The sequence below is a fragment of the Pseudomonas sp. R1-1 genome (assembly GCF_051132135.1).
GTDB lineage: Bacteria > Pseudomonadota > Gammaproteobacteria > Pseudomonadales > Pseudomonadaceae > Aquipseudomonas.
This window is the reverse complement of the sequence record NZ_CP071663.1, coordinates 3785007-4011733: the sequence shown is the minus strand read 5'-3', so window position 1 is coordinate 4011733 and position 226727 is coordinate 3785007. Positions and strand designations below refer to the sequence as shown.

Genomic DNA, 226727 nt, shown 5'->3' with positions numbered 1-226727 from the left:
ATTATCTCGCCGCTGCCTACGAAGGCGACGAACTGCAGTTGGCGACGTGGATTGTCGATTGGGACCAGCGCCTGAAAATGACCCGGCATTTCCAGCTGAAACGCCCGAGCGACAACGCCACCCTATTGCGGGCGCAGACCACGTTTGTCTGCATCGAATTGTCTACGGGCAAGCCCAAGCGCATGCCGGCGGAATTCATCGAAGGCTATGGCGCGGCGATTCAGATCCCGGCAACACCGCAAATCTAAACTGTAGGAGTGAGCCTGCTCGCGATAGCGGTGTGTCTGTAACATAGGTGTAACTGACCCACCGCTATCGCGAGCAGGCTCACTCCTACAAGGGATTTGTGTTATTCTGCGGTTTCGCGCGTAATCCAGTAAACTGCCGCACGTTTTTTCTTTCAAGTAGTGTTTTCCCATGCAAATTGCTCTGGCGCCCATGGAGGGGTTGGTCGACGACATCCTGCGTGACGTGCTGACCCGCGTTGGCGGCATCGCCTGGTGCGTGACCGAATTCATTCGAGTCAACGATCAGTTACTCACACCGGCCTATTTCCACAAGTTCGGCCCTGAGCTGCTCAATGGTGCACGCACCGCAGCCGGTGTGCCGTTGCGCGTGCAATTGCTCGGTTCCGATCCGGTGTGCCTGGCGGAAAACGCAGCGCTGGCCTGCGAACTTGGCTCCGAAGTGATCGACCTCAACTTTGGTTGCCCGGCCAAGACTGTGAACAAGTCCCGGGGCGGCGCGGTGTTGCTGAAAGAACCGGAACTGCTCAACCAGATCGTCGAGCACGTCCGCCGTGCCGTGCCTGCGCACATTCCGGTTACTGCGAAAATGCGCCTCGGCTTCGACAGCCCCGACGGCTCGCTGGTCTGCGCCACAGCGCTGGCCGAGGGCGGCGCCGAGCACATCGTGGTTCACGCCCGGACAAAAATGGACGGCTACAAACCGCCAGCGCACTGGGAGTGGATTCCGCGGGTACAAGACGTGGTCAAGGTGCCGGTGTTCGCCAATGGCGATATCTGGAGCGTCGATGACTGGCGCCGTTGCCGCGAGATCAGCGGCGTCGAAGACATCATGCTCGGTCGCGGACTGGTGTCGCGCCCGGATCTGGCCCGGCAGATTGCTGCGGCCCGCGCCGGCGAAGAGGTGGTCGAGATGAGCTGGGCGGAGCTGATGCCCTTGATTCAGGATTTCTGGCTGCAAGCCAAAGCGCAGATGACCGCGCGCCAATCGCCGGGTCGCTTGAAGCAATGGCTGGCGATGCTGACGCGCAACTACCCGCAAGCCACCGAGCTGTTCACTGTTTTGCGCCGCGAAACCGAGCCTGATCAAGTCTCGCGTCTGCTCGGTTTGCCGCTCGTCGAAGCGGCGTGAAAAATTTCAAAAATATCTCTTGAAAAGCTTTTGGCGGTCCCTATCTAAGGGTTACGCGATGCCGAATTCGGGTCGCGGAGACACAAAACCTTGCTGATTGTTTTCAGGAGATTTGAATCATGAGTACTGCATTTTCTCTCGCGCCACTGTTCCGTTCCTCGGTAGGTTTCGACCGTTTCAACGACCTGTTCGAAACCGCCCTGCGCAACGAGCCAGGCAGCAGCTACCCACCTTACAACGTCGAAAAACACGGTGATGACCAGTACCGTATCGTCGTTGCCGCCGCCGGTTTCCGGGAAGAAGACCTGGAACTGCAGGTTGAGAAAGGTGTGCTGACCATCAGTGGTGGCAAGCGTGACGCCAACGAAGGTGTGACCTTCCTGCATCAGGGCATCGCCCAGCGTGCGTTCAAGCTGTCGTTCCGTCTGGCCGATCACATCGAGATCAAAGCCGCGGACCTGAGCAACGGCCTGCTGAGCATCGACCTGCTGCGCGTGGTCCCTGAAGAGGCGAAAGCCAAGCGCATTCCAATCAATGGTGCGCAGCAGCCGGCGCTGCAATAACGCCGAGTAACGAAAAGGGCGCCCATGGCGCCCTTTTTTGTGCGCGTCATTCCAGCAGCACCTTCAGATCGCTCAGTGCCACCGGCCGACTGTGCAGATACCCCTGATACAAATGACAGCCCAGCCCCTGCAAAAACGCCAGCTGCTCCGCCGTCTCTACGCCTTCGGCAATCACCTCCAGCTCCAGGCTGCGTGCCATCGCGACAATCGCGCGGATGATCTCGGCGTCGTTCGGGTCGGTCGTCGCGTCGCGGATGAACGACTGGTCGATTTTCAACGTGTCCACCGGCAGGCGTTTCAGATAAGTCAGCGACGAATAACCGGTGCCGAAATCGTCCATGGCAAAACTGACGCCGAGCTTTTTCAGGCGGCGCATCTTGCCGATGGTGTCTTCCAGATTCTGGATGACGATGCCTTCGGTGATCTCCAGTTTCAGCAAAGAGCAGGGCAAGCCGTGGCTGCTCATGCTGTGTTCGATGCGCTCGACGAAATCGTTCTGACGGAACTGCCGTGGGCTGATGTTCACGCACAGGCTGAAAGCGAGCGGGTTGACCAGGCGCAGCGCGATCAGTTGCTTGAAGGCATTGCAGGCTTCGTCGAGGATCCAGGTGCCGACTTCGAGAATCAGCCCGCTGTCCTCCAGAACCTTGATGAACTCGGCAGGCGATTGCGCACCCAACTGCGGATGGTTCCAGCGCACCAGGGCTTCGGCGCCGATGATGCGGTTGTCGCGCGCATCGACCTGCGGCTGAAAGTGCACATTGAATTCGCCGCGTGACAGCGCCAGACGCAGATCGGTTTCCATGCGCAACCGTTCGCTCGCGGCTTTCTGCATGGTGTTGTGGTACATCTGGGTGGTGTTGCGCCCCGAATCCTTGGCCCGATACAGGGCAATGTCGGCGCGCTTGAGCAGGTCGGTCGGCGTCGAGCCGTGATCGGGAATCAGCGCCACGCCAATGCTCGGCGTCACTTGCAGGCGCTGGCCGTCGAGAAACATCGGCTCGGACAGCAATTCGCGAATGGTGTCCGCCAGCGCGCGCACCTGCTCGCTGACGTCACTGCGCGAGCCTTCGAGTCCGCTGAGCAGCACGACGAATTCGTCGCCACCCAGGCGCGCCACGGTGTCTTCCATGCGCACGCTGGCTTCGAGCCGCGCGGTGATGATCTTCAGCACGGTGTCGCCGACTGGGTGGCCCAGCGAATCGTTGATGTGCTTGAAGTGGTCAAGATCGAGAAACAGCAGCGCGCCGCGCAGGTTGTGACGCTTGAGCAGGGCGATCTGCTGGCTCAGGCGATCCATCAGTAAAGCGCGATTAGGCAGGTTGGTCAGCGGGTCGTGATAGGCCAGATGGCGGATCTGCGCTTCGGCGTTTTTCAGCAGGCTGACGTCCCGCGCGGTCAGCAGCAGGCACGCGGTTTCGTTGAGAGTGATGGGCTCGACCGAGACCTCGACAGTCAGTATCTCCCCGCGCTTGTTGCGCCCAAGCATTTCCTGATGGTGCACGCGGCCTTTGATCTGCAATTCAGCCAATAGCGCCGAACGCTGCTTTTCCTCGGCCCATATGCCGACCTGATACACGGTTTTACCCACCACTTCGTCGGCGCGATAACCGGTCAGGCGGCAAAAACCGTCGTTGACCTCCAGATAACGCCCAGTGTCGCGTTCGGTGATGGTGATGGCGTCCGGGCTGGAATGAAACGCCTTGGCAAATTTCTCTTCGCTGGCCTTCAGCGCCGCTTCGGAGCGCTGTTGCTGAGTGATATCGCGCAACGTCGTGACGATGCACGGCTGATTGCCAACGCTGATCTGCCGACTGGAAATCACACAGGTCAGCGACTGGCCGTCCTTGTGCTGGACGATGATCGCGACGTTGCTCAAGCCCTGCTCGCGGATCACCCGTTCAATACGTTGCAGGCTTTTCGCCGAGGCGTCCCACAGGCCGATTTCTTCCGCGGTGTGACCGATCACGTCGGCGGCGCTCCAGCCGAACGTCTGGGTGAAACTGGAGTTGATCTCGATGAACTGGCCGGTTTCCTGGCGGGTGACGCAGATCGGGTCGGGGCTGACCTGGAACAGCGTGGCGAATTTCTCTTCCGAGGCCACCAGTCGCTGTTCGCGTTCGACCTGGTCGGTAATGTCCAGCAGAGTGCCGGCCATGCGCAGCGGCGCGCCGTTGTCATCGCGATACAGGCGCGCGCGACTTTCCAGATAGCGCGAGCTGCCGTCCGGCAATTGCACACGATAGGTCAGTTGATAGTTGCCCGCCGGGCCTTCGCGCAGACTGCGGTAGGCATCGCGCATGCTGTCGCGTTCTTCGCCCGGCACGCCCTCGAAAAACGCCTCGAATGATTCATGAAACGGTATCGGGTCGAGCCCGTGCAATTGTGCGGCGCGCGCCGAGCCGTAGAGCATGCCGCTGGGGATGTGCCAGTCCCAGGTACCGAGCTGCGCCGAATCCAGCGCCAGGTCGAGGCGTTCCTGGCTGTCTTTCAAGGCCAGTTCGGCGGCTTTGCGTTCGGTGGTGTCGAGGAAGGTGCTGAGCAGGTACGGCTGACCTTCGAGTTCGACTTTCTGCGCACTGAGAATGCCGTCATGCACCTGACCGTTGCTGGCGCGAAACTGTACTTCCATGCTGATCAGTTCGCCTTTGGCTTTGGTCTTTTTCACCAGTTCGGCGCGCTGCTCGGGATGCACCCACAGGCCAAGTTCGAGGGTGGTCCGACCAATGGCGTTCTGCACCGGCCAGCCAAAAAGGCTTTCAAAATACTGGTTCGCTTCGCTGATCAAGCCGTCTTCCTGACGGGTCAGCAGCACCATGTTGGGGCACAGGTGAAACAGTGTGGCGAAACGTTTCTCCGAGCTGCTCAGCGCCTGTTCACGTTGACGCTGGTGGGTGATTTCGCGAATCACCCCGATCATTCGGGGACGGCCGTTTTTGTCCGGCAGCAGGCTGCCATTGATCTCCAGCCAGTGCAGGCTGCCGTCGGGCCAGCGGATGCGGTGGTGCATCGCCTGCTCCAGTGGCGCGCCGGCGATCACCGCATGGAAGGCGCGAACGGTTTTGGCCCGGTCTTCCGGTGGCAGCAAATCCAGATATTCCAGGTCTTTGGGCAGCGGCTGCCGGGGATCGAAGCCGAACAACGCCTGGGTGCCGCGCGACCAACTGATCTGCCCGCGCTCGATGTCCCAATACCAGGCGCCGAGCCGGGCGCCATTGAGCGCCGCCAGCAATTGCGGCGCGCTTTCCCAGCTCTGCTCGGAGTGGCGCGGGTCAATCGCCTGGATTCGCGGCATCGGCGGCGTTCGGTCAACAGATTTCGGCATTGTGGACAGGCCTTGAGCGGATGGTGACGTTAGGCACAGCAATCGCGGCTCTACAGGAGTAGCACAAGTCGGCCTCAAGTCCCTGGCAGATCGATTTGTGCATCCAGCAAGGCCATGAAGGCTCTTGCCGCGTTCGAGAGCGTCCGTTCGGTGTGCAGGATATAGCCTAGCTGGCGACTGAGCTGTATGCCCGGCAATGCGATGCTCGCCACTTGCTCATCGAGCATGGTGCGTGGCAACACGCTCCAGGCCAGGCCGATCGAGACCATCATTTTGATGGTTTCCAGATAATTGGTGCTCATGGCGATGTTCGGCGTCAGGCCCTGGGCCTCGAATAAACGCTGGACGATGTGGTGGGTAAAGGTGTTGCCGCCAGGGAATACCGCCGGATGGCCGGCGATGTCGATCAGGCTGACGGCGCCGTTATTGATCAGCGAATGCTCTGGGGCGACCACGAAATCCAGCGGGTCGTCCCACACCGGTGTGGCCTTGACCAGCGCGTGAGGCTCCGGCGCCAAGGTGATCACTGCCAGTTCAGCGCGGCCGTGAAGAATTTCTTCGTAGGCCACTTCCGAATCGAGGAACTGAATATCCAGCGCGACCTGTGGGTAGCGGCGGGTGAACTCCCTTAATAAGGGTGGTAATCGATGCAGACCGATGTGATGACTGGTGGCCAGCGTCAGGCGACCGCTGACTTCGCCGGTCAGGTTGGTCAGGGCGCGGCGGGTGTCATCCAGCACGTTGAGAATCTGGTAAGCCCGCGGCAGCAGGGCACGGCCAGCCTCGGTCAGGCCGACTTCACGGCCCAGACGGTCGAACAGGCGCACCTTCAATTGTTGCTCCAGGCCGGCGATGCGCTTGCTGATCGCCGGTTGGGTCAGGTGCAGACGTTCGCCGGCGCCGGAGAAGCTGCCGGTCTCGGCGATGGCAATAAAAGCATTCAGGTTGGCCAGATCCATTCAGTATTCCAGTTGGTTATCCAAAGCATAAAAAATATGAATTTGAGTTATTTAATCTAACCCCATAGGATCGGCCTCACAAGCCAAAGGGTTATTGATAAGCCCAGGGCATAGAAACAAGCTGATGAGGAACCGTCTGATGGCCGGCAAAACGCTGTACGACAAGCTCTGGGATTCGCATTTGGTCAAGCAGCGCGACGATGGCTCTGCGCTGATCTACATCGACCGTCACATCATTCACGAAGTGACCTCGCCGCAAGCCTTCGAAGGCCTGCGTCTGGCCGGGCGCAAGCCGTGGCGCATCGATGCCAACATCGCGACCCCGGACCACAACGTACCGACGACGCCAGAGCGCAAGGGCGGCATCGCAGCCATTGCCGACCAGGTCTCGCGCTTGCAGGTGCAGACCCTCGACGACAACTGTGATGAATACGGCATCGTCGAGTTCAAGATGAATGACGTGCGCCAAGGCATCGTCCACGTCATCAGCCCGGAGCAGGGCGCGACCTTGCCGGGCATGACCGTGGTCTGCGGCGACTCGCACACCTCGACCCACGGTGCCTTCGGCGCGTTGGCTCACGGCATCGGCACTTCCGAGGTCGAGCACGTGCTCGCCACTCAGTGCCTGGTTGCCAAGAAAATGAAAAACATGCTGGTGCGCGTCGAAGGGCAATTGCCGTTCGGCGTGACCGCCAAGGACATCGTCCTCGCGGTGATCGGCAAGATCGGCACCGCCGGCGGTAACGGCCATGCCATCGAATTCGCCGGCAGCGCGATCCGCGATCTGTCCGTCGAAGGCCGCATGACCATTTGCAACATGTCCATCGAAGCCGGCGCCCGCGTGGGGTTGGTCGCGGCGGATCAGAAGACCATCGATTACGTGAAGGGCCGTCCGTTTGCTCCGAAAGGCGCCCAGTGGGACATGGCCGTCGAGGCCTGGAAAGACCTGGTATCTGACGCCGATGCGCAGTTCGACACCGTGGTTGAACTCGACGCCGCGCAGATCAAGCCGCAAGTCAGCTGGGGCACTTCGCCGGAAATGGTTTTGGCCGTTGATCAGAACGTCCCGGACCCGGCCAAGGAGATGGATCTGGTCAAGCGCGACTCGATCGTCCGCGCCCTGAAATACATGGGCCTGACCGCCAATCAGGCGATTACCGACATCCAGCTCGACCGCGTATTCATCGGTTCCTGCACCAACTCGCGGATCGAAGACTTGCGCGCCGCGGCGGTGATCGCCAAGGGCCGCAAGGTTGCATCGACCATCAAGCAGGCGATCGTCGTGCCGGGCTCGGGTCTGGTCAAGGCGCAGGCGGAAGCCGAAGGTCTGGACAAGATCTTCCTCGAAGCCGGTTTCGAATGGCGTGAGCCGGGCTGCTCGATGTGCCTGGCGATGAACCCGGACCGTTTGGAATCGGGCGAGCATTGCGCTTCGACGTCCAACCGCAACTTCGAAGGCCGTCAGGGCGCCGGTGGCCGTACCCACCTGGTCAGCCCGGCCATGGCCGCTGCCGCAGCGGTGAACGGTCGTTTCATCGACGTTCGTGAATTGATCTAAAAGGAGCGCAGCATGAAAGCTTTTACCCAGCACACTGGTCTTGTCGCGCCTCTGGATCGTGCCAACGTCGACACCGATCAGATCATTCCCAAGCAGTTCCTGAAGTCGATCAAACGCACCGGTTTTGGTCCGAACCTGTTCGACGAGTGGCGTTATCTCGACGTTGGCCAGCCGTATCAGGACAACTCCAAGCGCCCCTTGAACAAGGATTTCGTGCTCAACGCCGAGCGTTATCAAGGCGCCAGCGTGTTGCTCGCCCGCGAGAACTTCGGTTGCGGCTCCAGCCGTGAGCACGCGCCGTGGGCGCTGGAAGAATACGGTTTCCGCAGCATCATCGCGCCGAGCTACGCCGACATCTTCTTCAACAACAGCTTCAAGAACGGCTTGCTGCCGATCATTCTCAGCGATGCTGAAGTCGATGAATTGTTTAAGCAGGTTGAGGCCGAGCCGGGTTATCAATTGCAGGTCGACCTGCAAGCGCAAACCGTGACCCGCCCTGATGGCAAGGTGTACCGCTTTGAGATCGATGCGTTTCGCAAGCATTGCCTGTTGAACGGTCTGGACGATATCGGCCTGACTCTGCAGGACGGCGATGCGATTGCCACGTTCGAAGCGAAGCACCGGGTGAGTCAGCCGTGGTTGTTTCGCGACGTGTGATTTTGCGTATGGCGGATGACGCCATCGCGAGCAGGCTCACTCCTACATATGAAATGCATTCCCCTGTAGGAGTGAGCCTGCTCGCGATGAGGCCCTCAAAAGCAATGAAAGACTGAACAGGAAAGTCCCATGACCAGCACCGCCCAACACACCCAGGTCGTCCAGAAGCAATTCGGCGAACAGGCTGCCGCTTACCTGAGCAGCGCCGTTCACGCGCAGGGCAGCGAATTCGCCCTGCTGCAAGCTGAACTGGCCGGGCAGGGCGGGGCGCGGGTGCTCGATCTGGGTTGCGGTGCCGGCCATGTGAGTTTTCATGTCGCACCGCTGGTGAGCGAAGTGGTGGCCTATGACCTGTCGCAGCAGATGCTCGACGTGGTCACCGCCGCGGCGGCCGAGCGCGGCATGGGCAATATTTCCACGGTCAACGGCGCCGCCGAGCGTCTGCCGTTCGCCGATGGCGAGTTCGATTTTGTGTTCAGCCGTTATTCGGCGCATCACTGGAGCGATCTCGGTGTGGCCCTGCGTGAAGTGCGTCGGGTGCTGAAGCCGGGCGGTGTCGCAGCTTTCGTGGACGTGTTGTCACCGGGCAGCCCGCTGTTCGACACTTATCTACAAAGCGTCGAAGTGCTGCGTGACACCAGCCATGTGCGCGACTATTCCGCCGCCGAATGGCTGCGCCAGGTCAGTGAGGCCGGGTTGCATGTGCGCAGTACCACGCGTCAGCGCCTGCGCCTGGAGTACGCCAGTTGGGTAGAGCGCATGCGCACCCCCGAGGTGATGCGTGCGGCGATTGCTCAGTTGCAGCAATCGATGGGCAACGAAGTGCGCGAATATTTCGAAATTGAGGCCGATGGCTCCTTCAGTACCGATGTGATCGTATTGATGGCCGAGCGATAAGCATTTTTCCGGGCGCGCCGGTAAAGGCGCACCGATTGAAGACATGAGGAAAGCATGAGCAAGCAGATTCTGATTCTCCCAGGTGACGGTATTGGTCCGGAAATCATGGCCGAAGCGGTCAAGGTGCTGGAACTGGCCAACGACAAGTACAGCCTGGGCTTCGAGCTGAGCCATGACGTGATCGGTGGTGCGGCCATCGACAAGCACGGCGTGCCATTGGCCGACGAAACCCTCGACCGCGCCCGCGCTGCCGATGCCGTGCTGCTCGGCGCCGTCGGTGGCCCGAAATGGGACACCATCGAGCGCGATATCCGTCCTGAGCGCGGTCTGCTGAAAATCCGTGCGCAACTGGGTCTGTTCGGCAACCTGCGTCCGGCGATTCTGTACCCACAACTGGCCGATGCTTCGAGCCTGAAGCCGGAGATCGTTGCCGGTCTGGACATCCTGATCGTTCGCGAACTGACCGGCGGCATCTACTTCGGTGCGCCGCGCGGTACCCGCACGCTGGACAATGGCGAGCGTCAGTCCTACGACACCCTGCCGTACAGCGAAAGCGAAATCCGCCGCATCGCCCGCGTCGGTTTCGACATGGCCATGGTCCGTGGCAAGAAGCTGTGCTCGGTGGACAAGGCCAACGTGCTGGCGTCCAGCCAACTGTGGCGCGAAGTGGTCGAGCAAGTGGCCAAAGACTATCCAGAAGTCGAGCTGAGCCACATGTACGTCGACAACGCCGCCATGCAACTGGTGCGCGCACCGAAGCAGTTCGACGTGATCGTCACCGACAATATGTTCGGCGACATTCTCTCCGACGAAGCGTCGATGCTCACCGGCTCCATCGGCATGCTGCCTTCGGCCTCGCTGGACTCCAACAACAAGGGCATGTACGAGCCTTGCCACGGTTCCGCACCGGACATCGCCGGCCAAGGCATCGCCAACCCGCTGGCGACCATCCTCTCGGTATCGATGATGCTGCGTTACAGCTTCAATCTGCACGATGCCGCCGATGCCATCGAGAAGGCCGTCAGCGTCGTGCTCGATCAAGGCTTGCGCACCGGAGATATCCATTCGGCCGGTTGTACCAAAGTCGGTACGCAGCAAATGGGCGACGCAGTAGTCGCCGCGCTGCGGAATCTGTAATCTCTCGGGCCCGCTGCGAAATTCAATACAAAGCAGCGGCCCACTTTTCAAGAAGGTGTAGTTGCGATGAAACGTGTAGGTCTGATCGGTTGGCGCGGGATGGTCGGTTCCGTGCTCATGCAGCGGATGCTGGAAGAGCAGGATTTCGATCTAATCGAGCCGGTGTTTTTCACCACTTCCAACGTCGGTGGCCAAGGCCCGTCCGTGGGCAAGGACATTGCTCCGCTCAAGGACGCTTACAGCATTGACGAGCTGAAGACCCTCGACGTGATTCTGACCTGCCAGGGCGGCGACTACACCAGCGAAGTATTCCCCAAGCTGCGCGAAGCCGGCTGGCAGGGTTACTGGATCGACGCAGCCTCGAGCCTGCGCATGAACGATGACGCGGTGATCATTCTCGACCCGGTCAACCGCAAGGTCATCGATCAGCAGCTCGATGCCGGCACCAGGAACTACATCGGTGGCAACTGCACCGTCAGCCTGATGCTGATGGGCCTGGGTGGTCTGTTTGAGGCCGGTCTGGTGGAGTGGATGAGCGCCATGACTTATCAGGCAGCCTCCGGGGCTGGCGCGCAGAACATGCGTGAGCTGATCAAGCAGATGGGCGCGACCCACGCCGCTGTCGCCGATCAACTGGCCGACCCGGCCAGCGCGATCCTCGACATCGACCGCCGCGTGGCCGATGCCATGCGCAGCGAAGCGTATCCGATCGAGAACTTCGGCGTTCCGCTGGCCGGCAGCCTGATCCCGTGGATCGACAAGGAACTGCCGAACGGTCAGAGCCGCGAAGAGTGGAAGGCCCAGGCCGAGACCAACAAGATTCTCGGTCGCTTCAAAAGCCCGATCCCGGTCGACGGTATCTGCGTGCGCATCGGCGCCATGCGCTGCCACAGCCAGGCGCTGACCATCAAGCTCAACAAGGACGTGCCGATCGCTGATATCGAAGGGCTGATCAGCCAGCACAACCCTTGGGTCAAGCTGGTTCCGAACAACCGTGAGATCAGCATGCAGGAGCTGAGTCCGACCAAGGTCACCGGCACCCTGAATGTTCCGGTTGGCCGTCTGCGCAAGCTGAACATGGGTTCGCAGTTTGTCGGCGCGTTTACCGTGGGCGATCAGTTGCTGTGGGGTGCGGCGGAACCGTTGCGTCGCATGTTGCGGATTTTGCTTGAGCGTTGATTGGTTGATGTGATGAAGAAGCCCGCGCCTTTTTTGAGGTGCGGGTTTTTTTGTCGGGTGGTTGGAGGGGTGCATATCCGTTGCTGCGGTAACGGCTTCTTATGGTTTCGCCCTTACGGCGAGTCCCTTTTTCAGACGCCAAAAAGGAACCAAAAGGCTTTGCTCCTACGTACGGCCCTCGCAGGCTCGGGTCCCTTCGCTCCGGGATCGCTCCGGGCGCAGCGGCTACGGTTTGCTTCGCTGCACCTCCTTCCGCTGTGTCTGGCTGCGCCAGACGGTCGCTGCGCTCCCACGCCCCGATCAATCCCTCCGCTCAGCCTTCCGATGTCGCTGGTGACGCAAGATCAAGGGCACGCGAGCTAACGCTCATTGTTGAGTGGTTAGAAGCGCCGCATGGCTTTGGATTTTTGGTGTGGCTGCCCCTCACCCCAGCCCTCTCCCCGAGGAGAGGGAGCCGATTTTGGTTGGATTCGAAATTCGCATTCGACTCGGTATTTCAGATTTCCGTATCTAGCCCAACCACCACGGTCAGTCCCCTCTCCCTCCGGGAGAGGGCTAGGGTGAGGGGCTTTTGATTTTTGGAGTGGGCCAAGCATTTGCCTGAGCGATCGCTGGCAGAAATTGCCTGCACGCCAGCCACCCGGTAAAGTGCCGCTCCCCCCGTTTCACCAGAGGCTCGCAGCATGACCCAGACCTTAGATATTGCCGTGATCGGCGCCACCGGTACTGTCGGCGAAACCCTCGTGCAAATTCTTGAAGAGCGCGACTTTCCCGTCGGCAATCTGCATCTGCTGGCCAGCAGTGAATCGGCTGGCAGCTCGGTGCTGTTTCGCAATAAAAACGTACGCGTGCGTGAAGTCGACGAGTTTGATTTCAGCAAGGTCAAACTGGTGTTTTTCGCCGCTGGCGCAGCGGTCTCGCTGAGCTACGCCGCTCGCGCGCATGCCGCGGGTTGTTCGTTGATCGACCTGTCGGGTGCCTTGCCGGCCGATCAGGCGCCGCAAGTGGTGCCGGAGGCCAATGTCGAACTGCTCGCCACGCTGAACGCACCGTTCCAGGTCAGCAGCCCAAGCCCTTCGGCGACGTCGCTTGCCGTGGTGCTGGCGCCATTGCTTGATCTGCTCGATCTGCAATACGTCAACGTCACCGCCAATCTGGCGGTTTCCGCGCAAGGTCGCGAAGCCGTGGGCGAGCTGGCACGGCAGACCGCCGAGCTGTTGAACATGCGTCCGCTTGAGCCGACCTTCTTTGATCGGCAAATGGCCTTCAACCTGCTGGCCCAGGTCGGTACGCCTGATGCGCAGGGCCACACGCTGCTGGAAAAGCGTCTGGTGCGTGAGTTGCGTCAGGTGCTCGCGCAGCCTTCGCTGAAGATTTCCGCAACTTGCGTTCAAGCCCCGGTGTTTTTTGGCGATAGCTTTAGCGTGACCTTGCAATCAGCACGGGCCGTTGACCTGGAAAAGGTCAATGCTGCGCTGGAAGCGGCGCCGGGCATCGAGCTGGTCGAAGCTGGCGATTACCCGACCGCCGTCGGCGACGCGGTGGGGCAGGATGTGGTGTATGTCGGTCGTGTGCGCCTCGGTGTCGACAATCCGGCGGAACTAAATCTGTGGCTGACGTCAGATAACGTACGCAAAGGTGCAGCCCTCAATGCTGTGCAGGTGGCTGAATTGTTGATAAAAGACCTGCTGTAAAAGATACTTGGCAACAATTTGTCGACTGATTCTAGGTCAGCGCTATGCTTGATCCGAAACGTCGATGACGTGTCAGCCCTCCGGGACTTTCCGGGGCATCAAAGAAATGATCGCGCGCGACATCTGTCGTCGTCGCGCGCAATGCCTTACGGCAGCGCTATTCAAAAGCTTCTCGCTGGCCGAGGAACGTTCAAACAAAGGATGAGGCTATGGTTCAAGTTCGCAAACTGGTGTTAGCAATAGCGGCCGCCTCGGCGCTGTCCTCCGGTATGGCGCATGCCCTCGGGCTCGGGGAGCTGACCCTGAAGTCGACCCTGAACCAGCCGCTGGTGGCTGAAATCGAGCTGCTCGATGTCAAGGATCTCACCGCGGCCGAAGTGGTGCCGAGCCTGGCATCACCTGAAGATTTCGCCAAGGCCGGCGTTGACCGCCAGGCTTTCCTCAATGATCTGACGTTCACCCCGGTGCTCAACGCCAGCGGCAAAAGCGTCTTGCGGGTGACTTCAAGCAAGCCGCTGTCGGAACCGATGGTGAAATTCCTCGTGCAGGTGATGTGGCCGAACGGCCGCTTGCTGCGCGATTACAGCGTACTGCTGGATCCATCGAAGTTCTCGCCGCAGACCGCTGACGCCGCCGCCCAACCGGCGCCGTCGCAGACCATTGCCGCACCGACCACGGGCGCCACGCACCGCGGGCAATACACCACCACGCCGCGCGATACCCTGTGGGAAATTGCCGCGAAGGCGCGCAACGGCGGTTCGGTGCAGCAAACCATGTTGGCCATTCAAGCCCTGAACCCGGATGCGTTTATCGGCGGCAACATCAACCGCCTGAAAACCGGTCAGGTACTGCGCCTGCCAGATCCTGTACAAAGCACGGCGTTGCCGCAGTCGGCAGCCATTGCTGAAGTCGCGGCGCAGAACGAAGCCTGGCGTCAGGGCCGGCGTTATGTGGCCAAGCCGGGTAGCGGTCAGCAGCAGCTTGATGCAACCAATCGCGGTCGCGGCAATACCGGTGCTGCGCCGAATGCGCAGGACAACCTGAGCCTGGTCTCCGCCGAAAGCGCCAAGGCTGGCCGCAAGGGGCCGGCCGGCGACGCTCAGGCGCTGAGCAACAAACTGGCAATCACCCAGGAAAACCTCGACACGACCCGTCGTGACAATGAGGAACTGAAAAGCCGCATGGCCGATCTGCAAAGCCAGTTGGACAAACTGCAAAAGCTGATCGAGTTGAAGAACAATCAACTGGCGAAGATGCAGGCCGACGGCGCTGTTGCTGCTCCCGGCGCTAATGGCGCAGTGCCGCCGGTACCGGCAATCACCGCTGAATTGGCGGCGACACCGCCAGCCACTCCAGCTGACGCCGCCTCGGCATCGCCAACTCCGGAATCGGCCATCGCGCCGCCGGCGGAGACGCCTGTTGAGCCAGTGGTCGAGCCGGTTGTCGAAACCACGCCGACCGCTGATGACGACAAGACCTTCAATGAGTTGCTGACCAATCCGATTCTGCTCGGGCTGATCGGTGGTGGTGCCGTGGTGCTGCTGCTTCTGCTGTTGCTGCTGGCCCGTCGCCGCAAAGCTCAGCAGGAAGCCGAGAAGCATGTACGCATGGCCCGTGCACTGGCCGAAGAGCAAGAGTTCTCCGCCGAACAGGATTTGCCGGAAAGCAGCTTCGAAGGTCTTGAAACGCCGGCGGCGAGCGTCAAGCTCAATACCCCGGCACCAGCGCCTGCACCGACTCCGGCACCGATCGTGGCGCCAGTGGTCATGGCCGAGCCGATTGCCGCGCCGCTGGTTGCGCCGGCCGCGGATCGCTCCGATGACGTCCTCGACAAGGCCCAGTCGCATATCAATGCCGGTCGCCTGAATCAGGCTGCCGCGCTGCTGGAGGAGGGCGTCAGCCTCGAGCCGGAGCGCAGTGACCTGCGCCTGAAGCTGATGGAAGTCTACGGTCAGCAGGGCGATCGTGACGCGTTCGTCGCGCAGGAGCGGCAACTGGTGGCCAACGGCGACAACTTCGCCAAAGTCGAAGCGCTGAAAAGCCGCTTCCCGGCGATGGCCTTGGTGGCTGCGGGCGGTCTGGCCGCTGCGGCGGTCGCCGCTGAACTCGATGCGCAATACGTCAAAGACTTGCTGCTCGACGAGCCTGAGGCGCCTGCGCCGGCTGAAGATGACCTGGACAGCGCCTTCGACCTTAGCCTGGACGATCTCGACAACATCACCCCGGTTGAACCGGCGCCAGTGGTCGAGCCTGAAGCACCGGTCGAGCTGGACGCGTTTCCGGCCGACGATGACCTGAGTTTCGAGTCGGTGCTGCAACAGCAGACCGAAGCGAAAGAGAACCTCGACGACCTGTCGGACTTCGATCTTGATGTGGATCTCGGTGCCGATCCGTCGCCAGCGACTTTGGCTGAAGACGAGTTCCTGCTTGATCTGGACGAGGGCGTGAAGGATCTCCCGCCAGTCGAGGCGCCGGTGGTGGCCGATGTGCCGCAGGACGATCTGGAGCTACCGGCCGATTTCGATCTGTCGCTGGCTGACGAAATGGACAGCAACCCGGCCACCGAGTCGAACGCGTTCACGAACGAACTGGATGATGTCAACGCCGAGCTCGATCGTCTGTCGCAAAGCATCGCCGAGCCGACCTTCACCGAAGCCGACGCGGCGCTGGGTGACGATCTGGGCGAAGACGATTTCGACTTCCTCGCCGGTACTGACGAAGCGGCGACCAAGCTCGATCTCGCTCAAGCCTACATTGACATGGGCGACTCCGACGGGGCGCGCGACATCCTCAATGAAGTGTTGACCGAGGGTAATGAAACCCAGCGGAGCGAGGCCAAGGACATGCTTTCCAACCTCGCGTAAGCTCTTCGTTGAAGCAAAAGCGGCAGCCATTGAGGCTGCCGTTTTTGTTTGTGCTCGATTCGATGGCGTCTGAGCAATCGCTTTCGCGAGCAGGCTCACTCCTACATTTGAAGTGCATTCCCCTGTAGGAGTGAGCCTGCTCGCGATGGGGTCGTTGATGGCGATAGAGAGTTCTGGCATCCCTGAACCACCGCCTTATAATGCCCGCCTTTGCAAACACAGCAGGCTGTCCCACCTTGGCAAACATAGATAACCCGCTCGCCGAAATGGCCCCCGACGGCTTTTACCGCGTCGCGCTGGGCGTCGAGTACAAAGGCTCGCGCTACAGCGGCTGGCAGCGGCAGCAGACGGGTGTCGCGACGGTGCAGGAAGAACTCGAAAAGGCCTTGTCGAAAGTTGCCAACTCGCCGATTTCCCTGCAATGCGCCGGGCGTACCGACGCTGGCGTGCATGCCTGCGGGCAAGTGGTGCATTTCGACACTCAGGTCGATCGCTCGCTCAAGGCCTGGGTCATGGGTGCCAACATCAATCTGCCCCATGACATCAGCGTCAGTTGGGCGCGGGTGATGCCGGCGCATTTTCATGCACGCTTCAAGGCGATCGCCCGGCGTTATCGGTATGTGATCTACAACGACCAGATCCGCCCGGCGCATCTCAACGAAGAAATCACCTGGAATCACCGTCCGTTGGACGTCGAGCGCATGGCCGAAGCCGCGCAGTACCTGATCGGCACCCACGATTTCAGTGCGTTTCGCGCCGGCCAGTGTCAGGCCAAGTCACCGATCAAGAAGATGCATCACCTGCGTGTGACCCGGCACGGCAAAATGATCGTGCTGGATATCCGCGCCAATGCCTTTTTGCACCACATGGTGCGCAATATTGCCGGTGTCCTGATGACCATCGGTGCTGGCGAGCGCCCGGTCGAGTGGATGAAGGAAGTGCTGGAAAGCCGCGAGCGGCGCTCCGGCGGGGTGACCGCGCATCCTTACGGCTTGTACTTGGTACAGGTCGAGTATCACGATGAATTCCCGCTGCCGGAACGTTTCATCGGGCCACATTTCCTTACGGGTTTCTCCGAACTTGACGGCTGACGCCCTCGAACGCTTTTGTTACCATCCGGGACTTTCCCGGTTTTAGCCTCGGAGTTTTTCCACATGTCAGCCGTTCGCAGCAAGATTTGCGGGATTACCCGCATCGAAGATGCGCTCGCCGCGGTTGAAGCCGGCGCCGACGCGATCGGCCTGGTGTTCTACGCCAAGAGTCCGCGGGCGGTCAGCGTGCAGCAGGCCCGGGCGATCATCCAGGCGCTGCCTCCCTTCGTTACCACGGTTGGCCTGTTCGTCAATGCCAGCCGCTGCGAGTTGGGGGAAATCCTCGATGCGGTGCCGCTGGACTTGTTGCAGTTCCATGGTGACGAAGTCGCGGAAGACTGTGAAGGCTGGCATCGGCCGTACATCAAGGCGTTGCGGGTCAAGGCCGGTGACGACATCGCGGCGGCTTGTGACGCTTATCCGGGCGCCAGCGGCGTACTGCTCGACACTTACGTTGAAGGCGTGCCCGGCGGAACCGGGGAGGCATTCGACTGGTCACTGATTCCGCAGCATCTGAGCAAGCCGTTGATTCTCGCGGGTGGGTTGACTCCCGAGAACATTGCCGACGCGGTCGCACGGGTAAGACCTTACGCGGTGGACGTCAGCGGCGGGGTGGAGCTGAGCAAGGGCATCAAGGATCACCAGAAGATTCGAGCCTTCATCGAGGCGGTACGCAAAGCACCATAAGGATGTGACGGCTGGCAGTCTGCCGCCGTCCATCAATGCACCTGCACACAGCGGGCGCGGCTGAGGGTTGTCGATTTGCACGCAGGTCATGTTTCGCGCTGACCGTGGCTGGCGGCAATCATCGCCACACACGTGAATTTAGCTCAAGGGCATACGCGGGGCTGCGAACCAGAGCGTTCGGGCCGCCGGTACTGGAGAAAGAAAGCATGAGCAACTGGTTAGTAGACAAACTGATCCCTTCGATCATGCGCTCGGAGGTCAAGAAGAGCTCGGTGCCTGAAGGTCTGTGGCACAAGTGCCCTTCGTGCGAGGCTGTGCTGTACCGTCCGGAGCTGGAAAAGACCCTGGATGTCTGCCCAAAGTGCAACCACCACATGCGCATCGGCGCACGCGCGCGCATCGATATTTTCCTCGATGCCGAAGGTCGCAACGAACTGGGCGCCGATCTGGAGCCGGTTGACCGTCTGAAATTCCGCGACGGCAAGAAGTACAAGGACCGCCTGACCGCGGCGCAGAAGCAGACCGGCGAGAAAGACGCGCTGATCTCGGTCAGCGGCACGCTGCTGGGCATGCCGGTGGTGGTTTCGGCTTTCGAATTCAATTTCATGGGCGGTTCGATGGGCGCCATCGTCGGTGAGCGCTTTGTCCGCGCTGCCAACTACGCGCTGGAAAACCGTTGCCCGATGATCTGCTTCGCTGCTTCCGGCGGTGCGCGCATGCAGGAAGCGCTGATCTCGCTGATGCAGATGGCCAAGACTTCGGCCGTACTGGCGCGGCTGCGCGAAGAAGGCATTCCGTTCATCTCGGTGCTGACCGATCCGGTCTACGGCGGTGTTTCCGCCAGTCTGGCGATGCTCGGCGACGTCATTGTCGGTGAGCCGAAAGCCCTGATCGGCTTCGCCGGCCCGCGCGTTATCGAACAGACCGTGCGGGAAAAACTGCCGGAAGGCTTCCAGCGCAGCGAGTTCCTGCTGGAGCACGGCGCGATTGACATGATCATCCATCGTCAGGAACTGCGTCCGCGTCTGGGCAACCTGCTGGCGCAAATGACTGGCAAGCCGACGCCGAAATTCGTCGCTGCGCCGGTCGAGCCGGTCGTCGTGCCGCCGGTCCCTGCCGGCCTATGACCGAGCGCACCCTTGGCGAATGGCTCGCCTACCTTGAGCAGTTGCATCCATCGGCCATCGACATGGGGCTGGAGCGTTCGCAACAGGTAGCGTCCCGCATGGGGCTGGGCCAGCCGGCGCCTCGGGTGATCACGGTCACCGGCACCAACGGCAAGGGTTCGACCTGCGCATTCGTGGCGTCATTGCTGCGTGCGCAGGGCCTGAACGTTGGTGTCTACAATTCTCCGCACTTGCTGCGTTACAACGAGCGGGTGCAGCTCAATGGCGTCGAAGCCACCGATGCACAGTTGTGCCAGGCCTTTGCCGCCGTCGAGGCCGGACGCGGTGACACTTCCCTGACTTACTTCGAAATGGGCACGCTGGCGGCGTTCTGGCTGTTTCAACAAGCCGGGCTGGACGCGGTGGTGCTGGAAGTTGGCCTGGGGGGGCGGCTGGACACGGTCAACGTGGTCGATGCCGACATCGCACTGGTGACCAGTATTGGCGTCGATCACGCTGACTATCTCGGTGACACCCGCGAATCCGTGGCCTTCGAAAAGGCCGGCATCTTCCGCCAGGGCAAGCCTGCCCTGTGTGGCGATCTCAATCCTCCGCAACCGCTGCTCGACAAGGCGCGAGAACTGGCGTGCCCGTTCTTTTTGCGTGGGCGCGATTTCGACCTCGGTATCACTGATCAGCACTGGCAGTGGCGCGGGACCGATGCGCAGGGGCAAGTGGTTGAGCTGCACGACTTGCCGCTGCTCGACCTGCCGATGGAAAACGCCGCGCTGGCGTTGCAGGCGTACCTGTTGCTTGGGTTGCCTTGGGATGCGCGGCAGATCGTGGCCGCGTTGCAGACAACGCGCGTGGTCGGGCGCCTTGATCGGCGTACCTTCGAGTGGAACGGCAAGCGTCTGAACCTGTTGCTCGATGTCGGCCACAATCCGCATGCCGCCGAGTACCTGGCGTGTCGTTTGGCTTCGTGCCCGCCGCTCGGCAAGCGTCTGGCGGTGTTCGGTCTGCTGGCCGACAAGGATCTGGATGGTGTTGTCGGCGAATTGAATGCTAGTGTCCAGCACTGGGCGGTGGCGCCGCTGGATTCGCCGCGTGCGCGTCCGGTTGCCGAGTTGCACGCAGCGTTGCAGGGGCTTGGCGCCTCGGTCACGTCTTACGCCAGTGTTGCGGCAGCTTTGGAAGGGCAGTGCGCGCTCGCGACCGCTGACGACGAGATTCTGTTGTTCGGATCATTTTATTGTGTCGCCGAGGCCCTTGAATGGTTGTCCCGGCGCTCCACGGAGGAAGCGGCAAATGGCTTTGCTGGATAAAGCGTACAAGCAGCGCATGGTTGGCGCGCTGGTGCTGGTGGCGCTGGCGGTGATTTTCCTGCCTATGCTGTTTTCACGTCAGGACGAACAGCGCCAGGTGACGGTCGATGCGCCCGCCGCGCCGCAAGCGCCGGTTGTGCCGCAAGTGCAAATGGAGCCGGTGGCCGTGCCTGAGCCGCAAGCCTTGCCGCAAGAGCCCGTTCCAACCGACGAAGAAGTCGCCGCAGACACGGCGCCGGCAGCTCCAGCGGCGCCCGCCGCACCAGCGCCAGCACCCACTGCGCCTATCGCCATCGCCAAGCCGGCAGCGCCGCCTGCGGTGTCCAAGCCGATTCCGGCACCGGCGCAGCCGATCACTTCATCGTCGACCAAGCCTGATCCGGCGCAAAGTCGCGTCGATGCCAACGGTCTGTCGGTGAGCTGGTCGGTGCAGCTGGCCAGTCTGTCGAGCCGCGCCAGCGCCGAGAGCCTGCAGAAAAATCTGCGCAGCCAGGGCTATAACGCCTACATTCGTTCTGCCGACGGCAAGAATCGGGTGTTCGTCGGTCCGTTGATCGAGCGCGCCGAAGCCGATCGTCTGCGCGATCTGCTCAGCCGCCAGCAGAACCTCAAGGGCTTTGTTGTGCGTTTCCAGCCCGAGCGCGGTTAAAAACTATCGCCTCGATTGAAAAGCACAGGAAATCGCAGCTTACCGAGAGGCATGCGCTCTGCTAAAATGCGCCGCCTTATCCGTCTGTAGGCTGCACTGTGCCATTTACCTGGGTTGACTGGGCGATCGTTGCAATCATCGCCATCTCCGCTTTGATCAGTCTGAGCCGCGGCTTCGTCAAGGAAGCATTATCGCTGGTGACCTGGATCATCGCAGGAGCCGTCGCCTGGATGTTCGGTGGCTCATTGTCCGAGTACCTCGCCGGATACATCGAAACCCCATCGGCTCGCGTGATCGCGGGCTGTGCCATCATGTTTGTCGCCACACTGATCGTGGGCGCAATGATCAATTATCTTATCGGCGAGTTGGTTCGCGTCACCGGGTTGTCCGGGACCGATCGATTCCTCGGCATGGCCTTCGGCGCAGCGCGTGGCGTTTTGCTGGTGGTCGTGGCGGTCGGGCTGTTGAGCCTGGGGCCGGTACAGCAGGACGGGTGGTGGAAAGAATCACAGCTCGTACCCAAGTTTCTATTGGTCGCCGACTGGTCCAAAAACCTGATTCTCGGGTGGAGCAGTCAGTGGCTTGCCAGCGGAATCAGCGTACCCGCTGATATTCCGTTCAAGGAGCAGCTCTTGCCGACGGCGAAAACGCCTCAGTGAGTGTTGTTCAGTCCAGATCCATTAAGTAGGGGTTGCGTCGCATGTGTGGCATCGTCGGTATCGTCGGTAAGTCGAACGTCAATCAGGCGCTGTATGACGCGCTAACCGTGCTCCAGCACCGCGGCCAGGACGCTGCCGGTATCGTGACCAGCCATGATGGCCGGTTGTTCCTGCGCAAGGACAATGGCCTGGTGCGTGACGTGTTTCAGCAGCGTCACATGCAGCGTCTGGTCGGCCACATGGGTATCGGCCACGTCCGTTACCCGACGGCGGGCAGTTCGACTTCGGCCGAAGCCCAGCCGTTCTACGTCAACTCGCCTTACGGCATCACTTTGGCGCACAACGGCAACCTGACCAACGTCGAGCAGTTGGCCAAAGAGATCTACGAATCCGATCTGCGTCACGTCAACACCAGTTCCGACTCGGAAGTGCTGCTCAACGTGTTCGCCCACGAGCTGGCCCAGCGCGGCAAGCTGCAACCGACCGAAGAAGACGTGTTTGCCGCCGTGACTGACGTGCATAACCGTTGCGTCGGGGGTTATGCGGTCGTGGCGATGGTTACCGGTTACGGCATCGTCGGTTTCCGCGATCCGCACGGCATCCGTCCGATTGTGTTCGGCCAGCGTCATACCGACGAAGGCGTCGAGTACATGATCGCCTCGGAAAGTGTTTCGCTGGACGTGCTCGGTTTCACCCTGATTCGCGACCTCGCCCCAGGCGAAGCGGTGTACATCACCGAAGACGGCAAGCTGCACACCCGTCAGTGCGCGACCAACCCGTCGCTGACCCCGTGCATCTTCGAACACGTCTATCTGGCGCGTCCGGATTCGATCATTGACGGCGTGTCGGTCTACAAGGCGCGTCTGCGCATGGGGGAGAAGCTCGCCGAGAAGATCCAGCGCGAGCGTCCGGAGCACGATATCGACGTGGTCATCCCGATTCCGGACACCAGCCGTACCGCGGCACTGGAACTGGCCAACCACCTGGGCGTGAAATTCCGCGAAGGTTTCGTCAAGAACCGCTACATCGGCCGGACCTTCATCATGCCCGGTCAGGCGGCACGCAAGAAGTCGGTGCGCCAGAAGCTCAACGCCATCGAGCTGGAATTCCGCGGCAAGAACGTGATGCTGGTCGACGACTCGATCGTGCGTGGCACCACCTGCAAGCAGATCATCCAGATGGCCCGCGAAGCCGGCGCGAAAAACGTCTACTTCTGCTCGGCGGCGCCGGCGGTCCGCTTCCCGAACGTCTATGGTATCGACATGCCGAGCGCGCACGAACTGATCGCGCACAACCGTTCGACTCAGGACGTGGCGGATCTGATCGGCGCTGACTGGCTGATCTATCAGGATCTGCCGGACTTGATCGAAGCGGTCGGTGGCGGCAAGATCAAGATCGAGCAGTTCGATTGTGCGGTGTTTGACGGCAAGTACGTTACTGGCGACGTCGACGAGGCCTACCTGAACAAGATCGAACAGGCACGCAACGATGCCTCGAAGGTCAAGACCCAGGCGGTCAGTGCGATCATCGATCTGTACAACAACTGAGTTTCTACCGGCCCTGAGGGGCCGGTTTTGTATCTGATATTCAATTTTCGAGAACAGGGCAAGGAGTGACAGCATGAGTCAGGAATGGGATGCCGGTCGGCTGGACAGCGACCTCGAAGGCGTAGCGTTCGATACTCTGGCCGTACGCGCCGGTCAACACCGTACGCCGGAAGGCGAGCACGGCGATCCGATGTTCTTCACCTCCAGCTACGTGTTCCGCACCGCTGCCGATGCGGCCGCACGGTTTGCCGGGGAGGTGCCGGGCAACGTCTACTCGCGCTACACCAACCCGACCGTGCGCGCATTCGAAGAGCGCATCGCTGCGCTGGAAGGTGCCGAGCAGGCCGTTGCGACTGCCACCGGCATGGCCGCGATCATGGCAGTGGTCATGAGCCTGTGCAGTGCCGGTGACCACGTGCTGGTTTCGCGCAGCGTCTTCGGTTCGACCATCAGCCTGTTCGAGAAGTACTTCAAGCGCTTCGGTGTGCAAGTCGATTACGTGCCCCTCGCCGACCTGTCAGCGTGGGACGCGGCGATAAAGCCGAACACCAAATTGCTTTTTGTCGAGTCGCCATCCAATCCGCTGGCCGAACTGGTCGATATCGCCGCGCTGGCGGAAATCGCTCATGCCAAAGGCGCGATGCTGGTGGTCGACAACTGCTTCTGCACCCCGGCGTTGCAGCAGCCGCTGAAGATGGGCGCAGACATCGTTGTGCATTCGGCGACCAAATTCATCGACGGCCAGGGTCGTTGCATGGGCGGTGTGGTCGCTGGGCGCAGCGAGCAGATGAAAGAAGTGGTCGGCTTTCTGCGTACTGCCGGGCCGACGCTGAGCCCGTTCAATGCGTGGATTTTCCTCAAGGGCCTGGAAACCCTCAACCTTCGCATGAAGGCGCATTGCGCCAATGCGCAGGAGCTGGCCGAGTGGCTGGAGCAGCAGGAAGGCATCGAGAAGGTTCATTACGCGGGTCTCAAGAGCCATCCGCAGCACGAACTGGCGCAGCGTCAGCAGAAAGCCTTCGGCGCAGTGGTGAGTTTTGAGGTCAAGGGGGGCAAGGAGGGCGCCTGGCGCTTTATCGACGCCACTCGACTGATTTCGATCACCGCCAACCTGGGCGACAGCAAGACCACGATTACCCATCCGAGCACCACCTCCCACGGCCGTCTGGCGCCGCAGGAGCGCGAAGCGGCGGGTATTCGTGACAGCCTGATCCGCATTGCGGTCGGTCTGGAAGATGTGGCTGACCTGCAGGCCGATCTGGCGCGCGGTCTGGCTGCGTTGTGATCGAGTTGTCTACGCCGACCGCAGGCACCCATGGCCGCGTTGCGCTGGTCACGGGAGCCGCGCGGGGCATCGGTCTGGGAATCTCGGCCTGGCTGATCAGTGAAGGCTGGCAAGTGGTGCTGACCGATCTCGATCGCGCGCGGGGTTCGAAAGTAGCGAAGGTGCTGGGTGAAAATGCCTGGTTCATCGCCATGGACGTCGCCGACGAAAGTCAGGTCGCGCTGGGCGTCGCTGAGGTGCTGGGGCAGTTTGGCCGGCTCGATGCGCTGGTCTGCAACGCCGCTGTGGCTGATCCGCACAATATCACCCTGGAAAGCCTTGATCTGGCGTACTGGAATCGCGTGCTGGCGGTGAACCTCAGTGGGCCGATGTTGCTGGCCAAGCACTGTGCGCCGTACCTGCGCGCGCACAACGGTTCGATCGTCAATCTGGCCTCGACCCGCGCCCGCCAGTCCGAACCGGATACCGAGGCGTACGCGGCAAGCAAGGGCGGGCTGCTGGCCCTGACTCACGCACTGGCGATCAGCCTCGGGCCAGAGATTCGCGTCAACGCCGTCAGCCCCGGCTGGATCGATGCGCGCGACCCGTCTGCACGGCGCGCCGAACCCTTGGCAGATGCCGATCATGCCCAGCATCCGGCGGGCAGGGTAGGCACGGTCGAAGACGTCGCGGCGATGGTGGCGTGGCTGCTGTCGAGGAATGCCGGGTTCGTCACCGGGCAGGAATTCGTCGTCGATGGCGGCATGACCAAGAAAATGGTCTACACGTAGCGAGAGGCAGCTTCTAGCTTCAAGCTGCAAGTTGCAGCATGGTGGTGTACCTGCTGTGGGTGTTCATGCTTTTTCTTGCAGCTGATAGCTTGCAGCTAAAAGCTGTTTTTGAAAAAAACTCCAATCCTGCTATTGACTTAGGTTCGCTACCTGCGTAAATTTCGCGGCCTCGGAGATGCAAACGGGTGATTAGCTCAGCTGGGAGAGCGTCTGCCTTACAAGCAGAATGTCGGCGGTTCGATCCCGTCATCACCCACCACTCCCGAGAAACTTGCGCAAGCAAGAACGTAGGCTGAAAGTGCCTGCACCGACGCGCAGCGGTAGTTCAGTCGGTTAGAATACCGGCCTGTCACGCCGGGGGTCGCGGGTTCGAGTCCCGTCCGCTGCGCCATATTTTACGAGTCAGAGCAGTCTGGTTCGCGATTGCAGAGCACCGAAGCCTGCAGTCAAAACGAGTTACTTGAGCGCAAGCTCAAAGCGATACGCAGCGGTAGTTCAGTCGGTTAGAATACCGGCCTGTCACGCCGGGGGTCGCGGGTTCGAGTCCCGTCCGCTGCGCCATATCTGTTCCAAGGACCACTGAACGCCTTGAAGCACCGAAGTCAGCCAACGGTTGATTCGGAATCGATAGCAAAGACCCTGGTCGAAAGACCGGGGTTTTTTGTGTCCAAAATTTGGCTTTCCCCCTTTTCCTCTCGCCTGAATCCAGCGCAAATCCCTTGTAGGAGTGAGCCTGCTCGCGATGGCAGCATTCCAGTCGGCAACTTTGTGATTGAAGAATCGCAACCGCGAGCAGGCTCGCTCCCACAGGCTCTTCGATTTGCTGCGGTACCACGTCGCATTGATTTTTTGATTATTTAGTCAGCTTTTTTGTGTCTGGTTGTTTGCTGCGGCCTCGGAAACCTTTAAAGTTAACCTTTCGGTCAGCTTTGCACTGTCAACACAGCTCTTTGCTTCGCCAGAAAGGGCTTCTGCAAGACTCGAGATCCCCAGTAGATAACCACAAGGGCGGATATATAACCGCCCAGAGGATGATCCATGTCCAACCGTGAAATATCCCGGCGCTCGTTCCTCCAGGGCGGGCTGGTGGCGGGTGTGAGCGTCACGCTCACGCCGCTCAGCAGTCAGGCGCTGGCTGCCTTGATGGAAAACAGCGTTACGGTGCCGTCCGAGCAGTGGCTCGGCCACAATGGCAAGGCGCGTCAGCGAAACGATGCCATGTCCAAGGTCTGCGGCAGCAAAGTGTTTGCCCGCGACATCCGCTCCAAAGACATGCCGGGCTGGCCGCACCAGCAAGGCCACGCCATGTTGCTGAAAACCATCAAGGCTGACCGAATCTACAACGGCTTCGACCTGTCCTGGCTCGGCACCGAGTTGCAGCCGGACCGCATCGTCACCGCCGCTGACCTGGACAAGGACGGCATCGTCTTCCCCGAAGAGCACGCCCCTGATCCGCTGCTGCCGGAAGGCAAGGTACCGATGTTCATCGGCCACCCGGTGGCGATCCTGATCTGGAACGATTTCGAGCGTTTCCGTCAGGCCAAGAACCAACTCAAATTCAATGACAAAGCAATTCGTTACGGCGACAAAGTGCCGTTCTACGAAGGCGATCCCTACGGCAGCTTCCGTTATGTACGTGTCGGCGGCCCGACCTCGGCGGATGAAGACGAGTTTGCCAGCCTCAAGGACTCGATCCTGTTCCCGATGCTGAAAAACCGTCGCCCGGTGTGGAATTCCCAGCCGAACCTGCACGGCAACCTGACCGAGCGCGGCCTGTTCTACGCCGAGCGCATGAAGAAAGAGATCGATACGCCGCCGGACAACTGGCTGGTGTTCGACGAGCGCTACAAGACCCCATCGATCGAGCCGGCCGCGCTGGAACCGGACAACGGCAACGGCTGGCACGATCCGCAGACCAAGACCCTGCACTTCGTCGTGGCCACCCAGTGCCCGCTGGAAGTGGCGACCGAGACCGCGAAAATGATCGCGCCGTCGCGCTTTGGCCTCGCCAATCTGAACATGCACCCGGGTTACACCGTCGGTTACGGTTCCAAGGACCACAACATCTTCGTCTACTACGCAGCCCTCGCTGCGCTGTATGGCGCTGGAGTGCCGGTGCGTCTGGCCAACGACCGCTACGAGCAATTCCAGAGCGGTATCAAGCGTCACCCGTTCGACATCCGCTATCAGTTGGCCGTGGACAAGAACGACTACACCTTCAAGATCTTCCGCGCTGAAATGAGCGTCGACGGTGGCGGTCGGGTCAACTACAGCCCATCGGTGGCGGCGGTCGGTGCGACAGCGGCGCAGTCGATCTACTACATGCCGCAGAACGATCTGCAGGTCACCGCGTACCACTCGCGTGCGGTAGAAGCGGGCTCGATGCGCGGTTACGGCACGCTGCAGAGCATGGCGTCGACCGAAATGATGGTCGATGAAATCGCTGATCGCCTCGGTGTCGACGCGATCGATCTGCGCCGCAAGAACGCCCTGCGTTCAGGCATGAAAAACACCCAGGGCGCGATTCCTGCCGGGGCACTGCGCCTGCACGAAATTCTCGACAAGGCCGCGGTGCACGAAGTCTGGAAAAACCGCGACGCGATCAAGAAGCAGCGCGAAGCGGCTGACCCGGACAACTGGTATGGCGTCGGTTTCGCCATCTGCCAGAAAGACTTCGGTACCGGTTCCGAGGCACCGATGGCTAGCATCGAGTTCAGTGCTGACGGGCGCATCAGCCTGCGCCACATCGGCATCGAAATCGGCACCGGCATGTCCACCTCGCAAGCACTGGTGGTCGCCGATTTCCTCGGCAGCCCGGCCCATGAAGTGAAAACCGGCGAAACCGAATGGAAGGAAATGCAGCTGATCACCAGCGGCAACCCTTACATCATGAGTCAGGACGAGCAGGACAACCTGCTGCGCAACCCGCGTTGGGTCGGCAAATTGGCTTCGGCATCGTCGGCGACCAACTCGGCTTACTACTTCAGCCACGCCACCCGGGAAGCGGCGCGCGTGCTGTTCAATCACGGATTGTGGCCGGCGGCGCTGGAGATCTGGCGTCAGGGACCGTACGGCGGCCAGGCCAACCCTTACGTGGTGCGTCGCGAAGATGCGCACTGGGTCGACGGCAAACTGACCGCCAACGGCATGCAGCCGCTGAGCTTCGAAGAACTGGCCAAGCGTGCTCACGAACGCGGTCTGGTCACTGCCGCTACCGTGCACGGTTTCAACCGCTGGAGCTGGGCCGAGGCTGAATACAGTATCGACGGCGTACGTGAACGCTTGCCGCTCGACGGTCTGGCGGTGAAGTACGGTGACGGCGCGCCGCAAGCGAAAAAAGCGCAGATGAACAGCGCCGGTTTCCATTTGCTCGATCGCCAGAACATCAACTACCCGGTGGTGCAGCTGAACAACGCTGCGGTGACTTACTACAGCCCGGTCGCCACGCTGGTCGAGCTGAAGGTCAACAAGGGCTCTGCCGAAGTTGAAGTGCTTAACCACCATTCGTGGGTCGAGTGCGGTCGCGTGCTGGTCGAAGAACTGGTCAAGGGCCAGCTCGAAGGCGGTATCGCCATGGGCATCGGGCACGCTCTGATGGAAGAAATGCCGCTGTACGAAGGCGGGCCGGGGGAGGGTGACTGGAACTTCAACCGTTATCGCTTGCCGATGGCCCGTCACGTTGCGGTGTGGAAGCAGACTGGGGAGATTCTGCCGCCGCTGTCGCCGAGCGATCCGTCCAAAGGCATCGCCGAAGTGGTGATGATCCCGATTGTCGGTGCCATCGGTAACGCCGTGGCGCACGCCATCGGTAAACGTGTTCGCGACCTGCCCATCACTGCTGCGCGCATCAAGGAGGCCCTCCATGGCTAACCGTCCGCTTCAACTGACCCTCAACGGTCAATCCGTCGGCCCGGTGGACATCCCTGATGACCTGCCGATGATCGACTACCTGCACGAATACAAAAACCTCACCGGTTCGCGTCTCGGCTGTGGCCAGGGCATCTGCCACGCCTGCGTGGTGATCGTCGACAACCCGGACGGCACCAGCGAAGAAGTGCGCACCTGCATCACTGGTGCGCATTACTTCGAGGGCAAAAAGGTCCGCACCGTCGAGTCCCATGCCAAGCGTGACGAGCACGGGCAGGTCATTGAGCTGAATCCGATCCAGCAACGTTTCGTCGATGAGTTCGCCTTCCAGTGCAGCTACTGCGCGCCAGGCTTCGTCAACGCCGCGACGGTGCTGGTGGAGAAGCTGCAGCGACAGCCAGTCGTCAAAAGCCAGCTGGAACAAGTCATCGAGGACAGCCTTGGCCATCACGTCTGCCGTTGCACCGGGTATGTGCGTTATTACAACGCCACCCGCAACGTGCTGACCGATCTCGGCCTGGTCAAGGAGGGCTGACATGAAACGTTTACTGACCCGCCTGACGCTGGCGGTTGGCCTTGCCGCGCCAGTGTTGTTCGCCCATGCCGATGAGCAAGTCAAGCGCGGCGAATACCTCGCCCGCGCTGCCGACTGCATGGCTTGCCACACCGCAGCGGGTGGTGCGCCATTTGCCGGCGGGCTGCCGATCGTCTCGCCGTTTGGCACGATCTACGGCACCAACATCACCCCGAGCAAGAAATACGGCATCGGTTTGTACAACGATGACGAGTTCTTCGCTGCGCTGACCGAAGGCAAGCGGCGCGACGGGGCGAACCTGTATCCGGCGATGCCGTATACCTCGTATCACCTGATGCCGCGTGCAGACTCCGACGCGATTCATGCCTACCTGAAAACCATCGAGCCGATCGAGCGCGCCGCGCCCGTCACCAGCCTGAGTTTTCCGTTTAACGTGCGCCCGGGCCTGATGGGCTGGAACATGCTCTATGGCAGCGCTCTGAAGCTGGAACCAGCCGAAGGCAAAAGCGAAGCGTGGAAGCGCGGCCAGTACATGGTCGAAGTGCTCGGCCATTGCGGCGAATGCCATACCCCGCGCGGCCTGCCGGGCGCAATGCAGCTGGACAAGCGCTTGACTGGCGGCATTCTCAACGGCTACCTGGCGCCGAGCCTGCTCGCCACCGATCTGGCTGCGCGCGGCTGGAATCAGCAGGATCTGGCGACGTTTCTTAAACATGGCATGAGTGCGCAGGGCACGATGTTCAACGAGATGTTCCCGGTGTTTCACAACAGCACCCAGGGTCTCAAGGATGCGGATCTGGCGGCCATGGCGACTTTCCTGCTGGGCGAGCAACCGCCGGCAGCCAAGGCGCTGGTTGAAGTGCCAGTCGAGCAGCTCGGCGCCAGCGCCCAGCGTGGCCGTCAGGAATACCTGAACGTCTGCGCCGGTTGTCACGCGGCGGGTGGCGAAGGCAAGCCGCACATCGCGGTGGCCATGCGCGGCAACACCACGTTGCGTCTGGAAGATCCGCGTAACCTGCTGCGGGTGATCGAGGACGGCATCGGCGAACAGAAGTTTTCCGGGTTCGAGCACATGCAACCAATGCCGGGTTTCGCCGACAAGCTCAGTCCTGAACAACTGACCGATCTGCTCAACTACCTGCGTCAAGGCTGGGGCGGGCAATCGGCGGAGCTGGTGGTGAGCGAGGTGCACAAGTTGCAAGCCGACGCACCGTCGATCGAGCACAAGGCGCACTGACATGCAGCATCTCGATCTGCAAGTGGTGCGCCGGGCGTTGGAGTGGTCACTGGCCGGGCAGCGCATCTGGCTGTGCACGGTGCTGGCCACCTATGGTTCGGCACCGCGCGCGCCGGGTTCGCTGTTGGCGGTGAACGACGGCGGGCAGTGGATCGGATCGCTGTCCGGTGGTTGCGTCGAGGAGGATTTTCTCCAGCGCGTCGCCGAGGGTGCGTTTCACGATGCCGTCAACGTTGTGCGTTACGGCGAGGGTGACGATCCGCGCTCGCGGGTCAGTCTGCCCTGTGGCGGCATTCTTGATGTGCTGGTGGAAAAACTCGATGCCGGCTGCGAGGTGCAGGCGCATCTGCGCGAACTGGAATCGGCGCTGCTTGGTCAGCGTCGTCTGATTCGTGAGGTCGATCTGGCCAATGGTGCGCGTGGTCTGTTCGCTGATCGCGAGCAGGGCGCGCGGATCGAGCGTGAGATTGATCGGGTGCGCATTCGTATCGGTGCGGCGCAGCGCTTGTTGCTCGCTGGCTACTCCAGCGTCGCGCAGGCGTGCGCCGAGTTCGCCGTCGGCCTGGGCTTCGAGGTGATTCTCTGCGATCCACGTGATGAAGTGCTTGAGGGGGTCGTACTCGATGGCGTGGAAATTCGCCGGCAGTTGCCGTCGGTGTTCATTGCTGACGGCGGCTGTCATCGTGACACCGCGGTGGTGGCGCTGACTCACGATCCACGCATCGACGATCTGGCGATGATGGAAGCGGTGCGCACCGAAGCCTTCTACATCGGTGTGATGGGTTCACTGCAGACTTCGCAAAAGCGCTTCGAGCGTTTGCGTCGGATTGGCGGTCTGGGGGAGGGCGAGCTGGCGCGGATACATGCGCCGATCGGTCTCAATCTCGGCAGCAAGACGCCGGCAGAAATCGCCTTGGCGGTACTGGCGGATATCGTGCGGATTCGTAGCGGGATTCCTCGGGACCAGCTATGAGTCTACGTTTGATGAAAAAGGGGCCGCTGTTCAGCGGCCCCTTTTTTTACATCCCGAATTTATCGCGCAGTCCGTAGTACCACGCGCCGAGTGCGGCGAACGGCGTGCGCAGCAGCTGCCCGCCCGGGAACGGGTAGTGCGGCAGATCGGCGAACGCATCGAAACGCTCGGCCTGACCGCGCAAGGCTTCGGCCAGCACCTTGCCCGCCAGGTGCGTGTACGTGACGCCATGGCCGCTGCAACCTTGCGAGTAATAGATGTTGTCGCCGAGACGACCCACCTGTGGCAAACGCGACAGCGTCAGCAGGAAGTTTCCGGTCCAGGCGTAGTCAATCTTCACGTCCTTGAGCTGCGGAAAAGCCTTGAGCATTTTCGGGCGGATGATCGCCTCGATGTTGGCCGGATCCCGCGCGCCATACACCACGCCACCGCCGAAAATCAGACGCTTGTCGCTCGTCAGGCGGTAGTAGTCGAGCAGGTAGTTGCAGTCTTCAACGCAGTAATCCTGCGGCAGCAGTGCCTTGGCCAACTCATCGCCCAACGGCTCGGTGGTGATCACCTGAGTGCCGCACGGCATCGATTTGGCTGCCAGCTCCGGCACCAGATTGCCGAGGTAGGCATTACCCGCCACGATGATGAATTTGGCCCTGACCTTGCCCTGCGGCGTATGCACAACCGGATAGGCACCGCGTTCGATACGCACCGCCGGCGACTGTTCATAAATAATGCCGCCGAGGGATTCAACCGCCGCCGCTTCGCCGAGCGCCAGGTTCAGCGGATGGATATGCCCGCCGCTCATATCGAGCATGCCGCCGACGTATTGCTCACAGCCGACGACTTCGCGAATACGGCGCTGATCGAGCAGCTCAAGTTGCGTATGGCCGAAGCGCTCCCAGAGGCGCTTCTGCGATTCAAGATGGCCCATCTGCTTGGGCGTGAGCGCGGCGAACACGCCACCGTCCTTCAAATCGCATTGAATATTATATTTGGCCACACGCTCGCGAATGATCCGGCCGCCCTCGAAGGCCATTTGCCCAAGCAATTGCGCTTGCTTCGGGCCGACGCTGCGTTCGATCACGTCAATGTCCCGGCTGTAACTGTTGACGATCTGCCCGCCATTGCGCCCCGAGGCACCGAAGCCGACTCTGGCCGCTTCCAGCACGGTCACGCGAAAACCGTTCTCCAGCAGAAACAGCGCCGAGGACAGCCCGGTGTACCCGGCGCCAATCACACAGACATCCGTCTCCACATCATCCTGCAGCGCCGGACGTGACGGCGCCGCGTTGGCCGACGCAGCGTAATAAGATTCTGGGTAAGGGGTGTTCGCCATCCTGCCGCCTCTGTTTAATATATTTTACGAGTGCGCTGATCCTACCCGAGTTGAAAAACCTCCGCCAGCCACCGGAAAAACCGCGTTGCCGGGGGCAAATTAAATATTTTGCATATTCATAGGGTTAGGTGAAAAAAAGGTGTTGACACCCCTCCGGAATTCCGTAGAATGCCGCCTCACAGCAGGCACGTAGCTCAGTTGGTTAGAGCACCACCTTGACATGGTGGGGGTCGTTGGTTCGAGTCCAATCGCGCCTACCAAACAAAATCCGCTCTGCTGGGCGGTCTGGAAGGGCTCACCGAAAGGTGGGCCCTTTTTTGTTGTCTGCGATTTGCCAAATCCGCTTGGTGACCAACCAAAATGAAAGGATTTCCAAGCGTGTGCGGTCAGGCGCTCTGCGCTTCGCTGCGTCCGCTTTCTTCCACCGCCAGATTTGTGAAGAAAATACAGCCTATGAGCCTTGCGAACAGTGTCAGTGTGTCGGCAAGGTCCGGGTTATCGAACAGCACGGCCCTTGAATCCAACGCGCACAATGCTCCCCACAATCTTCCATCCGGCAGAAAAACAGGCGCCCCTGCATAGCTCTCGATCGCAAATTGCTTCACGACTGGACGTGAGCACAGCCGACCGTCGTCACTGATTTTCGGCAGGAAAAGAACCTCGGGGTCGCGCCGAAACTCGCTGCAAAGCGTGGTCTCCAGATCCAGGGTGTCGCCGACGTTTATGCCAAGTTCGATCGGATCGTACGCCGAGCAGACTATCCATTCGGTTTCGGTGAATTTTGCGATCCCGGCGAAGCGTGTACCGGTCAGGCGCGTTACGAGCTGCAAGATATTCGTTGTTGCTTCGATTTCGGCAATCGCCGAGCGTTCTTCTGCACTCAGGGATGCTTTGAGAACAGTCTCACTCATTTCCATACGTTCAAATCTCCGGATTGCTTCTGCGTTGCCGGGCGTGTCCCTGACAACGTATCTACCAAGGTTCTTGCCAGCGTCGTTAGCGTAGCCTTCCTCGCGGACCTTTGTCACAGGACTATTTCCTGTGCCGACCGTTCGCTTTCAGGTACGTTAGTCCAGCATCCACTAAAATGATGTGGATATTGAAGGGGTTACAGTGCTATTGGACCAACCGGTTATCAGAAAACTGTTGTAGCAGCAGGTGGGTTTCAGTAATATCCGCCCCGCGTTCACCACCACGGTTTATGCATTTTTAAATCCCAAGCTTCCATCAGCTGCTTGGGATTTTTTTTGCCTGCGATTTGGCTTTTTCTTCTGCTGACGATTAGATTCGACGTGTTACGCGCGTCACGATTGTGCCGAGCGGAGCGCCTTGGCGCGCTGGACTTCACGCCTGGATCAGTCATGTCGAGGCGTTGTTATTGGTATCGATGGTGATCGCAGCGACCGGAATGGCGCGTGGCGTGACATTTGTTTAGCGGTGCGAATTCCCTGTGCTCTGTCGGAAACGTCCGACAGCCAGTCTTTGAGATGGCAGGTAGTATCTGGCGGGCAACGGGAGGAATGGCGTGTTGAAGTGAAGGCGGGACTTGCGTGTCAGGCGCCGTGCCCAGCGATGTGGGAAGCGGATGGCAAAACGGCGCGTAAAGCTCTAGCCAGTCATTCCACGAGGTAAACGGACTGGCTACTGACTGCGATGCGACTCAAGGCGTTTGTGGCTTGTCCGGAGCGGTCAGGCCAGCCTGGATGCGCTGGTAAATCTCTTCACGGTGCACGGCCACGTTTTTGGGTGCGTTGATGCCAATGCGAACCTGTTGGCCGCTAACGCCCAGAATGGTGATAGTGATGTCGTCGCCAATGTTTATGCTTTCACCGACTTTGCGGGTGAGTATCAGCATGGTCTTCTCCTTGATTGCTTTGTAGGGCACCTGATTCAGACAGTGCAGAGGTCGGTGGTACGTATAGATTAGTGCGAAGTCTCACGGTTTGGGTGCATCTTTCTGACGCGCAGAAGCGGCATTAATTCCCAGGGCGTAACTATACAGAGGCTGCAAGCATCAATCTCGTTGTTTTGTGCCCATTTTGCGGGGCTCGCGAAGATTTATGAGTGATAAGATCGCGGCTTTGAGATTTTCGAGGGAAGCGTTGTGCGCAAATTTGTTTGGGTAGTCGCAGCATTGGCACTGGCAGGCTGTGGAGAAGGTAAGCAAGGTGATGTGCCGACGCCGAAAACTGCCGTCGCAGCGCCGGCAGTGGCCGCTACTCCGCAGTGGGATCTCGAGGTGCGTGGAGAAACGCCGCAGGCGGTCAGTGATCTGAGCGGCTGGTTGATCGAGCATGCTTTCGTGCCGACGGTCATCAAGGACAGCAGTGGCAAAACGCGGATTCTGATTGGCCCGTTCAATTCCAAAGCCGAGGCCGAAGCACGGAAGGTGCAGGTGGACGCGGCGCTGGTAAAGGCGAAAAAACAGAACATCGAATCGGTGCTGATTGAGCACCCGATCGCGCCATGACCCATCCACTTGGCGGATCAGCCTAAAGGCTGTCACGGGCGACTCGTTCCTTCTGCAGTCGCTGATGATTACCAGAAGGAGCTCCCATGGCCTCCGCCAACCCGTACAAGCTGTTTGATACAACCCTGCATCGCAAGACCCGGTTGAGCCCGCACCTGATGCGCATCACATTGGCGGGTCCGTCAGTGGCTGAGATGGCTACCTGGGCGCCGGATCAGCGGGTGAAACTGTTTTTCCCGGCGGCCAATGGTACGCACGCGAAGCTCGCGCAGGAGGACGGCTGGTACGCCCGGTTTCGCGCGATGCTGGCGGATCGGCGCCCGGCGATGCGCACCTACACAATCCGCAATTTGCGCGCCGAGTTGGGCGAAGTCGATATCGATTTTGTTCTGCACGGCGAGACCGGTCCGGCGTCGCGCTGGGCACTGCATTCGCAGCCAGGCGATGCGATGCAGATCCTTGCACCTGACCGGCAATTCTCGGCGAAGGAGGCGGGCGGTTTCGAGTGGAAGCCACCGCAAACCCTCAAGCAGATCCTGCTGGTTGCCGATGCGACAGCGCTGCCAGCCGCAATGGGCATAATCGATCAGTTGGCGATGTCTTCGGCGCCGCCGCAAGTCCAGGCGTTTTTCGAAGTGGATAGCATGCAGGACATGCTTGCCTTGCCCGATTGGCCGGGGTTGTCCGTGCAGTGGCTGGTTCGCGATCAGGCGAGCGAGTCGGTTGCTGGAACCCTCATGGTGCAAGCCGTGCGGGCGGCTGTTCTGCCAATCCATGCGGCCTCGGTCGCCCAATCACCTGAACTGGCTGATGTCGATATCGAAAAAGACATTCTCTGGGAGATCGCCGATACCGCCCCGGATGGATTTTACGGCTGGATCGCCGGAGAGTCTGCGGCGGTGATGAGCTTGCGCAGATACTTGATCAAGGACTGCGGTCTGCCGCGTGAGTCGCTCAATCTGATGGGTTACTGGCGGCACAACAAGGCCGCCAGCTAACCAATGAAAAAAGCCTCGAACATCATGTTCGAGGCTTTCTTTTTTGCCTGCCGATTCAGCCGCAGGCTTTCATGTTCACCGGGCCGACGAATTCGTTGCCGCGTCCCATCACACACGCGACGCTCTGATTGCGCTGGCGCTCCCAGTCCTGCACCGGGTAGGTCTTGTCCCACGCCTCATACAGTTTTCGATCCTGTTTCGACAGGCGCAAGCCGTACTGCTTGCTCATGTAGAAGTAAGTTCGGGCGATCATGCCGCGGATCGAAGGGCGGGGCATGACTTTCTTTGCCTTGAAATCGACTTGGGTTAGGCACGAGCCATATTGGCCGGATTGGACCGGCAGCCAGCCGAAGCTGAAGTTGCTGCGGTCGCCATTCACCTCGCCAATGCTCGGCACCAGGTTGTGCAAATCGGCCTCGGCTTTCTGGTAGACCGGGTCGTAGCGTGTGCAATTCTTGCGTCCACCGGTCTGCCAGCATTGGCGCTGATGGCCGATTTGCCAGGCCGGCACAATGTGCTCCCACTCGATGCGTGAGGCGCGCTTGGCGCTCTTGCGCGGGACGTAGCCGCAGGCTTTCAGATCAACCCGGTTACCGGTGTATTTGCACCCGCAATAAAACTCCGTGGACTGGGGCGCATAGAGTTTCCAGGCCGCCTTCTTGGCTTCGGAAAAAGTTCGGGGGGCGCCGGCCTGAGCACCCATGGCGACAAGCAGCAACAGAAACGCAAAACAGCGGACACTCATTGAATCAATCTTCCTTCGGCACAACCCAAAAAATCTGTACGCCACCGTCGTCGCGATAAGCGAGGGTGACATTGTCGTTCTCGTCGATTTCCTCGAGCAGTCGCTCCCAGTCGTCCATCGGCTCGTCTGGCAGGCGGAAAATCAGTGCGGCTTTGGCTTTTTGGGCGGTGGGGGAATTGATGATTTTCTGAACGCGCATGCCCATGCGTTCGTAAGCGTCAGGAGCATCAGGGGAGGTGGCCACGAGGTTATCCTTATTAAGCTGTACGTGCATACAGTATTTAACTGTAAGCGTTTTCGCAACTGCTTAAAATTCAAGAAAATCCTCTGACAGTGGTTTTCCGATTTTGGTGTGGGAGGTATCGAATTTTTTGTAGGAAAGTGCGCGATGGCGGTAAGCAGCGCATCACCCGCTTTTTTAGACGGATGATGCGCGAATTGCCCGATCACGAATGGACCGGGCGGAGAGCACTCAATATTCCCAGAACATCCGTTGCAGCTCTTTGCTGTCGTTGGTCTTGGTCAGCGCGACCATCGCCAGGATCCGGGCTTTCTGCGGGTTCAGGTCGTGAGCAACGACCCAGTCGTACTTGTCGTCAGGTTGTTCGGCGTTGCGCAGAACGAAGCCGCCAGCGTTGACGTGGGACGAGCGAATGATCTGTACGCCATCCTTGCGCAGTGCCTGCAGGGCTGGAACCACACGGGAGGACACTGAGCCGTTGCCGGTGCCGGCGTGAATGATCGCCTTGGCGCCGGACAGCGCAAGAGCCTTGTAGGCCGTATCGCTGACATTGCCGTAGGAATAGGCGATTTCTACGTCAGGCAGGCTCTTGATGTTCTTGATGTCGAATTCCGAATCCATGGTGTGACGCTTGGCCGGCAAGCGGAACCAGTAGGACTTGCCTTCAACGACCATGCCCAACGGGCCCCAGGCACTTTTGAACGCCTCGGTCTTAATGTTGATCATTTTGCTGACGTCGCGACCCGACTGGATTTCATCGTTCATGGTCACCAGTACGCCTTTGCCGTGCGCTTCTTTGCTGCTGGCCACGGCCACGGCGTTATACAGGTTGAGCATGCCATCGGCGGACATGGCGGTGCCCGGACGCATCGAGCCGACCACGATGATTGGCTTGTCGGTTTTCTCCACCAGGTTCAGGAAGTACGCTGTTTCTTCCAGGGTGTCGGTGCCATGGGTGATGACGATGCCGTCGACATCCTTGCTGTCGGCCAGTTCGGCGACGCGGCGGCCCAGTTGCAGCAGGTTTTCGTTGGTGATGCTTTCCGAGGCGATCTGCATGACTTGTTCGCCACGCACGTTGGCCAGCTTGCTCAGTTCGGGAATACCGGCAATCAGTTGCTCGACACCGACCTTCGCGGCCTGATAGGTAGCGCTGTTGGCGGCGCTGGCGCCGGCACCGGCAATCGTGCCGCCGGTAGCGAGTACCACGACGTTGGCGAGCTTGGTCTGGGTTTCGGCTTCTTTTGCCTGAAGGGCGGTGGGCAGGAGCAGGAGGAGGGCCAATGCGCCCGGAACCAAAGTGTTGAAAGCAGATTTCATTATTTTTCTCTCTAGTAGTGAGACGGTGCTGATGCAGGTTCATCTAGATGCGCCCCAAGCCGATCTGGATGCCCGGGGTGCGATGAAGGGAGCAGGATCTGTACCAGCCGTACTGTGCCCCGCCAAAATGCTTAACCTGATGATTTACATCAAGATTTCAGGTGTAAGTAAAAGTTGGGCGCGAAGGTTTATCCGGTTTCCCGAACAAAGAGAGCTTTCGCGTTCGGCTCTCCGAAAAAGACTACGACCGCTGTCGAGCCCGTCGGCTGGCCGATTTTCGATTTTCTGCTAAAGAAATTCGGCCAAGCGCCGATGGGGGTTCAAGGAATCTGAAATCTGGGGATACACATGTCACTGACGGTCGGCTTTGCAAATCCGGGTGCTGTCACCATCGGCGGTAAAACCGCAGCAACGATCAACACGTTGAACGACGCGGGCAAGGACGCTTCTACCGAGGCCCTGGGCGTTGAAAAAGGCAAGAGTAATCAGGTCAGGACCGGTGGCGCCGCGCCCGAGGAGAGCAAAACCGAAGGCAGCAGCAACCTCAACACCACCGTGAAAATGCTCCTCAAGCGCATGCAGGAATTGCAAAAGCAGCTTCAAGAGCAACAGCAGCAGTTGGCCGCCGCCCAGGCCAAGAGCTACCCGACCCCCGAAGCCAAGTCCCAGGCGGTAATGTCGATTCAAGGGCAGATCGCGCAGACCAGCGCCGCAATGACGGAAGTCGCCGCTGCGCTGGTCAAGGAAATGTCTCAGGGTTCAACCAGCGGCAATGTGGTGAACACCACGGTTTGACGCAGAAGGGGCGAATCGGCGGATTCGCCCTACAATAAATGACGATTTCTGATTGTTGACAAATGGCGGCGGGATTCGCATAGTTCGGTCTACGCAAACGTTTGCGTCGCTTACCTCCGGTGCTATCGCCCCGTCTGCAAGCGATGTAGCTTACGCCAGCGCAAGCGTTGCTCACAATAATCATAAGATCGGAGTGAACCCATGAAGCTGCCATTCGCTGGACGTCTTCTTGCTGTCGCTATGCTGGCTGCCACAGCCGCCGCGCTACCTGTCTCCTCGGCGTTCGCCGAATCCGCTGAAAAACCCAAAGTCGCCCTGGTCATGAAATCCCTGGCCAACGAGTTCTTCCTGACCATGGAAGACGGCGCCAAGGCCTACCAGAAAGAACACTCCGCCGATTTCGACCTGATCTCCAACGGCATCAAGGACGAAACCGATACCGCAGGCCAGACGAAGATTGTCGAGCAGATGATCCTCGCCAAGGTCGATGCTCTGGTTATCGCACCCTCGGACTCCAAAGCCATGGTGCCGGTGATCAAGAAGGCCGTCGACGCCGGTATTACTGTGATCAACATCGACAATCAGCTTGATCCGGCAATCGTCAAAAGCAAAAACATCAGCGTCCCCTTCGTAGGACCCGACAACCGTAAAGGTGCGCGCCTGGTCGGTGAATACCTGGCAAAGCAGCTCAAGGCCGGTGACGAAGTCGGCATCATTGAAGGTGTGTCCACGACCACCAATGCCCAGCAACGTACGGCTGGCTTCAAGGATGCGATGGAGGCTGCGCAGATCAAGATCGTTTCCCTGCAATCCGGTGACTGGGAAATCGACAAGGGCAACAAGGTCGCCGCTTCGATTCTCAGTGAATACCCGAACGTCAAAGCGTTGCTGACCGGCAACGACAGCATGGCAGTCGGCGCCGTTTCCGCCGTCCGTGCTGCCGGCAAGGCGGGTCAGGTGAAGGTCGTCGGTTACGACAACATCAATGCGATCAAGCCGATGCTCAAGGACGGTCGCGTGCTGGCCACGGCTGACCAGTTCGCCGCCAAACAGGCGGTGTTCGGCATCGAGACTGCACTGAAGATCATCAAGGGCGAGAAAGTCGACAGCGGTGCCAACGGCGTGATCGAAACACCGGTCGAGCTGGTCACTCAGTAAGCTTCTGGCGACACAATGGCGCTCGTCCGTCCGGGCGAGCGCACGGAGAGTTATCTATGTCAGTTTCCGCCCCGAACGCTGTCCTCTCGGTCAGCGGTATCGGTAAGACCTATGCGCAACCGGTGCTTGCCGGCATCGATCTGACGCTGATGCGCGGTGAAGTGCTGGCGCTGACCGGCGAGAATGGCGCCGGCAAAAGCACCCTGTCGAAGATCATCGGCGGTCTCGTTACGCCGACCACCGGCCAGATGCAATTCCACGGCAAGGACTATCGCCCGGGCAGTCGCACCCAGGCCGAAGAGCTTGGTGTGCGCATGGTCATGCAAGAACTCAATCTGTTACCGACCCTGTCGGTGGCGGAAAACCTGTTTCTCGACAATTTGCCGAGCAACGGCGGCTGGATCAGCCGCAAGCAACTGCGCAAAGCGGCTATTGAGGCCATGGCGCAGGTCGGTCTTGATGCGATCGATCCGGACACGCTGGTCGGTGAGCTGGGTATCGGCCATCAGCAAATGGTCGAAATCGCCCGCAACCTGATTGGCGATTGCCATGTGCTGATTCTTGACGAGCCGACCGCGATGCTCACGGCCCGCGAAGTCGAAATGCTCTTTGAACAGATCACCCGATTGCAGGCGCGCGGCGTCTCGATCATCTACATTTCCCACCGTCTCGAAGAACTCGCCCGCGTCGCGCAGCGCATTGCCGTGTTGCGTGACGGCAATCTGGTCTGCGTCGAGCCGATGGCCAATTACAACAGCGAGCAACTGGTCACGCTCATGGTAGGTCGCGAACTGGGCGAACACATCGACATGGGCCCGCGCAAGATCGGCGCCCCGGCCCTGACGATCAAGGGCCTGACCCGCGCCGACAAAGTCCGCGATGTCTCGTTCGAAGTGCGTGCCGGGGAAATCTTCGGGATTTCCGGATTGATCGGGGCAGGGCGTACCGAACTGCTACGGCTGATCTTTGGTGCGGACGCGGCCGACAGCGGCAGCATCGCCCTCGGCACGCCAGCGAAAGCAGTCAGTGTGCGTTCGCCGGTCGATGCTGTACGTCATGGCATTGCGTTGATCACCGAGGACCGTAAAGGCGAGGGGCTGCTGCTCAGTCAGTCGATCAGCGCCAACATTGCGCTGGGCAACATGCCGGAAATCTCCAGTGGCGGTTTCGTCAACAATGGCGATGAAATCTCTTTGGCGCAGCGCCAGATCGATGCCATGCGCATCCGCAGTTCGAGCCCGACACAACTGGTGTCCGAGCTGTCCGGGGGCAATCAGCAAAAGGTTGTCATCGGCCGCTGGCTGGAGCGTGACTGTTCGGTGTTGCTGTTCGACGAGCCGACCCGGGGCATCGACGTCGGCGCCAAGTTCGACATTTATGCCTTGCTCGGCGAACTGACGCGGCAGGGCAAAGCGCTGGTAGTGGTGTCCAGTGACCTGCGCGAACTGATGCTGATCTGCGACCGCATCGGCGTGCTCTCGGCGGGGCGTCTGATCGATACGTTCGAGCGCGACAGCTGGACCCAGGATGATTTGCTTGCTGCCGCATTCGCCGGCTACCAAAAACGTGATGCGTTGCTCAATGAAGCGGCGCCTAGGGATCTCCCATGAAAACTGCATCTCCTGCCGGCAAACGTAGTGGCAACTTTTTTGGTCTAGGCACCTATCTGGGCCTGGCCGGTGCCTTGCTGGCGATGATTGCGCTGTTCTCGGTCTTGAGCAGCCACTTTCTGTCCTATAACACCTTCAGTACGCTGGCCAACCAGATTCCGGATCTGATGGTGCTGGCGGTCGGCATGACGTTCGTGTTGATCATCGGCGGCATCGACCTCTCCGTCGGTTCGGTGCTGGCACTGGCGGCTTCGACCGTCAGCGTGGCGATTCTCGGCTGGGGCTGGGGCGTGTTGCCGTCGGCGTTGCTTGGTATGGCGGTAGCTGCACTTGCCGGCACCGTTACCGGTTCCATCACGGTGGCCTGGCGGATTCCTTCCTTTATCGTGTCGCTCGGTGTGCTGGAGATGGCCCGTGGTCTGGCGTATCAGATGACCGGCTCGCGTACTGCCTACATCGGTGATTCATTTGCCTGGCTGTCGAACCCGATCGCCTTCGGTATTTCGCCGTCGTTCATCATTGCCTTGCTGGTGATTTTCATCGCGCAGGCCGTGCTGACGCGCACCGTATTCGGTCGCTACCTGATCGGCATCGGTACCAACGAAGAGGCGGTACGGCTCGCGGGGATCAATCCGAAACCCTACAAGATTCTGGTATTCAGCCTGATGGGCCTGCTGGCGGGTATCGCCGCGCTGTTTCAGATTTCCCGTCTGGAAGCGGCTGACCCCAATGCCGGCTCCGGTCTGGAGCTGCAGGTGATCGCCGCAGTGGTGATCGGCGGCACCAGCCTGATGGGCGGGCGCGGTTCGGTCATCAGTACGTTTTTCGGCGTGTTGATCATCTCGGTATTGGCGGCGGGGCTGGCACAGATCGGCGCGACCGAGCCAACCAAACGCATCATCACCGGTGCCGTCATCGTGATCGCGGTGGTGCTCGACACTTACCGCAGTCAGCGCGCCAGTCGGCGGGGCTAATATATGGCAACGATCAAGGATGTGGCAGCGCTCGCAGGCATTTCCTACACGACCGTGTCGCATGTGGTGAACAACACCCGGCCGGTCAGCAAGGAAGTGCGCTTGAAAGTCGAAGCGGCAATCCAGAGCCTCGACTATGTGCCTAGCGCGGTGGCGCGGTCGCTCAAAGCCAAGACCACGGCAACCATTGGCCTGTTGGTGCCGAACAGTCTCAACCCTTACTTCGCCGAGCTGGCGCGCGGGATCGAGGACTATTGCGAGCGTAACGGCTATTGCGTGATTCTCTGCAACTCCGATGACAATCCTGACAAGCAGCGCAGCTATTTGCGTGTGTTGCTGGAAAAGCGCATCGACGGTCTGATCTTCGCGTCTGCCGGTGGCGACAGCGCCTTGGCGCAGGGGCTGGCCGGGGTGAAAACGCCCATGGTCATTGTCGACCGCGGTCTTGAAGGCGTTGATGCCGATCTGGTGCGCATCGATCACGAATACGGTGCGTACCTCGCAACCCGTCATCTGCTGGAATTGGGTCATCGCGACATCGCTACTATCGGCGGCCCGGCGAGCACCAGTGTTGCGCAGATGCGTCAGGCCGGCTATTGCCGAGCGTTGGCAGAGGCGGATATCGCGGTGCGGCAGGAACGCATGCTGGAAAGTGACTTTACCAGTACGGGCGGCTACAACGCCGCGGCGAAGCTGCTGGAAAACAATCCGCCGAGCGCGATTTTTGCCGGTAACGACATGATCGGCATCGGTGTGTTGCGCGCGGCAGCAGAACGCAACGTGCGGGTGCCTGGCGAGCTGTCGGTGATCGGCTTCGATGACATTCAGATGAGCCGTTACGTGTACCCGGCGCTGACCACGGTGGGGCAGTCGATCCTGCAACTCGGTGAGATGGCTGCCGAGGTGCTGCTGCGCAGGATCGCCACGCCGAATCTGGGCACCGATCAACGCATTGTCACCCCGAGTATTGTCCTGCGCGAATCCACCGCACCGCTGTCCGGCGTGTTCACCGAATACCGCTGAAACCGAATTGATGAGTAATGATGTATGCGCGCAAATGTAGTGGTAATTGGCAGCCTGAACATGGATCTGGTGACCCGCGCGCCTCGGCTGCCGGTCGGCGGTGAAACCCTGATCGGCCATTCGTTTGCCACGGTGTCCGGTGGCAAGGGCGCCAATCAGGCGGTGGCTGCTGCACGGCTCGGCGCGCAGGTGGCGATGGTCGGCTGTGTCGGCAACGACGATTACGGCGTGCAATTGCGCGATGCGCTGCTGGCCGAGCAAATCGACTGTCAGGCCGTGAGCAGTGTTGACGGTTCCAGCGGCGTGGCGCTGATTGTGGTCGATGACAACAGCCAGAACGCCATCGTCATCGTCGCCGGTGCCAACGGTGCCATGACGCCAACCGTTATCGACCGTTTTGACGCGGTGCTGCAATCGGCAGACGTGATCATTTGCCAACTGGAAATTCCTGACGCCACGGTAGGTCATGCGCTCAAGCGTGCGCGCGCCCTCGGCAAGATTGTCATCCTCAATCCGGCGCCAGCCAGTCGTCCGCTGCCGGCAGACTGGTTCGCGGCAATCGACTACCTGATTCCGAACGAAAGCGAGGCGGCCGCCTTGAGCGGCATGCCGGTGGACTCGCTGCAGGCCGCAGAAAGTGCGGCCACCCGGTTGATCGCCATGGGCGCCGGCAAGGTCATTATCACACTCGGGGCGCAGGGTTCGCTGTTTGCCAATGGTCAGGGCTTCGAGCATTTCCCTGCGCCGAAAGTGCAGGCTGTCGATACCACGGCGGCGGGGGACACATTTGTCGGTGGTTTCGCCGCGGCACTGGCGAATGGCCAATCCGAAGCTTCAGCCATTCGCTACGGACAGATCGCCGCCGCGCTGTCAGTCACCCGCGCGGGCGCGCAACCGTCCATTCCTACTATGTCCGACGTACAGGCTTTTGAACCGGTATGAAAAAAACTCCTATGCTCAACATCGCATTGTCGCGACTGATCGCATCGCTCGGCCATGGCGACATGGTGGTGATTGGCGATGCCGGGCTGCCCGTGCCGCCGGGTGTCGAGCTGATCGACCTGGCGCTGACCCACGGCGTGCCGGATTTCATCAGCACCCTCAACGTGGTGCTCAGCGAGATGCAGGTGGAAAGCCACGCAATCGCCAAGGAAATCTTCGATAAACAACCGAGCGCCTTGAGTGCGCTCGAAACGTTGAACGAGGAGGGGGCTCTGGGCCGGCGCGATCTGCTCGGCCACGAGCAATTCAAGGTACTCAGCCGACAAGCACGAGCTATTGTTCGTACGGGCGAATGCCAGCCGTACTGCAACATCGTGCTGGTCGCGGGAGTTACGTTCTGATTTTTCGATTTCATCTGCACAAGGAATGCGCCATGCAACGCTATGCTCAGAAACTGCACCAATTGCTCCGGAGTCTGCTGCTTTTGTCCGTCATCACTGCCACCGGCGCCCAGGCGGCGGAGAAAATCGATCTGATCATCGACACCGATCCCGGCGCTGACGACGTGGTCGCCTTGCTGTTCGCGCTGGCCTCGCCGGACGAGCTGCATATCCGCGCGCTGACCACCGTGGCCGGCAACGTGCGTCTGGACAAAACCTCGCGCAATGCCCGACTGGCTCGCGAATGGGCAGGGCGCGAAGATGTACCGGTGTACGCCGGTGCGCCGAAGCCGCTGATGCGCACGCCGATCTATGCCGAAAACATCCATGGCAAGGAAGGCCTGTCGGGCGTCACTGTGCACGAGCCGAAAAAGGGCCTGGCTGAAGGCAATGCGGTCAACTACCTGATCGACACCCTGAAAAAGGCCAAGCCGCACAGCATCACCATCGCCATGCTCGGTCCGCAGACCAACCTCGCGCTGGCGCTGATCCAGGAGCCTGAGATCGTTCAGGGCATCAAGGAAGTGGTGATCATGGGCGGCGCGCATTTCAATGGCGGCAACATCACCCCGGTGGCGGAATTCAACCTGTTCGCTGACCCGCAAGCAGCGGAAGTGGTGCTCAAAAGCGGGGTGAAGCTGACTTACCTGCCGCTGGACGTGACCCACAAGATCCTCACCAGTGACGCCCGCCTGAAGCAGATCGCCGCGCTCAATAACAATGCGAGCAAGATTGTCGGCAACATCCTCAACGAATACATCAAAGGCGATATGGAGCACTACGGCATTCCGGGTGGCCCGGTGCATGACGCCACCGTCGTCGCGTATCTGCTCAAGCCTGCGCTGTTCACCGGCCGCGCGGTCAACGTCGTGGTCGACAGTCGTGAAGGTCCGACGTTTGGTCAGACCATTGTCGATTGGTACGACGGCCTGAAGGCGCCGAAGAATGCATTCTGGGTCGAGAATGGCGATGCCCAGGGTTTCTTCGATCTGCTGACCGAGCGTCTCAAGCGCTTGAAATAAACGACCCGCCCGCAGATGCCAGTCTGCGGGTTTTTTTATCCTTTCTCAGTCAGTTCCTGCGCGGTGACCTCGACAGGGTAGCGCTCGAACACCTGCTTGATGAATTGCTGGGCTGCTTCGGTGCCCAGCGCCTTGACCAGCAGATCAATGCCAATCAACGCAAGCTCCTCGGCGGTGCCCGGGCTGTAAGAGCTGTGTCCGTCTGCCCATTTGGCTTTGATGTCGGCGTCGATGTTGATGGTGTTCATGGGGCGCTCGAAGAGTGGATAGTCCGAACGTCGAGTTAACCATTTTGTCGTGCGCTTGGCACTGCGACTTAGGCATGAGCGGGGCGCTATGCGACACTTGGTCTTTTCCAGCGATCCAGAGGCTGTGCTGTGCAAATCGATTTGAATACTCCCGACGGGCTGACGGTAGAGGCTGTGCGCCAGTTGTTGGCCTCGGCCAGTGATGACGTGCACACCCAATTGCGGGTGACCAAGGGCGGTATCGCCTACCTGTCGACGGTCACGGGTGGTCAGGATGTCGACGGTCTGCTGTTTCGCCTCGAGACGTGGGCGAAGGGTTCGGGCTATGTAGGCAATGTGGCGGCCAGTGATGAGGTCTGGGTCATGCAGATCTACAACGCGCTAAAGGACAACTGGCCGAATCCGCCTTTCGACTACATAGACGTCTACTGAGCGCCATTCATATTCAGTCACGATTGCGGGCTGAGAACGTTGGTGCGCTCAGGCACACTCGGCGTTTTTCCGATTGTGCGGCCAGGTGATGGCTTTGCTCGCGAAACCAAACGCCGGATTGGCGGTCGCACGGTCTCAGCTTAACCATTTTGAAATCAAGGAGGCTTCATGCCTTTGAAGTTCGCGACACTGGGTGCACTTATGGCTGCTGCGCTGTTGGCCGGTTGCAGCACGAGCTCCAGCGAGTCGGCAAAGGAAAGCGTGGCGACCGACACTGGTCACAGTCGCTGTGAGGCAGCGGCGGCGCAGTTCACCGTCGGCAAGAAGGCTTCGCCGGAACTCCTGGAGCAGGCGCGCGCCAAGGCCGGTGCGCAAAATGCGCGTTTCCTCAAGCCGACCGACATGATCACCCTGGAATACCGTTCCGATCGGCTGAATCTCAACACCGACAACAATCTGGTAGTTACCCGCGTCAACTGCGGCTGATCGCAAACCACTTTGTTGCTGCCACAAAAAACCCCGTCACATGGACGGGGTTTTTTTAGTGCGCCGGGAAATTACTCTGGGCGAACTTGTGCAGCTTGCATACCCTTTTGGCCTTTCTCAGCCACGAAAGAGACGGTCTGGCCTTCTTTCAGGCTTTTGAAACCGTCGGATTCGATAGCTTTGAAGTGTACGAACAGGTCGTCACCGCCACCTTGAGGAGTGATGAAGCCGAAGCCTTTTTCATCGTTGAACCATTTAACGGTGCCGGTTTGGCGATTAGACATGGTGTATCTCCAAGAAACATATATTTTCAGTAGTACTGTGCTGCTCAGGCCAACTGGGCACACCCGGGTATCATAGTCGAAATGTTCGCTTTGGGAGCCCCCCGCACGTGCTGTTTGCCAATCAGTCGTGTTTTCTTTACCACCTGTTTCTGCTGAAAGCCCCGGTTTGAAAGGCTTGCAGCGAAAGGTAAAGACGATAAAAAAACCTGTAAAACCTGCATAATTCGTCTGAAAAGCTTCATTTCCAGCACTTTTTTCCAGCTTTCAGCCGATCAGAAAGCGCGGTTTTCTCATTTTTTCGCTGGTGGATTTGCCTTGCATTTGGCGATCTGGCCGAGGGCTTTCTGTTGCAGTTCAGGGGTGGCCTTGTTGTCCATCAATGACTGAATATCACTGGCCGGATAAGACTTGATGGCATCAGCGCCACAGGCGCAATGGGATTTGGCTGCAGCAGCGCCAATTTGCGGCGTCGCCGCCTGGGTGCACTGCGCCATGTATTTTTCACGCTCGCCCTTCGGCCAGTCGGCGTGAGCGCTCAGCGGCAGCAGCAGAGCAAGAGGGGCGACGACGGCGAATAAGGTGTTCAGACGCATGCGAGGATGCTCCTTGTGGGTCAATGTCTTGTTATCTGAGGGCTGAAGGGCCGATCTAGTTCAGCACTCTGGCACAAAAACGGACGGTTTGCCTTCTGCCAAATCAGCACGTAAGCGACCGCTCATCTGTGCTAGGATGCCGGTCTCATGCGTTTTCAGGCGCCGACGACCTTCAGTCCCGGCCGCGGTCAGCGTGCGAATATTCTGATTTGAATCCCAGTCACTCTGGTTCGGTTTTCCGGTTGGCCGCAAGGCTCCTGCCGCTGTAAGGCAGGCGTTCGTCATTGAATGGCCTGGACCGGATCTTGTACTGGCTCATCCCAACCCACGTGACCTTTGGTAGGGGTCACCACTAGGAGAGGAGGCGCCATGCCAACTATTACTCTTCCCGACGGCAGTCAACGTTCATTCGATCACCCGGTTTCCGTAGCCGAGGTCGCCGCATCCATTGGTGCCGGTCTGGCCAAGGCGACCCTGGCCGGCAAGGTCAATGGGCAACTGGTCGACGCCAGCGACCTCATCAGCAGCGACGCGACCCTGCAAATCATCACGCCAAAGGATGAAGAGGGGCTGGAGATCATTCGCCACTCTTGCGCGCACCTGGTTGGCCATGCGGTCAAGCAGCTGTACCCGACTGCAAAAATGGTCATCGGGCCGGTCATCGACGAAGGCTTCTATTACGACATCGCCTTCGAGCGTCCTTTTACTCCGGACGACATGGCCGCCATCGAACAGCGCATGCAGCAGCTGATCGAGAAAGATTACGACGTGATCAAGAAAGTCACTCCGCGCGCCGAAGTGATCGAAGTGTTCAAGGCCCGCGGCGAAGACTACAAGCTGCGCCTGGTCGAGGACATGCCGAACGAGCAGGCCATGGGCCTGTACTATCACGAAGAATACGTCGACATGTGCCGCGGTCCGCACGTGCCGAACACGCGTTTCCTGAAATCCTTCAAGCTGACCAAGCTGTCCGGTGCCTATTGGCGCGGCGACGCCAAGAACGAGCAATTGCAGCGCGTTTACGGCACTGCCTGGGCCGACAAGAAGCAACTGGCGGCTTACATTCAGCGCATCGAAGAAGCCGAAAAGCGTGATCACCGCAAGATCGGCAAGCGTCTGGGCCTGTTCCACACCCAGGAAGAAGCGCCAGGCATGGTCTTCTGGCACCCGAACGGCTGGACCCTGTATCAGGTGCTCGAGCAATACATGCGCAAGGTACAGCGCGACAACGGCTACCTCGAGATCAAAACGCCGCAAGTCGTTGACCGCAGCCTGTGGGAGAAATCCGGACACTGGGCCAACTACGCCGACAACATGTTCACCACCGAGTCGGAAAGCCGCGACTACGCAATCAAGCCGATGAACTGCCCGTGCCACGTGCAGGTTTTCAATCAGGGTCTGAAGAGCTACCGCGAACTGCCGATGCGTCTGGCCGAATTCGGTGCCTGCCACCGCAACGAGCCATCGGGTGCGCTGCACGGCATCATGCGTGTGCGTGCGTTCACTCAGGATGACGCCCACATTTTCTGCACCGAAGAGCAGATGCAGGCTGAGTCCGCCGCGTTCATCAAGCTGACCATGGACGTTTATCGCGACTTCGGCTTCACCGACGTCGAGATGAAGCTGTCCACTCGTCCGGAAAAACGCGTCGGTTCCGACGAGCTGTGGGATCGCGCTGAAGCCGCACTGGCTGCAGCCCTCGATTCTGCGGGCCTGCCGTACGATCTGCAGCCGGGCGAGGGTGCGTTCTATGGTCCGAAGATCGAGTTCTCGCTAAAAGATTGCCTCGGTCGCGTCTGGCAATGTGGTACCTTGCAGCTCGATTTTAACCTGCCTGTCCGTTTGGGCGCTGAATACGTCTCCGAAGACAACAGCCGCAAACACCCGGTGATGCTGCACCGCGCGATCCTCGGTTCCTTCGAGCGTTTCGTCGGGATTCTGATCGAGCACTACGAAGGTGCGTTCCCTGCCTGGCTGGCGCCAACGCAGGCGGTGATCATGAATATCACTGATAAACAGGCAGATTTTGTTGCAGAGGTTGAAAAAACTCTCAACGAAAGCGGATTTCGTGCCAAGTCCGACTTGAGAAATGAAAAGATCGGCTTTAAAATCCGCGAGCATACTTTGCTCAAGGTTCCCTATCTTTTGGTTATCGGAGATAAGGAAGTCGAGATGCAGACTGTCGCTGTGCGTACTCGTGAAGGTGCTGACCTGGGCTCGATGCCCGTCGCCCGGTTCGCTGAGTTTCTCGCGCAAGCGGTTTCCCGGCGTGGTCGCCCAGATTCGGAGTAATTATTATTAAGCGTGAAATGAGACAAGATAAACGAGCTGCACCGAAAGCCCCGATCAACGAGAATATCTCGGCACGCGAGGTTCGGTTAATTGGCGCTGATGGCGAGCAGATTGGCATCGTCTCGATTGATGAAGCGCTTCGTATCGCTGAAGAAGCAAAGCTTGATCTGGTGGAAATCTCCGCAGACGCAGTCCCGCCGGTTTGCCGGGTGATGGACTACGGCAAATCGATCTTCGAAAAGAAGAAGCAGATTGCCGCGGCGAAGAAGAACCAGAAGCAGATTCAGGTTAAAGAAATCAAGTTTCGTCCAGGGACGGAGGAAGGGGATTACCAGGTAAAACTGCGCAACCTGGTACGTTTCCTGAGTGACGGGGACAGGGCCAAGGTATCCTTGCGATTCCGCGGCCGTGAGATGGCCCACCAGGAGCTGGGGATGGAACTCCTCAAGCGGGTTGAACAAGACCTGCTCGAGTACGGTTCGGTCGAACAGCATCCTAAGATGGAAGGACGCCAGCTGATCATGGTCATCGCCCCGAAAAAGAAGAAGTAATCAACAGGGCACGGCAGGCCTTCTGATTATGTTTATCAACTGAATGCGGAGTATCCGAACATGCCAAAAATGAAAACCAAAAGTGGTGCTGCCAAGCGGTTTCTGAAAACTGCTAACGGCATCAAGCACAAGCACGCTTTCAAGAGCCACATCCTGACTAAAATGTCGACCAAGCGTAAGCGTCAACTGCGCGGTAGCAGCTTGCTGCATCCGTCTGACGTGGCAAAAGTCGAGCGCATGCTGCGCCTTCGTTAATTTAGTCAAGAATAGAGGAAGTAACTCATGGCTCGTGTAAAGCGTGGCGTCATTGCCCGTAAGCGTCACAAAAAAATTCTGAAACTTGCTAAAGGCTACTACGGCGCACGCTCCCGCGTATTCCGTGTTGCCAAGCAAGCGGTAATCAAGGCAGGCCAGTACGCCTACCGTGACCGTCGTCAGAAAAAACGTCAGTTCCGCGCTCTGTGGATCGCTCGTATCAACGCTGGTGCTCGTGTTAACGGTCTGTCCTACAGCCGTTTCATCGCTGGCCTGAAAAAAGCGTCCATCGAGATCGACCGTAAGGTTCTGGCTGATCTGGCAGTGAACGAAAAAGCGGCGTTTGCTGCGATTGTCGAGAAAGCTAAAGCCACCTTGGCTTAAGTACCCCCGACAGTCACCCGGCCTCACCTTTGTGGGGTCAGGTGTTAAACGTCATAAATAGGGGAAGAGCCTTCAAGCTCTTCCCCTATTTTGTATCTGGAGTCTGTACATGGAAAACCTGGATGCGCTGGTCGCTCAAGCACTAGAGGCTGTGCAAAGCGCTGAAGATATCAATGCCCTGGAGCAAATCCGGGTTCAATACCTTGGCAAAAAGGGCGAATTGACTCAGGTGATGAAGACCCTGGGGAATCTGCCGGCAGAAGAGCGTCCGCAAGTCGGCGCCCTGATCAACGTTGCCAAGGAGCGTGTTACAGGCGTTCTCAATGCGCGCATGGCTCTGTTTGAAGAAGCCGAACTGGCTGCCAAACTGTCCGCCGAATCCATCGACGTGACATTGCCGGGGCGTGGCCAGACCTCCGGTGGTCTGCATCCGGTGACTCGCACGCTGGAGCGTGTCGAGCAGTTCTTCACCCGTATCGGCTACGGCATCGCCGAAGGCCCCGAGGTCGAAGACGACTATCACAACTTCGAAGCGCTCAACATCCCAGGCCACCACCCGGCCCGGTCGATGCATGACACCTTCTATTTCAATGCCAACATGCTGCTGCGCACCCATACCTCGCCGGTACAGGTCCGCACCATGGAATCGAAGCAGCCGCCAATCCGCATCGTCTGCCCAGGCCGTGTGTATCGCAGCGACTCTGATATCACCCACTCGCCGATGTTCCACCAGGTCGAAGGCCTGCTGGTCGATCGCGACATCAATTTTGCCGATCTCAAAGGCACCATCGAAGAATTCCTGCGGGTGTTCTTCGAGAAAGAGCTGGCCGTACGTTTCCGTCCTTCGTACTTCCCGTTCACCGAGCCATCCGCTGAAGTCGACATGGAATGCGTGATGTGCAGCGGTAAAGGCTGCCGCGTCTGCAAGCAGACCGGCTGGCTGGAAGTGATGGGCTGCGGCATGGTTCACCCGAACGTGCTGCGCATGTCCGGCATCGATCCGGAAGAGTTCTCCGGCTTTGCTTTCGGCATGGGCGTCGAGCGTCTGGCCATGCTCCGTTACGGCGTGAACGACTTGCGTCTGTTCTTCGACAACGACTTGCGGTTCCTCGCGCAATTTCGCTAGTCGTAACGAATTCTTAGGAGGGCAGGATGAAATTCAGTGAACAATGGCTGCGTGGCTGGGTTAGCCCGCAGGTAGATCGCGACGAGCTGGTTGCCCGTCTGTCGATGGCCGGTCTGGAGGTCGATAGCGTGACCCCGGCCGCCGGTGTATTCAGCGGTGTGGTGGTCGGTGAGGTGCTGAGCACCGAGCAGCACCCTGACGCCGACAAATTGCGCGTGTGCCAGGTCAGCAATGGCGCGGAAACCTTCCAGGTCGTGTGCGGTGCGCCGAACGTGCGTCCGGGCCTGAAGATCCCGTTCGCCATGATCGGCGCCGAGCTGCCGGGTGATTTCAAGATCAAGAAAGCCAAGCTGCGTGGCGTCGAGTCCAACGGCATGCTTTGCTCGCAAGCCGAGTTGCAGATTGGCGAAGGCAACGACGGTCTGATGGAGCTGCCGGCTGATGCGCCGGTGGGCGAAGATTTCCGGGTTTACCTGGACCTGGAAGACGTGAGCATCGAGGTCGACCTGACCCCGAACCGTGGCGACTGCCTGTCGCTGGCCGGTCTGGCCCGTGAGGTCGGTGCGCTGTACGCCGCTCCGGTAACGCGTCCGGTAGTAGCCGCCGTTCCTGCCACACATGACGAAGTCCGCTCGGTCGAAGTACTGGCCCCCGCCGCATGCCCGCGTTATCTGGGTCGTGTGATCCGTAACGTCGACCTGTCCAAGCCGACACCACTGTGGATGGTTGAGCGCCTGCGTCGCGCCGACGTGCGCAGCATCGACGCTGCCGTCGACATCACCAACTACGTGATGCTTGAGCTGGGTCAGCCGCTGCACGCATTCGATCTCGCCGAAATCAATGGCGGTATCCGCGTGCGCATGGCGGTAGAGGGTGAGAAGCTGGTGCTGCTCGACGGTCAGGAAGTCAGCCTGCGTAGCGATACGCTGGTGATCGCTGACCATAGCCGTGCGCTGGCTATTGCCGGTGTGATGGGCGGTGAGCACAGCGGTGTTTCCTCTACTACACGCGACGTTTTTCTGGAAAGTGCTTTCTTCGACCAGATCGCTGTTGCAGGCAAAGCTCGTTCCTACGGCCTGCACACCGACGCCTCGCACCGCTACGAGCGTGGCGTTGACTGGCAACTGGCCCGTGAAGCCATGGAGCGCGCCACTGGCCTGCTGCTGGACATTACCGGTGGCGAAGCCGGCCCGATCATCGAGACCGTCAGCGAGCAGCACCTGCCTTCGATCGCTCCGATCACCCTGCGTTCCCAGCGCATCGCGCAAATGCTCGGCATGGAAATGGATTCGGCTCAGGTCGAAAGCCTGCTCAGCGGGCTGGGTCTGAAGATTACCGCCGATGGGGCAGGGCAGTGGCGCGTTGAAGTGCCAAGCCATCGCTTCGATATCAGCCTGGAAGTCGATCTGATCGAAGAGCTGGCCCGTCTTTACGGCTACAACCGTCTGCCGGTTCGTTACCCGCAAGCACGTCTGGCACCGCAAGCTAAGGCAGAAGCGCGTAGCGATCTGCCGGAGCTGCGTCGTCTGCTGGTTGCTCGAGGCTATCAGGAAGCGATCACGTACAGCTTCATCGATCCGCGTCAGTTCGAACTGTTCAATCCGGGTGTCGAGCCTCTGTTGCTGGCCAATCCGATTTCCAATGACATGGCTGCCATGCGTTCGTCGCTGTGGCCGGGTCTGGTCAAGGCGCTGCAACACAACCTCAATCGGCAACAGGACCGCGTGCGCCTGTTCGAAAGCGGTCTGCGTTTCGTTGGTCAACTCGACGGTCTGAAGCAAGAGCCGATGTTGTCGGGTGTGGTCTGCGGCAGCCGCCTGCCGGAAGGCTGGGCACAGGGTCGTGATACCGTGGACTTCTTCGACGTCAAGGCTGACGTGGAAGCGGTGCTGGGCTTCGCCGGTGCACTGGATTCGTTCACCTTTGCTCCGGGCAAACATCCGGCGCTGCACCCAGGCCAAACCGCGCGCATCGAACGCGAAGGCCGTGAAGTCGGTTTCATCGGTGCGATTCACCCTGAATTGTCGAAAGCGCTGGGCCTGGATCGTCCGGTCTTCGTTTTCGAACTGGTTCTGGCTGAAGTGGCACTCGGTAAAATGCCGAAATTCCACGAGTTGTCGCGCTTTCCTGAAGTGCGCCGTGACCTTGCACTGATCGCGCATAAAGACGTCGCCGCCTCGGCTGTACTGGACGTAATCCGTGAAAATGCAGGCGAATGGCTCACAGATCTCAGGCTGTTTGACGTGTATCAGGGTAAAGGCATTGATCCTGATAGAAAAAGCCTTGCCGTTGGCTTGACCTGGCAGCATCCATCGCGCACTCTTAATGACGATGAGGTGAATTCGACGACGCAAAATATCCTCACCTCGCTCGAACAAAGGTTGAACGCCACGTTAAGGAAGTGACGTATGGGGGCTTTGACGAAAGCTGAGATGGCGGAACGTCTGTATGAAGAGCTGGGCCTGAACAAGCGGGAAGCCAAGGAATTGGTAGAACTGTTTTTCGAGGAAATCAGGCACGCTCTTGAAGACAACGAGCAGGTCAAATTGTCCGGTTTCGGCAATTTCGATCTTCGGGACAAACGCCAGCGGCCTGGCCGCAACCCGAAAACGGGGGAAGAAATCCCGATCACGGCTCGCCGTGTGGTCACCTTTCGTCCAGGGCAGAAGTTGAAGGCCCGAGTTGAGGCTTATGCTGGAACCAAGTCATAACGACGAACTACCCGTCATCCCGGGCAAACGCTACTTCACCATTGGTGAAGTCAGCGAGCTGTGTGCCGTAAAGCCACACGTGCTGCGCTACTGGGAGCAGGAGTTTCCTCAGCTCAACCCCGTCAAACGCCGCGGAAACCGCCGGTATTATCAGCGCCAGGACGTGCTGATGATCCGGCAGATCCGCGCGCTCCTTTACGATCAGGGTTTCACCATCGGCGGCGCACGCCTGCGCCTGTCCGGCGATGAAGCCAAAGACGACACCACCCAGTACAAGCAGATGATCCGGCAGATGATTGCCGAGCTCGAAGACGTGCTGGTAGTACTCAAGAAATAAAAAGCGGCGTTTGAATACTTCCAGTTTTCAAACGCTTGCGCTATATTCTTGAGCGTTCTTCGAGGTGAAGAACGGATGCAACATCAGTCGGGGCGTAGCGCAGTCCGGTAGCGCACTAGCATGGGGTGCTAGGGGTCGAGTGTTCGAATCACTCCGTCCCGACCATTATTCCTGATGAGAATCAGACACTTAAGCCGATCAGATGGATCGGCTTTTTTGTGCCTGCGCAAAAAACCCGCGCAAAACTTGCGCAAAACTACCCGGTGATTTCGCTAATATCAGATCAGGAATTGCCTCTGACCAGACGATCTCGGCATGGTCCTTCTGGTAGTTCTTCGTCATGGTCTCGCTGGCATGGCCGGCGATCTTCTGACCGTCCTTTCCGGCTTTCTGGTACAGGTGCAGCGACAGTGCTCGCACTTCATGGAAGCCCGGCATTTCCTCTTCCTTCCATCCCTTGTAACAACCCGCCGCTTCCCGGGTCTCTTTGAAGGCTCGCGTCAAATATCGCTCTTCGCCTGAGTCCAGTGGTCTTTCGTTTGCGCCTGCTTCTGCTTTTTGCGATCGGGCCGGCGGTGGATCAGGTACGGCGAGACGATGTCATCCCGGCACCGGCTGATCACGGCCTGGAGATCTTCGGTCACTTTGAACCGGATCCACGCCGCGTCGCTGGCCTTGGCTGTCTTCTGCTGCACCACATACAAAAAACCTTCCCGAATACCGTCGAAACGCATATTCAGGATGGAGCAAGCGCTTGGCTTTACCCCGCTTTGTGACCATTGAAAAGGTCGTGAATAGCCTGAGCGTTTGGCTTTACAAGGGAGTTCCTGGGCATGTTTTCCGCAACTCGAATTGCATAATCTCGAGCTGCATCAAGGCCTGAGTTTCCTTGTGTTTGAGCCAATTGGTGTACCAGGCCAGAAATAACGCAGTTTAGGTTTTGAATGTCGGATCCATGGGCATTGACCGCATCCACCAATTGTTGATTCAGTACAACTTGATCAGTACTCACATTGACCTCCAGGTCATAAGCGCGCCGAGATTGGCGCAATCCCAGTCCTTGGGCTTGCAGGCAAAGGACTAGCTTATTCGTCGGCAATCAGCATTGCTTAACATGCTTCCACTTGGTTGCCGCTTTCTTTGCGATCCTGATTTGTTCTTGGCGCGCTTCACGGTCTTTTGCGCGCCTTGGCGATTGAAATCTGGATGGGATCCTTCTCGTGATGCAATGCCCAAGGCGGCTGGTTTCTTGAAGCAGTGTTTCAACGAATGCTTTTTGTAGTAACCACCACACTTCGAATCCGAGCGGAGGAAGCATGTAGATAAATAGATAAACAATCTTGGCCGGGGTAACTTCGCCTTGTGCGAGAATCAGCATAATGCCCAACGACAGAAAAGCGGACAGCATGAAAGCCCCGAATAGCGCGCTTTCTTTCTGAAGCTGACGCTGTACAGCGAAGGGGTTGACTCGAATAGCTTTCGCTTTTTTTAACTCTTTGCACCGAGAGCGCCTAAGGACTTTGCCGGCAGCGTGCTGTATCGGAACGAAGGCTTTTTTGAACCCCCAAAAGGCCAAAGCGACCAAAACAGGAAGGTACAAATCCTTAAAACTCGGCAAATCAGAAGCGAGATCCATCCGCAGGAATTCCTAGCAAATCAATTTGAGGGCGAAACGCTACTACCTAATTTGCGAAAGGTGTTACTGGGGATTCGTACAGGGTGAGATGTTGTTTTGCCTGATGGCTATGCGCTATCATTCAGGCTTTGGTCCATCCAAGGACGAAGTGTGAAAAAGATTCTCTTGTGCGCCTCGCTGATCCTTCAAGCTTGCAGCTCCCACAATGCCCCGCCAGCTCCTCCATCTCAACCAGTCGAATTTGCGAAGGTTGATTACGATCCTGTAACAATGGCAAGAGTGCGCATTTACACAGGATCTCCTTCATTAGAAGCGAGTTATAGCACTGGGTATTCTTGCGAAGAATTGAGTAAAGAATTGCCAGTGAAACCTCTAAATAGGCCTGGCCCTAACGCGCGTTTGCAACGTGTTCAGCACTACTCCAAGCTCAGTATTGGCATGCCCAGCTCTTGGCGACTTTCGGACGGAACGGCTCCGAATGAAAAATATTCGGAGATGGTAGTGCTCGCAGGAAAGCCGTTTGTAGTAGACATAAAGAACATTGGAGGCGTGCTTTGCATGCCTCCGGCACTCACATTTATTCCTGAACAAGGCGTCGACTACGAGGCGTATTTCCTCGCGATAGTGGAAGGCGGAAAATTTAAGGGTTGCCGGACGGTAGCTCATAAAGTCAGCCCACTCCCACCGAGTCAGATTCCGCCAATGCGGTTGGGCGCATGCATCCAGCCGGATAATTCTGTGAAGAGTTCCATTACACGCTGGGATTCGAAGTAACGGGTGTGAATAATATCGTGCATCCTTTCCCACAGGAGTGATCTGCATGAAACTGATCGTAGGAGCGCTGGCGGTAGCGCTGTTGGCGGGGTGTGCGACTGCGCCAACACCTTCCGGTGAAGCCAAGCAAGCACCGGCCAGTCAGCTGTCTGCGTACCAGACAAAGCCGTCAGGCGCTTACGGGACTCTGCAAGTGATTCGGGACTCTGGGCAGACCGGAAGCCTTTGTTCAATGGCCGTTTTTATCGATGGCAAACAAGCTGCCAAGCTCGACCCAGGTCAGAAGGCATCTTTCTATCTGCCGCCTGATTCGGTTTCAGTTGGCGCCGCTTACACCGGCTCTGGCATCTGCTCCATGGGTGCAGCCCGAGTGGAGCGCGAAGCGATCGTGAAAGACGGCGCGGTTAAGAAGTACCGAGTTTTCACCGGTGGTGATGGGCAGATCGACATAATGCCCACGACTCTCTGAACAGACCGCCTCCGGGCGGTTTTTTATTGCCTGGAGAATGGCATGTGCTCAGCAATTACCTACACGCCAATGACGAAAGTCATGTTGTCCGGCTCGCTTGCGAAGAAGTTTTTTCGAAGCAAGCCATTCCTTCTCGACGGCGGATCGGCCGTGGAGGTGTTCCGTGCGCTCAATGCGACGATTGATGGTTTCGCCGAAGAAATTAAACGACTGGAGCGCCTTGAGCTGAAGTTTGCGATCTACCGGAATCGGACAAACATCGGGATGGACGCATTCGATCTCGGCGGCACGCGGGAGATTCGCATTGTTCCTGTGATTGGTGGAAGCAAGCGCACCGGCGGTCTGCAGACCATCATAGGTACGGTCATGATCGCCGCAGCCTATGTGCTGTCGTTCACTCCGTTTGCAGCCGCATCGCCGTTTTTGTATGCGGCCGGCGCGTCGATGGCGATCGGCGGTGTGATCCAAATGCTCAGTCCGCAGGCATCAGGCCTGAAGCAAAGCGCCTCCCCCGAAAACTCCCCGTCCTACGCCTTCGGCAGCGCCAAGAACACCACGGCCAGCGGCAACCCGGTACCGATCTGCATCGGCGAGCGCCGGTGGGGCGGGATGATCATCTCAGCCTCGATTCTGGCTGAAGACAAGGCTTAACTTTGAGGCACTGATGATATATTTGCGCGTTTAGCAGGAGAGAGAATATGCAAAGGATCATCGCAGCCTTAGTAGTTCCGCTGGCAGTTGTTGGGTGCACAGCGTCTCCTCAGGAATTGAGGGCTGATGGGCCATTGAAGACTTTCACCTCATCAAAGTCGGAGCAGCAGGTGGCAGAATGCATCCTCTACGCTTGGCAGAATGAGTCATTGGCTGGCGTTCATTACAACGTGAATATTCAGCCAAAGCCCGGCGGTGGGAAGTCAGTCGTTAGCGCAAACTATCGTGAAATGGTTGACGTTACGCAGCGCGACGGCCGAACTAGGGTCGAGTTTTTCTCCGACAGTAGTATGAGCTGGATATCGGGTCGCCGCGCCGCAAGCGCCAAGACATGTCTCTAGAGTTTCTCCTGCCCGCAGTGTCGGAAAATCCACTGCATTGATTACTGACGTCCGCGGCACTACTTCAGCCTGAATCGGAATCTTGCGCACGGCTGATGAAATTTCTCGCCCGCCATTATTTTGCAGGCCCCCGTGATTTGATAAAAACCTGAATGGAAATCGAATAATGGAAAAGGCGTTCAAGCAGCCAATGTTTATCGTGGGTCTGCCGCTGGCGATTTGCGGCTTCGTTTTCGGTCTCACGGGTCTTCTCGCCAGCGGAACCTTCGCCTATGTGGCGCCGGGTCTGTTGATACCTGGTCTGGTTTTCATGCTGACAGGCTGGCTGCAGCGTAATAAGTGATCTGCTGGTTGTTTTGGGGCTCGTCGTTGTACCGTCTTTCTAGTCCCGCTCGTCGAGCGAATCGCACTCGCTGGCATGGGGTCGTCTCTCAGTAATAAGCGCAGACCCTGCGCCACTGACGGGAGAGAATGATGATTGACGACAATAACGGTCCTGAAGCTCCTTATCCAGGACCAGGCGAGCAAACGCCGGACGCTGGCGAGGGCCATGATTCTGGCCTGGAACAGGCGGTCTCTGAGCCAAAGCAGGGTGCCGACGAGCGACCAGAGGACTGGAACCCGCCACCCGGCAATCCTGGTTCTGACCAGGATGCTCAGACAGGCCGGGATAACGGCGGCGCGAAAAAGGCGCCATGAATTCTGTCCTTCACAAGACCCGGCCACCGTGCCGGGTTTTTGTTGCCGGCAACCTATGGATAAGTTCTGAAACAGACAACGAGCTCGTCAGCATGCGTCTTTGGTTGTCTGCGCAACCACCGTGGCGCCCGCGCTGGATATTTCGATCCAGCCGCGGGCAGTCAGCACGTTCACTCTACGATACAGATCCAGCGATGGTTGTATCGGTAAGGCGCGCGGGTGAAATGGATGTCTGAAACCCTATTCATGCCTCGCTCTTGAAGCGCTTCGGTCAGTTTTGCGAGTGTCTCTGCCTGGATAGTCATTACTGTCACCTCGTCAGATTTACTGCGTTCATAATTCTTGACCGAGGGATCAGGTGGCTAATTCATTTTTTCTAGCTTGGTGATTGAGATCGCGCAAATATTTTTACGCCCCCCGCACGCAGACGCAAAACCGCATCGGGAATGACGCTAGCTTTGAGCCATTAGCACATCCGCCCTAATTGCCCCTGTCCCGGCTCGACTCTAAAGTCCTATCGCCTGACAGCTTGCTGTCAAATTTTCCGGCATAAAAATCAAAAAGGTCGATCTGCAATGAACTCATCAAGGACTGTTCCGGTTATCGCTTTATTCGCAACATTCGCGCTCTCTGGATGCCAGACCGTCAAACCGGGGGAAAGTGATCTGAAGGATCGAGCGCAGACCACCATTGGCAAACCTGTTATCAAGGTTTCAAACATCCGCAACGACTTCAATACAACCTACTACACCGCTCAAACCGATGGCGGCGAATACAAGTGCGAACTTCCGAGCGGCCCGATGGTTGCGCTGGGTTCCATGGGCATGGGACTGGGCGCTCAGTGCACCAAGCAATGACGAACCGGTTTTTTCGGGACTGAAATACAAAGGCCAATGTCGATGACATTGGCCTTTGTTATTTTTGGATTCTTGAGCACAAGCCGATGGTCTACGGGTTGTCCGATGGATATTACTGGGTGGGCTTTTTCTCCAGGTCTTTGGAGTCGCTGGATGTGGCGGCATCCTTCTGCGTCTCATGAGGCTCCGCGCCCGCGTTGGCACCTGATGACTCTTCGCCTTTCTTGTTAGCCTTCTCATCATGGTCGCGGGAGCTTTCTGCATGATTGACACCCGGCAGGGCGGTGGCTGGGGTGGCGGCACCCGCTGTTGTTTCGGCTGACGATGCATGAAGCGGGACGATCAGAAACAGAGTGGCGAGCGATATGGCGGCGATGTTTCTGTTCATGGCATGAGCCTTCTGCGCGACGGAATGTACTGTTTTGGATAAGCCAGCCCGCCAAAGGTGCGAGGGACTGGACAAGCGGCAGAGCTCGGGATGTATTCGGCTTAAAGGTTAGCCTTCGCAGGAAGGCAAATTGCTGGCCCCCGGACTTGATCTGTCCCGGCAAAATCGCCTTTTTTCAGAAGGTTAGGTCGGCTATATGCGGACGATTGTGATAACCGTTGCGACGCTTTCCCTGGCTTTGATCGTCTCGGGCGTGCAGGCAAAAGAGCTGAGCAAGAGCCATCGATTTGCCTGCACATGGGGCTCGGACATTGCTGCTGGCGCGCAGCGGTCAAAACTATCCGGAGTCTCGTTGTACGGCGCGCGCAAACAATTGCAGGTTCGGCGGTTCCAGCAGCCCTGGATGCGCATGACCGCGATGGGCATTACCGAGCAAACCTATAACAGCAGTTCGAAGCTGAAACCCGCGGCGGTCAAGCAGACCTATTACGAACAGTGCGTACGCCACGAACTGGCACGGCGCTGATGCCAGGTGTGCGTAGATTGACCGGACACCTCAGGAGTCGCGAGAGCCCTTGGCCACTGCCGGCCCGGCAACCCGCGGCGATGGTTTGGTCTGCATCAACGCATCCAGTGCCTTGCGATAGCCCTGGCCGCCGAGCGCCATGCTGTTGTTGTGCGTCGCTCCAGGCACAAGCAGCAGGCGTTTGGGCTGCTCAGCGGCATTGAACAATTGCTCGCTGAAGCGCGGCGGTACGAAGGCATCCGCCTGGCCATGCACCACCAGCAGTGGCATGTGAATGTCGGCAATCTTGTCGATGGAATCGAATTTCTGTGACAACAGCCAGCGCACCGGTAGCGAGGTATTGGCGACGGCGGCAGCCACGTCGGCCAGCGACGTGAAGGTCGACTCAATGACCAGGCCGCGCACGGGTAAGGGCGAGTGACTGCGAGCAGCCTGCTGGCCGAGTTCCGCGGCCAGATCAATCGCTACCGCGCCGCCCAGAGAGTGACCATAGATCAGGCGTTTGTTCGGATCCGGTTGCAGCAACTGGAAGCGCTCCCACGCAACGCGAGCGTCTTCATAAACACTGCTTTCCGAGGGTAGATCACCCTTGCTCTGACCAAAGCCGCGGTAATCGATGGCCAGCACCGAATAGCCCGCCGCGCGCAGTTGCTCGATGCGGAACAACTGCCCGGTGAGGTTCCAGCGAACCCCGTGCAGATATAGAATCGCCGGCGCATCGGCTTTCTCCGCCGGCCACCACCAGGCATGGATGTTTTGTCCGGCCTTGAAGCTTTTCGGTTGCAGGTCGAGCTCCTGCACGCTGCCGGGCAAACCGCGATACCAGCCAGCATTGCCCGGTTCGATGCGAAACAGCAGGGTGCGCTCGGTGTGTTCGAGCACAGCACAACTGGTCGGCACGCCGATGAGCAGCGCGGCCATGCAGGCGAACGCCAGGCGGCGACGGCGCAGACGCGTCATGAAGGACCGGAACATTAAACGTTTCACCTGAGCGCAGACAAAGAACGCCTTTTACCAGATGCACAGGTCTGCGCGTGATTTTTTCGACCGCTGTCCGGCTGCATTGATTACAAGATGCTGCGAGGCTTAACTCACCTGCAGCACGATCTTACCGATATGGTCACCTGCCTCCATGTGGGCGTGGGCCTTCGCCGCGTCGGTCAGTGGGTAGACCTTATCGATCAATGGCAGGCAGCGCCCGGCAGCCAGCGCTGGCCAGACATGCTCACGCAGTTGATCGGCAATGGCGGCTTTTTCGGCAGCGGTGCGGGCGCGCAAGAGGGAGCCGGTGATCACCGCGCGTTTGGCCATCATTGCCAGCAGGTCAAAATCATTGGCCCGCGCGCCGCCGAGGAAACCGAGCATGACCAGTCGGCCGTCCATCGCCAGGGCGCTGACGTTAGCGTTGAGGTACGAGCCGCCCATGATGTCGAGGATTACATTGACGCCCTGGCCTGCGGTTTTTTCGGCGATGACTTCCGCGAAATCCTCATCGCGATAGTTGATCGCTTCGCCGCCGAGATCGCGAATTGCTGCGCATTTGTCCGGGCTGCCGGCGGTGGCAAATGCTTCAATACCGAATTCGCGGCACAGCATCAGCGCGGTAGTGCCGATGCCGCTGGTGCCGCCGTGAATCAGCACACGCTGCCCGCGGCTCGCGCCGCCAAGACCGAACAGGTTGGCCCAGACAGTGAAGAAAGTTTCCGGAATGGCGGCAGCATGCACCCAATCGAGCCCGGCGGGGATCGGCAGAGTCTGGCCGGCTGGAACCGCACAGTATTCGGCATAGCCGCCACCATTGGTCAGCGCGCAGACGCGGTCACCGATGGCGAACTGCTTGACACCTTCACCAAGGGCGACGACTTCGCCGGCGACTTCCAGTCCTGGAATCGGGTTCATGCCGGGCTTCATCGGGTATTTACCGGCACGCTGCAACGCGTCCGGGCGATTGATGCCGGCGGCATGCACGCGAATCAGCACTTCGCCGGCGGCAGCGACCGGCAGCGGCACGCGCTTTGGCTGCAAGACTTCGGGCCCACCAGGTTCGGTGATTTCGATACGGGTCATTTCATTGGGCAGAGACATGTGGACTCCTGTTGGATACGTTCTGTAATGGGAGCTTGCCGGGTGGGCAATGATTCCCCTCAATTTGTGCAACGGCGTGGTTCAGCCGCGGCGGGCAGCCACTTCACGGCATATTCCAGCAGCAGCGCTATAACGATCGCGCCTGCGGCGAACATGAACAACAACGTGTGCTGACCGCCACTGGCATTGAACAGCGCCGAATAAGCAAACCCGGCCAAGGCTTGAAATGTGGCGAAAGACACCGTGGCGCGGCTCCAGGCGATCTGCTGACCATGATGCTCCGGCACCAGCTCATGCACCCGTGCCAGCGCCAGCGGCACGATCCCCGGCGGGAAAGAACCAAGAATCACCGCCAGCAACGCCAGTGCCAGAAACGAATGAGAGACCGCCAGCAGGCCGAGGGCAACGGCTTGCACCACCAGCACCATACGAATGCCAGCGCGCGCGCCCAGGTGATCGGCAAGAAAACCATAACTCACCGGCCCGACAATCGCGCCCAGACCGTACATCACCCAGATCAGCGCACCGGTGTGCGCGCCGGCACCGAGGCCACGTGCGACGTAATCCACCAGAAACACCATCGCCGGCACCAGCCCTGCGGCCATGAACGCGTACTGGGCGAACAACAGATACACCGCGCGCGGTGTTGGCTCTGCGCCCGTCGCTTCATGTGTCATTGGCAGATGGGCAAAGTCGTCCGGCCAGCCGAACCAGCTCAGTGCGCTCAGCACCAGCGCCAAAGCGCCAAGGCCGAGCCACGTTGCCTGCAAGCCCAAGCTCAACAGCGGCGGTACCAACGTCCCAGAACCAGCGATGCCGAGGCCGATGCCGAGGAAGATCGCGCCGCTGGCCAATCCTTTGCGCGCTGCCGGCACATGCGGCAGAACGGTTGCAGCCACCAGCACCATGATTGCGCCACCGGCAATGCCCGACAGCAGCCGCCAGCCGAAGAACCAGCTCACCGACAACGGAAATGCACAGGCAAAAAACGCCGTCGTCACCACCAGCATCATTAGCCGCAGGGCATTTTTATTGCCGAGTTGGCGCGCCGTCGGCCGACCGAGCAGCGCGCCGATCAGGTAGCCGACCAGATTGGCCGCGCCGAGGTAGACCACATCATTGGCGCTGAACCAGCGCGCTTCAATCAGCGAAGGGATCAATGGGGTGTAAGCGAAGCGCGCCAGGCCAATGCTGACCAGGCTGGCACAGAGCCCGGCGAAGATCGGCATCCAGATGCCGGAGGAGGTTGAAGTACGCATGACAGCGATCTCAAGAAAGGTTTATGCAATTGAGCATATCCGCTATTGTCGCTGCATCAGTGCAGCGATTAAGCGGCGCACTGATGCATTTTTGCATTGCAGGGGAAATCATGAATTGGGATGACGCACGAGTGTTTCTGGCGGTTTGCCGTGAGTCGAGGCTGCGCGGCGCGGCGCGGGTGCTGGGTGTGGATCAGGCGACCGTGGGGCGGCGTATCACGGCGCTGGAAAAGACCCTGAGTGCAACGCTGTTCCTGCGCACTTCCGACGGTTACGCATTGACTGCGGTCGGCGAAGCGGCGCTCAAGAGTGTGGAGAAAATGGAGCAGTCGGCGCTGGATCTGCAGCGGCAGATCGAGGGCCTGGACGATCGCCTGACCGGCACCGTGCGAGTCAGCACCACCGATTCGCTGGCCATCGATTTCCTGATTCCGGCCATGGCGCGCTTGCATGCCCAACATCCGGACGTGCGTGTGCAACTGGATGCGTCCACACAGATTCTCAGCCTGGCCAAGCGCGAAGCCGATATCGCCGTGCGCAATACCCGACCGGACAACCCCGACCTGATCGCCCGACGCATCGCCCGCTGGCCGGTGGGCCTGTTCGCTTCGCAGGCTTACATTGACGCCAATGGCTCACCGCAGCCAGACACGGCGTTCGAAGGTCATGATCTGGTGGTCTATCAACCGTATCTGCAAAGCAAGAAAGACCTGACGCTGGTCTCCGAACCGTTGAGTCGCGGGCGAATTGTCGCCAGCCTGAGCTCCAGTCTGCTGGTGCGCCGCTCGATTGCGGCGGGTCTGGGTGTAGGAGAAATCCCGGTATACATGGGCGAACGCGATGGCCTGATCAGGTTGTGGCCACAACGCACGCGACCGCTGCCGTACGACGTGTGGCTGGTGACTCATGCGGATTTGCGCCACACGGCGCGGGTGAGGGCGGTAATCGAGCAGATCGTCGAAGCGTTTGCGCCGGAAAATCAATGACCTCAAGGCTGCTTTGAGGAGGCTACGTGGGCTGACGAAAACGCCTACAAACCAGGCCGAATCGGCCGGCTTGTGAGCATCGGCTAACAGCTCTATCGTTTCCACAGTCCGGTGAGAGTCACAGGGCTCGCACTGAAACGATCGACCACGGAAGGTCTCGGTAACCGCCAAAGGTGACGAAGTGAAAGCCAGGGAATTGAGGCAATATTCAGACAGTGATCCATTCAACGACAGCCGGAACACGCACACCATGAGCAGCATAAGCCGCGAAGAATTCGATGCCAGGATCGAGACCATAGAAGCAAGGATGGATGCGCGGATGGAAGGCGTATCGATGCGTATTGATGCATTCCTGGCGGCTCAGGCCGAGCGGGACAAGGCAGACTCCCGGATTCGGTCAGAGATGGACAGGGCGCAGTCGGAGCGAGACAGAGCCCAGTCAGAACGAGATAAACGCTTCGAATTAATGTCTTCAGCAATCCAGAACATTGCACAGGAATCGAAAGAAGCCATCAGGCAAGCGAGCACGACGAAAGCCAATGTCTGGGCAGCGGCCGCCGTGCAGTTGGTGGGGCTGGTCGCCATCGTCGTCGGTGCCTGTTATGCCAATCAGGCCAACACCTATGCAGCGGTCCAGACGACGTTGGCGGCGATTCAGGCGGGCAAGGAGTTCACCGTGCCCATACCGCCGATGCTGCCGTGGAGCAAATCACCCGAATAAGAAACGACCTTCATCGGAAGGCCGTTCTCATGAGGTGCAGAAGCCTTGCGTCATGGCATCTGCGGCAATTCCTGCGGACGCAAGTCAAACACCAGCACCTCGGCATCGACACCGTTGCTCAGGGTCAGCAACTGTTCTTCGCGAACCCGCACTCCATCACCTTCCTGCAATGGCTGGCCATTGAGTTCAACACTGCCGCGTGCCACATGCACATAAGCGTAGCGGTCGGCCGGCAGTTTCAGTGTGGCGCTTTCTTCGCCGTCGAACAGCCCGGCGTATACTCGGGCGTCCTGGCGCACTTTCAGCGAGCCCTCCTTGCCGTCTGGCGAGATGATCAATTGCAGGCGACCGCGTTTTTTCTGTGCGGTGAAATGCTCCTGCTGATAGCGCGGTTTGGCGCCGCTGACTTCCGGCACGATCCAGATCTGCAGGAAATGCACAGGCCTGGTGGCCGAATGGTTGAACTCGCTGTGCGCCACGCCGCTGCCGGCGCTCATCAGTTGCACGTCGCCCGGGCGGATGACCGAGCCGGTACCCAGCGTGTCCTTGTGTTCCAGTGCACCTTCCAGCACGTAGGAAAAAATTTCCATGTCGCGGTGCGGGTGCTGGCCGAAACCTTTGCCGGCAGCAACGCGGTCATCATTGATCACCAGCAGGTCGGAGAAACCCTGTTCACGAGGGTTGCGATAGCTGGCGAAAGAAAAGGTGTGAAACGACTTCAACCAGCCATGATTGGCGAGGCCACGATCGGAGGCTTTGCGAAGAGTCAGCATGATTAAAATCTCCTGGCGGGACGTGAATTCGTCCGAGTGAGGAGAAGGTTACTGTTAACCGTGCAATCCAATAAGTAGATGAAAATTGAAAGACTGTCTCGGTGAGGTTGACAGTTATGCGAGGCCGCTCACACAATTTTTCGCGCCTGAAATGCCTCGCTTGGTCATAATGTCCGGCCTGTCTCATGTTCTCGATTGAAGTGACGTGCTCCCATGAAAACCGTGGCAATGGTGCTGTTTCCCGACTTTCTCCTGCTCGACATGGCCGGGCCGCTCGAGGTTTTTGCGGTTGCCAACCGCTACCTCAAGCCCGACGCGCACTATCAATTGGTCACCTTGGGAACCGAGCCCGGCGCGCTGCGGGCGTCCAACGGGGTGATGGTCCAGGCTGATCGGACAATCGACGAAGACACCGAGCGCTATGACCTGTTGCTTGTACCCGGCGGCCCCGGCGCCTACAACCAGCAGTTTCCCGCCTTGTTCGCCTGGCTCAAAGGCGCCGTGCAGCGGGCCGAGTATTACGGTTCGATTTGCACCGGTGCGTTTGTATTGGGGCATGCCGGTCTGCTTGACGGCTATCAGGTGACCACTCACTGGAATTACACCGAGCGGCTGATCCGGGCGTTTCCCAAGGCGGACGTCGCCACCGATCAGATCTATATCGAAGATCGCAACCTGATCACCTCTGGCGGTGTGACCGCAGGCATTGATATGGCATTGGCCGTGGTGGCCCGTGATCATGGCAAGAAGCTTGCGCAGGATGTCGCCAAAGTCCTGCTGGTGGTGATGAAGCGCCAGGGCGGCCAGGCGCAATTCAGCCCGTTGATGGCGGCCGTGGCTCCGCAGGAAACCCCGATTACCCGCGCGCAGAGCTACGTGCTCGAGCACCTCGACGAAGCATTCACGGTCGAGCGCATGGCGGCTATTGCCAATATGAGTGCGCGGCATTTCGCCCGGGTGTTCGCCCGGGAAATCAACATGACGCCGATGGAGTTTCTGCAAAGCGCCCGCGTCGACTGCGCACGAAATCTGTTGGAAACCAGCGAGTTGCCGCTCAAGACTGTCGCCTATAAAAGCGGCTTCGGCAGCGTCCGGCACATGCGTTCGCTGTTCGCCGAAAAGCTCGGTCTGACCCCGGCGCAGTACCGCGAGCAGTTCAGCTAGAGCGTTTCTGTCCGTCTGGCGCCTCGGTATGTCCGTATTGTGCCCCGTGTCGCCGTTGTCGCGTCATCGAACGCTGCCAAGATGGTTGGCATGAACAGCCTCGATGATTTCACCCCGGCGTCAGTGCTGCGTTTCGGCCCTTACACCTTTCATGTGCGACAACGACTGGTCCTCAACGGGGATCAGCCTGTGCGCGTGGGCAGTCGTGCGCTGGATATTTTGCAGGTGTTGGTCGAGCGCGCCGGTCGGGTGGTCACCAAGGCGCAATTGATCGCCCAGGTGTGGCCGACGTCGGTGGTCGAGGAAATCAACTTGCGAGTGCACATCGCGGCACTGCGCCGCGCACTGGGCGACGGTGGCAACGGTCAGCGTTACATCGTTAACGTGCCGCAATGCGGCTACAGTTTCATTGCCCCGGTGCATCGCGACAGTGCAGCGCCGCAGACACCTGCCAATGCGCCACCACCGCACAACTTGCCCGCGCGCCTGACCCCGGTGATCGGCCGCGATGCGCTGGTGGGCAGTCTGATGCGACACCTGCCAGCGTGTCGCCTGCTGACCATCACCGGCCCGGCCGGCGTGGGTAAGTCCACCGTGGCCCTGCGGGTAGCGGAACTCTTGGTGCAGTATTTTCGCCATGGCGTCTGGCACGTCGATCTCGCGCAGATCAGCGACGACACTTCATTGCTGGAGCATTGTCTGGACCGGCTCGGCAGCGATCTGGCCGCGCTGTGCGAACGTCATGCCTTGCTGGTGCTCGACAACGCCGAGCATCAGCACGCGGCCTGCAAGGCACTGGTCGACACCCTGTCAGGCGCGGCGCCACGCGTGGCCATTCTGGTTACCAGCCGCGAGCCCTTGCAGGTCGGCGGTGAAGTCCTCAAGCAACTGCCATCCTTGAGCCTGCCAAAGCCTGTGGCGGTCGATGATGTCGCCGAGGCCATGGGCTGCGCGGCGGTGCAGTTGTTCGTCAGTCGCGCACGGGCGCGCCAGCATGATTTCCAGCTGCGCACTCAGGATGTGCAGCCGCTGCGCGAAATTTGCCGACAACTCGACGGCTTGCCGCTGGCCATCGAACTGGCGGCAGCGCAGATCGATGCGCTGGGTCTGGTCGGGTTGCACACGCACGTGGCCAACGGGCTGCAAGTGCTCAGCCTGGGTCGGCGCACCGCCGTGCCTCGCCACCAGTCGATGCAGGCTGCGCTGGACTGCAGCTATCAGCGCTTGAGTGAACCGGAGCAGCGCGTATTGCAGCGCTTATCGGTATTCATAATGCCTTTCACGCTTGAGGCGGCGCTGGCGGTGGTCAGTTGCACGCAACTGGCCTCGTCGCGCCTCGCCGCGATCATCACATCCTTGGTGTGCAAATCGCTGCTGAGGGAGGAGAGTAGCGGCAGCGCTTGCCGCTACCGCATGCTCAACACCACTCGACGTTATGCGCGCGAGCAGCTTGAACGCAGCGGGGAAGGGGGCGAGCTTGAGCGTCGGTATGCGCGCCACATTAATCAGTTACGCCGCGTCTCAGGCGTGCATGCCCTCACTTAAGGCCTCGATAAGCCCGCGCGCTTTGCGCAAGTCCGGGGTCGCATGGCCTTCATTGAACCGCTCAAAGACAGGACGCAGCAGATTCAGTGCTTGATGACCGCGCGACTGGCTTTGCCAGAGTTGCGCCAGTGATGTGGCGCTGCGCAGTTCCCATGCAAGTGCGCCTTGGGTGCGGGCGGTGGTCAGGGCTTGTTGCAAGAGGTGTTCGGCTTGCTTGATATTGGCGTTGTCTGACAGGACGCCATCGCTGGCAGGCCAGCTCCCACAGGGATCATTGGCGTATCCAGAATCTTCCAACGCCTGCGCCCGCAAAATCTCTGCCGTGCTCCATCCTGCCTCGCCGGTCAGTGCCCGTTGCAGCAACGCATCGTCGACGAAACGCGGATCCAGCGTGACCATGATTTCACCGATCAACCCGCCGCTTTCCGTCGGCGCCAGGTCGCAGGCCTCTGCATCGATGACCTGCGCGTAGTGCCGACCCCAATGGTTGAACAGCAGCACCGAATGCTTCTGCGATTGCTCCAGCAGCAGGCGCAACAGCATCCGGGCGTTTTGTTGATCGCCGTTGTAATGGGCGATCGGGCAGGTGGCCAACGCCAGGGTGTAACAGATCGAGGTGCCGTGGTCGATCTGCACGGCGATGTCCAGCGCCTGTCGCGCCGCGCGCCACGCCTGCTCGGGCAGACCCTGCATCCACAAGACGCGAGCCAGCACGGTCAACGAGGCCACGCTCTGATCGTATTGCACGCCAAAGCCGTGGGTGAAGCGATTGACGTTGCCGCTGTGCGCCATGCGCTGCAGGACCTGCTCGGCATGGATGCGCGCCTGCGGCTGGTCGCCGGCATAATGCAGCGCCAGCACGCGCAAACGGTGGATGCTCAGTGACAGCAACGGGTCGCCATGCAGGCCGAGGCGGTCGAACTGCTCGCTCTGCGCCAGCGCGAGGCGGTAATGCCCGCAACTGAGATTGACCGCCATGTGCCCGGATACCGCACGCAATTGGCTGGCAACATCGTTGTTCGCCTGCGCCAGTTGTTGTGCCTGGGCAAAGGCGTCGATGGTTTCAGCGGTGCCGCCCCAAGTGTGGTAACAGGCACTGCCCAGCGCCAGTTTCAAAGTGATCTTCAGACGCGGGCAAGGCTCGTCGCGTTCATCGAACAGGCTCAGCGCCCGACGCACATGACCGCCGTATTCCTTGAGCAGCGAGAGTTCTTGCCACAACGGCGCCGAGGCCGCCGCCAGACGAATCCCCAAACCCCCGGAGCCGACCCCGTGCAGGCTCCACTCCAGCGCCGCGCGCAAATCTTCGAGCCCACGGGCATAGCGTTCGATCCACAGTGCCGTCGGGGTGTGCTCCCACTCGCTTTTCGCTTGCTGCATCAGCGCCAGGCAGCGTTCGGCATGGCGGTCACGAGTGTCATCGAATTCGGCGGCCTGCTCGAGTTTCTCCAGTGCATAACGGCGGGTCGTGTCGAGCAGGCGATAGAACACCTGTTCATCGCCGACCTCGACGCTGAGCAAGGATTTGGCGACCAATTGAGTGATCGAGACGAACACCACACTGGGATCGATCTGTTCACCGACGATCACGGCTGCGGCCGACTCCAGCGTGAAGCCGCCACGAAACACCGCCAGACGGCGCAGGCAGGTCTGCTCGCACCGCTCCAGCAGGTTGAAGCTCCAGTCCAGCGTGGCGCGTAGCGTCAGGTGCCGTTCATGACTGCTTTGCCGGCCTTTGTTCAATGGTGGCAGGCGACCCTGCAACTGCCCGAGCAGGCCGTCGAGGCCAAGCTCGGTAACCTGCGCGGCCGCCAGCTCCAGCGCCAGTGGCATCCCGTCCAGTCGGTGGCAGATCTCGATCACTTGCGGCAGTTGGCTGTCGCTCAGTTCAAAACTTTCCTGGGCGCCGGTGGCTCGTTCGATGAACAGTTGCAGTGCCGAGAATTCGAGTACCTGTTCGCGACTGAGCATCGTACTCATCGACGGGTAAGCGAGGGCGTCCAGGCGCTGGACGCATTCACCTTCGGCCCGCAGGCTTTCGCGGCTGGTGGCGAGAATGTGCACTTTGGGGGCGCCGCGCAGAATGCTTTCGCTGAGGGTCGCGACGGCGTCGATCAGGTGTTCACAGTTGTCGAGCAGCAACAGCATCTGCCGTGGTTGCAGCGCGTTGACCAGCGCGGTCAGCGAATCACCTTCGGGCAGCACCAGATCAAGCAGGGTAGCCAGGTGCGCGCCGATCAGCGCGGGGTCATTGAGTGGCGCCAGATCCACCAGGCGAATACCGTCGCGGTAAAAGCCGATCAACTGCTCGGCGACCCGCAGCGCGACGGTGGTCTTGCCGATCCCGCCAGGGCCGACCAGAGTGATGCAGCGGCGGCGCGGCAGCTCGCTCATCAGGCTGTCGACGAGTGGCTGGCGACCGATCATGCGCGTGCGCCGCAAGGGCAGATTGTGGCGACCGCCGGCATCGTCCAAAGGACGCTCCTCCATGGAATGCAGCAGGAGCGGCGCGACAAAACTGTAGCCTCGTTGCGCCACCGTGACGATGTAGCGCTGGCCGGCCTGACCGTCACCGAGCGCCTTGCGCAATGCCGCCATGTGCACGCGCAAATTGATTTCTTCGACCACACTGTCCGGCCAGACCCCGGCCATCAGTTCCTGCTTGCTCACCACTTCGCCGGCCTGCGCCAGCAGAATCAGCAGAATGTCCATCGCCCGTCGGCCCAGACGCAACGGTTGCTCGCCTTCGAATACGCGGCGTTGTCCGGGATGAATCCGATAGGGGCCAAAACCGATGGCCTGATTCGGGGAAAGACTCAACAGCTCACTCCTGCGGCGCTGCGGCGGACGGTACCGAACAGTCGCGCACGCAGGCGCGAGCTCTGTGGTTCGGGTGTCTGGGCATGATCCTCAGGTTTACGCATCGGTGCAACGGCCGTCTCGATCAGAACATGCCGGGCTGCGAACGCGGCGACCGCGGCTCGCGCATGATCTGGCAGCGCCAGGCGAACGGGTTGATCCCTTCGCTACGGGTGAACATGTGACAGAAATGCGCCTGATCGCAGAAGCCGCATTCCAGGCTTATGTGCGTCAGGCTAAGGTCGGTGTGCTGGATCAGCAACTTGGCGCGGGCAATGCGCTGGGTGCGTATCCAGTCCTGCGGCGAAAGCCCGGTGCTGCACTTGAAGGCGCGGGAAAAATGGCTGCGCGACAGTGAGCAGGCGCGGGCCAGTTCGGCCACTTCCAGGCTGTCACCGAGGCGTTCGAGGATCAGTTGTTTGACCAGCCGCTCGCGTTGCGGACTGAGCCCGCCGATAGCGGGTGTATCCGGTTGGCGGGCAGGGGCGAGGGCGACGGTGGGTTGCAATTGAGCCATGGCCAAGGTCCGTGTCGATGGGGAATGCACGAAAGGCGCATCCCGTCAGGTCAAAAAACAACGCTGTGCGAGTGACGGCATTGTTCAGCGCGGGCTTCGAGCTGACGAGTTAATCGTTGTTAATTGCCGCGCATCGACCGGAACTCAGCACATTCTTGCAAGTCTGCGCCGGGCGTTTTGCGCCACGATCCGGGGCAAGCGTGGCGAACCGACAGGGCCGCCGCAGTCGGTCAGGTTCAGGAGAATTCGATGAAAAGCATGTTCAAAGCCGCGACAACCATGACGCTCGCACTGGCGATGTCCTGCGCGATGGCGCAAGCGCCACAAGTGGGCACCCAGGCGCCGGGTTATTTCCGTCTGGCGGTGGGCGACTACGAAGTCACGGCGTTGTTCGACGGCTACAACGACTTGTCGCCCAAGCTGTTGCAAGGCATGAGTCAGAGCCAGATTCGTGCGCTGCTCGCGCGCCGTTCGATTGAAACGCCGGGCGTGCAGACCGCGTTCAACGCCTTTCTGGTCAATACCGGCAAACAATTGATTCTGGTCGACAGCGGTGCCGGCCAGTGCATCGGCGCCACCGCCGGCCAGTTGCTGAGCAATATGCAGGCGGCCGGCTACAAGCCGGAGCAGGTCGATACGGTCCTGCTGACGCACCTGCATCTGGATCATGTCTGCGGTCTGGTCGATGGACAGAAGAAGGCACTGTTCAACAACGCCACGGTGTACGCGGCCAAGGCCGAAGCCGATTACTGGCTCGACCCGGCCGCACTGGCCAAGGCCCCGGCTGGCGCCAAAGAATTCTTCGACATCGCTCAGCAATCCACTGCCGCTTACGTCGCTGCCGGGCGTTTCAAGACCTTCAGCGCAGGCGAGTCGCCGCTGCCGGGCGTGGTCGAAGCGACCCTCGAAGCCGGGCATACGCCGGGCAGCACCACCTATCGTTTTACCTCGCAGAAGCAGAGCATCGTGTTCATGGGCGATCTGGTGCATAACCTCGCAGTGCAATTCCTGCACCCGGAAGTGTCGATCGGCTTCGACGTCAACGGCCAGCAGGCGATCAATAGCCGGCAGGCCGTGTTCAGCGCGGCGGCGGTGAGCAAGACATGGGTCACCGCCGCGCACCTGCCGTTCCCGGGGATCGGCCACATCGCCGCCGAAGGCAAACATTTCCAGTGGGTGCCGGTGGAGTACGGCCCGTACAAACGCGCGGCCAAAGTGCCGTTGATCGAGTAAAGTGCCTGGCGCCGATTCGCGTGAGCGACTGACATTGATAAGGACGACCTGCCCATGAACCGAAATGATCTGCGTCGCGTCGACATGAACCTGCTGGTGATTTTCGAAGCGCTGATGTTCGAGAAGAACCTGACCCGCGTCGCCGAAAAACTGTTCATGGGCCAGCCTGCAGTCAGTGCGGCGCTGGGGCGCTTGCGCGACCTGTTTGACGATCCATTGCTGCTGCGCAACGGTCGCGGGATGGAGCCGACCGCGCGGGCTTTGGCGATTCTCAAGGAACTGCAACCGGCGATGGATGTGATTTCCGGGGCGGTCAGCCGGGCCAAGGAGTTCGAGCCGGCGAGCAGTTGCGACGTGTTTCGCATCGGCCTGTCGGACGACGCCGAGTTCGGCCTGTTTCCGCCGCTGTTGCGCCAGCTGCAGCAGGAAGCGCCGGGGATTGTCGTGGTCGTGCGCCGCGCCAACTACCTGCTGATGCCAGCGCTGCTGGCCTCGGGGGAAATCTCGGTGGGTGTCAGCTACACCACGGATCTGCCGGCCAATGCCAAGCGCAAGAAGCTGCGGGATATTCCCTGCAAGGTGCTGCGCGGCGATGACCGTCCGGGGCCGCTGACGCTCGACGAATATTGCGCGCGTCCGCATGCGATGGTGTCATTCTCGGGTGACCTGAGCGGCAATATCGATCTGGATCTGGCGAAGATTGGCCGCTGTCGCCGGGTGGTTCTCGGTGTGCCGCAGTTTAGTGGCCTGCGCGCTTTGCTCGCGGGCACCGAGATGATTGCCACCGTGCCGGATTATGCTGCCTGCGCCTTGGTTGAGGGTTGTGCGTTGCGTGCTGAAGATCCGCCGTTTCCGATCGATGCGGCGCAGTTGTCGATGGCCTGGAGCGGGGTGCATGACAATGACCCGGCGGAGAAGTGGCTCAGGTCACGGATCAGTCAGTTCATGGCGGCGCCGCTTAGCTGAGTTTTCGCGTTTCTGGATGAATGGGGGCATGGGGGCATATCCGTTGCTGCGGGTGCTGCGGCTGGCGGTTTCGCCTGACGGCGACTCACTTTTTTTCAAACGCCAAAAAAAGTAAGCAAAAAACGCTTGCTCCTACGTACGGCCCTCGCAAGCTCGGGTCCCTTCGCTGCGGGATCGATCCGGGCGCAGCGGCTACGGTTTGCTTCGCTGCACCTACTTCCGCTGTGTCTGGCTGCGCCAGACGGTCGCTGCGCTCCCACGCCCGGATCAATCCCTCCACTCAGCCTTCCGATGTCGCCGGTGGATCAAGATCAAAAGCAGGCGAGCTGACACTCGGCCTATTGAGTGGTGAAAAGCGTCGTATGGCTTGGGATTTGCGGTGGATTCGCCCCTCATCGGAACGCCGCCCGTGTAGAGACCGGTACATCCTTTACAAATTAGACCGGGGACATCGTTTACACCTTTACAGGCTTGAAACGCGTTTGGCGCCGCTTTCAAGCCTGCCTAAACAATGGCTGCAAAGGTACAGTTCCCAAGCGTCATCAGCCACTTCCTTCAGCGCAATGTCCTCTCCAATCAGAGCCTCTCCTAGAAAAATCAGCTGTCCTTTCCATTTGATTTCCCCATTTGACCGAACCTTGCGTACTTCAACATCGGAACCGTATTCAAGCGCAGGCAAGTAACCTGGATAAGCGCGTATCGACGGGCTATAGACAGATGCCGGCGGTTTCATGCCCAGCGCGGTGTGCGGTCGGTGGTAATTGAAGTCTTGGATGAAATCCTCAAAAGCCAGCTGCTGGCGCACCAAGTTTTCCGCCGGTGGCACTGCTGCCTTTAGCGTTCGATGCATCCGTTCATGTCGACCATTTTGGTCGGGGCGGCCAGGCGTAATCGTTTCGACATGGATTCCAAGTCTGATGAACCAAACCGATAATTTCGAAAGTCGCGCCAGACCTGTCGACGCGAAAGGAGCGCCGTTGTCAGTGCGGATCACATCCGGCAGCCCATATTCTCGAAAAGCCCACTCAAAGCCTTCCCGCGTTGGCGCTCCGTGCGTACTGGGCAAAGCGCGACAGACGAATAAAAAGCGGCTCATCTGATCGGTAATGGTCAGCGGATAGCACCAATTACCGTCCTGCATTTTGAACTGCCCTTTGTAATCAGCACACCAAGTCTGGTTGGGCGCGTCGACCGGACGCAAGTGTGTTGGAGCACGGGGGCGCGGGGGATACGGCCGTCGCGCCACCACCAAACCAGCTTTCTTCAACCACTCCCCGGCGGTACTCGCCGCCGGCCATTGGATATGCGGGTCGGAATCGCGCAGGCGATCAATGATCTGTTTGGGTCCCCGATCGGGATGTTCGTTTTTCTTGGTTAGCAGCGTGGCAATGATTTCATCGGGAGTTTGATGAGGGCAGTTCAATGGCTTGCGCGATTGCTCTTTCAAACCATCCACGCCCAACGCTGCATACCGTTCCAGCCACTTGTCGATGGTTGGACGGCTGACGCCGTAGCGCCGGCTTAATTGGCTCTTGGTGTAACTACCGCTAAGCCAGTCACTGACTAACTTCACTCGTTGATCCATTGGGGACTCTTGATTCCAGGGCATGGTCAGCACCTCCTGACCATGATTAATACCTGTAAACCATGTCCCCGGTCTCAAACGTAAAGGATGTACCCGGTCTTTACCCCGCCCAGCCCTCTCCCCCTGGAGAGGGAGCTGATCACTGCGTTGGCTTTGGAATCGTGTACGACTCGGTCACGTCGGCACATCTCTCACATCCACCCCGGTCAGTCCCCTCTCCCTCTGGGAGAGGGCTAGGGTGAGGGGCTTTTGATTTTCAAACTGAGCCGTTGGATCAAGGGCAACATCAAAAGCAGGCGAGCTGGCACTCGGCCTTAGGGTGAGCGCGGTTCTTGTACGAGCTTGCCTGCAAGCGATGGCGGCCTGACAAACTACCCGTTCCGCACGGGTATCACAGATTTCCCTGTAGGCCTTCACCTGCTTTTTTTCATCGCTGTCTGCACACCATCCGTGCTCTTGAAACCAACTAAGCACACCCATCCAATTTCTTCCGCCCTTGCCTTGGCATGATTCCCGTCAATGACATTCAAAGGGTAGGGTCATGAATATTTCGAGGGATGAACGGGCGCAAGCCATTGGTTTGCTGTTTCTGCGGGTCAGTGGCGGGTTGTTTCTGTTGTGGGTGCACGGCTTGCCCAAGCTGCTCGACTTCACGGCGCAGTTGCAACTGATCGAAGACCCGTTCCACCTCGGTGCCCACCTCACGCTGAGCCTGGCGATTTTCGCTGAAGTTCTCTGTCCGCTGCTGATCGTCGCCGGTGTTCTGGCGCGGTTGGCCTGCTTGCCTATTCTCTTTGTGCTGGTCGTTGCGCTGCTGGTCGTGCATCCGCAATGGAGTGTGGCTGAAGGGCAGTTCGGCTGGTTGCTGTTGATCCTCTTTACCACTGTGTTCATCGCCGGGCCGGGTCGGCTGGCGATCAATGTTCGTTTGCCCGGAGTACTGCGTTATGTCTGAAGCCCTGAATCAACTCACACCGGGGGCCGATGAGACCGTCACGTTGATCATCAAGCACCGGGTCAAGGCCGGTTTCGAGTCGGCGTATGAAGCCTGGCTGCGCAATATTGTCCGTGTGGCGGGGCAGCGGGAAGGGCATCTGGGCGTCGACGTGGTGCGCGGCAAGCGTGGGCGTCTCGATTTCTATACCTGTGTGCTGCGCTTTAGCAGCACCGAAGCGATGCAAGGCTGGCTGGAATCGTCCGAGCGTCAGGAGCTGGTCGCCGAAGCCGCGCCGATGCTGGCTGACGGCGATCAGACCGAAGTCGCGCCGGTCAATGAATTCTGGTTCTCGCCACTGGCTGACGCCGCTTCGCCACCGCCGCGCTGGAAACAAGCCGTGGTGTCGCTGCTGGTGATTCTGCCGCACACCCTGTTGGTCCCGCTGATCTGGGGGCCGTTGCTGGCGCTGCATCCAATCCTTTCCAACTACGTGGTCGCCACCTTCTTTATCACCCTGACCATCGTCCTGTCGGTGGTGTACGTAGTGATGCCGCCTGTCACTCGTTTGTTCACGCCGTGGCTGGAAGCCAGCCAGGCCCATGAGCACCTCGATTCCCAAGAAACCTCGCCGCGTTGAGCGGGGTTTGCTTCTTTTCACTTTTGCTTGAGGAACTGCGATGAACGCCGATCTGATTCTGTTCAATGGCCAATTTCATACGGTTGACCGCGAAAAACCGCTCGCCAGCGCCGTGGCGATCAAGGAGGGCCGCTTCGTCGCCGTCGGTAACGACGCCGAAGCCATGGCCCTCAAGGGCAGCGCCACGCAAGTGGTCGACATGAAGGGCCGCTGCGTCATTCCCGGCCTCAACGACTCGCACCTGCACCTGATCCGTGGCGGTTTGAACTACAACCTCGAACTGCGTTGGGAAGGCGTGCCGTCGCTCGCCGACGCGCTGCGCATGCTCAAGGACCAGGCGGACCGCACGCCGACCCCGCAATGGGTGCGTGTGGTCGGTGGCTGGAACGAATTCCAGTTCGCCGAAAAACGCATGCCGACCCTGGAAGAAATCAACCAGGCCGCGCCGGACACCCCGGTGTTCATCCTGCACCTTTACGACCGTGCCTTGCTCAACCGCGCGGCGTTGCGCGTTGCCGGTTACACCCGCGACACACCGAACCCGCCGGGTGGCGAGATCGTGCGCGACAGCAACGGCAACCCGACCGGCATGCTGGTTGCGCGGCCGAACGCGATGATTCTCTACTCGACACTGGCCAAGGGGCCGAAGCTGCCGCTGGAATATCAGGTCAACTCGACCCGCCAGTTCATGCGCGAACTCAATCGCCTCGGCCTGACCAGCGCGATCGACGCCGGCGGTGGTTTCCAGAACTACCCGGACGACTATCAGGTGATCGAGCAACTGGCCAAAGAAGACCAGTTGACCGTGCGCATCGCCTACAACCTGTTCACCCAGAAGCCGAAAGAAGAACTGACCGATTTCCAGAACTGGACCGGCAGCGTCAAGTTACACCAGGGCGATGATTTCCTGCGCCACAACGGCGCCGGCGAAATGCTGGTGTTCTCGGCGGCCGACTTCGAGGACTTCCTCGAACCGCGTCCGGACCTGCCGCAGACCATGGAACAGGAACTGGAGCCGGTGGTGCGCCATCTGGTCGAACAGCGCTGGCCGTTCCGTCTGCACGCCACGTACAACGAATCGATCAGCCGCATGCTCGACGTGTTCGAGAAGGTCAATCGCGACATTCCATTCAACGGTCTGCCGTGGTTCTTCGACCACGCCGAAACCATCACCCCGCAGAACATCGAGCGAGTCAAAGCGCTGGGCGGCGGCATTGCGATTCAGGATCGCATGGCGTTCCAGGGCGAATACTTTGTTGATCGCTACGGCAAACAAGCCGCCGAAGCCACGCCGCCGATCAAGCGCATGCTCGCCGAAGGCGTGCCGGTGGGCGCCGGCACCGACGCCACGCGGGTGTCGAGCTACAACCCGTGGACCTCGCTGTACTGGATGGTCAGCGGTCGCACCGTCGGCGGTCTGGCTCTGTACGAAGAAGGTCTGCCACGCAGCACCGCGCTGGAGCTGTTCACCCACGGCAGCGCCTGGTTCTCCTCGGAGCAGGGCAAGAAGGGCCAGATTCGCGTCGGCCAACTGGCGGACCTGGCAGCACTGAGCGCGGACTTTTTCAGCGTTGAAGAAGAAGCGATCAAGTGGATCGAGTCGGTGATGACCGTGGTCGGCGGCAAGATCGTCTACGCCGCCGGCGATTTCGAAGACCTCGGCCCGCGCTCGATTCCGGTGCTGCCGGACTGGTCGCCGGTGGTCAAGGTGCCGGGTCACTGGCGCCCCAACTCGCCGTTGCAGGCGCAGGTTCACCAGTGCAGCGGGCCGTGCGCGGTGCACACCCACAGCCATGAAAAGGCGCGGATGTCGAACGCGCCGGTCAGCGACTTCGCCGGTTTCTGGGGCGCGTTCGGCTGTTCCTGCTTCGCCTTCTGATTTCGAAAAAAGCGCCGGTCATCCCGGCCGGCGCTTCACGCAACAACCATCCATCCAGGAGTTTTGCCATGAGCGTTCCTTACAAGCGTCTGAACAAAGATGATGCCGTCGTGCTGCTGGTCGATCACCAGACCGGTCTGATCTCGCTGGTACAGGATTTCACCCCGAACGAGTTCAAGAACAACGTGCTGGCACTGGGCGACATCGCCAAGTTCTTCAAACTGCCAACCATCCTCACCACCAGCTTCGATGCCGGTCCCAACGGCCCGATCGTGCCTGAGCTGCGCGAGCAGTTCCCGGACGCACCGTTCATCCAGCGTCCAGGCCAGATCAATGCCTGGGACAACGAAGACTTCGTCAAGGCGATCAAGGCCACTGGCCGCAAGCAACTGATCATCGCTGGCGTAGTGACCGACGTCTGCGTGGCGTTCCCGACGCTGTCGGCTATCGCTGAGGGTTTCGAGGTGTTCGTGGTGACCGACTCGTCCGGCACTTTCAACACCACTGTGCAACAAGCGGCGTGGGCGCGGATGTCGGCCGCTGGTGCACACCTGCTGAACTGGTTCTCGGTGGCGTGCGAGTTGCAGGGTGACTGGCGCAACGATATGGAAGGTTTGGCGCACCTGCTGTCGGAGCGTCTGCCTAACTATCGCAACCTGATCAACAGCTATACCAAGTTTACTGCTCAGTAATTGGTTGAAGGTCAAAAGCCCCTCACCCTAACCCTCTCCCGGAGGGAGAGGGGACTGACCGTGGTGTTCGAGCGGGGTACGCCCGCCTGAGATACCGAGTCGATCTGCGGTTTTGAAAGGCTTGAAGATCAACGCGGCATAATCACGTCGATCTCCGGTCTTGAAAGGCTTGAAGATCTGCTCCCTTTCCCCCTCGCCCCCTTGGGGGAGAGGGCTGGGGTGAGGGGGGAAGCTTTTGATCTTGATCTTGATCTTCAGCGCTTCTGCAACCAGCCCAAAAACCCTCCTTTCTTCACCGCCACCGGTTTGGCCATCAACGCGAGGCGACTGTTCTGCTGACGCACCGCCTGCAACTTGTTCAACGCCCGACCCACCTCACTGCGTTTGACCATGCACTCACGGGTCAACTGCTTGTCGAGTCGATAAACGATGCTCGACGTCAGCGCCGTGAACGTCGCCTGCGACGGCGTGTCGGCGAGGATGCTCTGTTCCCCCATCACCTCACTCGGACCCATACGCCCGGCTTCGATTTTGTTGTCGCCGTCCGGCACGGTCGCGCTGACCACACCGGTGGCAATGACGAACAGGCTGTCCGGCACTTCATCGAGATCCAGCACCACCTGACCCGCCGTGTATTGCTGGGCGACCATCGACTCAGCGAGGCGATCACGTTCCTCACTGCTCAGCGAACGGAAGATCTTCACCTCATCGAGCAACGCGCGGGCGCGGCTCGAGGGTTCGATCACGCCATCGGGATGACGCGAAATGCCCGCGGCTTCGAGATGGCGGTGGGCGAGGTCGAACAGTTGATTGCGCACTTCGCTTTTCTTGCCCAACTCGGCGATGAAACCGCTGGCGACGTACTCCGACATGGTTTCGCCGGCCTCCTTCAGCACGGCTTTTGGTGCCGGGCTGAGCAACAGCGAACTGCTGCCTTGCAGCGTGCGATCCAGCGCATCGAGCACCCGGCGTGGGCGGATATGGTTAGGCACTTTGATGCTGATCGACACGCCATGCATGTTATTCGGGCGGCTGAGGTTGACGATCTTCGCCTTGGCCGCCACCGAGTTCGGCACCACCGCCATGGTCCCGGCACTGGTCAGCAGATGGGTGGCGCGCCAGTCGATGTCGAACACCTTGCCTTCGACGCCGTCGATCATCACGAAATCGTCCACCTGATACGGCTTGGTGGTGTTCAGCACGATCCCGGAAAATACATCGGCCAGGGTGCTTTGCAGCGCCAGACCGACAACGATGGCGACCACGCCCGACGTCGCCAGCAGACCTTTCACCGGCAGCTCCAGCACATAACCGGCGGCGGCGACGATGGCAACGAGAAACACCAGCGCGCCGATCACGTCCTGCAACAGACGGCCGCTGTGGCCGATGCGACGCATCAGGGCCAGGCCGATGACTTCGGTCAGCACCCGCGCGGCGTACAGCCACCAGAGAATGCCCAGCGCCGTCGCGCCCAGTTGCGCCACCGGGTCATCGGCAAATTGCGGCGCCTGCAACGGGCTGACACCGGCGTTGATCACCAGCGCGCTAAAGGCCAGGAACAGCACCAGCCGCACACCGACTTTCGGCGCGCGATGCTTGTAGGGCGCGAAGTGCCACAGCGCGGCGTCGAGCAACAACAGCACGGCGCTCCAGGAGAGCAGGTGAGCGAGAAGGAAAGTCATGGGCGTTACTCACACAAAAAGCCCGGCGCTTTTGGGGCGCCGGGCCTGGGCTCAGTTGAGGTGGGTTTTCAGCTCGGCGGCGGCTTGCCGTACCGCCGCTTGCACTTCGGGGATCTGGCTCAGCGGATTGAGCAGGCCGAAGTCATGAATCATCCCGTCGTAGCGCACCGAGGTCACCGCGACGCCGGCCGCATCCAGGTGCCGCGCATAGCCTTCGCCTTCATCACGCAGGACGTCGAATTCGGCGGTCTGCACCAGCGCTGCCGGCAAGCCCTTGAGCTGTTCGGCGCTGGCGTTGAGCGGCGAGGCGTGGATCTGCGCACGCTCGGCCGGGTTGGTGGTGTAGTTGTCCCAGAACCACTGCATCATGTCTTTGGTGAGGAAATGCCCCTCGGCAAATTGCTGGTACGAACCGTCGTTAAACTGCGCATTGGTCACCGGCCACATCAGCAACTGGAAGCGCAGCGCCGGGGCTTTTTGTTCCTTGGCCATCAACGCCACCACCGCCGCCATGTTGCCGCCGACACTGTTGCCAGCCACGGCCAGACGCTTGCCGTCGACGCCGATTTCCTTGCCGTGCTCAGCGACCCATTTCGTCGCGGCGTAAGCCTGGTTGATCGCGGTCGGGTACTGCGCTTCCGGCGACGGCGTGTAATCGACGTACACCGCAACCGCGCCGGAACCCACCACCAGATCACGAATCAAGCGCTGGTGCGTCGGGAAGTCGCCGAGCACCCAGCCGCCACCGTGGAAGAACATGAACACCGGCAACTCGCCTTTGACCTTGGCCGGACGCACCACTTTCAGGTTGATCGTCTGGCCATCGACCTTGATTGCCTTGTCGCTGACTTCAATTCCCGACAGATCCACTTTCACCGACGCCTGGGCCCCGGTCAGCACCGCACGGGCGTCCTTCGGGCTCAGCTGTTCCAGCGGTTTGCCGCCGCCAGCGGCGAGGGCATCGAGGAAGGCCTGGGTGTTGTGTTCGACGCCGGTATTTTCAGCGGCGAACGCATTGCCGATGGACAGGGCGAGGAGGGATGCCGCGAGGGTTTTCTTGACGATGCTCATGGGTGGAAATCCTTTTGAATGATTTTGATTTTTTTGCCTGAGTTGCGGGCTGCTGTGGCGCTGGGTTTCTGGCCTCAGCAACACCGTGAGCACAGATTAATGGGCTGCTGAAAAGTGAAAAAGCGGCTATAAAGCGTTTAACTGTCCACCAGAGAGTGACAATGAACCCGTTCGAAGACATGCGTATTTTTTGCCAGGTCATGGACTCCGGCAGCTTCACCTCAGCGGCCGATCAATTGGGCCTGTCCAAGCAGTTCGTCAGCCGTCGCTTGATGCAACTGGAAGAGCGGCTGGGCGTGCGCTTATTGAACCGCTCGACCCGGCGCCTCGATGTCACGCCGCTGGGGCAGAGTTATTACGAAGCAGCGTTGCGCTTGCTGGGCGAGGTCGAGCAAGTCGAGCAAGGCATCGCCGGGGAGACGGCGGAGCCACGCGGGACGATCCGCCTGAGCGCGCCGCTGTCGTTTGCCGTGGCGCATCTGGGTTGCCTGCTGCCGATGTTTCTGCAGCGCTATCGCGAAGTGACGGTGGAAGTGGACCTGAGCGATCGCCCGGTGGACTTGCTGGGTGAGGGTTACGACCTGGCACTGCGCATTGGCACGCTGGAAGATTCGACGTTGATCGCCCGGCGCATCGCGTCCATCGAACGGGTGTATTGCGCCAGTCCCGCGTACCTTGCAGAACGCGGCACGCCGCTCAAGCCTGAAGACCTGCACGGCCATGATTGCTTGCCGTATGGTCACGGGCGCTCGGTGCAATGGCGGTTCAACGAAGGGCAGGGCAAACCGGTATTGATTAACGTCGCCGGGCGCATGCGCGTGAATAATGGTGAATTGCTGCGCGATGCAGCAGTGCAGGGGATGGGCATTACTTATCTGCCGACATTCATCGTCGGCGCGGCATTGAAGGATGGGCGACTGGTGCCGGTGCTGGACGATCTGCGCCCCGAGCCACTGACGTTGTCGGCGGTGTATCCGCAGCATCGCCAGGCTTCAAGGCCGGTGCAGGCGCTGGTGGAGTTTTTACGTGAGCGGTTGAACCAGAGCCATGTGAATCTTTGATCTGGAAAGAAAGCTTTTCTGCCCCTTGACGTTCCGTCGGGCTTAATAGCAGAAGATGGTGTCTTGTGATTAACTTTGATTCAGTTTGTTGCGAGAATAGGCAAGCTCAATCACAGGTCACTATTCTGTTGGCTTATGACTCTCGCTGCCCTCAATCATCAGGAGACACTCACATGGCCGCGACAATGAAAACCCGATCCGTTACTGCCCACGTTCCGGTGCAGTTGGCCGAGAAGGTCGACCTGATGGCCGAGCGTCTTGAACGCTCGCGCAACTGGATCGTGAAACAAGCCCTGAGCGCCTGGATTGATCAAGAAGAAGAACGCAGCCGTTTGACGCGCGAAGCGTTGGCTGATGTGGACGCCGGGCGCGTCATCGATCATCAATCGGTGCAGGCTTGGGCGGACAGCTTGAGTTCTGATGCTCCGCTCAAGGCACCACTTTAATATGGAGTTGAAGTGGACGAGCAAAGGACTTTCCGATTTGACCAGGCTTTACGAGTTCTTGGCAGCAGTCAATCAACCTGCCGCTGCACGTACTGTGCAACAGCTGACTGCTGCTCCTGCAATGCTATTGGCCAATCCGCGCTTGGGCGAGCGTCTGGAAGAGTTTGAACCGCGAGATGTGCGAAGGATTCTGGTAGGGCACTACGACATGCGCTACGAGATTATCGGTCCGACTATCTACCTGCTGCGCCTTTGGCACACCCGCGAAGAACGATAGCCCGTCGTCAAATCCGCATTTACAACATTGCAACAACCGCCACTCCGGGTCTGTTCTAGACTCATGCCGCTCAATCACGAGCCCTATCCGGAGTGCGCCATGGAAGTGCCCAATCCCAAAACCGCCATCGAGAGCAATCGACAGGCCTGGAATGATTCCGCTGATCATCATCAGAATTCGCCGGACTGGCAGGCATTGCTTAACGAGGTCGCGCAGGCGGATTTTTCCTGTCTCGACGACACCCTGAGCGGCTTGCTGGACGTCAACGGCAGGGACGTGATTCAACTGGGCTGCAACAACGGTCGCGAAAGCCTGTCGCTGTTTGCCCTGGGTGCGCGCAGTGTGGTCGGCGTCGATCAGTCGGCAGCGTTTCTCGAACAGGCCCGCGTACTCAATGCTCGCTCACCACACCCTGCCGAGTTTGTCGAAAGCGATATCCATCATTTGCCTGGGTCATTGCATAACCGGTTTGATGTCGCCCTGATCACTATTGGCGTGCTGAACTGGATGCCCGATATTGGCGAGTTTTTCCGTCATGTCGCGCAGGTGCTCAAACCGGGTGGCAAGCTGGTGATCTACGAGACCCATCCGTTTCTGGAAATGGTCGATCCGGCCAGTGAAGATCCTTATCGCCTCGCCAGCTCGTACTTTCGCGCCGAGCCGTTTGTGCAGGAAGAGCCGATTGTCTACGTCGGCACGATTGAACAGCCGGCGGCGAAGTCGTACTGGTTCGTGCATACACTCGGGGCGATTTTCAGCGGGGTGATCGGGGCAGGGTTGAATGTTGCGCACTTCAGGGAATATGCGCATTCGAATCGGGAAGAGGTGTATGACTGCTATATGAACCAGACGGCGCAGATGCCGATGTGTTTTACCTTGGTGGCGAGCAAGGTCTGAGTATCTTTATTGCGACGCCTGGCTTCTTCGCGAGCAGGCTCGCTCCCACAAAGGACAGTCGCAGTGCGCAAAACCAATGTGCGAGCCTGCTCGCGAAGAGATCTATGGTCGCTACAGAACTCAGGAAGCCGAGTGATCGATCACATGCCCCGGTTGTGCGCAGAGGTCCATGCCGAGGGCATGAATCACTTTCAGAACCGTATCGAAGCGGGGTTTTGCACCCGGCGCGAACGCCTTGTACAGACTCTCGCGGCCCATGCCTGAACTTTTGGCTATCTGCGTCATTCCACGGGCCTTGAGCACATGGCCGATCGCGCGAAGGAACTCTTCGTTATCTCCGTCAGCGAGTACCTGAGACAGGTATTCGCTGATGGCTTCGTCGCTGTCCAGCAGTGATGCCATGTCGAAATTGGTTAAAGCCTGACTCATGGTCATACCTCTTTATCATCACTGCGCCGTTGCATGTTTGCTTGACTGTATCGAGTTCGATACGGATAAGCAGTCAGTCAGGTCTTTACTGCAGGTTGGAGAATTCGTCGGTGAATGTAGGCAAGGAAGCTATGGCTTGTGGGAGCAGCGGGTATGGCTACCGGCCTCATCACCAGCGGGCCTGATGGCCGAGCCATCGTTGTGGATGTATTCGGTTGCACTGTGGGAGCCAGCCTGGTGGCGATGGCTTTCTTTCAGGTGCTGAGTTTTTTGGTTTTGGGTACATATCCGTTGCTTCGGGTGCTGCGGCTGGCGGTTTCGCCTGACGGCGACTCACTTTTTTTCAAACGCCCGGAGTGCCGGCCCAGAAAAAAAATAAGCAAAAAACGCTTGCTCCTACGTTCGGCCCTCGCAGGCTCGGGTCCCTTCGCTGCGGGATCGATCCGGGCGCAGCGGCTACGGTTTGCTTCGCTGCACCTACTTCCGCTGTGTCTGGCTGCGCCAGACGGTCGCTGCGCTCCCACGCCCGGATCAATCCCTCCGCTCAGCCTTCCGACGTCGCCGGTGGATCAAGATCAAAAGCAGGCGAGCTGACACTCGGCCTATTGAGTGGTGAGAAGCGGGTGGTTGGCTTTGGATTTGCGGTGTGGCTGCCCCTCACCCCAGCCCTCTCCCCCTGGAGAGGGAGCCGATTTGTGGGCCGTTCAAAACCTGAGTTCGACTCGGTGTTGCGCGTTGGCGCATCTCTTTCATCCACCCCGGTCAGTCCCCTCTCCCTCTGGGAGAGGGCTAGGCGGGCGGCGTTCCGATGAGGGGCTTTTGATTTTCAGGCTGAGTTCAAGCATTGCCTGACCTGCGCCATCGCCAGCAGGCTGGCTGCCACAAGTTGATGTCGTTCCAACTGAACAAATGCAAACAACATGTGGGAGCTTGCCTGCAAGCGATGGCGGCCCAAGGGCCACCGCCGCTTGCGAGGTGAATTACGCCTGCGCCGCCGCGCTCACTACCGGTCTTTCCGGCTTGCGCAGCGCTTCCAGTCTTGACTCGCTGTAGCGCGTTTGGCGGGTGAAGCGCCAGTGCCCGAACAGGTCGTAGACGTGGGTGATCCGCCCTTGTTCCTGATAACCCAGGCGCATGTGCATTTTCAGGGCTTGAATATTGGCGCTGTCGCAGATATCCACGACTTTCTTGAAGCCGCGGGCCGCCATGACTTGCCAGAGTGCGACTTGTGCATCGACGGTCAGGCTACTGCCGAAATAATGCCGGGTAATTTCGGCACCGAACTGGAAGTATTCACCGGGCTGGACCGGGAACGTGCAGCGATAGAAGTGCCGGTCGTAATAGTCGCGTGCGCTGGCCCAGACGAAACCGACGGTGTGATCGTCCTGGTCCAGGTACATGTGTCCCGTATGCCCTTCAGCGGCCAGCTCGGCCATGGTCTGCACGCGGTCGCCAAAGTACTTGCTGAAGGCCTTGGCGTTTTCCTCGGTGATGTCGACCCTGCGCAAACCTTCACAGGGGCGCAGTTTGTTCGGGGCAATCGGCGTGACCAGATCGCGCTCCATCCAGAGCAATTTACGATGAGCGAATATGTAACGTTTCCCCAGCGCGCCAAGGGTGCGGCGCAGGCCTTTTTGTTTGATGCGCAGAAGCAGTTCTTCGATGACGTTCATGATGCTCTCCGAGGCGCTAGCCCAGGTGTGGGGGATGATGTTGCCGGTTGAGTTGCAGATGTATCTGTTGCCGCCGGGTTGCCCGCACGCTGTGCGCGTCTTTTTTGCAAGGCCGGTTTGACGCAGTACCAAAGACGTAGCGCAAGGCCCAGCAGCAAGCCACTGGGGCGCCATGAGTAGAAGCTCCAGCGCCAGTGTTCCAGTTGTCCGGTCATGCGCTCGTGCAGTTGATGGCTGGAGTTCTCCAGGCTGACCCGCGACGCATCGATCCAGTGCCATTGTTCGTCCAGGCCCCAGCGAATCCATTCCTCCAGCAGCACGCGGCCGCTGCCCAGATCGGCATGCTGCGGCAGGAACGCAAGGTTGTAGTCGTAGAGTCGGCCCTGCTCGAGCAGGCCCAGTCGATAGCTGATGCAGCGACCGTCCAGCTCCAGCGTCACGACCCGCACCTGGCCCTGAGCGGCGAGGGCGGTGAACGCGCTGTTTATCCACTGACGACTGTGTTCGGTGGCGAAGATCCCGACACCTTCGTCACCTTTCCAGCTGACCGACTCGACTGCCTGCAATGCCTGTAAAACCGTGGGCATCGACAGCGCATCGGGGGTGATTCGCCGCACTTGAGCGCCGCACGCGGCAATCCGCTTGCGCGCCCGCCGCAGTTTGTAGCGCGGGTCGCCGGAGACTTCCTGATGGTCGGCTTCGCTGATCAGGTGCACCGGCACCCGGCAGCTCAGGCGTCGTTCAGCCGTGGAGCTGCGCACCATCCATTCGGTGAGCGCACTTTCTTCGCCGGCCGGTTCCGACAGTTCATTGAGCTGCAGCAGCGCATGGGGCAGGCGCTGACGGATCAGCCCCAGCGCCTCGCGCATGTCCTCGGCGCCGAGCAACGACAGCATCGCCAGCCGATCGGCCAGCGGATAACCCAGGTGATGCAAGACGCGAAATGGCACGCCAGCGAAGCGTTCGCGGCTGGCCACCAGCGGCAGGCACATGCGTAACTCGTCAGCTTCCCAGCCGAGCAGAATGTGCAGGCGCTGATCCTCGCCCAGCGCCTGTTCCGCCGCACACAACCAGCCAAGGTTATTGAACGGCGTATGGTCGGCTACGTGCAGGCGCAGTGCTTCGTAGGCGTTCGCCGGGAAGTCCGCTGCGCACAGGGACGTGCGCCATTCGAATCGCATCGCCATGGGTTCAGGCCGCCGTTGCTTCGACAGGTGGACGGGAAGGTTTGCGCAGCGCCGCCAGGCGTGAGCCGCTGTAGCGGGTTTCGCGATAGAAGCGCCAGCGGCCGAACAGCGTGTAGATATTCATGATCCGCTGTTGTTCGGTATAGCCCATGCGCAGGTGCAGCTTGAGCGCCGGGATGTTGCTCGAGTCACAGACATCGACCACTTTGCTGCAGCCTTGCACGGCCATGGCCTGCCACAGGCGCACTTGCACATCGACGGACAATGCGGTGCCCCAGTAGGCGCGGGCCATTTCCCCACCAAATTCGAAAAACTCGCCGGGCTTCACCGGGAACCGGCAACCGTAGTAATGCCGATCAAAATAATCGCGCGGCGTACCCCAGATAAACGCCACGGCATCGCCGTGCTCGTCGACATGCATATGCCCGGTGTGACCTTCATCGGCCAGCTCGGCCATGACCCCGACCCGGTCGCCGAAGTAACGGGTGAAGGCGCTGGCGTTGTCTGCGGTGATGTTCATTACGCGCAGCGGCGGGTAAGGCTTGAGGCTGTACGGCGGCACCGGACTGACCAGATCGCGCTCCATCCACAGCAATTGCTGATGGGCGAAAATGTACATTCTGCGGATCTTCGTCAAGGTCGCTCGCAGACCTTTGCGCCGGATATGTCCGCTGAGTTTTTTCAAGGTATCCATGGTTTCATCTCCTGCTGAAGGTGCCACGCGCAGCAATGACGCTCGCAGGGCGGAAGGGCGGTTCATGACGCGCTCCAGTTCAGGGCAAACAGGGTTTGCCCCGGTAACTCGAAACGCACGCGGCCGTTTTCGCAGGCAAACGCTGCGTCGCGGCTGCGATTGTCGGTGCCGAAAAAGCGCAGGACGCCGTGGTTCAGCGGGCACTGGGCGCCGCTCAGGTCAACACGTTGCAGGCGTGTGCCTTTGTTCACCCCGAGCACAGTGCGCTGCGCGTCGCCGGCCATCGCCAGCACGTCCACTTCGAAAGCGTCGTTATCCAGTTGCAGCACTCGCGACAGCCAATGCCGAGCGATGAATTGCTGGGCAAGGCCTACCGGTTTGAGCTCGAAGCGACCGTCGCCCGACACGCGCGCCATGCCCTTGGCGTAGGGCGGTTCATCGGCGGCCTGAAACCAGTTGAGCATGCTCAGCAGGCCATCCTGAGAAGCGTTGATGACGACCGAGGCCCACCACAGCGCGGCGTAGTGAGTTTCCTGATCGTACGGGCTCAGGCTCGAGCCGCTGGACAGGTTGGTCTGATCGAGCAGCAAGGCCTTGCGCGGCTGACCGTTTGCGTCGAGGCCGACCAGATCGGCGGCGCGGCGCACGCTGTCGCGGTAGACCCTTGTTGCCAGCAGGTCGCGAATCATCCATTCGTGCCAGGCCAATGCGTCGACCTGATCGGCGGATTCGCTGAGCAGTCGGCGGGCCCAGTCGATGCCGCGTTTGCTCGCCGCGTTGCGCGTAAACGGCCCGTTGACCAGGCGTGAAGTGGCGGGCATGGCGATACGCACGCCGGCCTTGGCATTGGCCGGGTCGCTGCGCACCTGGCGAGCCATGCTGACAAAGATCGCCCGGTAATCTTCGTAGCTCGAATAGTTGAGGTTCGGCTCGTCGGCGAAGCCGATGTAATGCGTGCCTTGACCACCCAGTGCGCGTGTAGCGGCGAGCCACGCGTCAAGACCGTTGCTGCTTTGCATGTCGGCGCGCAGATTGGCCTGACGCCCGGTGCCGGCGAGCAGGGTAATGTCCTGGCGGATGCCGAAACGAGACTGATAGAGCTGACGAACCGGATCTTCGGAACCGGCCTTTTTCGAAACAACGTCAACGTAGCTGTAATAACTCGCTGCGGTCGGTTTCAACGCATCCAGTGCGGCGTAACTGGTGGCGGGCGGCATGAGATTGGGCAGGGCAATGCCCAGATCCGGCGTGCGCCCAAGAATTTTATCGTGCAGGGTCAGTCGTACCTGGCCCGGATCTTCACGCAATGGCTGGAGCTGCTGAGGATTTTGCGCAAACAGGTTGGCCGTGCCATCGAGCCAGAACGCCGCTTTGCCGCTGCCCTGCAGACGCAAGCGCCAGACCTGAGCGTGGTCGCTGACCGGCAAGGCCACTTGATCGAATTGCCAATAGGCGGGATGGCGTTGGAGGGCCAGCGATAGCTGCTGTCCATCGTCCATACGCTGTGCCTGCAACGCGTTGACGCCGCCATGGTACTTGCCGTTCAGCACCGCACGTTCGCCCGGTGCGACCTGGAAAAACAGCTCAGCGCCACTGCGCGTTTCGACACTGAAATGCACCTTGGCCGGACTGAACAGCGCCACGGTCTGGTCGTCATGCTCGACGCGGTAACTGCGGAAGCTGTAGCCGGGAATCTCCAGGCGATAGCTGGCCGCTCCCGGTACCAGCGGCCAGCGCTGCGAACCGCTGACCTCACTGGCCTTGATGAAGCGGTCACCTTGCAATCGGCCGTGGCCGTCGAGCAGGTAGATATGTTCTTCATTGGCCTCGGCCTGCCACGCCGGAACCCAACTGACGGTGACGGTATCCGGGCGATCAGCTTGCAGATACAGGCTGCCGTCGCGGATGTCGCCCCACTGCATCGGCGCAGCGAAGCCGTTCAGCGACATGCCGAGTCCGAGCAGCAGGGCCAGGCGCTTCATGCGGCTTTCCGGCGTTGCAACATCAGCCACATCGGGCTGATGTCAGCGGGCAGGATGAACAGGGTGTGCCAGAACGCCACGCCGCTGAGTTTGCAATACAGCACCAGCATCGCCAGGGTCACTGCCAGATAGGCAATCGAGGACGCCGCCGCTGCGCCGACGATGCCGTAGCTCGGAATCAGCAACAGATTCAATGCCAGATTGAGTAACGCACCCACCCCCATCATCAGCGATACGGTGGCGGGGCGGTTCTTGCCGATCAGGTCCAGGCGCAGAATGCTGGCGTAGCACAGGCCCAACAGCCCCGGGAGCAATGCCAGCAACGCCGGGTAGGCCGGTTGGTAAGCGACACCGAACAAGGTGACGATCAGCCACTCGCCGATCAGCGCCATGCTGATGCAGGCGCCGAGCATCACCGTGGCGGTCAGGCGCAGCGCCAGCGGCGTGACCTTGTCCATGCCTTTGTCCTGTTGCAGCAGACGCTTCATCAGCGGTGTGGTGAAGGCTTCCGGAACGATCAGCAGCAGTTCGGCGGCGGCGCTGGCCATGGCGTAATGGCCGAGCGCGGTGCTGCCCAGAAGGGCCCCGATAAACAAGTAATCGGAGCGCAGAATGACCTGTTGGAACAGCAGATCCGGATGGCTGCGCGCACTGAATCGCAGCAGCTCGTTCTGGCTCGCACGATCCCATTGCAACCGAGTTGGCTGTGCGCGTTTGAGCCACATCCAGCCCACCAGCACCACCAGACTGATACCGGCCAGCCAACTGATCAGCGCAGCTTCGAGTGCGGCTTCTTTCCACATCCAGAACAGCGCAACAAACAGCAGCAACGGCGCCAGCGATTCGGTCAGACGCAGGACGTTGAACGCGACCACACCACCCGAGGCGTTGTGCAAGGTCAGCAGGCCGCTTTTGAGTACCGTCAGCGGCACCGCCAGCAACAACAGCCACGCGAGCAACCCAAGTTGCATCGTGACATCGAGTTCGCTGCCGAATTCTCGCGCCAGTGCGACTACCAGCAACGTCAACAGCCCGGCCAGCAGACAGCCGAACACCAACACCTGAGCGAGCAACAAGCCCATCGGCCGCTGATTGGCCGCTTGATAACCGACCGCCGAATTCAGGCCGCCGCTGGTGGCCGCACTGATCAGATCCGGCAGGGTGCTGAGCAGGGCAAACAAGCCGCGTTCACTCGGCCCGAGAATCCGCGCCAGCAACACATTGCGCAGCAGGCGCAAGGCGATCATCGCCAGTTTGGTGCCCATGCTCAGGGCGAGGTGCTTGAGGTAGCTGCTGCGACTCATGGCCGTGCCCCGCGAAAGATCCGTAACGACAGCAGTTCCGGATTGCGCGCGGTGCGCTGGCTGACGCCGAAGCGTGGCAGGTTCAGCGGATCACCGGCGCCGCGATAGAGTCCCGTGGTGGTGCCCAGAGCAAACGGATAGTCGTGATTGGCAACCTGCTCACGCACGCGCTCGTCGTTGTCGCCGTTGGGGTAGCAATACACCGGCAATGGCCGATTGCAGCCGTTTTGCAAGGCGCCACGGCTGCGGCTGATTTCTTCGTGCAGACGCACGTCGTCCAGCCCGGTGAGGATCGAGTGACTGGCGCCGTGCGGGCCGAAACGCACCAGACCGGAGGCTTCCATGGCGCGCACCTGATGCCAGTCCAGCGCTTGCGGCAAGGAATCCGGCGGACACTCGTTGGTCAGACGTTCAAGCTCCTGTGGATCGAGGCTCTTGAGCCCTTGCAGGTAATGCAGCAGCGCCACGCTGCGCCGGTCGACGTCGATATCGTCGAGCAGCACCGGCAACGGATGACCGGTGATGCGCAGGTGCTCGATCAGGTGCATACGGGCCTTTTCGCCATGACTGCCCCACAGCGTTTCGCCCACGCTTTCCCACCAGAAGCGTTGCCGGCTGCCAATGAAATCGGTGGAGAGAAAAATGCTCGCCGGCACCTGGTGTTTTTGCAGCAGCGGATAGGCATTGACCGCGTTGTCACGCCAGCCATCATCGAAGGTCAGCGCCACGCGCGGACGCTCGGTGCGCAGGGCGTTGGGCTGCAGCAACTCCATCAGCGGCACGCAATCGAAATGCTTGCGCAGCCATATCAGCAAGTGTTCGAACGCCAGCGGGCCGACGCACAGTTCATTGCGGTGCGGCAGGTTGGCGGCACGGTCGTTGGCCAGTACCCGATGAAGCATCAGGATGACCCCGGCCCCGTGCAACTGGTTGCGCCCCACGGACGAGTTGAGATAAAGCCAGCCGCTGGTGCGTTTGAGCAATTGTTTGATCGCCATGGCATGCGTCCTCTCAACGATTCTGGTCAGGGTTCCACTGCGCGTACCGTTGCCCGCGCAGGAACTGCCACAGGCCGACGCTCATGCCGGCCAGCGTCACCAGCAGGAATGCCGCGAGGCGGAACGGTTTCGGCAAACGGTGTTGCGAATCCAGCAGGCCGGCGATGGCAATCGAGTAACCGATCAGTTGCGCGACCAGACTCAGGCGATAGAAACCGTGTTCGTTCCACAGCCAGAAATTGCTCAGCAGCAGCGGCAGCAATAGCACCGGCGCCAGTCGGCGGATCAGTTTGTGGCTGATCAAGGCGATGGAATACAGGCCGTGCTTGAACGGGTTGAGCAGTTCGCGGCGTTGCGCCAGGCTCTGCAGGCCACCGACCGTGACCCGCTGGCGACGACGCCATTGCTTGTCCGCTTCGTCGACGCCCTGATCGATTACCTGGGCCTCGGGCACGTACACGATGCGTTTGCGCGCCACCGGTGCGCAGGTGCTGATGAAGAAATCATCGTTGACCTCGGCCGGCACGGGCTGGAACAACTCGCGGCGCAACGCAAGCAGCGCGCCGTCGGCGGACACCATGCAGCCGGTACGATTTTCGACCCGGCGCAACCAGCCTTCGTAGTGCCGATAGAGGCTGTCGCCGATGCTCAGGCCGCCACCGGTGACCGGGATCACCATGTGCCCGGCGCAGGCCCCGACTTGAGGATCGTTCAATGGCGCGAGCAAGTGGCCGAGGGTGTCGCGCGACCATTGGTTGTCGGCGTCGGTGAACACCAGAATCTCACCATTGCTCACGGCAACCCCGGCATTCAGCGTGGCGGCTTTGCCCTGGCGCGGCAGGTCGAGCACGGTAATGCGCGGATCGATCACTTTGTGCGCGCAGGCCACGGTGTCATCGGTCGAACCGTCGCTGGCGAGAATGATCTGCAGCGTGGCCGGCTGATAATCCTGGGCCAGCAGCGTGCGCAACTTGTGCTCGATATGCCGCGCCTCATTGTGCGCGGCAATGACGATGCTGATGTTCAGCGGCGGCGCCGGGGCATGCCGCCAGGCCGGGAACAGCGGCGCCAGCAAGGTCAGCAGCAGCGGATAACCGATGTAGGCGTATACCGGCAGCAACAGGCACAGGCAAAAAATGAGTTCAGCCACGGGCGGGCCTCCTGGCGTTCCAATGACACAGACCGAGAATCAATGCCGCGCTGGCCAGGTGCAGGCGCACCCAGTGCAGGCCCCAGAGTTGCAACGTCAGGCCGAGGTTTTGCTGGCGAATGCTTTGCCGCACGCTGAGCAGCAGACTCGGTAGCAGGCCCAGCATCATCAGCAGCAACGCCTGATTCGCGTAGCCCGTGAGCAACGCGAGGATCGCCAGCGCATCGAGCAACCACACCAGCCCTGACAGCAACGGAAAACGCAGCAGGCGCAGGCTCATGCCATGGGCGCGGAGCAATTGCAGATGACTGCCCTGACGCCACAGTTCCTTGCCGACCCATTCGCGCCAGGTCATTTCATAGCCCCAGTGCAGGGCGACGCTGCTACTGACCGACAGCAGGCGCGCACCGTGTCTGTGCAGACGCAGGGTGTATTCCTTGTCCTCACCGGTGCGCAGGGTTTCGTTGAAACCGCCGGCATTGTCGAACCACTGCTTGCGCATCAGCAGGTTGGCACTGGGCAGCCAGTGCACGGTGCGAGTGGCGCGGCCCGATGCAGACAAAGAGCGGCGCTGCCAGGCGGCGGCGAACCATGGCGCGGCGGCAGGGGTGTGCAGGTCCAGTCCGAAGACGTCGCCCTTGTCGTTCGCGGCCAGGGCGAACATCTGCTTGAGCCAGTCTTCGGGCATTTCGATATCAGCGTCGATGAACGCCAGCCAGTCGCCGCTGGCAACCGCTGCGCCGCGGTTGCGCAAGGCACCGATCAGCAGGCCGGGCAGCACCAGAACCCGTGCGCCGAACGCGCGGGCGATCTGTGGTCCGTCGTCGGTGGAGCCGTTGTCGACCACGATCAGTTCACAGTCGATGTCGGCGGCGTGCGCCGCCTTGCGCGCGGCCAGCAAGGTGCGGCCGATGTGCCGGGCCTCGTTGAACATCGGCATGACAATGCTGATCCGGCTCATGTTCTGGCCTCCGGCAGCGCTGCCTGCTCGGCTTTCACGCGCAGTACCCAGGTCAGCGCCAGCATGATCCACAGGTATTTCAGGTTCGGCGCGCTGAGGAACATCAGGAACAACGTCAACGACAGAAAACTCATGCCCAGGTGGGTCACCAGATCCGCGTGCTGCCACTCGCGCCGCTCAAGCCACGCGCCCCGTGCGCGGATCAGGTTGAAGAAGCCCTGCACGAGCATGCCGACAAACAGCAGGCCGGCGGGAATACCCAGCTCGCTGAAAATCTCCAGATAGGTGTTGTGCGCCCGCCGATACAGGTCGCCGATCTTGCGATTGGCCGAAAACGCCTTGGCATAACCGGTGGTTGCGTAGTGCAACGGAAAGGTGCCGGGGCCGGAGCCGAGCAGCGGATGCTCGCGGATGATCTGGCTGCCGACGACAATGTACGAGGCGCGACGGCCGAGGGACTCGTCCTGGGCCTTGGCGCCGGCGCTGAGAATACTCAGCGACTGGATGCGCGCCAGATAACCGGCCGGCATCGCGTAGATCGCCAAGGGCAGAATGATCGCGGCGCCGAGCATGGCGAAGCCGAAGTGCCGTGGGCGAATGCGTGTCAGTTGCTGGCGGTAATGCCAGACACCGATTGCCAGACTCAAGGCCAGTACCACCAGGCCTGAGCGCGACTCGGTTTTGGTCATGCCGCCCAACAGCAAGAGGCAGCAGCCGGCCCAGAACAACCGGTGCAGCAGTTGCGGGCTGCGGATCACCAGCAGCAGGCCCAGCGGCACGGCGAAGGCGATCAGCAAGGCAAAGGCGTTCGGGTCTTCGAGCAGGCCGGCGGCGCGGCCCTTGTCCTGGAATCTGCTGGAAAACATCGCCATGGCGCAGGTCGCGCTGACGCTGAGGGTGACCAGTCGGGCGAACAGGTCCAGATTCAATTCACGGCCGATCAACAAGGTGATCACAAACAGCAGCAGGCCCACGCTCAGTTCACGCAGATGACTTTGTGACATGCCCAGGTTGTCGGTGGCGAACAGGCTCAGCATATACAGCGCCATAAAGCCGATCAGGTAACGCCACAGATTGCTGCGCAAGCGTTGCGATGGAATCTGATGCAGCGCCAGTTGCAGCATCACGATCACCGCCAGCGAAGCACCGAGCAACTTGCTGCCGGAAACTGAACTGTCCTTGAAGAAACCTTCGAACGGTACCAGCGCGGCAATGCCCAGCAGACCCCAGGTCGGTTTGCGGTACAGGACGGTAAAACCGACCAGACCAATGACGGCCCCCGGTGCCAGATAGGGCCAGGGACTGGCCAGCAAACCCAGGCTGACCAGTGCGAACAGACTGACGATCGAGAGCGGGAAAATCATGTGCGTGCCTCCCGTGCCGTGTGGATGTACAGCTGCGACCAGCGTTCGGCCAGGGCCTTGAGGTCGTAGCGCTCCTGTTGTGTACGTCTGGCGTTGTCGCGCAGCTGCGCGGCCATTTTCGGTTCGGCCAGCAAGGTGTCGAGCTGGCGGGTGAGGGCGGCGGTATCGGTTGGTGGCGCGAGTAGCCCGTTCACGCCGTGCTGCAAGACATCGGGGATACCGCCGACCGCGAACGCCACCACCGGCACGCCGGCCTGCATCGCTTCAAGCAGAATCATCGGCGTGCCCTCGGTGCGCGAACTGATCACCAGCGCATCGAGTTGTTGCCACCAGCCTTGCATCGCCGTCTGATAGCCCGGCAGGCGAATCCGCCGCGGCAAACCGGCAGCGTTGATGCGCGCCTGCAAGCTCTCCCGTTCCGGACCATCACCGAGCATCACGGCGTCCAGTTGCGGGTGCTGGTGACACAAGGGAATCAGCGCATCGAGAAACAGATCCGGGCCTTTTTCACTGCTCAACCGACCGACGTACCCGGCCAGCCAGCGTTGCCGATCTGCCACCGGCGGCATGGCTGGCGCCGCTGGCAAACCGTTGGGAATCACCTGTAGTTTCTCCGCCCGCACGCGTGCCTCGAGGTGCAGCGCGGCGATGCTTTGCGCCACGCAAACCACCCGTTTCACCGCGGCGGTGCGGCACAGTTGCAGGCTCAGCCAGGTGTAGAACTTCTGCTTGCGACTGCGCGGCGTGAACCCGTGCTGAGTGATCACCAGCGGCAGGCGCAACAGCGTTGCGCCAACCCAGCCGAACAACAGCCCTTTGAAGTTGTGCGTGTTGAGCAACGGCTTGTCGCCCCGGCGCTGCCGCAGGTGACGCAACAATTCGCCCAGCCCGGCGCAGTAGCAAGCGTCCACCCCAGCCTCACGAAAGCGCGCGACCAGCTCTGGCGGCGCGTCGAGAAACAGCACCTGATGCTGTCCCGGCGTGGCCAGGCAATGATCCAGCAACATTCGCTCGGCCCCGTAGAAGCCGCCGCTGCTGAGCAAATGAATGATCGGCAGGGCGACGAGTGGGGTGGACAGCGCGTTCAATTGCGCACCCAGTGAACCAGACTTGGCATGGTCCAGTTCTTGTGCGGATTGCCCGCTTGTGGCGTTTCTTCGTTGAGCACCAACAGCACCGGCAGGCCCAGTTCGTGACTGATTTGCGCCGGATGCTTGAAGCGATGGTCGAAGAACTCACGTACGTAGACGAACGCGATTGCCAGCAACAGACCGGTGAACAGCCCGAACGGGATGATCAGCATCGGCTTGGGAAAGGCCGCCTCGGTCGGTTCATACGGCGGGCTGAGGACACGAGCGTTGGACAAGTCGTTATCCAGCGCGCGGGTCGTGCTGCTTTCGGCAAAGCGTTGCGCATAGGTAGAAAACGCTGCGTGCAACGCGCCGATCTCGGTGTCCATCTGGCGCAGCTTGCTTTGGGTCTGCTGCAATTGATGGATGCGATTCTTGAACTCGGCAATGCGCGCGGTTTTCTGCTCGATGACCTGGCTCACCACCGACAAGTCGATCGTGCGTTCCTGAATGCGGTTGTTGACCACTTTGAGGAACTGCTGACGCGTACGGGCAATCTGCTCGCGGGCCAGCAACATCGGCTCGCTGCCCGGCTGGAACACCGCCAGATCGTTCATGTAGCGGCTGACCTGAGTGGTCAGCGCCTCGCCCATCTGCCTGATCTCGCGGTCCTCGAACGCGATGTTGTCCACCGTCGTGGTGAAGGTGAACGGGAAGGTGTAGTCGTTGAGTTTGTTGGTGTTGGCGGCCGCCAGACTGGTTTTCAGGTAATCGAGCCAGCGCTGGCTTTGCAGCAAGCGATCGCGATACAGGTTGAGCGCCTGCTCTTCGGTGTTGATCGCGTTGAGGCGGAAGGTGATTTCCTCCTTCGGATCGGACGAACCGACGCTTTCCAGCAGCCCCAGTCTTGCGCCTTCGAGGCCATCGAGCCGCACCTGATATTGATGCTTCTTGGTCTCGTAGAACGAGTGCGGCAGCTCGATCGATTGCAACGCCTGACGATCGACCAGATAGTTTTGCAGCAACGCGGCCACGAACGTGGTGCCTTGGGCAGGATCCGGGAAGCTGTAGACGATCGAGATGACATTGGAACCCGGCAGGGTTTCGATCTTCAGATTGTCGATGGCTTCCTGGGTCAAGCCGTCCAGCGCCGTGTCGCGCACCGGATCGGTTTCCATGCCCAGTGCATCACGCAGCGGATTGATCACGTACTCGCGCAGTGGCGTGCTGACGTAACGCTTGAACGGCTCGCCGGCCAGCTTGCTGAGCATCCCCGGCGGCGGGTTGTACTGGCCCTTGTCGCGCAGTTCGCTGATGGTCTGACGGATCAGCGCCGGCGAACGGAGGATATTGCTCTCGGTTTCCATGTCCGCCAGCGATGGCGGAATGAACGTGGCGTTGTCCTGGGTCAGCGAGGTGGTCGCATCGCCCTGAGAGAGTTTTTTCGACTGCACGATCACCTGCGCGGTGATATCGAAGCTCTGTTTGAGCAGCAATGGCAGGAGCAGGGCGATCACTGCAAAGGTCAGGAAGATGCGCTTCACCAGTTGCTTGTTGGCGAAGAAAATCCTGAAGAACTCGTGCAGGTAATTTTCTTTTGGATTCATGTCGGTCACCTGAGAGTCAGTTGTCACTGCCTTTGTTGTCGACGCGGTAGCCGAAGCTGAAACCGACGCCTTGGAACAGCACCACATCGGCCAGTTGGCGGGCGAGTTCGCCGGCGCTGGCCAGTTTGGTTTTTGGCACGTAGAGCATGTCGTCCGGCTGCAGATAGGCGATTTGTGGGGCGTCGCCAGACAAGGCCTTTTCGACGTCGTAATTCATCGCCTGCACTTGATTGCCGTTGCGCCGCATGATCACGACCGAATCGAGCCGCGCCTTGACGTTGGTGCCTCGCGCCAGCGTCAGCGCCTCGAGTACCGACACCGGTCGCCGGATGGGGTAGGAGCCTGGCTGCGCGACTTCGCCGAGCACGTAGATCTCGTTGCCGGCGGTGGACTTGAGCAGCACGTCGACGGTCATCCGCCCCGGCAGTTGCGCGTACCTCTGGTTGAGGAAGGTTTCCAGCTGATTGACCGTCATGCCTTGCAGCGGCACGGCGCCGATTTCCGGGAAACTCGCATAGCCGTCAGTGCCGACGGTGATCTCGCGACTCATGCCGGTGGCCGGGTGGTTCAACGCGCTTTTGAGGTTCTGCTCGTTGCTCAGCGGGCTGAGAATCTGCACCGCGAGCTGATTGCGGTTGGGCTGGAACAATTGCTTGCGCTCATACGCGCGCTGGATTTCCTGCCGCGCTTCTTCGCTGGTCAGCCCGGCGATTTTCACCGAAGTGTTGGCGCCCGGCAGTTCGATGGTGCCGTCGGGCAGCACCAGTTGCGTGCCGTTAAGCTGGCTGGCGGCGGTGAAGTTCAGGCCGATCTGGTCACCCGACTGCACCCGGTAAGCATCCGAGCCACTGGTGCTGATGTGGAAAATCACATCGAGCACGTCTTTCGGGCGCAGGGTCTGCTCGACACGCGGCATGTCGGTGGCCTGGGCATTGGCCGGGGTGGCGGTGAGGATATTCACCGGCATGTTGCGGGTCTCGGAAGTGCTGGAGCAGCCCGCAAGCGGCAGCATCAGCAGGACAAGCATTTTGGCGTTCATGGCGTCATCCTTCGCGTTCGCTTACAGGTTTTTGTAAAGCCATTTGGGCATGTAGTACTTGCGCCGGTTGAACACGCTACCGACCACTTTCGCCCCGGCCTGGGTCAGGCGTTGCACGGCGGCCTGGGCGACTTCCCAGCGGGTGTCTTCGGCGCGGACGACAAACACCACGCCATCCACTTGCGTACTGATGACCAGCGTGTCGGCTGCGGAATACACCGCGTCGCCATCGATCACCACAAAGCGGTACTGACTGCCCAACTGGTCGAGCAACGGGCTCAGGCGTTCGGCGGTCAGGTGCTCCAGCGTGCGGATCGGCCGGCCGTTGGGCAGCACATGGAAGGGCAGGCTGGAGGTGTGCACCACGCAGTCCTGCAACAGCGGCGGGTTGCCCGAGCTGAACAGCAAGTCGCGCAGGCCGCGTTCCTTGCTCAGGTTCAACTGCTGGGTGAGGTTGCTCGCCGACTGGCTGGCATCGACCAGCAGCACCTGGCCGCTGCTCATTTGCGCCAGTTGGCTGGCCAGCGCCATCGCACTGGTGGTGGTGCCCGCGCCGGGGTTGGCGGCGGTCAGCAACAGGATCCGCAGATCGAGATCCAGCACGGTCGACGTCAGGTTCGATTCGCTGGGATTGGCGATGCTCAGGCTTGTATTGGTTGAACCGTCCATTAGCTTGCTCCGTGGCCGCTGAATACTTTGAAGGGGGTTTTCAACAGAATCTTCAGATCAAGCAGAAGGCTCTGCTCGGCGATGTAGCTGAGGTCCAACTCAACGCGCTGGTCGAAGTCGATATTGCTGCGTCCGGAGATCTGCCACAGGCCGGTCATGCCGGGGTAGATGCTCAGACGCGCGAGGTGATTGTCCTTGTAGCGATAGGCGTTGAACGAGGTCGGGCGAGGGCCGACCAGGCGCATGTCACCGGTCACCACGTTGATCAGGTTGGGCAGCTCATCAAGGCTGGTACGCCGCAAGAATGCGCCGATGCCGGTGACGCGCGGGTCCTTGTCGATCTTGAAGTCGATGGCGTCGGCCCCGTGTTTGTTCAGGTGGCGCAGCGACTCCTTGAGTTCTTCGGCGTTGCTGACCATGGTGCGGAACTTGTACATGCCGAACTTGCGACCGCGATAACCGGTGCGCTTTTGCACGAACATTACCGGGCCCGGGCTGGTGAACTTGATCGCCAGCGCCAGGCCGAGCAGCACTGGCGAAATCAGCAGCAGAATCAGCAGCGCGCCGAAGCACGCGACCACCCGATTGGTCCGCGACAATTGCCACGGCCGACCGCCGTCGCGGCCGCTGAGCCAGCCACGGCCCTGGCGGTGAATCGCCGCGTCGAGACGCATGCGATGTTCCGGGTCGACGCGTTTGTCAGGGCGCATCTGCGCAATCGCCACACTTTTTTCATGTCCAGTCATGAGGTCCTCCGCATTCATTCAGTCGCAAGCGGCGCACGAGCCGTGGGGTAGTAGCTGCGAAACCAGGCGATGAATCGCCCCAGCCCTTCGTCCAGCTCGATCCGGGGCTGGAACCCGGTGGCCTGGGCCAGATCGCTGGCCTCGGCGCAGGTGTTGAGCACGTCGCCCGGTTGCAGGGGCAGCAGCTCGACAATGGCTTGTTGGCCGAGGTGTTTTTCCATCAGGGCCAGGTAGGTTTTCAGCGCGACCGGCTGCTGCCCGCCGATGTTGAACAGCCGCCACGGCGCCATGCTGCTGGCCGGGTCGGGCTGTTCGCGATTCCATTGCGGATTGGCCTGCGGTGACTGATCGATCAGGCGCGCGATGCTCTCGATGATGTCGTCGATGTAGGTGAAGTCGCGCTGGTGCTCGCCATAGTTGAACAACTTCAGCGGTGTGCCTTCGCTGATCGCCCGGGCGAACTGGATCGGCGACATGTCCGGCCGACCCCAGGGGCCGTACACAGTGAAAAAGCGCAAGCCAGTGCAGGGAATGCCGAACAGATGGCTGTAGCTGTGCGCCATCAGCTCGTTGGCTTTCTTGGTTGCGGCATAGAGCGACAGAGGATGATTGACGCCGTCCTTGACCGAGTAGGGCGTGTGCTGGTTGGCGCCGTACACCGAACTCGACGAGGCGTAGATCAGATGCTCGACCGGGTGATGCCGGCAGCTCTCCAGAATGTTCAGAAAACCGTTGAGGTTGCTGTCCAGATAGGCCCGTGGGTTGTCCAGCGAATAACGCACGCCAGCCTGCGCCGCCAGATGAATCACCACTTGTGGCTGCTCGCGGGCAAACAATGCATCAATGGCCGAGGCGTGCGCCAGATCGACCGTGGCCAGTTGGAAATCGCCAACTTCTTCGCGCACCCACTGCATGCGATCCTGTTTGAGCTGCGGATCGTAGTAGTGGTTGAAGTTGTCCAGGCCAACCACTGTGTGCCCGTCGCGCAGCAGGCGCAGCACGCAATGGGCTCCGATGAAACCGGCCGCGCCGGTGACCAGCACCTTCATGGCCGCAGCCCTTCAGGGGCGATGTGGCGCAGACCGATGCCGCTGTAATGCAGACCGGCAGCCGCCACCTGTTCCGGGTTGTACAGGTTGCGCCCGTCGATGATCACCTTCGAACGCAGCTTCTCGGCGAGCAGTTCGAAGTCGACCACACGGAAGTTTTTCCACTCGGTGCAGATCACCAGCGCGTCGGCATCTTCCAGGGTGTCGTCACGGGTGGCACATAGATGCAGGTCATTGCGATAGCCATAGAGGCGGCGGCATTCGGACATCGCTTCCGGATCGTAAGCCTGCACACTGGCGCCCTCGGCCCACAGCGCATCCATCAGGTAACGGCTCGGCGCCTCGCGCATGTCATCGGTGTTGGGCTTGAACGCCAGGCCCCAGACCGCAATCGACTTGCCGGCCAGGCCCTGAGGAAATTGCGCTTTGAGTTTGCTGAACAGAATGTGCCGCTGGCTGTCATTGACGTCGGTGACGCTGCGCAGCAGTTTCAGCGGCATGCCGTTGTGTTCGGCGGTGTGCAGCAGGGCGCGCAGGTCTTTGGGAAAACACGAACCGCCAAAGCCGCAACCGGGATAGATGAAGTGGTAGCCGATGCGTGGATCGGAGCCGATGCCTTTGCGCACCGCTTCAATGTCGGCGCCCAGCAGTTCGGTGAGGTTGGCCAGCTCGTTCATGAAACTGATGCGCGTGGCGAGCATCGCATTGGCCGCGTACTTGGTCAGCTCGGCGCTGCGGTTGTCCATGAACATCAGTTTTTCGTGGTTGCGGCAGAACGGCGCGTACAGCTCGCTCATCTGTTCGCGGGCCGCGTCATCGCGGGTGCCGACGATGATCCGGTCGGGGCGCATGCAGTCGGCGAGGGCGCTGCCTTCCTTGAGAAATTCAGGGTTGGACACCACGTGCACCGTCAGCTCGCTCTTGCCGCGGCGCAGCAACTCGCTGTTGGCCGCGGCCAAAACTTGATCGGCCGTGCCGACCGGCACCGTCGACTTGATGATCAGGGTGCGATCGGCCTCCATGAAACCGGCGATCTGCCGAGCGACGTTGAGCACGTGGCTGAGATCGGCCGAACCGTCTTCGTCAGCCGGGGTGCCGACGGCAATGAAAATCAGCTCGGCGTGTGCCACCGCATCGCTGGCCTGGGTGCTGAACAGCAGGCGCCCAGCCTTGATGTTTTCTTCCAGGGTGGCCGATAACCCAGGCTCGCTGATCGGCGGTACTGCTTGTTGCAGTTGTCTGACCTTGTTGGGGTCAATATCAATGCATAAAACCCGATGACCCACATCTGCAAGAGCGGCGGCTTGTATAAGTCCAACATAGCCCGTGCCAAATACGCTCACGTCCATCTGCGCACCCTCGATAAAACCAAAAGTTAACTACGGAAAGAGACTGTTAGAGGGGTATAGCGCAGCGTTTGAAAAACGTGTCAGCAAAATGACATGTTGCAGTGGTATAACACTTAAGTACTTTTTGGCGATTGGCCATCAAGTCATTGCTGCGATTGAAATTGTTGCGTTAGTGCAGATTTGTTCAGATTTCAAATAAGCGATAAACGGTCGTAAGCCTCTGTTTTAAAGGCCTGTAGCGCATCGCCTGTGTCAGATTTGAGTCACCGTTTTTTTGACACTAAATCCGCCTATCAGTCATTTCTTGCGCTTTTATATCCGGGTGCTAGTGTCAGCTTCTGGCTGACAAACCTTTGACTCCTAGCCGTTTTGTACGACCGGTATCGCCATGTTCCGATTTACCAAAGAACTGCTGTTAATTGCCTGGTTGCTGCTTTTTACCGGTTATTACTTTGATCGGTTAAATGCTATCGGGTGGAGTTTGAATGTACTTTTTTTTGGCGCGATGTTTTTGGCGCTGACGGTTGCGTTGTATTTAACGGCCTATATACGACAGGCACTCATCCGTCATGCATTGGCATTGACGATGTTTATTTCGGCGGTTTTTTTTGATGTGTATACCCGCGTCACCGCTGACTACCTGAGGTACAGCGATTTCGTCTCGCTGATCTATTCCGGTGGCTTCATTCAGGAAGCGGCGTATCAATATCGCGAGGCGATCCTGCGAAGCGTGCTCGGCGGGTTATTGCTGCTGTTCGGCATCGGGCTCAAGCCACGGCATGCGTTGGTCATACCGAACGCCTGGCGAGTGGCAGCGCCGTTCGCGGGCGTGCTGATGCTCAGTGCATTGCTGTTTCTGCGTGCGGGTGAGGGCGCCCGCGGCTTGCCAATCATGTATACGCCGCTGGCCTATCTGAACCTGTTTGCCTACGAGGCGCTGCACAACAGCGTCGGCCCGCGCGAGCCGGTCACCCTGACGCGCAGCGCGCCCGCCGTTGCCCACGACATCGTGCTGATCATCGACGAAAGCATTTCCGGCAATTACCTGGACATCAATGCGCCGTTCGGCGTGCACAGCAATCTGAAGCAGGCACCGGCCGGGGTCGACATCTTCAATTACGGTTACGCCGCCTCCATTGCCAATTGCAGCGCCGACACCAATGTCACCCTGCGCTACGGCGGCACCCGCAACGATTACATGCGCATCAACAGCACACTGCCGTCGATCTGGCAGTACGCGAAAAATGCCGGGCTGCGCACGGTGTATATCGACGGTCAACGCACCGGCGGCAACCTGCAGAATCTGATGACCGCGAGCGAAAAAAACGACATCGATCTGTTCGTGCAATTCGACCAGACCAGCGTGCGCGACCGCGACATGGCAGCCGCGGCGAAGCTCATCGAACTGCTCAACGATGACACGCCAGAGCTGGTGGTAATCAACAAGGTCGGCGCGCATTTTCCTGTGCATGACAAATACCCCGACGCCTTCATGGCTTACCGGCCAACGCTACCGCGCGGGCAGTTCACCGAAGTCGCCGACACCGGTGAGCGCGCCGGTTTCAACGGTCAGCCGGATGACTGGGTGCTGTACCGCAACGCCTACAAGAACACGGTGTTGTGGAATGTCGGCGAATTTTTTGCGCGGGTGTTTGCCCAGGCGAAGCTCGATAATGCGCTGCTGATCTACACGTCGGATCATGGCCAGGATCTGCATGAACGGGGCAACCCGGGCTTGAACACTCATTGCGGCGGGGATCCGGTGGAGGAGGAGGGCCTGGTGCCGCTGGTGGTGATTTCCGGCAGCGAGCTGAAGACCCTGGACTGGTCGGCGCAACTGGCGGCGAACAAGGATCGCTCCAGCCACTACAACATTTTTCCGACGCTGTTGCAGTTGATGGGGTATGACCTGGCGGGGATCGAGGCGGTGTATGGCAAACCGCTGAGTGTGCCGACCGCTGATGATTTCACCTTCAACTATCGGTTCAATGCGCGGTTGGGGGCTAGACCTGAGTGGAAGCATATTGATCTGGGGAGCGTTGTCACGCCGGCGCAGGCGCCTGCGAGTGTGGCGGTTGGGCAGTGAGTTTTGGGTTGGCTTAATTGTTCGTGGTTATGAGGGGTTGATTGGGTACATATCCGTTGCTGCGGTAACGGCGGCTTAGGGTTTCGCCCTTACGGCGACTCACTTTTTTTACAAACGCCTAAAAAAAGTAAGCAAAAAAACGCTTGCTCCTACGTTCGGCCCTCGCAGGCTCGGGTTCCTTCGCTCCGGGATCGATCCGGGCGCAGCGGCTACGGTTTGCTTCGCTGCACCTCCTTCCGCTGTGTCTGGCTACGCCAGACGGTCGCTGCGCTCCCCCGCCTGGATCGATCCCTCCGCTCAGCCTTCCGACGTCGCCGGTGGATCAAGATCAAGAGCACTCGAGCTTGCGCTCATTGTTGAGTGGTTAGAAGCAGGTGGCTGGCTTTGGATTTGTGGTGTGGCTGCCCCTCACCCCAGCCCTCTCCCCCTGGAGAGGGAGCCGATTTGTGAGCGTTTCAAATTTTGCGTACGACTCGGTATTGCAGGTCGGCGTATCTCTCACATCCACCACGATCAGTCCCCTCTCCCTCCGGGAGAGGGCTAGGGTGAGGGGCTTTTGATTTTCAGGACTGAGTCAAGCATTTGCCTGTACCGCCACCATCGCCAGCAGGCTGGCTCCCACCGGTCGACCGCATTCCAACTGAAAGAATGCAATCAAAATGTGGGAGCTTGCCTGCAAGCGATGAGGCCATTGCGAGCGACGCCAATAACAAGCGGGGCCCCCCCTTCGAGCTCTATCAATGCGCACAAAACCGGTCCATGCCGCTATCCTTGGCCCAGGCTCATTGATCAGGTTCAGCCATGCTTGAGGTTCGCAACGTCTACAAAAGTTACCCCACGCCGCAAGGTTCGCTGCCGGTATTGCAGGGCGTCGACCTGACGCTGGCGGCTGGCAGCAGTCTGGCGTTGATGGGCGAATCGGGCAGTGGCAAGAGCACGTTGCTGCATCTCGTCGCCGGCCTCGACAAGGTTGATCGCGGCAGTATTCACAGCGGCGGACATCGGCTGGAGTCGATGAGCGAGGCGCAACTGGCGAACTGGCGGCGCACGGAGATCGGGCTGGTGTTCCAGCAGTTCAATCTGATCGGCAGTTTGCGCGTCGAGGACAATCTGGCGTTTCAGGCGCGGCTGGCCGGGCGCCATGAGCCGCGCTGGCAGGCGCATCTGGTGCAGCGTCTGGGCCTGGGTGATTTGCTCAAGCGTTATCCCGAACAACTTTCCGGTGGTCAACAGCAGCGGGTCGCGCTGGGCCGGGCGCTGGCGTCGCAGCCGAAATTACTGCTGGCCGACGAACCCACCGGCAGCCTCGATGAAGCCACCAGCGATGAGGTGCTGCGGCTGTTGCTGGAACTGCTCGATGACACGCCGACAACCTTGTTGATGGTCACTCACAGCCCACGGGTCGCGGCGCGTCTGGCGCAGCAAGTGGTGCTGTCCAGCGGGCGCCTGACGTGATGGTTTTCCGGCAGACGTTGCGCGCGCTGCTCAGTCATTGGCGGCGTCATCCGGTGCAGTTTTTCAGTGTGCTGACCGGGTTGTGGCTGGCGACCAGCCTGCTGACCGGCGTCGAGGCGCTGAACAGTCAGGCGCGCGACAGCTATGCGCGGGCCAGTCAACTGATCGGCGGCGAACCGCAGGCCAGCCTGAGTACGCCCGGCGGGGCGACGTTTCCTCAACAATGGTTCGTGGATTTGCGCCGCCAGGGCTGGCCGGTGTCGCCGCTGTTGCAGGGGCGCGTGTTGCTCAAGGGGCACGAAGACCAGCGTCTGCAATTGATGGGCATCGAACCGGTGTCATTGCCGTCTGACTCAGCGGTGGCCGGGCAGGCCATGCCGATTGAACGGGTTGTCGAATTCTTCACGCCACCGGGCAGCACGTGGATTTCCGCCGATACCTTGCAAGCGCTGCAACTGCGTGAAGGCGCCACGCCGCAGACCGTCAACGGGCAGCGTTTGCCGCCGTTGATGGTCCAGAAAGACATGGCCCCCGGCGTGTTGCTGGTCGACATCGGTGTGGCGCAAACCGTGCTCGAACAACCGGGGCAGCTGTCACGCATGCTACTGCCCAAGGATTTTCACGCCGAGTTGCCGGCCTCGTTCAAGGGCCAGTTGCAACTCAAAAGCAGCGGCGAAGAAAACAACCTTGCGCGGCTGACCGAGAGTTTTCACCTCAATCTCGATGCCTTGGGCTTTCTGTCGTTCGTGGTCGGTTTGTTCATCGTTCACGCGTCGATTGGCCTGGCGCTGGAACAGCGCCGTGGCCTGCTGCGGACGTTGCGCGCTTGCGGCGTCAGTGCGCGGATGCTGATCACGTGTCTGATCGTCGAACTCGGGGTGTTGGCGCTGCTCGGCGGCATATTCGGCGTGATCAGCGGCTACTGGCTGGCCAGCGTGTTGCTGCCGGATGTCGCCGCCAGCCTGCGCGGTCTGTACGGCGCGGAGGTGGCGGGGCAGTTGCGTCTGAGTCCGTGGTGGTGGTTCAGCGGCATGGGTTTGAGTCTGCTCGGCGCTTTGCTCGCTGGCGCCAGCAGCCTGTTGCGGGCGGCACGTCTGCCATTGCTGGCGGTCGCCGATCCACAGGCCTGGCACGAACAATATTCCCGCTGGTTGCGTCGCCAGGGTTGGTTGGCGGCGGGCTTGCTGGCGATTGCGCTGGCGGCGCTGGTCTGGGGCAACAGTCTGAGCAGTGGCTTCGTCTTGATGGCCGGGCTGTTGCTCGGCGCGGCGCTGGCCTTGCCGGTGCTGCTGAGCGCAGTGTTGACGCCATTGCTGGGGCGCAGACGTTCGGTGCTGGGGCAGTGGTTTCTCGCCGATTGTCGTCAGCAACTGCCGGCGTTGAGTCTGGCGCTGATGGCGCTGCTGTTGGCGCTCGCCGCCAACATTGGCGCGGGCAGCATGACTGCCGGGTTTCGCCAGACCTTCAATGACTGGCTCGAACAACGCCTGAGCGCCGAGCTGTACATCAATCCGAGCAATCCGGCCCAGTCACGGGAAATGTACAGTTGGCTCAAGCAGCAGCCGAATGTTCGCGCGGTGCTGCCCAACTGGGAGGTCACGGTGACGCTGCAAGGCTGGCCGGCGGAGCTGTTCGGCATCGTCGATCATCCGCATTATCGCCAGCACTGGCCGCTGCTCGACAGCAGTGGCAGCGACCCTTGGGCGCATCTGGCGACAGACGACGCGGTGATGCTCAGCGAGCAACTGGCGCGTCGGCTAAAGGTGCGCGCGGGCGACCGACTGACGATTGCCGCGCCGAATGGCACATGGTCGCCGCGCATCGTCGGCATCTACGCCGATTACGGCAATCCCAAGGGCCACTTGCTGGTCAACAGCAATCACCTGCTGCGCGGCTGGCCGCAACTGACGCCGAACCGTTTCAATTTGCGCATCGATCCGCAGCAGATCCCGTCGTTTCTGAATGCCTTGCAGGCGCGGTTTCACCTGGACGACAGCCGCATCATCGATCAGGCGCGGCTCAAGGGCTGGTCGGTGCAGGTCTTCGAACGCACCTTCGCTGCGACGGCGGCGTTGAACAGCCTGACCCTGGCGGTCGCGGGCGTCGCGTTGTTCATCAGCCTGCTGACGCAGAGCCAGAGCCGTCTCGGCCAGCTCGCGCCGTTGTGGGCGCTGGGCGTAACGCGGCGGCAACTGATGCTGCTCAATCTCGGCCAGACCTGGCTGCTGGCGGTGTTGACGCTGATTTTGGCGTTGCCGCTGGGCATCGCACTGGCGTGGTGCCTCGATGCGGTAATCAACGTGCAGGCGTTCGGCTGGCGCCTGCCGTTGCGGGTGTTCCCGTGGCAACTGCTGCAACTGATGGGGTTGGCGCTGCTGGCGACCTTGCTCGCCTCGGCGTGGCCGCTGTATTCGCTGTACCGCACGCAACCGGCGGACCTGCTGAGGACGTTTGCCCATGAGGATTAAGCTCGTCGCGCTGCTGGCCGCGCTGTTGCTCACCGCTTGTGATCAGTCCGTGTCGGAACAGAAGGGCTTTGCCGGCATGGGCGCGCAGGCGCAGGCGTTCACCCCGGTGGTGCCGGGTCGGCTGTTCAGTTTTCCGGCGGATCACGGCGCCCACGATGGCTTTCGCATCGAATGGTGGTACGTCACGGCGAATCTCAAGGATCAGCAGGGCAACGATCTTGGCGTGCAATGGACCTTGTTTCGCAGCGCCTTGAAACCTGAGGCAGAGCAGGCAGGGTGGGGCAACCAGACGGTGTGGCTGGGGCATGCGGCGGTGACGTCGAGTACGGCCCATCACGCCGCCGAGCGCTACGCGCGCGGTGGCGTCGGGCAGGCTGGTGTGCGCCTGGCGCCGTTCGAGGCATGGATCGATGACTGGATGTTTGCCGGCAAGGCGGCGGACCCGTTGAGCAACATGCAGCTGCGCGCTCGCGATAAGAATTTCGCTTATGACTTGCGGCTGACGTCCAGCCGGCCGCTGGTGTTGCAGGGCGACAAAGGTTTCAGTCAGAAGTCCGAGCAGGGTCAGGCGTCGTATTACTACAGCCAGCCGTTTTTTCAGGCCAGCGGGACGCTGCAGATCGATGGTCAGACTTATACGGTCAGCGGGCCGGCGTGGCTGGACCGGGAATGGAGCAGTCAGCCGCTCACCGCCAATCAGACCGGTTGGGACTGGTTTTCCCTGCATCTGGACAGTGGTGAGCATGTGATGCTTTATCGCATGCGGCAGAAGGAGGGGGCGGCTTATTTGACCGGTACGTGGATCGCTGCGGATGGGCAGATTCAGACGTTGCGTCGTGAGCAGATCAGTCTTGTGCCGCAGGATACGGCTGAGGTTGCCGGGCGGTCGATGCCGGTGAAGTGGTGGCTGCGCATTCCGGACAAGCACCTCGATATCAGCGTCGATGCGCTTAATCGTGACGCGTGGATGGATTTGCGTATCCCTTATTGGGAGGGACCGGTGGGGATTGGCGGGAGTCATGCTGGTCGGGGGTATCTGGAGATGACCGGGTATTGAGCGGGTGCGATTTTCTTGCGGGCAGCCCGATACCCCTGTAGGAGTGAGCCTGCTCGCGATGGCTTTCTTTCAGGCGCTGAGTTTTTTGGTTTTGGGTACATATCCGTTGCTTCGGGTGCTGCGGCTGGCGGTTTCGCCCTTACGGCGAGTCCCTTTTTCAGACGCCAAAAAGGAACCAAAAGGCTTGCTCCTACGTTCGGCCCTCGCAGGCTCGGGTTCCTTCGCTCCGGGATCGATCCGGGCGCAGCGGCTACGGTTTGCTTCGCTGCACCTACGTCCGCTGTGTCTGGCTGCGCCAGACGGTCGCTGCGCTCCCACCCCCGGATCGATCCCTCCACTCAGCCTTCCGACGTCGCCGGTGGATCAAGATCAAGAGCAGGCGAGCTGACACTCGGCCTATTGAGTGGTGAGAAGCGTCGCATGGCTTGGAATTTGTGGTGGGTTTTCCCCTCATCGGAACGCCGCCCGCCCAGCCCTCTCCCGAGGGAGAGGGAGCCGATCTTGGTTGGCTTCGAAATTGGCGTACAACTCGGTATTTCAGGCCGGCGCACCTCGCTCAAACACCACGGTCAGTCCCCTCTCCCTCCGGGAGAGGGCTAGGGTGAGGGGCTTTTGATTTTCGGGCTGTTTCATGTCTCATCCAGCAATTCCGATCCCGCGCCCAGACAAACCGCTCGGAACTCTCCCCGCCACCCGCCGCTCTACCCAGAAACCCGCAAATTTCCGGACTCTCCCATGAGCGACGACTTGCAACCCCCAGACCTGGACACTTGGCAACGCCTGTTCGACGACCGCGCCTATTGGCAGGATTCTCCCGATGCTCACTACCTCGACCTGCAGCGCATCGCCGATGATTTGCTCGGTCAGGGGGCTATCGACCTGGAGCAGTGGCAGCTCCTGCGCGCCAAGGCCGATGATCTGCACAAGGACTCTCCCGCGGTGAATGTTGCCCGCGAACTTGACGACCCCGAAGCTTGAGGACTCGCCCCATGAACACTACCGTCAGCCAGAACGACAATCCCGATGAGCCGCGCCCGGCCGGTGAAACCGAGCGTGACAATGATGCCCTGCGGCCGACCGATCCCAAGCAGCGGCCGAGCAGCAAAGGTACACCGAGCGGCGAATCCACTGCCCAGGAGACCGCGAAGCCGCACACGCGTGGGCCACAAACGCAAGTCAAGCCCTGAACAGCGTCTATGCTCTCTGGCACGCCCGCCGCTGAAGTCGATCTGGCGGCGGGCGTCGCCATTTCATCACAGGGAAAGTCATGCATATGAAGCTCGACGCACTGGCCAAGGCCATCACTCTCGCAACGCTCCTTTCTGCCACCAGTTTCGGCGCCTGGGCTGCCGATATTCCGTTATCTGCCGTCGTTGAGGCCGATACCGTTACCACCAAGGTGCTCGCAGTTGACGCTGCCAGTCACCAGGTTGTGCTTGAAGGGCCCGAGGGCGCGAAGGTCCACGTACAGCTCACCGACAAGGCGAAGAACCTTGCCAATCTCAAGGTCGGCGATCTGGTGAAGATCGAGGTGCAGCGCTCGGTCGCCGCTTATCTCGACACCGATGTGGATAAAGGTCTGCCCGGCACCACCGAGCGCACCGGCGAATTGCGCAAGGCGCCGGGCAGCGATAACCCCGGTGGCGAGGCTTACCGGCAGGTACAGGTGCAGTTGAAAATCAGCAAAATTGATTTGAAATCCAACCAGGTCACCCTCCAGAACCCGTCTGGACAATCGAAGACGCTTGATGTGAAGAAGCCGGAAATCCAAGCGAAGCTCAAGGATTTGAAAGTAGGGCAGAGCGTTATTGTCACCTACACCGATATCCTGAAAGTGACCAGTCAACACGATAGTTGAGTATTAACTCTACAAGAGGATTGTTCTTGTACAAATTTATGTATGAGAACAATCATATGAAATCCGGCTGTAGGAAGTTTCCCGGTAAATATCGAGGCGACACACTTTTTAACTTACCAGTACAAAAATTTCATGTTTAAGCCTGACGACATATCCGCCATCTTCAATTAAAATCCTCTCGGTTCGCCCAGTGTCAGGGCTCTTTACCGGTGCATGGATTGCCAGGCCATTACACTGGGCGGACACCTCTTTGGGGAGCTGTATACAATTTTACGCAACAAAAAAGGGCGACTGATAAGTCGCCCTTTTTTTGTTGCTTCGAATTACACCGAGGCTCGCATATCCGGTTTGCCTTGCTGCCCCTGGAAGCGCTTCAGCGTGGCCTGATACATTTTCGTTCGCCGATGGTTTTCCCCGTAGATCCCTGCCGCAGCGACGGTGCCGGCCTGGATGTGGTCCAGATAGCTGAAGATCTTGCGCGGCGAGAGGAATTTGATGCCATAGCCCAAACCACTCATTCGATCTTGCACGGCATAACCCGGAACTTGCTCGTCCATGCAGAAGTGTAGTCCCAACGATTTCATTAGACGCGCATTCCACAGTGTGCAGAAGCTTTTCAAATGCGTTTCTTTATAAGGCCGCGGCTGTTTCGAGCGCATGCCCAGATGCAGTTTTACCCGACGAACATGGTGCTTGCAGAATCGCGAAGTTAAACGCCACTTATCGCGCAGCCACCCGCGATTGAGTTGTTCGACACAACCCACCGCCGCCATATCCGGCGACTTGGTGCACTCGCGCATCATCATCGCAAATACTTCCTTGTCGTAGACGAAAGTGTCGGTATGCAGCAGAAACAAATAGTCGGTTTCAACTTTCTCCAAAGCCAGATCCAGCGCCTTGCCATGCGCAATATGCCCCGCTTCCTTGCCCGGCGATGGGCGCTCGATCAAGTTGATCCAGTCCAGCGAGCGCAAATAATCGAGGCTGGCATCCGCTGAATCGTTATCGACTACCCACACCGGAATGCGCTGCGCCTGGACGTGCTCGCGCAGCAGCTCAAGGCACATCCGGGTGATGTCCGGGGTTTTGTAATTCACCAGAACGAGGCTGAAATTTGCTGGCGGCTGGCAGGGAAAATCAAAGGCTTGCATGTCGGAGGGATTCATTCACGGCTCATGACGACAGGGTTCATGAGGCGCGATGCTAGCGAGGCAAGCTTAGGTGAAGCTTAATTTGCGGGTGGGGCGGTGCCCGTCAGTTTGTGAGATGCCCCAGAGCTTGCGTCCACCGCAACACCTGTGGGAGCCAGCCTGCTGGCGATGGCGTCAGCCCAGGCAAATCACTGGTGACTGATGCGCCGCTATCGCCAGCAGGCTGGCTCCCACAGTGGATGTGTGTGTTGCCGCAGAGTCTGAGCTCACCGCAAAAACCTGTGGGAGCGAGCCTGCTCGCGAAGGTATCAGTGGTGACTGACACACCGCCATCGCCAGCAGGCTCGCTCCCACAGCGGATTTGTGGTCTGCCGCAGAGTCTGTGTCCACCGCGAGACCTGTAGGAGTGAGCCTGCTGGCGATGGCGTCAGCCCAGGCAAATCACTAGTGACTGACAAACCGCCATCGCCAGCAGGCTGGCTCCCACAGTGGATTTGTGGTCTGCCGCAGAGTCTGAGTTCACCGCAAAAACCTGTGGGAGCGAGCCTGCTCGCGAAGGCGTCAGTTCAGACAAGTCAGTGGCGACTGACCCACCGCTATCGCGAGCAGGCTCGCTCCAGTGAATTTGTGGATTGCCTCAAAAATCAGCGCAATGTGATCCGCAACACCGCGGCGCACTCCTCGATCGAGCGCTGTTGCGTCGCGGCATACAAGCCCAGTTCGTCAATGGTCGGGCGCCCGAGCGCCTGCTCGAAAGCCTGGCGATTGGAGTGCTCGCCGTAGTGCGTCTGCGCCGCGTCGCCGAGGTTTGACTGAAAAATCCCCGCTGCACTCACCGGCAGGAAATCTTCGTACACCAGCGGCTCGGCTTTCACATGGCCCTCACGCAACAAATCTTCCAGCGACGACTCACTGAGACCACTCGCCGCCATGCCTTTTTCCGTAGCGAAATAGCGAAAGTACGCCAGCCCTTGTTCGCGCATGCCCTCGGCGCTGTCAGGGAAGTCGCCAAAGTGTTGAGTCATCAGCGCGTTGTAGCGTGCGGCGTTGCCTTCATTGGGAAACTCGCCCAGTTCATCCCGCGCTGCATTCAGCAAACGGTCGTACAGCGCTCGGCCCGTGGGCGTCAGTGCGGCGCCGCGTTGTTCGATTTCGCCGAAGCGCGCGCTGTGGCTGCCGCGGGTCTGCTGCTGGTCGGTGAAGGCGATCGGCTCGTCCAAGGCCTTGAAACTGGTCTGGCGCAGCAGGATCGGACATTGCCGGCGCGGTGGGCCCTCGATCACCGCTTTGGGGGTGATGCCATGGGCCGGCATCTGTTCCTGCACGCGGTCGATGTCCAGCGTACGCGGGGTCAGGTGGTTGATGTGCGGACCTTTGAAGGCGACGACATCGGCGATCAAACGGTGCTGCGCGCTCAGCGTCTGGTATTGCGCGGCGCTGACGGTGGCGCTGTGGTGCCAGCGAAAGGTTTCCAGTGCCTGTAAGACGAATGCTTCGGCCTCGCTTTCGTTCAGCCCGCCCGCGGTTTCAGCGTGGGCGATCAGGCGCAATGCTTGCGGGGTAAAAATAGATCGCCGAGCCAGCACCGATTCGGCAAAGGTGCGCACGTCGGGATCTCCGATCAGCTCCAGGCGCAACAGCGAGGTGAACACGCGAAACGGGCTGACCTGCAAAGCATCTTCATGCACCGCGCGAAACGCCGTGGAATGCACCGGCACGCCCGCCGGGGTCAGGTCGTAATAGCCCACCGGCTGCATGCCCATCACCGCAAACAGGCGGGCGAGGGTCGCCAGTTCGGTGGCGGTGCCGACGCGGATGGCGCCGTGGCGCTCCATGTCCAGGCGTTCGATTTCACCGCTGCTGTGCAGTTGCCGGGCGACCTCCGGTTGGCGAGCCAGCACGTCACGGTTGGTCTGTTCCACCAACTCCATCAATGCACCGTACAGCGGCACTTCTTCGCGGTACATGTCGGACATCGCTTTGGAGAAGCGCTGGCGGATCAGGTCGGGGCTGACAAAAGGCTGCACGGTCATGAAAAAAATTCCTGCCACGGTCACGGAATGGATAGCGGAAAAGATCGCAGCCTTCGCCCACGCGGGCAAACGAAGAATCCTACGAACTTCATTCTGCCAACGACTGATCCACCAGTTCGATCCAGTGCAACACGCGGGTACGACCGGCGCTGGCCAGATGGCTCTGGCAGCCGACATTTGAGGTGACGATCAATTGCGGTCGGCCGCTCTCCAGCGCGTTGAGGCGATTGTCGCGCAGTTGTCGGGCCAGCACGGGTTGCGTCAGCGAATAGGTGCCCGCCGAGCCGCAACACAAATGGCCGTCCGGTACGGCGGTGAGATTGAAACCGAGACGGGTCAATACCGACTCCACCGCACCGCCGAGTTTCAGCGCGTGCTGCAGGGTGCACGGACAATGCACGGCGATTCGTTGTTCGCTGGCAGCGCACACCTGTTCCAGTGGTTCCTGCGCGAGGATCTGCACCAGATCCAGCGTCCGCTCGCTGATGTACCGTGCCTTGACCGCATAAGCCGGATCGTTTTCCAGCAAATGCCCGTAATCCTTGATGAACGCGCCGCAGCCGCTGGCGGTTTGCACGATCGCTTCGGCGCCGCTCTGCAGATGCGGCCACCACGCATCGATATTGTGTCGGGCGCGATCGAGGCCTTTGGCTTGGGCGTCGAGGTGATAATCCAGCGCGCCGCAACAACCGGCCTCCGCAACCGGGGTGACACTGATGCCGAGTCGATCCAGCACTCGCGCCGTCGCATCGTTGGTATTCGGCGACAGCCCCGGTTGCACGCAGCCTTCCAGCAACAATACGCGGCGCGCATGCCGAGGAGCCGGGCGCGAAACGTTGCCTGACACCGCTTGCGGCAGTTTGCTTTCCAGCAAACGCGGCAACAGCGGGCGAAACGTCGCGCCTACCCGCAGCAGGCTTTTGAACACGCGCGGATTTGGCGCCAAGGCCCGTAAGCCCTCACGCAACAGTCGCTGCGCCGGCGGGCGCGGCACGGCCTGATCGACCACCGCGCGGCCAATGTCGAGCAGGTTGTGATAGTCGACGCCGGACGGGCAGGTGGTTTCGCAATTGCGGCAGGACAGGCAACGATCAAGATGCAGTTGTGTCTGCGCAGTCGCCGGCGCGCCTTCGAGCACTTGCTTGATCAGATAGATGCGCCCACGCGGGCCGTCGAGTTCATCGCCGAGCAGTTGATAGGTCGGGCAGGTCGCGTTGCAAAAACCGCAATGCACGCAGGTGCGCAGAATCTTTTCCGCCTCGGCGGCTCGGGGCAGCTGTCGCGCTTGTTCGCTGAGGGTGGTTTGCATGGCTAGAACTCCGCGTACATTCGCCCGGGATTGAACAGCCCTTGCGGATCGAGTTGCGCCTTGAGCTGGCGGTGATAGCGCAGCAGCGTCGGCGCCAACGGCTGGAACGGTGTGTCACGGGCACCGTGGCTGAAACAGGTGGCATGGCCGCCCAGCGACTGGGCGAGCGCATGAATGTCAGCGCTGGCGGACTTCAACCAGCGTTGCGCGCCGGCCCAGTCGATCAATTGCTCGCCAGGCAGCTCCAGCGGGCTGAGATTGTTGGGTAGCGACAGGCGCCACAGCGGCAGGCCTTCATCGAAAAAGGCCAGGCGATGCTCGTTCAGATCGCTCCAGAAAATCGAGTCCAACGGTTCACCACCGAGGCGTTGATGCGCCGCGGTCACCGAACCTTCGCCGCCCTCAAGGCGCAAATAAAGACTTGTGCCATCGTGACACGCCGCACTGATCGGCAGCGGTTGCTGACCCCACTCGGCAAGTTTGCTCAAGGCGCGGGTGCAGTCGATATCCAGGCGAATGCTCAGGCACTGGCGCGGTTTGGGCAGGACCTTCAGCGAGACTTCGGTGAGCACGCCAAGGCAACCAAAACTGCCGGCCATCAGCCGTGACAGGTCGTACCCGGCGACGTTTTTCATCACTTCGCCGCCAAAACGCAAGTGCTGACCGAGACCGGTGATGACTCGCGTGCCGAGCACGAAGTCGCGCACCGAGCCTGACCACGGCCGCCGCGGGCCCGATAAACCTGTCGCGATCATGCCGCCGACAGTGGCGCTGTCGGTGAATGCCGGTGGTTCGCACGGCAGCATTTGCCCGGCGCTGTCCAGTGCTGAAAGCAGCTCTGATAACGGCGTCCCCGCGCGCGCGGTGATCACCAGTTCAGTCGGTTCGTAGCGCACGATGCCGCAGTGGGCACGGGTGTCGAGCACTTCACCCGCCACTTCGCGACCGAGAAACGCCTTGCTGTTGCCGCCCTGGATTTTCAACGGTGTGCGATTGGCGCGCGCGGCGTTGACCTGATCGAGCAGGGCGCTGGCGCCGTCGAAATCGGCCATCAGAAACGCTCCAGCTCGGGGAATGGCAGTTGCCCGGCGTGAATATGCATCGCGCCAAATTCGGCGCAGCGGTGCAGGGTCGGAATGTTCTTGCCGGGATTGAGCAGACCTTGCGGGTCGAATGCCGCTTTCACTGCGTGGAACAGGCTCAGCTCGTCACTGTTGAATTGCGCGCACATCTGATTGATTTTCTCCCGGCCAACCCCGTGTTCGCCGGTAATGCTGCCGCCGACCTGCACGCACAGTTCGAGGATCTTGCCGCCCAAGGCTTCGGCGCGCTGCAGTTCGCCTGCTTGGTTGGCGTCGAACAGGATCAGCGGGTGCATGTTGCCGTCGCCAGCATGGAATACGTTGGCGACGCGCAAGCCGTACTCTTCGCCAAGCCTTGCGATGCCTTGCAGAACACCGGGCAATTCCCGGCGCGGAATGGTGCCGTCCATGCAGTAATAGTCCGGCGACAAACGGCCAATCGCCGGGAAGGCATTCTTGCGCCCGGCCCAGAAACGCACGCGTTCGGCTTCGTCCTGCGCCTGGCGCACTTCAGTCGCACCCGCCGCGAGCATGACCTCGCGCACCCGCTGGCAATCGTCATGCACATCGGCTTCGACGCCATCGAGTTCGCACAGCAGAATGGCCTCGGCATCGACCGGGTAGCCGGCGTGGATGAAGTCTTCGGCGGCGCGGATGGCCAAGTTGTCCATCATTTCCAGGCCGCCGGGAATGATTCCCGCCGCGATGATTTCGGCTACCGCGCGGCCAGCCTTTTCCACTGAATCGAAACTCGCCAGCAGGACTTTCGCCACTTGCGGTCTGGGCAGCAACTTGACCGTGACTTCGGTGATGATCCCCAGCAGGCCTTCGGAACCGGTGAACAGCGCGAGCAAATCGAAACCTGCCGAATCCAGCGCATCGGAGCCGAGGGGCAGGCGTTCGCCTTCGATGGTCAGCACTTCGATTTTCAGCAGGTTGTGCACGGTCAGGCCGTACTTGAGGCAATGCACGCCGCCAGCGTTTTCGGCGACGTTACCGCCAATCGAACAGGCGATCTGCGAGGAGGGATCCGGCGCGTAGTACAGGCCAAACGGCGCGGCGGCCTGAGAGATCGCCAGATTGCGCACCCCGGGCTGGACCCGCGCGGTGCGGGCGGCGGGGTCGATATGCAGAATATTGTTGAACCGCGCCATCACCAATAGCACGCCCTGTTCCAGCGGCAAGGCGCCGCCGGACAAGCCGGTGCCGGCACCGCGCGCAACCACCGGAACGTTCTGTGCGTGGCAAAGTTTGAGCAGGCTCTGCACCTGCTCGAGACGCCGGGGCAGGGCGACCAGCATCGGCGTGGTGCGATAAGCGGAGAGGCCGTCGCATTCGTAAGGTTTCAGTTCCTCCTCGCGCCACAGCAGGTCGAGGTCAGGCACGGCTTGTTGCAGCGCCTTGAGCAGTTCGGCCTTGTCCACCGGCGGCAGCGGGCCGTCGAGGCGCTCGTCGTAAAGGATGTTCATCTCAGCTCCAGGCCCCGCCGCTGATCGTTCCTACGCTCCCGCGTGGGAATGCCTCTGGGGACGCTCTGCGTCCAGTGACGCGGAGCGTCACGGGCGGCATTCCCACGCAGAGCGTGGGAACGATCAGGACCAGGACGATCAGGGAAAGTTGTCATCGCTGGCTTCCAAGAAATTCCTGATACAGGCGTGCGCTATGCGTCGGCTGCTCGACCATCGGCATGTGCCCGACGTGGTCCCAGACGTCCACGCGCAAATTGGCGATGCCCTTGCTCCAGACCGGCACGCTGCTGACGTCGATCAAGCGATCCTTGCGTCCCCACAGCAGCAGCGCCGGGCAGCGGATTTGCGCCAGTTTCGGTTCCATTGGTGGACTGGCGTGGAAGTCACGGAAGATTTCTTCCAGTTCGTCGCGTTGCTGCACGTAACGCTGAGCGATGGCGTCGAGCACAACCTTCGGCACCCAGGGCGGCGAGGCCATGGTCATTGCGTATAGATAGCGAAACTCTTCGCGGGAATTGACCAGAAACGGGTTGTGCCCGCGTGCCAGATGTCGCTCCATGTCGCTGGCCTGCGGCGCGGTGACGCCCGCCGGATCGATCAGCGCCAGCGAGGCGATTCGCTCGGGATAAGTTGCCGCCAGCCACGCCGCCAGGTAGCCGCCCATCGAGTTGCCGATCACATGCACCTTTTCCACGCCGCAGACGTCGAGCAACTGGATCATGCGTTTGGCCTGCAGCGGAATATCAAAACCGCCACCGGCCTTGAAGCCGGTTTCACCATGGCCGGGCAAGTCCGGAATGATCACTCGATACTGCCGCACAAAGTGCCGGGAGAAACGCAGCCACAGATTCTTGTCGGCACTGAAACCGTGCAGCATCAGGATCGCACTGGCCGCTTCGTACGGCCCGCCCTGCCAGGTCGACACCGTCATCTCGGCGATCGGCACTTCGATCTTGTGCAATTTATACAACCTGGCCTCGATGGCCATGCTCAGGTCATACAGCCAGTGCCCGATCGCCGGATAACTCAACCAGCTCCAGGCCACGAAAACCGCGAGGGCGACAAACAGCAAAAGCATCGACGTCTTCCTTTTACGTGTTCAGGACAGAATGTGGTCGGCGGGTTTCAGCGCCCGGGTCAAACGGTAGTAGCTGAAACTGAAGCCGGGAAACATGGCGATCACATGACCGCTCTTGCTTTGATACCAACTGTGGCAACCACCGGACTTCCACACCGTGCGCTGCATTTCCCGGTGGATCATTGCAGTGTAGGTACGTTCTGCGTCGCGGCGCACTTCGATGCTGCGCAACCCTTGATCGCGCACGGTGCGGATGCAGTCAATGATGTAGTTCATCTGTGATTCGATGATGAACAGCGCCGAGGTATGGCCGATGCCGGTGTTCGGGCCGGTGACGATAAACAGGTTGGGAAAGTCCGGCAGGCTGGTGCCGAGATAGGCGCGCGGATATTCGGCCCAGACATCGCCTAGCTGCACGGCGTTTTTTCCGCTGACCGGGTAGGAAATCACCCCGTCGGTGGCGTCGTAACCGGTTGACCAGACAATCAGATCCGCGTCGACATGCTGGCCGTCTGTGGTGTTGATCCCGGTTTCGTCGATGGAAGCGATGCCTTGTTCGCGGCTGTGCAAGGTGACGTTCGCGCGCCTCAGCGTCGGGTAGTAAGTACTGGAGACCAGCACGCGTTTGCAGCCGATGGTGAAGTCCGGAATGAGTTTTTCCCGTAACTGCGGGTCCGGCACCTGTCGTTTGAGAAAGCGCAGGGCGTGCTGCTGCACCATGTGGATCGCCGGTTTCGAATACTTGAAGGCGATCACGCGGGTTTCGAACTGCCAGTAGATCAGCCAGCGCAGCAGTTTGTAGGCGGGTTTACGACCGAGCAGCCAGCGTTGAATCGGTCCAAATAGGCGATCGGCGCGGGGCAGTACCCAATGCGCTGTGCGCTGGAAAACGTGCAAATGTGCCACTTGCGGCGCTATCGCGGGAATCACCTGGACCGCGCTGGCGCCGCTGCCGACGATGGCCACGCGTTTACCGCGATAGTCGTAGCTGTGGTCCCAGTTGTTTGTATGAAAAGTCTTGCCCTTGAAGCGATCCCGGCCCGGGAAATGTGGGATCACCGGCTGGCTTAACGGTCCGCTGGCGTTGATCAGGAATTGCGCGTAGTAGACGCCTTGGCAGCTGGTGTGGACGGCCCAGCGTTTTGCCGACTCGTCCCATTCGACGCGCTCGACATTGGTCTGCAGCTCCACGCGGTCACGCAAATGGAACGCGTCAATGACATGCTCGGTGTAGCGCTGCAGTTCGGCCTGCCCGGCGAACATCTGTGACCAGCGGTAGGGCGCGAACGACAGCGAATACAGCGGCGACGGCACGTCCACCGCTGCGCCGGGGTAGGTGTTCTGGCACCAGGTGCCGCCAAAGAAGTCCCTGCGCTCCAGCAGGCGAAAATCGTCGATCCCGGCCTTGAGCAGGTTGACCGCCGCACACTGGCCGCCAAAACCGCTGCCGATGATCAACACTTGGTAGGTGCGCATGGGCCTCCTTCTTATAGTTGTTTTTCCATTTTGCTCCTTTCATGTATAGCCAAAAATTCGCCCGGTGCGCGGCCTTGATGTCGCGCTATTCAGCCCGCTGACCGGTGATGGCGGATTAACGTCGCCCTGATAGACTCCCATCACATCCGCACAGCGGAGTGCGTGATCGAGGTCCTTATGGGAAATGCGGGAGGAAAGGGACTTTCAGTCGCCAGGAGGCTCTATACATCGCGAATCCTCGGGCTGTTGCTTGGGCTGCTGTGTGTGTCCGTGGCGATGTATGCGCTCGATCCGCCGCTGTGGGTCTGGGCACTGATGTTCTTCAACGGCTTGGTCTGGCCACATCTGGCGTTTCAATGGGCGCGCCGCTCGCGTGTTCCCTATCATGCAGAACACCGAAATCTGTTGATTGATGCTTTTTCCGGCGGCTTCTGGGTTGCCGCGATGCATTTCAATCCATTGCCCACGGCAGTGACCATTTCGATGATGGCGATGAACAACGTCGCGATCGGTGGCGCACGCTTTCTGTTGGCAGGCTCTGCTGCGCAATTGCTTGGGGTCGGCGTCGGGCTGGTAGTTTTCGCCCCGGCATTCGTCCCGCAAACTTCGCCTGCGCAGATGTACGCGTGTTTCCCGTTATTGCTGCTGTATCCGTTGGCGCTGGGCTGGATCTGCTTTCGTCAGGCCTACAATCTCGGCCGGCATAAACGCGAACTGCTCGCCCTGAGCCGCACCGACAGCCTGACCGGGCTGCTCAACCACGGCGCCTGGAAAGATCAGCTGGAAATCGCCTTTCAGCGCTGCCGACGCCAGCAGCAGGGCGCGGCGATTGCGTTGATCGACATCGATCATTTCAAGACGATCAACGACACCTACGGCCATGTCGCCGGCGATATCGTGTTGCGCCAGTTGAGCAAATTGCTCAAGCACAACCTGCGCGCGACGGACGTGGCCGGACGCTATGGCGGCGACGAGTTCTGCGTGATCCTGCCCGAGTTGCCGCTGTTCAACGCCGCCCAGGCCATGGAAGCGTTGCGCGAGCGTTTCGCAATTCTGGGCTATGAGCAGAATCCGGCGCTGAAGGTCAGTTTGAGCATTGGCCTGGCGGCTTACGATCCGACCCATGCCGACGCCACCCGCTGGCTCAATGAGGCCGATCAGGCGCTGTACGAAGCCAAGGCGAGCGGGCGTAATCGGGTGATCTGCAATTGCGACGAGCAGCCTCGCCAGGCGGTGCTCGACTCCGTCTGATCGCCTGTCCCATATCCCTTGTAGGAGTGAGCCTGCTCGCGATGGCGTCGTGTCAGCTGGCATCAATGTCGGCTGACACGACGCCATCGCGAGCAGGCTCACTCCTACAGGGGGTTTTGTGGCGTTGGTTAGGTCAGTGTCGCATCCGGTGTAGAGCCTCGCGCCGATGTCGGGTACGGTTAAAGGCCCCGTACGCGAAACAAGGACCGCTTCATGACGTTCTCATTTCCTCGCTCCCTGCTGGCCGCCAGCCTCGGCCTGTCTCTGACCCTCGCTGCCACCGGCGCCTTCGCCGAACCGCACAAGCAAGTGCTCGCCGATGCCGAGCAGTACCAGCCCGAAGCGCTGAAGCTGCTCGAGCGGCTGGTCAATATCGACTCGGGTTCCGGTTACGAACCCGGTCTCAAGCAAGTCAGCGACATTGCCATCGATGAGTTGAAAAAGCTCGGCGCGACGATCGAGCTGGTGCCGAACACGCCGGATAAATCCAGCCATGTACTGGCGACGCTGAAAGGCACCGGCAAGGCGAAAATCCTGCTGATGGCGCACATGGACACCGTTTTCAAGGAAGGCTCGGCGGCCGAGCGGCCGTTTCACATCAAGGACGGCCGCGCCTACGGGCCGGGAGTGATGGACGACAAGGGCGGTATCGTCGCCGGGATTTATGCGTTGAAAGTGCTGAAGAACCTCGATTTCAAAGACTACGCGCAAATCACCTTCCTGCTCGACGCCAGCGAAGAAACCGGTTCGGACGTCGCCACCGACCTGATCAAGAAAACCGCCAGACAGCACGACGTGACCCTCAACCTCGAGCCGGGCCGCCCGGCCGATGGCCTGGTGGTGTGGCGCAAGGGCAGCGCGACGGCGCTGGTCGAAGTCAAGGGCAAAGCCGCGCACGCTGGCGTCGCGCCGGAACTGGGGCGCAACGCCGCCATGGAAGCAGCGCACCAGATTCTGCAACTGGGCAAGCTCGGCGATGAGGCGAAGAAGACCACTATCAACTTCACCGTGCTCAATGCTGGTGACCGCACCAACGTGATACCCGCTCAAGCCACCGCCAAGGCTGACGTCCGCGCGGCGGTGCCCGAAGAATTCGACCGGATCGAAAAGGACCTGGCGCGGGTTTCCCAGGACAAGTTGATTGCTGATACCGAGGTGAAGACTTCGTTGGAGCGCGGCTTGCCGCCGATGCCGCAAACGGCGGAGTCGGATCGCCTGATGGCCATGGCCCAAGGCATTTACGGCGAGATCGGCCGCAAACTGACCGAAGAGGGCAGTGGCGGCGCGGCGGATGCGAGTCTGTCTGCCGGGGTTGGCACGCCGACGCTGGATGGCTTTGGCATTGTTGGCGGCAATATCCATACGCCCGAGGAATACGCCGAAGTGGCGAGCGTGGCGCCGCGGATTTATTTGTTGTCGCGGATGATTATGGAGTTGGCGAAGCCGCAGTGAAGGGGGATCGTTCCCACGCTCTGCGTGGGAAGGATCATTAATGCGGTGTCACACGTCGGCACAGATTCAGAGCAACCCCCAATCAGTTCCCTCTCCCCCTGGGAGAGGGCTAGGGTGAGGGGCTTTTGTTTTGGGCATCACTCCTTGACGCTCATGTACTCCTTGGCCCAGAGGATGTATTCCTCCGGCTGGGTATAGGTGTGGGTCAATTCCGTTGCGCTGAGATCAGCGGCCTGAGTGAAGATCTGCCGTTGCTCGCGCAGGCTGTCGTAAGTCGCTTTGATCGCCGCAAAGTAAGCGCCATGCCCGTCGATGGTCACGCGCACGCCGAGTTCGGCCAGGCGTTTGTCGTCGCGCAGCGCCGGGTTGCCGTAGGTCACCAGCATCAGCGGTACGGTGAGGTGCTCGGCAATCTGCTCGAGCTGATCGAAGTCTTGTACACCGACCATGCAGATGCCATCGGCGCCAGCCGCTTGGTATTGGCGGGTGCGGCTGATGATTTCCTGGTTCGGCAGAATGCCGGCATTGGTGCGGGCGATAATGGCCATTTCCGTGTCGACCCGGGCTTCCAGCGCCGCGCGGATCTTGCCGACGCCTTCGGCGACGGTGATCAGGTCGGTGGATTTACGGCCGAATTGCGCCGGCAGCAAGGTGTCTTCGATGGTCAGTGCAGCGACGCCGGCACGTTCCAGTTCGACGATGGTGCGCATCACATTCAGGGCGTTGCCGTAGCCGTGGTCGGCATCTGCGATCACTGGCAATTGGGCAACGCGGCCGATGCGGGTGGCTTGTTCGGCGAACTCGCTGAGGGTGATCAGGGCAAAGTCCGGGGCGCCGAGGACCTGCAACGAGGCCACGGAACCGCCGAGAATCCCCACTTCAAAACCGAGATCGGCAGCAATGCGCGCGGACATCGGATCAAACACCGAGGCCGTGTGGTAGCAGGTGTCGGAGGCCAGCAACTGACGGAAGTTACGGCGCAAATCTTGATGAGAAAGCCTGGTCATTCGAGTTCCACCAATACCAAGGAATGGAACGGCTTGAACAAATGTGTCAACGCCGAAGAATGAAAAGGCTATCACGCGAATGGGTCAATGATCATGACGAATTTGCACCAGCAGCACGGTTGACGTGCTGTTTGCTGAAAGGATTTACCCTAGTGGTGGCGACGGTCAGGCTGCCACCGCCTGTTGCTGTTGATTCGGCAGCGTGACCGCTCGTACCGAATTGCCCGGTTGCAACTGCAGTCGTTTGGCGGTGAGGCGGTCGATCACCAGGCTGCTGCCGACCCGGCGCGCACGGGCTACGGTGATGCGGCAGTTTTCCAGCCGACGGTTGTGAATCAGCCACAACGGTGCCTGTTCGTCCGGGCTACCGAGGCTCAAGGTCAGCTCCGCACTGTCGCGCACGGTGCGGATATTGCGCAGCGGTGCTTCGATCACCGGGCCACCGTCGAAGATGTCGATGTAGCCCTTGTGGGCGAAACCCTCAGCCTGGAGGATCTTCAGCGCCGGCTCGGTGTTCGGGTGCGCCTGACCGATGGCGGCCTGGGCTGCTTCAGTGAGCATGCAGGTGTACAGCGGCTGGCGGGGCATCAGTTCAGCGATGAAGGCTTTGTTGCCAAGCCCGGACAAGTGGTCGGCATGGCTGAAGTCCATCTGGAAGAAATGGCGACCGAGACTGTCCCAGAACGGCGAACAGCCTTGTTCATCGGCGCTGCCACGCAGTTCGGCAATCATCTTTTCACCGAACAGGTGCGGAAATTCCGCAGCGAACAGCAAGCGCCCGAGCGAGAGCAGGCGACCGTTGCTGCCGAGGCGCTGGTCATGGCTCAGAAACAGCGAGCACAGCTCGGATTGTCCAGTCAGTTCGTTGTTGAGGAACAGTGTCGGGATCTGCCGCTGGATACCGAGGTCCGGCGCCGAACTCACCGTTATACCGACCCGATAGTTGTACCAGGGCTCGCGCAGGCCGACGGCCCCGGCCATCGCACTGACGCCGACCACGCGCATCTCGTCGTCTTCGAGGACAAACAGATAGTCGGCATCGGCGCGTTCCACCTGTTCGGCAAACGCCCGTTGCGCCCAGCGCACGCGATGAGTCAGGCGCTCTTCATTGGCCGGCAGGGTGGTGAACCCCGGGCCAGCCTGTTGCACCAGGGCCATCAGAGCGGGCAGATCGCTGACTTTTACCGGGCGGACAATCATCCTGTCACTCCTTCTGCGCGCCTGTTCGGGCGTTGTCGTTGGTTGTGGATCCGGGCGGGATTCACAGGGCAATCAGCCGGATCGGGCTGCCATCGCGCACGTTCAGCGCCGCGCACATCGCGGCGGTGAGAGCCAGCGGTTGATCGGGGTGGTAATCCAGCTCGGCGACGATGGCGCGGAAACCGTGCAGCGCGTCGTTGCTCAGCAGAAAACGGCCACGCGCATCGATATGCGCCTGTTGCCGCACGCGGGCAATCTGGCTGTGGGTGATCGATCGAATGTTGGCCGTGCGCGCGTAAAGGGTCGGGCCGGCATCGAACAGATCGATGTAGCTATTGGTCTCGAAGCCTTCGCGTTCAAGAATATCGAACGCCTCCTGACCATCCGGATGGACGCGACCGATGCAGTCCTGCGCCGCGGGCGGCAGCATGGGCACGTAGATCGGGTATTGCGGCATCAGTTCGGCGAGAAAGCGACGGCTCTGCAGCCCGCAAAGGCGTTCGGCCTCGGCGTAGGGCAGGTCGAAAAAGTGCTTGCCCAGTGCGTCCCAGAATGGCGAGTGCCCGTCCTCGTCGCTGTAACCGACGATTTCGGTGATCACCGCTTCGGCAAAGCGAGGCGCGTGGGCAGCGATGAACAGCAGTCGTGCCCGTGACAGCAACTCGGAAAAAGGCGTGCGCACCAGCGCCGCGTCGATGTGGAAGCCGCGCAGCAGGGTGTGATCGTTGAGGTCGTGGCACAGCGACAGCGCCGGCACGCCGTGTTCGATGTTCAGCTCCCGCGATGCGCTGGTGAAATGACGGTTGCGCAGGCTGTAGAACGGCTCGTCGTAGCCGGCGGTGGCGAGGATTTCCGAGCAGCCGCGCAAGCGCTGGCTGTCGAGGTCTTCAAGCACGAAGCAATAACTCTCCGGGCCATGCGCTGCCGCAGCGCTGGCAAACGAGGCGATGGACGCGTCGATTTTCTCACGCAGGCGTTCGCTGTCGTCCGGCAGCGAGGTCACGCCCAGCAGGCTGTCGCGGGCCAATTGTTGGAGCTGGGGCAGGTCAGTCTGCTCGACCGGGCGTAAGACCAGCATGGATGTACTCCTGTATCAAAAGGTTCGGCGATGGCGCCGAACCTGACTATCACTGTCGGTTTCCACGCAATAAATCGGCAGTCGCCTGATTCGTTGTCAGACGCTGCTCTTTTTCTTGTCAGCCGTTGCTCGGGTCCGGCAGCGCGGTGCTGGCCCCGAATTTGTTTAGGAAGAACAGGTACACCAGACCCAGGGCAATCCAGATCAGGCCGAGTTTCTGCGCATCGACGCCCATGTTGTACATGATGGCCGCGACGATGATGAAACCGACCACCGGGCAGAGCAGATGACGCACGATCTGACCGGATTTCCGCCGACGCCAGTAGTAGTTGATCACGGTCAGGTGCAGCAGCATGAAACCGCTCAGTGCGCCGAAGTTGACCAGCGAGGTCAGGGTGTCGACCGAATTGATGAACAGGTAGCAGATCACCAGCGACAGCACGGCCACCAGGTAAATGCTCAGGTACGGCGTGTTGTGTTTCGGGTGCACCTTGGCCAGCACTTTCGGCAGCTTGCCGTCGCGGGCCATGCCGAACAGCAGACGCGATACGGCGGCTTGCGAGGTGATCGCCACCGCCACGCCCCAGGCCAGCGCCGTGGCGACTGCGGTCAGGGTCGCGAGCCAGCTGCCGGCGGCGATTTCGGCAATTTCATAGAACGCGGTGTCGGCGGATTTGAAACCCATGCCCGCCGCCAGATCGGTGGCAATCCAGGTTTGTACGACGAAAATCACCCCCATCACCAGCAGGGTCAGCAGCGCCGCTTTGCCGACGCTCTTGCCCGGATCGCCCTTGATTTCTTCGGCAAGGGTAGAGATTGCGTCAAAGCCGAGGAATGACAGCACGGCAATCGACACCGCTTGCATCAGCAGGGCGAAATTGAAGGTTTCCGGATGATACAGCGGCGCCAGCGTCAGCTCGCCGTTGCCGCCACCGTTGTGCAGGGCATTCCAGGCGTATAACAGGAAAATCCCCAGCACCACCAGTTGCGCGAGCAGGAAGACGATGTTCATTCGCGCGGTGAAGGTGATGCCGCGCAGGTTGACGAACGTCGCGCTGACCAGGAACGCCAGAATGAAGCCGACCTTCGGAATGTCCGGATACAAATGGTTTAACGCCATGGCCGCGTAGACGTAGAGCAGCGGCGGAATCAGCAGGTAGTCGAGCAGCATCAGCCAGCCGGCGATGAAACCGACGTGTTGATTCAGCCCGCGTTGCGCATAGGAATACACCGAGCCGGCGATCGGAAAGGCCTTGGCCATGCTGCCGTAGCTCAGCGCGGTGAACAGCATCGCCACCATGCCGATGATGTAGGCCAGTGGCACCATCCCCGGCGCTTCGGCGTTGACGTAGCCATACACACCGAAGGGGGCGATGGGGATCATGAAGATCATCCCGTACACCACCAGGTCGGTCAGCGTCAGGCTACGTTTCAACTCTTGTTTGTAGCCGAATTGTTCAATTTCCATGAAGCCTACCTCCTTGTCAGCCAATCGGTCGGTGTAGTTGTTTTCGGTCCGTCGTTTACAGCGTCAGCGATGTTTCGTTACTGCCATATCTATTACAGCAAGGGCGCGAGGTAACCGGCCCAGCGCGACACGGCTGCGGGGCTGCGCAGCAGGTCGTTGCGCACCTCGATCAGCACCGAGTCCAGACCACGGGCGTCGCCATGCACCGGCACGGTCATGTCGCCCAGCGGGTCGATGCGGTATGGCTGATTGCCGGCCACTTTCAGCGGATGCGCTTCGAGACCGTCGAGCAGGCGTTGGGCATAGGTCTTGGCCTGGCCGAACAGCACGCCGGCTTCCAGCGTTCGGGGCTGGCCGTAATACACCGGGGTGAAACTGTGAATCCCGACCACCCGCACAGGTTGCCCGTGGGCAATGCGTTCGTCGATCAACGTTTGCAAACGCGCGTGGAACGGCTTGAACAGCATCTGCCGACGGTACTCACGAGTGACTTCATCAAGTTCGCGATTGCCCGGCACCTGATAGATCTCGCTTTGCGCCGGAATGCTGTCCGCGGCATGCCGGGGCCGGTTCAGGTCGATCAGCAGCCGCGAATAGTTGGCGCTCAGCAAGGTCGCGCCAAGTTGTTCGGAAAGCTGTTCGGCCAGTTGCAGGGCGCCGATGTCCCAGGCGATATGTTCCTGCGCCGCGGCCTCGTCCAGGCCCAGATTGTTCAGGGCAGCGGGAATGTAGCGGCTGGCGTGTTCGCACACCAGAATCAACGGGTGTGGCGAATCCTCGCGGATCAGGTTGTAAGCCGGGCGGGTGTACAACCCGTGCTCGGTGGATTCAGTACAGGCGTGCATAGTGCTCACACAAGTCAGCGGGCGAGAGCTGTTCCGTCAGCGCCAGTTCCTCGGTTTTCAGGGCGTAATAGGTGTCGAGCAATGGCTTGGGCAGCCACTCGGTGAACGCGGGGCTGTTGCGCAGGCATTCCAGCGCCTGCGCCAGCGAGGCGGGCAGGGCGACAATGCCCCGGGCCTTGCGTTGCTCGTCGTTGAGTGAATCGGGGATTTCATCGGTGATTGCGTTCAGCGCCAGACGCTGTTCGATGCCCAGCCGTCCGGCAATCAGCAACGCGGCCATGGCCAGATGCGGCGAAGCGGTGGCGTCCATCGCGCGGAATTCCACATTGAACTGCTGGGCGACGGACTTGCCGCCAAGGCTGACGGTCGGGCAGATGCGCAGCGCTGCTTCGCGGTTTTGCTGACCCAGACACGCATAGGACGCGCTCCAGTGATGCGGCTGCAAGCGCTGGTAAGACACCGGCGTCGGCGCGGTAAACGCACACAGCGCCGGCAAATAATGCAGGATCCCCGCCGCCCAGTGTTGGCCAATGCTCGACAGGCCGTTACTGGTGCCGACGTCGTACAGCATCGGCTGGCCTGCCAGATCGAGCAGGCTGACATGCAGGTGCACGCCGTTGCACACCGCGTCAGCGTTGGTTTTCGGCGCGAAGCTCAGGTCCAGACCCATTTGCCGGGCGATCTCGCGGCTGATCTCGCGCACGTTCACTGCTCGATCGGCTGCCGCCACGCCGAGGGCCGGGCGACAGGTGATTTCGTATTGGTGCTTGCCGTATTCAGGCAGAAACATCTCCGGCTCGACGCCACCGGCGCGCAACGCGCTGAGCAGCCAGCCGCCAAACTCGGCGCCCTGACGCTGGGCCTGGAGCGAGAAAGCCAGATGCTCGGCAACCCCGGCGTGCAGGTTGAATTCGTGTTCGAACGCTGCGTTGACCTGCAGGCCCAGATCATCGCGATAACGCTCGATTTCGTCGCGCAGCAACGTGCGCGGGCAAGCGCCCCACGGGCGGCCATCAGTTTCGCGGATATCGCCGTGGAGGAAATCCAGTGCCGGGGCATTGGCGTCCGGGCCATTGCTGACGGTGACGCGGCTGCTCAAATCGGCAATCAGCCGCAAGTCACCATACGCACCCCATGGATTGGTCGAGGCGATGATGTCCTGTGGCGTCAACGCGCTGTTGGCCGGCACCCAGCCGCATCCGGTGGCTTGGTAATGCTCCAGTTCATCGGTAGGAAACGAGCGGCCACGGGTGATGCCGATCAGGTCCGTGGTGACCAGCGTGGTCAGCGGCAGCGGTGTCAGGCGCGCGCTCATGCGGGCATCTCCTGCAAGCGGCCGAGCACGGTGTCGCTGTCGGTGATCCAGCAGTAACCCTTGATCGCGTTGAGGCAGGCGTGATGGCGTTCGGCGCTGTAGGTGGCGCAGGCATCTTCCACCAGCGTGACCAGATAACCGCGGTCAGCAGCGTCGCGCACGGCCATGTCGACGCATTGGTCGGTGACGATGCCGGCGATGATCAAATGGCGGGTTTCGAGGTTGCGCAGGACGTAGTCGATGTTGGTCGAGTTGAACACGCCGGAAGAGGTCTTCGGCAGGACGATTTCGTTTTCCGCCGGGGTCAGTTCAGCAATGATCTGCGCCTGCGCGCTGCCTTTGGGCAGGTGCATGTCCGAGAGTTTGTGATCGAGCGAGCGGTCGCGGCCGTCAGCGGTCAGGCTTTCGATGATCGTGTGCAGGACGTTCTGCCGGGCCTGCCGAAACCCCGCGAGCAAGCGTTGCTGGTTGGGCACCACCTGGGTGCGTGCGCGGCTGAGGAAATATTCGGCGTCAGGTCCCGTCAAGTGGGCGTCGAACTGCGGTTCGAGCCAGGCACGCTGCATGTCCACCAGCAACAGTGCGGTGTGGTCGCTGACAAACGGCAAGTCCCTCGGCGAGCGGTGGGGAAGGCTGAACATCCTTATTTATCCTCCAGCAAATGGGTGTTGAAGTCGTTGCGCAGGGCATCGATGCCTTCCAGGCGATCGGCCAGATTTTCGGTGCGCAACGTCAGGCAGGCGATCAGCGCCTCGACCTGCGCCAGCGCCGGGACCATGGTGTCGAACGGCGAGGCCGATTCGACCGGGGCGCTGATGATCAGGTCAGCCAGCTCGCGCAGCGGCGAAGCATAGATGTCGGTGAACAGCACCACCCGGGCATTGTTGTTTTTCGCCGCACTGGCGACGCGCAACGCCTGGGTCTGGTAGCGGCGATAGTCGAACAGCAGCACCACGTCCTGGCGTTGCAGATCGAACAGCCGATCGGGCAGTTGCGCGTTGTCCTCCAGCGCAAAGCAACCGGGGCGCAACAGCCGCAAGTGGTTGAGCAGATAGGTAGCCATCAGGCTGCTGAAGCGTCCGCCGAAGCAGTACACCTGATGCCGCACATCGAGCAGCCAGTCGGTAAGGATGCGCACGTCTTCAGGTTGCGTCAGCGATTGGGTTTCTACCAGCAGGCGATGGCTGTCGCCCAGGTAGTGGCTCCAGGCGTCGTCCTTGTGTTGCTGGGCGCGTGGTTGTAACAGCGTGCGCGGCGAGCGCAGGCGATGGTCCATGTCACTGAGCAGAGCGTCCTGAAATTCGGCATAACCGCCGAAACCGAGTTTTTTTACCAGACGCACGATGGTCGGATCGCTGACCCCTGCGTGTTCTGCCAGCCGCGCCATCGGCCCCAGGCCATTACGCGGGTACTGATCGAGCAAGGCGCGAACGACTTTACGCTCCGACGGCGTAAGATCCAGGCCGGGCTCGGTGATCAGGTCTCTTAGAGGGGGCATCCGGGCTCCTGCTGGATGATGGGGTGTTGAATCTGCTTCATAATCCGTTAAAACAGTATTTATGTAAGTGACGCTACATGTCTAGCGAATTTTTCGGCGTGTTGAAACGGCACCAAAACAGGGCGAGACGCCCGTGTAACAAGGGCTTCACGAATGTCGACTGGTCCTGTAGTCCATTGCCCATACCAGCGTCAGAACTTGCCGTATGGGTAGTCATTCAAGCGACCACAGAGGCTCTTGCGTTCACCCGGCAGCCCGCGGTTTACGGCACAATTGCTGCCAATTCAGAACCACGCCCTTGATTGCAGCAGTTGACCGACCGGAGCGCTTCCCGTGCAGACCACGCGTTTGACATTGATGTGCCATGCACGAACCGTCGCACAGAAACTGGCGCGTTTTCCTACGAACGAGCCTGTTGAAAATGCCGGGCTGGCGCCGACTGCACTGATCGCGCGTTTCAATACTGCGCCGCGTCTGCTCTGCGCGCCGGAGCTGCGCACGCGCCAGACGGCGGCGTGGTTTGGCGCCGATGCGCAAATCGACGAAGCGTTGCGCGACTGTGATTGGGGGCGCTGGAGTGGCGTGTCGATCAAGGACGTGCAACGCAGCGAAGAGGTAGCCCTGAACAGCTGGCTGCGCGACACCCATGCGGCGCCGCATGGCGGGGAATCGGTAGCACAACTCTGTGAGCGGGTGGCGGGGTGGCTGGGCAGTGTGCAAGCTATTCCGGGTCATGTGTTGGCGGTGACTCATCCATTTGTCATTCGCGCAGCCCTGACCGAAGTCATGCGTGGGTCGGCGTTTCATGACATCGATGTCGAACCGTTGTCGACCGTCGAATTGCGCTTCAACGGCCGCTGGCGTCTGCTTCTACCCGACCTGGATGTGAGAGGAGCCTGCTGATGAAACAATTGCTGGTGATCGGCATTGGTGCCGGAAATCCCGACTACATCACGATGCAGGCGGTCAAAGCGCTGAATCGGGTGGACGTGTTCTTTCTGCTGGACAAAGGTCCGCGCAAAGACAAGCTGATCGATTTGCGCCGGGAACTCTGCGCGCAATATATCAACGGTCGCGATTATCGGTTCGTCGAAGCCCACAGCCCGGAACGCGAGCGCGGTGCTGGCGATTACACGGCCAGTATCGATGACCTGAACAGGGCCAAACAGCGAACGTTCGAACGGCTGATCAATGACGAATTGTCTGACGGCCAGTGCGGCGGTTTTCTGGTTTGGGGCGACCCGGCGTTATACGACAGCACGGTGCGCATTCTTCAGGCGATATTGGCGTCGGGTGCGTGCGCCTTCGAATTTAAGGTGATCCCTGGCATCACCAGCGTTCAGGCACTCGCTGCGCAGCACAAGGTGCCGCTGAACACGATCGGCCGCTCCATCGAAATCACCACCGGACGGCGTCTGGCCGCGGGGCAGGTGAGTGACACGGACAGTCTGGTGGTGATGCTCGATGCCGAGGACGCGTATCAGCGGGTGGCCGATGCGCAGACCGAGATCTATTGGGGAGCCTACCTGGGCACGCCGGACGAGATCCTGATCAGCGGCCGGCTGGCGGACGTGGCCGATGAGATCGAAAGGGTGCGCAAGGCGGCGCGGGCGGAGCATGGGTGGATCATGGATACGTATTTGTTGCGCAAGCCATAGGTGGGTGGTGTCTGGGCTGGCCTCATCGCGAGCAGGCTCACTCCTACACTTGATCGGGTTCGCAATTCCATTGAGCGAGCCTGCTCGCGAAGGGGCCATATCATCCAAAACAACTTTCGGACAGGCAAAAAACACCCGGTGCAACGCAAGTCGCCCCGGGTTTTTTGTTGCCGGCAAACAGCGGATGTCGTGGATCCGCCGCCTGCCGTGAACTCGTGGTCAGCCGCGTTCCAGCGCCAACGCCACACCCTGGCCGCCGCCGATGCACAAGGTCGCCAGACCTTTTTTCGCATCTCGCTTGAGCATTTCGTGGAGCAGGGTCACCAATACCCGGCAACCCGACGCACCGATCGGGTGACCCAGCGCGATGGCGCCGCCGTTGACGTTGACCTTGTCCAGATCCCATTGCAGATCCTTGGCCACTGCCAGCGATTGTGCGGCAAAGGCTTCGTTGGCCTCGATCAGGTCGAGCTGCTCGATGCTCCAGCCCGCCTTGTCCAGGCAGCGGCGGGTCGCCGATACCGGGCCGATGCCCATGATCGCCGGGTCAACGCCAGCATTGGCGTAAGCGGCGATTTTTGCCAGCACCGGCAGGCCGAGGGCCTTGGCTTTTTCGGCACTCATCAGAATCACTGCCGCCGCGCCGTCGTTCAGCGACGAAGCGTTGCCCGCGGTGACGCTGCCGTCCTTCTTGAACGCCGGGCGCAGTTTCGCCAGGGATTCAGCGCTGGTATCGCCGCGCGGCTGTTCGTCGACGTTGAACGCGAGCGGGTCGCCTTTGCGCTGCGGAATCAGGATCGGGGTGATCTCGTCGACAAAACGACCGGCCTCAATGGCTGCGGCAGCTTTTTGCTGCGACGCGGCCGCGAAGGCGTCCTGCTGTTCACGAGTGATCTGGTATTTGTCGACCAGGTTCTCGGCGGTGATGCCCATGTGGTAGTCGTTGAACGCATCCCACAGGCCGTCGCTGATCATGGTGTCGACGATTTGCGCGTGGCCCATGCGCAGACCGGTGCGTGCGCCCGGCATCACATAGTTGGACAGGCTCATGTTTTCCTGACCGCCGGCAATGATCACGTCAGCGTCGCCGCAACGGATTGCCTGCGCGCCGAGGTGCAGAGCTTTCAGGCCCGAACCGCAGACCTTGTTCAGGGTCATTGCCGGCACGGCGTGGGGCAGGCCGGCCTTGATCGCGGCTTGACGCGCTGGGTTTTGACCCGCACCGGCAGTGAGCACCTGGCCCATGATCACTTCATCGACCTGGGCACCGTCCAGGCCGGTCTGCTCAAGCAACTGGCGGATCACCGCAGCGCCCAGATCGACCGCGGACACGCTGGCCAGCGAGCCTTGAAAACTGCCGATCGCGGTACGCGTGGCGGCAACAATGACGACTTCCTGCATTTTCGAATTCCTCACTCGGCAGCGAACTGCATTTCCGGTACGTGATCCGGGACGATCAGTTTACCAGCGGTTTTGGCGACTATTTCCTCGACGCTGACGCCAGGTGCGCGTTCCTTGAGGACAAAAGCGCCATTTTCGATTTCCAGGTAGGCGAGGTCGGTCAGCACGCGCTTGATGCAACCGGCGCCAGTCAGCGGCAGGCTGCACTTGGCCAGCAGCTTCGATTCACCGTCCTTCGACGCGTGGGTCATGATCACGATGATGTTGTCGGCGCCGGCCACCAGGTCCATCGCGCCGCCCATGCCCTTGACCAGTTTGCCGGGGATCATCCAAGAAGCGATGTTGCCTTCGACATCGACTTCGAACGCGCCGAGCACGGTCAGGTCGACATGGCCGCCGCGGATCATCGCAAAGGATTCGGCAGAGTTGAAGATCGACGCGCCGATTCGCGCAGTCACCGTTTGTTTACCGGCATTGATCATGTCGGCATCGATGGTTTCTTCGGTAGGAAAAGGTCCCATGCCGAGCAGGCCGTTTTCCGACTGCAGCATGACTTCCATGCCTTCAGGAATGTAGTTGGCGACCAGAGTCGGAATGCCGATACCGAGGTTTACGTAGTAGCCGTCCTGCATTTCGCGGGCGACGCGCTGAGCCATTTGTTCGCGGGAAAGTGCCATGGTTTTATTCTCCGTCAGCCTGAATTATTTGCGGATGGTGCGCTGTTCGATACGTTTTTCGAACGTGCCGCAAATGACCCGGTCGACGTAGATGCCCGGGGTGTGGATCTGGGTGGGGTCGAGTTCGCCGGGTTCGACGATCTCTTCGACTTCGACCACGGTGATCTTGCCGGCAGTCGCCGCCAGCGGGTTGAAATTCTGCGCGGTGTGACGGTAGACGACGTTACCGAAGTGGTCGGCTTTCCAGCCTTTGACGATGGCGAAGTCGCCGGTGATGGATTCTTCCATCAGGTATTTGCGCCCCTTGAACTCACGCACTTCCTTGCCTTCAGCGACCGGTGTGCCGACGCCGGTGGCGGTGAAGAACGCCGGAATGCCAGCACCGCCGGCGCGCATCTTCTCGGCGAGGGTGCCTTGCGGGGTCAGGATGACTTCGATTTCGCCTTTAAGCAGTTGCTCTTCGAACAGCTTGTTTTCGCCAACGTAGGAGGCGATGACTTTGCTGATCTGGCGGTCGGAGAGCAGCACGCCGAGGCCGAAGCCGTCGACGCCGCAGTTGTTGGAAACCACGGTGAGGTCGCGGGTGCCTTTGCGCTTGATCTCGGCGATCAGGTTTTCCGGAATACCGCACAGGCCAAAACCGCCAGCGATCACGGTCATGCCGTCCTCAAGCCCGGCCAGGGCTTCCTCGTAGGAACTCACGCGCTTGTCGAAACCTGCCATATGCACCTCTTTTATTATTTGCGGGCGGCTGGCTAGCCGAATGACTGGAGTGTCGCGCCGCGGGATATATTTGTTAAGTTGATTTTTAAGGTTGATTGATAGATAAAACTCAATAGTGCCCGGCATGATCGTTCCCACGCTCCGCGTGGTATCGCCTCACGGGCCGCATCCCCACGCAGTGCGTAGGAACGATCACCGTGTCAGGCTTGCAGCTTGGCGCTTGTTGCTTAGAGCTGGAGCGCAGCGACCATGACCATCAAACAGATCCGCGCTTTTCTCGCCGTGGCCAAGAGCCTGAGTTTCGCTGTGGCCTGCGAGCGCTTGCACCTGTCGCAGTCGGCCTTGAGCCTGACCATCAAAGCGCTGGAGGAGGGCCTGGGTGGCCGTTTGTTCAGCCGCAACACACGCAACGTGGCACTGACTGCAGAAGGCGAGTCGCTGCTGCCACTGGCCCGGCGTCTGATCGCCGATTGGGACAACGCCGAAGACGAAATGCGCCAGCGCTTCAGCCTGCAACGCGGGCGGGTGACGCTGGCGGCGATGCCGTCGTTTGCCGGCAACCTGTTGCCGCCGATCCTGAAAACCTTTCGCGCGCGTTATCCGAACGTCAACGTCACGGTGAACGACGTGATCAACGAGCAAGTGCTGGAAATGGTCCGTGACCGCCAGGTTGAACTGGGCGTGGCGTTCGAGCCGATGCAGAGCACTTCGCTGACGTTCACCCCGTTGTACATGGATCGCTTCGTTGCCGTGGTGCCGAAGGATTCGCCTTTGGCGCAGCGCACCGAGATCGACTGGCAAACGTTGTTGCAGGAACCGTTCATCACCTTGCAGCGGCCATCGACGGTGCGGGTGATGCTCGAGGAACACTTGCAGGCGCGGGGCAAGAAGTTGCCGGTGGAATTCGAGAGTCATCAGTTGGCGACGGTCGGGCGGATGGTGGCGAGCGGGCTGGGCGTCAGCGCAGTGCCGGCGTTGTGCGCCGAACAGATGCAGGAACTCGGCGCGCAGTGCCTGACGCTGAATGATTCGGTGGAGCGCGCCATTGGCGTGCTGACTGAACCGGACAATGAACTGTCGGCGGCGGCGCAGGCGTTGTTCGATATTTTCAAGGCTGAAGATTTGCGGTAACAGTCGATGGTGACCCCACCCCAGCCCTCTCCCGGAGGGAGAGGGAGCCGATCGGGTTGTCTTGCGTCCCGCATCGACCTGCAAAACCGAGTCGATTACCGATTCACAGCAAGACGTTCATCTCGCTACAGACCTTGAACATCCCCCATTCGGTCCCCTCTCCCTCGGGAGAGGGCTAGGGTGAGGGGGCCGATGTCAAGCCGAACACTTATTCCACACGCTCATCATTCCAGCGCCAGCGCCAACAAAGGCAACAACCGCTCACACGAAGCCTCGATCTTCACATCCAGCAACTCATCCGCCCGGGTCTTGCCCAGGTTGATCGCAATCAGCGGCCGGCCACGATCAGCCATCACCCGGCACAAACGAAACGCCGAATAAGCCATCAACGAAGACCCGACCACCAGCATGCCGCCGGCAGTTTCTGCGGCTTTCATCGCCCGTGCCGCGGTGTGCTGTGCGACGTTTTCACCGAAAAACACCACGTCCGGCTTCATCCGCTCTCCCGCGCAACGCGGGCAGTGGGGTACCTGGAAGCGTGCTTCGAAGGCGGGGTCGAGCAGGGTGTCGCCATCAGGCGCCTGCACCGCATCGACGCCGGCCAGATAGGGATTTTGCTGCTCCATCAACTGCTGAATCGCATCGCGCTCACTGCGCTGGCCGCAGTCCAGGCACAGCACCCGATGCAGGCTGCCGTGCAGTTCGATCACATCACGACTGCCGGCCTGATCGTGCAGGGTGTCGACGTTCTGCGTGATCAAGTCGCTGATCAACCCCTGGCGCTGCAAACCGGCCAAGGCCTCGTGCGCTGCATTCGGTCGCGCCTGGCGCACTCGCGGCCAGCCCAGCATCGCCCGCGCCCAATAACGCCGGCGTGATTCCGGGGCGGCAAGAAACTCCTGATACATCATCGGCTGCCGGCCACGGCGTACACCGTCGCTGTCGCGGTAGTCGGGAATGCCCGACGGCGTGCTGATGCCGGCGCCGGTCAGTACCAGAAAATCGCCGTCGGCCATCAGTTGTTGCAGGGTGTCGAGGTGTTCGCGGGTCGGGCTGTCGAGCATGGTCAGCGCTCCGAAAAGACGTTGCCAGCAGGTTAGCACGACCCGCGCGGGTTACTTGCGCACCTCCAGAATCAGGTTGAACGGTGTTTGGCTGGCCCGGCGGAACTGCTTGAACCCGGCTTCAGTGAAGACCTTGCGCAGGCGCATTTCGCCTGCTTGCGCACCGAGGCCCAGGCCGACTTCCTGCGATAACGAGTTGGGCGTGCAGATAAAGGTCGACGCCGCATAAAACAGTCGTCCCACCGGATTGATATTGTCGTCCAGGGTGTCGTTGGCGAACGGCTCGACCAGCAACACCGTGCCGTCATCCTTCAGCGCTGCATAGGCGTGACGTGCGGCACCGACCGGGTCGCCCATATCGTGCAGGCAGTCGAAATAGCAGATCAGGTCGTAGTCATCGCCGGGATAGCCTTTGGCCGAACCCTGAAAGAACTTCGCCCGACTACTGACGCCGCCTTCCTCGGCGCGCTGGGTGGCGACGCTGATGGATGGCGCGTGATAGTCGTAGCCGACGAAACGCGAGTTGGGAAACGCTTGCGCCATGATTACCGTCGAGGCGCCGTGACCGCAGCCGATGTCGGCGACTTTCGCGCCTTCTTCCAGCTTGGCCACCACGCCGTCCAGCGCGGGCAACCATTCGGCGATCAGATGGCCCTTGTAGCCCGGGCGAAAGAAACGTTCGGTGCCGCTGAACATGCACGGATGGTGGTCGCCCCAGGGCAGGGCGCCATTGCCGCGCATGGCTTTGACCAATTTGTCCTTGTCGTGGAAAAACGACGCCACGACGCCGAGGCCGCCAGCCACGTAAACCGGCGAGTCCTCGACGGCCAGGGCCAGCGCCTGTTCTTCCGGCAGACGGAACTGCCCGTCCTGATGCTCCATGTAGCCGGACGCCGCGTGGGCGCTGAGCCATTCGCGGACCAGCCGTGGATTGCAGGTGGTTTTTGCCGCAAGGGCATCGGCACTGATCGGCTGACTGTCGGCCATCGCCCGGTACAGCCCGAGTTCTTCGCCGACGATGACATTGGCCAGCATCGCCGCGCCGCCCATGTCGTTTACCAGTTTGCCCATGAATTGGTTGAGCTTCGCCTCGTCCATCATGTGTGCTCCTGAAAACAGGATCACAGTCCGGCGGCGTCGAAGGTCGAGGCGTGCGCCACCGGGCGGTGGTCGCGGAAACGGGCAGGGCACGACAGAAGTCCTGCGTCCCCCTCGACTGGGTAATGAAACAGTCTAGCCGCGCTCAGCGAGTGGCGCCGACTTTGTGAGCGCGGAAAAACCTGAGCGAGCCTGCTCGCGAAAGCGCTGAATCAGACAGTGAAGATGTTGAATGATAAACCGCATTCGCGAGCAGGCTCGCTCCCACAATGGATGCGCAATCGAGCTGTATCTTTGTGTATTCCGGCCACCGAGCGATACACACGCTTGCAAACCTGCGCTCAGTTGCACACAGCCGTGATACAGCCAGCGCGTCAACTGGGGAAAATCCACAACAGAGGCCGTGCACATGCCGCTTTCATCCCTGCCACCCAGCGTCGGCCTCGGCCTGCGCCGTGGTCTGCTCAACGATCTGCGAAACGCCCGCCCTGGCAGTTTCGACTTTCTTGAAGTCGCGCCGGAAAACTGGATCGGCGTTGGCGGGGCGCACGGCGCGGCGCTGGGAGAATTGGCCGAGCGCTATCCGTTGTCCTGCCACGGCTTGTCGCTGTCGCTCGGTGCCCCGGCGCCGCTGGATGTCGGTTTCCTGCAGGAATTGCGGGTGTTTCTCGACCATTACAACGTGCCGCTGTACAGCGAACACCTGAGCTACTGCAGCGATGACGGTCACCTTTACGACCTGCTGCCGCTGCCCTTTACCGAAGAAGCGGTGTATCACGTCGCCGCGCGCATTCGTCAGGCGCAGGACATTCTCGGCCGGCGTCTGGCGGTAGAAAATGTTTCCTATTACGCCGCCCCGCGCCAGGAAATGGACGAAGTGACGTTCACCAACGCTGTGCTGCGCGAGGCCGATTGCGATCTGCTGCTGGACGTGAATAACGTTTACGTCAATTCGGTCAATCACGGCTTTGATCCGCAGATGTTTATTGCGGGTATCGAACCGGGGAGGGTGGTGGGCATTCACGTCGCGGGGCATTTCGACCAGTCCGACACACTGAAGATCGACACCCACGGAGCTTCGGTAAAACCTGTGGTATGGACATTGCTGGCGCAGGCCTATGCGCGATTCGGTGCGCAGCCGACTTTGCTGGAGCGGGATTTCAATTTTCCAGCCTTTGCCGAACTGGTGGCCGAATTGCAGACCATTCGCCACCTGCAAGCAGGAGGGCGCCCTCATGGATAACCTGCAACAGCAACAACAGGCGCTGACCCGCTACCTGCGTGACCCCGAACACCAGACACCACCCGCCGACATGAACGCGGCGCGCGTCGAGGTTTATCGTGATCTGGTGTTCAACAACGTCTCGCAATTGTTGAGCGGAACCTTTCCGGTATTGATCCGGATCATCGGCGAACCACGCTGGCGCTTGCTGGTGCGTGGCTTTTTGCGTGACTGGCGCGCGCAGACGCCGAAGTTCGCTGAGATCGCCGGGGAATTTATCGATTATCTGGCGGCGCAACCGCAGGTTTTGCAACAAGGGCAGTGGCCGGCGTTTCTGCTGGAACTGGCGCATTACGAATGGGTGGAGATGGTTCTGCAGCAATCCGATGCGCCCGCGTTGCCGTTTACGGATCCGGCACTGCTGTTGCGGCGCCCGCTGCGGGTTTCAGCATTGGCCTGGCCGTTGGCGTATGTCTGGCCGGTGCATGAACTCGACCCGCATAACCAGCCCGATACGCCACCGACACAACCGACCCTGTTGCTGGTGCGCCGCACCGAAGATTTCAGCGTGAAGTTTTCCCAGCTGAGCCCGTTGGCCTTGCGCTTGTTGCAGCGAATTGGCGAGTATCCCGTCCTCAATGGTAGCGAGCACTTACACGCCTTGGCTGTGGAGGCGGGAGTGGTCGCGGATATTACGTTTCTGAACAACGGATCGCAGTTATTGCGGCAGTTGCGCGAAGATGGCGTGCTTGGCAGTGAGGTTTGAATCAGTCGGCAAACAGCCAGGACGGCGGATGCGGATGCCGCCGATAAAACTCGCGTAATTGCAGCATGTCCTGGGTAAACCAGCCGTTCAGCCATTGGCGGTACTGCATTCGCGCAGGCATTTGCAGGGCAGGCCGGTGCAGGCTGTCCGCCACGACCTGAGCGGCTTGAATGCCGCTGAGCAATGCTTTGAGTACACCGTGGGAAGATGCCGGGTCGAGTTGGCTGGCCGCATCGCCAACCAGAAAATAGCCGGCACCGGAGCAGGCCCGAGTGATGCGCCAGCTCACATCGGCGCCGCGAGCAATGCCTAGGGTTGGCATTGCTCGCAATGCTTTCGGAACCCTCGATGACGACGGGTTTCTGGAATGCTTTTCGAACGACAGATGTGTCCAGTGCAGCGTTTGATCGCTGACCTGAGCAATCCATGTCCAGCCATCAGGCTCGGCCTGGAGGCATGCAGTTTCGGTATGTGCGTCGCCGCGCCCTTGCGAGTAACCGTAATGCGCCACCAGTGGTGGCGAACACCGAAGCATCGGCAGGCCGAGTTGGCGTTGCAGCCATCCGCGGGCGCCGCTGGCGTCGATCACGTATTGTGCGCGAAGACTGCCAAGGTCCGTGTCTACGCCGATGACTCGATTGGACTGAGTCAGTACCCGTCGCGCCCGGCACGGCTGCCTGATTTCCACGCCAATGGCGATGGCCTGAGCCAACAGCGTCGCATCCAGATGCGCCCGTTCAATGTGAAAACCGCGCCATTTATCGCCGTCATCGCCACCAAAAGCCTCAAAGCGCGGCGCGCCGTTCCAATGCAGCCAGTGACCCTCGAAGCGTACTGCTGTGGGACCACATAGCTGTTCGGCGACACCCAGTTGTTCGAACAGCGGTTCAATGCCCGGATGCAGACTTTCACCCGGGCGAAAGCGTGGGAATGGCTGACCTTCGATCAAGGCCACATGCAAACCAAGCCGGGCACAGCTGATTGCGGCCGCACAACCCGCAGGTCCGGCGCCGACGATCACCACGTCATATCGATTCATCGGCGATCTGCCAGGGCTGATCCTCGCGTTTGATCAGGATAGCGTCGGCGCTCAACAACAGGATCACCAACTCCTCTACGTCGACATGGCGGAGCCTGAAATCACTTTGGGCAATTTGCACGGCACCTCGCCTGTAAAGCAAAAAACGCTGAACCGAACCCTCGAGAACCCGGCCGGATTGCTCCTGCGCGATGTCCAGTTCGGCATTCGGTCGTTGCACGTCATTCAGCGACAACAGCGGCCAGGCGTTACGCAGTTGCTTGTCACTGGCGGCGCCAAGCACGCTGTACACGCGATACATCGCCAGCACCCGTTGCTGATATGCCGATTGCGCGGTGCGCCCGGTCAGGCACAGGGAAAACCGGCCATCGAGCGCCACTTGCGTGTAATCAGCATGAGCGTAGGCGTGGTACTCGACGATCAGACGTTGGTCCTGCGTGAGCAATTGCGGGCCGCGTTGATTATCCCAGGCCACCGAACTGCCCACGCCGATTTCCTCGTCGGTCAGTGGGATGATGCTATGCAAGGACGAACGGGGTTCGAAAATTCGCGCTGAATCCGGGGCCACTCCGGGCCAGAATGAGCCCAGCGCTGCGCAGATTTTTGCATCCTCGGGAAACGGGCTGGCCATCTGGTAACCGGCGAGAATGTTGATCCACTGTTTCTCCGGAGTCTGTTCACGGACCCAGCCGACCTCCCAGCCCGGGCCGAACACGCCGGCAGCGCCATCAGGCAGTGAAGTCGTGCGCGGTGGGCCGGATAACGCTGCGTTCTGTTCAGCGCCGGCTTGATCGACCAGGGCGACGATGGCGCTGATCCCGCGATCTTCGGGCGAAAACAACTGGTCGCGCAGTTGCAGATTGGCACAGTAGCGAACATTGCTCAGCGCCTCCAGTCGGGCATGCCAGATGTCGCTGTTGGCAAACGTTGGCTCAGCCTCTGCCCAGTGCATCAAGTGGCGTTGGCTGCACAGCGGGTAGAAATCCGGAGGGCCGATCACCGAGTAGGCCGCCACCGATGGCAGATGGTTTACCAGCACCGGGCAACGTGCCCGCACCCAACCGTCGGCAGTACCGTCCTGGTAATGGAGGGCGCGATAGCCACCCTGACGCACCCGTTCCTCGACATCAGCGTAATTATTGAGGTCATCGATGCTGCCATCCGCCGCGACCCGATGTCGTCCGTGCACCATGCCGCCCGTGTTGGCCGGCATCACGAAAGATAAAGCTTGCCCCTGAAACTCGACCGGCTCGACCAGCCTTGCGCGGGCATCAGGCAGCAACAGGCCGGGGCCGCTATCGGCATCTGCGGCCCAGTGCGCCAGATGCTCGCTGACCACGAAAGGCGGCTGGCTGATCTGCGGCTCCTGCCAGCCGGTGCCGCTGTGGCGCAAATGGATATGGCGCAGCTTTTCGTTGATCTGGTGGTTGTCCAGTGCCACCGTGAGATGCTGGCCTTGCAGACATTGCGAGCCATTGAACAGCTTGTGCAACGGCACCCAGAAATCCAGCTGCGGGTCGATGTCCGCTTGCAGGTCCATCGGGCCGAAGCGTTCGGCATCGCCCTTGAGCTGCACCGCAATGTATGCGCTGTAGCGCACCGGCATCACGCGAATGCCGTGCGGATCAGCATCGTCGAAGGGTAGAAAACTGCGCAGCCTGGCGTCGTAGCGCGCGGGCCCGGTACCCACGCGGGCGATACCGGTACGCGAGAAGCACAGGTCGGCGTGCCGACCGTGCACGGTGTCAACGGCGCAACGATATTCGCTGGCGAACACGGCCAGCGCCAACGGTGCGCCTCGGGCCTTTTCACGCAGACTGCCAAGTGTCGGCGGGTTGATGCTGAAGACATAATCGAGCACTGTCTCGATTTCGGCAGGGGTAGGAAACAACTGCAACGGTTGCCCGGTTGCGTCGCTGATGACCTGCGGCGAAGCCAGGGCGTGAAACAGCAGGCTGCGCGCCGGTGCGCCGGCTTCGATGGCGCGGTCACCTGCCACGGCGAAGTCGGCGAACCCCGGCAATGAGCGGTCAATGGTCAGAGGTTTGGCCAGCTCGGCCGCCAAAGGATCGGCGAGCAGATCAAGCCCATGGGCCAGCATCAGCGAATGCCAGCCGCCAGGGGCCAGTCGCGTGCATAACTGAGTAACCGATTCGAGCAGAGTCATTTGCGCCTCGACAGGACAAGCTGAACCTTATGGAACCGCAGTCTGGCACCGGTCGCCACTGGCAGATCTGACAGTGGCGACCGGTGGGACATTCGATTCGTGGTTATTGCGACAGCCAGAAAACGATAGGCGCAGCGGCGACAAAGCAACAGTCGGTCGCGTCTGCAAAAGGTGTAGGCATTTGCGCTTGGTCATGCAGGCAAGCAGATACCGCGGCCGGCAGTGTTTAAACAAACACGGTTCAACGTTTTACGCAGATAACGGCAACTTCAGTTGCGCACACAACCCCCCGCCCTCACGGTTACTCAAGGCCAGCGTGCCACCCAGCGCCATCGCCAGTTGCTGAGCAATGGCCAGGCCCAAACCCGTACCGCCGGTATCCCGATTACGCGAGTTCTCGACCCGGTAAAACGGCTGCAGCACTTGCGTCAGTTCGGTTTCGGCGATGCCCGGGCCGCGATCGAGCACGCTGATCCTCAGACTGGCGTTATCTGCCGCGACCTGGACTTCAGCAGCCCCGGCGAACTTCAACGCATTGTCGGTGAGGTTCACCAGCACCCGGCGCAGGGCGTGCGGGCGGGTGTCGATGACCGCTGCGCTGTGGCCGGTCAGTTGCACCTGTTTGCCCATGTCCTGATAGTCGAACACCAGGCTTTCGAGGAAGGAATCCATGTTGGTGCGCCGGCTCTCTTCGGTCGCGCCATGCACGCTGCGCGCATAGGCCACGCCTTCGCGCACCAGATGTTCCATCTCGCTGAGGTCGTTGCACAGTTTGTCTTTTTCGGCGCAGTCGTCCATGAACTCGGCGCGCAGTTTCATCCGGGTGATGGGTGTTTGCAGGTCGTGGGAAATTGCCGCCAGCAGTTGCATGCGCTCTTTCAGGTAGGCGGCGATGCGCGCCTGCATGGTGTTGAAGGCACGCGCCGCGTAGACCACTTCGTTCGGGCCTGATTCATCGAGTTTGATCGGATGAGCGTTGGGGTCGAGGGTTTCCACGGCGTTGGCCAGGCGGGTCAGCGGCCGGATCGCGATGCGCACCGCCAGCCATGTGCAGGCGATCATCAGCGCCAACTGGCCGAGCAGTACCCCCGGCAACCACGGCGACAGCGGGGCCATGGCCGGGCGCACGTCGATGGTCAGCGGGCTGCCGTCGCTCAGACGCAGATGGCCCTGAAAGTGTTGGCGCGGCCCGGGAATGTCGGTGAAGGTCAGCGGATAGCGCGCACCGATGGCCTCGGTGATCGAGGTCACCGCCACCGGCACATCACGGGCATCGATCGGTGTGCCCGAATCACCTTCGCTCAACAGGTAGCCGTAGTTCTTGCGCGCCAGGCGTGTGAGCCACGCCGGACGTTCTTCGGCAGGCAGCCGATCAAGGATCGCAACCGAGGTGGAAACGTCGGTTTGCAGATTGCCCAGCATGGTGTTTTTCGAGCTTTCGTAGCGCTCGTAATACTGCGCGCCAAACGACAGCGCCTGGGCGAGGATCAGGCCGATCAGGAAAATCAGCGACAGGCGCGACGCGAGGGTGCGTGGCCAGTGCACGTTGAGGGTCACGCCGGTGCCCCGAGAATCTCCACCGGCAGCGAAAACACATAACCCTCGCTACGCACGGTCTTGATGTACGCCGGTTCGCGCGCGTCATCGAGCAGACGCTGGCGCAAACGGCTGACCAGCAAATCAATGGAACGGTCGAACAGGTCGGCATCGCGTCCCTGGGTCAGGTTGAGCAGTTGATCACGGCTAAGCACCCGTTGCGGATGATCGAGGAACACCCGCAGCAAGCGATATTCGGCGCCGCTGAGGGCGACCATGGTGCCGTCGGTGTCCAGCAGATGCCGGGCCGAGGTGTCCAGTTGCCAACGGCCAAAGGCGAGCAGCCGACCGGCTTCAGTCACCACCAGATTCGGCGGCAGCATGCGCGTGCGGCGCAGCACCGCGTTGATTCGCGCCAGCAGTTCGCGCGCGGCGAAGGGTTTGGTCAGGTAGTCGTCGGCGCCCATTTCCAGGCCGATGATGCGGTCGGTTTCATCGTTGCGCGCGGTCAGCATCAACACCGGCGTGGCCTTGTGTTTGCCCACGCGCAATTCCCGACACAGCTGCAGGCCATCGTCGCCGGGCATCATGATATCGAGGACGATCAGGTCGACAGTGTTGGCTTCGAGGAAGCTGCGCATCTGTCGGCCATCGGCGACGACTGTCGTGCGCAGACCGTTTTTCTTCAGGTAGTTGCCCACCAGCTCACGGATCTCGCGGTCGTCGTCGACGATGAGAATGTGATCGACATGTTCCATGGGTACAAGCCTCTCAGAAGGGGAATGCGATGCAGTCTATAGCGCCTGCACCGGCGCGCCTGCCAGCCTTTGTATTGCAGTGTATCTGCCGTGTCGACAGATACACGTAAACGCAAAAACGGGTTTTTTCCGCGGTTTTGTATCGCTGTGTATCGCCCGGTGACAGGGATACACAGCGATTGAAACGCGCCTGTTCCTGACACAGACGCGATACCTCGGGGGCTTTAAATAGGTTCCATCGAGGCAAACGCAGAACGCCTCGGCCCAAACCCATTAAAGCCCTGAGGACTATCACCATGAACAACAAATCCGTCGTCGCCGCCTGCCTGTTTGCCGCTTTGAACATCTGCACTCTGTCGGCCCGTGCCGAAGCCGCTGCCGCCCCGCAAACCTACACCTACGGCACCCACCTGGATATCCACCAAGTGATCTCGCTGGAACAGGACAACTCGGTGGCCTGCGGCATCGTCGAAGCGCGTATGACCTACCTCGATTCGGCCGGCACCACCCGCGTGCTCGATTACAGCAAATTCGCTGACGGCTGCAACAACGACAACTGATCCATCACTCTTTCTGGAAGGTAAACATCATGAACAACGTATCGCGCTTTCTGACTGCCATCGCTTTTTCCCTGGCCGGCGTAGCCGCCCATGCCAACGCTGCGGTTGAACAGCCTGGCTGCCACAGCAGCACCTGTTTCCAGCTGACCCCGGTGGCCAGGCAAGGCACCGACGGCTTGCTCGCCGCGGACGGCGCCAGTCGCACACCGCTGGGCCAGATGTTTGCTGCGGACGGTTCCAGCCGCACACCGCTGGGCCAGATGTTCGCCGCGGACGGTTCGAGCCGCACACCGCTGGGCCAGATGTTCGCCGCGGACGGTTCCAGTCGCACACCGCTGGGCCAGATGTTCGCCGAGAACGGCGCCAGCCGCACGCCACAGGGTCAATGGCTGCAAAGCCAGAGCGCCTGATTGCTCATCACCGTCATATGGAAAAGGTAACTCACCATGTACCTCATCGCGTTTCTCGGCGGTCTGCTGACCGTGCTCAGCCCCTGCATCCTGCCGGTGGTGCCGTTTCTGTTTGCCGGTGCGCAGCGTAGCCGCACTTCGATCCTGCTCACCCTCGGCGGCATGGCCCTGACGTTCGCGCTGATCTCCAGCCTGGCGGTGGTCAGCAGCGAGTGGGTGATTCAGGCCAGCAACACCGGACGCCACGTCGCGTTGATCGTGATGAGCGTGTTCGCCTTGTCGCTGATCTCGGCGCGCATCGGCGACTGGCTGACGCGTCCCTTCGTAATGCTCGGCAACCGTCTCGACCCGCAGGCACAAGACAAGGCCGGGCCGTTGGGCTCGATCATGCTCGGTGTCGCCACCGGGCTGCTGTGGGCGCCCTGCGCCGGGCCAATCCTCGGCGTGATTCTCACTGGCGCCATGCTGCAAGGTGCGAATGCGCAGACCAGCCTGCTGTTGCTCGCTTATGGCGCCGGCAGTGCCTTGTCGCTGGGCCTGCTGATCTTCGCCGGACGGGGTCTGGTCAACCGCTTGAAACCATCGATCCCGTTTACCGGTTGGTTGCGTCGCGGTGCCGGTGTCGCGGTGCTGGGTGCGGCTGCGGTCATTGCCACGGGTTTCGATAAAACCCTGCTGGCGAACATCTCCTCCGAGGGCGTGGCCAGCGTGGAAAAAAGCGTGCTGGAGAACGTGCCGAAAGTCGTCGACTACCTCGTCACCAAGGTCCGCGCGGACTCGCCGATGGAGGAGGGCAAAGGCGTGATGCCGCCGCTGACGGGCGCGGTGCAATGGCTGAACTCGCCCGAGCTGACCAGCGAATCCTTGCGCGGCAAAGTGGTGCTGGTGGACTTCTGGACCTACGACTGCATCAACTGCCAGCACACCCTGCCTTACGTGAAGGACTGGGCGAAGAAATACGAAAAGGACGGCCTGGTGGTGATCGGAGTTCATACGCCGGAGTACGGCTACGAGCGGATCATCGACAACGTCAAGGACCAGGTGAAAGAGCTCGGCATCACCTACCCGGTGGCGATCGACAACAACTACACGATCTGGCGCAACTTCGATAACCAGTACTGGCCGGCGCATTATCTGATCGACGCCAAGGGGCAGGTGCGTTACACCCACTTCGGTGAAGGTCGCTACGAGGCGCAGGAGCAGATGATCAGGCAACTGCTGGAGGAGGCCAAAGCGCCGGCAGCCTGATCAGCGAAACCAATGGCTCAGAGGTCGCGGACCATGAGCCATTGTTCGTTTCCCCAGGCTTGAAAGTTTTCAAGTACTTGCCAGCCGCGTTTGGCGTAGTAGTCCCGCCTGGTTTGCGTATGCAGGTACAGACGTGGCCAGCCGCGATCCTTCGCTTCCTGACAGATCGATTCAATCAAGCGTTCCGCCAATCCCTGGCCGCGAGCGTCGGGGCTGACGAAAACACAGGCCAGCCAAGGTCCGAGATCAGGCCGCTGGGCGAGGTCGGCACGAGCGAGGGCGGCGCCGCCGATCAACTGCTCATTGTCGAGCGCCAAGAGGCAAGGCCAGTCACCATTGCTTTGCCCAGCAGCGAATTCGCGTTGCCAATCAGCGAGTGGCTGGTGAGCGTATTCGTAGGAGAACTGGCTGTGAATCCATTCGGCATAGCGGTCGCTGTGGTGCAGGTGATCGGCTAGCCAGGCGAGGTGCTGAGGCATCGGTCGAGTCCTTTCCTGAATTGAGCGTGCATGAAAGACCAATCTTTCCTTGCAGGCAATCGTCGAGGTGTTTCAAGCGCTTGACAGATTGCCACCATTCATCGGCAAACGCCCGATTTTCGGGGCTCGGCAGACGATTGGCAGGGACGCCGATCAGCCGTAGCGCGATAGTGAAACTGGCAGGGCGTTGCCAAGGATCCGCCCCCTGTTTGATGCCTCAGTCACTGTGTAGCGGAGCACCAAAGCATGAGTACCCCGATTGATCTGACTGCCCTCAAAGAACGCCAGAAAGTGGCGTGGGCCAGTGGCGATTACGCCTTGATCGGCACCACGTTGCAGATCGTCGGTGAGAACCTCGCCGAGGCCTGCGATCTGCGTTGCGATGAGCAGGTGCTGGACGTCGCTGCTGGCAATGGCAATGCCACGCTGGCGGCGGCGCGGCGTGGGTGTCTGGTGACTTCAACCGACTATGTTCCGGCATTGTTGGAACGCGGGCAGGATCGGGCGCGGGCCGAGCATCTGGATGTGACGTTTCAAGTGGCTGATGCCGAGGCGTTGCCGTTCGCTGACGAGAGTTACGACGCGGTGTTGTCGACGTTCGGGGTGATGTTTGCGCCGGATCAGGCTCAGGCAGCGGCGGAGTTGGGCAGGGTTTGTCGGCGTGGCGGGCGGATTGGTCTGGCCAACTGGACGCCGGGCGGTTTCGTGGGGCAGATGTTCAAGGTGCTTGGCCGGCATCTGCCACCGCCGGCCGGGGCGCAACCGCCGTCGAACTGGGGCACGGAGGCGTGGTTGCATACGCATTTTGTTGATCAGGATTTTGTGGTTGAGGTGACGCGCCGGCATTTCAATTTTCGCTATCGTTCGGCGGCGCATTTCATTGATATTTTTCGCCATTGGTATGGGCCGGTGCACAAGGCTTTTGCGGTGTTGCCGCCGGAGGGCGGGGAGGCGCTGGAGGTGGATCTTACGGAGTTGCTTGAGCGGTTGAATCGTGCGGGGGAGGGATCGTTGGTGGTGCCGAGTGAGTATCTTGAGGTGGTGATTGGCAAGCGTTGATTTTTTTCTGGTTTGATTGGGGGCATATCCGTTGCTTCGGGTGCTGCGGCTGGCGGTTTCGCCCTTACGGCGAGGCACTTTTTCCAGACGCCGAAAAAGTACCCAAAAAGGCTTGCTCCTGCGTTCGGCCCTCGCAGGCTCGGGTTCCTTCGCTCCGGGACTGATCCGGGCGCAGCGGCTACGGTTTGCTTCGCTGCACCTCCTTCCGCTGTGTCTGGCTGCGCCAGACGGTCGCTGCGCTCCCACGCCCGGATCAATCCCTCCGCTCAGCCTTCCGATGTCGCCGGTGACGCAAGATCAAGATCAAGAGCACTCGAGCTAACGCTCATTGTTGAGTGGTGAGAAGCGGCGCATGGCTTGGGATTTTCGGTGGATTCGCCCCTCACCCCAGCCCTCTCCCCCTGGAGAGGGAGCCGATCTATGGGCTGTTCAAATCCTGAGCTCGACTCGATATCGCATGTCGCCGTATCTCTCACATCCACCACGGTCAGTTCCCTCTCCCTCCGGGAGAGGGCTAGGGTGAGGGGCCTTTGATCTTCAACGTCGCAAAACAGGCGATCTGACACTCGGCCTGATGGTTGTACTCGTCCCCTGTGGGAGCTTGCCTGCAAGCGATGGCGACCTTACAGCCGACCATTCTCTAACGCGTTCGCCTATTTCACCTGCCCCCGATCAACCCATTCCAGCGCCGTGCGCCAGATGCAGATCCCCAGGAAATAAGCCGACATCAGCAGCCAGACACCCATAACCATCGGGTTGATCTGTGGATGGTTAAGCACCAGCGAAAGGCTGCACAGCAGCCATATCGCAGTGACGGCGATGTTGATCGGCATGAACCGGCGGACGCGGAACGGATGCAGGAATTTCATCCGGGTGACGGTCAGCAGTGCCAGGCCGATCACTGTAAGAAAGGTGATCCACGGTCCCGGGCCGATGATGTACAGGCACAGCGCAACCACGTTCCAGGCGGCCGGGAAGCCGACGAAGTAGTTGTCTTTGCTTTTCATGTTGACGTTGCAGAAGCAGAACAGCGACGACACCAGAATCAGCGATACCGTCAGCAGCAAGGTGTAGTCAGGCAAGGGGATGTAGCGATAGATGAACAGCGCCGGGATGAACACGTACGTCAGGTAATCGATCACCAGGTCGAGGATCGAGCCGTCGAAGCTCGGTAGCACCGATTGCACGTTGACCTTGCGCGCCAGTGCGCCGTCGAGGCCGTCGACGATCAGCGCCACGCCCAGCCACATCAGGCAGTGGGTCGGCTGGTTTTCCAGCAGGGCGAGGGTCGCCAGGAATGCGGTGACCACGCCAGTCGCGGTAAAACCATGGGCGCCCCATGCTTTGAGCCTGGCGATGTGTATGGTCGATATCACGGGAGCGTTCTCCAGAAAATGCAGCTGGCCGGGGGTCGCCCGCGGGTAGCAGGGCGCCGGCAAACCGGGGCGGGTTGCAGCTATCGACCGGTTTGGCCGGGATAAGGTTCACGCACCATCAATCTTAGCCGGGCGGTGAAAAAATTCCTCGACTGGCGTGGCCAGACGTCGTGTGTCAGCCAAACGGTGCTGGCGCTATGGCTGGCGGGGTCTATCGTTGCCTGACGCAGTCACGGCCAACGCCTGAGGATGACGTCATGAACACCAGTGATTTGCTTGAACAGTTGTTGCGGGGCCAGGCCTCGGCGCGACCCTCCACGGGCGCGTCTGCCGGGGATGGTCTGGGTGGGCTCGGTGGTTTGCTGGGCGGGCTGTTGGGCGGCGGTCAGGCCGGTGGCGCTGGCGCGGCGGCATCCGGCGGGCTCGGCGGGTTGGGCGGTTTGCTCGGAGGCTTGCTCGGCGGTGGCGGTGGCGGTGGCGGTGGCGGGTTGGGCGGTGCTTTGGGCGGGGCGCTGGGGGGCGGCAGTCGCAGTCGTTCTGGCGGCACTAATTACGCCGCACTGGCATCGCTGGGGATGATGGCGTATCAGGCTTATCAGGCCTGGCAACGCAGCCAGGCCAGTACGGCGCCGCAACAGATTCCGCAAACGGCCGATCTGCTCGCCGACCCGCAAATCGAAGAGCATAGCCACGCGGTGTTGCGTGCGTTGATCGCGGCGGCCAAGGCTGACGGTGAAATTGATGCTCGGGAAAAGCAGATGATTGACCAGCAGATCAGCAATTGCACAGATGATCGACAATTGCAGCAATGGTTCGCTGATGAAATCTCCAAGCCGCTGGATTTGAACGAAGTTGCGCAGGCAGCAAAGGGCGATAAAGCCGTGGCCGCTGAAATGTATTTGCTCAGCGTAATCCTCGTAGACGACCAGCAGGACGCCGAGCGCCGCTACCTCGACGAGCTCGCCGCCGCCCTGAATATCAATCCCGATTTGCAGGTGCACCTCGAAGCGCAGGCCAAAGCTCGGGCATGAGCAATAAGGCAAAACCTGCGGACAATCAAAGCCCTTGGCGTTCCATCCGTCAGGGGCTTTTTCAGCTCGATTGAATTTTTCTCACGGCGCATCGCTCTTCTGCATAACAGAGCCAGTCTGCAATCGGTGCGCCCATGAACAGGAATCTCGACGACTACAACCGCATGCGCGATTTTTCCGCGACTTCGGAACCGGCCGCGGTAAAACGCTCTGGCCGTAAAACCGCGAAGGATCACGCCTTGCAGTTCTGCATCCAGAAGCACGACGCTTCGCACCTGCATTACGATTTTCGCCTCGAACTCGACGGCGCGCTCAAGAGCTGGGCGGTGCCGAAGGGGCCGTCGCTCGACCCCAAGGTCAAGCGTCTGGCGGTGCACGTCGAAGACCACCCGCTGGACTACGCGACCTTCGAGGGCAGCATTCCCGAGGGGCATTATGGCGCCGGCGATGTGATTGTCTGGGATCGCGGCGTGTGGATTCCCCTCGACGATCCGCAGAAGGCTTACGCCAAAGGCCGGCTCAAGTTCGAATTGCAGGGCGAGAAGCTTGGCGGTGTGTGGAATCTGGTGCGCACGCACATGCCGGGCAAAAAGGAGCAGTGGTTTTTGATCAAGCATCAGGACAACGCCGCCCGCCCGCAGGACGACTACGACGTACTGGTCGCGGAACCGGACAGTGTGTTGAGTGAACGCACGATCGTCGCCAGCCCGAAAAAATCCGCCGAACAGGCCAAGCCGCTGAAAAAAGCCCCGGCAAAGCCGCGCAAACAGGCGACCGGCAAACTCACCGGCGCACACAAGGCCAAGTTGCCAGCGCAACTCAAACCCGAGCTGGCGACGCTTGTCGACAGTGCACCGGAAGGGCAGTGGAGTTACGAAATCAAGTTCGATGGTTACCGGATCATGGCGCGCATCGACGGCGATCAGGTGCAACTGTTTACGCGTAACGGCCACGACTGGACGCACAAACTGCCGCAACAGGCCGAAGCTTTGGCGGCGCTAGGCCTGGAGTCGGCCTGGCTGGACGGCGAGATGATCGTCGCCAACGAGCAGGGCGTGCCGGATTTTCAGGCGCTGCAGAACGCCTTCGAAGTCGGGCGCAGCGGCAACATCGTCTATTACCTGTTCGATTTGCCCTATCTCAACGGTGTCGATCTGCGCGAAGTCGCGGTCGAGGAACGGCGTGCCGCGTTGGCGACCATTCTCGGCACGCAGAAAAGCGAGTTGCTGCGCTTTTCCGAAGCCTTCGAAGAGACCCCGGACGCGCTGCTCAACAGTGCCTGCCAGATGCAAATGGAAGGCTTGATCGGCAAGCGCCTCGGCTCGCCTTACGTATCTCGGCGCAGCAGCGACTGGATCAAGCTCAAATGCAAACACCGGCAGGAATTCGTCATCGTCGGCTATACCGATCCGAAAGGCGCGCGCAGTGCCTTCGGCGCGTTGTTGCTCGGCCTGCATGATCGCGACAGCGGTGAATTGCGCTACGCCGGCAAGGTCGGCACCGGGTTCAACGAAACCACCTTGAAAAGCATTCTGGCGCAACTCAAACCGTTGCAGGCCAAGAGCGCGGCGGTGGTCAACCCGCCCAGCGGCTTCGAGGCCAAAGGCGTGCACTGGCTCAAGCCGAAACTGCTGGCGGAAGTGGCGTTTGCCGAGATGACCAAGGACGGCTCGGTGCGCCACGCCGTGTTCCATGGCCTGCGCAACGACAAACCGGCCAAAGCCATCACCGAGGAGCGAGCGAAGCCCGTGAAGACTGTCGAAAACAAAACTGCCGAGAAGAAACCAGCGAAGAAGACTGCTGCCAGCAAGGCTGCGAGCAAAAAAACCGCGGCGAGCAAAACCGAACCCGCACCGTCGCAAGCCAACCTGGCCAACGGCAAAGTGCGTATCACCCACCCGGACCGGGTGATCGACGCGGTCAGCGGCACCACGAAAATGCAGCTCGCCGAGTATTACGCCAGCGTCGCCGAATATATTCTGCCGCACCTCAAGGATCGCCCGGTGGCGCTGGTCCGCGCCCCGGACGGGATCGCTGGCGAACTGTTCTTCCAGAAGAACGCCGAGCGCCTGGCGATTCCCGGCATCAGCACGCTCGACAAAGACGTCACCGGGCAGCCGGTGATAATGATCAACAGTGCCGAAGCGCTGATTGGCGCTGTGCAGATGAGCACCGTCGAGCTGCACACCTGGAATGCTACCCAGAGCGACCTGGACAAGCCCGACCGCTTTGTCCTCGACCTCGATCCGGACCCGGCGTTGCCGTGGAAAAGCATGGTCGAAGCCACGGCGCTGACCCTGACCGTGCTTGATGAACTGGGGCTCAAGGCGTTTCTCAAAACCAGTGGCGGCAAGGGTATTCACCTGGTCGTTCCGTTGACCCGCAAGCACGGCTGGGACGAGGTCAAGGATTTCAGTCACGCCATCGTCAGCCATATGGCCAAGTTGTTGCCGGACCGTTTTTCAGCGGTGTCCGGGCCGAAAAACCGCGTCGGAAAGATCTTCATCGATTACCTGCGCAACGGTCTGGGCGCCACCACCATTTGTACTTACGCGGCGCGCGCGCGCGAAGGCATGCCGGTGTCCGTACCGGTTTTTCGTGAGGAAGTAGCGGAGATCAAGGGCGGCAATCACTGGAATATTCATAACGTCCATGAGCGCCTGGCCGAGGTTGGTGAAGAACCGTGGGCGGACATGAAGAAAACCCGCCAGACCATCACCGCGCAAATGCGCAAACGCGTCGGCATGAAAAAATGATCAGGCGTCGCGCAGCAAGTCGTGGGCGTTGAGCAGTTCGAAGGCGATCGCCGGGTTGTTGTTCAAGCCTCGGCGAATCGCCGTCGGGATCGCTTTGCGGGTTTTGCGGCACAGCCCCGGTAGGTCGTCGATCTCGATATCGATACCGAGCATCGTCCGGACTTCGTGGAAGCCCGGGGAGACTTCAACGCGAATACCTAACTGGTCATACATGCGTTTTTGCAGATGACGCAGATCGTCGAGGTCTTTGAGTTGTTCCAGACGCGCCAGCAGGACTTTTTCTTCGTTGCGGGTCAGGCGCAGGATGCGTAGATCCGCGCCGGGCGTGTCCAGCAACGGATCGCGCCCGCAAACGCAGGCGCCGGGTGGGCAAGGGGAGCGCAAAGGCGCGGTGGTGGTCATGGCCTCCATCATAGAGGCCGTCGGACCGTTTTGCCTATGTGCGTGAGGCAGCCGTCCATCGGCCGCCGTCTTCCTGAAAACTAAGGTTTCAGGCCTTCGTAATGCACCAGAATCGCATTGGCGAGGTCTTCATCGCTGGCGTTCAGGCCTGGGTTGTCCTGGCGCACTTGCTGCAGCACCGATTCAAGATAAACCCCACGAATGGCCCCGCCACTGGCGACGAATGCAGACACATCGTCACGGGCTGGAATGACCATCTTGTCATCCTTGAAGGTCGAGTACAGCGACGCGGAAACACCGGCCGAGGTGGCGACATCGCCCGCATCGACACGGGCCAGTGCCGAACCGACCGGCAGGCAAAGGAGTAGAGATGAAACGATCACTAACTTGCGCATGACGGTGTTCCTCCGAAGGCGCGAAGCAAAAGGGAAAGGACTACATAACGTCAGAGATGATCGGCGCGCGGGAGTTCCGTGTGCGGCGAAAACGCAGCGGCAAGGAACCGGGCAAAACGGCGAAGGGTCTACCGCTTGCCTGTATTGTTGAGAATGACCCAATGCTCGTCAGAGTCAGCGACAACGTTGCCCGCCCCGCCGATACGCGAATCGAAGCCGCCTTGTTCGGCGGGTTTGTCCTGCTGGCCATAGCGCTGGGCATATCCCCGCGAAGCCGCGTCGACTGGCTGCTGGAAAATGTGCTGGCCGTGGCGCTGGTGTTAGCCCTGGTCCTGGCGTATCGGCGTTTTCGCTTGTCGTCCTGGTCGCTGGTGATGATCTTCGCCTTTCTGTGCATCCATGAAGTCGGCTCGCATTACACCTATTCGCGGGTGCCCTACGATCAATGGAGCACGCTGCTGACCGGGGTCAGTGTCAACAAGGTGCTCGGTCTTGAGCGCAATCACTATGATCGGTTGGTGCACCTGAGCTACGGATTGCTGATGGTCTGGCCGATGCGCGAAGTGCTGCTGCGCCTGACCCCGTTGCGCGGCGGCTGGCTGGTGCTGATGACCTTGAATGTGGTGCTGGCGACCTCGGCGTTGTATGAATTGATCGAGTGGGTCGGCGGCGCTTATCTGGGCGATGACACCGGACAGGCTTTCGTCGGTGCACAGAACGATCCCTGGGATTCGCAGAAGGACATGGCCCTGGCGCTGTCCGGCGCCGGGCTGTCCTTGCTGATGCTGGCAGGCCCGCGTCGTGGAGCGCCGCGCTAAGCCGTCAGATCGCTGCAGGGCTGCAGCGTGTGACTGGCCGCTCGATCGAAAAGCTTTGCCGGATTCAAGTCGCCGCTGACATCAGCCGATACGCTCTGTGTCGGCAGTTCCATGCAAATAGGCTTAACTGAAATCCGACAAGCGCAATCCAGCGTGCCCACGGGAGATTCCACGGTGTCGATCAAACTGCGTTTGGTGTTGCTGATTGCGACCAGCCTGCTGACGGCGCTGATCGTCAGTCTGGTCAGTTATGTCGGCAATCAGCGGATGGCCGCGGCTGTCGGCGACAACACGGTGAGCATGAGCGCGCTGCGCAATCACATGGAAGCCGACATGATGCACGACGCCCTGCGCGCCGATGTCTATTCGGCGATGTTGGTCGGATTGGGCAAAAGCAGCAGCACGGCGGCGCAGGTACGTGATTCGCTCACCGAGCACGCCGGGCATTTTCACCAGGTGCTCGGCGACAATCTGAAGCTGCCGATCAACCCGACATTGCGCACGGCGCTGGAGCAGATCAAGCCGAGCCTCGACACCTACATCGACACCGGCGAACGGATTGTCGAGCTGGCGCTGGACAACCCTGAAGCCGCGCAGCAGCAACTCGGCACCTTCAACACGGCGTTCAGCCAGCTCGAAGAGCAGATGGCGGCGCTGAGCGAGCTGATCGAGTCCAACACCCAGCACACCGCCGAGGTCACGGAAGCAGCGATCCGCAGCGCCAATATCACCCTCGGCGTGGTGCTGCTTGCCAGCCTGCTGTTGCTGCTGGCCCAAGGTCGCTGGGTCATACGCAGCATCACCGGGCCGTTGCAAACTGCCAGCCGCATCGCCGAAAGCATCGCTCATGGCAACCTCAGCGAGCCGATCGCCGAACCGTCCGGCAAGGACGAGGCCAGCGTGCTGATCCGCACGCTGGCAACCATGCAGCGCGATCTGCGCAACATGATCGAGGTGGTTCGACGCAACGCCCACGGCGTCAGCGGCATGAGCGAACAACTCAGTCACGGCTGCCATCAGGTTGCCGACAGCAGCCAGCAGCAAAGCGTCGCCGCCGGCACCATGGCCGCAGCCGCGAGCCAGATGACCGCGAGCATCGAAGAAATCACCCGTCACGCCGAACGCGCGCTGAGCATGGCCAATCAGGCCGAAACCCTGGCGAAGGAGGGCGGGGGGGTGATCCATCAGGTGGTCAGCGATATGGACGATATCGCCCGTTCGGCACAACAGTCGGCGCAGGTCATTCGCACGCTGGATCAGGAATCGGAAGCCATCTTCAACATCATCCAGGTGATCAAAAGCATTGCCGACCAGACCAATCTGCTCGCGCTCAACGCGGCGATCGAAGCGGCGCGGGCCGGTGAACAGGGACGCGGTTTTGCTGTGGTCGCTGACGAGGTGCGCAGTCTGGCAGCGCGCACCAGCGCCTCGACCCAGGAAATCGCCGCGATGGTCGCGCGCATCCAGAACAGCACGCGTGAGGCGGTCAGCAGCATGGAGGCCGGTGTGGCGCAGGTTGATAAAGGAATGGCGGTAACCGCCGAGGTCGAACGGGCGATTCGCGAAATTCTCGACGCGACCTTGAGCACCACACAACTGGTCAACGACATCACCCGCACGATCGGCGAGCAGAGCCAGGCCAGTAACGAAATTGCCCATCAGGTGGAAATGATTGCCGGGATGTCAGAAGGCAACAGCCGGGTGATCGGCCAGACCGCGACGACCACGGACGAGTTGTCGAGCCTGGCGGGGCAGTTGGCGCAGTCGGTGGATCGGTTTCGGTTGTGATAACGGTTGGATCAATTGCAATTGTGGCGTCTGATAAAACCCCATCGCGGGCAAGCCCGCTCCCACAGTGAGTAATGGTGTAAACACCCTTGCATTCACAACATAGAACCCTGTGGGAGCGGGCTTGCCCGCGATGAGGCCAGCCCGAACGAAATTGATTCAGGCTGGATATTCACGATCAGAACTTGAACGCCTGTCGCCCAATCAGCAACCACTTGCCCTGCTGCTTCTGCCAGATCTGGAAGTTTTCGATTTCGGTCGGCACCACCTCGGTCCCCTTCAACGCCTGCGCCGAAAAGTGGTTGCGCACCAGTGCGGTATCGCCGGACAGCGTGATGGTCTGCTTTTGCATTTCCAGGGTCTTGAACGCGCTTCGGCCAGTTTCGATGTCGGCGATGAATTCCTGCTTGTCCTGGACCTTGCCGCTGGAATGGCCGTAGGTCAGGTTGGGCGCGGTGATGGCGTTCAGTTTGGCGATGTCCTTGTGCAGCATTGCCTGCGTCAGATGGTCCACGGCCTGGGCGACGTCCTTTTCCGCCGCAGCAGGCGCGGCCATGGCGTAACCGTTGAAGGCGCAGAGAAAGCCGATCAGCACTCGGGTCTTGGTCATTGCGGTAGTTCCTTGTTGTTATGGGTTGATGACTGACTTCGCTTGTATTCATCAGTCATCGTACAACGTAGCAGAATACCCAGCGATCAGTCAGCACTTTGCGGCGCTTCGTCGTCGCTGGAAAAAGCCGTGAGGCGCAGAGTCATGTTCGGCCGCTGTCAGCCGATAAAGCGCTAGTGGTGCAAAACGACTTTCAAGTCGGGAACAGACGCGCGGGTTTGCCCTGACGTGATATTCTGCGCGCCAACTTGGTTTGACCTTATTCAGTCAGCGTGCCCGCAGGCGCGCTGGCAGGATCCCTGTCGCTCAAGTAGCTGAAGCCAATAATGATAAGAAGTCAGTTCAGAAGGGACATCAACTGAGGTCGATGCGGCATGTCGGCCTTGTGTGCCCACCCGTCAAAATTGAAGTGTGCCGTAATCTGCGACGCCAGCCTGAGCGTCATCAAAGCGGATCGCATGCTGATAACAGAGGCGGGCGGAAGGCGTTTTATCATAGGTGCAACAGATGTTTAAGAAAGTGAACACAGCCTTGCTGGGTCTGGCTTTGGCAATGGGGATGACATCCGCCAATGCTGACGAAGCAAAGAAAGTCGACGTGCTGCTGATCGGCGGCGGCATCATGAGCACCACCCTGGGTGTGTGGATCAATGAGCTGGAGCCGAGCTGGTCGATGGAAATGGTCGAGCGTCTCGATGGCGTCGCCCAGGAAAGCTCCAACGGCTGGAACAACGCCGGTACCGGTCACTCGGCACTCGCTGAGCTGAACTACACCCCGGAAGACGACAAAGGCAACGTAACGATCCCGAAAGCCGTCGAGATCAACGAAGCGTTCCAGGTGTCCCGTCAGTTCTGGGCCTGGCAGGTTCAGCAGGGTGTTCTGAAGAACCCTCGCTCGTTCATCAACACCACACCGCACATGAGCTTCGTGTGGGGCGATGACAACATCAAGTTCCTGAAAAAGCGCTACGAAGCCCTGCAGGCGAGCCCGCTGTTCGCCGGTATGCAGTACTCCGAAGATCCGGCTGTGATCAAGAAGTGGGTTCCGCTGATGATGGAAGGGCGTGACCCGAACCAGAAAATCGCGGCCACCTGGAGCCCGCTGGGTACCGACATGAACTTCGGCGAAATCACCCGCCAGTTCGCCGCGCACCTGCAGACCAAGCCTAACTTCGATCTGAAACTGTCGAGCGAAGTCGAGGACATCACCAAGAACGCCGATGGCACCTGGCGCGTCAGCTACAAAAACCTCAAAGACGGCACTAAAACCGAAACCGACGCCAAGTTCGTCTTCATCGGCGCTGGCGGCGGTGCCCTGCACCTGCTGCAGAAGTCGGGCATTCCTGAAGCCAAGGAGTACGGTGGCTTCCCGGTGGGTGGTTCGTTCCTCGTGACCGAAAACCCGACCATTGCTGAACAGCATCTGGCCAAGGCTTACGGTAAAGCTTCGGTGGGTTCGCCGCCGATGTCGGTTCCGCACCTGGACACCCGTGTCCTGGACGGCAAGCGCGTGATCCTGTTTGGCCCATTCGCGACCTTCAGCACCAAGTTCCTCAAGGAAGGTTCGTACCTGGACCTGCTGACCAGCACCACCACGCACAACATCTGGCCGATGACCAAGGTCGGCATCAAGGAATACCCGCTGGTCGAGTACCTTGCCGGCCAACTGATGCTGTCGGATGAAGACCGCATGAACGCGCTGAAGGAATACTTCCCGAACGCCAAAGCCGAAGACTGGCGCCTGTGGCAAGCCGGCCAGCGCGTGCAGATCATCAAGCGTGATGAAGCTGCAGGCGGCGTGCTGAAACTGGGTACCGAAATCGTTGCTGCTCAGGACGGCTCCATTGCCGGCCTGCTGGGCGCATCGCCAGGCGCGTCGACCGCTGCACCGATCATGCTGAGCGTGCTGCAGAAAGTCTTCAAAGACAAAGTCGCCTCCCCTGAATGGCAAGCCAAGCTGCACCAGATCGTTCCAAGCTACGGCACTCAGCTGAACAGCGATCCGGCCAAAGTGGCCGCAGAATGGGCTTACACCGCCAAGATCCTCGAACTGCCGACGCCTCCGGTGATCGGTCAGGCCGCTGCTCCGGCAGCCGGCGCCGCGGCTGAAAAAGCCCCGGCTCTGAAGGACAACGCTGCACGCGACATGGCGCTCTAAACACACGCCTGACGCACAAAGCCCACTGCACCGGTGACGGTCAGTGGGCTTTTTTGTGCCTGCGCTTCAAGCCTTGCCTTTGGCCAGCCAAGCCCCCAGCCGCTGGCCCATCTCTTCGCCCAGCACCTGCAAGCCGCTCAACGGCCGCACCATCACTTCGAACTCGACGATCTTGCCGTGCTCATCGAAGCGAATCATGTCGATGCCTTTGAGTTCCTTCGTGCCTACTTTGGCACTGAATTCCAGAATCACGTTGAGCCCATCGGCACTGGCCAGCTCGCGGTGATATTGAAAATCCTCGAAGACCTCGAACACCGTATTGAGGATCATCGACACCACCGGCGCGCCGGGATAGGGCGTGTGAGCCATCGGCGAGCGAAACACGGCCTGGGCGTCAAGCAGCTCGGGCAGGGCGCGCAGGTTGCCGGTGCGGATCATCTCGTGCCAGCGTTGCAGGGATTGGGCGACGGCGGCTTGCAGTTTCAGCTCGGTCATGGGGGCTCCGGTTTTTGTTGTTGTTCTGTCGATCGCGCTGACTGTAGACCAACCTCGTTGAAAGGACATCATGCTGTGCCGAGCTGAATGGCGAACCATCGCTCATGCGGATCAGATGCGCATCTGATCCGTATTTTTTCGCTTTAACTGACGCTGTAACCGGTTCAGCCAAGCGCTCACAATGCCCCGGCAGTGCGGGCACTCGCGATTTTCCTTCATCCTGAAGCGTCCAGTGCACCGCAAACCCGGCATTGAGGAGAGCAAGATGAACAAGATGGCGATTTTCCTGGGTGGCTTCCTGACACTGACTATCCTGATCGGTTTGCTGGCGACGATTTCTCCGGTCTGAAGCCCCCGCAGTTTTTTCGAACTCCGCCATGTTCGCGCTTTCAGTTGCAGTACAGGGCCATGCCAGCGGCCCCACGGACTGAAAGAAGGAGCGAGACATGCGTTGCACAACCCCGCACGGACGATGGCTATCGATGGGCGTGCTGCTGACGGCATTGACCGGCTGCGCGATGAGCAACACCGAATCGCCGGTACAGACGCCCGGCAAAGCCAAGGCCTCCGACACGGAACTACTTGAGACCGGCGCACAGTGGCTGCAAGACAAACCGCCGATTCGCGCCTTGAACCTCTACCTCGACGGCTTCCACTTTTACAACGGGCACCCCGATGTGCAAATGGAGGCTCACCACTATTGTTCGGTGCTCAACGAAGAAGTCTTTCAATGCGTGATCTATGACGGCAACAGCGCCGACGCGAAGTTGATGGGCGTCGAGTACATCATCAGCAAACGCCTGTTTGCCCAACTGCCCGCCAGGGAAAAAGCGCTTTGGCACAGCCATGCGCACGAAGTCACCTCCGGCCAACTGGTCGCCCCGGGCATCGCGCAAGTCGCTGAAACCCGGCTGATGGAAAAACTCGCCGACACCTACGGCAAGACCTGGCACACCTGGCACACCGATCAGGACAAGCAACTGCCGCTTGGCGTACCGCAATTGATGATGGGCTTCACCGCCGACGGCCAGGCCGATCCGCAGATGGTGCAGCAACGCGACAAGCGCCTGGGCGTCGACACCGCGAAAAACAAAACCGCCCGCGCGGCGATCAAACCGGCGCCTATCGAGCAGGGCGCCGATGCCTGGCAACAGGGCAATGTGCTGCAACTGCCAGACCCGACCGGGCACACGCATCTGATGCCACGTCCATCGACGGGCAGCGATAAGAATGCTCGGGGTACGCAGCCCACACCTTGAGTAACCATCGTTAAGTGCTGCGTTCGGTCGCTCCCACAGGGTTTGCAGTTGCGCACGAAAACCTGTGCTCATCCCCAATCCCTGTGGGAGCGAGCCTGCTCGCGAAAGCGGTGGGTCAGCCTCCGCCGCTGCGGCGACTTTCCATCCCCTCCGGTTTGCCCATGTCCAGCAATCGTCTTTCCAGCAAAACACGCTCAAGCGCCTGGCGTTCAACCAGCGCCATCTGGTGCTCGCGCTTTTTCAACTCCAGCAGGATGGGGCTGGACCAGGTGCGGTAGGTCTGTTCGATGTTGCGGTGCGATCGCATCAGTCTCTCCTTGATCAAGAGCCCGGTGTTGCGTACAGGGGCTCAATCCGATGAGGAGTTAACGTTAGAGGACAATACCGCAAGTCGCGAATGCCCAATTATGTGGGTGGCTGGTTTGCGACAGGTCGACTATGTGAAGCACGCGTGCAGAAGTTTTGAACGCTCAACTTTTCTGTTCGTTCAGGGGGTAAATTCAACGCTCCGGCTGTAGGAGAGTTCTTATCTCTACCTTTGATCTAAAAAGCAGTTTCAAAATCCATCCGTGTCGGGGAGTATGGCTTCTGTTTTCAATAATTCAGTGGTTGTTTCGTCGAATTTCCCATGGAGAAAATGGTTCATGACCATCAAGATCGAGGGAGTGATCGCCAGCAAGATTGGCTTTGCTTCTCACCAGAATTCTGTCCCGGTCCTCAGAGAACTGACCGTACACAACGATGGTGAATCTGATTACAGCGATCTTGAGCTGGACCTTGTTGCGGATCCTCCCTTCCTTGAAGGGAAGACTTGGCGTCTGGATCGACTGAATAAAGAATCGACGTTGCACATTCCTGATCGAAATTTGACGTTGAACGCTGCTTATCTCGCCGACCTGACGGAAAGTCTCAGCGCGACTCTTGTGCTGCGCCTACGTTGCAACGGTGAAGTGCTTAATAGTCAAATCTTTCCGGTTGAGCTTTTGGCAAGAAATGAGTGGGGAGGCGTTAACTCGATGCCAGAGTTGCTGCCGGCGTTTGCTATGCCAAATGACCCTGCGGTAGATCGGGTACTCAAATCAGCCTCTGATGTTCTTCGCCGCGCTGGCAAAGCGGATGGCATCAATGGTTACGAAAGTAAATCCAGAACCAGAACCTGGGAGCTCACTTCCGCTATTTGGTCTGCAGTCTGCGGGCTTAAATTGAGCTATGCGCTGCCTCCGGCAAGCTTTGAGAGTTATGGCCAGAAAGTCAGAACTCCAAGCCTCATATTGGAGGGGGGCGTGGCAACATGCCTGGATACGGCATTGCTTTTTACTGCAGTATTGGAGCAAGCCGGACTGAATCCACTACTGTTGCTGACAAAAGGTCACGCTTTTGCAGGCGTCTGGTTGCAGCCTCAAGAGTTTTCTCAATTGATCACGGATGAGGCCTCAGCAGTACGAAAACGTATTGATTTGAAAGAAGCTCTGGTTTTTGAAACTACTCTCGCAACGCAATTTCCAGTCCCAAATTTCAGTCAGGCGATTAGTACCGCTGAAAGGCAGGTCAACGATGACGATTTCATCATGGCGATTGATATCCATCGAGCACGCATGCAGCGTATTCGTCCTTTGGCAGCGTCAATTCCAGCGGCCAAATCAGATGTGATTCAAGAGTCGGAGGTGGCGCTGGAGGCGTTGGAGAACGCGCCATCTTTACCGGTCTTTGACGTGGAAATTCCTACCGAGGCAGAAACACCAGCCGGTAAGCTGACATTGTGGCAACGCAAGCTTCTCGACCTGACCACTCGAAATCGGCTATTACATTTACCAGACAGTGCTAAAGGCGTTCGTTTGATTTGTCCTGAGCCCGCTGAGCTGGAAGATCAGCTAGCCAGTGGAAAGCGTATCAGGATCGTTTCTATACCGGATCTTGAAGCCGGAGGTAGAGATTCGGCACTTTATGAACAACAAAATCGACAATCGCTCAGAGACGAATATGCTCGCAGTGCATTGTCTCGTGGTGAGGTACTGGCAACTCTTGAGAAAAGCAAGCTTGAAGTAGCGCTGATTGACCTGTACCGGAAAGCTCGAAGTGATCTTGATGAAGGCGGAGCAAATACTCTCTTTCTTGCACTCGGGTTTTTAAAGTGGAAAAAGTCGGCTGACGATCCAAGAACCTATTCTGCTCCTTTGATTTTGCTACCCGTAAAACTTGATCGTAAAAGTGCGTTGTCCGGTGTGACAATGACTTTGCTTGAGGATGAGCCTCGCTTCAATTTGACCCTGCTCGAACTGTTACGACATGACTTTGAACTCATCATTCCGGGGCTTGAAGGTGAACTTCCCACCGACGATAGTGGCATTGATGTCGCTGGAATCTGGAATACAGTGCGCCGTGCTATCAGGGATGTACCGGGTTTCGAGGTCACCACGGAGCTCGTGCTGGGTACCTTCTCATTTGCAAAATATTTGATGTGGCAGGATCTGGCTGCTCGATCTGAGCAGCTTCTGAAAAGCCCGATGGTCAAGCACTTGTTGGAGCGAAGTATTGGTGGTGAAGGCTTTGCTACGTCAGGGGAGTTTCCGCAGCCTCACGAGTTGGACAGAAAAGTCAGCCCGGCAGATCTTTTCACACCGTTGCCAGCAGATTCCTCCCAGTTGGCAGCAGTCGTTGCTTCCGCCAGTGGTTGTGATTTTGTTCTTGATGGCCCCCCTGGCACCGGTAAGTCACAAACCATCGCCAACATGATCGCCCACAACCTGGCTCTAGGTCGCAGGGTCTTGTTCGTAGCAGAAAAAATGGCCGCTTTGGATGTTGTCTATCGTCGGCTTGAAGAAAAGGGGCTAGGCGAATTCTGTCTTGAGCTGCACTCCAGCAAAACATCCAAAGTGGAAGTCCTCAAACAACTGGAGCGTGCTTGGGATGTTCGCGATGCATTGACCGCTGACGAGTGGGCTTTAGAGGCAGCCAAACTGCACAAACTCCGAAATCGATTGAACGAAGTCGTGGGAACCCTGCATCGTCGACAACCTAATGGATTGACAGTCCATCAGGCTATAGGTCGTGTCGTACGCGATGGGGTCGCCGGTTTACCGCGTATCACATGGCCTGAGGGAACATGTCACGACGCGGACGATTACGCGCGGCTGCGTGATCTTGCCCGGCGTCTTGACCTCAATAGTGAGGCCGCGCGCAATTTGTCAGCTGACTTTTCGCTCATCGCTCCCACCGAATGGTCAAACGGCTGGCAAGAGTCGATCACTGCAGTATCCAGGGAGCTGCCGGGTGTCATTGAACGACTGAAGATTGCCTGTGACCACTTGTTGAGAGCCACCAATCTTCCCCTAGCTGTTACGAGCGGGGAGGATATCGAGCGGTTTTGCCAGTTTGTTGCATTATTGGTAGATACGCACGGTATCGATCTCTCTTTTGCATTCACGTTGAATGCAAGTGCCAAGATCGCTGCAGCCAAGAAAGCTGTGCATATCCTCAAAAATTACCAAGAAATTGAACAGTCGCTGTCGGTGCGTTATGCCTCGGAGGCCTGTCGCACCATCAACCTCGAACAATTCAAAAAGGACTGGGAAACTGGCAAGACCAAGTTTTGGTTCCTCGCTACTTTAGCCAAGAAAAAGGTGGGAAAAAACCTTGCGGGTCAGGGCGGAGCGGTAGGACTTCCGAACGTAGAGGAGGATCTTGTCCGGCTCTTCGAAATGCGTGATCTGCTCATGTCACTGGACAGCTTGGCTGCGGATATAAACGCTGTACCTGGATGGAGCGGAGTTTCTAGTGATCAATCCGCGATGGCAGTAGCCTGGGAACTCGCTGAACGCCTGAGAACGTTGATCAGCTCGAACGCAGAGTCCCCTGAAGATCTTATTGCACTGCGGGGAGCCACTCAAAAGCTCGTCGTAGAAGCCAATGAGTTATTGGGCGGGGGTGGTTTTATCGCAGCAGCGCTTCACCAGTTAATAGATGCATTGGAAGCGTTCAGTCAAACGAGCAAACGCTTCAATGAACTGAGTAACCGCCCGGTAGAGGGCACATTAACAATTGAGTCATTGCTCAGTGCGTCCAGTGCCATTTCTCGTCATGAGTTGAAGCTGAAAGCGTGGTGCGATTGGTGTCGGGTGCGTGAAGAGGCAATAGCATCCGGGCTTCAACCGTTAAGTGATGCATTGGCAATTAAAGGGTTGCCAGAGGGCGGGACTGTAGACGCGTTTGAAACATCTTATGCACGCTGGTTTGCAAGGGTGATGATCGACGCCGAGCCGTTGCTGCGTAATTTCGTGCCAGCAGAGCACACTAGCGATATCGAGGCATTTGTACGTCTGGATGAGAATCTTTCCAAGCTAACTGTTCGATACATTCGAGCGAAACTGTGTGGATTGATCCCCTCGAAAAACGAGATCGGCAAGCAAGGTGGTTTCGGCATCTTGAAGCACGAGCTGCAAAAAACACGTCGGCACAAACCCGTCCGACAGCTCGCTGTTGAGATGGGCGATGCAATGTCGAAACTCGCTCCATGTATGCTAATGAGCCCTCTTTCTATTGCGCAATATCTTCCAGCGGATCTCGCACTTTTTGACTTGGTGATATTCGATGAGGCTTCGCAGATTGCGCCATGGGATGCCATCGGATCAATCGCGAGGGGCAAGCAGGTGGTCATTGCGGGTGATCCCCGTCAGATGCCTCCAACCAACTTTTTCAATCGCGCCGCGTCTGCTGCAGAAGATGATACTGCTGAAGACATGGAGAGCATTTTGGATGAGTGTCTAGGCGCAGGTATCCCAAGCCATAGCCTCAGTTGGCATTACCGGAGTCGCCACGAAAGCTTGATCGCTTTTTCGAACCATCGTTACTACGACAGCAATCTCATCACCTTCCCTGCGGCTGAAACGCGTGCCAGCGCTGTGGAGTGGCGACGTGTTGATGGCGTCTACGCGAAAGGTAAGGGCAGGCATAATCAGGCCGAGGCCGAAGCCATCGTTACCGAGACCGTGAAGCGTTTGATGGATCCAGCGTTTGTAGCGAGCGGTCATACTATTGGGATCATTACTCTCAATAGCGATCAGCAAAGATTGATCAACGACCTGTTGGATAGGGCGCGGCAACAATTTCCGCAAATCGAACCGTTCTTCCAGCATGACATTCCCGAACCCGCCGTCGTTAAAAATCTGGAGACAGTGCAAGGTGATGAGCGCGATTTGATAATGCTAGGTATCGGGTATGGACCAACCGAACCGGGCGCGCAGGTTATGTCGATGAACTTCGGTCCATTGAACAAAGAAGGCGGATGGCGACGTTTGAATGTGGCGATAACCCGGGCTCGCAGGGAAATGATGGTTTTCTCATCTTTTGATTCTTCGATGATTGATTTAAATCGCACCAACGCCCGCGCTGTTCGTGATCTGAAGCACTTCATTGAATTTGCCCAGAGAGGGCCAAGAGCACTTGCGGAGGCAGTGCAAGGTTCAGTGGGGGGGTATGATTCACCCTTTGAGGAAGCTGTTGCTCAAGAGCTGAGACGAAAAGGCTGGCAAGTCGTGCCGCAAATTGGGGTATCTCGTTTCCGCATTGATCTAGGTATCGTCCATCCAGACAGGCCAGGCGACTATCTGGTTGGTGTCGAATGTGACGGTGCAACCTATCACAGTGCGGCTACCGCTCGAGATCGTGACAAAGTTCGTAGTGCAATTCTTCAAGGTTTGGGCTGGAAGCTGGTTCGCCTCTGGTCTACAGAGTGGTGGATTGACAAGCCTGGCGCGCTGGACCGGTTACATGCATCTCTTGAAGCTCTTTTGGAAGAGTCCCGCGCATCCGGACTTGTTAGTGAAACAGTTGAAAAGGAATCATCCATGCCTCATTTGTCGTTGGTGCACAGCGCTGCATTAGCAAAGGACGTGGAGAAAGAGGGCGTTTCTATTGCATCGGAGAGTGCTGCTTCTAACGAACTACCTCCAGAGCTCAAGGTCGCGAAGTCGTTTGCACTGCATGGCTCACCCTCCATTAAAGATGAATATCGTGTAACCGATTTCACGAGCGTGGGTGACAGAATCAATGCAGAGGCATTTTACTCACCTGAATATGATGCGGTTCTCGCTGAGCTGATTGCACATGTGTTGTTGCAAGAGGCCCCTATCCTCGATTCAGTGCTGGTACAGCGAGTGGCCCGAGCACATGGCTTTCAACGCTCTGGGCGGCTTATTAGAGAGCGAGTTCTCGACCTGGCAGAACAAAATCATCATCTGAAAAATGATCCAGTTGATGGTCAATTTGTTTGGCATTCGAAAAGTGATATTGCTGGGTGGAACAAATATCGGTTACCAGCCACATTGGATGATGGAAGGTCCGTGGAGGAGATCGCCGCTGAGGAAATACTGTTGGTTGCCTCTTTGATATCCGCCGGCGATATGCCTTTGGAAATTGCCAAAACCTTTGGCGTGAAGCGTTTGACTGGAGCGGCACGTGAAAGAATAGAGCTCGCAATCAAATCGATATCTGATTTTTAGAGATTCGATGCATTAAAGCGTAAAGGAGAGCATGGCGGTTGCCCGCTCTCCTTTTTGCGCGCCATTACTTCAGGCTGGCGCCTGCACGAAATGACCACGGCGGCGCAGGTCAAGGCCCTGAAGGAAAAACGCATCGATGCTTGCGTGTTTCGTGTCGGTTATGACGATCCATAGGTGCGCAATGAACTGTTGATCTACGAGCCGATCCATGTGGTCAGTCCGGCGGACCATCCGCTGGCCCGGCGCGCGACGCTGGCCCCGGCGGATCTGGCGCAGGAGCCGTTCGTGGCGCTGGAGTTGAAGCAGTCGCGGTTCGCCAACTTTCTCTATCAGTGCTGCGTCCAGGCCGGCTTCACCCCGCAGATTCGCCAGCAAGTGATCGAGGTGCATACCTTGCTCAGCCTGGTGCGCGTCGGCGTCGGCGTGGCGTTGTTGCCAGCGTCCATCGAGTAGCTGGCGCCGGTGGGGCTGGTATTTCGCCGCCTGACCCCGGCGCTGCCGGAAGTGCCGCTGTATGCGACTTACCGCGCCGATGATGCTTCGCCCGTATTGAAACTGTTCCTCGACACCTTGCGTGAGCTGGCCGAAACTCCAGATCGACACCAAACCTGTGGGAGCCAGCCTGCTGGCGATGAGGGTGTGTCAGGCCGAACATTGTCTGGATGACACACCGCCATCGCCAGCAGGCTGGCTCCCACAGTGATCTGTGGTGTCAGGAGAAAAACGGGCTCCAGCGGGGATTTTGCGGTGCGTCAACCTGACCCCGCACGAACCCGAGCCGCTGCGGTCGTAGTCTTCACCGAACCGCCTCACTGTGTGGAGATCCAATGAGCCAGGAAGTCCTGACCACCGAAACCAATCGTCGCCAGTTGCAGCAAATCATCGCCGGGCTGTCCGACGGGGTGATTTTGCTGGAACTCGATCAAAGCATTCTGTGGGCCAACGAAGCGGCGCTGGCCATGCATGGCGTCAGCCGCATCGGCGAGCTGGGCAGCAATGCCGAGGAATACGCCAAGCGGTTCAGCCTGCGCTATCGCAACAATCACACCTTGCCACCGGAGAACTATCCGATCAGCCGAGTTGCGCGCTGCGAAATGTTCAGTGACGTGCTGATCGAAGTCTCGCCTGCCGATGACCCGGAGCGCATCTGGGTGCACAGCGTGCGCAGCATGGTGCTGACCGACCGTTTGGGCCAGCCCGAGTCGCTGGTGCTGATCATGAGCGATGTCACCGACTGGGCCAACGCCGAGCAGCGCTTCGAAAAAACCTTCAATGCCAACCCGGCGCCGGCGGTGATCTGCCGCCTTAGCGACTTGCGCTATATCAAGGTCAACCCGGGTTTCCTCGAAATGACCGGCTACAGCCGCGAACAAGTGATCGGAACCTCGGCGTACGAAATCGATATCTTCGAGCAGGCCGAGAAACGCGATCTGGCCATTCAGCGCCTGCGCGACGTCGCGACCATCCCGCAGATGCAGGCCGAACTGCGCCTGCCCGATGGCGGCAGTAAACAAGTGATCGTCGCTGGGCAACCGCTGTTGCTCAACGATGAGAATTGCATGCTGTTTTCCTTCGTCGACATGGAACCGCGGCGCAAGGTCGAACTCGCCCTGCGTCAGAGCGAAGAGCGTTTCGCCAAGGCGTTCCGCCTGACCCCGGTGCCGATTCTGATCTGCAGCGCCGACCAGCAAGAAGTCATCGACGTCAATCAGGCGTTTCTTGAAACGCTGGCCTATGAGGCGGATGACGTCCTGGGTAAAACCGTTACCCAGCTGAAGTTCATCGATGATGAAGGCGAGCGCACGCGGCTGCTCGCGGCGCTGGCGAACAATGCTCGAGTAGACCGGGTCGACGTGCGCGTGCGCAAGCGCGACGACGAATTGCTCGAGTGCGCGGTGTCGGCGGACACGGTGAAGATCCACGACACGTCGTGCTATCTGCTGGTATTGATGGACATGACCGAGCGCAAGCGCTCCGAGCTGGAGCTGGTCGCCGCGATTGAAGAGGTGATGAAGGATGCGTCGTGGTTCAGCCGCACGCTGATCGAAAAACTGGCCAACGTGAAGAAGATCAATTCGCCGCAGTTGCCGAGCGCGTCGTTCACCGATTTGACCGCGCGCGAACGCGATGTGCTGGGGCTGATCTGCGAGGGTCTCGCGGACAAGGAAATCGCCGCACGGCTGAAGCTGGCGCCCAATACCGTGCGCAATCATGTTGCCACTGTCTACTCCAAGCTCGACGTCCACAGCCGCAGCGAGGCAATCGTTTGGGCGCGGGAACGCGGGTTGTTTTCCGGGGAGTGGGGCGCCAAGGGGCAACGCTAGGGGTGCAAATGCACTAGTGATTCGGGTGCAAATTCGTGTATTGGCCGTCGAGTTCAGTTCTTAGGCTTGTGGGGTGCGGTACGAGCCTTTTTGGCACGGGACCGCGTCCCCCTCGATGCAGCCAAAGGAACAACCCAAATGATGAATCTTGCACAGTTGCGTGCGCAGCTTGAGCGCAGCTTTCCGCCGCTGGCGTGTGAGTGTTCGGTCGATGGCGATCATTCGCTGACGGTCAAGCTTTACCACAAGGACTCGGGAGCGGTGGATCTGGTGATCAGTGGTCTGAAGCTCGACGAATTGCGCACGCCGGAGTCGGTGCAAGCGCTGGTCGATGAATTGCGCTATGAGCTGGAAAGCAATTCTCTGCGCTCGTCAGCAGATTCAGGCTTCTGATGGGCTTGTGTGGGAGCGAGCCTGCTCGCGAAGGCGATCTGCCTTACGACGCCTTTTCCTTCACGGACTGACCCCCAACGCAAAATCGACAGCTCCACCCCGTTCAAATAGCCTTTTCACTGGCACTTGCGAGGGGCTCGGCTATAAACAATGAGTCGTCAGGTATTCCGTGATCCATCCCGGTCGCGGAAATTTGTCTTTCTCACCGCGGGCCATCCTATGAACAATCCTGGGAATCGCGTGTTGCCGTTGGCTTTTCTGTTTGTGTTGCTGGCCGGTTGCGCCAGTCCACCACCCCCGGCGCCAGTGGCGCCGCCGCCCCCGCCGGAACGTACCTGTCAGGTCATGGAAAACACCGAGGTCGCCGGTGACATGTACATGGACGGGCAGGTCACTCGGCACATCACCACCACTCGTTGCATCACTCAGTAGCAGCGCCGGCACAAACCCTGCGGGAACGAGCGTGCTCGCTTCCGCAGGGTATGCAGTTGCCTGAACAATCAGGACAGGAAACCGCCGTCCACGTTCAGCGCCACACCAGTGGTGTAGCTCGAGGCATCGCTGGCCAGGTACAACACCGCGCCGGCCATTTCGCTTGGATCAGCCACGCGCTTGAGCGGGATCTGCGTCAGTGCCTGTTTGAGGATCGCATCGTTTTTCACCAGTGCCGAGGCGAACTTGGTGTCGGTCAGGCCCGGCAGCAGGGCATTGCAGCGGATACCGAATTGCGCGCATTCCTTGGCGAACACCTTGGTCATGTTGATCACGGCCGCTTTGGTCACCGAATAGATGCCCTGGAAAATCCCCGGCGAGATGCCGTTGATCGAGGCGACGTTGATGATGCTGCCGCCGCCGTTTTCGCGCATCAGCTTGCCGGCTTCGACCGACATGAAGAAATAGCCGCGGATGTTCACGTCGACGGTCTTTTGAAACGCCCCCAGGTCGGTGTCCAGCACATTGCAGAACTGCGGGTTGGTCGCGGCGTTGTTGACCAGAATGTCGAGGCGGCCGAACTGTTCCTTGATCCCGGCGAACACCTGAGCAATCTGCTCCATTTCACCAATGTGGCAGGCCACGGCGGTGGCTTTGCCGCCGGCGGCGATGATCGCGTCGGCGACATGCTGACAGCCGTCGAGCTTGCGGCTTGAAACGATCACATGGGCGCCTTGCTGGGCCAGCAGTTTGGCGATGGCTTCACCGATACCACGGCTGGCGCCGGAGACGAAAGCGATCTTGCCGTCGAGGTCGAACAACTGAGTCTTGGACATAAGGGTTCCTTGGTGTGGGCCGTCAGAGGCTCGATTTGGCGATGACCTGCAGGCTCATCTGCTCCAGCAGTTTGTTCATGTGAATGAAATGCGCGAAGCGTTTGTCCTGGGTCTGGCCATGGTAGAAGCGGTAGTAAATCTGCTGCACGATGCCGGCGAGGCGGAACAGGCCGTAGGTGTAGTAGAAGTCGAAGTTATCGATCTGGATGCCCGAACGTTCGGCGTAATAATCGACGAATTCACGGCGGGTGAGCATGCCCGGCGCATGGCTCGGCTGGCGGCGCATCAACTGCACGGGCGCCGGGTCGTCAGCCTGGATCCAGTAGGCGAGGGTGTTGCCCAGATCCATCAGCGGATCGCCGAGTGTCGTCAGCTCCCAGTCGAGCACGCCGATGATCTGCATCGGGTTCTGTGGGTCGAGGATGACGTTGTCGAAGCGGTAATCATTGTGGACGATGCTCGACGTCGAATGGTCGGCGGGCATCTTGTCGTTGAGCCAGGCCTTGACCTGCTCCCAGTGCGGTGCATCCGGGGTCAGGGCTTTCTCGTAGCGCTCGCTCCAGCCCTTGATCTGGCGGGCGACATAGCCTTCGGGCCTGCCCAGGTCGCCCAGGCCACAAGCTTGGTAATCGACGCGATGCAGCTCAACGAAGCGGTCGATAAAGCTCTTGCACAGCGCTTTGGTCTTCGCTGAGTCGAGGCCCAGTTCCGGCGGCAGATCCGAGCGCAGGATGATGCCCTTGACCCGTTCCATCACGTAGAACTCGGCGCCGATCACCGATTCGTCGGTGCAGTGCACATAGGCTTTCGGGCAATACGGGAAACCGTCGCGCAACTGATTGAGGATGCGGAATTCGCGGCCCATGTCATGGGCGGATTTGGCCTTGTGGCCGAAGGGCGGACGCCGCAGAACGAATTCCTGCTCGGGGTATTCCAGCAGGTAGGTCAGGTTCGACGCACCACCGGGGAACTGGCTGATTGCAGGTGTGCCGGTCAGGCCCGGAATGTGCGCTTTGAGGTACGGATCGATCAGGCTGGCATCGAGTTCTTCGCCAGAGCGGATACGGGTGGACTGGTCAGTAAGCGCCATGCTTATCCCTTCTGCTTATTTTGGAGGCCAGACATCATTGGCTAATCTAATGGCACGCTCGTGCAGCGACAAGCGCGGGTCGGTCTTATAGGTTAGCGTGTTGCCCGATAATCACCTTTGGGAATGAGCCCTCCCTTCCGAGCGGAAGGGGGCTGCAGGCGTGGGCCGTTGGCGATGCAGAATCCGGGTTGGCGAACTTCAGTAAACGCGCTGGTCGTTGAGTCGGGGCGGGAGGGAAACGGGGGTGAGCACCGCTTGCCCGGAGAAAAACGCCACGAGGTTTTTCCCGACCAGCTCCACCGTACCCTGCATGGCTTCCGGTGACAGACCGGCAACGTGCGGGGTCAGCAACACGTTATTGAGGGTTTTCAAGGCGTCGGGCACTTGCGGCTCGTGGTCGAACACATCGAGGGCGGCACCGGCAATCCGCCGTTGTTCGAGAGCCGTCAGCAGATCCGCCGTGTCGATCACACTGGCGCGGGCGATATTGACGATGAAACCGTTCGGGCCCAGTGCATCGAGTACCGAGCGAGTAACCAGGTGCTGCGTGCCGATGCCACCCGGCGTGGCAACGATCAGGAAATCCGCGGCCCGCGCCAGCTCGGTCGGCGTCGAACAGAACGCGTAAGGCACATCACTGCGCACCTGACGGTTGTGATAACTGACCGACATGTCGAAACCAAGATTGGCCCGTTTGGCGATCGCCATGCCCACGGCACCAAGCCCGAGGATGCCCAGACGTTTGCCGGCCAGCGACGGACGCATGATCTTCGGCCATTCACCACGCCGTACGGCGGCGTCACAACGGGGTATATCGCGCACCAGTGCCAACAGCATCGCCATCGCATGGTCGGCCACCGACGAGGCATTGACCCCGGCGCCATTGGTGACGGTAATCCCACGGTCACTGGCCGCCTGCAAATCCACTTGCTCGTAACCGGCGCCGATCACCGTGATGATCTTCAGCGCGGGCAGGGCGGCGATTTCCTCGGCGGTGAGGCCCAGCGGACCACGGGTGAGCACTGCGTCGATGCGGCTGCCGTGACTGGCAATGGCTTGCGCACGCTCGGCAGGCGTGGGCGCGAGAATCAGGTGAAAGCCCTGATGTTCGAGAATCGGCAGATAGTCATTGATGGTTTCAACCAGTACCAGAACGGTTGCGGGCATTGCACGGCTCCTGAGATCAATGGCGGATGGGGCGCGAAAATCGTTTCAGCGTGCTGAATCCGCCGCGTTTTGGCAATCATGATCATTCGCGCAGTCGTGCATTGATTCTGGACGGCTTCGGGCAAGAAGCAAGGGGTGGCAGCACATCGGTGATCCGCTGTGCTGCGGGCTTCATTGAGCTGCCCGGGCTTGGTTTGTCGAGTCAAGTTCAGGTTCGCTTCGGGCTATCGGCGCAGGGCGGTCAGGTAACGTATTGCGCAATACCATTGCCAAACGACCAGTTCTCCTTCTTCACCTCGATCAGATTGATGAACACGTCTTCCAGACGCACCGCCAGTTCAGCGTGCAGGTTATCGGCGATGGTTTTGAACAGCAGTTGCTTCTTCTCCACCGACCGACCCTCGCTGATGGTGATCTGAATGAACACCACGCCGTCGCTGCGCTGAATCCCGAGGTACTGCGGGTCGTAAACCAAGTGTCGCGCATCGTGCTCCGTGAGAATCTGGAAATTGTCATGTTCCGGCACATCGATGCAGCTGCGCAGGGCGGCATAGATCTGTTCGCCGATACGCTTTGCGAACTCGGGATTGGGGTTTTGCTGAATGTCGACGCGAACCAGTGGCATGAGAGGCTCCGGGAAAATGGCGGGCATCTCTGACACTAGATCAAGCGCGCGACATTGGCAGGGTGTCTGGTCTGGAATATGAGGGATTACGCGTATGAGCTGGATTACAGAATGCCCGGATTTTGCCTACGTAGCGGGCAGATCCGTCTGCTAGCCAGCAGGGGGTGAAACCGAAATGATGAGTGGCATAAGGCGCGACGCCGATCGACGCTATAGCGCTCCGGCGCACACCGCAAAAAGCCAGGGACGGCGAATGTTTGTTAATGATCGGGAAAGCGCAGAAATTGAAAAGCTACAAACGGAAGCACAGAAACTTGGGGCGGAGAGGCGCAAACTGCTGGCGGAGGAGGCGAAGTTGAAAAGGGAGACGTTCTTTTATCCCCTTGTGGCCGGCGCTGCCGCTCTGGCTGCGCTCACCACTTTGTTCGGTTTTTTCCTTAAACCGTAAGTGATAGTCGACAGAACCACGTAGCGACCAACCGACCCAGATAAGAGGCCAGTATGAATCCGGAACAACGAAAAGCCAGGATTGAAAAGCTGTACCAGGATGAGTTTGATTTCAGAGAAGCCATGAAACCTTTTCACAAGGCTGAGATGCGGGAAACAATTATTCTTTTTGCTTTGGGAATGCTGCTCGCAGCGATCGGTATCGGCTTTGCAATGGTACTGGTTCGATTCGTTTGAAACGTCATGACAAACGTTGGAGCGTTTCGTAAACGACATTGTTCTTATCGATTAACGACATTGGTCGCGCTGAAAACGACACCGGCCTGATCTGCACCGCATAACCATTCCTCAGCTAAGTCTTTGCTTCTGTTGATTTATCACGGAGAATCGCGCCCCTGTTTCGGCCGGAGCATGTCTGTCGGTTTTTTCCGACGCGTCCTGACCGAGTGGCAAGTGACCGGAATGCGGAGATCCGACCGGATGAATGATCAGGCCAATAGCGTCGAAGAGCGCTTTGATGCAGCAGCACCCGCTGAACTTTCGAGCTGGAATCGCCAGGACACCACCTGGATGTTGGGACTGTTCGGGACGGCCATTGGCGCCGGCACCCTGTTTCTGCCGATCAACGCGGGTCTGGGGGGCTTCTGGCCGCTGGTGATCCTCGCGCTGCTGGCGTTCCCGATGACGTTCTACGCGCACCGTGGCCTGACGCGTTTCGTGTTGTCCGGGCGTGAGGGTGCCGACATCACCGAGGTGGTCGAGCAGCATTTCGGCATCAAGGCCGGCGCACTGATCACGTTGCTGTACTTCTTCGCAATCTTCCCCATCCTGCTCATCTACAGCGTCGGCCTGACCAACACGGTCGCCAGTTTCCTCGAACACCAATTGCACATCACGCCGCCGCCACGGGCACTGCTGTCGTTCGTGCTGATCCTCGGTTTGCTGGCGGTGGTGCGCTGCGGCGAGCAAGCGATCGTCAAAGCGATGAGCCTGATGGTCTACCCGTTTATCGTTGCGCTGCTGTTTCTGGCGGTGTACCTGATCCCGCATTGGAACGGCGGCATTCTCGCCACCGCATCGCACGTACCGGCACCGTCTGAGCTGTTGCTTACGCTGTGGCTGGCGATCACGGTGATGGTGTTCTCGTTCAACCATTCGCCGATCATCTCGGCCTTTGCGGTCGATCAGAAACGCCGCTACGGCGAGCACGCAGAGGAGCGCAGTTCGCAGATCCTGTCGCGCGCCCACGCCTTGATGGTGCTGATGGTAATGTTCTTCGTGTTCAGTTGCGTGCTGACGCTGTCGCCGGAGCAACTGGCTGAGGCCAAGGCGCAGAACCTGTCGATCCTGTCGTACCTGGCCAACCATTTCAGTAATCCGACCATCGCTTTTGCGGCGCCGCTGATTGCTTTTGTGGCGATCTCCAAGTCGTTCCTCGGCCACTACATCGGTGCCAGCGAAGGCCTGAAAGGCTTGATCGTCAAGAGCGGCAAGCGTCCGGGGGCCAAGGCACTGGATCGCATCGTCGCGGCGCTCATGCTGGTGATCTGCTGGATCGTGGCGACGCTGAACCCAAGCATTCTGGGGATGATCGAGACGATTGGCGGCCCGGTGATCGCGGCAATTCTGTTCCTCATGCCGATGTATGCGATTCGCAAAGTGCCGGCCATGGCGCGCTATCGTGGACAGGCGTCGAACGTGTTTGTCACGGCTGTTGGTCTGGTGGCGATTTCGGCACTGGTTTACAAATTGGCCGTGTGAGTGATCGTTCCCACGCTCCGCGTGGGAATGAAGCCCGGGACGCTCTGCGTCCCCAGGCGTGACGCGGAGCGTCACAGGAGGCGTTCCCACGCAGAGCGTGGGAACGATCAGCACCACCCTCGATCAGGCATAAAAAAACGCCGCTCATCTCACGATGGGCGGCGTTTTTTATTGCCTTGCAGCGTTAGGCTTGAACGACCGGGATCTTGGCGTTCGCAGCGGCTTCGCGGAACTCGGCGATCTGGTCGAAGGACAGGTAGCGGTAGACATCGGCCGCCATGCTGTCGATCTTGCCAGCGTATTCCATGTACTCCTCGACGGTCGGCAGGCGACCCAGGATCGAAGCAACGGACGCCAGCTCGGCCGAGGCCAGGTAGACGTTCGCGCCGTCGCCCAGACGGTTCGGGAAGTTACGCGTGGAAGTCGAGACCACGGTGCTGTTCGGCTCAACGCGTGCCTGGTTACCCATGCACAGCGAGCAGCCTGGCATTTCCATGCGTGCGCCAGCCTTGCCGTAGATGCCGTAGTAGCCTTCTTCGGTCAGTTGGTGAGCGTCCATTTTGGTCGGCGGCGACAGCCACAGACGGGTTGGCAGCTGACCCTTGACCTGATCCAGCAGTTTACCGGCAGCGCGGAAGTGACCAATGTTGGTCATGCACGAACCGATGAACACTTCGTCGATCTTCTCGCCAGCAACGCTGGACAGCAGACGGGCGTCGTCCGGATCATTTGGCGCGCAGAGTACAGGCTCGTTGATCTCGGCCAGATCGATTTCGATGACTTCGGCGTATTCGGCGTCGGCATCGGCTTCCATCAGTTCAGGGTTGGCGATCCAGGCTTCCATCGCTTGAGCGCGACGTTCCAGGGTACGCGCATCGCCGTAGCCTTCGCCGATCATCCAGCGCAGCAGGGTGATGTTGGACTGCAGGTACTCGGTGATCGACTCTTTCGACAGCTTGATGGTGCAACCGGCAGCCGAGCGTTCGGCCGAGGCGTCGGACAGTTCGAACGCCTGCTCCAGGGTCAGACCTTCCAGACCTTCGATTTCCAGGATGCGGCCGGAGAAGGCGTTTTTCTTGCCTTTCTTCTCGACGGTCAGCAGACCGTTTTGGATGGCGAAGTAAGGAATGGCATGAACCAGGTCACGCAGGGTGATGCCAGGTTTCATCTTGCCTTTGAAGCGCACCAGGATCGATTCCGGCATGTCCAGCGGCATCACGCCAGTGGCTGCAGCAAACGCTACCAGACCGGAACCGGCCGGGAACGAGATGCCCATCGGGAAACGGGTGTGCGAATCACCACCGGTACCAACGGTGTCCGGCAGCAGCATGCGGTTCAGCCACGAGTGGATGATGCCGTCGCCCGGACGCAGGGAAACGCCGCCGCGGGTCATGATGAAGTCAGGCAGGGTGTGGTGGGTGGTCACGTCGATCGGCTTTGGATAGGCCGCGGTGTGGCAGAAGGACTGCATCACCAGATCAGCGGAGAAGCCCAGGCACGCCAGGTCTTTCAGTTCGTCACGGGTCATCGGACCTGTGGTGTCCTGAGAACCCACGGTGGTCATCTTCGGTTCGCAGTAGGTGCCAGGACGCACGCCCTGGCCTTCCGCCAGACCGCAAGCCTTGCCGACCATTTTCTGCGCCAGGGTGAAGCCCTTGGTGCTTTCAGCCGGAGCTTCAGGCTTCTTGAACAGATCGAACGCCGGCAGACCCAGTTCGGCGCGAGCCTTCTCGGTCAGGCCACGGCCGATGATCAACGGGATACGACCGCCGGCACGGACTTCGTCCAGCAGCACCGGGGTTTTCATTTCGAAAGTGGTGATGACTTCGTCGGTACCGTGCTTGCAGACTTTGCCAGCGTGCGGGTACAGGTCGATCACATCGCCCATGTTCATGTTCGACACGTCGAACTCGATTGGCAGTGCGCCGGCATCTTCCATGGTGTTGTAGAAGATTGGAGCGATCTTGCTGCCGAAGCAGAAACCGCCAGCACGCTTGTTCGGCACGTACGGGATGTCGTCGCCGAAGAACCACAACACCGAGTTGGTCGCCGATTTACGCGAGGAACCGGTACCGACCACGTCACCGACGTAGGCGATCGGGAAGCCCTGGCCGCGCATTTCTTCGATCTGCTTCATCGGGCCGGTCTTGCCTTGCTCGTCCGGAACGATGCCGTCACGGGCCATTTTCAGCATGGCCAGGGCGTGCAGCGGGATGTCAGGTCGCGACCAGGCGTCTGGCGCAGGGGAGAGGTCGTCGGTGTTGGTTTCGCCGGTGACCTTGAATACGCGCAGGCTGATCTTGTCGGCCAGCACCGGGCGCTTCTTGAACCACTCGCCATCAGCCCAGGATTGCAGCACGGCTTTGGCGTGAACGTTGCCGTTCTTGGCTTTTTCAGCCACATCGTGGAAGGCGTCGAACATCAGCAGGGTGTGCTTGAGTTCTTCGGCGGCGACTGGCGCCAGCTCGGCGTCGTCCAGCAGTTCAACCAGAGTGACGATGTTGTAGCCGCCCTGCATGGTGCCAAGCAGTTCTACAGCGCGTTTCTTGTCCAGCAGAGGGGAGGAGGCTTCGCCCTTGGCCAGTGCAGACAGGAAGCCGGCCTTGACGTAGGCGGCTTCGTCCACTCCAGGCGGTACGCGGTTGGTGATCAGGTCAACGAGGAAAGCTTCTTCGCCAGCCGGAGGGTTTTTCAGCAGCTCGATCAGGCCTGCTGTTTGTTCGGCGTTAAGCGGCTGGGGAACGATACCCAGGGCTGCACGCTCTTCGATATGTTTGCGGTAGGCTTCAAGCACAGTTATTACCCTCATCAGTGGTCCCAAATGGGTGTCCGGGACGCTCGTCGCGAAATGCTCGTACTCATGCGCTGCGTGGCGTTGTGGGCCGCTTAGCCAGAATTACAGGGCATTCCTTACAGAAGCTGCTTTCAAAGTTTTACGCCTGCAGAACGGGGAGCTGATGAGGGTTGGCGTTGGGCTTTTCCCCGCTGGAAAAACCCTTCGCCAACACCGCTCTGAAGGAACGACTGTGCTCGTGACGCTTTGAAAACAGCTTCTAACGGACATTGGCGCCTTAAAAGGCTGGCTGATTCTACGGCAAAAAAAATTTAAAGGTAAGTCGCGCTCTATTGGACTTTCGTGGCAATCGGCGCGGTGGCAGCGAAGTCCCGGCGCGGTTTTGACCCTGAGCTCCGAGGGGTGATCAATGGCCGACAAAGGGCTAACATGCCGGTCTGTTCCGCGTTTCAGTGCCTTGCCTACCTTATGCCCAATCAGACCATCAAGACTCCCTGCGTCGGCCTCTGCTCCACTGTTTACGGTGACTTGGTCTGTCGTGGCTGCAAGCGTTTCCACCACGAAGTGATCCACTGGAATGGTTACGACGAGGAGCAGAAGCGCGCGGTGTGGCTGCGTCTGGAGCAGTTGCTGTCACAAGTGATGGCAGGCAAGGTCGAGATCTTCGACCCGGCGCTCCTGCGCCAACAGCTGGAACAGCGCAAGATCCGCTTCGTGCCGCATCAGTCGGAATATTGCTGGGCCTATCAGTTGATTGCCCGCGGCGCGCGGGTGATCGTTAATCTGGAAGCTTACGGGATGGTCTTGCTGCCGGAGTTTCGCGACTGGAACCTGCCGGAACTGCGCGATGCCATTGATCGGGAATTCTTCCTGCTGTCGGAAGCGCATTATCAGCGCTACATCGCCCCCGGGTTCCTCAAGGACGCCTTCGGCGCCTGAACATCAAAAGCTTCGCGAGCAGGCTCGCTCCCACAATGGAACGCATTTCCCTTGTAGGAGTGAGCCTGCTCGCGATAACGGTCATGCATTCAAAGAAGGTAGTGACTGACAGTACGCCATCGCGAGCAGGCTCACTCCTACAGGGGGCGCATTCCAGGCAACGATTCAGTGTTTCACCGCCAGCTCCACCAGATGATCTTCAACCTCCTGCGGTTTGAGCACCAGCACGTCGCTTTCCAGCGCATCGAGTACCGCTTCGGCGGTATTGCCGATCAGCGCGCCTGACAAGCCGCTGCGCGCCACGGTGCCAATCACCGTCACCGCCGCCTGCAGCTTGTGCGCCAGATACGGGATCAAGACGTCCGCCGGGCCTTCCTCAATGTGCAAATGCTCGTCATCAACATCGAATTCGGCCTGAAACGCCCGGCACTGTTCGCGATATTTGGCTTCTATCGTCGATTTGAGCTGGAAGGTCGGATCTGCCGCCGAGAGCATCGGCGACGGGTGCGCGGTGATTACATGCAGGTGCGCCTTGGCCAGGCTGGCGATGTCGTAGCCGTGATCAATGATCGTGGTGTGCAAATGCCGATGTTCGCCATCGGCATTGCCGACGTCGATTGCCGCCAGAATCACCCGGTCTTTCCATGAGCCCGTGGTTTTCACCAGCAGCACCGGGGTAGGGCAGTGGCGCAGCAGTTTCCAGTCCGCCGGGGTCAACAGAGCCTTTTTCAACGAGCTGTCGGGGAAATGCTGTTTGATCACCAGCCCGCAGCCCTCGGCCTGCTGCACATCGATGATGGTTTCGTGCAGGCTCTCGTTCCATGCCTGTTCGGTGGTCACGCTGTAGCCTTCGGCCAATAGCGCAGCCTTGAGCACGCTGAGCAGGCCGGCGTGGTCATGTTTCTTGTCGCACACCAGCAGATGCAGATGAGCCTGGGTCACGCCGGCGATCAGCTTGGCGCGTTTGAGCGCCAGGCTTTCCGCGTGTTCGGGTTCGATGACCACCAGAATGCTGCGAATGGCTTGCATGAGCGGAGTCTCCAGCAAAGAAAAGGCACGGCGTTGCACAACTATAGTTGCTGCGCGATCGTCTGCGACTTGATGCATATCAACGCCAGCCGCTGGTGGTCTGCGGGCAGGCCGGTATAATCGGCGCCCTTCGCTCGTAGACCTTTTGCCGTGAGCCCCATGATCCTTCCCGAAATCCACGAATTCCTTGGCTGCCGCACCCCCGACGCCTGGGTTCAGGCCGCCCTTGCCGATCAGGAAACCCTGCTGGTCGACCACAAGAACTGCGAGTTCAAGGCCGCCAGTACCGCCCTGAGTCTGATAGCCAAGTACCATTCCCACGTCGACCTGATCAACATGATGTCGCGTCTGGCCCGGGAAGAGCTGGTGCACCACGAACAAGTCATGCGCATCATGAAACGGCGCAAGATCGAGCTGCGTCAGCTGCATGCCGGTCGTTACGCCTCGGGTCTGCGCAAAGTCGTGCGCAGCCATGAGCCGGTGAAACTGGTCGATACGCTGGTGGTCGGCGCGTTTATCGAAGCGCGCAGTTGCGAACGCTTCGAGGCGCTGGTGCCGCATCTGGACGAAGAACTCGGCAAGTTCTACTTCGGCCTGCTGAAAAGCGAAGCGCGGCATTTTCAGGGTTATCTGAAACTGGCCTATCAATACGGCGAGGCGAAAGACGTCGCGCAGGTGATTGAAAAAGTCCGCGCCGCCGAGCAGGAATTGATCGAGTCGCCCGACGAAGAATTCCGCTTCCACAGCGGTGTGCCCGCCGCTGTTTGTTAAAAACTCTTAAAAACATGAAACATCAGCGAAAACCGGCCCCAGCGGCCGGTTTTTGCTGTCCTCGCCAATCGCTTGCCTGTTGATTGCCGCCATAATGCCGGCCACTTTCGACGAGGGTCAGATGGGCGTTATGGATAACCTGGGTTTTGGCAAAGTCCTGCTGGTGGAAGACGATGAGCGTCTGGCGGCGCTGATCGCGCACTTCCTCGAACAACATGGCTACGAGGTCCGCGTGGTGCATCGCGGCGATCTGGCCGTGGCGGCTTTTCTCGAATTCAAGCCCAAGGTGCTGGTGCTCGACCTGATGCTGCCGGGGCAGAGCGGGCTGCAGGTGTGCCGCGAGATTCGCAGCGTGTCGGACACGCCGATCGTGATGCTGACCGCCAAGGAAGACGACCTCGACCATATTCTCGGCCTCGAATCCGGCGCCGACGATTACCTGATCAAACCGATCAAGCCGCCAGTGCTGCTTGCGCGGCTGCGGGCATTGCAGCGGCGGCAGATGCCGGACAACAGCGTAGTGAGTTTTCTCGAGTTCGGTCTGTTGAGCATCGACCGCAGTTGCCGTGAAGTACGCCTGAGCGGCGAGCTCATCGAATTGACCACCATGGAATTCGAACTGCTGTGGTTGCTGGCCAGCGCGGCGGGCAAGATTCTTTCACGCGATGACATTCTCAATCGCATGCGCGGGATTGCCTTCGACGGGCTCAACCGCAGCGTCGACGTGTACATCAGCAAGTTACGCAACAAGCTCAAGGACAACCCGCGCGAACCGGTGTGCATCAAGACCGTGTGGGGCAAAGGTTATCTGTTCAATCCGTTCGCGTGGGAGCTGTAAATGCTGCGCTTGTTTCTCGGTTTGTTTCTGGTCATGACCCTCGGCCTGGTGGCGGCGTTGCAAACCGTCGAACATACGTTCAATGCGTTACTCGACAATCAGATGCAGGCTTACAACCGCGAAGCGGTGCGTGGGCAGGCGTGGTCGCTGGTCGATCATTTGCGCGGCACGCAGGGGGCGCAGCGTGAGCAGAAGCTCGACAGCTTACGCAAGCACTATGGACTTTCGCTCAGCCTGGTCGAGGCCGCACAACTGGCGCTGACGACGCAGGAAAAAGCCGAGCTGGCGCAGAATCTGCTGGTGATTCGCGACGATTACACCCAGTTCATCAGCAACATCGACGGCGGCTCGCAATTGCTCAGCATCAAGCTGCCGCCGGAGCCGAGCCTGATGCCGTTCTACATCAGTGCCGCCTACGTCATGCTCGCGGTGCTGATCGGCATCGTGCTGTTTTTCTGGGTGCGCCCGCACTGGCGCGATCTGGAAAAGCTGCGCATGGCCGCCGAGCGTTTTGGCGCTAACGATCTGTCGGTGCGTATTCAGTTGTCCAGGCGCTCGAACATTCGTGATCTGGCCGAACACTTCAACCTGATGGCGGCGCGCATCGAGGGCCTGATTGCCAATCAGCGTGAGTTGACCAATGCGGTATCCCACGAACTGCGCACGCCGATCGCGCGGTTGTCGTTTGAACTCGATCAGCTCAGACAGCAACCCGACGCCAGCCAGAATCGCGAGCTGATTGCCGACATGTACGCCGACCTGGGCGAGCTGGAGGAAATGGTTTCGGAGCTGCTGACCTACGCAAGTCTTGAGCACGGTGCCACGGTGATCAAACGGGAAAACATTCAAGCGGCGAATTGGCTCGACAGCGTGGTCGGCAGCGTCGCACTGGAGGCGGAGGCGGCCGGTATCGAGTTGCTGATCGGTGAATGCCGTGTCGACACCGTGCGCATCGAACCGCGCTTCATGGCGCGCGCGGTGATCAACCTTCTACGCAATGCCATTCGTTATGCCGAGGGGCGCGTTGAAGTGACGTTGGTGCGCAGCGGCGACGTGTACGAAGTGCGGGTCAGCGATGACGGGCCGGGCGTGCCGATCGATGGCCGGGAGAAAATCTTTGAGCCGTTCTCGCGACTGGATGCCAGCCGGGATCGGCGCACCGGTGGTTTTGGTTTGGGCCTGGCGTTGGTGCGGCGGGTGTCGCAGTCCCATGGCGGACAGGTTGAAGTGGGGGATTCGGCGTGGGGTGGGGCGGTGTTTCGGATGACCTGGGCGCATCTTGATTGATGACTGTCAGCTTCGTGTCTGCAATACACCCCCCTGTAGGAGTGAGCCTGCTCGCGATAGCGTTGGGTCAGACACACCAATGCTGACTGATCCACCGCTATCGCGAGCAGGCTCACTCCTACAGGGGGCACGGTTCAGCGGGTCACACCGAGGCGCTCATGCCACTGGGCAATCGACTCTTCAGGGTATTCGTCAAATTGCTGATCCCTGGCTTTCGCCTCGACTTCAACCCACGACGCTTTCGACCCGAGCATCAAATGCGTGTGCTCCGGCGGCACCGGCAGCGCTGTATCGATGGCCGAGGCAAACGGATGGATCAGCTCTGGCCATTCGGGGCTAAACAGCCACAAGCCGCTGCCGCACAGTGAGCAGAAATGCCGTTCGGCGCTGCTGCGATGGGCGCGTTGATCGCCGGGGTTTTTCATCTTCGCATGGTAGATGCTGATGTGTTTACGCCCGCGCACTCTGAGGCTGGTCGCATCGCCTCCGAGGTTGATCGCGTAACCGCCGCCGCCCTGGGTCTTGCGACAGATTGAGCAATAGCAGCGTTGATAAGGGTAGGGGTGGGCGCTGTCGAGGCTGAACGTGACCTCGCCGCAATGGCAGGAGCCTTCGAGGTGCATGGCCTTCTCCTGATGATGAATGTCTGCACAAGCCTAGAACATTGCGCGCGGTGTGATGCGCCGCCCGCGCGCAGCGTCTAGCCCCAGTGTCCCCGTGATCCCTTGGGGCGAGACTTCGAGACCCGGCATGCAAGCGCTGTTGAACGAGATTCTTGACGCTGTCCGCCCGTTGATCGGGCAGGGCAAAGTGGCTGATTACATCCCCGCCCTCGGCACCGTGCCGGCCAATCAACTGGGCATCGCCGTGTACGGTAATGACGGCGAAATGTACTGCGCCGGCGACGCCGAAACGCCGTTTTCGGTGCAGAGTATTTCCAAGGTGTTCAGCCTGGTGCAGGCGATCGATCATTCCGGCGAAGCGATCTGGGAACGCCTCGGTCACGAGCCGTCCGGGCAGCCGTTCAACTCGCTGGTGCAACTGGAATTCGAACGCGGTCGGCCACGCAATCCGTTCATCAATGCCGGCGCACTGGTGATCTGCGACATCAATCAGTCACGCTTCGCCGCGCCAACCTTGTCGATGCGCGACTTCGTTCGGCGTCTGTCGGGCAATCCGCAAATCATGATCGACGGCAAAGTCGCCGATTCCGAATACCAGCACCGCGCGCGCAATGCGGCGATGGCGTACCTGATGCAGTCGTTCGGCAATTTCCACAACGATGTCGAAGCGGTGCTGCGCAGCTATTTCAGCCACTGTGCGTTGCGCATGAACTGCATCGATCTGGCCCGGGCCTTCTGTTTTCTGGCCAATGACGGTTTCTGCAAACACAGCGGCGAGCAGATTCTGACGCCTCGGCAGACCCAGCAAGTCAATTCGATCATGGCCACCAGCGGGCTGTATGACGAGGCCGGCAACTTCGCCTACCGCGTTGGTTTGCCAGGCAAGAGCGGCGTCGGCGGCGGGATCGTCGCGGTGGTGCCAGGGCAGTTCACGGTTTGCGTGTGGTCACCGGAGCTCAATGCCGCCGGTAATTCGCTGGCGGGGATGGCGGCGCTGGAATTGCTCAGCTCACGGATCGGCTGGTCGGTGTTCTGACACTCACACAATTCCCTTATAGGAGTGAGCCTGCTCGCGATAGCGCCGGATCAGTCGCCATGGGTGTATCTGACCCACCGCTATCGCGAGCAGGCTCACTCCTACAAGGGTTTATTGGTGGATTGAAGAGGTGTATTTCGTCGGTTAATCCGCTACATTTTCCGGCCGCCCCCTGCATGGTGAATCCGCTTCATGTCTCTCGCGCTCGAACGTCTAGTCGCTGGCACGCCGATCCCTTTTGCTGGTAACCGCGTCACCGTGGTCAGCCCCGAACTGGCCGCGCGCTTTCAGCCCGGTGATCACCTGCTGGTCGAGCAGGTCAGTGGCGAGTTGCTGCTGATCCCCGTGACGGATCAGCGAGCGGCGTCGGTCGCGATCGAGCGTGCGGCAGCGGCATTCACGGCGTTGTCGGCGGTGAGCGACGAGGCGATCAGCGGGTTTTTCGACCTGTTTGCCCAGCGCCTGGAAGACCCGCAATGCTGGGCGCACATCGAAACCGCCAACCGCGCCGACATCGAACGCGCCAAGGCCCGCGGCCGCTCCACCACCCGACTGCTCGCCGACGAACGCATGCGCCGCGACATGATCGCCGGCCTGCGTGCCTGGCGTGATGCCGCAGCAACCCGCGGCAAAGTCATCAGCAGCGTCGAGCACGACGGCTGGAAGGTCGAGCAAGTGGTCGCGCCGCTGGGCATCGTTGCGTTTGTCTTTGAAGGCCGGCCGAACGTGTTCGCCGATGCCGCTGGCGTCCTGCGCACCGGCAACACCGCCGTGCTGCGTATCGGCAGCGATGCCCTGGGCACCGCGCAAGCGATCGTCACCCACGCCTTGAATCCGGCACTAGTCGCGGCCGGTCTGCCGGAGGGCGCGGTGTCGCTGGTGGAAAGTGTCAATCACGCCGCCGGTTGGGCGATGTTCGCTGACCGCCGCTTGTCGTTGGCGGTGGCGCGGGGATCGGGGCGTGCGGTCAGTCAACTCGGCAGCATCGCCCAGCAGGCCGGCACCGCGGTCAGCCTGCACGGCACCGGTGGCGCATGGCTGATCGCCGATCTAGCCGCCGACGCCGAGCGCTTTGCTGCGGTGGTGCGCCATTCGCTGGACCGCAAAGTCTGCAACACCCTCAACGTTTGCCTGATCCAGCGTGATCGCGCTGCTGAGCTGGTACCGCTATTCCTCGATGCCTTGAAACAGGCCGGTACTGCGCGCGGCCAGGTCTGCAAGTTGCACATCGTCGAAGGCAGCGAAGGTTGCTTGCCGAGTGAATGGCAGAACGCAACGGTCGAGGTTTACCGCGCCGAGGGCTACCAGACTGAAGCGCTCGCCGAACCGCTGGCGCAAGCGCAGCTGGGCCGCGAGTGGGAGTGGGAGGAAACTCCGGAAGTCAGCCTGATGATCGTCGACGATCTGGATCAGGCGATTGCCTTGTTCAACCGCTACAGCCCGCAATTCACTGTGTCGTTGATCAGCGAGGATGCCGCCGTCCATGAGCGTTTCTACAACGCGGTCAACGCGCCGTTCGTGGGCAATGGCATCACCCGTTGGGTCGATGGCCTGTACGCGCTGAACAAGCCCGAGCTGGGCCTTTCCAACTGGGAGAGCGGGCGCTTGTTTGCGCGCAGTGCGATTCTTTCCGGGGATGGCGTGTTCACCGTGCGCAGCCGCATGACGCAGGTTGATCTCACGGTAAAGCGCTGACACCTGCGCGTTGATCGAACGGTAAAACGCTGATCCCTGCACGTTGATCGTTCCCACGCTCCGCGTGGTAACGCAGCCCGTGACGCTCCGCGTCACTGGACGCAGAGCGTCCCCGGAGGCATTCCCCCGCAGAGCGTGGGAACGATCAGTCATGCTGCGTTATTAGCCTGTGCATGCACCGCGCAAGTCGTCGGTTGCTCGGCCAGCGGCACAAAGGTGCGGCGGTCCGAAGACAGCGCATCGATCGAGCCGGTCTCGATGTCGTACACCCAGCCATGCAGATTCAACAGGCCTTTTTCCTGCGCCAGGCGTACGCTCGGGTGAGTCTGGATATTCGCCAGTTGTGCAATCACATTCTCGCGCACCATCGAACTCAACTTCGCCGAATCATTGGCATGCGCTCGCGCTTCGTTGACCACTTTCGCTGATTCGGCATGCTGCAGCCAGCCACTGACCGCCGGCAGGTGGTCCATGCATTTGCACTGAGCGATCGCAGTCATCGCGCCACAGTCCGAATGCCCGCAAATCACGATATCACTCACGCCGAGTACCGCCACCGCATATTCCACCGTCGCCGAAACCCCGCCTGGATGCGGGCTGTAGGACGGCACGATGTTGCCGGCGTTGCGGATCACGAACAGCTCGCCGGGTTCTTGCTGGGTCAGCAGTTCCGGCACCACACGGCTGTCGGAACAGGTGATGAACAAGGTGCCGGGCTGCTGCGTGGTGGCCAGGTGACGGAACAGTTCGCTGCGTTGCGGAAAGGCTTCGTTCTGAAATTTCAGGAAGCCGTCGATCAGGGCTTGCATGGGCGTGTCCTCTATAAGGCGATCGAATGGCCCGCATCCGGGATGCGGGCCGGGGCAATCAGAACGGACGCAGCGGCAGGAACTTGCCGTCGAGGGTGACCACGGCGCGGGAGCCACCTTCAGGGTCGTCGACTTTCTTGATGTCGAGTTTGAAGTTGATCGCGCTGATGATGCCGTCGCCGAACTGCTCATGGACCAGCGCTTTGAGCGTGGTGCCGTAGATCTGGATCATCTCGTGAAAGCGGTAGATGGTCGGGTCGGTCGGAACGCCGTTGAGGCTGCCGCGCAGCGGGATGATCTGCATCGCGGCGACGTCCTCCACGCTCAGCTCCAGCTTGTCACCGACCACTTTTGCGGCGTTTGCCGGCAGTGGGTGCTGGCCGAGCAGGGCGGCGGTGACGTAGGCCAGGCTCAGGCCGGTGCCATCGGCGAGATCCTGCCACGACAGATCCTCGCGCGCCTTGGCGTCGAGGATGCGGGTAGTCAGGGCCAGGCTGGTGTCGTTGTAGGCGTGGGACTGTTGCATGATGTCACTCCTTTCAGGGTTGGCTTGCTGTGTGGGAGTGATCTTGTGCCGATTGATCCATAGCGTCCAAGACCGATATACAATGCCAAGCATTAGTCCTGCCTATAGTTGGTGCGCCCGATGTTGTTGCGACATTTGCGGTATCTGCTGGCGATTGCCGATCACGGCGGTTTCACCCGTGCCGCCGAAGCGCTGCATGTGTCGCAGCCGACCCTGTCGCAGCAGATCCGCCAGCTGGAAGAAACCCTCGGCGTAACGCTGTTCGATCGCACCTCGCGCACCGTCAGACCCACCGATGCCGGCGCGGCGTACATCGAATGTGCGCGGCGCGTGCTGGTAGAGCTGGAAGCGGGTAAGCGCGCCTTGCATGACGTTAAGGATTTGTCGCGCGGGACGTTGCGTCTGGCCATGACGCCGACGTTCATGGCGTACCTGGTCGGGCCGCTGGTGCGGGATTTCGCGGCGCGGTATCCGGGAATTCATCTGCAGATTTTCGAGTTGTCGATGGACGATATCGAGGCCGGGCTGGCGGATGACTCGCTGGATATTGCGATTGCGTTTACGCCGGTGCGCAGTCCTGATATCGAATGTATTCCGGCGTTTACCGAAACGCTGGCGATCATGGTCGGGCGTGAGCATCCGCTGTATGCCAGCAACTTGCGGTTACTGGCAGAGGACATTGCTCAGCTGGATTTCGCCTTGCTGGCGCCTGAGTTCATTACGCGGTTGTCGGTGGACGAGTACTTTCGACAGCAGGGCATTACGCCGAAGGTGCACATTGAGGTGAATTCGGTGAGCACGTTGCTGGAAGTGGTGCGGTGTTCGCCGCTGGCAACGATGTTGCCGCAGGCGATCGCTACAGAGGACCGGGCGTTGCGCCGGTTGCGTGTCGAAGCGGAAGCGCCGCAGCGTGGGGCGGCGATTTTGCGACGGCGTAATAATTATCACAGTGCGGCGGCGCTGGCGTTTGTGGAGTTGGTGCTGGGCCTGAAAAGCCCCTCACCCTAACCCTCTCCCTGTATGTACCGGAGACATGGTGGACACATGTTCGGAGACATGGTGGACGGTTTTAGATCTTCTTACCTGCCGTCACGACCTGCAAGTTCAAGTCGATTCGAGCGACACGATGTCTACTCCAGTAGACATCGTGGATGCCGTCCTCCGTCGTCTCCCTGATCGCTATGCACCTGCCATAAAAAGCCTTTCCAATCTTGTATTCCCGATTCCTCCAAAAGATTTCGCCTCCCACCTGTACCTTCCTGACCACATCCGCGTCGCTGTACTCCGGTTCCGCCGGTCGCTCCTGATATTCCCTTGGGCTGCCACTGTAACGAGCCGCCGGCACCGCCATGCCCAGCGCCTGATGAGGGCGTTTTTGGTTGTAGATGTCGCGCCAGGTATCAAACGCCCGTTGTGCGTCGTCGAGATCGGTGAAAAACCGGCCTTGCAGGACTTCATTTTTCAGGCTGCGGTGGAAGCGCTCCAGTTTTCCCTGAGTCTGAGGATGATAAGGCCGGGAGTGACCGACCTTAATGCCCTGGCTCATCAGCCAGACTTCCAGCGCAGTATAAACGCCAGTCTGATCGCCCCATGGCGAGCCGTTGTCCATCGTCATGCGCAACGGCAGGCCGTAGCGTCGAAACGTCCGGATTAGATGGTCTTGTACAGTTTGGCGCTGTTCATTGGCACATGCGGCAATGCATAGCGAAAAGCGTGAGTGGTCGTCCAGTATTGTGAATGGATGGCAGCGTCCGTGGCTCAGACTGAAATGTCCCTTGAAGTCGATCTGCCATAGATCGTTAGGCGCTTCGTGCTCAAAGCGGATAAATGGTTTGATCTCGGTAGCCTTTGGATCAACACGCGAATGACGCTGCAAAACCGCATGCACAGTGCTGACAGAGGGCATCACAGCGCCTTCATCTTCCAGCACGCGCTTGAGCTTGCGGGCACCCCAGGCCTCGTATCGCTGACTCATGGTCAGAATCCGCTGCTCAACCTCATCAGCACAACGTTTCGGTGATGTTTTCGGTCGACGGGACTGATCGTGCAACCCCTCTACACCTGATATTTCAAACCTGTTGAGCCATTTGTAGGCAGTACTTGGGCTGATATTGAATCGACGGCAAAGCTGCCGAACATTCGCTCCTTCTTGCCGAGCTAAATGCACAAACTCTGTACGAAGTTGCATGGTGGATGCCTCTTGCCAGGACACAGGTCATCTCCTTGATGATGAGCAATGTGCCTATTAAAAAGTGTCCACCATGTCTCCGAACACCTGTCCACCATGTGTCCGGTACATACACTCCCCGGGGGAGAGGGGACTGACCGAGGTGTTTGGGCAAGATACGTCGACCTGAAAGTCCTGAGCCGAACGCGAATTTCGAATCCATCATAGATCGGCTCCCTCTCCCTCGGGAGAGGGCTGGGGTGAGGGGCTACAATTTCAATCACGCCAAATCAATGCAAGCGAACAAAAAAGGCCTGCTTCCGTTAAGGAAGCAGGCCTTTCGATTAAATAATTGCTAACTCAATACAACCGATCAATCACCCGAACTTCATTATTGTTCTGCATCGAATCCCATGCCTGTTTCAGCGTCTGCAGAACATTGCCAATAAAGTCCCTGTCGGCCGCTGCCTTCTTGCCGACATAACCGTGGCCGCGCCGGTACATCTTCAGGCGGGCCGCCAGGTTCTGGTTGTTCCGGTCGAATTCTTCTTCACCAGCATGGGGCGACAGGCAGTCGATATGCACCTGACCCGACTTGCTGATCCACAGAATATGGCTGTCATGGCTGTCTTTTTGCGCAGCGAACATACGAGCCAGTTCTTCGACAGTGGGTTGATTGTTCAGATTCATGATTATTGCCCCTTGACCAGTCTGGTGATCTTTCAAAGTTGATTCGCTAATACAGTTAGCCCATCGGTTAGTTGATCCCTGGCACCGAAACCAGGACGTCAGCGCTCGCCCGTTGAAGAACGGGGTCGTGCATCTGTTGCATGTAGTCGTGTTGAATAACTGCTACGCAATAGCGTCACAACGAGGAGAAGCAGCGAAAACCGGGAGGCGCATTGCCGACGTTTCAGCGTCGACCACAAGCATCTTGAGAATTTTCGCCAGCGCTTCTCGTCCTTGTACTGGACGTTCAGGCCAGGTCAGCTTCTTCAATCTGCCTTGTGGGCAGCGTGTATCCGGAAAAAACAACTCGGCGGTCAGACGAGTTTGCTCAAGCGTGTTACCAGCGTTCCCGATCGGGGAACGTCTTCATCATGCAAAAGCAAAACGATGCCGTCAACGGTTTTGTAGTGATTATTTTCAAGCACTACATATTGTCGGACAAAGCGCTTTTGGAATGAGAAAAGATCCGCGATGCGAACGGAATCGGGGAACCGTGAGGGGCTTAGCGGGTCGCCGGGCGGGCCGTGCGCTTGCGTGCGGTGGGGGTTTTGCTGGTGGTCGACTTGCGCTTTTTCTTCCACGGCGCCGCGGCTTTACCGGCGGGAGGCGGGCCGCTGATGGTCAGGCTCAGGCCGGAGCAACGGGTAACCTGCTTGCTCATCCATGCCGCTTGTTTGGTGACGAATTCTTCCAGGCTCATCTCGCCGCTCTGCACCATGTCCAGTGCCTGCTCCCAGATCGCCGTGGTGCCGGGGTCGGCAATTGCGCGAGGTACCGCATCGATCAGGCTGAACGCGGCCGGCGTGGCGGCGAGCGCCTTGCCGTTTTTCACCAGATAACCGCGGTCAATCAAGCCCTGAATGATCGAGGCGCGGGTGGCTTCGGTGCCGATCCCGGTGGTGTCCTTGAGTTTCTGTTTGAGCAGCGGATCTTCCACCAGTCTGGCGACGTTTTTCATCGCCTTGATCAGATCGCCTTCGGTGTAGGGTTTCGGCGGTTGCGTCCATAGGTCCTTGAGCTTGACCTCGGCGACGGCGCATTCGGCGCCCTGGCTGAGTGCCGGCAAGGTCTGCGGCGCGGCAGCCTCGCGACCCTTGGCCGGTGCCAGTGCTTCGGGCAACGCGCGTTTCCAGCCCGGCTCGATGATCTGCTTGCCGACTGCGCGCAGCGCTTGACCAGCGCAATCGAAATCGGCCTGGGTGCGATCGTATTCATGATTGGGCAGAAACTGCGCCAGATAGCGTGCGCGAATCAGCGTGTACACCGCGCGATGCTTGCCGGTCAGGCGCTCGAGGTTTTTCGCCGCGGCGGTGGGGATGATGCCATGGTGAGCGCTGACCTTGGCGTCGTTCCATGCGCGTGAACGGCGCTGTGGTTCGAGATGGTCTCGTAGCGCTTCGAGGCCCGGATCGGCCTGACGCAACGCCGAAAGAATGCCCAGCGCTTCGCTGTGCTGGCTCAGCGGCAGGTAACCGCAATCGCTGCGCGGGTAAGTGATGACTTTGTAGGTTTCGTACAACGCCTGGGCGATATCGAGGGTTTCCTGCGCGCCGAGGCCGAGTTTCTTCGAGCAGACTTCCTGCAGGGTGCCGAGATCGAAGGGCAGGGGCGCCACTTCGCGCATGCGCTCGGTTTTCAGTTTGACCACCCGCGCACTGGTCGCACTGCCGATCGCCGCCGCTGCCTGCTGGGCCAGCGCCTGATTCAGGCAGCGCTCCTGATCGTCACAGGCGTCCGTCGGCGCGCGCCACTGCGCGGTAAACCGCGTGCCGTCGTGCAGCAGATCGACATCGATCGCCCAGAACGGCACGGGCACGAAATCGGCGATGCTGCGGTCGCGATCCACCACCAGCCGCAAGGTCGGCGTTTGCACCCGGCCTACCGGCAGCACGCCTTGATAACCCGACTGGCGGCCGAGCAGGGTAAACAGGCGGCTCATGTTCATGCCGATCAGCCAGTCCGTCCGCGAACGGCCCAGTGCCGAGTGATACAGGCTGAAGGTCTCTGCGCCCGGCTTGAGTGTGGCGAGCGCCTTGCGGATCGAGGCTTCGTCCAGTGCCGACAGCCACAAACGGCGGATCGGCCCTCGATAGCGGCAATGCTCGACCAGTTCCCGGGCGATCATCTCGCCCTCACGGTCGGCGTCGGTGGCGATGATCAGTTCGCTGGCCTCGCCGAGCAGGCGTTTCACCGCTTTGAACTGGCCGGCGGTGCGCGGCTTGACGGTCATTTTCCATTTTTCCGGAATGATCGGCAGGTCCGCCAGCACCCAGCGTTTGTAGCGCGCGTCGTAGGCGTCCGGCGGCGCGGTTTCGAGCAGATGGCCGATGCACCAGGTCACCGTGACGTCCGTTCCCAGCCAGCAGCCATCGCCCCGACGCCGGGCGCCGAGCACGGCCGCGATATCTTTGGCCTGGGAGGGTTTTTCACAGAGGTACAACCGCATAGCCACCATCGTCGATCAGCGTTTGAACAGGTGCACAGAATGGCCGGACTTGGCGGTGGGGGCAACTTTTATCTGTATGGATATACATGTAAAAGTTGCCGGCCCTTGCCCTCACCCTGGCCCTCTCTCTGAGGGCCAGGGGACTGATTGGGGGGAGGCGCTTCGCCGTTCGGCTGCAATCCCGTCTTCATCAGGCGCCATCAGCTATACCTGAACCGTCTCTTCGCCGTATTCAGGAGAACCCCATGAAAAGCCCCAGCCCCGTGATCAACCTCGAACAGCTCGCCGGCTGCCTGGTGGTGAAATTCCACGGCATCCAGGTGGCCGCATCTTCCCACGTGCTGGTCCTCAAAGAAGCCAATTACCCGCCGGTGTATTACCTGCCGCGCGAAGACATCGACGAGAAATATTTCGCCCGCACCGATCACACCAGCTATTGCCCGTACAAGGGCGATGCCAACTACTTCAGTTTGCAGGTGCCGGGGCATGAGCAGCCGAATGCGGTGTGGACGTACGAGAACCCGAAAGTGTCGGTGGCACCGATCCGCGACTATGTGGCGTTCTATCCGGATCAGGTGAAATTCGAGGTGATCAAGGCCGATGCCTGAGCAAAGAACGGCGAGAGCGGGAACGCTCTCGCCGGCAGCGGTTTCAGTTCTTGTCGAGGTCGATGTTCTTCGTCTCACGCAGGCAGATCATGCCCACCACCAGGCTGACCCCGGTAATCAATACCGGATACCACAGCCCGTAAAAGATATCGCCGGTGTACACCACCAGGGCAAACGACACCGTCGGCAGGAAACCGCCGAACCAGCCGTTGCCGATGTGGTAGGGCAGCGACATCGAGGTGTAGCGGATGCGCGTCGGGAACAGCTCGACCATCAGCGCCGCCAGTGGCCCGTAGCACATCGCCGAGATGATGATCAGCGCCACGATCAGGGCGACGATCATTGGCTTGTTGATCTGCTGCATGTCGGCCTGTTGCGGGTAGCCGGCGAGGGTGATCGCGCCGCGCAGGGCGGCTTCATCGAAGCCGTCGAGTTTGACGTCGCCGACACTGACCTGCACGCCGCTGCCCGCCGGGGCGGCGACGCTGGAGTAGGGCAGGCCTTGTTTGACCAGGAAGGTCTTGACCTTGTCACACGGGCTGTCGAATTTGGCTTTGCCCACCGGATCGAACTGGAAGGTGCAGGTCGCCGGGTCTGCCGTCACGGTGATCGGCGCCTGACGGCTGGCCAGATCGATCGCCGGGTTGGCGTAATGCGCGAGGGATTTGAAGATCGGAAAGTACAGCGCGGTGGCCAGCAGCAAGCCCAGCATCAACACCGGTTTGCGCCCGACCTTGTCCGACAGCCAGCCAAAGAAAATGAAGAACGGCGCGCCGATGACCACGCTGACAATCAGCAGGCTGTTGGCCAGCGCCGGGTCCATTTTCAGGAACTGGGTGAGGAAAAACAGCACGTAGAATTGCGCCGCATAAAACGTCACCGCTTGCCCGGCGTTGATGCTGAACAGGGCGATCAGCACGACTTTGAGGTTTTCCCATTTGCCGAAGGATTCGCGAATCGGCGCTTTCGAAGTTTTGCCTTCCTCCTTCATTTTCAGGTAGGCCGGCGACTCGTGCAGGCTCAGTCGGATCCAGGTGGAAATGCCCAACAGCACGATCGACAGCAGAAACGGAATACGCCAGCCCCAGACTTCAAACTGGTCGCCGGTGAAATAACGGCAACCGAGTACCACCAGCAGCGACAGCAACAGACCGAGGGTGGCGGTGGACTGAATCCAGCTGGTGTGGAAACCGCGCTTGCCGATCGGCGCGTGCTCGGCCACGTAAGTCGCCGCGCCGCCATATTCGCCCCCGAGCGCCAGCCCCTGCAGCATCCGCAGCACCACCAGAATGATCGGCGCGGCAATGCCGATGCTGGCGTAAGTCGGTAGCAGGCCGACGCAGAACGTCGCCACGCCCATCAGAATGATCGTCGCCAGAAACGTGTACTTGCGCCCGATCATGTCGCCCAGTCGCCCGAACACCAGCGCACCGAACGGCCGCACGATGAAGCCGGCGGCGAACGCCATCAGGGCAAAGATGAACGCCGTGGTGTCATTGACCCCGGCAAAGAACTGCTTGCTGATCACTGCCGCGAGCGCGCCGTAAAGGAAGAAGTCATACCACTCGAACACCGTCCCGAGGGACGAGGCGAAGATGACTTTTTGCGTGGCATTGCTGGTCTCGGCGCTGCTCGCAGCGTCCAGCGGCTGAGCGTGTTCTGACATGTCGGTATCCCTCACAGTGATTGTTTTTGTTGTTCCACTGGTGTTGCGTGTCCCGGTGTTGCGCGATGTCTTTGAATCTGACGCGGTCCCTTGTAGGAGTGAGCCTGCTCGCGATGGCGGTGTGTCAGCCAGCGCAAATGTTGAATGTTATTCCGTCATCGCCAGCAGGCTGGCTCCCACAGTTACGGTGTTCACAGGTGGCGAAAGAATCAGCTGCGCAGCCTTCTCGCCAATCATCAGCGTAGGCGAACAGGTGTTGCCGGAGATGATCCGCGGCATGATCGACGCATCGGCCACGCGCAAACCGGGCACGCCGTGCACACGCAGTTGCGCATCGACTACCGCATCGCCGTCGTTGCCCATGCGACACGTGCCGACCGGATGGAAAATCGTCGTGCCGATTTTCGCTGCGGCTTCGTGCAGTTGCTCTTCGGTTTGCAGGCTGTCGCCCGGCAGATACTCGACCGGTTTGAAGGCTCGCAGGGCAGGGGCGCTGACGATGCGTCGGGTCAAGCGAATCGCGTCCGCAGCCACGCGCAGATCTTCGGGGTGGCTCAAATAATTGGGGTTAATCAGCGGCGGCTGCTGCGGGTCCGCTGAACGGATTTCAATGCGCCCGCGACTTTGCGGGCGCAGGTCGCACACCGAGGCGGTGAATGCCGGGAAGCTGTGCAACGGCTCGCCAAAACGCTCCAGCGACAGCGGCTGAACGTGGTATTCGAGATTCGCCGACGTCTGCTCCGGCCCCGAACGCGCAAACGCGCCCAGCTGACTCGGCGCCATCGACAGCGGCCCGCTGCGGTCATACAGATAACGCAGGCCCATGCCCATCTTGCCCCAGACACTGCCGGCGATCTGGTTCAGCGTGCGGGCATTTTCAAGTTTGTAGATCAGCCGCAGTTGCAGGTGATCCTGCAGGTTGCCGCCGACGCCTGGCAGTTCATGAATCACGCCGATGCCCAAGCGTTCGAGCAGGGGTCGAGGGCCAATTCCGGAGCGCTGCAGAATGCTCGGCGAACCCACCGACCCGGCGCACAGGACGATCTCCTTGCGCGCCTTGAACTGTTTGATCTGGCCTTCATGCCGCGCGCTGACTTTCGAGGCGCGACCATCCTCCAGCAGCACGCGATCGACCTCGACGCCGGTCAGTACGGTCAGATTTGCGCGGTTGCGCAGTGGTTTCAAAAACGCCTTGGCCGCGTTCCAGCGCACCCCGGCTTTCTGGTTGACCTGAAAGTAGCCACAACCCTCGTTGTCGCCCTGATTGAAGTCGCTGACGCTGGCAATTCCGCTCTGCTCGGCGGCGCTGCGAAAGGCATCGAGAATCGGCCACGACAAGCGCTGCTGCTCGACCCGCCATTCGCCCTGGGCGCCATGAAAATCAGCGGCGCCGGCAAAGTGGTTTTCGCTCTGTTTGAACAGTGGCAGGACATCATTCCACGCCCAGCCCGGATTGCCCTCGGCGGCCCAGCCGTCGTAGTCGCTGGCCTGGCCGCGCATGTAGATCATGCCGTTGATCGACGAGCAACCGCCGAGCACTTTGCCGCGCGGATAGCTCAGCGCACGGCCGTTGAGCCCGGTCTGTTCTTCGGTTTTGAAACACCAGTCGGTGCGTGGGTTACCGATGCAGAACAGGTAACCGACCGGGATGTGAATCCACGCATAGTTGTCGCGCCCGCCGGCTTCGAGCAACAGCACGCGGCGCTGCGGGTCCGCTGAAAGTCGATTGGCCAGCACACAGCCGGCCGGGCCGGCGCCGACCACGATGTAGTCGTATTCATCGAGGGAAGACTGCATTCCCTGACCTCGCTTTTTGTTTTTATTGTCGGACACTCTAGTTGTTAGCTTTCGTTAAAAGAATGTTAGTTTTTGCGCAGCCGCTGTGCGTTTTCAAACAGCTCGCATCGACTTTAGCTGACAAGGACACGCCATGTTCGACTGGAACGACCTGCGGTTTTTTCTCGAACTGCAACGCAGCGGCCGCCTGCTCACCGCCGCCCGCCGGCTCAACACCACCCATGCCACCGTCGCCCGCCACATCGAAGCCATCGAGAAAAGCCTCGGCACCGCGCTGTTCGTCCAGCACGCTCAAGGGTACGAAATGACCCCGGCCGGGGAGGCGCTGCTCAAGCATGCCGAAGCGATGGAAAACGTCGCGCTGCTGGCCCAGGAAGAAATCACCCAGTCCACGGCGCCGCTGGGCAAGATCCGCGTCGGCGTGACCGAAGGCCTCGGCGTCAAGTTTCTCGCCAGCCGCATGATTGGCCTGTTCGAACGCTATCCAGGGCTGGAAGTGGAACTGGTCGCAGTGCCACGCTTTGTCAGCATTCTCAACCGTGAGGCGGAAATCAGCATCCACCTCGAACGCCCGGCGGCCGACATGCTGGTCACCCGTAAACTCACCGATTACCGCCTGGCGCTCTATGCCAGCCAGGCCTACCTGGACAAAGCGCCGCCGCTGCTTAGCCGCGAAGACCTGGGACGGCATGCGTGGATCGGTTATGTCGACGATCTGCTGTTCAGCCAGGAACTGATGTTCCTCAATAGCTTCTGCCGCAGCCCGCGCGTGGTGTTTCACAGCACCAGCGTCATCGCCCAGCAGGAAGCCGCACGCTCCGGACTGGGCATTGCGGTTTTGCCTTGCTACATGGCCGCGTCTGACCCGGAACTGGTGCCGTTGCTGGCGGATGAAAGTATCGAACGCAGCTACTGGATCAGCACTCGGCGCGAGCTGCACAAGTCGGTGCGCTTGCGCGTGGTCTGGGATTATGTGGTGGGATTGTGCGAGGCGGAGCAGGCGTTGTTGCTCGGTTAGCCGGTTCACAGAAACCCCCTGTAGGAGTGAGCCTGCTCGCGATAGCGGAGTGTCAGTCAAGAATGATGTTGAGTGAAAGACCGTTATCGCGAGCAGGCTCACTCCTACAGGGAGCAACATTTCAGATTGCTAAATATATGGATATCCGTATATTCGATTTTCCGTATATCTTGAGCCCGACCCATGCTCACTCCCACCGAAGTCTTCAAAAGTCTCGCCGACGAAACCCGCGTCCGCGCGATGCTGCTGATCGCCGCGCAGGGTGAGCTGTGTGTGTGCGAACTGATGTGCGCGCTCAACGACAGCCAACCGAAGATCAGCCGCCACCTCGCGCAATTGCGCAGCAACGGCCTGCTGCTCGATCGCCGTCAGGGCCAGTGGGTCTATTACCGCCTCAACCCGGATCTGCCGGCGTGGATCGCGCAAATATTGAAAACGACGTCCGAAGCCAACACCGCTTGGCTGCAGGACAATGCCGCCCGCCTGCAGAACATGCACGGGCGTCCGGTTCGTGAAGCCGCGTGTTGCTGATGGAGAAAAAAACCATGCGAGTCCTGTTCATGTGCACGGCCAACAGTTGCCGCAGCATCCTTTCTGAAGCGATGTTCAATCATCTGGCGCCGGCAGGCTTCGAGGCGGTGAGTGCCGGCAGTTGCCCCAAGGGCCAGGTATTGCCACGCAGTCTGCAGACGCTGCAAAAGGCCGGAATTGCCATCGACGGTTTGTACAGCAAAGGCAACCACGCGTTCGCAGGCAATCCGCCGGATGTCGTTATCACGGTGTGCGGCAACGCCGCGGGCGAACCTTGTCCGGTGTACTTCGGCCCGGCGCTGAAAAGCCATTGGGGGCTCGAAGATCCTTCCGGCCTCAGCGGTGACGAAGCCAGCATCGACGCGGCCTTCCAGGCCACGCTGATGCGCATCGGACGACGCTGCCAGGCCTTCCTCGATTTGCCGTTTGAGCAACTCAGCCGCGATCAGCTACAAGTCGAGCTCAATCGAATCGGTACGCTTTAAGGACGCCCCATGTCAGAACATCTGCCCAACCTTGATGCCACGCTGTTTGATGCCGCCAAACCGACGACGCCGGATACGCACAAGCCGCGCATCCTGCTGCTCTACGGTTCGACCCGCGAACGCTCGTTCAGCCGTTTGCTGGTCGAAGAGGCGGCGCGCTTGCTGGAGCACTTCGGTGCTGAAACGCGCCTTTTCAACCCGTCCGGTTTGCCACTGCCCGACGATGTTCCGGTCGACCATCCGAAAGTCCAGGAACTGCGCGAGCTGGTGCTGTGGTCGGAAGGCCAGGTCTGGTGCTCACCGGAACGCCACGGTGCGATGTCCGCCGTGTTCAAGGCGCAGATCGACTGGATCCCGCTGGAACTCGGCGCCGCACGCCCGACCCAAGGCAAAACCCTCGCGGTGATGCAGGTGTGCGGCGGTTCGCAGTCGTTCAACGTGGTCAATCAGTTACGCGTGCTCGGCCGCTGGATGCGCATGTTCACCATCCCCAACCAATCCTCGGTGCCCAAGGCGTACATGGAATTCGACGACGCGGGACGGATGAAACCCTCGCCGTTCTACGACCGCGTGGTCGATGTGATGGAGGAACTGGTGAAGTTCACCGTGCTGCTGCGCGAGCATCAGACGGATCTGGTCGACCGCTATTCCGAACGCAAGGAAAGCGCCGAGCAATTGATGGCGCGAGTCAATCAGCGTTCGATCTGACAATCGCTGACTCGCCCTGAAGACTTCTGGAGCGAGTCAGCTAAACCCTCAAGCCCCGGCCAAACCGCTCCCGGTAAACCGAAGGCGGTACCCCCACCACTCCACGAAACGCCACCCGAAAACTCTCCACCGAGCGATACCCGCAGCGCTCGGCAATCTGTTCAGTCTGCTGATCTGTACTCTCCAGCAACTCCCGCGCCCGTGCCAGTCGCTCATGCTGCAACCACGCCTTGGGCGACTGTCCGCTGGCCTCGGTAAACCGGCGTAGAAACGTGCGCTCGCTCATCGCCGCTTCGCTGGCCAGATCGCGCACTTCCAGCGGTTGATGCAGGCGCTCGCGGGCCCATTGCATGACTCGTGAGAGATCGTTGCGTGGGGTGGCGCTGACCGGGGTCGGGATGAATTGCGCCTGGCCGCCGGTGCGTTGTGGCGACATCACCAGTCGCCGCGCGACGCTGTTGGCGACCTGGGTGCCGAAGTCGCGAGCGACCAGGTGCAGGCAAGCGTCGATGCCGGCGGCGCTGCCGGCCGAGGTGATCAGTTGGCCGGCGTCGACATAGAGCACGTCCGGGTCGACTTCGATGGCCGGGAAGCGTTGCGCCAGTTCGTCGGTGTAACGCCAGTGGGTGGTGGCGCGGCGGCCGTCGAGCAATCCGCTGGCCGCGAGGACGAAGACACCGGAGCAGATCGACAGCAAGCGCGCGCCGCGAGCGTGGGCCTGGCGCAGTGCAGCGAGCAATGCTTCCGGTACCGCCGCGTTGCGATCGCGCCATCCGGGAATGATGATGGTGCGTGCCTCGGCCAATATTTCCAGACCGCCGTCGGCCAGCACCTGAATGCCGCCCGTTGCGCGCATTGGCCCCTGATCGACCGCTGCAATCGCATGCGTATACCAAGAGAAATCGAACTCCGGTCGGGCGAGGCCGAAGATCTCCACGGCAATGCCGAACTCGAAGGTGCAGAGGCCGTCGTAGGCGAGGATCGCCACCAGATTGGAGGAAGTCGGCATTTGGCGGAAAGTTCCCGGTAGGTGTCTTGCCCGCCACTGTAGCCGCAAGCGGGGCGGCGATAAAGTCTGTTCACCCCTGAACAGAAGCAAGGAGCCACACCCATGACCAGCCTGGTTCGCGACATTCCTGCCGCCCCCTCGGCGATTGCCCTGATGCACTTCAGCAATCGTCTGACCTTCGAAACCGATTGTTCCGACGTGTTCAGCAGCTACGAGGCCGGCGACGTCGACTTTGTCCTGGTCGACGTGCGCGGGCCGCTGGCCTTTGAGCGTGGGCATGTGCCGGGCGCGATCAATATCCCGACGCGCTTGCTCACCGCGACCGAGCTGGCGAGTTATCCGAAAAGCACGTTGTTCGTGGTCTACTGCGCCGGCCCGCATTGCAACGGCGCGAACAAGGCCGCGGTGAAACTGGCGGCGCTCGGCTACCCGGTCAAGGAGATGATCGGCGGTGTCAGCGGTTGGCTCGATGAAGGGTTTGCGCTGAGCGTGGCACAACTGACCAAGGCGCCGATCGCCTGCGAGTGCTAACGGATTTTTAGAAGAATCTGAGCGAAAACGGCGCTTGTCCTACAGCCTTTGCACCACGACGGCGCAGCCTTTGACCCCGGTCAAGCGCTGCGCCGAACTTACATAAGTATTTGTCGCTTAAACACAATTTGCCCTGTGCGCGCCGCCATAGACTGCCGGCCACGTCGGTTTTTGCCGTTTCCAGGCCGGACCGAACGCTGACTTGAAGCTGCCAATAAAAGCCTCCGCACACAGGAGTTATAAATGAACAAGCTAGTGATGTTCGGTGCCCTGGCACTGTCGATGTTGTCTCTGACCGCCGTGGCCGCCGACGCCAAGCCGATCCGCATCGGTATCGAAGCCGGTTACCCGCCATTCTCGATGAAAACCCCTGACGGCAAACTCACCGGTTTCGACGTCGACATCGGTGATGCGCTGTGCGCGCAGATGCAGGTCAAATGCACCTGGGTCGAGCAGGAATTCGATGGCCTGATCCCGGCGCTGAAAGTGAAGAAGATCGACGCGATCCTGTCGTCGATGACCATCACCGACGACCGCAAGAAGAACGTCGATTTCACCATCAAGTACTACCACACCCCGGCGCGCTTCGTGATGAAGGCAGGCTCGGGCGTGAAAGACCCGCTGACCGAGCTCAAGGGCAAGAAAGTCGGCGTGCTGCGTGCCAGTACCCACGACCGTTACGCCACCGAAGTGCTGGTTCCGGCCGGAATCGAACTGGTGCGTTACGGCTCGCAACAGGAAGCCAACCTCGACATTACCTCGGGTCGTCTGGACGCGATGCTGGCTGACTCGGTCAACCTCAGCGACGGTTTCCTGAAAACCGACGCCGGCAAAGGTTTTGAATTCGTCGGCCCGACCTACGAAGACGCCAAGTACTTTGGCGGTGGCGCCGGCATCGCGGTGCGCAAGGGCGATACCGCGCTGGCCGAGCAATTCAACAAAGCCATCACCGAAATCCGCGCCAATGGCGAGTACAAGAAAGTCCAGGACAAGTACTTCGACTTTGACGTGTACGGCCATTAATACGCCGTAGAAAAAAGTGGCCCCGTTTGCGCGGAGGCCACTTTTTTTGTGCATTCGGATTGATAGAGAAACCCTGTGGGAGCTAGCCTGCTAGCGATAGCGGTGTATCAGCGATCAAAGCAGCGACTGACCGACCGCTATCGCTAGCAGGCTAGCTCCCACAGGGGAATTTCGCTCAGCCAACATCAGGAGTTTCCCCATGCAACGCATCGACCACAGCCTGCCCTGGAGTCACTTGGGCAGTGAGCGTTCTCTCAGCGTGTTTCGCTATGGCGCGGGCACTCGCAAGGTGTACATCCAGGCGAGTCTGCACGCCGATGAATTGCCGGGCATGCGCACGGCGTGGGAGCTCAAGCAACGTCTTAACCAACTTGAGCAGCAAGACCGTTTGCAAGGCGTGATCGAACTGGTGCCGGTGGCCAACCCGATCGGCCTCGATCAGCATGTGCAAGGCGCGCACATGGGTCGTTTCGAGCTGGGCAGCGGCAAGAATTTCAACCGCGCGTTTGTTGAGCTGAGCGCACCGGTTGCAGGGCTGATCGGCGAGCAGTTGGGCGCGGATCCTGAGGCCAATGTCGCGCTGATCCGTCAGGCCATGGGCCAGGTGTTCGAGGCGCTGCCGGCACCGGCTTCGCAACTGGAGGCGCTGCATCGGCTGTTGTTGCGCCACGCCTGCGACGCCGATATCACCCTCGACCTTCACTGCGATTTCGACGCGGCGATTCACCTCTACGCGCTGCCGCAGCACTGGCCGCAGTGGCAATCGCTGGCGGCGCGTTTGAAGGCCGGCGTGGCGTTGTTGTGTGAAGCATCCGGCGGCAGCTCGTTCGATGAATCCTGCTCGACGCCGTGGTTGCGCCTGGCGCGGGCCTTTCCGCAGGCCGCGATTCCAGCGGCGAATCTGGCGACCACGCTGGAGCTGGGCAGCATGGGCGACACCCGGGTCGAGCAGGCCCAGGCCAATTGCGAGGCGATCCTCGGCTTTCTCGCCGAGCAGGGTTTCATCAGCGGCGAATGGCCGGCGGCGCCGAGCGAATGTTGCGAAGGCCTGCCGTTCGAAGGCACCGAATACCTGTTTGCGCCGCACCATGGCGTGGTGAGTTTTCTGCGCAGTGCCGGCGAATGGGTGGAGCAGGGCGATGCCTTGCTCGAGGTGGTCGACCCGTTACAGGACCGCGTCAGCACCGTGCGTGCCGGCACCAGCGGCGTGTTGTTTGCGCTGGATCGCGGGCGCTATACCGAACCGGGGATCTGGCAGGCGAAAGTGGCGGGGCGGGTGCCGTTTCGCACTGGCAAGCTGACCAACGACTGACAGATTTTCGCTGGGGCTGATGGCCTCATCGCGAGCAGGCTCACTCCTACAGGTGGAACGCATTCCAAATGTAGGAGTGAGCCTGCTCGCGATGGCGATGCCCGCAACACCACAGCATTTGGATCCCCGGCTCAGAATGTTAGGCTCCCCCCGAACCCGACACTCTGTGAAGGAACGCTGCATGTTGAAGATATTCGCTCTGCTGACCCTGTTGGCCTCCACCGCCGTCCACGCGCAAACCACGCTGCTATCGGATCTGCCGCTCAAATACCTCGAACAGGTCCACCCCGACGCCGAGCCGCGGCCGTTGGTGATTTTCCTGCATGGTTATGGCAGTAACGAAGCCGATCTGATCGGTATGAAATTTCAGCTCCCGGCGCAGTACAACTACCTGTCGGTGCAGGCGCCGATGGCGCTGGGTGAAGGGCGTTACCAGTGGTTTCGCAAAAAGGGCGAAGGCGCCTACAACGGCGAGACCGATGATCTGAAGGTCAGCGGCCAGAAACTGCGCGATTTCATCGCCCAGGCCACGCGCAAATATCACGCGACCCCGGACAAGGTGTACCTGATCGGCTTCAGCCAGGGCGCGATGATGAGTTACGAAGTGGGGCTGCGGCCGCCGGTGTTGATCGGCGGGTTTGCCGCGTTGAGCGGACGCTTGCTGCCGGTGCTGAAAAGCCAGTTGAAAGCCGATCAATCGCCGCTGCCGGTACACATCTTCATCGGCCACGGCACCGCCGATGATCCGGTGCCTTACCGCCTCGGCACCGAAGCCAACGCGCAACTGCAGAAGCTCGGTTACAAACCCCAGTTTCACGCCTATCCCGGCATCGGCCACAGCATCACCGCAGCCGAATTGCGCGACCTGAACGGCTGGCTGCGGCAGCTCAATCCTTGAGGAGGGTCTTGATCAGCGCGTCGTGACCCTTCTTGTCGCTGGCGCGGGAGATCACCTGCACCAGCGCCATTTTCGTTCCGGAGCCGGCCATCAACGTGGTGTTGAGGGTCTGGCCGCCGCCCTGAGTGGCGGTGCTGTCGACCTGGCGCAAGCCGAGGCCGGTGCCTTTGCGGGTCAGGCTTTTTTCGCTGAGCTTGTTGAAGTCCGGCAGGGCTTTGCGCTGGTCTTCGATGAAGCTGGACACCGCACCGTCGAGGAACGGACCGTCGTTGTCCTTGACGTTCTGCCCTTGTGGAATCTGGTTTTGCGCTGCGATGACCACGGTTTTCGTCGCCTGGTTGGTGTACATCGTGCCCTTGGCGCCACTCGGGCTTGGCGGCAGCGGGTCGGCGACAAAACCTTTGGGCAGGACGAAGCTGAACTTGCCCTCGAGCAGCGAGACTTTTTCGCTGGTGGCTTTTTCCTTGGCCGCTTGCGCGTTGATCGCGCCGAGAGCGGCAATCGCCGACAGCAGCAGGACGGCAGCTTTTTTGCTCAACAATGACATGTAAATCTCCGTGGGGTGGTCGCGCGAGGCGGGCGATGATCCCACGGAGCAGGGCGCACGTTCCAGCCCGTTTCGCCCGAGCGGTTACTGCGCCGGCGCGCTGGCCACTGGCCGGGCCAGCAGTTTTCTGGTCACCCCGAGCATGGCCACCGACACCGCCACACCGACGATGAAACCGTTCAGGCCGAGGCTCGGCAAGGTCAGCGCCGACACCAGGCAGAACGCCGAGAATGAATACATGCCGGTCGCCGTCGCCCGCAACAGCGCGGCGGTGAAGGCCGGGCCGCGGGTCTGTTGCGAGAACACCGCCATGACGCTGCCGAGCACCGGGAACACCGCGAGCAAACCGCTCCAGCGCTCGCCGACGGTGCTGGCCAGCATCGTCACTGCCAAGGTCAGCGCGGCGCCGGCCAGCATGCGCCAGATCAGTCGGTCGGACTTCGGCGCCGGACCGTTCAGCACCGGTTGCACCAGCGGAAACAGATAAGGCGAGGCCAGCAACGCAATCGCCGCCGCCGCCAATGAAAACGGCAACGACGGCGGCACAAGTGATAGCAGCAGCGCCAGTACCGTCCAGACGGCCAGCGAGGCCGCGAGTGCCCACGGCCAGTTCGCCCGTTGCGCCACCTGCGCATAAGTGATGCAGAAAGCGATCATCGCAAACATCGCCGATAGCGCTGCGACCGCCGATTGCGCGGCAAACTCCGGCCCCTGTTCGATGGCGAGGAAAAACAGAATCGGCCCGACCACCACCGGCAATCCCGACAACCATCCGGCCACGCTCGGCCCCCAGCGTTTGCCCGCCAGCGAGATCAGCAGGAGAAAGGCCGGAATCAGCAGCAGTTTGAGGATCAGCACGCAGGTGTCTCCATCGAGATGCAGGGAGGCCACGTTAGCATCGTGGTAAAGCGATTGCTGCCTATGTTTGCAATTTTTGTATACAAAAACTCGAAAGCAATTACAGCTATGCTCTGACTATCAGGACTGCCCGGAAGCGATGCGCGATGAACAAATCCTCAAAAATGCTCCGCGGCTGCTGTGGCATCGGCCTGTGGGCGCTGTTGCTGACGCCGACCTGGGCCAATTGGCAGGACGCGGTGCCGGGTGCGCAGGTCATCGGCAGCGGCGAGTTCAGCGTGTTCGGTTTCGACGTTTACGATGCGCGGCTATGGAGTGCCGCGCGCCCGCTGGCGAACGATCAGCCGTTTGCGCTGGAGCTGATCTACCGCCGCAAGATTTCCCGCGATGATCTGGTGCAGGCCAGCGTCGACGAGATCAAACGCCTGTCCGGTAATCGGGTGAGCCCAGCGCAATTGGCTAGTTGGCAGGCGCAGATGGAGCAATCGTTCGTCGATGTGCAGTCCGGCACACGCATTACCGGGGTGTATCTACCGGGGCAGGGCGCGCGGTTTTTTGTCGGCCAGCGCTTGCAGCACGAGATCGACGATCCGCAATTCGCCCGTGCGTTTTTCGATATCTGGCTCGACCCGCGCACGCGCAATCCGACGTTGCGCGAGCAATTGTTGGGCACCCGCCAACCTTGACCTTCCACCGCACCGGGCGAAACGTCTAAGCTGCGTCCTTTCGACTTGTTTCTGGATGTGTGCGTGAAATTCAGCTTGCCCAAAATCGCCACCGCGCCGTTTTGCCCGCCGGAAGTGGCCGGCAGTGTTGCGGTCGATCCTTCTGCCTCGTTCTTCAAGCGTGCACTGCGTTTCGCCGGCCCCGGTTTGCTGGTGTCGATCGGCTACATGGACCCCGGCAACTGGGCGACGGCGATCGAGGCCGGTTCGCGGTTTGGTTACAGCCTGTTGTTTGTGGTGTTGCTGGCCAGTCTGGCGGGAATGGTCGTGCAGTGCCTGTGTTCGCGGCTGGGCATCGCCACCGGAGGCGACCTGGCGCAACTGTCGCGCCAGCGCTACAGCACGCCGACCGCGCGTTTGCAGTGGGTGTTGGCGGAAATCTCGATCATCGCCACCGACCTTGCCGAAGTGCTTGGTTGCGCGCTGGCGTTTCACTTGTTGCTCGGTTGCTCGCTGACCTTCGGCATCGCGCTGACCGCGTTCGACACGCTGCTGGTGCTGGCCTTGCAGAATCGCGGCTTCCGGCGGCTGGAAGCGATCATGCTGGTGCTGGTCGCGACCATCGGCGTGTGTTTTTTCGTCGAATTGCTGTTGATCAAACCCTACTGGCCGGACGTCGCCCAAGGCTTCAAGCCCTCGCTGGCGGCGATCAGCGATGCCGCACCGCTGTACCTGGCTATCGGTATTCTTGGCGCCACGGTGATGCCGCATAACCTGTATCTGCACACCTCGATCGTGCAGACGAGGATGATCGGCAAGGACCTGGCGAGCAAGCAGGATGCGGTAAAACTGGCGCGCATCGACACCATCGGTTCACTGGCGCTGGCGTTGCTGGTCAACGCGGCGATCCTGATCCTCGCCGCGGCAGCGTTTCACCAGTCCGGGCATACCGAGGTGGTGGACATCCAGGACGCCTATCACTTGCTCGATCCGCTGGTAGGCGGTGCGCTGGCCAGCGTGTTGTTCGGCGTGGCATTGCTCGCCTCGGGGCAGAGTTCGACCTTCACCGGTACCATCGCCGGGCAGGTGATCATGGAAGGTTATCTGAACCTGCGCATCCCGTGCTGGCAGCGCCGATTGATCACTCGCGGGCTGGCGCTGATTCCGGCGTTCATTGGCGTATGGCTGCTGGGCGACGGCGCGATCGGCAAGTTACTGGTGCTGAGTCAGGTGGTGTTGAGCCTGCAATTGCCGTTTGCCCTGTATCCGCTGATCCGCATGACCAATGACAAGCAACTTATGGGGCCGTTTGTGAATCGCTGGCCGACGCGGGTGTTGGCGTGGGGATTGTTTGTGGTGATCAGTGGGGCGAATGGCTGGTTGATTTCGCAGTGGGTGGTCTGATCGTTGACACACTGATCGTTCCCACGCTCTGCGTGGTAACGCCTCCCGTGACGCTCTGCGTCACAGCGGACGCGGAGCGTCCGAGGCTGCACTCCCACGCGGAGCGTGGGAACGATCAGGTCCTGCGATACAAATGAGCCTAGGCAACACCTTCCGACGAGGGGATATCCTTCACCTTGTATCAAAGCGGTCGAGCCTATACTGTATATGCACACAGTAAAGAGCCCGCGCCATGCAAATCATCGACAAGCTGAGCATTCTCGCCGACGCCGCCAAGTATGACGCGTCGTGCGCGAGCAGTGGCGCGCCCAAGCGCAGCTCCGAGGGCAAGAGCGGGTTGGGCTCGACCGATGGCATGGGCATTTGCCACAGCTACACGCCGGACGGGCGTTGCGTGTCGCTGCTGAAGATCCTGCTGACCAATTTTTGTCTTTACGATTGCCAATACTGCGTCAATCGCCGCTCCAGCGATGTGCCGCGCGCACGGTTCACCCCTGAGGAAGTCGTGGCGCTGACCATGGATTTCTACCGGCGCAACTGTGTCAGCGGGCTGTTCCTCAGCTCCGGCATCATTCGCTCGGCGGACTACACCATGGAGCAACTGGTGCGGGTGGCGAAGCTGTTGCGCGAGGAGCATGAGTTTCGCGGATACATTCATCTCAAGACTATTCCCGAGGCCGATCCGGCGCTGATTGAGGAGGCGGGGCGTTATGCCGATCGCCTGAGCGTCAATATCGAATTGCCGACCGATGCCAGCCTGCAAACCCTGGCGCCGGAGAAGGACATCGGTTCGATCAAACAAGCGATGAACACTATCTATACCGGGGTGCAGACCGTGCTCAACGAGCCACGCGCGCCGAAGTTTGCCCCGGCCGGGCAGAGCACGCAGTTGATTGTCGGCGCCGATGACACCGACGACAGCACCATCCTCCACAGCGCTCAATCCTTGTATGGCAATTTCCGCCTGCGCCGGGTTTATTACTCGGCGTTCAGCCCGATCCCCGACAGCCCGAAGAGCGTGCCACTGGCCGCGCCACCGCTGATGCGTGAGCACCGTTTGTATCAGGCCGACTTCCTCTTGCGCAGTTATGGCTACAGCGCGGACGAATTGCTCAAGGGGCCTGGCAATCTGGCGCTCGACATTGACCCGAAGCTGGCTTGGGCGCTGCAAAATCGCGAAGTGTTTCCGCTGGATCTGAATCGCGCCGAAGCTTCATTGATCGCGCGCATTCCCGGCATCGGCCTGCGCACCACTGAACGTTTGGTCGAGTTGCGCCGACAGCGACGCATCCGCTACGAAGACGTCGCGCGCATGCGTTGCGTGCTGGCCAAGGCCAAGCCGTTCATCATCACCAGCGATTACCATCCGCAGCAGGCCGAAGTCACCAGCCACATGCTCTATCAGCAACTGCGCGACCGGCCAATGCCGCAGCAGATGGGGTTATGGGGATGATCAATCTCGATTGCGACGACCTGTTCGATAACTGGCGCCAGCAGGCGCGCTGGCTGCTCAGCCATGAAGTCGATCCGAGTCTGGTGAGCTGGGCCTCGCAAGGCGTGGGCGATCTGTTTGCCAGTGACGACCCGGTGCCTGAAGGGCAGGGGCCATTTCAGGCGCGTATTCCCCGCGCGTTGCTCGAAACCCTGGAACAAGCCTCGCGCTATCGCGGTGATCAGCGCTGGAGTTTGCTCTACGAAGTGTTATGGCGCGTCAGCCACGGCGACCGGACCGCGATGATGGCCGGCGACAAACTCGGCAGCGAGTTGCAGCGACGGATCAAACAGGTGAGTCGTGAAGCCCATCACCTGCATGCGTTCGTGCGCTTCATCGAACGGCCGAAAAACAGCGCCGGCCCCGAATACGTGGCGTGGCATGAACCGGCTCACGACATTCTGCACAGCGCCAGCACCCACTTCATCGGACGCATGGGCCGCCATCGCTGGCTGATCGCCACGCCGCGAGACGGGGTCTATTACGATGGCGAGCAACTGATCCATCAGCGCCAATGTCCGGTGGAATGGCAGCAACTGGCGCAGAACGTTGACGATCCCCATGGTGATCTGTGGCTGACCTATTACAGCCACATCTTCAACCCGGCGCGGTTGAACCCGAAGGTCATGCAAGGGCATTTGCCGGTGCGGTTCTGGAAGAATTTGCCGGAGGGGGAGTTGATTCCGGGGCTGATTACGCAGGCGCGGATGGGCAAGCAGGGGGATGGGCAGGCGAGCGGGATTGCGGCGCGAAGTGGCAAGCGGATTGCGCTGAAAAGCCAAGAGCAAACCCTCACCCCAGCCCTCTCCCAGAGGGAGAGGGGGCCGACCGAGGTGTTCTCCCGTACCACACCGACCTGAGAACTCGAGTTGAACTCAAGTGTTGAAAAGCACAAAAATCGGCTCCCTTTCCCCTCGCCCCCCTGGGGGAGAGAGCTGGGGTGAGGGGGTGACGTTCTTCAGCGCGACGCAAATAGCCCAGCCCAACAAAAAAAGCCCCCCACCAATCACTTGGTGGAGGGCTTTTCTTTAGGTAGAACCGTCAGCTCAAACCTTGACGATCCAACCCGCTGGCGCCTCGATGTCGCCGGTCTGCACGCCAGTCAGCTCTTTGTAGAGCTGCTGCGTCACCGGGCCGACTTCGGTTTCACTGTGGAACACATGCAGATGGTCGTTGTAGCTGATGCCGCCAATCGGGGTGATCACGGCAGCGGTGCCGCACGCGCCGGCTTCCTTGAAGTCCGCCAGTTTGTCGATCAGCACATCGCCTTCGACCACTTCCAGGCCCAGACGCGATTTCGCCAGTTCGATCAGCGACAGGCGGGTGATGCCCGGCAATACCGACGGTGAGTTCGGGGTGACGAACTTGTTGTCGTGGGTGATCCCGAAGAAGTTGGCCGAGCCGACTTCTTCGATTTTGGTGTGGGTCATCGGGTCCAGATAGATCGCGTCAGCAAAGTTGGCTTTCTTGGCTTTCGAGCCTGGCATCAGGCTGGCCGCGTAGTTGCCACCGACCTTCGCGGCGCCGGTGCCTTGTGGGGCGGCGCGGTCGTAGCTGGAGATCTGGAAGTTGTGCGGGGTCAGGCCGCCCTTGAAGTAGGCGCCAACCGGGATGCAGAAGATCGAGAAGATGAATTCCGGCGCGGTACGCACGCCGATGTTGTCACCGACGCCGATCACGAACGGACGCAGGTACAGCGCGCCGCCAGTGCCGTAAGGCGGGATGAAACGCTCGTTGGCGCGAACCACGGCTTTACAGGCTTCGATGAACTGCTCGGTGTCCACGGTCGGCATCAGCAGACGTGCGCAGCTGCGCTGCATGCGCAGGGCGTTCTGGTCCGGGCGGAACAGGTTGATCGAGCCGTCCTTGCAACGATAGGCCTTCATGCCTTCGAAGCATTGCTGGCCATAGTGAAGAGCCGTCGAGCCTTCGCTGATGTGCAGCACGTTGTCTTCGGTCAGGGTGCCTTTGTCCCACTCGCCATCGCGAAAGTACGACAGATAGCGTTTGTCGGTCTTGATGTAATCAAAACCCAGCTTGTCCCAATTGATGCTCTCGTTACCCATGACACCCTCTATCACTGAACAACCGCCGAAACGGTTCAAGGCTTCTGACGTTTTTTGGATGGGCACAACAATACTTCATTCTTGGGCGGTTTCGCAGCCCGGACTATCGGATCACAGGCAGATAAATCCCGTCGCTCTCAAGAATCGCCAGCAGGCTGGCTCCCACAGGGGAATGCATCCCAGGGTGGGAGCCAGCCTGCTGGCGATGGGGCCGGTCCTGTTTTACAGGTGCAACGCATGCCCAAGCGCGCGCAACGCCGCTTCCTGAACGGCTTCACCCAGCGTCGGGTGCGCATGGATGGTGCCGCCGATGTCTTCCAGCCGTGCGCCCATTTCCAGGCTTTGCGCAAACGCCGTCGATAACTCGGACACACCAACGCCCACCGCTTGCCAGCCGACAATCAGATGATTGTCGCGACGGGCGACCACGCGGACGAAACCGCTTTTTGATTCCAGGGTCATCGCTCGGCCGTTGGCGGCGAACGGGAAGCTGGAAACGATGCAGTCGAGCTCGGCAGCCTTGGCTTCGTCCGGCGTCTTGCCGACCACCACCAGTTCCGGGTCGGTGAAGCACACGGCGGCGATCGCGGTCGGGTTGAATTCGCGGGTTTTGCCGCTGATCAGCTCGGCAACCATTTCACCCTGCGCCATGGCACGGTGCGCCAGCATCGGCTCGCCGCTCAGATCGCCAATGGCGTAGACGTTGCGCATGCTGGTCTGGCAACGGCTGTCGATTTTGATCGCCGCGCCGTTCATCTCCAGATTCAGCGCTTCGAGGTTGAAGCCCTGGGTATTCGGCTTGCGACCCACGGCGACCAGCACCTGATCGGTTTCCAGGTTCAGGGTTTCGCCGTCAGGGTCGCGCACCTGCAAGGTGCCGTCGAAACCCGACACGCTGTGCTTGAGGTACAGCTTCACGCCCAGTTGCTTCAGCGCCTCGTGCACCGGTTGCGTCAGTTCCGCGTCGTAGGCGGGCAGGATGCGATCCTGCGCCTCGACCACGCTGACCTCGGCGCCGAGCTTGCGATACGCGATGCCCAGTTCCAGGCCGATGTAACCGCCGCCGACCACGATCAAGCGTTTGGGCACCGACTTCGGTGTCAGCGCTTCGGTGGAGGAGATAATCGGCCCGCCAATCGGCAGGATCGGCAGGTTGACGCTGGTCGACCCGGTGGCCAGCACCAGATGTTCGCAATGGATGCGCGTGTCGCCCACCTCGACGGTTTTGCCGTCGATGATCTTCGCCCAGCCGTTGATGACCTGAACCTTGTGCTTCTTCAGCAGCGCGGCAACGCCGGTGGTCAGGCGATCGACGATGCCGTCCTTCCACTCGACGCTCTTGCTGATGTCGAGGGTCGGCGCAGAAACGCTGATGCCCAGTGCCGAATGCTGGCTGTGATGTTGCGTCTGGTGAAACTGTTCGGCGACGTGGATCAGCGCTTTCGACGGAATGCAGCCGATATTCAGGCAGGTGCCGCCCAGCGCCTGGCCTTCGACCAGAATCGTGGGAATGCCCAGTTGCCCGGCGCGAATCGCGGTGACGTAACCGCCGGGGCCGCCGCCAATGATCAGCAGCGTAGTGTACAAAGATTGCATGAGCGCCTTACTCCACAAACAAAGTGGCAGGTTGTTCGATCAGGCCGCGAATGGCCTGGATGAAGAGCGCCGCGTCCATGCCGTCAACCACGCGGTGATCGAACGAGCTGGAGAGGTTCATCATCTTGCGAATCACCACCTGGCCTTTGACGACCATTGGCCGCTCAACGATTTTGTTCACGCCAACAATCGCCACTTCCGGCAGGTTCAGAACCGGCGTGCTGACGATGCCGCCCAACGCTCCGAGGCTGGTCAGGGTGATGGTCGAACCGGACAACTCGTCGCGGCTGGCCTTGCCATTGCGTGCGGCGTTGGCCAGGCGCGAAATCTCCGCAGCGCTGTCCCACAGGCTGCGCGCTTCGGCGTGACGTACCACCGGCACCATCAGGCCGACATCGCTTTGCGTGGCGACACCGACATGCACCGCGCCGAGGCGGGTGATGACTTGCGCTTCGTCGTCGTAACGGGCGTTCATCTGCGGGAAGTCGCGCAAGGCCACGACCAGCGCTCGCACGAGAAACGGCAACAAGGTCAACTTGCCACGGCTGGCGCCATGCTTTTCATTCAGGTGCGCACGCAGTTCTTCGATGGCGGTGACATCGATTTCCTCGACATAACTGAAATGCGCTGCACGTTGGGTGGCGTCCTGCATGCGCTGGGCGATCTTGCGGCGCATGCCGATCACCTGGATCTGTTCTTCATCGTTGCGCTGGGCATACGCGGCGGCAGCGGGCGCCGAAGCGTTCGACTGACCCTGCGCCAGATAAGCCTCAAGGTCTTCGTGAAGCACGCGACCGGCCGGGCCGCTGCCGCGCACCAGACGCAATTGAATACCCAGATCCAGCGCATGTTTGCGCACGGCCGGCGAGGCCAACGGGCGTTCATCGGCCTCGCGGGCGACCATCGGGCCCTGGCAAACCGCAGCTGAACGCGGAGCAGCAGCGGGTTTGCTTTCCACTACAGTCTCAACTTTCGGTGCTTCAGGTGTCTCTTTTATGGGAGCTGGCGCAGCCGATTCCTTGAGGTTGCCAGCGCCTTCCACTTCGATGCTGATCAGTACGCTACCGACCGCCATCACTTCCCCCGGCTGACCGCCAAGGGCAATCACCTTGCCATGCACCGGCGACGGAATATCGACCATCGCCTTGTCGGTCATCACATCCGCCAGCACCTGATCTTCAACCACGAGGTCACCGACCTTGACGTGCCACTGCGACAGTTCCACTTCTGCGATGCCTTCGCCAATGTCCGGCATCTTGATAACGTGCGTGCCCATTCAGACCTCCATGACCCGTTTCAACGCCGCGCCCACTCGGGACGGCCCTGGGAAATACGCCCATTCCTGCGCGTGCGGGTAGGGGGTGTCCCAGCCGGTGACGCGTTCGATCGGCGCTTCCAGGTGATGGAAGCAATGCTCTTGCACCAGCGCCACCAGTTCGGCGCCGAAACCGCAGGTGCGGGTGGCTTCGTGAACCACCACGCAACGGCCGGTTTTCTTCACCGATTTGACGATGGTGTCCAGGTCCAGCGGCCACAGGCTGCGCAGGTCGATGACTTCGGCATCAACACCGCTTTCTTCGGCCGCCACTTGCGACACGTAGACGGTGGTGCCGTAGGTCAGCACGGTCACGTCCTTGCCCGGACGGGTGATCGCGGCGACGTCCAGCGGCACAGTGTAATAACCGTCCGGCACCTGGGCTTGCGGGTGTTTCGACCAAGGCGTTACCGGGCGGTCGTGATGGCCGTCGAACGGGCCGTTGTACAGGCGTTTCGGCTCGAGGAAGATCACCGGGTCATCGTTTTCGATGGAGGCGATCAGCAGGCCTTTGGCGTCGTACGGGTTGGACGGCATCACCGTGCGCAGACCACAGACCTGAGTGAACATTGCCTCGATGCTCTGGCTGTGGGTCTGGCCGCCGTAGATGCCACCGCCGCACGGCATGCGCAGGGTCATCGGCGCGGTGAATTCGCCGGCCGAGCGATAACGCAGGCGCGCCGCTTCGGAAATGATCTGGTCGGAGGCCGGGTAGACGTAGTCGGCGAACTGGATTTCAGCGACCGGACGCAGACCGTAAGCACCCATGCCCACCGCCACACCGACGATGCCGCTTTCCGAGATCGGTGCGTCGAACACCCGCGAGGTGCCGTATTTGGTCTGCAGGCCTTCGGTGCAGCGGAACACGCCGCCGAAGTAGCCGACGTCCTGACCGAACACAACGACGTTGTCATCACGCTCAAGCATCACATCCATGGCCGAGCGCAGGGCCTGGATCATGGTCATGGTGGTCGTGGTCATGGCGGTTTCCAGCTGAATATTGTTGTTGTGATCGTTCATCTCAGATCCCCAACTGCTGACGCTGGCGCTTCAAGTGCTCCGGCATCTCTTTGTAGACGTCTTCGAACATGGTCGCGGCGCTCGGGATCTGGCCGCCGGCTAGGGTGCCGTACTGTTCGGCCTGTTTCTGCGCGGCGATCACTTCGGCTTCGAGCTCGGCGCTGACGGCGGCGTGTTCTTCGTCCGACCAGTGACCGACCTTGATCAGATGCTGCTTCAGGCGCGCAATCGGATCGCCGAGCGGGAAGTGGCTCCAGTCATCGGCCGGGCGGTATTTGGATGGATCGTCCGACGTCGAGTGCGGGCCGGCGCGGTAGGTGACCCATTCGATCATGGTCGGGCCGAGGTTACGGCGGGCGCGTTCGGCGGCCCAGGCAGAGGCGGCGTAGACCGCGTAGAAGTCATTGCCATCAACCCGCAGCGAGGCGATGCCGCAACCGACGCCGCGTCCGGCGAAGGTGGTCGCTTCACCACCGGCAATCGCCTGGAAGGTCGAAATCGCCCACTGGTTGTTGACCACGTTGAGGATCACCGGCGCGCGGTAGACGTGAGCGAAGGTGAGGGCAGTGTGGAAATCCGATTCGGCGGTAGCGCCGTCACCGATCCATGCCGAGGCGATTTTGGTGTCGCCCTTGATCGCCGAGGCCATGCCCCAGCCCACGCCCTGAATGAACTGGGTAGCGAGGTTGCCTGAGATGGTAAAGAAACCGGCGTCCTTGACCGAGTACATGATTGGCAACTGGCGGCCCTTGAGCGGATCGCGCTCGTTGGACAGCAGTTGGCAGATCAAGTCGACCAGCGGCACGTCGCGGGCCATCAGAATGCTTTGCTGGCGATAGGTCGGGAAGCACATGTCATCGATGTTCAGCGCCAGCGCCTGAGCGCTGCCGATGGCTTCTTCACCGAGGCTCTGCATGTAGAACGACATCTTTTTCTGCCGCTGGGCGACCACCATGCGGTTGTCATAGATGCGCGTCTTGAGCATCGCGCGCATGCCTTTGCGCAGGATCTCGACCGGCACGTTTTCGGCCCACGGACCGAGGGCGTTGCCCTGATCGTCGAGCACGCGAATCAGGCCACGCGCCAGGTCGGCGGTGTCGGCAGGTTCTACGTCGATGGGAGGTTTGCGCACCGTGCCTGCGTCGGTCAGATGCAGGTAGGAGAAATCGGTTTTGCAGCCTGGGCGGCCCGAGGGTTCAGGGACGTGCAGACGCAGCGGTTCATACGCTTGGGTCATGGCTTCTACGCTCGATCTTGTGAATTTCTTGTAGTGAGCTGGCAGTCATTCCTCGGTAGAGGAAATCTTGTCCTACAACAATCATAGGCGCGGCCTAGAAGAATATTTATCTGTGTTTCATTGCGCTGAAGGTGATTTGCAGATAGAAATTCTGCATAAACATAAAAAACAGGTGGTTTTGTCTCATGCGCAAACTGGACCGTACCGACATCGGCATTCTCAACAGCCTTCAGGAGAACGCGCGCATCACCAACGCCGACCTCGCCCGCTCGGTCAATCTGTCGCCGACCCCGTGCTTCAACCGGGTCA

The 226727-nt window shown here is 60.1% G+C and carries 210 protein-coding genes, 5 tRNA genes and 3 pseudogenes (2 of these 218 cut by a window edge); 123 read left to right on the top strand and 95 right to left on the bottom strand.

Annotation, left to right across the window (positions count from 1 at the left end):
- The 3 genes from J3P75_RS17990 to J3P75_RS17980 form a co-directional block, all read left to right on the top strand.
- A protein-coding gene (locus tag J3P75_RS17990; RefSeq protein WP_434590305.1) for an acyl-CoA thioesterase crosses the window boundary here: on the top strand, positions 1 to 248 show its 3' portion. The gene continues 202 nt to the left of window position 1, outside the view; 248 of the gene's 450 nt are visible here — the last part of the coding sequence; its start codon lies off the left edge, out of view; it ends in the stop codon at positions 246 to 248.
- Positions 249 to 417: 169 nt separating this feature from the next.
- A complete protein-coding gene (locus tag J3P75_RS17985; RefSeq protein ID WP_434707672.1) occupies positions 418 to 1377 on the top strand; it encodes a tRNA dihydrouridine synthase in 960 nt (319 codons plus the stop codon).
- Positions 1378 to 1496: 119 nt separating this feature from the next.
- On the top strand, positions 1497 to 1940 hold the full coding sequence (locus tag J3P75_RS17980; protein ID WP_090282640.1) for an Hsp20 family protein: 444 nt from the start codon (positions 1497 to 1499) through the stop codon (positions 1938 to 1940).
- A gap of 46 nt (positions 1941 to 1986) precedes the next feature.
- Here the strand turns inward: J3P75_RS17980 and J3P75_RS17975 are convergent, their stop codons facing one another.
- Positions 1987 to 5265 carry a PAS domain S-box protein gene (locus J3P75_RS17975; protein ID WP_434707671.1) on the bottom strand — a complete coding sequence of 1093 codons (3279 nt, stop codon included), beginning with the start codon at positions 5263 to 5265 and terminating at the stop codon, positions 1987 to 1989.
- A gap of 74 nt (positions 5266 to 5339) precedes the next feature.
- The gene (locus tag J3P75_RS17970) at positions 5340 to 6224 is read right to left on the bottom strand and encodes a LysR family transcriptional regulator (RefSeq protein ID WP_090282642.1); all 885 of its coding nucleotides are present in this window, start codon (positions 6222 to 6224) and stop codon (positions 5340 to 5342) included.
- A gap of 139 nt (positions 6225 to 6363) precedes the next feature.
- Here J3P75_RS17970 and leuC point away from each other — a divergent pair, with 139 nt between their 5' ends.
- The 23 genes from leuC to J3P75_RS17855 all read left to right on the top strand — a co-directional run bounded on the left by leuC (position 6364) and on the right by J3P75_RS17855 (position 31941).
- The gene (gene leuC, locus J3P75_RS17965; RefSeq protein WP_206415782.1) at positions 6364 to 7782 is read left to right on the top strand and encodes a 3-isopropylmalate dehydratase large subunit; all 1419 of its coding nucleotides are present in this window, start codon (positions 6364 to 6366) and stop codon (positions 7780 to 7782) included.
- A gap of 12 nt (positions 7783 to 7794) precedes the next feature.
- On the top strand, positions 7795 to 8439 hold the full coding sequence (gene leuD, locus J3P75_RS17960) for a 3-isopropylmalate dehydratase small subunit (RefSeq protein ID WP_206415783.1): 645 nt from the start codon (positions 7795 to 7797) through the stop codon (positions 8437 to 8439).
- Between the two features lie 129 nt (positions 8440 to 8568).
- On the top strand, positions 8569 to 9336 hold the full coding sequence (locus J3P75_RS17955) for a class I SAM-dependent methyltransferase (RefSeq protein ID WP_434707670.1): 768 nt from the start codon (positions 8569 to 8571) through the stop codon (positions 9334 to 9336).
- Between the two features lie 54 nt (positions 9337 to 9390).
- On the top strand, positions 9391 to 10473 hold the full coding sequence (gene leuB / locus J3P75_RS17950; protein ID WP_090282646.1) for a 3-isopropylmalate dehydrogenase: 1083 nt from the start codon (positions 9391 to 9393) through the stop codon (positions 10471 to 10473).
- 66 nt (positions 10474 to 10539) lie between these two features.
- Positions 10540 to 11652, top strand: a complete 1113-nt coding sequence (gene asd, locus J3P75_RS17945; RefSeq protein ID WP_434707669.1) for an aspartate-semialdehyde dehydrogenase — start codon at positions 10540 to 10542, stop codon at positions 11650 to 11652.
- Between the two features lie 683 nt (positions 11653 to 12335).
- A complete protein-coding gene (locus J3P75_RS17940) occupies positions 12336 to 13346 on the top strand; it encodes an aspartate-semialdehyde dehydrogenase (protein WP_434707668.1) in 1011 nt (336 codons plus the stop codon).
- 209 nt (positions 13347 to 13555) lie between these two features.
- Positions 13556 to 16210 carry a FimV/HubP family polar landmark protein gene (locus tag J3P75_RS17935; RefSeq protein ID WP_434707667.1) on the top strand — a complete coding sequence of 885 codons (2655 nt, stop codon included), beginning with the start codon at positions 13556 to 13558 and terminating at the stop codon, positions 16208 to 16210.
- Between the two features lie 266 nt (positions 16211 to 16476).
- Positions 16477 to 17301 (top strand): tRNA pseudouridine(38-40) synthase TruA, encoded by an 825-nt coding sequence (gene truA, locus J3P75_RS17930; RefSeq protein WP_434711333.1) that lies wholly within the window; start codon positions 16477 to 16479, stop codon positions 17299 to 17301.
- Between the two features lie 63 nt (positions 17302 to 17364).
- Entirely contained in the window at positions 17365 to 17988 is a 624-nt protein-coding gene (locus J3P75_RS17925) for a phosphoribosylanthranilate isomerase (RefSeq protein ID WP_394507696.1), read from the top strand.
- 206 nt (positions 17989 to 18194) lie between these two features.
- Positions 18195 to 19115 carry an acetyl-CoA carboxylase, carboxyltransferase subunit beta gene (gene accD / locus J3P75_RS17920; RefSeq protein ID WP_434590283.1) on the top strand — a complete coding sequence of 307 codons (921 nt, stop codon included), beginning with the start codon at positions 18195 to 18197 and terminating at the stop codon, positions 19113 to 19115.
- Positions 19112 to 20419 carry a bifunctional tetrahydrofolate synthase/dihydrofolate synthase gene (gene folC, locus J3P75_RS17915; protein ID WP_434707665.1) on the top strand — a complete coding sequence of 436 codons (1308 nt, stop codon included), beginning with the start codon at positions 19112 to 19114 and terminating at the stop codon, positions 20417 to 20419. The genes accD and folC overlap by 4 nt, the downstream gene beginning before the upstream one ends.
- On the top strand, positions 20403 to 21068 hold the full coding sequence (locus J3P75_RS17910; RefSeq protein WP_434590277.1) for an SPOR domain-containing protein: 666 nt from the start codon (positions 20403 to 20405) through the stop codon (positions 21066 to 21068). Before folC ends, J3P75_RS17910 begins: the two co-directional genes overlap by 17 nt.
- 98 nt (positions 21069 to 21166) lie before the next feature.
- The gene (locus J3P75_RS17905; RefSeq protein ID WP_203421500.1) at positions 21167 to 21727 is read left to right on the top strand and encodes a CvpA family protein; all 561 of its coding nucleotides are present in this window, start codon (positions 21167 to 21169) and stop codon (positions 21725 to 21727) included.
- Positions 21728 to 21768: 41 nt separating this feature from the next.
- A complete protein-coding gene (gene purF / locus J3P75_RS17900; protein ID WP_090282656.1) occupies positions 21769 to 23274 on the top strand; it encodes an amidophosphoribosyltransferase in 1506 nt (501 codons plus the stop codon).
- Between the two features lie 73 nt (positions 23275 to 23347).
- Entirely contained in the window at positions 23348 to 24559 is a 1212-nt protein-coding gene (locus J3P75_RS17895; RefSeq protein WP_434707664.1) for an O-succinylhomoserine sulfhydrylase, read from the top strand.
- Positions 24556 to 25329 (top strand): SDR family oxidoreductase, encoded by a 774-nt coding sequence (locus J3P75_RS17890; RefSeq protein ID WP_434707663.1) that lies wholly within the window; start codon positions 24556 to 24558, stop codon positions 25327 to 25329. The genes J3P75_RS17895 and J3P75_RS17890 overlap by 4 nt, the downstream gene beginning before the upstream one ends.
- A 183-nt stretch (positions 25330 to 25512) precedes the next feature.
- Positions 25513 to 25588, top strand: a tRNA-Val gene (locus J3P75_RS17885).
- A gap of 55 nt (positions 25589 to 25643) precedes the next feature.
- A tRNA-Asp gene (locus J3P75_RS17880) sits at positions 25644 to 25720 on the top strand.
- 93 nt (positions 25721 to 25813) lie between these two features.
- Positions 25814 to 25890 (top strand) — tRNA-Asp (locus J3P75_RS17875).
- 477 nt (positions 25891 to 26367) lie between these two features.
- Positions 26368 to 29199, top strand: a complete 2832-nt coding sequence (locus J3P75_RS17870) for a xanthine dehydrogenase family protein molybdopterin-binding subunit (RefSeq protein ID WP_434707662.1) — start codon at positions 26368 to 26370, stop codon at positions 29197 to 29199.
- Positions 29192 to 29731, top strand: a complete 540-nt coding sequence (locus J3P75_RS17865) for a (2Fe-2S)-binding protein (RefSeq protein ID WP_434707661.1) — start codon at positions 29192 to 29194, stop codon at positions 29729 to 29731. The genes J3P75_RS17870 and J3P75_RS17865 overlap by 8 nt, the downstream gene beginning before the upstream one ends.
- A gap of 1 nt (position 29732) precedes the next feature.
- Positions 29733 to 30968 (top strand): c-type cytochrome, encoded by a 1236-nt coding sequence (locus J3P75_RS17860; protein WP_434707660.1) that lies wholly within the window; start codon positions 29733 to 29735, stop codon positions 30966 to 30968.
- A 1-nt stretch (position 30969) separates the two neighbouring features.
- Positions 30970 to 31941 carry an XdhC family protein gene (locus J3P75_RS17855; RefSeq protein ID WP_434707659.1) on the top strand — a complete coding sequence of 324 codons (972 nt, stop codon included), beginning with the start codon at positions 30970 to 30972 and terminating at the stop codon, positions 31939 to 31941.
- A gap of 46 nt (positions 31942 to 31987) precedes the next feature.
- On the opposite strand, the gene J3P75_RS17850 is transcribed toward J3P75_RS17855, so the two are convergent.
- Positions 31988 to 33271, bottom strand: a complete 1284-nt coding sequence (locus J3P75_RS17850) for an NAD(P)/FAD-dependent oxidoreductase (protein ID WP_434707658.1) — start codon at positions 33269 to 33271, stop codon at positions 31988 to 31990.
- A 183-nt stretch (positions 33272 to 33454) separates the two neighbouring features.
- Between J3P75_RS17850 and J3P75_RS17845 the strand changes: the two genes are divergently transcribed.
- Positions 33455 to 33531 (top strand) — tRNA-Val (locus tag J3P75_RS17845).
- Between the two features lie 126 nt (positions 33532 to 33657).
- Here the strand turns inward: J3P75_RS17845 and J3P75_RS17840 are convergent.
- Positions 33658 to 34188: a GAF domain-containing protein gene (locus J3P75_RS17840; protein WP_434711331.1), complete on the bottom strand. Its 531-nt coding sequence runs from the start codon at positions 34186 to 34188 to the stop codon at positions 33658 to 33660.
- Between the two features lie 416 nt (positions 34189 to 34604).
- On the opposite strand from J3P75_RS17840, the pseudogene J3P75_RS17835 reads away from it, so the two are divergent.
- Positions 34605 to 34706: pseudogene (locus tag J3P75_RS17835) on the top strand (DUF2214 family protein); the annotation flags it as partial.
- A 225-nt stretch (positions 34707 to 34931) separates the two neighbouring features.
- Here J3P75_RS17835 and csrA read toward each other — a convergent pair.
- Positions 34932 to 35126: a carbon storage regulator CsrA gene (gene csrA, locus J3P75_RS17830; protein ID WP_003179932.1), complete on the bottom strand. Its 195-nt coding sequence runs from the start codon at positions 35124 to 35126 to the stop codon at positions 34932 to 34934.
- A gap of 249 nt (positions 35127 to 35375) precedes the next feature.
- Between csrA and J3P75_RS17825 the strand changes: the two genes are divergently transcribed.
- On the top strand, positions 35376 to 35741 hold the full coding sequence (locus J3P75_RS17825; protein ID WP_434707657.1) for an SPOR domain-containing protein: 366 nt from the start codon (positions 35376 to 35378) through the stop codon (positions 35739 to 35741).
- A gap of 86 nt (positions 35742 to 35827) precedes the next feature.
- The gene (locus J3P75_RS17820; RefSeq protein ID WP_434707656.1) at positions 35828 to 36739 is read left to right on the top strand and encodes a siderophore-interacting protein; all 912 of its coding nucleotides are present in this window, start codon (positions 35828 to 35830) and stop codon (positions 36737 to 36739) included.
- A 55-nt stretch (positions 36740 to 36794) separates the two neighbouring features.
- On the opposite strand, the gene J3P75_RS17815 is transcribed toward J3P75_RS17820, so the two are convergent.
- The 3 genes from J3P75_RS17815 to J3P75_RS17805 form a co-directional block, all read right to left on the bottom strand.
- Entirely contained in the window at positions 36795 to 37484 is a 690-nt protein-coding gene (locus J3P75_RS17815; protein WP_203421510.1) for an endonuclease, read from the bottom strand.
- A 4-nt stretch (positions 37485 to 37488) separates the two neighbouring features.
- Positions 37489 to 37758 (bottom strand): DUF1654 domain-containing protein, encoded by a 270-nt coding sequence (locus J3P75_RS17810; RefSeq protein ID WP_090282667.1) that lies wholly within the window; start codon positions 37756 to 37758, stop codon positions 37489 to 37491.
- 198 nt (positions 37759 to 37956) lie between these two features.
- On the bottom strand, positions 37957 to 39045 hold the full coding sequence (locus J3P75_RS17805; protein WP_434707655.1) for an asparaginase: 1089 nt from the start codon (positions 39043 to 39045) through the stop codon (positions 37957 to 37959).
- Positions 39046 to 39393: 348 nt separating this feature from the next.
- Here J3P75_RS17805 and J3P75_RS17800 point away from each other — a divergent pair, with 348 nt between their 5' ends.
- The 8 genes from J3P75_RS17800 (at position 39394) to J3P75_RS17765 (ending at position 47009) form a co-directional block, all read left to right on the top strand.
- Positions 39394 to 39840 (top strand): hypothetical protein, encoded by a 447-nt coding sequence (locus J3P75_RS17800; protein WP_434707654.1) that lies wholly within the window; start codon positions 39394 to 39396, stop codon positions 39838 to 39840.
- A 201-nt stretch (positions 39841 to 40041) separates the two neighbouring features.
- Positions 40042 to 40998 carry a sugar ABC transporter substrate-binding protein gene (locus tag J3P75_RS17795; protein ID WP_434590234.1) on the top strand — a complete coding sequence of 319 codons (957 nt, stop codon included), beginning with the start codon at positions 40042 to 40044 and terminating at the stop codon, positions 40996 to 40998.
- A gap of 56 nt (positions 40999 to 41054) precedes the next feature.
- Positions 41055 to 42608, top strand: a complete 1554-nt coding sequence (locus J3P75_RS17790; RefSeq protein ID WP_434707653.1) for a sugar ABC transporter ATP-binding protein — start codon at positions 41055 to 41057, stop codon at positions 42606 to 42608.
- Positions 42605 to 43582 carry an ABC transporter permease gene (locus J3P75_RS17785; RefSeq protein WP_434707652.1) on the top strand — a complete coding sequence of 326 codons (978 nt, stop codon included), beginning with the start codon at positions 42605 to 42607 and terminating at the stop codon, positions 43580 to 43582. Before J3P75_RS17790 ends, J3P75_RS17785 begins: the two co-directional genes overlap by 4 nt.
- A gap of 3 nt (positions 43583 to 43585) precedes the next feature.
- On the top strand, positions 43586 to 44605 hold the full coding sequence (locus J3P75_RS17780; RefSeq protein ID WP_434590227.1) for a LacI family DNA-binding transcriptional regulator: 1020 nt from the start codon (positions 43586 to 43588) through the stop codon (positions 44603 to 44605).
- A 24-nt stretch (positions 44606 to 44629) separates the two neighbouring features.
- Positions 44630 to 45547, top strand: coding sequence for a ribokinase (gene rbsK, locus J3P75_RS17775; RefSeq protein ID WP_434707651.1), 918 nt, complete (start codon positions 44630 to 44632; stop codon positions 45545 to 45547).
- Positions 45544 to 45948, top strand: coding sequence for a D-ribose pyranase (gene rbsD / locus J3P75_RS17770; protein ID WP_434707650.1), 405 nt, complete (start codon positions 45544 to 45546; stop codon positions 45946 to 45948). The genes rbsK and rbsD overlap by 4 nt, the downstream gene beginning before the upstream one ends.
- A gap of 32 nt (positions 45949 to 45980) precedes the next feature.
- Positions 45981 to 47009: a nucleoside hydrolase gene (locus J3P75_RS17765; RefSeq protein WP_434707649.1), complete on the top strand. Its 1029-nt coding sequence runs from the start codon at positions 45981 to 45983 to the stop codon at positions 47007 to 47009.
- A 35-nt stretch (positions 47010 to 47044) separates the two neighbouring features.
- Here the strand turns inward: J3P75_RS17765 and J3P75_RS17760 are convergent, their stop codons facing one another.
- Entirely contained in the window at positions 47045 to 47257 is a 213-nt protein-coding gene (locus J3P75_RS17760; RefSeq protein WP_434590217.1) for a hypothetical protein, read from the bottom strand.
- Positions 47258 to 47386: 129 nt separating this feature from the next.
- Between J3P75_RS17760 and J3P75_RS17755 the strand changes: the two genes are divergently transcribed.
- Together J3P75_RS17755 and J3P75_RS17750 are read left to right on the top strand one after the other, a co-directional pair.
- Entirely contained in the window at positions 47387 to 47689 is a 303-nt protein-coding gene (locus tag J3P75_RS17755; protein ID WP_434707648.1) for a hypothetical protein, read from the top strand.
- A 168-nt stretch (positions 47690 to 47857) separates the two neighbouring features.
- A complete protein-coding gene (locus tag J3P75_RS17750; RefSeq protein ID WP_434707647.1) occupies positions 47858 to 48175 on the top strand; it encodes an I78 family peptidase inhibitor in 318 nt (105 codons plus the stop codon).
- 71 nt (positions 48176 to 48246) lie between these two features.
- On the opposite strand, the gene J3P75_RS17745 is transcribed toward J3P75_RS17750, so the two are convergent.
- Both J3P75_RS17745 and J3P75_RS17740 read right to left on the bottom strand, forming a co-directional pair.
- Positions 48247 to 48459 (bottom strand): cold-shock protein, encoded by a 213-nt coding sequence (locus J3P75_RS17745; protein WP_003179963.1) that lies wholly within the window; start codon positions 48457 to 48459, stop codon positions 48247 to 48249.
- 290 nt (positions 48460 to 48749) lie between these two features.
- Positions 48750 to 49052, bottom strand: a complete 303-nt coding sequence (locus J3P75_RS17740; RefSeq protein WP_434707646.1) for a hypothetical protein — start codon at positions 49050 to 49052, stop codon at positions 48750 to 48752.
- A 369-nt stretch (positions 49053 to 49421) separates the two neighbouring features.
- Here J3P75_RS17740 and thrS point away from each other — a divergent pair, with 369 nt between their 5' ends.
- From thrS to J3P75_RS17695, 9 genes are all read left to right on the top strand, one after another.
- Positions 49422 to 51344 (top strand): threonine--tRNA ligase, encoded by a 1923-nt coding sequence (thrS, locus tag J3P75_RS17735; RefSeq protein WP_203421522.1) that lies wholly within the window; start codon positions 49422 to 49424, stop codon positions 51342 to 51344.
- A complete protein-coding gene (gene infC, locus J3P75_RS17730) occupies positions 51344 to 51895 on the top strand; it encodes a translation initiation factor IF-3 (protein ID WP_169432615.1) in 552 nt (183 codons plus the stop codon). Before thrS ends, infC begins: the two co-directional genes overlap by 1 nt.
- A 60-nt stretch (positions 51896 to 51955) precedes the next feature.
- The gene (rpmI, locus tag J3P75_RS17725; RefSeq protein ID WP_002553160.1) at positions 51956 to 52150 is read left to right on the top strand and encodes a 50S ribosomal protein L35; all 195 of its coding nucleotides are present in this window, start codon (positions 51956 to 51958) and stop codon (positions 52148 to 52150) included.
- A gap of 27 nt (positions 52151 to 52177) precedes the next feature.
- The gene (gene rplT, locus J3P75_RS17720) at positions 52178 to 52534 is read left to right on the top strand and encodes a 50S ribosomal protein L20 (protein WP_002553161.1); all 357 of its coding nucleotides are present in this window, start codon (positions 52178 to 52180) and stop codon (positions 52532 to 52534) included.
- 109 nt (positions 52535 to 52643) lie between these two features.
- Positions 52644 to 53660 (top strand): phenylalanine--tRNA ligase subunit alpha, encoded by a 1017-nt coding sequence (gene pheS, locus J3P75_RS17715; protein ID WP_090282682.1) that lies wholly within the window; start codon positions 52644 to 52646, stop codon positions 53658 to 53660.
- 26 nt (positions 53661 to 53686) lie between these two features.
- On the top strand, positions 53687 to 56065 hold the full coding sequence (gene pheT, locus J3P75_RS17710; RefSeq protein WP_434707645.1) for a phenylalanine--tRNA ligase subunit beta: 2379 nt from the start codon (positions 53687 to 53689) through the stop codon (positions 56063 to 56065).
- A 3-nt stretch (positions 56066 to 56068) separates the two neighbouring features.
- Positions 56069 to 56371: an integration host factor subunit alpha gene (ihfA, locus tag J3P75_RS17705; protein WP_002553164.1), complete on the top strand. Its 303-nt coding sequence runs from the start codon at positions 56069 to 56071 to the stop codon at positions 56369 to 56371.
- Positions 56352 to 56708 (top strand): MerR family transcriptional regulator, encoded by a 357-nt coding sequence (locus J3P75_RS17700; RefSeq protein WP_003179985.1) that lies wholly within the window; start codon positions 56352 to 56354, stop codon positions 56706 to 56708. Before ihfA ends, J3P75_RS17700 begins: the two co-directional genes overlap by 20 nt.
- A gap of 88 nt (positions 56709 to 56796) precedes the next feature.
- A tRNA-Pro gene (locus tag J3P75_RS17695) sits at positions 56797 to 56873 on the top strand.
- A 33-nt stretch (positions 56874 to 56906) separates the two neighbouring features.
- On the opposite strand, the gene J3P75_RS17690 is transcribed toward J3P75_RS17695, so the two are convergent.
- From J3P75_RS17690 to J3P75_RS17675, 4 genes are all read right to left on the bottom strand, one after another.
- Positions 56907 to 57212, bottom strand: coding sequence for a hypothetical protein (locus J3P75_RS17690; RefSeq protein ID WP_434707644.1), 306 nt, complete (start codon positions 57210 to 57212; stop codon positions 56907 to 56909).
- Positions 57209 to 57442 (bottom strand): hypothetical protein, encoded by a 234-nt coding sequence (locus J3P75_RS17685; protein ID WP_434707643.1) that lies wholly within the window; start codon positions 57440 to 57442, stop codon positions 57209 to 57211. The genes J3P75_RS17690 and J3P75_RS17685 overlap by 4 nt, the downstream gene beginning before the upstream one ends.
- Before the next feature lie 26 nt (positions 57443 to 57468).
- Positions 57469 to 57720 carry a hypothetical protein gene (locus tag J3P75_RS17680; protein ID WP_434707642.1) on the bottom strand — a complete coding sequence of 84 codons (252 nt, stop codon included), beginning with the start codon at positions 57718 to 57720 and terminating at the stop codon, positions 57469 to 57471.
- An 87-nt stretch (positions 57721 to 57807) separates the two neighbouring features.
- Positions 57808 to 58344 (bottom strand): hypothetical protein, encoded by a 537-nt coding sequence (locus tag J3P75_RS17675; protein ID WP_434707641.1) that lies wholly within the window; start codon positions 58342 to 58344, stop codon positions 57808 to 57810.
- A 150-nt stretch (positions 58345 to 58494) separates the two neighbouring features.
- Here J3P75_RS17675 and J3P75_RS17670 point away from each other — a divergent pair, with 150 nt between their 5' ends.
- The 5 genes from J3P75_RS17670 to J3P75_RS17650 all read left to right on the top strand — a co-directional run bounded on the left by J3P75_RS17670 (position 58495) and on the right by J3P75_RS17650 (position 62195).
- Entirely contained in the window at positions 58495 to 59118 is a 624-nt protein-coding gene (locus J3P75_RS17670; RefSeq protein WP_434707640.1) for a hypothetical protein, read from the top strand.
- A gap of 46 nt (positions 59119 to 59164) precedes the next feature.
- Positions 59165 to 59587 (top strand): hypothetical protein, encoded by a 423-nt coding sequence (locus J3P75_RS17665; protein ID WP_434707639.1) that lies wholly within the window; start codon positions 59165 to 59167, stop codon positions 59585 to 59587.
- Between the two features lie 42 nt (positions 59588 to 59629).
- Positions 59630 to 60238, top strand: a complete 609-nt coding sequence (locus J3P75_RS17660) for a tail assembly protein (protein ID WP_434707638.1) — start codon at positions 59630 to 59632, stop codon at positions 60236 to 60238.
- A gap of 567 nt (positions 60239 to 60805) precedes the next feature.
- Positions 60806 to 60982 carry a hypothetical protein gene (locus J3P75_RS17655; RefSeq protein WP_434707637.1) on the top strand — a complete coding sequence of 59 codons (177 nt, stop codon included), beginning with the start codon at positions 60806 to 60808 and terminating at the stop codon, positions 60980 to 60982.
- A 931-nt stretch (positions 60983 to 61913) separates the two neighbouring features.
- The gene (locus J3P75_RS17650) at positions 61914 to 62195 is read left to right on the top strand and encodes a hypothetical protein (RefSeq protein WP_434707636.1); all 282 of its coding nucleotides are present in this window, start codon (positions 61914 to 61916) and stop codon (positions 62193 to 62195) included.
- A gap of 112 nt (positions 62196 to 62307) precedes the next feature.
- Here J3P75_RS17650 and J3P75_RS17645 read toward each other — a convergent pair whose 3' ends face one another.
- Positions 62308 to 62583 carry a hypothetical protein gene (locus tag J3P75_RS17645; protein ID WP_434707635.1) on the bottom strand — a complete coding sequence of 92 codons (276 nt, stop codon included), beginning with the start codon at positions 62581 to 62583 and terminating at the stop codon, positions 62308 to 62310.
- A 196-nt stretch (positions 62584 to 62779) separates the two neighbouring features.
- Between J3P75_RS17645 and J3P75_RS17640 the strand changes: the two genes are divergently transcribed.
- The gene (locus tag J3P75_RS17640) at positions 62780 to 63109 is read left to right on the top strand and encodes a hypothetical protein (RefSeq protein WP_206415804.1); all 330 of its coding nucleotides are present in this window, start codon (positions 62780 to 62782) and stop codon (positions 63107 to 63109) included.
- A gap of 30 nt (positions 63110 to 63139) precedes the next feature.
- Here the strand turns inward: J3P75_RS17640 and J3P75_RS17635 are convergent, their stop codons facing one another.
- The 3 genes from J3P75_RS17635 to J3P75_RS17625 all read right to left on the bottom strand — a co-directional run bounded on the left by J3P75_RS17635 (position 63140) and on the right by J3P75_RS17625 (position 66453).
- A complete protein-coding gene (locus J3P75_RS17635; protein WP_434707634.1) occupies positions 63140 to 64084 on the bottom strand; it encodes an alpha/beta hydrolase in 945 nt (314 codons plus the stop codon).
- A 111-nt stretch (positions 64085 to 64195) separates the two neighbouring features.
- A complete protein-coding gene (locus tag J3P75_RS17630; RefSeq protein ID WP_434707633.1) occupies positions 64196 to 65194 on the bottom strand; it encodes an NAD(P)H-quinone oxidoreductase in 999 nt (332 codons plus the stop codon).
- A gap of 59 nt (positions 65195 to 65253) precedes the next feature.
- Positions 65254 to 66453 (bottom strand): YbfB/YjiJ family MFS transporter, encoded by a 1200-nt coding sequence (locus tag J3P75_RS17625; protein WP_434707632.1) that lies wholly within the window; start codon positions 66451 to 66453, stop codon positions 65254 to 65256.
- 110 nt (positions 66454 to 66563) lie between these two features.
- Between J3P75_RS17625 and J3P75_RS17620 the strand changes: the two genes are divergently transcribed.
- Together J3P75_RS17620 and J3P75_RS17615 are read left to right on the top strand one after the other, a co-directional pair.
- Positions 66564 to 67439, top strand: a complete 876-nt coding sequence (locus J3P75_RS17620; RefSeq protein ID WP_434707631.1) for a LysR family transcriptional regulator — start codon at positions 66564 to 66566, stop codon at positions 67437 to 67439.
- Positions 67440 to 67620: 181 nt separating this feature from the next.
- Positions 67621 to 68160, top strand: coding sequence for a hypothetical protein (locus J3P75_RS17615; RefSeq protein WP_434707630.1), 540 nt, complete (start codon positions 67621 to 67623; stop codon positions 68158 to 68160).
- 50 nt (positions 68161 to 68210) lie between these two features.
- Here J3P75_RS17615 and J3P75_RS17610 read toward each other — a convergent pair whose 3' ends face one another.
- Complete coding sequence (locus tag J3P75_RS17610; protein ID WP_434707629.1) at positions 68211 to 68933, bottom strand: pirin family protein; 723 nt, start codon at positions 68931 to 68933, stop codon at positions 68211 to 68213.
- 213 nt (positions 68934 to 69146) lie between these two features.
- On the opposite strand from J3P75_RS17610, the gene J3P75_RS17605 reads away from it, so the two are divergent.
- Entirely contained in the window at positions 69147 to 70097 is a 951-nt protein-coding gene (locus J3P75_RS17605) for a GlxA family transcriptional regulator (RefSeq protein WP_090282694.1), read from the top strand.
- Between the two features lie 90 nt (positions 70098 to 70187).
- On the top strand, positions 70188 to 71642 hold the full coding sequence (locus J3P75_RS17600) for an ATP-binding protein (protein ID WP_434707628.1): 1455 nt from the start codon (positions 70188 to 70190) through the stop codon (positions 71640 to 71642).
- On the opposite strand, the gene J3P75_RS17595 is transcribed toward J3P75_RS17600, so the two are convergent.
- Positions 71619 to 74462: an ATP-binding protein gene (locus tag J3P75_RS17595; RefSeq protein ID WP_434707627.1), complete on the bottom strand. Its 2844-nt coding sequence runs from the start codon at positions 74460 to 74462 to the stop codon at positions 71619 to 71621. The genes J3P75_RS17600 and J3P75_RS17595 overlap by 24 nt on opposite strands.
- Positions 74463 to 74586: 124 nt before the next feature.
- A complete protein-coding gene (locus J3P75_RS17590) occupies positions 74587 to 75018 on the bottom strand; it encodes a helix-turn-helix domain-containing protein (RefSeq protein WP_090282697.1) in 432 nt (143 codons plus the stop codon).
- A 249-nt stretch (positions 75019 to 75267) separates the two neighbouring features.
- Here J3P75_RS17590 and J3P75_RS17585 point away from each other — a divergent pair, with 249 nt between their 5' ends.
- Positions 75268 to 76251 (top strand): MBL fold metallo-hydrolase, encoded by a 984-nt coding sequence (locus J3P75_RS17585; protein WP_434707626.1) that lies wholly within the window; start codon positions 75268 to 75270, stop codon positions 76249 to 76251.
- A gap of 54 nt (positions 76252 to 76305) precedes the next feature.
- Positions 76306 to 77217, top strand: a complete 912-nt coding sequence (locus J3P75_RS17580; RefSeq protein ID WP_434707625.1) for a LysR substrate-binding domain-containing protein — start codon at positions 76306 to 76308, stop codon at positions 77215 to 77217.
- Positions 77218 to 77680: 463 nt separating this feature from the next.
- Here the strand turns inward: J3P75_RS17580 and J3P75_RS17575 are convergent, their stop codons facing one another.
- Entirely contained in the window at positions 77681 to 78826 is a 1146-nt protein-coding gene (locus J3P75_RS17575; RefSeq protein ID WP_434707165.1) for an integrase core domain-containing protein, read from the bottom strand.
- 517 nt (positions 78827 to 79343) lie between these two features.
- On the opposite strand from J3P75_RS17575, the gene J3P75_RS17570 reads away from it, so the two are divergent.
- The 4 genes from J3P75_RS17570 (at position 79344) to ycaC (ending at position 82947) form a co-directional block, all read left to right on the top strand.
- The gene (locus J3P75_RS17570; RefSeq protein WP_434707624.1) at positions 79344 to 79757 is read left to right on the top strand and encodes a DoxX family protein; all 414 of its coding nucleotides are present in this window, start codon (positions 79344 to 79346) and stop codon (positions 79755 to 79757) included.
- Positions 79750 to 80376, top strand: coding sequence for an antibiotic biosynthesis monooxygenase (locus J3P75_RS17565; RefSeq protein WP_434707623.1), 627 nt, complete (start codon positions 79750 to 79752; stop codon positions 80374 to 80376). The genes J3P75_RS17570 and J3P75_RS17565 overlap by 8 nt, the downstream gene beginning before the upstream one ends.
- Positions 80377 to 80416: 40 nt before the next feature.
- Entirely contained in the window at positions 80417 to 82255 is a 1839-nt protein-coding gene (locus J3P75_RS17560; RefSeq protein WP_434707622.1) for an amidohydrolase, read from the top strand.
- A 68-nt stretch (positions 82256 to 82323) separates the two neighbouring features.
- Positions 82324 to 82947 (top strand): isochorismate family cysteine hydrolase YcaC, encoded by a 624-nt coding sequence (gene ycaC, locus J3P75_RS17555; RefSeq protein ID WP_090282704.1) that lies wholly within the window; start codon positions 82324 to 82326, stop codon positions 82945 to 82947.
- A 254-nt stretch (positions 82948 to 83201) separates the two neighbouring features.
- On the opposite strand, the gene J3P75_RS17550 is transcribed toward ycaC, so the two are convergent.
- Both J3P75_RS17550 and J3P75_RS17545 read right to left on the bottom strand, forming a co-directional pair.
- A complete protein-coding gene (locus J3P75_RS17550) occupies positions 83202 to 84629 on the bottom strand; it encodes a mechanosensitive ion channel domain-containing protein (RefSeq protein WP_434707621.1) in 1428 nt (475 codons plus the stop codon).
- A 51-nt stretch (positions 84630 to 84680) separates the two neighbouring features.
- Positions 84681 to 85700 carry an alpha/beta hydrolase gene (locus J3P75_RS17545; protein WP_434707620.1) on the bottom strand — a complete coding sequence of 340 codons (1020 nt, stop codon included), beginning with the start codon at positions 85698 to 85700 and terminating at the stop codon, positions 84681 to 84683.
- Positions 85701 to 85861: 161 nt separating this feature from the next.
- On the opposite strand from J3P75_RS17545, the gene J3P75_RS17540 reads away from it, so the two are divergent.
- The 4 genes from J3P75_RS17540 to J3P75_RS17525 all read left to right on the top strand — a co-directional run bounded on the left by J3P75_RS17540 (position 85862) and on the right by J3P75_RS17525 (position 88381).
- Positions 85862 to 86761 carry a LysR family transcriptional regulator gene (locus J3P75_RS17540; protein WP_394503789.1) on the top strand — a complete coding sequence of 300 codons (900 nt, stop codon included), beginning with the start codon at positions 85862 to 85864 and terminating at the stop codon, positions 86759 to 86761.
- Positions 86762 to 86934: 173 nt separating this feature from the next.
- Positions 86935 to 87207 carry a CopG family ribbon-helix-helix protein gene (locus J3P75_RS17535; protein ID WP_090282708.1) on the top strand — a complete coding sequence of 91 codons (273 nt, stop codon included), beginning with the start codon at positions 86935 to 86937 and terminating at the stop codon, positions 87205 to 87207.
- Position 87208: 1 nt separating this feature from the next.
- Entirely contained in the window at positions 87209 to 87484 is a 276-nt protein-coding gene (locus tag J3P75_RS17530; protein WP_203421555.1) for a type II toxin-antitoxin system RelE/ParE family toxin, read from the top strand.
- Between the two features lie 99 nt (positions 87485 to 87583).
- Positions 87584 to 88381 (top strand): class I SAM-dependent methyltransferase, encoded by a 798-nt coding sequence (locus J3P75_RS17525; protein ID WP_434707619.1) that lies wholly within the window; start codon positions 87584 to 87586, stop codon positions 88379 to 88381.
- A gap of 120 nt (positions 88382 to 88501) precedes the next feature.
- Here J3P75_RS17525 and J3P75_RS17520 read toward each other — a convergent pair whose 3' ends face one another.
- The 17 genes from J3P75_RS17520 to J3P75_RS17440 form a co-directional block, all read right to left on the bottom strand.
- Positions 88502 to 88810, bottom strand: coding sequence for an addiction module antidote protein (locus tag J3P75_RS17520; RefSeq protein WP_434707618.1), 309 nt, complete (start codon positions 88808 to 88810; stop codon positions 88502 to 88504).
- A gap of 980 nt (positions 88811 to 89790) precedes the next feature.
- Positions 89791 to 90483, bottom strand: a complete 693-nt coding sequence (locus tag J3P75_RS17515) for an N-acetyltransferase (RefSeq protein WP_434589974.1) — start codon at positions 90481 to 90483, stop codon at positions 89791 to 89793.
- Entirely contained in the window at positions 90480 to 91670 is a 1191-nt protein-coding gene (locus tag J3P75_RS17510) for a GNAT family N-acetyltransferase (RefSeq protein ID WP_434707617.1), read from the bottom strand. The genes J3P75_RS17515 and J3P75_RS17510 overlap by 4 nt, the downstream gene beginning before the upstream one ends.
- 4 nt (positions 91671 to 91674) lie before the next feature.
- Positions 91675 to 92364, bottom strand: coding sequence for an N-acetyltransferase (locus J3P75_RS17505; protein ID WP_434598426.1), 690 nt, complete (start codon positions 92362 to 92364; stop codon positions 91675 to 91677).
- Positions 92365 to 92426: 62 nt separating this feature from the next.
- Positions 92427 to 94346: a hypothetical protein gene (locus J3P75_RS17500; protein ID WP_434707616.1), complete on the bottom strand. Its 1920-nt coding sequence runs from the start codon at positions 94344 to 94346 to the stop codon at positions 92427 to 92429.
- The gene (locus J3P75_RS17495) at positions 94343 to 95650 is read right to left on the bottom strand and encodes an oligosaccharide flippase family protein (RefSeq protein ID WP_434707615.1); all 1308 of its coding nucleotides are present in this window, start codon (positions 95648 to 95650) and stop codon (positions 94343 to 94345) included. The genes J3P75_RS17500 and J3P75_RS17495 overlap by 4 nt, the downstream gene beginning before the upstream one ends.
- On the bottom strand, positions 95647 to 96648 hold the full coding sequence (locus J3P75_RS17490) for a polysaccharide deacetylase family protein (protein ID WP_434707614.1): 1002 nt from the start codon (positions 96646 to 96648) through the stop codon (positions 95647 to 95649). The genes J3P75_RS17495 and J3P75_RS17490 overlap by 4 nt, the downstream gene beginning before the upstream one ends.
- 13 nt (positions 96649 to 96661) lie before the next feature.
- Positions 96662 to 97798 (bottom strand): glycosyltransferase, encoded by a 1137-nt coding sequence (locus J3P75_RS17485; RefSeq protein ID WP_434707613.1) that lies wholly within the window; start codon positions 97796 to 97798, stop codon positions 96662 to 96664.
- Positions 97791 to 98759 (bottom strand): glycosyltransferase, encoded by a 969-nt coding sequence (locus tag J3P75_RS17480; RefSeq protein ID WP_434707612.1) that lies wholly within the window; start codon positions 98757 to 98759, stop codon positions 97791 to 97793. The genes J3P75_RS17485 and J3P75_RS17480 overlap by 8 nt, the downstream gene beginning before the upstream one ends.
- Complete coding sequence (locus tag J3P75_RS17475) at positions 98756 to 100123, bottom strand: O-antigen ligase family protein (RefSeq protein ID WP_434707611.1); 1368 nt, start codon at positions 100121 to 100123, stop codon at positions 98756 to 98758. Before J3P75_RS17475 ends, J3P75_RS17480 begins: the two co-directional genes overlap by 4 nt.
- Positions 100120 to 101211 (bottom strand): glycosyltransferase family 4 protein, encoded by a 1092-nt coding sequence (locus J3P75_RS17470; RefSeq protein WP_434707610.1) that lies wholly within the window; start codon positions 101209 to 101211, stop codon positions 100120 to 100122. The genes J3P75_RS17475 and J3P75_RS17470 overlap by 4 nt, the downstream gene beginning before the upstream one ends.
- Positions 101208 to 102800: a GumC family protein gene (locus tag J3P75_RS17465; RefSeq protein ID WP_434589955.1), complete on the bottom strand. Its 1593-nt coding sequence runs from the start codon at positions 102798 to 102800 to the stop codon at positions 101208 to 101210. The genes J3P75_RS17470 and J3P75_RS17465 overlap by 4 nt, the downstream gene beginning before the upstream one ends.
- Positions 102801 to 102816: 16 nt before the next feature.
- Positions 102817 to 103839, bottom strand: coding sequence for a polysaccharide biosynthesis/export family protein (locus J3P75_RS17460; protein WP_090282722.1), 1023 nt, complete (start codon positions 103837 to 103839; stop codon positions 102817 to 102819).
- Positions 103840 to 103860: 21 nt separating this feature from the next.
- Entirely contained in the window at positions 103861 to 104508 is a 648-nt protein-coding gene (locus tag J3P75_RS17455; protein ID WP_090282723.1) for a CpsD/CapB family tyrosine-protein kinase, read from the bottom strand.
- Positions 104508 to 105254 carry a sugar transferase gene (locus J3P75_RS17450; RefSeq protein WP_434707609.1) on the bottom strand — a complete coding sequence of 249 codons (747 nt, stop codon included), beginning with the start codon at positions 105252 to 105254 and terminating at the stop codon, positions 104508 to 104510. Before J3P75_RS17450 ends, J3P75_RS17455 begins: the two co-directional genes overlap by 1 nt.
- A gap of 14 nt (positions 105255 to 105268) precedes the next feature.
- Positions 105269 to 106303, bottom strand: a complete 1035-nt coding sequence (locus J3P75_RS17445) for an NAD-dependent epimerase (protein ID WP_434707608.1) — start codon at positions 106301 to 106303, stop codon at positions 105269 to 105271.
- Positions 106300 to 107652 (bottom strand): UDP-glucose dehydrogenase family protein, encoded by a 1353-nt coding sequence (locus tag J3P75_RS17440; protein WP_434707606.1) that lies wholly within the window; start codon positions 107650 to 107652, stop codon positions 106300 to 106302. The genes J3P75_RS17445 and J3P75_RS17440 overlap by 4 nt, the downstream gene beginning before the upstream one ends.
- A gap of 388 nt (positions 107653 to 108040) precedes the next feature.
- Between J3P75_RS17440 and J3P75_RS17435 the strand changes: the two genes are divergently transcribed.
- The 7 genes from J3P75_RS17435 to J3P75_RS17405 all read left to right on the top strand — a co-directional run bounded on the left by J3P75_RS17435 (position 108041) and on the right by J3P75_RS17405 (position 116576).
- Positions 108041 to 109738, top strand: coding sequence for a sulfatase-like hydrolase/transferase (locus J3P75_RS17435; RefSeq protein ID WP_434707605.1), 1698 nt, complete (start codon positions 108041 to 108043; stop codon positions 109736 to 109738).
- A gap of 801 nt (positions 109739 to 110539) precedes the next feature.
- On the top strand, positions 110540 to 111193 hold the full coding sequence (locus J3P75_RS17430) for an ABC transporter ATP-binding protein (RefSeq protein WP_434707604.1): 654 nt from the start codon (positions 110540 to 110542) through the stop codon (positions 111191 to 111193).
- Entirely contained in the window at positions 111190 to 113661 is a 2472-nt protein-coding gene (locus tag J3P75_RS17425; protein ID WP_434707603.1) for an FtsX-like permease family protein, read from the top strand. Before J3P75_RS17430 ends, J3P75_RS17425 begins: the two co-directional genes overlap by 4 nt.
- Positions 113651 to 114718: a lipocalin-like domain-containing protein gene (locus J3P75_RS17420; RefSeq protein ID WP_434707602.1), complete on the top strand. Its 1068-nt coding sequence runs from the start codon at positions 113651 to 113653 to the stop codon at positions 114716 to 114718. Before J3P75_RS17425 ends, J3P75_RS17420 begins: the two co-directional genes overlap by 11 nt.
- Positions 114719 to 115453: 735 nt before the next feature.
- Positions 115454 to 115696, top strand: a complete 243-nt coding sequence (locus tag J3P75_RS17415) for a hypothetical protein (protein ID WP_434707601.1) — start codon at positions 115454 to 115456, stop codon at positions 115694 to 115696.
- Positions 115697 to 115707: 11 nt separating this feature from the next.
- Positions 115708 to 115905: a hypothetical protein gene (locus J3P75_RS17410; RefSeq protein ID WP_203421576.1), complete on the top strand. Its 198-nt coding sequence runs from the start codon at positions 115708 to 115710 to the stop codon at positions 115903 to 115905.
- 86 nt (positions 115906 to 115991) lie between these two features.
- Complete coding sequence (locus tag J3P75_RS17405) at positions 115992 to 116576, top strand: hypothetical protein (protein ID WP_434707600.1); 585 nt, start codon at positions 115992 to 115994, stop codon at positions 116574 to 116576.
- 323 nt (positions 116577 to 116899) lie between these two features.
- On the opposite strand, the gene J3P75_RS17400 is transcribed toward J3P75_RS17405, so the two are convergent.
- The 7 genes from J3P75_RS17400 to J3P75_RS17370 form a co-directional block, all read right to left on the bottom strand.
- Positions 116900 to 117727 (bottom strand): glycosyltransferase family 2 protein, encoded by an 828-nt coding sequence (locus tag J3P75_RS17400; RefSeq protein WP_434711329.1) that lies wholly within the window; start codon positions 117725 to 117727, stop codon positions 116900 to 116902.
- A gap of 644 nt (positions 117728 to 118371) precedes the next feature.
- Positions 118372 to 119760, bottom strand: coding sequence for a 2-oxoadipate dioxygenase/decarboxylase HglS (hglS, locus tag J3P75_RS17395; RefSeq protein ID WP_434707599.1), 1389 nt, complete (start codon positions 119758 to 119760; stop codon positions 118372 to 118374).
- A gap of 88 nt (positions 119761 to 119848) precedes the next feature.
- Positions 119849 to 121069: a glycolate oxidase subunit GlcF gene (glcF, locus tag J3P75_RS17390; protein ID WP_434707598.1), complete on the bottom strand. Its 1221-nt coding sequence runs from the start codon at positions 121067 to 121069 to the stop codon at positions 119849 to 119851.
- 2 nt (positions 121070 to 121071) lie between these two features.
- Complete coding sequence (gene glcE / locus J3P75_RS17385; protein WP_434707596.1) at positions 121072 to 122121, bottom strand: glycolate oxidase subunit GlcE; 1050 nt, start codon at positions 122119 to 122121, stop codon at positions 121072 to 121074.
- Positions 122121 to 123620 (bottom strand): glycolate oxidase subunit GlcD, encoded by a 1500-nt coding sequence (gene glcD, locus J3P75_RS17380; protein WP_434707595.1) that lies wholly within the window; start codon positions 123618 to 123620, stop codon positions 122121 to 122123. The genes glcE and glcD overlap by 1 nt, the downstream gene beginning before the upstream one ends.
- Before the next feature lie 151 nt (positions 123621 to 123771).
- Positions 123772 to 124698, bottom strand: a complete 927-nt coding sequence (locus J3P75_RS17375) for an alpha/beta fold hydrolase (RefSeq protein ID WP_434707594.1) — start codon at positions 124696 to 124698, stop codon at positions 123772 to 123774.
- 21 nt (positions 124699 to 124719) lie between these two features.
- Positions 124720 to 126174, bottom strand: coding sequence for a flavin-containing monooxygenase (locus tag J3P75_RS17370; protein ID WP_434707593.1), 1455 nt, complete (start codon positions 126172 to 126174; stop codon positions 124720 to 124722).
- Positions 126175 to 126351: 177 nt separating this feature from the next.
- Between J3P75_RS17370 and J3P75_RS17365 the strand changes: the two genes are divergently transcribed.
- Entirely contained in the window at positions 126352 to 127425 is a 1074-nt protein-coding gene (locus J3P75_RS17365) for a diguanylate cyclase (RefSeq protein WP_434707592.1), read from the top strand.
- A gap of 213 nt (positions 127426 to 127638) precedes the next feature.
- The gene (locus tag J3P75_RS17360; RefSeq protein ID WP_434707591.1) at positions 127639 to 128877 is read left to right on the top strand and encodes a M20/M25/M40 family metallo-hydrolase; all 1239 of its coding nucleotides are present in this window, start codon (positions 127639 to 127641) and stop codon (positions 128875 to 128877) included.
- Between the two features lie 137 nt (positions 128878 to 129014).
- Here the strand turns inward: J3P75_RS17360 and J3P75_RS17355 are convergent, their stop codons facing one another.
- The 8 genes from J3P75_RS17355 to J3P75_RS17320 form a co-directional block, all read right to left on the bottom strand.
- The gene (locus J3P75_RS17355) at positions 129015 to 129884 is read right to left on the bottom strand and encodes an isocitrate lyase/PEP mutase family protein (RefSeq protein ID WP_024012471.1); all 870 of its coding nucleotides are present in this window, start codon (positions 129882 to 129884) and stop codon (positions 129015 to 129017) included.
- A gap of 165 nt (positions 129885 to 130049) precedes the next feature.
- A complete protein-coding gene (astA, locus tag J3P75_RS17350; RefSeq protein WP_434707590.1) occupies positions 130050 to 131084 on the bottom strand; it encodes an arginine N-succinyltransferase in 1035 nt (344 codons plus the stop codon).
- A gap of 61 nt (positions 131085 to 131145) precedes the next feature.
- On the bottom strand, positions 131146 to 132162 hold the full coding sequence (locus J3P75_RS17345; RefSeq protein ID WP_434707589.1) for an arginine N-succinyltransferase: 1017 nt from the start codon (positions 132160 to 132162) through the stop codon (positions 131146 to 131148).
- A 118-nt stretch (positions 132163 to 132280) separates the two neighbouring features.
- On the bottom strand, positions 132281 to 133630 hold the full coding sequence (locus tag J3P75_RS17340; RefSeq protein WP_434707588.1) for an APC family permease: 1350 nt from the start codon (positions 133628 to 133630) through the stop codon (positions 132281 to 132283).
- A 92-nt stretch (positions 133631 to 133722) separates the two neighbouring features.
- Positions 133723 to 134475 (bottom strand): N-formylglutamate amidohydrolase, encoded by a 753-nt coding sequence (locus J3P75_RS17335; RefSeq protein ID WP_434707587.1) that lies wholly within the window; start codon positions 134473 to 134475, stop codon positions 133723 to 133725.
- Entirely contained in the window at positions 134459 to 135790 is a 1332-nt protein-coding gene (locus tag J3P75_RS17330; protein ID WP_434707586.1) for a glutamine synthetase, read from the bottom strand. The genes J3P75_RS17335 and J3P75_RS17330 overlap by 17 nt, the downstream gene beginning before the upstream one ends.
- The gene (locus J3P75_RS17325; RefSeq protein ID WP_434707585.1) at positions 135787 to 136431 is read right to left on the bottom strand and encodes an isochorismatase family cysteine hydrolase; all 645 of its coding nucleotides are present in this window, start codon (positions 136429 to 136431) and stop codon (positions 135787 to 135789) included. The genes J3P75_RS17330 and J3P75_RS17325 overlap by 4 nt, the downstream gene beginning before the upstream one ends.
- A gap of 2 nt (positions 136432 to 136433) precedes the next feature.
- A complete protein-coding gene (locus J3P75_RS17320; RefSeq protein WP_203421592.1) occupies positions 136434 to 137288 on the bottom strand; it encodes a MurR/RpiR family transcriptional regulator in 855 nt (284 codons plus the stop codon).
- A gap of 333 nt (positions 137289 to 137621) precedes the next feature.
- Between J3P75_RS17320 and J3P75_RS17315 the strand changes: the two genes are divergently transcribed.
- Positions 137622 to 138191: a histidine phosphatase family protein gene (locus J3P75_RS17315; RefSeq protein WP_434707584.1), complete on the top strand. Its 570-nt coding sequence runs from the start codon at positions 137622 to 137624 to the stop codon at positions 138189 to 138191.
- On the top strand, positions 138191 to 138946 hold the full coding sequence (gene cobF / locus J3P75_RS17310) for a precorrin-6A synthase (deacetylating) (RefSeq protein ID WP_434707583.1): 756 nt from the start codon (positions 138191 to 138193) through the stop codon (positions 138944 to 138946). Before J3P75_RS17315 ends, cobF begins: the two co-directional genes overlap by 1 nt.
- Positions 138947 to 139165: 219 nt before the next feature.
- On the opposite strand, the gene J3P75_RS17305 is transcribed toward cobF, so the two are convergent.
- From J3P75_RS17305 to J3P75_RS17295, 3 genes are read right to left on the bottom strand one after another with little or no spacing between them, the layout of a single operon-like run.
- Complete coding sequence (locus J3P75_RS17305; protein WP_434707582.1) at positions 139166 to 140347, bottom strand: acetyl-CoA C-acetyltransferase; 1182 nt, start codon at positions 140345 to 140347, stop codon at positions 139166 to 139168.
- Positions 140348 to 140358: 11 nt separating this feature from the next.
- Positions 140359 to 141024: a CoA transferase subunit B gene (locus J3P75_RS17300; RefSeq protein WP_208937895.1), complete on the bottom strand. Its 666-nt coding sequence runs from the start codon at positions 141022 to 141024 to the stop codon at positions 140359 to 140361.
- Positions 141025 to 141048: 24 nt separating this feature from the next.
- Positions 141049 to 141747: a CoA transferase subunit A gene (locus tag J3P75_RS17295; protein ID WP_434707581.1), complete on the bottom strand. Its 699-nt coding sequence runs from the start codon at positions 141745 to 141747 to the stop codon at positions 141049 to 141051.
- 249 nt (positions 141748 to 141996) lie between these two features.
- Between J3P75_RS17295 and J3P75_RS17290 the strand changes: the two genes are divergently transcribed.
- Positions 141997 to 142878 carry a LysR substrate-binding domain-containing protein gene (locus J3P75_RS17290; protein WP_434707580.1) on the top strand — a complete coding sequence of 294 codons (882 nt, stop codon included), beginning with the start codon at positions 141997 to 141999 and terminating at the stop codon, positions 142876 to 142878.
- 224 nt (positions 142879 to 143102) lie between these two features.
- Here the strand turns inward: J3P75_RS17290 and J3P75_RS17285 are convergent, their stop codons facing one another.
- Together J3P75_RS17285 and J3P75_RS17280 are read right to left on the bottom strand one after the other, a co-directional pair.
- On the bottom strand, positions 143103 to 143942 hold the full coding sequence (locus J3P75_RS17285; RefSeq protein WP_434707579.1) for an NAD-dependent protein deacetylase: 840 nt from the start codon (positions 143940 to 143942) through the stop codon (positions 143103 to 143105).
- A gap of 51 nt (positions 143943 to 143993) precedes the next feature.
- Positions 143994 to 145040, bottom strand: a complete 1047-nt coding sequence (locus J3P75_RS17280) for a class I SAM-dependent methyltransferase (protein WP_434711327.1) — start codon at positions 145038 to 145040, stop codon at positions 143994 to 143996.
- 409 nt (positions 145041 to 145449) lie between these two features.
- On the opposite strand from J3P75_RS17280, the gene J3P75_RS17275 reads away from it, so the two are divergent.
- Both J3P75_RS17275 and J3P75_RS17270 read left to right on the top strand, forming a co-directional pair.
- Positions 145450 to 146283, top strand: a complete 834-nt coding sequence (locus J3P75_RS17275) for an HvfB family MNIO-type RiPP peptide maturase (RefSeq protein ID WP_434707578.1) — start codon at positions 145450 to 145452, stop codon at positions 146281 to 146283.
- On the top strand, positions 146276 to 147028 hold the full coding sequence (locus tag J3P75_RS17270) for an HvfC family RiPP maturation protein (protein ID WP_434707577.1): 753 nt from the start codon (positions 146276 to 146278) through the stop codon (positions 147026 to 147028). The genes J3P75_RS17275 and J3P75_RS17270 overlap by 8 nt, the downstream gene beginning before the upstream one ends.
- Position 147029: 1 nt before the next feature.
- Here the strand turns inward: J3P75_RS17270 and J3P75_RS17265 are convergent, their stop codons facing one another.
- From J3P75_RS17265 to J3P75_RS17250, 4 genes are all read right to left on the bottom strand, one after another.
- Positions 147030 to 148067, bottom strand: a complete 1038-nt coding sequence (locus J3P75_RS17265) for an NAD(P)/FAD-dependent oxidoreductase (protein ID WP_434707576.1) — start codon at positions 148065 to 148067, stop codon at positions 147030 to 147032.
- Positions 148054 to 150234, bottom strand: a complete 2181-nt coding sequence (locus J3P75_RS17260) for a hypothetical protein (RefSeq protein WP_434707575.1) — start codon at positions 150232 to 150234, stop codon at positions 148054 to 148056. Before J3P75_RS17260 ends, J3P75_RS17265 begins: the two co-directional genes overlap by 14 nt.
- Positions 150235 to 150483: 249 nt before the next feature.
- Positions 150484 to 151791: an ATP-binding protein gene (locus J3P75_RS17255; protein WP_434707574.1), complete on the bottom strand. Its 1308-nt coding sequence runs from the start codon at positions 151789 to 151791 to the stop codon at positions 150484 to 150486.
- Positions 151788 to 152528 (bottom strand): response regulator, encoded by a 741-nt coding sequence (locus J3P75_RS17250; RefSeq protein ID WP_090282763.1) that lies wholly within the window; start codon positions 152526 to 152528, stop codon positions 151788 to 151790. Before J3P75_RS17250 ends, J3P75_RS17255 begins: the two co-directional genes overlap by 4 nt.
- Before the next feature lie 296 nt (positions 152529 to 152824).
- Here J3P75_RS17250 and J3P75_RS17245 point away from each other — a divergent pair, with 296 nt between their 5' ends.
- From J3P75_RS17245 to J3P75_RS17235, 3 genes and pseudogenes are all read left to right on the top strand, one after another.
- Positions 152825 to 153088: a DUF2790 domain-containing protein gene (locus J3P75_RS17245; protein WP_203421600.1), complete on the top strand. Its 264-nt coding sequence runs from the start codon at positions 152825 to 152827 to the stop codon at positions 153086 to 153088.
- Between the two features lie 29 nt (positions 153089 to 153117).
- Positions 153118 to 153351, top strand: a pseudogene (locus J3P75_RS17240) (hypothetical protein); the annotation flags it as partial.
- Positions 153352 to 153534: 183 nt separating this feature from the next.
- On the top strand, positions 153535 to 154746 hold the full coding sequence (locus J3P75_RS17235; RefSeq protein ID WP_434707573.1) for a cytochrome c biogenesis protein DipZ: 1212 nt from the start codon (positions 153535 to 153537) through the stop codon (positions 154744 to 154746).
- A gap of 17 nt (positions 154747 to 154763) precedes the next feature.
- On the opposite strand, the gene J3P75_RS17230 is transcribed toward J3P75_RS17235, so the two are convergent.
- Positions 154764 to 155225: a GNAT family N-acetyltransferase gene (locus J3P75_RS17230; protein WP_434707572.1), complete on the bottom strand. Its 462-nt coding sequence runs from the start codon at positions 155223 to 155225 to the stop codon at positions 154764 to 154766.
- A gap of 246 nt (positions 155226 to 155471) precedes the next feature.
- Between J3P75_RS17230 and J3P75_RS17225 the strand changes: the two genes are divergently transcribed.
- A complete protein-coding gene (locus J3P75_RS17225) occupies positions 155472 to 156284 on the top strand; it encodes a class I SAM-dependent methyltransferase (protein ID WP_434707571.1) in 813 nt (270 codons plus the stop codon).
- 653 nt (positions 156285 to 156937) lie between these two features.
- On the opposite strand, the gene pcsA is transcribed toward J3P75_RS17225, so the two are convergent.
- Positions 156938 to 157660, bottom strand: a complete 723-nt coding sequence (gene pcsA, locus J3P75_RS17220; protein ID WP_093102565.1) for a phosphatidylcholine synthase — start codon at positions 157658 to 157660, stop codon at positions 156938 to 156940.
- A 257-nt stretch (positions 157661 to 157917) separates the two neighbouring features.
- Between pcsA and J3P75_RS17215 the strand changes: the two genes are divergently transcribed.
- Together J3P75_RS17215 and ligD are read left to right on the top strand one after the other, a co-directional pair.
- Positions 157918 to 158691, top strand: coding sequence for a tellurite resistance TerB family protein (locus J3P75_RS17215; protein ID WP_434707570.1), 774 nt, complete (start codon positions 157918 to 157920; stop codon positions 158689 to 158691).
- A 134-nt stretch (positions 158692 to 158825) separates the two neighbouring features.
- A complete protein-coding gene (gene ligD / locus J3P75_RS17210) occupies positions 158826 to 161447 on the top strand; it encodes a DNA ligase D (RefSeq protein ID WP_434707569.1) in 2622 nt (873 codons plus the stop codon).
- On the opposite strand, the gene J3P75_RS17205 is transcribed toward ligD, so the two are convergent.
- Both J3P75_RS17205 and J3P75_RS17200 read right to left on the bottom strand, forming a co-directional pair.
- A complete protein-coding gene (locus tag J3P75_RS17205) occupies positions 161448 to 161849 on the bottom strand; it encodes a hypothetical protein (RefSeq protein WP_434589846.1) in 402 nt (133 codons plus the stop codon). It lies immediately after the preceding gene.
- A gap of 80 nt (positions 161850 to 161929) precedes the next feature.
- Entirely contained in the window at positions 161930 to 162244 is a 315-nt protein-coding gene (locus J3P75_RS17200) for a DUF2388 domain-containing protein (RefSeq protein ID WP_434707568.1), read from the bottom strand.
- Positions 162245 to 162405: 161 nt separating this feature from the next.
- On the opposite strand from J3P75_RS17200, the gene J3P75_RS17195 reads away from it, so the two are divergent.
- The 3 genes and pseudogenes from J3P75_RS17195 (at position 162406) to J3P75_RS17185 (ending at position 164850) form a co-directional block, all read left to right on the top strand.
- Positions 162406 to 163062: a DUF2238 domain-containing protein gene (locus J3P75_RS17195; protein WP_434707567.1), complete on the top strand. Its 657-nt coding sequence runs from the start codon at positions 162406 to 162408 to the stop codon at positions 163060 to 163062.
- A gap of 111 nt (positions 163063 to 163173) precedes the next feature.
- Positions 163174 to 163944, top strand: a pseudogene (locus tag J3P75_RS17190) (MCP four helix bundle domain-containing protein); the annotation flags it as partial.
- A 42-nt stretch (positions 163945 to 163986) separates the two neighbouring features.
- Positions 163987 to 164850 (top strand): methyl-accepting chemotaxis protein, encoded by an 864-nt coding sequence (locus J3P75_RS17185; protein ID WP_434598418.1) that lies wholly within the window; start codon positions 163987 to 163989, stop codon positions 164848 to 164850.
- Between the two features lie 178 nt (positions 164851 to 165028).
- Here J3P75_RS17185 and J3P75_RS17180 read toward each other — a convergent pair whose 3' ends face one another.
- Entirely contained in the window at positions 165029 to 165460 is a 432-nt protein-coding gene (locus tag J3P75_RS17180) for a nuclear transport factor 2 family protein (RefSeq protein WP_434707566.1), read from the bottom strand.
- A 507-nt stretch (positions 165461 to 165967) separates the two neighbouring features.
- Here J3P75_RS17180 and mqo point away from each other — a divergent pair.
- Positions 165968 to 167617 carry a malate dehydrogenase (quinone) gene (gene mqo / locus J3P75_RS17175; RefSeq protein ID WP_203421612.1) on the top strand — a complete coding sequence of 550 codons (1650 nt, stop codon included), beginning with the start codon at positions 165968 to 165970 and terminating at the stop codon, positions 167615 to 167617.
- Between the two features lie 66 nt (positions 167618 to 167683).
- On the opposite strand, the gene J3P75_RS17170 is transcribed toward mqo, so the two are convergent.
- Positions 167684 to 168112: a nuclear transport factor 2 family protein gene (locus J3P75_RS17170; RefSeq protein ID WP_434707565.1), complete on the bottom strand. Its 429-nt coding sequence runs from the start codon at positions 168110 to 168112 to the stop codon at positions 167684 to 167686.
- A 446-nt stretch (positions 168113 to 168558) separates the two neighbouring features.
- Here J3P75_RS17170 and J3P75_RS17165 point away from each other — a divergent pair, with 446 nt between their 5' ends.
- Positions 168559 to 169371, top strand: a complete 813-nt coding sequence (locus tag J3P75_RS17165; RefSeq protein WP_434707564.1) for an OBAP family protein — start codon at positions 168559 to 168561, stop codon at positions 169369 to 169371.
- A 115-nt stretch (positions 169372 to 169486) separates the two neighbouring features.
- On the opposite strand, the gene J3P75_RS17160 is transcribed toward J3P75_RS17165, so the two are convergent.
- Positions 169487 to 169678 (bottom strand): hypothetical protein, encoded by a 192-nt coding sequence (locus J3P75_RS17160; RefSeq protein ID WP_434589829.1) that lies wholly within the window; start codon positions 169676 to 169678, stop codon positions 169487 to 169489.
- Positions 169679 to 170015: 337 nt separating this feature from the next.
- On the opposite strand from J3P75_RS17160, the gene J3P75_RS17155 reads away from it, so the two are divergent.
- The 5 genes from J3P75_RS17155 (at position 170016) to J3P75_RS17135 (ending at position 179017) form a co-directional block, all read left to right on the top strand.
- On the top strand, positions 170016 to 175868 hold the full coding sequence (locus J3P75_RS17155; RefSeq protein WP_434707563.1) for a DUF3320 domain-containing protein: 5853 nt from the start codon (positions 170016 to 170018) through the stop codon (positions 175866 to 175868).
- Between the two features lie 174 nt (positions 175869 to 176042).
- Positions 176043 to 176321, top strand: coding sequence for a LysR substrate-binding domain-containing protein (locus tag J3P75_RS17150; protein ID WP_434707562.1), 279 nt, complete (start codon positions 176043 to 176045; stop codon positions 176319 to 176321).
- A gap of 374 nt (positions 176322 to 176695) precedes the next feature.
- Positions 176696 to 178192, top strand: a complete 1497-nt coding sequence (locus J3P75_RS17145; protein WP_093102544.1) for a helix-turn-helix transcriptional regulator — start codon at positions 176696 to 176698, stop codon at positions 178190 to 178192.
- Positions 178193 to 178330: 138 nt separating this feature from the next.
- The gene (locus J3P75_RS17140) at positions 178331 to 178585 is read left to right on the top strand and encodes a DUF1652 domain-containing protein (RefSeq protein WP_434707561.1); all 255 of its coding nucleotides are present in this window, start codon (positions 178331 to 178333) and stop codon (positions 178583 to 178585) included.
- 219 nt (positions 178586 to 178804) lie between these two features.
- Positions 178805 to 179017 (top strand): hypothetical protein, encoded by a 213-nt coding sequence (locus J3P75_RS17135; RefSeq protein ID WP_434707560.1) that lies wholly within the window; start codon positions 178805 to 178807, stop codon positions 179015 to 179017.
- Between the two features lie 68 nt (positions 179018 to 179085).
- Here the strand turns inward: J3P75_RS17135 and J3P75_RS17130 are convergent, their stop codons facing one another.
- The 4 genes from J3P75_RS17130 to J3P75_RS17115 form a co-directional block, all read right to left on the bottom strand.
- Positions 179086 to 179853 carry an SDR family oxidoreductase gene (locus J3P75_RS17130; protein WP_007911074.1) on the bottom strand — a complete coding sequence of 256 codons (768 nt, stop codon included), beginning with the start codon at positions 179851 to 179853 and terminating at the stop codon, positions 179086 to 179088.
- A 22-nt stretch (positions 179854 to 179875) separates the two neighbouring features.
- Positions 179876 to 180943, bottom strand: coding sequence for a phosphotransferase family protein (locus J3P75_RS17125; RefSeq protein ID WP_434707559.1), 1068 nt, complete (start codon positions 180941 to 180943; stop codon positions 179876 to 179878).
- 198 nt (positions 180944 to 181141) lie between these two features.
- Positions 181142 to 182110 (bottom strand): 2-hydroxyacid dehydrogenase, encoded by a 969-nt coding sequence (locus tag J3P75_RS17120; RefSeq protein ID WP_434707558.1) that lies wholly within the window; start codon positions 182108 to 182110, stop codon positions 181142 to 181144.
- A 241-nt stretch (positions 182111 to 182351) separates the two neighbouring features.
- The gene (locus J3P75_RS17115) at positions 182352 to 182735 is read right to left on the bottom strand and encodes a tautomerase family protein (RefSeq protein ID WP_434707557.1); all 384 of its coding nucleotides are present in this window, start codon (positions 182733 to 182735) and stop codon (positions 182352 to 182354) included.
- 253 nt (positions 182736 to 182988) lie between these two features.
- Here J3P75_RS17115 and J3P75_RS17110 point away from each other — a divergent pair, with 253 nt between their 5' ends.
- The 3 genes from J3P75_RS17110 to J3P75_RS17100 all read left to right on the top strand — a co-directional run bounded on the left by J3P75_RS17110 (position 182989) and on the right by J3P75_RS17100 (position 184943).
- Entirely contained in the window at positions 182989 to 183183 is a 195-nt protein-coding gene (locus J3P75_RS17110; RefSeq protein ID WP_434707556.1) for a hypothetical protein, read from the top strand.
- Between the two features lie 53 nt (positions 183184 to 183236).
- Entirely contained in the window at positions 183237 to 183419 is a 183-nt protein-coding gene (locus tag J3P75_RS17105) for a hypothetical protein (protein ID WP_434707555.1), read from the top strand.
- Between the two features lie 243 nt (positions 183420 to 183662).
- Entirely contained in the window at positions 183663 to 184943 is a 1281-nt protein-coding gene (locus J3P75_RS17100) for an HAAAP family serine/threonine permease (RefSeq protein WP_434707553.1), read from the top strand.
- A gap of 184 nt (positions 184944 to 185127) precedes the next feature.
- Here J3P75_RS17100 and acnB read toward each other — a convergent pair whose 3' ends face one another.
- Positions 185128 to 187737 carry a bifunctional aconitate hydratase 2/2-methylisocitrate dehydratase gene (gene acnB / locus J3P75_RS17095; RefSeq protein WP_101155229.1) on the bottom strand — a complete coding sequence of 870 codons (2610 nt, stop codon included), beginning with the start codon at positions 187735 to 187737 and terminating at the stop codon, positions 185128 to 185130.
- 468 nt (positions 187738 to 188205) lie between these two features.
- On the opposite strand from acnB, the gene J3P75_RS17090 reads away from it, so the two are divergent.
- The gene (locus J3P75_RS17090) at positions 188206 to 188676 is read left to right on the top strand and encodes a DUF1289 domain-containing protein (RefSeq protein ID WP_434707552.1); all 471 of its coding nucleotides are present in this window, start codon (positions 188206 to 188208) and stop codon (positions 188674 to 188676) included.
- 165 nt (positions 188677 to 188841) lie between these two features.
- Here J3P75_RS17090 and J3P75_RS17085 read toward each other — a convergent pair whose 3' ends face one another.
- Positions 188842 to 189705 carry a universal stress protein gene (locus J3P75_RS17085; RefSeq protein ID WP_090282795.1) on the bottom strand — a complete coding sequence of 288 codons (864 nt, stop codon included), beginning with the start codon at positions 189703 to 189705 and terminating at the stop codon, positions 188842 to 188844.
- A gap of 159 nt (positions 189706 to 189864) precedes the next feature.
- Between J3P75_RS17085 and J3P75_RS17080 the strand changes: the two genes are divergently transcribed.
- The 3 genes from J3P75_RS17080 (at position 189865) to J3P75_RS17070 (ending at position 192601) form a co-directional block, all read left to right on the top strand.
- Positions 189865 to 190476, top strand: coding sequence for a tRNA-(ms[2]io[6]A)-hydroxylase (locus J3P75_RS17080; protein WP_434707551.1), 612 nt, complete (start codon positions 189865 to 189867; stop codon positions 190474 to 190476).
- A 130-nt stretch (positions 190477 to 190606) separates the two neighbouring features.
- Entirely contained in the window at positions 190607 to 191314 is a 708-nt protein-coding gene (locus J3P75_RS17075) for a response regulator (protein ID WP_434598414.1), read from the top strand.
- Complete coding sequence (locus tag J3P75_RS17070; RefSeq protein ID WP_434707550.1) at positions 191315 to 192601, top strand: ATP-binding protein; 1287 nt, start codon at positions 191315 to 191317, stop codon at positions 192599 to 192601.
- Between the two features lie 134 nt (positions 192602 to 192735).
- Here J3P75_RS17070 and J3P75_RS17065 read toward each other — a convergent pair whose 3' ends face one another.
- Complete coding sequence (locus J3P75_RS17065) at positions 192736 to 193224, bottom strand: GFA family protein (protein ID WP_434707549.1); 489 nt, start codon at positions 193222 to 193224, stop codon at positions 192736 to 192738.
- A gap of 127 nt (positions 193225 to 193351) precedes the next feature.
- Here J3P75_RS17065 and glsB point away from each other — a divergent pair, with 127 nt between their 5' ends.
- Together glsB and J3P75_RS17055 are read left to right on the top strand one after the other, a co-directional pair.
- Positions 193352 to 194260 carry a glutaminase B gene (gene glsB / locus J3P75_RS17060; protein WP_434707548.1) on the top strand — a complete coding sequence of 303 codons (909 nt, stop codon included), beginning with the start codon at positions 193352 to 193354 and terminating at the stop codon, positions 194258 to 194260.
- A 192-nt stretch (positions 194261 to 194452) separates the two neighbouring features.
- A complete protein-coding gene (locus J3P75_RS17055) occupies positions 194453 to 195955 on the top strand; it encodes an aldehyde dehydrogenase family protein (RefSeq protein ID WP_434707547.1) in 1503 nt (500 codons plus the stop codon).
- Between the two features lie 149 nt (positions 195956 to 196104).
- Here J3P75_RS17055 and J3P75_RS17050 read toward each other — a convergent pair whose 3' ends face one another.
- Complete coding sequence (locus J3P75_RS17050) at positions 196105 to 196764, bottom strand: carbonic anhydrase (RefSeq protein WP_434707546.1); 660 nt, start codon at positions 196762 to 196764, stop codon at positions 196105 to 196107.
- 58 nt (positions 196765 to 196822) lie between these two features.
- Positions 196823 to 197290 carry a cyanase gene (cynS, locus tag J3P75_RS17045; protein ID WP_434707544.1) on the bottom strand — a complete coding sequence of 156 codons (468 nt, stop codon included), beginning with the start codon at positions 197288 to 197290 and terminating at the stop codon, positions 196823 to 196825.
- A 120-nt stretch (positions 197291 to 197410) separates the two neighbouring features.
- Here cynS and cynR point away from each other — a divergent pair, with 120 nt between their 5' ends.
- Positions 197411 to 198298 carry a transcriptional regulator CynR gene (cynR, locus tag J3P75_RS17040; RefSeq protein WP_434707543.1) on the top strand — a complete coding sequence of 296 codons (888 nt, stop codon included), beginning with the start codon at positions 197411 to 197413 and terminating at the stop codon, positions 198296 to 198298.
- A gap of 61 nt (positions 198299 to 198359) precedes the next feature.
- Here the strand turns inward: cynR and J3P75_RS17035 are convergent, their stop codons facing one another.
- The 3 genes from J3P75_RS17035 to J3P75_RS17025 all read right to left on the bottom strand — a co-directional run bounded on the left by J3P75_RS17035 (position 198360) and on the right by J3P75_RS17025 (position 202632).
- Complete coding sequence (locus J3P75_RS17035) at positions 198360 to 199502, bottom strand: IS481 family transposase (protein WP_434707542.1); 1143 nt, start codon at positions 199500 to 199502, stop codon at positions 198360 to 198362.
- A gap of 315 nt (positions 199503 to 199817) precedes the next feature.
- Positions 199818 to 200147, bottom strand: coding sequence for a hypothetical protein (locus J3P75_RS17030; protein ID WP_434707541.1), 330 nt, complete (start codon positions 200145 to 200147; stop codon positions 199818 to 199820).
- A 541-nt stretch (positions 200148 to 200688) separates the two neighbouring features.
- Positions 200689 to 202632 carry a DNA topoisomerase III gene (locus J3P75_RS17025; RefSeq protein ID WP_434707540.1) on the bottom strand — a complete coding sequence of 648 codons (1944 nt, stop codon included), beginning with the start codon at positions 202630 to 202632 and terminating at the stop codon, positions 200689 to 200691.
- Between the two features lie 245 nt (positions 202633 to 202877).
- Between J3P75_RS17025 and J3P75_RS17020 the strand changes: the two genes are divergently transcribed.
- On the top strand, positions 202878 to 203240 hold the full coding sequence (locus J3P75_RS17020; RefSeq protein WP_434589779.1) for a DUF427 domain-containing protein: 363 nt from the start codon (positions 202878 to 202880) through the stop codon (positions 203238 to 203240).
- A 43-nt stretch (positions 203241 to 203283) separates the two neighbouring features.
- Here the strand turns inward: J3P75_RS17020 and J3P75_RS17015 are convergent, their stop codons facing one another.
- Positions 203284 to 204906: an MFS transporter gene (locus J3P75_RS17015; protein ID WP_434589776.1), complete on the bottom strand. Its 1623-nt coding sequence runs from the start codon at positions 204904 to 204906 to the stop codon at positions 203284 to 203286.
- A gap of 147 nt (positions 204907 to 205053) precedes the next feature.
- Positions 205054 to 206703 (bottom strand): GMC family oxidoreductase, encoded by a 1650-nt coding sequence (locus tag J3P75_RS17010; RefSeq protein WP_434707539.1) that lies wholly within the window; start codon positions 206701 to 206703, stop codon positions 205054 to 205056.
- A 133-nt stretch (positions 206704 to 206836) separates the two neighbouring features.
- Here J3P75_RS17010 and J3P75_RS17005 point away from each other — a divergent pair, with 133 nt between their 5' ends.
- The 4 genes from J3P75_RS17005 to arsH all read left to right on the top strand — a co-directional run bounded on the left by J3P75_RS17005 (position 206837) and on the right by arsH (position 209445).
- The gene (locus J3P75_RS17005) at positions 206837 to 207721 is read left to right on the top strand and encodes a LysR family transcriptional regulator (protein WP_203421639.1); all 885 of its coding nucleotides are present in this window, start codon (positions 206837 to 206839) and stop codon (positions 207719 to 207721) included.
- Positions 207722 to 207904: 183 nt separating this feature from the next.
- On the top strand, positions 207905 to 208252 hold the full coding sequence (locus tag J3P75_RS17000; protein WP_434707538.1) for a metalloregulator ArsR/SmtB family transcription factor: 348 nt from the start codon (positions 207905 to 207907) through the stop codon (positions 208250 to 208252).
- Between the two features lie 14 nt (positions 208253 to 208266).
- Positions 208267 to 208737, top strand: coding sequence for an arsenate reductase ArsC (locus J3P75_RS16995; RefSeq protein ID WP_434707537.1), 471 nt, complete (start codon positions 208267 to 208269; stop codon positions 208735 to 208737).
- A 9-nt stretch (positions 208738 to 208746) separates the two neighbouring features.
- The gene (gene arsH, locus J3P75_RS16990; RefSeq protein ID WP_434707536.1) at positions 208747 to 209445 is read left to right on the top strand and encodes an arsenical resistance protein ArsH; all 699 of its coding nucleotides are present in this window, start codon (positions 208747 to 208749) and stop codon (positions 209443 to 209445) included.
- 40 nt (positions 209446 to 209485) lie between these two features.
- On the opposite strand, the gene ftrA is transcribed toward arsH, so the two are convergent.
- On the bottom strand, positions 209486 to 210454 hold the full coding sequence (gene ftrA / locus J3P75_RS16985) for a transcriptional regulator FtrA (protein WP_434707535.1): 969 nt from the start codon (positions 210452 to 210454) through the stop codon (positions 209486 to 209488).
- Between the two features lie 102 nt (positions 210455 to 210556).
- Here ftrA and J3P75_RS16980 point away from each other — a divergent pair, with 102 nt between their 5' ends.
- The 4 genes from J3P75_RS16980 to J3P75_RS16965 all read left to right on the top strand — a co-directional run bounded on the left by J3P75_RS16980 (position 210557) and on the right by J3P75_RS16965 (position 214218).
- A complete protein-coding gene (locus J3P75_RS16980; protein ID WP_434707534.1) occupies positions 210557 to 210985 on the top strand; it encodes a rhodanese-like domain-containing protein in 429 nt (142 codons plus the stop codon).
- Positions 210986 to 211228: 243 nt separating this feature from the next.
- Positions 211229 to 212008 carry an ABC transporter substrate-binding protein gene (locus tag J3P75_RS16975; RefSeq protein ID WP_203421645.1) on the top strand — a complete coding sequence of 260 codons (780 nt, stop codon included), beginning with the start codon at positions 211229 to 211231 and terminating at the stop codon, positions 212006 to 212008.
- A gap of 199 nt (positions 212009 to 212207) precedes the next feature.
- Entirely contained in the window at positions 212208 to 213320 is a 1113-nt protein-coding gene (locus tag J3P75_RS16970) for a succinylglutamate desuccinylase/aspartoacylase family protein (RefSeq protein ID WP_434707533.1), read from the top strand.
- A gap of 181 nt (positions 213321 to 213501) precedes the next feature.
- Positions 213502 to 214218, top strand: coding sequence for an alpha/beta hydrolase (locus tag J3P75_RS16965; protein ID WP_434707532.1), 717 nt, complete (start codon positions 213502 to 213504; stop codon positions 214216 to 214218).
- Here J3P75_RS16965 and J3P75_RS16960 read toward each other — a convergent pair.
- Together J3P75_RS16960 and J3P75_RS16955 are read right to left on the bottom strand one after the other, a co-directional pair.
- Positions 214208 to 214765 carry a hypothetical protein gene (locus J3P75_RS16960; protein ID WP_434707531.1) on the bottom strand — a complete coding sequence of 186 codons (558 nt, stop codon included), beginning with the start codon at positions 214763 to 214765 and terminating at the stop codon, positions 214208 to 214210. The genes J3P75_RS16965 and J3P75_RS16960 overlap by 11 nt on opposite strands.
- An 84-nt stretch (positions 214766 to 214849) precedes the next feature.
- Positions 214850 to 215623 carry a hypothetical protein gene (locus J3P75_RS16955; RefSeq protein ID WP_434711325.1) on the bottom strand — a complete coding sequence of 258 codons (774 nt, stop codon included), beginning with the start codon at positions 215621 to 215623 and terminating at the stop codon, positions 214850 to 214852.
- Positions 215624 to 215769: 146 nt separating this feature from the next.
- Between J3P75_RS16955 and J3P75_RS16950 the strand changes: the two genes are divergently transcribed.
- From J3P75_RS16950 to J3P75_RS16935, 4 genes are all read left to right on the top strand, one after another.
- The gene (locus J3P75_RS16950; protein WP_434707530.1) at positions 215770 to 216309 is read left to right on the top strand and encodes a chalcone isomerase family protein; all 540 of its coding nucleotides are present in this window, start codon (positions 215770 to 215772) and stop codon (positions 216307 to 216309) included.
- A gap of 63 nt (positions 216310 to 216372) precedes the next feature.
- Positions 216373 to 217692, top strand: a complete 1320-nt coding sequence (locus J3P75_RS16945; RefSeq protein ID WP_434707529.1) for an Nramp family divalent metal transporter — start codon at positions 216373 to 216375, stop codon at positions 217690 to 217692.
- A gap of 232 nt (positions 217693 to 217924) precedes the next feature.
- Positions 217925 to 219145, top strand: coding sequence for a putative DNA modification/repair radical SAM protein (locus J3P75_RS16940; RefSeq protein WP_090282821.1), 1221 nt, complete (start codon positions 217925 to 217927; stop codon positions 219143 to 219145).
- Entirely contained in the window at positions 219142 to 220044 is a 903-nt protein-coding gene (locus J3P75_RS16935; protein ID WP_434707528.1) for a TIGR03915 family putative DNA repair protein, read from the top strand. Before J3P75_RS16940 ends, J3P75_RS16935 begins: the two co-directional genes overlap by 4 nt.
- Before the next feature lie 186 nt (positions 220045 to 220230).
- On the opposite strand, the gene J3P75_RS16930 is transcribed toward J3P75_RS16935, so the two are convergent.
- The 5 genes from J3P75_RS16930 to J3P75_RS16910 all read right to left on the bottom strand — a co-directional run bounded on the left by J3P75_RS16930 (position 220231) and on the right by J3P75_RS16910 (position 226418).
- Positions 220231 to 221250 (bottom strand): branched-chain amino acid aminotransferase, encoded by a 1020-nt coding sequence (locus J3P75_RS16930; RefSeq protein WP_039762213.1) that lies wholly within the window; start codon positions 221248 to 221250, stop codon positions 220231 to 220233.
- Positions 221251 to 221472: 222 nt separating this feature from the next.
- On the bottom strand, positions 221473 to 222846 hold the full coding sequence (lpdA, locus tag J3P75_RS16925; protein WP_434707527.1) for a dihydrolipoyl dehydrogenase: 1374 nt from the start codon (positions 222844 to 222846) through the stop codon (positions 221473 to 221475).
- A gap of 7 nt (positions 222847 to 222853) precedes the next feature.
- On the bottom strand, positions 222854 to 224122 hold the full coding sequence (locus J3P75_RS16920) for a dihydrolipoamide acetyltransferase family protein (RefSeq protein WP_434707526.1): 1269 nt from the start codon (positions 224120 to 224122) through the stop codon (positions 222854 to 222856).
- On the bottom strand, positions 224123 to 225181 hold the full coding sequence (locus tag J3P75_RS16915; RefSeq protein WP_041073339.1) for an alpha-ketoacid dehydrogenase subunit beta: 1059 nt from the start codon (positions 225179 to 225181) through the stop codon (positions 224123 to 224125). It abuts the gene before it with no gap.
- Position 225182: 1 nt separating this feature from the next.
- Positions 225183 to 226418: a 3-methyl-2-oxobutanoate dehydrogenase (2-methylpropanoyl-transferring) subunit alpha gene (locus J3P75_RS16910; protein WP_208940703.1), complete on the bottom strand. Its 1236-nt coding sequence runs from the start codon at positions 226416 to 226418 to the stop codon at positions 225183 to 225185.
- 185 nt (positions 226419 to 226603) lie between these two features.
- Between J3P75_RS16910 and bkdR the strand changes: the two genes are divergently transcribed.
- Positions 226604 to 226727, top strand: the 5' portion of a protein-coding gene (gene bkdR, locus J3P75_RS16905) for a Bkd operon transcriptional regulator BkdR (protein WP_016985245.1). The gene runs 365 nt beyond the window's last position; only the first 124 of its 489 coding nucleotides appear in the window; its start codon is at positions 226604 to 226606; its stop codon lies off the right edge, out of view.

What these genes read in the sequence shown, in the direction of transcription:
- J3P75_RS17985 (WP_434707672.1), top strand. Translation starts at nt 418, where the DNA reads ATGCAAATTGCTCTGGCGCCCATGGAGGGGTTGGTCGACGACATCCTG.
- J3P75_RS17980 (WP_090282640.1), top strand. Translation starts at nt 1,497, where the DNA reads ATGAGTACTGCATTTTCTCTCGCGCCACTGTTCCGTTCCTCGGTAGGT.
- J3P75_RS17975 (WP_434707671.1), bottom strand. Translation starts at nt 5,265, where the DNA reads ATGCCGAAATCTGTTGACCGAACGCCGCCGATGCCGCGAATCCAGGCG.
- J3P75_RS17970 (WP_090282642.1), bottom strand. Translation starts at nt 6,224, where the DNA reads ATGGATCTGGCCAACCTGAATGCTTTTATTGCCATCGCCGAGACCGGC.
- leuC (WP_206415782.1), top strand. Translation starts at nt 6,364, where the DNA reads ATGGCCGGCAAAACGCTGTACGACAAGCTCTGGGATTCGCATTTGGTC.
- leuD (WP_206415783.1), top strand. Translation starts at nt 7,795, where the DNA reads ATGAAAGCTTTTACCCAGCACACTGGTCTTGTCGCGCCTCTGGATCGT.
- J3P75_RS17955 (WP_434707670.1), top strand. Translation starts at nt 8,569, where the DNA reads ATGACCAGCACCGCCCAACACACCCAGGTCGTCCAGAAGCAATTCGGC.
- leuB (WP_090282646.1), top strand. Translation starts at nt 9,391, where the DNA reads ATGAGCAAGCAGATTCTGATTCTCCCAGGTGACGGTATTGGTCCGGAA.
- asd (WP_434707669.1), top strand. Translation starts at nt 10,540, where the DNA reads ATGAAACGTGTAGGTCTGATCGGTTGGCGCGGGATGGTCGGTTCCGTG.
- J3P75_RS17940 (WP_434707668.1), top strand. Translation starts at nt 12,336, where the DNA reads ATGACCCAGACCTTAGATATTGCCGTGATCGGCGCCACCGGTACTGTC.
- J3P75_RS17935 (WP_434707667.1), top strand. Translation starts at nt 13,556, where the DNA reads ATGGTTCAAGTTCGCAAACTGGTGTTAGCAATAGCGGCCGCCTCGGCG.
- truA (WP_434711333.1), top strand. Translation starts at nt 16,477, where the DNA reads ATGGCCCCCGACGGCTTTTACCGCGTCGCGCTGGGCGTCGAGTACAAA.
- J3P75_RS17925 (WP_394507696.1), top strand. Translation starts at nt 17,365, where the DNA reads ATGTCAGCCGTTCGCAGCAAGATTTGCGGGATTACCCGCATCGAAGAT.
- accD (WP_434590283.1), top strand. Translation starts at nt 18,195, where the DNA reads ATGAGCAACTGGTTAGTAGACAAACTGATCCCTTCGATCATGCGCTCG.
- folC (WP_434707665.1), top strand. Translation starts at nt 19,112, where the DNA reads ATGACCGAGCGCACCCTTGGCGAATGGCTCGCCTACCTTGAGCAGTTG.
- J3P75_RS17910 (WP_434590277.1), top strand. Translation starts at nt 20,403, where the DNA reads ATGGCTTTGCTGGATAAAGCGTACAAGCAGCGCATGGTTGGCGCGCTG.
- purF (WP_090282656.1), top strand. Translation starts at nt 21,769, where the DNA reads ATGTGTGGCATCGTCGGTATCGTCGGTAAGTCGAACGTCAATCAGGCG.
- J3P75_RS17895 (WP_434707664.1), top strand. Translation starts at nt 23,348, where the DNA reads ATGAGTCAGGAATGGGATGCCGGTCGGCTGGACAGCGACCTCGAAGGC.
- J3P75_RS17870 (WP_434707662.1), top strand. Translation starts at nt 26,368, where the DNA reads ATGTCCAACCGTGAAATATCCCGGCGCTCGTTCCTCCAGGGCGGGCTG.
- J3P75_RS17865 (WP_434707661.1), top strand. Translation starts at nt 29,192, where the DNA reads ATGGCTAACCGTCCGCTTCAACTGACCCTCAACGGTCAATCCGTCGGC.
- J3P75_RS17860 (WP_434707660.1), top strand. Translation starts at nt 29,733, where the DNA reads ATGAAACGTTTACTGACCCGCCTGACGCTGGCGGTTGGCCTTGCCGCG.
- J3P75_RS17855 (WP_434707659.1), top strand. Translation starts at nt 30,970, where the DNA reads ATGCAGCATCTCGATCTGCAAGTGGTGCGCCGGGCGTTGGAGTGGTCA.
- J3P75_RS17850 (WP_434707658.1), bottom strand. Translation starts at nt 33,271, where the DNA reads ATGGCGAACACCCCTTACCCAGAATCTTATTACGCTGCGTCGGCCAAC.
- J3P75_RS17840 (WP_434711331.1), bottom strand. Translation starts at nt 34,188, where the DNA reads ATGGAAATGAGTGAGACTGTTCTCAAAGCATCCCTGAGTGCAGAAGAA.
- csrA (WP_003179932.1), bottom strand. Translation starts at nt 35,126, where the DNA reads ATGCTGATACTCACCCGCAAAGTCGGTGAAAGCATAAACATTGGCGAC.
- J3P75_RS17820 (WP_434707656.1), top strand. Translation starts at nt 35,828, where the DNA reads ATGGCCTCCGCCAACCCGTACAAGCTGTTTGATACAACCCTGCATCGC.
- J3P75_RS17815 (WP_203421510.1), bottom strand. Translation starts at nt 37,484, where the DNA reads ATGAGTGTCCGCTGTTTTGCGTTTCTGTTGCTGCTTGTCGCCATGGGT.
- J3P75_RS17810 (WP_090282667.1), bottom strand. Translation starts at nt 37,758, where the DNA reads ATGCACGTACAGCTTAATAAGGATAACCTCGTGGCCACCTCCCCTGAT.
- J3P75_RS17805 (WP_434707655.1), bottom strand. Translation starts at nt 39,045, where the DNA reads ATGAAATCTGCTTTCAACACTTTGGTTCCGGGCGCATTGGCCCTCCTC.
- J3P75_RS17800 (WP_434707654.1), top strand. Translation starts at nt 39,394, where the DNA reads ATGTCACTGACGGTCGGCTTTGCAAATCCGGGTGCTGTCACCATCGGC.
- J3P75_RS17795 (WP_434590234.1), top strand. Translation starts at nt 40,042, where the DNA reads ATGAAGCTGCCATTCGCTGGACGTCTTCTTGCTGTCGCTATGCTGGCT.
- J3P75_RS17790 (WP_434707653.1), top strand. Translation starts at nt 41,055, where the DNA reads ATGTCAGTTTCCGCCCCGAACGCTGTCCTCTCGGTCAGCGGTATCGGT.
- J3P75_RS17785 (WP_434707652.1), top strand. Translation starts at nt 42,605, where the DNA reads ATGAAAACTGCATCTCCTGCCGGCAAACGTAGTGGCAACTTTTTTGGT.
- J3P75_RS17780 (WP_434590227.1), top strand. Translation starts at nt 43,586, where the DNA reads ATGGCAACGATCAAGGATGTGGCAGCGCTCGCAGGCATTTCCTACACG.
- rbsK (WP_434707651.1), top strand. Translation starts at nt 44,630, where the DNA reads ATGCGCGCAAATGTAGTGGTAATTGGCAGCCTGAACATGGATCTGGTG.
- rbsD (WP_434707650.1), top strand. Translation starts at nt 45,544, where the DNA reads ATGAAAAAAACTCCTATGCTCAACATCGCATTGTCGCGACTGATCGCA.
- J3P75_RS17765 (WP_434707649.1), top strand. Translation starts at nt 45,981, where the DNA reads ATGCAACGCTATGCTCAGAAACTGCACCAATTGCTCCGGAGTCTGCTG.
- J3P75_RS17760 (WP_434590217.1), bottom strand. Translation starts at nt 47,257, where the DNA reads ATGAACACCATCAACATCGACGCCGACATCAAAGCCAAATGGGCAGAC.
- J3P75_RS17750 (WP_434707647.1), top strand. Translation starts at nt 47,858, where the DNA reads ATGCCTTTGAAGTTCGCGACACTGGGTGCACTTATGGCTGCTGCGCTG.
- J3P75_RS17745 (WP_003179963.1), bottom strand. Translation starts at nt 48,459, where the DNA reads ATGTCTAATCGCCAAACCGGCACCGTTAAATGGTTCAACGATGAAAAA.
- J3P75_RS17740 (WP_434707646.1), bottom strand. Translation starts at nt 49,052, where the DNA reads ATGCGTCTGAACACCTTATTCGCCGTCGTCGCCCCTCTTGCTCTGCTG.
- thrS (WP_203421522.1), top strand. Translation starts at nt 49,422, where the DNA reads ATGCCAACTATTACTCTTCCCGACGGCAGTCAACGTTCATTCGATCAC.
- rpmI (WP_002553160.1), top strand. Translation starts at nt 51,956, where the DNA reads ATGCCAAAAATGAAAACCAAAAGTGGTGCTGCCAAGCGGTTTCTGAAA.
- rplT (WP_002553161.1), top strand. Translation starts at nt 52,178, where the DNA reads ATGGCTCGTGTAAAGCGTGGCGTCATTGCCCGTAAGCGTCACAAAAAA.
- pheS (WP_090282682.1), top strand. Translation starts at nt 52,644, where the DNA reads ATGGAAAACCTGGATGCGCTGGTCGCTCAAGCACTAGAGGCTGTGCAA.
- pheT (WP_434707645.1), top strand. Translation starts at nt 53,687, where the DNA reads ATGAAATTCAGTGAACAATGGCTGCGTGGCTGGGTTAGCCCGCAGGTA.
- ihfA (WP_002553164.1), top strand. Translation starts at nt 56,069, where the DNA reads ATGGGGGCTTTGACGAAAGCTGAGATGGCGGAACGTCTGTATGAAGAG.
- J3P75_RS17700 (WP_003179985.1), top strand. Translation starts at nt 56,352, where the DNA reads ATGCTGGAACCAAGTCATAACGACGAACTACCCGTCATCCCGGGCAAA.
- J3P75_RS17685 (WP_434707643.1), bottom strand. Translation starts at nt 57,442, where the DNA reads ATGCGTTTCGACGGTATTCGGGAAGGTTTTTTGTATGTGGTGCAGCAG.
- J3P75_RS17675 (WP_434707641.1), bottom strand. Translation starts at nt 58,344, where the DNA reads ATGGATCTCGCTTCTGATTTGCCGAGTTTTAAGGATTTGTACCTTCCT.
- J3P75_RS17665 (WP_434707639.1), top strand. Translation starts at nt 59,165, where the DNA reads ATGAAACTGATCGTAGGAGCGCTGGCGGTAGCGCTGTTGGCGGGGTGT.
- J3P75_RS17660 (WP_434707638.1), top strand. Translation starts at nt 59,630, where the DNA reads ATGTGCTCAGCAATTACCTACACGCCAATGACGAAAGTCATGTTGTCC.
- J3P75_RS17655 (WP_434707637.1), top strand. Translation starts at nt 60,806, where the DNA reads ATGGAAAAGGCGTTCAAGCAGCCAATGTTTATCGTGGGTCTGCCGCTG.
- J3P75_RS17650 (WP_434707636.1), top strand. Translation starts at nt 61,914, where the DNA reads ATGAACTCATCAAGGACTGTTCCGGTTATCGCTTTATTCGCAACATTC.
- J3P75_RS17645 (WP_434707635.1), bottom strand. Translation starts at nt 62,583, where the DNA reads ATGAACAGAAACATCGCCGCCATATCGCTCGCCACTCTGTTTCTGATC.
- J3P75_RS17640 (WP_206415804.1), top strand. Translation starts at nt 62,780, where the DNA reads ATGCGGACGATTGTGATAACCGTTGCGACGCTTTCCCTGGCTTTGATC.
- J3P75_RS17635 (WP_434707634.1), bottom strand. Translation starts at nt 64,084, where the DNA reads ATGTTCCGGTCCTTCATGACGCGTCTGCGCCGTCGCCGCCTGGCGTTC.
- J3P75_RS17630 (WP_434707633.1), bottom strand. Translation starts at nt 65,194, where the DNA reads ATGTCTCTGCCCAATGAAATGACCCGTATCGAAATCACCGAACCTGGT.
- J3P75_RS17625 (WP_434707632.1), bottom strand. Translation starts at nt 66,453, where the DNA reads ATGCGTACTTCAACCTCCTCCGGCATCTGGATGCCGATCTTCGCCGGG.
- J3P75_RS17620 (WP_434707631.1), top strand. Translation starts at nt 66,564, where the DNA reads ATGAATTGGGATGACGCACGAGTGTTTCTGGCGGTTTGCCGTGAGTCG.
- J3P75_RS17610 (WP_434707629.1), bottom strand. Translation starts at nt 68,933, where the DNA reads ATGCTGACTCTTCGCAAAGCCTCCGATCGTGGCCTCGCCAATCATGGC.
- J3P75_RS17605 (WP_090282694.1), top strand. Translation starts at nt 69,147, where the DNA reads ATGAAAACCGTGGCAATGGTGCTGTTTCCCGACTTTCTCCTGCTCGAC.
- J3P75_RS17600 (WP_434707628.1), top strand. Translation starts at nt 70,188, where the DNA reads ATGAACAGCCTCGATGATTTCACCCCGGCGTCAGTGCTGCGTTTCGGC.
- J3P75_RS17590 (WP_090282697.1), bottom strand. Translation starts at nt 75,018, where the DNA reads ATGGCTCAATTGCAACCCACCGTCGCCCTCGCCCCTGCCCGCCAACCG.
- J3P75_RS17585 (WP_434707626.1), top strand. Translation starts at nt 75,268, where the DNA reads ATGAAAAGCATGTTCAAAGCCGCGACAACCATGACGCTCGCACTGGCG.
- J3P75_RS17580 (WP_434707625.1), top strand. Translation starts at nt 76,306, where the DNA reads ATGAACCGAAATGATCTGCGTCGCGTCGACATGAACCTGCTGGTGATT.
- J3P75_RS17575 (WP_434707165.1), bottom strand. Translation starts at nt 78,826, where the DNA reads ATGCCCTGGAATCAAGAGTCCCCAATGGATCAACGAGTGAAGTTAGTC.
- J3P75_RS17570 (WP_434707624.1), top strand. Translation starts at nt 79,344, where the DNA reads ATGAATATTTCGAGGGATGAACGGGCGCAAGCCATTGGTTTGCTGTTT.
- J3P75_RS17565 (WP_434707623.1), top strand. Translation starts at nt 79,750, where the DNA reads ATGTCTGAAGCCCTGAATCAACTCACACCGGGGGCCGATGAGACCGTC.
- J3P75_RS17560 (WP_434707622.1), top strand. Translation starts at nt 80,417, where the DNA reads ATGAACGCCGATCTGATTCTGTTCAATGGCCAATTTCATACGGTTGAC.
- ycaC (WP_090282704.1), top strand. Translation starts at nt 82,324, where the DNA reads ATGAGCGTTCCTTACAAGCGTCTGAACAAAGATGATGCCGTCGTGCTG.
- J3P75_RS17550 (WP_434707621.1), bottom strand. Translation starts at nt 84,629, where the DNA reads ATGACTTTCCTTCTCGCTCACCTGCTCTCCTGGAGCGCCGTGCTGTTG.
- J3P75_RS17545 (WP_434707620.1), bottom strand. Translation starts at nt 85,700, where the DNA reads ATGAGCATCGTCAAGAAAACCCTCGCGGCATCCCTCCTCGCCCTGTCC.
- J3P75_RS17540 (WP_394503789.1), top strand. Translation starts at nt 85,862, where the DNA reads ATGAACCCGTTCGAAGACATGCGTATTTTTTGCCAGGTCATGGACTCC.
- J3P75_RS17535 (WP_090282708.1), top strand. Translation starts at nt 86,935, where the DNA reads ATGGCCGCGACAATGAAAACCCGATCCGTTACTGCCCACGTTCCGGTG.
- J3P75_RS17530 (WP_203421555.1), top strand. Translation starts at nt 87,209, where the DNA reads ATGGAGTTGAAGTGGACGAGCAAAGGACTTTCCGATTTGACCAGGCTT.
- J3P75_RS17525 (WP_434707619.1), top strand. Translation starts at nt 87,584, where the DNA reads ATGGAAGTGCCCAATCCCAAAACCGCCATCGAGAGCAATCGACAGGCC.
- J3P75_RS17520 (WP_434707618.1), bottom strand. Translation starts at nt 88,810, where the DNA reads ATGAGTCAGGCTTTAACCAATTTCGACATGGCATCACTGCTGGACAGC.
- J3P75_RS17515 (WP_434589974.1), bottom strand. Translation starts at nt 90,483, where the DNA reads ATGAACGTCATCGAAGAACTGCTTCTGCGCATCAAACAAAAAGGCCTG.
- J3P75_RS17510 (WP_434707617.1), bottom strand. Translation starts at nt 91,670, where the DNA reads ATGGCGATGCGATTCGAATGGCGCACGTCCCTGTGCGCAGCGGACTTC.
- J3P75_RS17505 (WP_434598426.1), bottom strand. Translation starts at nt 92,364, where the DNA reads ATGGATACCTTGAAAAAACTCAGCGGACATATCCGGCGCAAAGGTCTG.
- J3P75_RS17500 (WP_434707616.1), bottom strand. Translation starts at nt 94,346, where the DNA reads ATGAAGCGCCTGGCCCTGCTGCTCGGACTCGGCATGTCGCTGAACGGC.
- J3P75_RS17495 (WP_434707615.1), bottom strand. Translation starts at nt 95,650, where the DNA reads ATGAGTCGCAGCAGCTACCTCAAGCACCTCGCCCTGAGCATGGGCACC.
- J3P75_RS17490 (WP_434707614.1), bottom strand. Translation starts at nt 96,648, where the DNA reads ATGGCGATCAAACAATTGCTCAAACGCACCAGCGGCTGGCTTTATCTC.
- J3P75_RS17480 (WP_434707612.1), bottom strand. Translation starts at nt 98,759, where the DNA reads ATGAGCCGGATCAGCATTGTCATGCCGATGTTCAACGAGGCCCGGCAC.
- J3P75_RS17475 (WP_434707611.1), bottom strand. Translation starts at nt 100,123, where the DNA reads ATGATTTTCCCGCTCTCGATCGTCAGTCTGTTCGCACTGGTCAGCCTG.
- J3P75_RS17465 (WP_434589955.1), bottom strand. Translation starts at nt 102,800, where the DNA reads ATGAATCCAAAAGAAAATTACCTGCACGAGTTCTTCAGGATTTTCTTC.
- J3P75_RS17460 (WP_090282722.1), bottom strand. Translation starts at nt 103,839, where the DNA reads ATGAACGCCAAAATGCTTGTCCTGCTGATGCTGCCGCTTGCGGGCTGC.
- J3P75_RS17455 (WP_090282723.1), bottom strand. Translation starts at nt 104,508, where the DNA reads ATGGACGGTTCAACCAATACAAGCCTGAGCATCGCCAATCCCAGCGAA.
- J3P75_RS17450 (WP_434707609.1), bottom strand. Translation starts at nt 105,254, where the DNA reads ATGACTGGACATGAAAAAAGTGTGGCGATTGCGCAGATGCGCCCTGAC.
- J3P75_RS17445 (WP_434707608.1), bottom strand. Translation starts at nt 106,303, where the DNA reads ATGAAGGTGCTGGTCACCGGCGCGGCCGGTTTCATCGGAGCCCATTGC.
- J3P75_RS17440 (WP_434707606.1), bottom strand. Translation starts at nt 107,652, where the DNA reads ATGGACGTGAGCGTATTTGGCACGGGCTATGTTGGACTTATACAAGCC.
- J3P75_RS17435 (WP_434707605.1), top strand. Translation starts at nt 108,041, where the DNA reads ATGTTCCGATTTACCAAAGAACTGCTGTTAATTGCCTGGTTGCTGCTT.
- J3P75_RS17430 (WP_434707604.1), top strand. Translation starts at nt 110,540, where the DNA reads ATGCTTGAGGTTCGCAACGTCTACAAAAGTTACCCCACGCCGCAAGGT.
- J3P75_RS17420 (WP_434707602.1), top strand. Translation starts at nt 113,651, where the DNA reads ATGAGGATTAAGCTCGTCGCGCTGCTGGCCGCGCTGTTGCTCACCGCT.
- J3P75_RS17415 (WP_434707601.1), top strand. Translation starts at nt 115,454, where the DNA reads ATGAGCGACGACTTGCAACCCCCAGACCTGGACACTTGGCAACGCCTG.
- J3P75_RS17410 (WP_203421576.1), top strand. Translation starts at nt 115,708, where the DNA reads ATGAACACTACCGTCAGCCAGAACGACAATCCCGATGAGCCGCGCCCG.
- J3P75_RS17405 (WP_434707600.1), top strand. Translation starts at nt 115,992, where the DNA reads ATGAAGCTCGACGCACTGGCCAAGGCCATCACTCTCGCAACGCTCCTT.
- J3P75_RS17400 (WP_434711329.1), bottom strand. Translation starts at nt 117,727, where the DNA reads ATGCAAGCCTTTGATTTTCCCTGCCAGCCGCCAGCAAATTTCAGCCTC.
- hglS (WP_434707599.1), bottom strand. Translation starts at nt 119,760, where the DNA reads ATGACCGTGCAGCCTTTTGTCAGCCCCGACCTGATCCGCCAGCGCTTC.
- glcF (WP_434707598.1), bottom strand. Translation starts at nt 121,069, where the DNA reads ATGCAAACCACCCTCAGCGAACAAGCGCGACAGCTGCCCCGAGCCGCC.
- glcE (WP_434707596.1), bottom strand. Translation starts at nt 122,121, where the DNA reads ATGGCCGATTTCGACGGCGCCAGCGCCCTGCTCGATCAGGTCAACGCC.
- glcD (WP_434707595.1), bottom strand. Translation starts at nt 123,620, where the DNA reads ATGAACATCCTTTACGACGAGCGCCTCGACGGCCCGCTGCCGCCGGTG.
- J3P75_RS17375 (WP_434707594.1), bottom strand. Translation starts at nt 124,698, where the DNA reads ATGCTTTTGCTGTTTGTCGCCCTCGCGGTTTTCGTGGCCTGGAGCTGG.
- J3P75_RS17370 (WP_434707593.1), bottom strand. Translation starts at nt 126,174, where the DNA reads ATGCGCACCTACCAAGTGTTGATCATCGGCAGCGGTTTTGGCGGCCAG.
- J3P75_RS17365 (WP_434707592.1), top strand. Translation starts at nt 126,352, where the DNA reads ATGGGAAATGCGGGAGGAAAGGGACTTTCAGTCGCCAGGAGGCTCTAT.
- J3P75_RS17360 (WP_434707591.1), top strand. Translation starts at nt 127,639, where the DNA reads ATGACGTTCTCATTTCCTCGCTCCCTGCTGGCCGCCAGCCTCGGCCTG.
- J3P75_RS17355 (WP_024012471.1), bottom strand. Translation starts at nt 129,884, where the DNA reads ATGACCAGGCTTTCTCATCAAGATTTGCGCCGTAACTTCCGTCAGTTG.
- astA (WP_434707590.1), bottom strand. Translation starts at nt 131,084, where the DNA reads ATGATTGTCCGCCCGGTAAAAGTCAGCGATCTGCCCGCTCTGATGGCC.
- J3P75_RS17345 (WP_434707589.1), bottom strand. Translation starts at nt 132,162, where the DNA reads ATGCTGGTCTTACGCCCGGTCGAGCAGACTGACCTGCCCCAGCTCCAA.
- J3P75_RS17340 (WP_434707588.1), bottom strand. Translation starts at nt 133,630, where the DNA reads ATGGAAATTGAACAATTCGGCTACAAACAAGAGTTGAAACGTAGCCTG.
- J3P75_RS17335 (WP_434707587.1), bottom strand. Translation starts at nt 134,475, where the DNA reads ATGCACGCCTGTACTGAATCCACCGAGCACGGGTTGTACACCCGCCCG.
- J3P75_RS17330 (WP_434707586.1), bottom strand. Translation starts at nt 135,790, where the DNA reads ATGAGCGCGCGCCTGACACCGCTGCCGCTGACCACGCTGGTCACCACG.
- J3P75_RS17325 (WP_434707585.1), bottom strand. Translation starts at nt 136,431, where the DNA reads ATGTTCAGCCTTCCCCACCGCTCGCCGAGGGACTTGCCGTTTGTCAGC.
- J3P75_RS17320 (WP_203421592.1), bottom strand. Translation starts at nt 137,288, where the DNA reads ATGCCCCCTCTAAGAGACCTGATCACCGAGCCCGGCCTGGATCTTACG.
- cobF (WP_434707583.1), top strand. Translation starts at nt 138,191, where the DNA reads ATGAAACAATTGCTGGTGATCGGCATTGGTGCCGGAAATCCCGACTAC.
- J3P75_RS17305 (WP_434707582.1), bottom strand. Translation starts at nt 140,347, where the DNA reads ATGCAGGAAGTCGTCATTGTTGCCGCCACGCGTACCGCGATCGGCAGT.
- J3P75_RS17300 (WP_208937895.1), bottom strand. Translation starts at nt 141,024, where the DNA reads ATGGCACTTTCCCGCGAACAAATGGCTCAGCGCGTCGCCCGCGAAATG.
- J3P75_RS17295 (WP_434707581.1), bottom strand. Translation starts at nt 141,747, where the DNA reads ATGGCAGGTTTCGACAAGCGCGTGAGTTCCTACGAGGAAGCCCTGGCC.
- J3P75_RS17290 (WP_434707580.1), top strand. Translation starts at nt 141,997, where the DNA reads ATGACCATCAAACAGATCCGCGCTTTTCTCGCCGTGGCCAAGAGCCTG.
- J3P75_RS17285 (WP_434707579.1), bottom strand. Translation starts at nt 143,942, where the DNA reads ATGCTCGACAGCCCGACCCGCGAACACCTCGACACCCTGCAACAACTG.
- J3P75_RS17280 (WP_434711327.1), bottom strand. Translation starts at nt 145,040, where the DNA reads ATGGACGAGGCGAAGCTCAACCAATTCATGGGCAAACTGGTAAACGAC.
- J3P75_RS17275 (WP_434707578.1), top strand. Translation starts at nt 145,450, where the DNA reads ATGCCGCTTTCATCCCTGCCACCCAGCGTCGGCCTCGGCCTGCGCCGT.
- J3P75_RS17270 (WP_434707577.1), top strand. Translation starts at nt 146,276, where the DNA reads ATGGATAACCTGCAACAGCAACAACAGGCGCTGACCCGCTACCTGCGT.
- J3P75_RS17265 (WP_434707576.1), bottom strand. Translation starts at nt 148,067, where the DNA reads ATGAATCGATATGACGTGGTGATCGTCGGCGCCGGACCTGCGGGTTGT.
- J3P75_RS17260 (WP_434707575.1), bottom strand. Translation starts at nt 150,234, where the DNA reads ATGACTCTGCTCGAATCGGTTACTCAGTTATGCACGCGACTGGCCCCT.
- J3P75_RS17250 (WP_090282763.1), bottom strand. Translation starts at nt 152,528, where the DNA reads ATGGAACATGTCGATCACATTCTCATCGTCGACGACGACCGCGAGATC.
- J3P75_RS17245 (WP_203421600.1), top strand. Translation starts at nt 152,825, where the DNA reads ATGAACAACAAATCCGTCGTCGCCGCCTGCCTGTTTGCCGCTTTGAAC.
- J3P75_RS17235 (WP_434707573.1), top strand. Translation starts at nt 153,535, where the DNA reads ATGTACCTCATCGCGTTTCTCGGCGGTCTGCTGACCGTGCTCAGCCCC.
- J3P75_RS17230 (WP_434707572.1), bottom strand. Translation starts at nt 155,225, where the DNA reads ATGCCTCAGCACCTCGCCTGGCTAGCCGATCACCTGCACCACAGCGAC.
- J3P75_RS17225 (WP_434707571.1), top strand. Translation starts at nt 155,472, where the DNA reads ATGAGTACCCCGATTGATCTGACTGCCCTCAAAGAACGCCAGAAAGTG.
- J3P75_RS17215 (WP_434707570.1), top strand. Translation starts at nt 157,918, where the DNA reads ATGAACACCAGTGATTTGCTTGAACAGTTGTTGCGGGGCCAGGCCTCG.
- ligD (WP_434707569.1), top strand. Translation starts at nt 158,826, where the DNA reads ATGAACAGGAATCTCGACGACTACAACCGCATGCGCGATTTTTCCGCG.
- J3P75_RS17205 (WP_434589846.1), bottom strand. Translation starts at nt 161,849, where the DNA reads ATGACCACCACCGCGCCTTTGCGCTCCCCTTGCCCACCCGGCGCCTGC.
- J3P75_RS17200 (WP_434707568.1), bottom strand. Translation starts at nt 162,244, where the DNA reads ATGCGCAAGTTAGTGATCGTTTCATCTCTACTCCTTTGCCTGCCGGTC.
- J3P75_RS17195 (WP_434707567.1), top strand. Translation starts at nt 162,406, where the DNA reads ATGCTCGTCAGAGTCAGCGACAACGTTGCCCGCCCCGCCGATACGCGA.
- J3P75_RS17185 (WP_434598418.1), top strand. Translation starts at nt 163,987, where the DNA reads ATGCAGCGCGATCTGCGCAACATGATCGAGGTGGTTCGACGCAACGCC.
- J3P75_RS17180 (WP_434707566.1), bottom strand. Translation starts at nt 165,460, where the DNA reads ATGACCAAGACCCGAGTGCTGATCGGCTTTCTCTGCGCCTTCAACGGT.
- mqo (WP_203421612.1), top strand. Translation starts at nt 165,968, where the DNA reads ATGTTTAAGAAAGTGAACACAGCCTTGCTGGGTCTGGCTTTGGCAATG.
- J3P75_RS17170 (WP_434707565.1), bottom strand. Translation starts at nt 168,112, where the DNA reads ATGACCGAGCTGAAACTGCAAGCCGCCGTCGCCCAATCCCTGCAACGC.
- J3P75_RS17165 (WP_434707564.1), top strand. Translation starts at nt 168,559, where the DNA reads ATGCGTTGCACAACCCCGCACGGACGATGGCTATCGATGGGCGTGCTG.
- J3P75_RS17160 (WP_434589829.1), bottom strand. Translation starts at nt 169,678, where the DNA reads ATGCGATCGCACCGCAACATCGAACAGACCTACCGCACCTGGTCCAGC.
- J3P75_RS17155 (WP_434707563.1), top strand. Translation starts at nt 170,016, where the DNA reads ATGACCATCAAGATCGAGGGAGTGATCGCCAGCAAGATTGGCTTTGCT.
- J3P75_RS17145 (WP_093102544.1), top strand. Translation starts at nt 176,696, where the DNA reads ATGAGCCAGGAAGTCCTGACCACCGAAACCAATCGTCGCCAGTTGCAG.
- J3P75_RS17140 (WP_434707561.1), top strand. Translation starts at nt 178,331, where the DNA reads ATGATGAATCTTGCACAGTTGCGTGCGCAGCTTGAGCGCAGCTTTCCG.
- J3P75_RS17135 (WP_434707560.1), top strand. Translation starts at nt 178,805, where the DNA reads ATGAACAATCCTGGGAATCGCGTGTTGCCGTTGGCTTTTCTGTTTGTG.
- J3P75_RS17130 (WP_007911074.1), bottom strand. Translation starts at nt 179,853, where the DNA reads ATGTCCAAGACTCAGTTGTTCGACCTCGACGGCAAGATCGCTTTCGTC.
- J3P75_RS17125 (WP_434707559.1), bottom strand. Translation starts at nt 180,943, where the DNA reads ATGGCGCTTACTGACCAGTCCACCCGTATCCGCTCTGGCGAAGAACTC.
- J3P75_RS17120 (WP_434707558.1), bottom strand. Translation starts at nt 182,110, where the DNA reads ATGCCCGCAACCGTTCTGGTACTGGTTGAAACCATCAATGACTATCTG.
- J3P75_RS17115 (WP_434707557.1), bottom strand. Translation starts at nt 182,735, where the DNA reads ATGCCACTGGTTCGCGTCGACATTCAGCAAAACCCCAATCCCGAGTTC.
- J3P75_RS17110 (WP_434707556.1), top strand. Translation starts at nt 182,989, where the DNA reads ATGTTTGTTAATGATCGGGAAAGCGCAGAAATTGAAAAGCTACAAACG.
- J3P75_RS17105 (WP_434707555.1), top strand. Translation starts at nt 183,237, where the DNA reads ATGAATCCGGAACAACGAAAAGCCAGGATTGAAAAGCTGTACCAGGAT.
- J3P75_RS17100 (WP_434707553.1), top strand. Translation starts at nt 183,663, where the DNA reads ATGAATGATCAGGCCAATAGCGTCGAAGAGCGCTTTGATGCAGCAGCA.
- J3P75_RS17090 (WP_434707552.1), top strand. Translation starts at nt 188,206, where the DNA reads ATGCCCAATCAGACCATCAAGACTCCCTGCGTCGGCCTCTGCTCCACT.
- J3P75_RS17085 (WP_090282795.1), bottom strand. Translation starts at nt 189,705, where the DNA reads ATGCAAGCCATTCGCAGCATTCTGGTGGTCATCGAACCCGAACACGCG.
- J3P75_RS17080 (WP_434707551.1), top strand. Translation starts at nt 189,865, where the DNA reads ATGATCCTTCCCGAAATCCACGAATTCCTTGGCTGCCGCACCCCCGAC.
- J3P75_RS17075 (WP_434598414.1), top strand. Translation starts at nt 190,607, where the DNA reads ATGGATAACCTGGGTTTTGGCAAAGTCCTGCTGGTGGAAGACGATGAG.
- J3P75_RS17070 (WP_434707550.1), top strand. Translation starts at nt 191,315, where the DNA reads ATGCTGCGCTTGTTTCTCGGTTTGTTTCTGGTCATGACCCTCGGCCTG.
- J3P75_RS17065 (WP_434707549.1), bottom strand. Translation starts at nt 193,224, where the DNA reads ATGCACCTCGAAGGCTCCTGCCATTGCGGCGAGGTCACGTTCAGCCTC.
- glsB (WP_434707548.1), top strand. Translation starts at nt 193,352, where the DNA reads ATGCAAGCGCTGTTGAACGAGATTCTTGACGCTGTCCGCCCGTTGATC.
- J3P75_RS17055 (WP_434707547.1), top strand. Translation starts at nt 194,453, where the DNA reads ATGTCTCTCGCGCTCGAACGTCTAGTCGCTGGCACGCCGATCCCTTTT.
- J3P75_RS17050 (WP_434707546.1), bottom strand. Translation starts at nt 196,764, where the DNA reads ATGCAAGCCCTGATCGACGGCTTCCTGAAATTTCAGAACGAAGCCTTT.
- cynS (WP_434707544.1), bottom strand. Translation starts at nt 197,290, where the DNA reads ATGCAACAGTCCCACGCCTACAACGACACCAGCCTGGCCCTGACTACC.
- cynR (WP_434707543.1), top strand. Translation starts at nt 197,411, where the DNA reads ATGTTGTTGCGACATTTGCGGTATCTGCTGGCGATTGCCGATCACGGC.
- J3P75_RS17030 (WP_434707541.1), bottom strand. Translation starts at nt 200,147, where the DNA reads ATGAATCTGAACAATCAACCCACTGTCGAAGAACTGGCTCGTATGTTC.
- J3P75_RS17025 (WP_434707540.1), bottom strand. Translation starts at nt 202,632, where the DNA reads ATGCGGTTGTACCTCTGTGAAAAACCCTCCCAGGCCAAAGATATCGCG.
- J3P75_RS17020 (WP_434589779.1), top strand. Translation starts at nt 202,878, where the DNA reads ATGAAAAGCCCCAGCCCCGTGATCAACCTCGAACAGCTCGCCGGCTGC.
- J3P75_RS17015 (WP_434589776.1), bottom strand. Translation starts at nt 204,906, where the DNA reads ATGTCAGAACACGCTCAGCCGCTGGACGCTGCGAGCAGCGCCGAGACC.
- J3P75_RS17010 (WP_434707539.1), bottom strand. Translation starts at nt 206,703, where the DNA reads ATGCAGTCTTCCCTCGATGAATACGACTACATCGTGGTCGGCGCCGGC.
- J3P75_RS17005 (WP_203421639.1), top strand. Translation starts at nt 206,837, where the DNA reads ATGTTCGACTGGAACGACCTGCGGTTTTTTCTCGAACTGCAACGCAGC.
- J3P75_RS17000 (WP_434707538.1), top strand. Translation starts at nt 207,905, where the DNA reads ATGCTCACTCCCACCGAAGTCTTCAAAAGTCTCGCCGACGAAACCCGC.
- J3P75_RS16995 (WP_434707537.1), top strand. Translation starts at nt 208,267, where the DNA reads ATGCGAGTCCTGTTCATGTGCACGGCCAACAGTTGCCGCAGCATCCTT.
- arsH (WP_434707536.1), top strand. Translation starts at nt 208,747, where the DNA reads ATGTCAGAACATCTGCCCAACCTTGATGCCACGCTGTTTGATGCCGCC.
- ftrA (WP_434707535.1), bottom strand. Translation starts at nt 210,454, where the DNA reads ATGCCGACTTCCTCCAATCTGGTGGCGATCCTCGCCTACGACGGCCTC.
- J3P75_RS16980 (WP_434707534.1), top strand. Translation starts at nt 210,557, where the DNA reads ATGACCAGCCTGGTTCGCGACATTCCTGCCGCCCCCTCGGCGATTGCC.
- J3P75_RS16975 (WP_203421645.1), top strand. Translation starts at nt 211,229, where the DNA reads ATGAACAAGCTAGTGATGTTCGGTGCCCTGGCACTGTCGATGTTGTCT.
- J3P75_RS16970 (WP_434707533.1), top strand. Translation starts at nt 212,208, where the DNA reads ATGCAACGCATCGACCACAGCCTGCCCTGGAGTCACTTGGGCAGTGAG.
- J3P75_RS16965 (WP_434707532.1), top strand. Translation starts at nt 213,502, where the DNA reads ATGTTGAAGATATTCGCTCTGCTGACCCTGTTGGCCTCCACCGCCGTC.
- J3P75_RS16960 (WP_434707531.1), bottom strand. Translation starts at nt 214,765, where the DNA reads ATGTCATTGTTGAGCAAAAAAGCTGCCGTCCTGCTGCTGTCGGCGATT.
- J3P75_RS16950 (WP_434707530.1), top strand. Translation starts at nt 215,770, where the DNA reads ATGAACAAATCCTCAAAAATGCTCCGCGGCTGCTGTGGCATCGGCCTG.
- J3P75_RS16940 (WP_090282821.1), top strand. Translation starts at nt 217,925, where the DNA reads ATGCAAATCATCGACAAGCTGAGCATTCTCGCCGACGCCGCCAAGTAT.
- J3P75_RS16935 (WP_434707528.1), top strand. Translation starts at nt 219,142, where the DNA reads ATGATCAATCTCGATTGCGACGACCTGTTCGATAACTGGCGCCAGCAG.
- J3P75_RS16930 (WP_039762213.1), bottom strand. Translation starts at nt 221,250, where the DNA reads ATGGGTAACGAGAGCATCAATTGGGACAAGCTGGGTTTTGATTACATC.
- lpdA (WP_434707527.1), bottom strand. Translation starts at nt 222,846, where the DNA reads ATGCAATCTTTGTACACTACGCTGCTGATCATTGGCGGCGGCCCCGGC.
- J3P75_RS16920 (WP_434707526.1), bottom strand. Translation starts at nt 224,122, where the DNA reads ATGGGCACGCACGTTATCAAGATGCCGGACATTGGCGAAGGCATCGCA.
- J3P75_RS16915 (WP_041073339.1), bottom strand. Translation starts at nt 225,181, where the DNA reads ATGAACGATCACAACAACAATATTCAGCTGGAAACCGCCATGACCACG.
- J3P75_RS16910 (WP_208940703.1), bottom strand. Translation starts at nt 226,418, where the DNA reads ATGACCCAAGCGTATGAACCGCTGCGTCTGCACGTCCCTGAACCCTCG.